The sequence below is a fragment of the Nocardioides bizhenqiangii genome (assembly GCF_034661235.1).
GTDB lineage: Bacteria > Actinomycetota > Actinomycetes > Propionibacteriales > Nocardioidaceae > Nocardioides > Nocardioides bizhenqiangii.
On record NZ_CP141059.1, the window covers coordinates 2081818 to 2312503 of the forward strand.

Here is a 230686-nt window from a genome sequence, read left to right on the forward strand (position 1 = left end):
CAGATGTCGGGGTGCTCCGTCGATTGACGACGGACATCGCTGAGGATCGCGGGCGCCCATGCCGTTCGAGCTGATCCACGGGCCGGGTCCTGCTGACGCCGATCAGACGCGTCGCTGGCTCGAAGAGGGATGCCGGTCGGCTGCGCCGATCCGCCAGGGGTTCGTCGCCGTACTGACCCACGCAGACGGGACGGTGCTCGCTGCGACGAGCAGTCGGTCCGAGATAGCGCTGTACTACTGGGTCGACGGCTCGGGCTTGCGATGGTCCCCAACCGTCCCCGGGCTCGTCCGGCAGCTCCGGGAGCCACCGCCGCTCGACGTGGGCAAGCTCGCGGACCTGATGGCGCTCCACGACGAGCCGGAGCGCACGGCTCTCGAGGGGGTCCGCCGGCTGCCGGTCGGCCACCGGCTCACCTGGCGGCAGGGCTGGTCCTCGCCGGAGACCGAGCGGTGGTTCACCCCCTCGGCCGAGGAAGACCGGTCGATCCGCCCGAAGGACGCCGCGGGTCTGCTGCGGGACGCGATCCGCCACGCGGTCACCGCGTCGCTGCCCTCATCCGGCCCGGTCGCAGCGACGCTGTCCGGCGGCCTCGACTCGTCGATGGTCGCGGGCACCGCGGCCTCGGTCCTGGCCGGCAGCGGAAGGACCGTGCACGCCCTCACCCACGTCCCCCTCCCCGGGACCGCCGACCAGTCATCGACGTGGGAGGCCGATGACGGCCCCTACGCCCGGAGGATGGTCGACGAGATCCCCGGTCTGGAGTGGCACCCGATCGTGCACGACGACCGGACCTCGCCGTTGACGACGTTGGCCGCGCTGTTCCCCACCTCGTGGTCGCCGGTGCTCAACCCGGCCAACATGGTGTGGCTGACGGCAGCGGCCGGCCGGGCTGCTGAGCTCGGCTCACCCCTCCTCCTCACCGGCGCGTCCGGCAACGCGCCGTTCTCGCGCGACCGGGACGGGCTCGTCCGCCAGCTCGTGACCCGCGGACGACTCGACCGCCTGCCCGCCGAGGTGCTCCGCAGGCAGCGAGCAGGGGTGCCGGTCCACCGCGCGGCACGCAGCGTCCTCGCCGAAGCGGTCGGCGAGCGCACCCGCGAGCTGGTCCGGCAGCACCTTCTCCGGATCGGGCCGCCGCCGGCGTACCCCTCGTTCATCGAGGCGATGCCGCTCCGGCCGGAGACGCTCAGTGACGCCGCCCGCCGCCGGCTGGCCGCCCTCGATGGATCGACCAGCCACAGCCAGGCGGACTGGATCGACTTCGTCCTCCGCGACGGGAGTCTCGCCACCGTGCCTCCTCCGGACGGCATCTGGTGGAGCGACCCGCTGTCGGATCCCGAGGTCGTCTCCCTCGCGCTCCGCCTGCCCCTGGAGGCCTGGCTCCAGGGCGGGTTGGATCGCGGCCTGGCCAGGGTCGCGGCCGAGGGGCTGGTGCCCGACCACATCCGCCTGCGTACGACGCGCGGAGCGCAGGCTGCCGACGTGGGTCAATGGCTGCACGGCCGGGAGCAGGAGTACCGCGACCTGGTCGACCGGCTCCGCGCGTCGCCCGCCGCGTCGACGTTCATCGACCTCGACCGGGTCTCCCGGCAGCTGGAGAGCGGTCTGCCGTCCGGACGGGCGGCGGCGGCGTGGGAGGAGACGACCGGCCGGGCGCTCGGCCTCGGGCTCTTCGCCTCCTGGTACGAGGACGACGTGCTGCGCTGACTACAGGTCTCTGATCGCGGCCTCGACAGCGTCGGCGACGGCATCGACCGACGCACCATGCTGCGGTCGGACCACCTCGATGACGGGGACGTGCGTGAGGAGCTCGCTCAGCCAGCTGAGGAAGGGCGCACGGTACGGCGGCAGCTGGCACAGCTCGGCCGAGTCACTCAGCACCGCGAGCATGGGCAGCGCCTCCAGCAGCGGCTGACGCCGCACGGCGACGTGGTCGTGGTCGCTGAGATCGACCCGGACGATGGCCGCGAGCGGCCGGGGCGTGGTGTCCGACGCGACGGCGTACACGCGCTTGGACGCGCCGGGCAGCTCGCGTCCGATGGCGGGATCCACCCCGAGCCGGCTGGCGAGCTCGTCGCTCGCGTGCAGCGGCCGCGGGTACGGGTGCGCCGTGACGCCGTCGGGGCCGGCGGTGGCCCCGACGATGTCGTCGCAGACAAAGCTCCAGCCGCGCTGCGCCAGCGCGACGGCGGTGGTGGTCTTCCCGACCGTGCCCGGCCCGGTGATCGCGACCGCGCGGCCGTCCGGCGACTCCACGAGCGTGGCGTGGAGGGTGAACCGGCCGCGCTGGAGGAGCAACAGGCGCAGCGCGATCGAGTACACGAGGAAGTCGTAGGCCGGCCGCTGCTCGGGCGGTACGTCGATGACCACCTCCGTGCCGTGGGCGACGTAGAGCGATGCGTCGTCCTGACGGACCAGCGCGCGGTCGTGGTCGGCCACGAAGTACCCGGTGTCGACCGCGGCCTCCCAGGGCGGCGGGGTCGGCCCCTCGACCACCGGACAGCCGAGCACCGTGGTGGTGGGACCGGGCGGGACTCCGAGCATGGGCACAGGGTAGTGACGGGCCAGGTGACATGATCGGCTGCGTGACCACAGAGCCCACCGGCGGCGACGCGCCGGCCCGCGAGATCCTCAGCTACGAGCTCTTCGGCACCGCGGTGCGCGAGCTCGCCCAGCAGGTCGTCGACGACGGCTACGAGCCCGACATCGTCCTCGCGATCGCTCGCGGCGGCCTCGGCCTGGCGATGGGCATGGGCTACGCCCTCGACGTGAAGAACCTGAGCGCTGTGAACGTCGAGTTCTACACGGGCGTCGACGAGCGGCTCGACGTGCCGATGATGCTGCCGCCCACGCCGGCTGCCATCGACCTCACCGGGATGAAGGTCCTCATCGTCGACGACGTGGCCGACACCGGCAAGACGCTGGAGGTGGTCCGGGACTTCGTCGCCGACCACGTGGCCGAGGCCCGCACCGCAGTGATCTACGAGAAGCCTTGGACCGTGATCCACGCCGAGTACGTCTGGCGCCGCACCGAGCGCTGGATCGACTTCCCCTGGTCGTCGACCCCGCCGCTGGTCGACCGCCGTGGGGGCCTCGCGCACTGAGGGCGACGTGACCGGATCCACCCTCGAGCCGCCGACGGTGTCGTTGCGTCCGATGACGCGCGCCGACTTCGGTGACCTGCTCAAGTGGCGGCTCGAGCCGCACGTCGTCCGGTGGTTCCCCTCCGCCAAGGCCGTGACCGCGGCGACGATCGAATCGTGGTACGGCCCCCGGATCGACGGCGCCGCGCCGACCCGGATGTTCGTCGTCACCGCTGACGGCACACCGGTCGGGTTCCTCCAGGACTACCGGATCAGCGACCACCCGGACTTCGCCGTACTGACGCCGGACCCCGACGCGATCGGGATCGACTACGCGATCGGCGACCCGGCGTGGCTCCACCGCGGGGTCGGGCTGCGGATGCTCCGGGCCTGGTTCGCCATCGCCCGCGCGGACTACCCCGACGCCACGACGTACTTCGCGGCACCGGACCATCGCAACGTCGCTTCGCGCCGCCTCCTGCTCAAGGCCGGTTTCGTCGAGGGCACCTGGTTCGACGAGGCGCAGCCGGACGGGACCACGTCGACCGTCGTCGGTCACAGTCTCGACGTGGCATCGGTGCTTGGATGGCTCCATGACCGCTGACGCCGACCTGGTCGACGCCCTCCGGCTCCCGGCCGGACCCGTCGACCTCGCATCGATCGACACCAACGGCGCGCCCGGCTTCGCGGGCGGCAAGGAGGAAGGCAAGGCCACGCTGTACGCGCTGGGCGACACGCTCTCCGACCTGCAGGAGCGGCTCTTCGCCGAGGGCAAGGCGGGTGGCAACCGCAGCCTGCTCCTGGTCCTGCAGGGCATGGACACCTCGGGCAAGGGCGGCACCCTACGCCACACCGTCGGTCTGATGGACCCGCAAGGGGTGCGGATCACGTCGTTCAAGGCGCCGACTCCCGCGGAGCTCGAGCAGGACTTCCTGTGGCGGATCAGGAAGGCGCTGCCCACGGCGGGGTACGTCGGGGTCTTCGACCGCTCCCACTACGAGGACGTGTTGATCGCCCGGGTCCGCCAGCTCGCGCCGCTGGAGGAGATCGAGCGGCGCTACGAGGCGATCAACGCCTTTGAGGCCGAGCTGGTCGAGGGCGGCACGACCATTCTGAAGTGCATGCTGCACATCTCGGCGGACGAGCAGAAGGCGCGGCTCCTGGCCCGGCTGGACGACCCGTCGAAGCACTGGAAGTACAACTCGGGTGATGTCGACGAGCGGGCGCTCTGGCCTGCCTACCAGGGCGCCTACCAGGTCGCGATCGAGCGCACCAACACCGATGTCGCGCCGTGGCACGTGATCCCTGCGGACAAGAAGTGGTACCGCAACCTCGCGATCGGCCACCTGTTGCTCGACGCTCTCGAGACGATGGACCCGCAGTGGCCGAAGGCCGACTTCGACGTCGCGGTGGAGAAGCGGCGGCTGACGGAAGAGGACCCGCTGTCGTGAACCTGCCGACCGTCACGGTCACCAGGTACGTCACGCCGCTCCGGGAGGGCGGCAGCCTGCCCGGGATCGTCGAAGCCGACGACCTGGGCACCTACGTGTGCAAGTTCCGCGGCGCCGGCCAGGGCCTCCGGGTGCTGGTCGCCGAGGTGATCGTCGCGGGCCTGGCGGAGCGGATCGGGCTGCGGACGCCGCGCCAGGTGGTGCTCGACCTCGGGGCGGACCTCGCACGCTACGAGGCCGACGAGGAGGTGCAGGACCTGCTCCGCGCCAGCATCGGGCTCAACCTCGGCATCGACTTCCTGCCCGGAGCCTTCGGCTACGACGGCGACCTCGCACCGCACGCCGATGTCGCGGCGCGCGTGCTGTGGCTCGACGCGTTCTGTGCGAACGTCGACCGCTCCTGGCGCAACCCCAACCTGCTGCTCTGGCACGACGACCTCTGGGTCATCGACCACGGCGCCGCGCTCTACTTCCACCACGCCTGGGGCAACGGCGTCACCGATCCCGAGCGCTTCGCGCGCCAGCCGTGGGACCCCTCGGACCACGTGCTCCGGACCTGTCGGCCCGGTCTGCCCGCCGCGGACGCCGAGATCCGGGGGCGTCTCGCCGACGCCGATCTGGTGGACGTCGTCGCGCAGGTGCCGGACGCGTGGCTGGAGCCGGTGCCCGGTGCGGAGTCACCGCAGGAGCTGCGCGCGGCGTACGTCGCCTTCCTCGCCGCCCGGCTCTCGACCCGCCAGTGGCTTCCGGTCGCAGGTGCAGCATGAGCATGCCCTACCAGTACGTCGTGCTGCGCTGCGTGCCGCGCGTCGATCGCGAGGAGTTCGTCAACGTGGGCGTCGTGCTCTACTGCCAGGCCGCGGAGTTCCTCGACGTCACCTGGCACTGCGACGCCGACCGGCTGCACGCAGTCGACCCGTCACTCGACGTCGACCGCGTGTGCGACGCGCTGACCTTCGTCGACGGGGTGTGTGCGGGCGACGGCCGCGGGGGAGACGTGGCCGGTCAACCGCTGTCCCAGCGCTTCGGGTTCCTCAAGGCGCCGAAGTCGACGGTGCTCCAGCCCGGCCCGGTCCACGGCGGCCTCACCGCCGACCCCGCCCGCGAGCTCGACCACCTCTTCACCCGGCTGGTCGGCTGATTTTCGTCGACCCGGCTGGTTTGAACGAGCCGGGTCGACTTACAGATGCGACGGGTCGACGTACAGATGCGACGGGTCGGGGTCAGACAGGCACCAGCTCGACGGCGCCGACCGCGTAGCGCGCCAGCACGGTGCGGGCGATCTCCGGGTGGGCACCGAGCGGCTCGGACACGGCGACCGCGCCCGCCTCGAGGGCGAGCTCGGTCGCGTGGTCGAGGAGGCGACCCGGCGCGAGGAAGAGCGACGCGACGGCGATGTGCCGACGGCCCTCCGCGCGGAACGCCCGCACCGCCTCACCGGTCGCCGGCGGGGCGGCGGCGGCGTATGCCGCGGTCACCGGCAGCTTGTGGTGCGTGCCCCAGACCCGGGCGAGCCGGGCGACCGCCTGGTTGGCCAGGGGGTCCGACGAGCCGGCGGCCGCGAGCACGAGCGCGTCGAGCTCCCGGACCCGGGCGCCGGCCAGAGCCGTGCGCATCCGCTCGTCGAGCACCTCGAGGAACCGCGGTTCGAGACCGAGCACGTCGGTCGCGCGGATCTGCAGGCCGGGGTGGCGGGTCGTCGCCTCGGCGATCTGCTCGGGTACGTCGACGCGCGCGTGGAACGCCTCGTTGAGCAGGAGGGGTACGACGACGATCTCCTCGTAGCCCGCGCGGACCAGCTTGTCGACGACGGTCTGGAAGCTGGGCTTGGCGAGCTCGAGGAACGCCTTCTCGATGCGCAGGTCAGGACGGAGCGCCTTGACCTCGTTGACGAGGGCGGTCACGGTCGCGGCGGAGCGGGGGTCCCGGCTGCCATGAGCCAGGGCCACCAGTGCAGGAGCGGCCATCAGCAGCTGTCTCCTCTCATGTGGTGCGTGGGAAGGGGGAGTGTCGTGGGGGAAGGGATCACGAGTGGATTCCGCACTCGGTCTTGTTGGTGCCGGCCCAGCGCCCGCTGCGAGGGTCCTCGCCCGGGGCTACTCGGCGCGTGCACGGCCAGCACCCGATCGAGGGATAGCCGTCGTACACCAGGGGATTCACGAGGACTCCGTTGTCCGCGATGTAACGCTCCACCTGCTCGTCGGTCCAACGAGCCAGCGGAGAAACCTTGACCTTGCCCTTCTTGGCGTCCCAGCCGATGACCGGCGCGATCACCCGGTTGTGGGTCTCGGCGCGGCGTAGGCCGGTGGCCCAGGCGTCGTACCCCGACAGCGACTCCTGCAGGGGCTTCACCTTGCGCAACTGGCAGCAGAGGTCGGGGTCACGCTTGTAGAGGTCCTTGCCGTACTCGGCATCCTGCTCGGCCACGCTCTGCACGGGCGTGATCGTGAGCAGGTTGACCGGCAACGTGTGCTTGACCGCGTCGGCGGTGCCGACCGTCTCGGCGAAGTGGTAGCCGGTGTCGAGGAAGACGACGTCGATGCCGGGAACGACCGTCGACGCGAGGTGCGAGAGCACCGCGTCGCCCATCGACGACGTCACGCAGAAGCGCTCGCCGAACGTGGCGGCCGCCCACTCGATGATCACCTCGGCCGGAGCCAGCTCGAGCTCGGCACCCCAGTGCGACACGATCTCGCGCAGCTCCTCGGGTGACCGACCGGCGGTCTCTGCGCCGCGGGCGAGCCTGGCCTTGGCGGTGGAGACGCTCATGCCCGGTCACCACCCGGACGCACCATTCCGAGCATCTTCAGCGAGAACGCGCGCAGGCACGACCGGCACTCCCACGAGCCGTGTGCGGCCTCGTGCGGCCAGAGGTCGCCCTCGCCGCAGAAGGGGCAGTGGAACGGCACTGCGCGCTCGCTCATAGCGAGGACTCCAGGACCTTGTCGCCGCGCAGTGCCTCGTCGTCGGCCCGGGCGGCCCAGTCGGCGAACCGCTCGTCGTCCTTGCGGTCGGCGAGGTAGTTGGTCACCACGTTGCTGATGTAGTCGTCGAGCCCGGAGCTGGTCACCTTGTGGGCGCGCAGCTTGCGGCCGAAGTTGGCGCCGAGCCCGGTGGCACCGCCGAGGTGCACCTGGAAGCCCTCGACCTGGTTGCCGTCGTCGTCGAGGACGAGCTGGCCCTTGAGGCCGATGTCGGCGACCTGGGTCCGGGCGCAGGCGTTGGGGCAGCCGTTGACGTTGACCGTGATCCCTGAAGGCACTTGCTTGTCGAGGTCGGGGAACCGTCGCTCGAGCTCGGCGACCAGGTCGCGGGCGCGGTCCTTGGTGTCGACGATCGCCAGCTTGCAGAACTCGATGCCGGTGCAGGCCATCGTGTTGCGCCGCCAGTTCGACGGCCTGGCCGAGAGGCCGATCTCGTCGAGCCGGTCGACCAGTGCGTCGACCTGCTCCCCGTCGACGCCGAGCAGCACGATCTTCTGGTACGGCGTGAGCCGCGCGCCGGCGACGCCGTGCTCCTCGAGCAGGTCGGCCAGCTCCACCAGCAGCGTTCCGGAGACCCGGCCCACGGTCGGCGCGACGCCGACGTAGAACTTGCCGTCCTTCTGGGCGTGGACGCCGATGTGGTCGCGGTGGCCGACGGGCGAGGGCGGCGACGGGTTGGTGACCAGCTCCTTGCCGAGGTACTCCTTCTCGAGGACCTCGCGGAACTTCTCGACACCCCAGTCGGCGACCAGGAACTTGAGCCGGGCGCGGGAGCGGAGCCGCCGGTAGCCGTAGTCGCGGAAGATCGACGCCACGCCCTCCCAGACGTCCGGGACGTCGTCGAGCGGGATCCAGACACCGAGCTTCTGGGCGAGCATCGGGTTGGTCGAGAGGCCGCCGCCGACCCACACGTCGAAGCCCGGCCCGAGCTCGGGGTGGACGGTGCCGACGAAGGAGACGTCGTTGGTCTCCGGGCACACGTCGTGGCTCGGGTGACCGGTCAGCGCGGTCTTGAACTTGCGGGGGAAGTTCGAGAAGTCCTTGTTGCCGAGGTAGCGGCGCTCGATCTCCTCGAGCGCGGAGGTACCGTCGATGATCTCGTCGGCGGCGACGCCGGCGACGGGGGAGCCGAGGAACGGCCGCGGTGAGTCGCCGCAGGCCTCGAGCGAGTGCAGGCCGACCTCGTCCAGGCGCTCCCAGATCGTGGGGACGTCCTTGACGTCGATCCAGTGGTACTGGATGTTCTGCCGGTCGGTGACGTCGGCCGTGTCGCGGGCGAAGTCGACGCCGATCCGGCCGAGCGTCCGGACGGCGTCGGGGGAGAGCAGCTTGCCGTCGGAGCGGACCCGCAGCATGAAGTAGCGGTCGTCCAGCTCCTCCTCCTCGAGAGCTCCGGTCTTGCCGCCGTCGATCCCGGGCTTGCGCTGGGTGTAGAGGCCCATCCACCGGAACCGGCCGCGGAGGTCGGCGGGGTCGATCGAGTCGAAGCCGCGCTTGGAGTAGATGTGGAGGATCCGGTCGCGGACGTTGAGGGCGTCGTCGTTCTTCTTCGACTCCTCGTTCTTGTTGAGCGGCTCGCGGTAGCCGAACGCCCACTGTCCCTCGGCGCGGCGCGGTCGCGGCACGTCGGTGTGACGTGGCGGTTGGGAGTCGAAGCGCAGGTCAGACATGGCGGCTAGGAGGTCCTTCGCTGATGGGCGCGCAGGGCGCGCGCGGCTGGTCTGGGAGCGAGGCGGATCAGCGAGGCCAACACATCATGCTGCGGGTGCGCCCGAGGTCCACGTGGCGACGTACCACGAGGAACGCATGGGTTGCAGCAGAGACCATGTCAATGAGTCTCAGTCCGCGGACGGAGCTTCCACAAATCGGGATCTCATGATGTGGACGCGAGTCTCATGATCCGGACGAGCGAACCCGGATTCTCCCGCCTGGACGCGGCTGGTGCGACGGAGGTCACACCGATGGCGCAGGCCGGGCACGGGGGTCACGGTGATCAGAACGCCCTTCACCCCTACGATCTTCCGCATGAGCGACCCGGACTCCAACAGCTCCAGCAGCAACAACAACAGGTTGGTCAGCGGTGCCTACAACCAGGCCCTGGAGGTGATCGCGAGCGTCGAGCCGCGGATCGCCGACGCGACCCGCAAGGAGCTCGCCGACCAGCGGGGGTCCCTCAAGCTGATCGCCAGCGAGAACTACGCCTCGCCCGCGGTGCTGCTGACGATGGGCACCTGGTTCAGCGACAAGTACGCCGAGGGCACGATCGGCCATCGCTTCTACGCGGGCTGCCAGAACGTGGACACGGTCGAGGCGCTGGCGGCCGAGCACGCACGCGAGCTGTTCGGAGCGCCGTACGCCTATGCGCAGCCGCACTCCGGCATCGACGCCAACCTGGTCGCGTACTGGTCGATCCTCGCCCACCGGATCGAGAGCCCGTGGCTGGAGAAGGCCGGCTCCAAGAACGTCAACGAGCTCAGCGACGCGGACTGGGAGAGGCTTCGTCACGAGTTCGGCAACCAGCGGCTGCTCGGCATGTCGCTCGACTCCGGTGGTCACCTCACGCACGGCTTCCGCCCGAACATCTCCGGCAAGATGTTCCACCAGCAGCAGTACGGCACCGACCCGGAGACCGGGCTGCTCGACTACGACGTCGTGCGGGCGAAGGCCAAGGAGTTCAAGCCGCTGGTGCTGGTGGCGGGCTACTCCGCCTACCCGCGGCGGGTGAACTTCGCCAAGATGCGCGAGATCGCCGACGAGGTCGGCGCCACCCTGTTCGTCGACATGGCCCACTTCGCAGGCCTGGTCGCGGGCAAGGTCTTCACCGGTGACGAGGACCCGGTGCCGTACGCCCACATCACCGCGACCACGACCCACAAGTCGCTGCGCGGTCCGCGCGGCGGCCTGCTGCTCGCCCAGGAGGAGTACGCGTCGTCGGTCGACCGCGGCTGCCCGATGGTGCTCGGCGGTCCGCTGTCGCACGTGATGGCCGCCAAGGCGGTGGCCCTCGCCGAGGCGCGCCGCCCGGAGTTCCAGACCTACTCCCAGAACGTCGCCGACAACGCGAAGTCGCTCGCCGAGGGCTTCCTGAGCCGCGGCGCCAAGCTGGTCACCGGCGGCACCGACAACCACATCGTGCTGCTCGACGTCACCTCGTTCGGGCTGACCGGCCGCCAGGCCGAGTCGGCGCTGCTCGACGCCGGCGTCGTCACCAACCGCAACTCGGTGCCCGCCGACCCGAACGGCGCCTGGTACACCTCCGGCATCCGCCTCGGGACGCCGGCCCTGACCACGCGCGGGTTCGGCAAGGACGAGTTCGACCGGGTCGCCGAGCTGATCGTGCACGTGCTGCAGAACACCCAGCCCGGCTCGGCCAAGGCCGGCGGCCCGTCGAAGGCGACGTACGCCCTCGGCGACGGCGTCGCCGACAAGGTCAAGGACGCCTCGGCCGAGATGCTCGACAAGTTCCCGCTCTACCCCGGTCTCGAGCTGGTCTGACGACGCCGTCGGTCGGTCAGCCCGGCTTCCGCCAGACCGACACGTGCTTCGTGCTCTCCTCGGTGAACGGCGTGCGGTCCCAGTCGCCATAGCGCGCCTCGAGCTGCAGTCCGGCGATCCGAGCCATCAGGTCGAGCTCGGCCGGCCAGGTGAACCGGAAGCGGCCGGCGTCGCGCCGCCAGGTCCCGTCCGCCTCGCGGGTGAAGTGGTGCGAGGTCGACTGCTGGGTGGCGAGGTCGAACGTGTCGAACCCGACGTGCTCGTCACCGACGTCGAACGGAACGGCCGTTTGGGTGGGAGGGAGGCGGCGTAGCGGCGGCACCCCCACCTCGATCACGAACCGTCCTCCGGGGGAGAGGTGGCGCGCGGCGTTGACGACGCACTCGACCTGCTCGTCCTGGGTCCGCAGGTTCGAGATGGTGTTGTACACGAGGTAGACCAGCGTGAACGAGCCCGCGCCGTCGACGACGGTCGTGGCCATGTCGCCGATCGTCACCGGCAGGGTCGCCTCGTCGACCTTCGCCCGCAGCCTGGCGGCCATCGGCTCGGACAGCTCGATCCCCACGACCGGCACGCCCCGCTCCCGTAGGGGCACGCCGACGCGGCCGGTGCCGATCGCGAGCTCGAGCGCCGGCCCCTCGCCGGCGAGCTCGGCCAGCAGCTCGATGGTCGGCTCGAGCACCTCCGGGGCGAACATCCCGCGGTCCTCGTCGTCGTACCTCTCGGCGGTCTCGGCGCTCCACACCTCGCTGCTGGTCACGTCAGCCGATCGTGCTCGCCGAGGGCGGCGCTGTCGAGGCAATTACCGGCGGGCCGTGCTGTCAGGCGATCGGGCTGCAGACGAGCAGGTGGTAGGGCATCCGGCCGAAGGTTCGGTGCTCGACCGTCAGCCCGCCGCTCTCCAGGGCGCCGACCACATCGGTCAACGGGCGGATCGTGAAGTGGTGCTTGGTGAACCCCTGCGTCGCCATCCATTCCGGGTCGGCGATGCCGAGGACGCCTCGCCCGGACGGGGCGAGGACCCGCATGAGCTCCCGGGTCGCGGGCGCCAGGGCAGCGACAGCTCGAGCCGGTCAACCGGTCGCGTCGACCAGGTCCAGGCTGAACCGCGCGATCTCGGCGCGCGTTGTGGCCAGCGCAAAGAGCTCGGGCGTCGGCGGCGCGGCGAAGTGCTCGAACGGCATCGACGAGAGACCGGTGAAGATGAGCAGCTGGAGCGCGTGGCTGCGGGTCACCGTCGCCAGCGGGAGGTCGACGCCGACGGCGGCAAGTCCGTCGCGGTAGGCAACGGCACTCGCGGCGTCCCGCTCGGCGAGGTCATCGGCGCTGCGCCGGCCGATCTGGACGTCCCCGACCAGCAGCTGGTTGAGGTCGAACCCGGCGGGCATCGCTGCGAAGTAGCCGAAGTCGATCATGGTGAAGCCGGGGCGGTCGGGGCGGACCAGCAGGTTGTTGGGGCACGCGTCGCCGTGCGCGGCGAGGAGCGGGAGTGCCATCAGCTCCTCGACGTGTTCCGACACCTGGTCGGCGGCCGCGCGGACCCGCTCGCGGAGTGGCCCGAACGGCGCTGCGAGCGGGTGGTCCCACACGCTCTCCTCCCGCAGGACGGGGAGCACCTGGTGCGCGAGCCGGCCGTCGACGTAGGACCGCACCCCGACGGCGTGGCCGCCGAGGTCCACGAGGGCGCGGATCCCCGGGGTGCCGGCGAACCGGCCCAGCAGCCCGGCCGCGGCGACGTCCCGCTCCAAGTCCCAGGCGACGTCTTCCACCGGCACCACCGGTACGACCTCGAGCCACACGGCGTACGACGACTCGTCGATCTCGCGCACGGCGACGGCGCGCGGGACGGCCAGCCCGTCGGGGAGGTGGTCGGCGAGGTCGGACCGGTAGATCGCGCCCTCGGTCCGCCAGGGGACGGACGCCCGGGCGAACTCGCGCAGGTGTTCCGGCACCTCCGCGAAGAACGGCGATCGCGACCACTCCTGGACGTGCTTGACGAAGAACGCGTACGGGCGACGCTCGCCGTCGACCACCGCCTCGCCCTCGACGAGGTATCGCCCGGCGGTCGTGATCGCGGGGATGTCGTAGGCCACGTGCTCGGCGTGCGACCGCACGACGTCTGCGGCGTCGACACCCAGCAAGTCGGCGACCATCGCCGACAGGTCGTCGTCGGTGACGTCCGCGTCGCCCAGCGCGCTCCGGTCGTGCATCCGGGCACGCTAGCGCTTGCGGCGTGCCACCGTCGTCGAGTCACCGGGATCGGCGCTCAACGCCAGTGGTAGGCCACCTCGGGGCGGCCGCCGCCGCCGCTGTACCGCGGTTGCCGGTCGGCCAACCCGATCCCGGCGAGGTGCTCGAGGTAGCGCCGCGCGGTGACCCGGGAGATGCCGACGGTGCTCGCCGCCTCGCTCGACGACAGCCCGTCGGGCGCCGCGCGGACCGCGGTCGTCACCTCGCGGAGGGTCTCGGCGCTCATGCCCTTGGGCAGCGGCGCCGTCCCGGTCGGCCGGAGCGAGCCGAGCAGTCGGTCGACCTCGTCCTGGACGACCTCGCGCGGCGACGACGCGAGGTGCTCGCGGTAGGCGGCGTACTGCTCGAGCTTCGAGCGGAAGGTGGCGAAGGTGAACGGCTTCAACAGGTAGAGCACGACGCCCTGGGAGACGGCGTGGCGTACGACGTCGGTGTCACGGGCGGCGGTCACCGCGATCACGTCGCAGAGGTGGCCGGAGGAGCGGACGCCGGTCAGCAGCCCGAGCCCGTGGCCGTCGGGCAGGTTCATGTCGAGCAGCAGCAGGTCGACCGGTCGCCCCAGGCCGCGGGCCGCGTCGAGGAGCCGCATCGTGTCGGCGACGGAGTGGGCGACCCCGGCCACCGCGAAGCCCGGCACGCGTCCGACGTACGACGCGTGCGCCTCTGCGGTTCGCACCTCGTCCTCGACGACCAGCACCCGCACCGTCATGCCGGCGCCTCCTGCTGCTGCAGCACGACCGAGAACCGCGCGCCGCCAAGGTCGGAGCGGCCGATCGTGACGTCGCCACCGTGCAGGCGCGCGACCTGGACGACGAGCGCGAGCCCGAGGCCGCGGTCGGTTCCCGGCGCCGCCTTGGTCGTCCACCCGCGCTCCAGCACCCGCGTCGCGGCCTCGTCGTCGAGGCCCGCGCCGCTGTCCTCCACCTGGATGGTGAGGGTGCCGTCGGTGCGGTCCAGGTGCACCCGCACCCGTCGCTCCTCTGCGTCGGCCACTGCATCGAAGGCGTTGTCCACCAGGTTCCCCAGCACCGTCACCAGGTCGCGACCGGGGAGACCGCCGGTGTCGGCGGCGCTGCCGGTTATCGCGAGCTCGATGCCGCGCTCGGCCGCCTCCGCCGACTTCCCGAGCAGGAGCGCGGAGACCACCGGGTCGTCCACGGCACCGACCACCCGGTCGGCGAGCAGCTGGGCGAGCTGGAGCTCCTCGGTGGCGAAATCGACCGCCTCCGCCGGCCGTCCCATCTCGATCAGCGACACCACGGTGTGCAACCGGTTTGCGGCCTCGTGGTTCTGGGAGCGGAGCGACTCGGTGAGCTGCCGGACGACGTCCAGCTCGCCGGTCACCGACCGTAGCTCGGTGTGGTCGCGCAGGCTCACCACCGAACCCACCTCGCGACCCTCCCAGCGGGCAGGAGCCGTCGAGACGACGAGCATCCGGTCGCCGGCGAGGTAGAGGTCGTCCGACTCCGCCGTCCGTCCGAGCGCGGCGCCGACCAGCCCGGGAGCGAGGCCCAGGTCGCCGACGTGACGGCCGATCACGTCGTCCGGGAGCCCGAGCAGCCGTCGCGCCTCGTCGTTGGCCAGCTCGACCCGGCCGTCCGGGTCGAGGAGCAGCAGGCCCTCCCGCACCGCGTGGAGCACGGCGGAGTAGTACTCGTACATCCGGGCGATCTCGCGCTCGCCCATCCCGTGGGTCATCCGCCGGAGACGGCGGCTGACCAGTCCGGCCCCGAGGAGACCGACCGCGAGCACGGCTCCGGCGCACAGGAGGATCACCAGCACGTCGCGGCGGAGCTGCCGGTCGATGTCGCTCACCGTGATGCCGACCGAGACCAGCGCCACCACCTGGTCGCCGTCGCGCACCGGCACGACCGCACGCACCGACGGCCCGAGCGTGCCGGTTGCCTCTTCGGTGAAGACCTCGCCGTCGGGCGCGTTCCCCAGGTCACCGACGAACTGCTTGCCGATGTTGTCGGGGTTGGGGTGGGTGTACCGCGTGCGGTCGAGTCCCATGACCACCACGAAGTCGGTATCGGTGTCGACGCGGACCTGCTCGGCGTACGGCTGGAGGGTCGCGGTGGGATCGGGGGACGCGACCGCGGTCCGCACCGTGGGGGAGTCGGCCACCGCCTCGGCAACGGCGACGGCGCGGTCCGTGGCGTGCTCCCTGACGTCCCGGCGCGCGTCGTACCACGTCAGCGCGATCGCCAATGCGACGAGGACGACGACCACACCCACCTGCAGCAGCAGGATCTGCCGGGCGACCGAGAGGTCGGCCAGGGCTCGGGGGCGACGCACGCCGTCATTGTCGCGCAGCACCGGCCCGCCGGTGTGGCGTGCGTCACGAACACAACGAACGCAACGGTGACGCAGGTCACCCCCATTGGGACGGTCGGTGCCAAGCCGGGTCAGCCGGCATCCCCAGGAGGTCAAGCAATGAGCAGCAACCAGGTCACCACCCCACCGGGCCGGCGGGCGCGCCGCGACCGCACCCACTACCTCTATCTCGCCGTCATCGCCGCCGTCGCGGCGGGCATCGCCGTCGGCCTCGTGGCGCCGGCGTTCGCGGTCGAGCTCAAGCCGCTCGGCCAGGCGTTCGTCGCGCTGATCAAGATGATGATCCAGCCGGTCATCTTCTGCACCATCGTCATCGGCGTCGGCTCGGTCCGCAGCGCCGCGCGGGTCGGCAAGGTCGGCGGCCTCGCGATGCTCTACTTCGTGGTCATGTCGACCGCGGCGCTGGCGATCGGGCTGGTCGTCGGCAACCTGCTCAACCCCGGGTCCGGCCTGCACATCACCGAGGAGACCGCGTCCGCCGGCGCCGAGCAGGCCGCGGAGACCGGCCACGCCAGCACGACCGACTTCCTGCTCGGCATCGTCCCGGACTCCATGCTGTCGGCACTGACCTCCGGCGAGGTGCTGCAGACGCTGCTGATCGCGCTCCTGGTCGGGTTCGCCCTCCAGGCGATGGGATCGGCCGGTGAGCCGGTGCTGCGTGGCGTCGGGCACCTCCAGCGCCTGGTCTTCCGGGTGCTGGCGATGATCATGTGGGTCGCCCCGGTCGGAGCGTTCGGTGCGATCGCGGGCGTCGTCGGCGAGACCGGCGTGGACGCCCTCAAGAGCCTCGCGGTGCTGATGATCGGCTTCTACGTCACCTGCGCGCTGTTCGTCTTCGTGCTGCTCGGCACCATCCTGAAGGTGGCGACGGGCGTGAACATCTTCGCGCTGCTGCGCTACCTGGGCCGCGAGTTCCTCCTGATCCTCTCGACGTCGTCGTCGGAGTCGGCCCTGCCGCGCCTGATCGCGAAGATGGAGCACGCCGGGGTCGACAAGCCCACCGTCGGTGTCGTGGTGCCGACCGGCTACTCGTTCAACCTCGACGGCACCGCGATCTACCTGACCATGGCGTCGCTGTTCATCGCCACGGCCATGGGCGACGCGCTGTCGATCGGCGAGCAGATCTCCCTGCTGCTGTTCATGATGATCGCGTCCAAGGGCGCGGCCGGCGTCACCGGAGCCGGGATGGCGACCCTCGCCGGCGGCCTGAGCTCGCACCGGCCGGAGCTGGTCGACGGCGTCGGCCTGATCGTCGGCATCGACCGGTTCATGTCGGAGTGCCGGGCGCTGACGAACTTCGCCGGCAACGCGGTGGCCACCGTGCTCATCGGGTCCTGGACCGGCGGCGTCGACCGCGCGCAGCTCGACCGGGTGCTCGCCGGTGACGACCCGTTCGACGAGACCACGATGGTCGACGACCACGCGTCTCCCGCGCCCGACCAGGCTGCCTCCGACGCACCGGAGAGGGCGCCCGCCCTGGTGTGAGCCGCACGACGCCGGGAGCCGGTCCACGCGAGGCGTGCCGGCTCCCGGCGTCGCGTGCGACTACCGTTGCCGGCGTGGAGGATGAGGATCCCGGCACGCCCGCGGCAGGCGCCGCTCCGGCCGACCGCACTCTCCTCCAGAAGGTCCTCCACACGCTCTGGCGGCTGGTCGTCACGACCGTCGGCTCGTGCCTGAAGCACCGGGTGACCGGGCTGGCCGCGGAGGGGGCGTTCTTCGCGGTGCTGTCCGTGCCGCCGCTGATCTTCGCGCTCATCGGCGGCGTCGGCTACGTGTCGGAGAACTTCAGCGCGGCGCAGATCCAGGACATCCGCGAGGCAGTCGTCGACCTGTTCTCGACCTTCCTCACCGACCGGGCCGTCAACCAGGTCATCGAACCCACGCTGAACCAGGTGCTCGGGGGCGGTCGGTTCGACGTCATCTCGCTCGGCTTCGTGCTCGCCCTGTGGTCGGGCTCCCGCGCGCTCAACGTCTTCGTCGACACCATCACGATCATGCACGGGCTCGGCGGGAGCCGGGGGATCGTCAAGACCCGAGCGCTGTCGTTCGTCCTCTACATCCTCGCGCTGATCACCGGCGCGATCTCGATCCCCCTGGTCGTGGCCGGCCCGACCCTGGTGCGCGACTGGCTGCCGAACCGTGCGGACTTCCTGATGAACTTCTACTGGCCCACGGTCATCGTGATCTGTATCTGCTTCCTGGCGACGCTCTACCACGTGTCCGTGCCGGTCCGGACCAACTGGAGCTTCAACCTTCCCGGGGCGACCTTCGCCCTGATCGCCTGGATCCTCGGGTCCTACGTCCTGCGCTGGGTGATCACGGTGACCGCCACCGACTCCCGGTCCATCTACGGCCCGCTCGCGGCCCCGATCGCGGTGCTGCTCTGGCTCTACGTCGTGGCGCTCGCCGTCCTCATCGGCGCCGCCGTGAACGCCGCGTTCGACACCGTGTTCCCCCAGGAGATGACGTCCCGTGCCCGCCGCGAGCTGATGGCCCGGGTGCGCAACCGGGTCACGCAGGCGAGGGAGCGCGGCGGCGAGCCGACCGTCGACTAGATTCGCGGCTGTGCACGACCTTTCGTCGCCGGACAAACGCGAGGGCGCGAGCCTGGTCGCGTTGCCGGAGCGCGTGCGCTCGCCGTGGTGGGAGCTGGGCAGGCGGGTGCTCGCGGCGTTGGCCATCCTGGTCGGCACCGTCCTGCTGGTGATGATCGACCGCGACGGCTACCGCGACGCCGGCGACGCCACGCTCGCCAACCCGTACGGGACGATCTCCCTGGTCGACGCGATCTACTACACGACCGTCACCCTCAGCACGACCGGGTACGGCGACATCGCGCCGGTCTCCGACCAGGCCCGCCTGGTCAACGCCTTCGTCATCACGCCTGCCCGCATCGCCTTCCTGGTGCTGCTGATCGGCACCACCCTCGAGGTCCTCGCGCAGCGCGGACGCGAGATGTTCCGCATCGCCCGTTGGAGGAAGCACATGGGAAAGCACGTGGTCGTCATCGGCTATGGCACCAAGGGCCGCAGCGCCGTCGACACCCTCGTCAACAACGGGCTCGAACGTGACCACGTGGTCATCGTCGACCCCAGTCCGGAGGCGCTCGCCGACGCGCACGCCGACCAGCTCGCCGTCATCACCGGTGACGCCACCCGGCGCGACGTGCTGCGGCGAGCCGGCATCGCCACGGCCGACCAGGTCATCGTCACCACCGACCGTGACGACACCAACGTGCTGGCGACGTTGACCGTCCGCCAGCTCAACCCCGATGCGTTCATCGTCGCGGCCGTCCGCGAGCAGGAGAACGCTCCGCTGATCCGGCAGTCCGGCGCCGACTCGGTGATCATCTCGGCCGACGCGGTCGGCCGGCTGCTCGGCCTGTCGACGTTGTCACCCACGCTCGGCACCGTGATGGAGGACCTGCTGACCTACGGCGGCGACGGGCTCGAGGTCGCCGAGCGCGAGCTGCTCGTCAACGAGGTCGGGGTGCCGCCCCAGTCGCTGCCGGACCAGGTGATCGCCGTCGTGCGCGACGAGAAGGTCTATCGCTACTTCGACCCCGTGGTGACCCTCCTCGCCCGCGGCGACCGGCTGGTCGTCGTACGCCCGGCCAAGGAGCTGCCGTGGGCGCCGCGGCCCGGCACGCACAACGAGGACGTCGCCGCCGACGCCCAGGAGGGCTGACGACGTCAGACCCGCTCAGACCGCGGCCGTCTCCGGCCGGAGCATGCACTCGTCGAGGTGGCGCGCCATCAGGTCCAGGACCTGCTCGGAGTTGCGGTCGTCCCGACGGACCAGCCAGTCGAGCGTGATGCCGTCGATCGTCGCCGCGAGGTAGCGGCCGAGCACTTCGGGCGGCACCGACGGCTGGGCGCCGATCGCGTCGAGGACCGCGAGGAACGCGTGGGCGTAGTGGTCGTACTGCTGGCGCGCGACGGCGGCGTAGCCGGGCTTGCGGAGGCAGTACTGGGTGAGCTCGTAGGTCAGCAGGTGCTGGTCGGGGTTGGTGACGACGTCCTTCCAGTACGCCGCCAGGCCGGCGCGGATCATGTCCTGACGGCTGGCTCCGACGTCGAACGATGCCTCGGCAAGGTCGACGTTCCGGCCCACCAGGGTCTTGATGACGGCGTCGAGCAGCTCCTGCTTGGAGTCGAAGCAGTAGTGGAAGACACTCAGTGACGTCCCGGCCTCGGCCACGATCGCCCGTGTGGTCGCCTTCGGCACACCCTCCCGGGTGAGCACGGCGATGGCTGCGTCGACGAGCTGCTGCCGTCGCTGGATCAGCGGCATCCGCGTCATTTGCGTTCCCCCTTCTCCCTCCAGGGTCAAACCTAGAGTTACTGGCGTAACGACGTGAGGGTCCGCGACGTAACGCCGTAACAGTGGTACCCCATCCTCGTTAGCGTAGTAGGACAGATGACCTGATCGCGCGAGGTGGACATGGGTGCAGCACTCGGCCGTCGGCGGCTGCTCGGCGGGATCGCCGTCGGGGCAGCGGGCGCAGCAGGCGCAGCAGGGGCCGGCGGCGGGCTGTGGAGCCCGGGTCCCGCCGCCGCCGCCACGGTCAGCGGGCCGCTGCCCGACCGCGTCGACGTGGTCGTGGTCGGCGGCGGCATCTCCGGTCTCACGGCAGCTCGGAAGCTCCGATCACGCGGTGCCAAGGTTCTCGTCGTCGAGGCGCGCGACCGGGTGGGTGGCCGCGTCCTCAACCACCACCTCCGCGCGGGCGGCGTGATCGAGGCCGGTGGCGCGTTCGTCGGGCCGACCCAGGACCGGATCCTGCGGCTCGCCGACGACCTCGGCGTCAAGACGTTCAAGGAGTACGTCGAGGGCGAGAACGTCTACATCAAGAACGGCCAGCGCTCGACCTACACCGGCACCGTGCCGCCCGACCCGAGCATCCTGCTCGACGCCGCCCTGCTCCAGGAGCGGATCAACAACATGGCGGCGCAGATCGACGTCGATGCCCCGTGGAACCACCCGCAGGCCGCGAGGTGGGACGCGCTCAGGGTCAGGGACTGGGTTGCGCAGCAGACCCTGTCGGCGGACACCGACTCGCTCCTCGAGTGCTACTTCCAGCCGAGCTGGGGCTCCGACGCCGGCAACGTCTCGGTGCTGTTCCTTGCCTGGTTCATCGCGACCGCCGGCAACGAGGACAACGTCGGCACGTTCCAGCGCTCGTCCAGCACGGCGGGCGGCGCGCAGGAGTCGCGCTTCAAGCTCGGGTCGCAGGCAGTGCCGAAACGGATGGCGCGCGAGCTCGGTGACCGGGTCGCGCTCCGGGCTCCGGTCCGGCGCATCGTCCAGCGGGACGGCTGGGCGCACGTGCACACCGACCGCGGCACGGTCCGTGGGAAGCGGGTGATCGTCGCCTGCCCTCCGCCGCTCGTGCTCGACATCGACTGGGCGCCCCAGCTGCCGGAACGCCGTCGCCACCTGCTCGCGAACATGCCGATGGGCAACCTGATGAAGTGCGACGCGGTCTACAGGACCCCGTTCTGGCGGGACGCCGGGCTCTCCGGGTCCGGTCTGTCGCACTCCGGCGCGACCCGGGCGGTCTTCGACAACACCCCGGCGTCGGGCGCGCCGGGCGTGCTGCTGGCGTTCGTCGGTGGCTCGACGTGGAAGGCCTACGGTCGCCTGCCGCGGGCCCAGCGGAGACGCGCGGTCCTCGAGGGGTTCGCCGAGATGTTCGGCGAGCAGGCACTGCACCCGATCGAGTACACCGAGCACGACTGGACGCTCGAGCGGTGGACCACCGGCGGCCCGATCGCGCTGCCGCGGCCGGGCGTCATCACCAGCCACGGCTCGGAGATCCGTCGTCCGTTCGGTCGCGTGCACTGGGCCGGCACCGAGACGTCGACGTACTGGTCCGGCTTCATGGACGGCGCCGTTCGCGCGGGGGAGAGGGCTGCGCGAGAGGTCATGGAGAAGCTGTGAACCCGGTACAACGAGCACTCGCCGCGCTCCTCGCCGCGGTGCTGGTGCTGCTCACCCCCGCCGGCTCAGGAGCGGCGGAGGACCGGGAGCGGTGGCACACCAAGGTGCTGGCGATGGTCGACGCACCGGGCCGCCCGGCCAACGTCGTCCTCCACCCGAACGGGCGGGTGTACGCCGGCACCTTCGCCAGTCCCCAGACCGACGGCGTGCCTTCGGTCGTGCGCGAGTGGACGCGGGCAGGGCGCCTGCTGCGCTCGTGGGAGGTGCCCGGCCAGGACCTCGAGGTCAGTCACGGCGTGCAGGTGGCCAACGTGGACTCACGCGGCAGGCTCGTCGTCCTCGAGAAGAGCACCGGCGGCGTGCTTCTCCTCGACCTGCGCACCGACCGCTGGTCGACGTACTCACGACTGCCGGACCTGCCCGCCTGTGCCCTGGGCCAGACCGGCGAGGGCTGCACGCCCAACCTGGTCGACGCCGCCCCGATCCCGAACTACGCGACGTGGGGCCCGGGTGGGGCGCTCTACGTCAGCGACTACGGCCAGGCCGTCCTGTGGCGGGTCCCGCCCGGTGGCGGGAAGGCGCGACCGTGGCTCGTGGACAAGCGGCTGGACGGAGTCGAGTTCGGGACGGCGGGGCTGGTGCTCGGGCCGCAGCGGCGCTCGCTCTACGTGATGCAGCAGACCTCGCTGGGTCTCGGCGAGGCGACCGTCGCCCTGGGCAAGCTCTACCAGGTCCCGCTGAAGGGCGAGCGCACGCTGACCAGGCTCTGGCAGTCGCGGCCCATGGACCTGCCGGACGGCTTCAGCTTCGCCCGCTCCGGACGGGTCTACGTGGCGAACGCCGGCAGCAACCAGCTGGTGGTCCTCGACGAGGACTTCAAGGAGGTGGAGCGGGTGCCGGCGCTGCCGCTGACCGGTGACAACGGGTCGCCGGTGCCGTTCGACACCCCGTCGAACATGACCTTCGCGGGCACCAGCGTGCTCGTGGCCAACCAGGGGTTCTTCGGCAACCCGGCCCACCACGCGATCCTCGACGTCCACGTCGGCGAGCGGGGTGTCCCGGTGTTCATCCCCGAGGGCGCAGGCGTACGGCGCTGACGGGTCGCCGCCGGTTCAGGAGTCGAGGATCCGGGCCTTCTCGGTCTCGAACTCGGCGTCGGTGATCACACGGCTCGCCTTCAGCGCGGCCAGCCGCTCGAGGGCGGCGACCCGGTCGTCGGCCGCGCCGGGCCGGTCGGCTGGCGCGCCCTCCTGAGGTGGCGGCTGCATCCCGCCCATCGCGCTGGCGATGAGCCCTTGCACGAGGCCGCCGCCGGGAGCCGCGGCGCCGCCGGCGACCCGGCCGTCGCCGTCGAGGTCCATGCCGACCATGCCCTCGTACTGCTTCAGCTCCTCGGGCGTCGCCGGCCGGCCGTTGATCATCACCGTCGGCGACCCCGGCTGTCCGGTGTACGGCGGATACTGCGGGTCGCCCTCGCCCTGGGGCGGCGGCTGCTGGTTCATCGCGGCCGCGAGCTGTGCGGCCCGCGCGGACGCGGCCGTGTCCCAGTCCGCGATCTCGTCCCACAGGATCTTGAACTTCGTCGGGTCCGACTGCGACGCCACGATCGGCAGTGTCTGGCCGGGATGGGGCCACTTCTTCACCTTGACGATGAACTGGTCGTCGATCGCGAACGACTGGTGCCCCGGCACGCTGACGACCAGGTGCATCCGGCAGGTGCCGGAAGTGGCGGCGTCCGGCGCGCGGGTGGACGACACGATCTGCGCCGCGCCGCGGACCGGGTCCTTGATCCGCTTGAAGCCGTCGAACCAACCCATGCTGCCCTCCAGGTCATCCGGTCCTCGGATTGTGCCCCAGCGTCACATCGATGGTCGAGTGGGAGCGAGCTCAGCGAGCGCCGGTATCGAGGCCGTCTCCGTCGCCGTGTTGCGGATGACGACGCTTGCAAGACGACCGGGTATGGCGGCGCGCCGGCGCCTTGCGATGCACGCACCCTGAACGCGCGAACCGTCCAGAGACTTCACACGCACGCCACTAGGCTGAGGCGCATGGTCCCGGCCGGCTTCGTCGCCATCCACGGCCGCTGACGTGCGCATCGTCGTCGCGCTCGGAGGCAACGCGCTGCTGCGGCGCGGCCAGAAGCCGGACGCCGCCGTCCAGGAGGAGAACGTCCGGCGTGCCATCGCCGCCCTGGCCCCGCTCGCCGCGGAGCACGAGCTCGTCGTCACCCACGGCAACGGCCCGCAGGTCGGCGTCCTCGCGCTGCAGAGCGCGTCCGACCCGCACCTGTCGACGCCGTACCCGTTCGACGTCCTCGGAGCCCAGACCCAGGGCATGATCGGCTACTGGCTGCTCCAGGCGATGCAGAACAACGTGCCCGGGCGGCAGGTCGCCGCGATCATCAACCAGACCCTGGTCGCGGCCGCCGACCCGGCGTTCGAGAGCCCGACGAAGTTCGTCGGCGAGGTCTACGAACAGGCGGAGGCCGAGCGGCTCGCCAAGGAGCGTGGGTGGACGGTCCGGCCGGACGGCGACGGCTGGCGGCGGGTGGTGGGCTCGCCGCGTCCGCAGCGGGTCGTCGAGACCCGGTTGATCCGGCTGCTCCTGGAGAGCGGCGCGGTCGTGGTGTGCGCCGGCGGCGGGGGAGTGCCCGTCGTACGGGACGAGCACGGCGACCTCCGCGGGGTCGAGGCCGTGGTCGACAAGGACCTGACCAGCGCCGTGCTCGCCGAGGCGCTCGACGCCGACGTGCTGCTGGTGCTCACCGACGTGCCGGCAGTTTTCACGGGCTTCGGGACGCCGGAGCAGGCGCCGATCCGGCGGGAGACACCGGCCGGGCTGCGCGAGGTCGACTTCGCGGGCGGATCGATGGGACCGAAGGTCGACGCGGTGTGCCGGTTCGTCGAGCTGACCGGCGGCATGGCGGCCATCGGGGCGCTCGAGGACGCCGTCGCCATCCTGGCCGGTCGCGCCGGGACCGTGGTCACGCCGACCGGGAGCTACGACGGCCGGTCGGTCGACGGCCCGTTTCGGCGGGCTCGGTCGGTGCCGGACGAGGGCGCGACGCCGACCTGAGCACGCGGTCACCTCAGCCGTACGCCGACCCGGTCCGCGGCTCGGCCTCGACCGGCCGCAGCTCGTCGGCAGGCACCCAGGCGGTGACCACGCGCCCGCGTGACTCGACCCAGGTGACCAGCGCCTGCCAGCCGCCGTCGCTCCCGCGGCGCCACTCCAGGACCAGGCCCGGCATCTCGGCGGGCGCGAACGCCGGCCGCACCCACACGAACCGCGTCCTCGCCATCGACCCACAATAGAACAGATGTGCGAAACAGGCGCGAAGTGAGGCCAGCCTGACTTAAGGTGCCGACATGCACCCGTTCCGCAAGGCAGTCGAGTCCCGGGACCTCGACGCGATGACAGCCCTGCTCGCCGACGACGTCATCTTCATCAGCCCGGTGGCGTTCAAGCCCTACGCAGGCAAGGCGATCACCTCCGCGATCCTGGCCACCGTGATGGAGGTCTTCCAGGACTTCCACTACGTGCGCGAGATCGGCGACGAGACCTCCAACGACCACGCCCTGGTGTTCGAGGCCAAGGTGGCCGGGAAGGCCATCACCGGCTGCGACTTCATCCGCACCAACAGCGACGGTCTCATCAACGACTTCATGGTGATGGTCCGCCCGCTCCGCGCCGCGCAGGCGCTGTCGGAGCAGATGAGCGCCCGGTTCGACGACATCGTGCGCCGCGCGTCCGGCCGCTGATCCGGTGACCTCGATCGACGCGCTGCTCCGTGACCTCGATGCGCGCCTCGCCACCGCCGACCACGAGCTCGCGAGCCGATACCCCGGCGACCGGGGCGTGCGGCAGCCCGTGCACACGGTCTACGTCCCTGCCGACAGGTTCGGCGCGGAGACCGTCCCGGCCTGGGGCCGGCAGGCTCGCGCGGTCCTCGAGGAGCACGGCGGCGGGCCCGGGGCGTTCGCGGACCTGCTCGGTCTCCCGGCGGACCTGGCCGAGGAGGTCCACGAACGGGTCCGCGCCAAGCTCGGGACGGAGCCGGTCGAGGACCTGAGGATCGACTTCGAGGACGGTTACGGCGCCCGGTCCGACGAGGACGAGGACGCGGCACTGACAGCGGCCGCGGCGGCGCTCGCGCGGTCGCTGGCGGACGGCGACGCGGCGCCGTTCCACGGCATCAGGTTCAAGAGCTTCGAGGCGCCCACCCGCGCCCGTGGCGTCCGCACCCTGCACCAGTTCGTCGGCGAGTTCGCGGCGGCGGCCGGGGCTCTGGGGGAGGGCTTCGTGCTGACGCTGCCCAAGGTGACCTCGGTGGACCAGGTGGAGGCGATGGTGGTCGCCTGCGCCGCCGTCGAGGAGGCGCATGGCCTTGCTCCCGGGGCCCTCCGGTTCGAGATCCAGGTCGAGACCCCGCAGTCCGTGCTCGGCGCCGACGGCACCGTCCTCGTCGCGCGCATGATCCACGCCGCCGACGGGCGGTGCACCGGCCTGCACTACGGCACCTACGACTACTCCGCCTCGTGCGGCATCGCCGCGGGATACCAGAGCATGGAGCATCCCGCCGCCGACCACGCCAAGGCGGTGATGCAGGTCGCCGCGGCCGGCACCGGCGTCTTCGTGTCCGACGGCTCCACCAACGTGCTCCCGGTGGGAGACAGGGACGCCGTCCACGCGGGCTGGCGGCTGCACGCCCGGTTGGTCCGCCGGTCGCTGGAGCGGGGCTTCTACCAGGGGTGGGACCTGCATCCCGCACAGCTGCCGAGCCGGTTCGCCGCAACTTATGCGTTCTACCGCGAGGGACTTCCCAGCGCGGCCGCCCGGCTGCGCGCCTATCTCGGCGGCGGCGACTCCGGTTTCCTGGACGAGCCCGCGACCGCGACGGCCCTCGCCGGTTTCGTGCTCCGAGGCGTCGAGTGCGGGGCGGTCGACGACTCCGAGGTCGAGCGACTAGTCGACGCCGACCGCGACCGGCTCGCGGGGCTCGCCCGCCGCCGGCAGGGCTAGGAGCCCGAGCGGGCGCCGCGGGCCCGCGTCGTACGACGCAGCGCGTGCCCGAACTGCGCACTCAGCCGCGGTGAGGCTCGGCCGATCTTCGCCGCCCGCGCGACCGCACGGTCCGAGGCGGTCGAGCTCGGGGCATTGGGTGCCACCGGGTAGGCCGCCTCCGGCGCGGTCCGTACGCCGGACACGCCCTCGCTGGCAGCCAGCAGCTGCCAGGTGCCGGGGACCCCCTTGAGCTCGTGGACACCGCGGTCCTCGAACCCGATGGGCGAGCCGAGCACCAGGTCGCGGACGGCAGCGGAGACGAGCACCTCCCCGCCCCTCGCCTTCGCGGCGATCCGCGCGCCGAGGTGCACGGCCATGCCCCCGAGGTCGTTGCCGAGCAGCTCGCACTCCCCGGTGTGGACACCAGCGCGGATCTGGACACCCAGCTCGTCCTGCGCATCGCGCACGATGCTCAGCGCAGCCCGGATCGCCCGGGCCGGGCCGTCGAAGCGCGCGAACGCTCCGTCACCCATCGACTTCACGACGGCGCCACCGGCTTGCGCGACCTCCCGGCGTACCAGCGCGTCGTGGCGCTCGAGGAGGGAGCGCCAGCGGGCGTCGCCCAGCTCGCCGGCCAGGTCGGTGGAGCCGACGATGTCGGTGAACAGCATGGTGACGAGCGCCCGGGTCACCTCGTGGGGGACCTGGGCCCCGGTGAAGAACTCCTCCAGGGCGTCGAGCATCGTCTCGGACTCGCCGAGCCACGGTAGGTGGCTGGTGCCCGGCAGCTCCAGCATCCGCGCACCCGGGATCCGCTCCGCGAGGTCGCGCCCCGCATCCAGCGGGACGGCCTCGTCGCGCCGGTGGACCACCAGGGTCGGACAGGTGATCGACGACAGCACATGGGTCACGTCGATGGCCACTGCCGCCTGGAGGAGTGCGCTGGCCATCGCCGGACTGGCGGCGAGGCGCTCGTACAGACCGAGGCTCTCGCGCATCGCCGTGTCGTGGGCGAGGTCCGGCGCGAACAGGTCGAGCATCCGTCCCTCGCCCCAGTGCTCGTGGATGTCGGCGAAGGTCGCGAGCACCTCGTCCACCCTGGGGAGCAGATGTGGGAGGTAGTCGTCGCCCGGGAAACGGGCGAAGCTGCCGAAGAGGGCGAGCGCGGTGGTGCGCTCGGGATAGGTCGCGGCGAAGAGCATGCTCAACGGGCCGCCCTCGGAGAAGCCGAGCAGTGCGGTGTGCTCCGACCCGACCGCGTCGAGGACCGCGTGCAGGTCCTCCATCCGTTCGTCCATGGCGGGCAGACCGGGGGCGGGGTCGGACAGCCCCGTACCGCGCTTGTCGTAGAGGATCAACCGGGAGAAGGAGGCGAGCCGCTGCATGAACCGGGTGGTCTCCGGGAGCATCCACCACAGGTCCAGGTGGGAGACGTAGCCAGGCGTCATCACCAGGTCGATCGGACCGTCGCCGACGACCTGGTAGGCGATCCGGATGTCGTCGTTCCGGGCGTACCCCGTCTTCGGCCGCATCGTCCCCATCCTCGGCTCGGCGCGAAAGTCATCTCCATTGCACAACACCTTCGACCGGGTGTCCGAGGAGTACGGAAATCCTTGCGAAGGAGAGCGCGGTCAGGTGAGCCCGTGGTCGAAGGCGTACGCAGCCGCGGCGGTCCGGGAAGTGACGTCCAGCTTGGTGAAGATGTTGCTCAGGTGCCGCGCGACCGTCTTCTCGCTCAGGAACAGGGCCGCGGCGATCTCCGGGTTGGACAGGCCGGTGGCGACCAGCCGCAGCACCTCGGCCTCTCGCGCGGTGAGGCCGCCCGGCAGCGGGCCAGGTGCCAGCAGCTGCTCGACTGCTTGCGCCTCCGGGCCGGCTCCCAGCGCGGCGAGGGAACGGGCCGCACTCCCCATCTCGGCGGCCGCGGACTCCTCGTCGCCCACTCCGCGGAGCGCGCGACCCAGGAGGACCTGGGTCCGGGCGGTCTCGTAGGGCCAGTCCAGCTCGCGCCACTGCTGGAGCGCCGTGCGCAGCGGTGCCAGGGCATCCGCGGGCCGGCCGTCGGCGAGGGCGAGCGCGCCGACCGCGTGGCCGGCCATCGCGCTGAGCGAGCTCGACTCGAACGCTTCGCCGACCTCGACCAGCTCGGCGACCAGGGGACGCGCGGTCTCCAGCTCGTTGCCGGCGAGGAGCACTTCGATCGCGCCGGGCAGCAGCTGCGAGCGGTGGATGGGGTCGCGTGGCTCGCCGAGCAGCCGGCGCACAGCAGCGCACGCCGCCTGGGTGCGTCCGCGATCGAGGGACAGCAACGCCTGGGCGGGTTGGGGGTCGTGACCGAAGCCGATCGCCTGCTCGAACGCGGCCTCGGCCGCGTCGTACTCCCCGCGGATGCGCAGCAGGCCGCCCTTCTCGGCGTACGCCAGACCGGCCGCGCCAGGCGTGCCGGAGGCGACGTAGCGCGCGATCGCGCCGTCGAGCTCCGCGATCGCCTCGTCGAAGGCACCGCGGACCCGCATCACCTGCCCGCGGTGAACAGCGCACTGACCCGTGAACGGCACCAGGCCCACCTGGGAGCTGCACCAGGTGGTCAACGCCGTCGTCCACTGCGCCACCCTGCCGAAGTCCGAGATCTCCTGGCACGCCTCGATCGACGAGCAGTAGGTCTGCCCGGCGAAGACCGGGGACACCTCGCCCGTGGTCACCCCCACCATCGCCTCGTCGAGCAGCCGCACCCCTTCGGGCACCCGAGCCAGGTACAGCAGGCAGCGGCCCTGGCACATCAGGCCGGTGGCGAGCAGGTCGCCGTTCGCGAACCGCCTGCCGTAGGACGTGAGGGTGACGGCCTCGTCGAGTGCAGTGACCGGGTCACCGCCGAGGATGTGCCCGAGCATCCGGAAGAACAGGAAGTAGCCGTGCTCGACGGTGTCCTCCTCGAAGGTCTCCAGCAGCCGGTCGGCACGCGAGATCCAGCCATTGGCGACGGCGACCTCGCCGCGGTCCATCAGCGTCATCGCCAGCCAGAAGGCGCAGCGGACCGCGGCCTGCTGGTCGCCGGCGTCGAGGTGGGCCTGGTAGGCCCGTTGGAGCGCCTGGATGCAGTCGTTGTGGCGGCCGACGAGGAACGCTGCCGTGGCGAGGTCGGCGAAGTCGGCGGCCAGGAGCGCATCGCTCCCGGCTGCCGAGAGACCTTCGTATGCCGCGACCCAGTCGCGCCGGTCGAAGGCCTCGCGTGCCCGCAGCAGCTCTTCGACGACATCCACGAAGCTTCACCTCGAAGCGAGCATAGGACGCTTGCCGGTGCGGGCGCCGATCTTCCGGGCAAGGTACTCCGCGTCCCGGCCGATGCCCGGGAAGACCATCGAGCTGAACGCGTACTGGAAGGCCAGGCCGCAGAAGAAGAGACCCGGCACGTCGTCGACGACGCCGCGCATCTCCAGCGGCCAGCCGTCGTCGCCGACCACCGGCAGCTTGATCCAGTCGAAGGTCTGCTTGAAGCCGGTGGCCCAGACGACGTTCTTGACCGGGACGACGGTGCCGTCGTCGAGGAGCGGCATGCCGTCCTGCACTCCGACCATGCGGGCCGGGTGCCGCTCGACCCCGCGCGCGGTGAGATCCTCGCGGTGGACCCGGATCATCGGACCGCCGTGCGCCCGCACCTCGCGGAACTCCTTGCGTCCGATCGGGGTGCGTCGGGTGAGGACGTGCCGCCAGGCGAAGACGACCACCGGGAAGATGAGCCTCGCACGCCGCTGCTCGGGCTTGAACGGCAGCTGGCCGGGATCCCGCCCGCACAAGATGACCGGGTTGGTCTCTGCGGCCTCGAAGGCGATGTCCGTGCCGGAGTGCGAGGCACCCACCACGAGCACCGGTCCGGGCTGGAGGTCCTCGGGACGGTGGTACTCGGTCGAGTGCAGCTGGCGGATCGCCGGGTCGAGCTGGTCGTGGAAGTCAGGGATGTTGGGCGCCTGCCCGAAGGACCCGGTGGCCACGACCACGTTGTCGCAGATGATCGAGTGGTCGCCGATGCTGAGCTCGAAGCCGCCGTCGGCACGCTGCTCGAGCGCGTCGACCCGGGTGCTCATCCGCACCGGCAGGTCGAACTTCAGCGCATAACTCTCGAGGAACGCCGCGACCTCGTCCTTCTGGGGGAACGACCAGGGGTCGGCGGGGAACGGCATGCCGGGGAGGCCGTCGTACTTCGCCGGGCTGTAGAGCCGCAGCGTGTCCCAGTGCCGTCGCCAGTTGTCGCCGACCCGGGCGTTGCTGTCGAGGACGACGCAGTCGCGGCCCTGCTTCTTCAGGTGGTACGCCGTGGACAGGCCGGCCTGGCCGGCGCCGATGATCACGGTCTCGATGTGCTCGGTGGACATGGTTCCTCCTGGTGTCGGGTGAGGCTTCGACGCTAGGAAGCGGGGGGCGTGCACCGCGTCGGGGAGGATGCCCAGACCGGCTCCGGCCGGATGGGTGGGTTGACCCATCCCGCGGTCACGGGATGCGCGGCTGGATCTCAGCGTCGACCCGGCAGGTCGAGACGCGTCACCTCGAGTGAGCCGAGATCGACCATCGCCGCGGTGTCCTCCGGCACCGGAGTCCAGCCCTCTGGGTCGATGCCGCTGGAGATGACGTGCGTGGCGTCCGGGGTGATCCGGTAGTCCATCGCGAAGTAGTCCTCGGTGTGCCGATAGGGGATCTCCTCCTCGGAGGGAAACAGGTTGCGCAGTCCCTTGATCGGCACCGACGCCTGGCTGTTGATGTGGACGCCGAACATCTGCGCGGGGGTCATCAGCAGCGCGTTCAGGCTCGCCTCGGGGAACTCGCTCGTGAGTACGCCGAGCGCCTGCCTGAGTCCTTCGGTGTCGTCCCCCCGCTCGGCGATGCACTGCATGACGAACCGGAAGTACCGCTCGCTGTCGGTGTCGCCGCGCAGCGTCGCTCGAGCCTCCCGGGTGAGCAGGCCTTCGAGCGACCCGAGAGGGGCGATGTGTCCGTTGTGCGCGAATGCGTATCCGCCGTCCACGAACGGGTGGGTGTTCTGCGGACTCACCGCTAGGCCCGGCGTGGCCCAACGGAGATGCACGATGCCGGCCCGGCCGAGCCGCTGACCGGCAAGTCGGGAGTACGCCAGGTCGTGGATGGCCGATCCAGCCGAGGTCACGCTGCGGACCGTGGGGGAGTCCGGGTCCCACCACGCCATGCCCCAGCCGTCGCCGTGCACGGCGGTGAGCGCGGTGAACGCGTCGAAGTGCTCCTGCCCCAGGACCTCGACGACCGAGGTCGGACGGCGGGCGACGTAGCCGAGCAGACGACACATCAGGAGTTCGCGCTGATCCGGCGCGCCAGGACTTCGATGACCGTCTCGATCTCGGCGAGGCCGGCGTCGATGTCCAACGCAGGTGCGAGCTCCTGGGTCGGAGATGTGGATGTCATCTGTTGTGACGTACCCACGACGTCGACGAGCAACCTGCCCGATGCTCAAGCGTTGCGAAGATCGGCTGGACGGAGGGCGCGCACCGGAAGCCCGACGACGTACTCCAGCGGTCCGCGCCGCCCCCGGGCGACGAATGCCGCGCCGATCGCCAGCAGCACGAGCACGTGCCAGCCGTAGGCCCGGGGATCGTCCGGTGGCCACACCTCCGGTGTGCGCAGCACGACGTGCAGGCTGTAGAGGGTGAGCGTCATCGTGCCGGCGCCGAACAGCACGGCCAGGAAGGTCACCCCGGCGTCGGGCAGCGCACGCTCGATGAGCAGGCAGACCGCGATGACGAGGAGCGCACTGCCGATGGTCTGCGCGAGGTCGAACGGCGTCGCACTGTGCGGCGCGACCAGCAGCAGCCACGACCAGTCGCCGTCCGCGGGCGTGGTGCCGAACATCCCGCGGGCGTACTGGTCGCTGACCGCGGGGTCGGTCACGGCGCGCGAGACCTGGGTCGCGAGGACCGCGAGTGCCAGGCCTCCGCCGGCGAGCGCGAGGAGGAGACGACGGTTGCGGAGGTCGCAACGACCGAGCGCCATGCCCGCCAGCAGGTAGGCCAGCCACGGGACCGCCGGGTAGTAGCCGGTGAACAGCAGCTCGCTGGCCAGCCGGCCGGGATCGCCGAGCTGGTCGACGGCGGGGCTCGCGAACCCGCGCACCGGAAGATCCGGACGGACCAGGTGGGAGACGACGGGCGCCAGCACGACCCACCCGGCGGCGAGCAGCGCGAGCGTGCGGGCGCGCAGTCCGACGAACGGAAGTCCGAGCAGGAACAGCACGCCGTAGTAGGTGAGGATGATCGCCAGTCCGCTGTCCGGCTCAGCGAGAGCGAGGCCGAGCCCGGCGATCAGCAGCGACCGGACGGCGAGCCCCGCGGACGCACGCACCCGGTCCCGGCCGCGGGCCGGCTCCCGTCCGCCGGTCATCAGTGCGAGGCTGACCCCTGCGAGGACGGCGAACAACGCCGACGCCCGCCCGCCGGCCAGCCACTGGCTGAAGGACAGGTCGCCCTCGGGCGTGAAGTCGAGCAGGACGTGCGTGGCGACCATCCCCAGGAGCGCCAGGCACCGGGCCACGTCGAGCCCCACCAGTCGGCCGGGCCGGGCCGGCCCGGCCGCCGCAGGGACGACGTCCGCCGTACGCGACGTCACCAGGTGCGCGCCCAGAGGCAGGGGTCCGAGCGGCGAAGCTTGTCGACGGCCTCGGCCGCAAGGGGCTCGGTCGAATCGGTGACGACGTAGCCGAGGTCGTCCCTGGTCGAGAGATGTTGGTCGACCACGTTGCCGCCGGCCGCGGCGAGGACGGCGTTGAGATCGGCCAGCACACCAGGGACGTTGTGGTGCAGGAAGCCCAGCCGTCGCCCGGACGTCGCCAGCGGGGGAGGGAGGACCGGCGGAAGGTTGACCGACAGCGCCGTGCTCCCCTCGAGCGCGAAGCGGACGAGCTTCTCGGCCACGAACCAGCCGATCTCCTCCTGCGCCTCCTGGGTGGAGCCGCCGACGTGAGGCGTCAGGATGACGTTGTCGAGACCGCGCAGCACGGACTCGAACGCGTCGCCCTGAGCCTTGGGCTCCACGGGGAAGACGTCGACGGCCGCACCCGCGATGTGACCCGACAGCAGGTGGTCTCGGAGCGACTCGTAGTCCACCACCATGCCGCGCGAGGCGTTGATGAAGAGGGACCTCGGCTTCATCGCCGCGAACTCCGAGGCGCCGAAGAACCCGGCGTTGCCGGGCCGCCCGTCGACGTGGAGGCTGACGACGTCGGCGACCTCGAGCAGCTCCGTGAGCGACCGGGTACGACGCGCGTTCCCGTGCGCCGGCCGGTCCGCCTTGTCGTAGAACACGACCCGCATTCCGAGCGCCTCGGCAAGGTTCGACAGCTGCGTGCCGATGTTGCCGTAGCCCACGATGCCCAGGGTTCGGCCGCGCACCTCGTGGCTGCCGCGCGCCGACTTGTCCCACACGCCGTCGTGCATCCGCTGCGTCTTCTCCGGGAGCCGCCGGGCGAGCGCGATGATCTCGCCGATCACGAGCTCGACCACGCTGCGGGTGTTGGAGTAGGGCGCGTTGAACACCCCGATGCCCCGCTTCGCCGCGGCAGCCAGGTCGACCTGGTTGGTGCCGATGCAGAAGCAGCCGATCGCCTCGAGGTCCGACGCCGCCTCCAGGACGCGTGCGGTCACCGTCGTGTTCGAGCGGATCCCGAGCAGGCTGACACCCGGGAGGGACTCGACCAGCTCGTCCTCGGACAGCGCGCCGGGACGCAGGTCCACCTCGTAACCGCGGCTGCCGAGGATCTCGGCGGCCGCCGGATGGATGTTCTCCAGGACGAGTGCCTTCATGCCCACACCGTAGGGGTCGTAGTCTGCGGCGATCGACCGGGAGAGGACGAACATGGACCTGTACGAGGTGATGCGGACGACGTCCGCCGTCCGAGAGTTCACCGACGATCCGCTGCCCGACGTCGTGCTCCGCACGATCCTGGACAACGCAAGGTTCGCGCCGAGCGGCGGCAACCGGCAGGGGACGCAGGTCCTCGTCGTCCGGGACCCGGCGGCGCGGCGGAAGCTCGCGGAGCTGGCGATCCCCGGGGCGCGCCGGTACACCGCACAGCGGATGGCGGGGGAGGGACCGTGGAACCCGGTCGTCCCGACCCGGCTGTCGGAGGAGGAGATCGCGGCGACGGAGGTGCCAGGAGCGCTCACGACCCCGTTCGTCGATGCGCCCGTCGTGCTCGTCGTGTGCGTCGACCTGCGGGCGGTGGCGGCCCTCGACCAGGACCTCGACCGGATCGGCATCGTCGGGGGAGCGTCGGTCTATCCGCTGGTGTGGAACATCCTGCTGGCGGCGAGGAACGAGGGCTTCGGCGGCACGATCACGACGATGGCGGTCGCGGAGGAGCCGCGGATCCGCGAGCTGTTCGGCATCCCTGAGGAGTACGCCGTCGCGTGCGTGGTGCCGCTGGGCAAGCCGGTGCGCCAGCTGACCAAGCTCTCCCGCGTTAGTGTCGAGGACCTGACCCGACGCGAGAACTGGGAAGGTGGGCCGCTGTCATGACCAGTGCCTCGGACGAGCCGGAGATCGACCTTGCCGCGGTCGACGCCGAGCGGGATCGCATCCGCTCGACGTACCTGCAGCCGGAGGACTCCCGGCCGGCCTCGATGGCACGCGGGCTGCACCACTTCGCGATCGTCGCCAAGGACGTCGAGGAGACGGTGCGGTTCTACCAGGGCGTGCTCGGCTTCCCGCTGACCGACATCTTCGAGAACCGCGACTACAAGGGCTCCAACCACTTCTTCTTCGACATCGGCAACAACAACCTGATCGCCTTCTTCGACTTCCCCGGTCTCGACGTCGGCCCGTACGCCGAGGTCCTCGGCGGCCTCCACCACGTCGCCATCTCGGTCGAGCCGGAGAAGTGGGCCGAGCTCAAGACCCGCCTCGAGGAAGCAGGCGTCGAGTACCAGAGCGAGAGCGGCACCTCTATCTACTTCCGCGACCCCAACGGTGCGCGGCTCGAGCTCATCGCCGACCCGCTGGGGGAGATGTACGGCACGAAGGTTCTCTGAGCCTTCGTCGAGGGGCACGGCCGGGAGGGCGCGACCGGCGCCGACGTGGTGCGTGGGCGGTAGCGATCGATGTCGTCAGATGACCTACCTTCCGGATGGTAAAGTGGGTGCATGGCCCCTGAAACCCGCTTCCAGATCCTCGACGGTGCGCTCGAGATCCTCCGCGAAGGAGGCACCGTCACCTTGGAATCCGCTGCCCGCAAGGCGGGCCTGACCAAGCCGGGACTGATGTACCACTTCGCCACCAAGCAGTCGCTGATGCTCGGTCTGGTCGACCACGTCGTCGACGGCTACGAGCGAGCGCTGGCCGAACGCCTGCCCGGGCCTGTCTCGGAGGCCGCGCCTGCGGCGCGGATCGCCGCCTACCTCGATTGGTCGCTCGCGGGAAGCTTCGACCAGTCCGACCTCGCCATGATGACCGACCCACGACTCTGCGGGCCGTTGACCGAGAGATGGGCCGCACGGATGGGTCCCTGGACCGACGTCCCGGACGAGCTCGCCCCGAACCTGCGATCGCGGCTTCTCGCCGCGCGCCTGATCGCGGACGGGTCCTGGTTCGCCGACGCCACCGGCGTGATGCCGCTTGATGGCGAGGAGCGAGCCCTCGTCGGAGAACTGGTCACCGAGCTCCTGGAGGTCGCGTCGTGAACAGATGGCTGCTCCTGCTCGGCGCGATCGTCACCGAGGTCACCGCGTCGCTGTCGTTGAAGGGCGCACTCGACCATCCGGCCTTGTACGTCGTCGTGGTCCTGGGCTACGCGGGGACGTTCGGATTCCTCGCGGCCGTGCTCGGGGCGGGCATGCCCCTGGGCGTCGCTTACGGCATCTGGGGAGCGCTCGGCGTGGCAGCGACCGCCGCCCTCTCCGCGATCTTCTTCGGGGAGGCCCTCACCGGCGTGATGATCCTCGGGATAGCTGTGGTCATCGCCGGGGTGGTCCTGGTGGAGTTCGGATCCCACCTCGCCGGCCGGCAGGAGGCGGCCTGATGGGGTGGGCATACCTCGCCGGCGCCATCCTCTTGGAGGTCGCCGCCACGCTGTCGCTGCGTGCCGCCGCCACGGCCCGCAATGCCTGGTACGTCGTCGTCCTGGGCGGCTACGTCGCCGCCTTCGTGCTGCTCTCGCTCGCGCTCGCTGAGGGCATGGGACTCGGCGTCGCCTACGGCATCTGGGCCGCCGCCGGCGTCGCGCTCACGGCGCTGGCCTCGAGGCTTCTCTTCAAGGAACCGCTCACGCTGTTGATGTCGGGAGGCATCGCGCTCATCGTCGGCGGTGTCCTCCTTATCGAACTGGGCGGCGCGCACTAGGTCCTTTCGAGGACTCCGACGGACCACCCGCCATACGAGGGTGCGATGCCCGGGAAACACGTTGCCGGTCCGGCTCAAGCCGTGGACCCGACGATCGTGCGCAAGGAGACTGCGCGCTCGGATCGGTGGTCGCAGGTCAAGCTCGAAGGTCCGTCCGGCTACCCCGCGGCTCCGGCCGGGAGGATGTTCGCGCCGAGCTTGAAGACGTTGTGCGGGTCGTACGTGGCCTTGATCCCCGCCAGTCGCGCGTACTTCTCGGCGCCGTAGGAGGCCCGCACGCGGTCGTCCTCGAACTCGGTCATGGCGTTGACGTAGGAGCCGGTCCCGATCGTGTGGGGGCTCAGGGCCTCCCAGAAACCGCGTACCCAGCTCCGCTCCGCGTCGAGGATCGCTGGGTCCGGGCAGACGCCGATGATGAAGGCGGCGTACCGCGGCGAGCGGCCGCCGCTGAAGGCGGTGTCGTCCTCGCCGACGGCCGAGTAGGCCTCGTCGAGCCGGTAGAACAGCACGATGGAGCTGGGGGAGTTCTTGCGGGGCACGTGCTCGGTGACCACCTCGATCGCCCGGTCGCTGAGCTCGTCGAGGTAGCAGCCCTTGTCGTAGGTGTGCTGGCCCCACGCGTTCGCCTCGTCGATGAGCTGCTGGAGGGCGACGTACGGCATCGGGGTGCTGAACGTGAAGGCCGACGGCAGCGACTCGTTGATCCGGTCGACGATGTCTGCATGCGACTCGGGCGAGCCGAACCCCGTCACGAGCAGGACGTACCCGGGCTGCAGCTGGTGCTCGGGCGGCACGAACGGTGCCGGCGGTGCGTTGACCGCTCCGAAGACGATGTTGTGGTCGACGGGCAGATCGGTGAAGACCTCGCGCGCGAGCCGGAGCACAGCGGCGCCCTGGTCGAGCGGCCAGTAGACCATCGCGAACTGCACGAGGGGCCCGACCTCGTGGAGCCGGAACTCGAACTCGGTGACGACACCGAAGTTGCCTCCGCCGCCGCGCAACGCCCAGAACAGGTCGGCGTTCTCGTCCTCGGCGGCCCGCAGGATCTCGCCGGCAGCGGTGACGACCTGGGCGGCCACGAGGTTGTCGGCGGTCAGGCCAGCCTGACGGGACAGCCAGCCCATGCCGCCACCCAGGGTCAGCCCACCGACCCCGGTGTGGCTGACCAGACCGGTCGGTACGGCGAGCCCGTGCTCCTGGGTCGCAGCGTCGAGGTCCCCGAGAAGGGCACCTCCGCCGGCCTTGGCCCGTTTCGCTCCCGGGTCGACGCTGACGTGGTTGAGTCCCCGGAGGTCGACGACCACGCCACCATCGGCGACCGCGGCCCCCGACATGTTGTGCGCACCGGACCGGACCGACACCGGTAGTCCGTGGTCGTTGGCGAAGGCCAACGTCCTCGCCACGTCCTCCGCGCTGACGCACTCCACCACCGCCAACGGCCGGTGGTCGATGGCGGCGTTCCACACCCGCCGGACGTTGTCGTACCCCGTGTCCACGGCGCCGGTGACCTGCCCGTCCAACGAGGCGCGGAGTGCGTCGAGGTCGTAGCTGGCGGTCTGGCTCATCGGAGTCTCCTGGCGACCCTAAGGCGGCCTTCACCAACGTCGGCCCCAGCCGCGGGAATGCGTCCCACACTAGGTCGCTCCGTCAATAGGCACATCCGCCGATCGGGCGATCCCTGAACAGCGTGAGCTGCCGGCAACTCAGTCGCTACACCCCGGCTCGCCTGCGACGGCGTCCTACTGCTGGCCGGACGGGCCCGTCAGCCAGCGGTCGAACGCCGCGGTGCTGCTGGCCCGGCCAAGGAACGCCTCGATCAGGTCGGCGCCGTCTCGGCTTCCACCAGGGGTGAGCACCTGGTCGCGGTAGCGACGCGCCGGCTCTGGGGCCATCAAGTCGACAGGATCGAACCCGGAGAGCAGGTCCTTGGCGATAATGTGGCTCCACGAGTACGCGTAGCATCCGGAGCCGTACCGTTCGTCCGCGAGATGCTCCCAGGCCGCGTAAGCGTGCGTGTCGGGGAGCTGCGGAACCGGCATGTGACGTGCGAACGCCGCGTTCGCGCAAGCGGTCAAGTCGTCGGGCACTTCTTCGTGCAACGCAAGAGATACCGCACCGAACGCCGCGAGATCCGCTACAAACAATCCTCGCCCGAACGAGTCGGCGGCTCGCATGCGAGCAATCAACTCCGCCGGGATCGGGTAGCCGTCGCCGTCGGTAGCGAAGCTGCGCAGAACGCCGTGGTCATGAGCCCATTCCTCGAGCATCTGGGAGGGTGCCTCGACGAAGTCTCGCTCTGTGGCCACGCCTGAGTCGCGCGCCCACGTCACGTGGCCGCCGAGCACCGAGTTGAGCAGGTGCCCGAACTCGTGGAACAACGCGACGACGTCCTCGTGCTCGAGGAGTCCACGGGGAACGTCGATGAACAGCGCGCTCTGCGGGAGCTGCACGTTGTCGACTCCACGCGTGATGGCGAAGTGTTGACCCAACGCGTACTTGCCGGGCCGCGGGTGCAGGTCCAGGTGGAACCGACCGATGAGAACGCCAGCGTCAAGCACGTCATAGGTGTCAACGTCCGGGTGCCAAGTCGGGGCAGTCGGAACCTCGACGAACTCGAGCCCGAACAGCCGCCCGGTGACGTCCAGCAGTCCGGTGACCACCTTCGAGCAGTCCAGGTAGCGGCGGACTTCCTGAGCATCGACGTCATAACGTTCGCGACGAATCACCTCGGTGTAGTAGCCGAGGTCCGACGCGTGCAGTTTGTCTCTGGCTGCCGCGTCGACGCCGTGTGGTTGGTCGTGCCGCATGCGCCTTTCCAAGGCCTCGATCTCTCGATGCGCGACAGGAACGGCCACGGAGGAGACGCGGTCGATGAAGTCGCGGATTGCGGCACCTGAGCCAACCATCTTGATTTCGGCGTCGTAGTCCGCCCAGCTGTCGTAGCCGAGCAGTCGCGCACGTTCGCGTCGTAGGCCGAGGAGCTCGTGCAGCACTGGGTCGTTTGCGGGCCATCCTTGGCAGTTGAACTGCGTGGCTACCTCGCGTCGTGCAGCGGTGTCGCGTGCGAAGCGCAGGAACGGGATTGCATCGGGGAAGCTGGTGGTCACGACGACACGGCCGTCCGCGCCCGGCGGGTGTGCGGCGATGTAATCGTCGGGGAGACCGTCCAGTTGTTCGGGAGTCAATGAGATAGAGCGGATGTCGTCAATGATGTTGCTCTGAAATTGGCGCGCGAGAGTCGTGCACCTTTCCACGAGCTGGTGCAGCCGCTGACGCGCCTGCTCATCGAGTTCCACGCCCGCCCGTCGGAATTCCCGCATCGTCAACGCGAGCATCCTGGCCGCCTGCGGGTCCAGAGCGTCGGTATCGATGGCAGCGAAGACTGCGTAGAGACGGCGATCCTGACGCACCTCGTCAGAAAGCGAAGCGGCCTCCTGCTCAGCGCGCTCCGCCTTGGTGCGCAACGCCTCATCAGGGTGAGCCTGACTGAAGAACATTGCCGCCGACGTCGCGTTCAGCAAGGCCAGCGTTACCGCGTTCCAACGCGCCAGCGTCACCTCGACCCGGGCATCGGGCTGACTGGCAATCAGTTCGACCCTCTCGCGAGCGACCGTCAGTTGGTCATCACAGCGGGCCGACAGGAACCGAACCCAATCCTGTTGTGTCTCGGGCAGCTCAAGTGGTGCCATCTCAGCACTGTAAGACAGTCGTCACCGCCTCCGACCCTGGCGCCGCTGCAGGGTTGACATCCAGTCGCAAGCGCGCGATTGCGCGGAACCGTTCGGCAGTTCCCGTAGACTGCCGGGCCGGCGGCTTGCGACGTCGGGCCGCGATGCGGTTCCAGCTGAGCCGACAGCATGAGGGTGCGCTCGCGGCGGTCTAGGGTACGACCGTGCTATCCGGTCAGTCTGTGACGCTGCGCCAGGTCCGCGAGGCCGACCTGGACCTGCTGTACGACGCCCATACGAACATCCGCAACCGAGGCGCCTACTTCCCGCTCGGGGTGATGTCGCAACCGACGTTCCGCGGTGCCTTCGCCGAGCACGGCTTCTGGCAGAAGTCCGAGGGCATGCTCGTCATCGAGTCCCGGAAGGGCGAGATCGCTGGTCACATCGAGTTCTTCCGCCCGGTGTCCTACTGGGACGCCTTCGAGCTGTCGTACCAGCTGTACTCGGACGAGCACGCCGGGCGCGGGTTCGTGACCGAGGCGGTCCAGCTGCTGGTGGACTACCTCTTCGGCGCGAAGAAGGAGCACCGCATCCATCTGGTGATCGCCGAGGAGAACAGTGCGTCCCGCCGCATCGCCGAGAAGTGCGGCTTCGTGCTCGAAGGCACCGTGCGCGGGGCGTTCTTCAACGACGGCCGCAACCAGGACGTCGTGCTCTACTCGCTGCTGCGGACCGACCCCAGGCCGTGGCACGCGTCGACCAGCGGCGGCTGACCTTGTGCGAGGCGATCGAAGTCGGCGCTGTGCCCGCTGATCACCGACTTGTCGGGCAAACGCAGGACTCTCGCCGGCCGTCGTCGTGGGAGCAGAGGTCGAGTCTCACGGCCGGGTAGCCGTCGAGGGAGGCCCTGCGTCGCTTTTCGGATAGTCCGGCGCGCAGTCTAGAGCGGACCAAGGGTTTCGTTGATCGCACACCAACGGAGAGGGTCCCGATGCTTCGATTCGCTAGGTCGGGGCTGGTTGCGGTCGCTCTCACCGCCTTGACGGTCACGGGCTGCGGTGACGAGCCCATCGACGCCACCAACGGGAGTCCCGGAGACCCGACCTCGTCCGCGTCATCCACGCCCACGTCAACGCCCACGGTTGAGGACGAAAAGAACAGCGTGGACCTCAGGCCTCTCTGGTTCACCCTGGAAAAAGGCCAGTGCATCGGAACGCTTCCCGCGCCCGACAAGAAGTTCCGTACCCTCAAGGTGGCCGACTGTGCCGAGCCGCACGATGCCGAGGTCATCGGTCCTACTGCAAAACGCGTCACTGAGACGTCCGGCGAGACGTGTGCCAGGGCCGCACGGCGGTACGTCGGTGGCGACCCGGACGCTGGTGGCCTGGAGGTCACGTGGATCGAATCGGGTTACGCGGAGCCGTCGGACGATTCACTCACCGACCTGCCGCAGAATGATCCGTATCGGTACGTCCTCGTTTGCATGCTCATTGCCGCGGACGGCAAGAAGTTGACAGGCTCTGCGGCAGGTTGAGCGGCTCGAGGTACGGCAGCGGCGAGGCTTGCCGTTGGCCGTCGCGCTTGATGGTCGCAGCGAGATCGACGGTGATCGATTCGTGCAACCGCCGCTTGGTCACGGGTCCCCTCCAGGACGGCGTTTTCTGCTGTTCAGAAGGCTTCATGTGTTGGTGGGCGATACTGGGTTTGAACCAGTGACCTCTTCCGTGTCAAGGAAGCGCGCTACCGCTGCGCCAATCGCCCGGGTGTGGAGTTATCGAGGTGGGTACGGGATTTGAACCCGTGTACACGGATTTGCAGTCCGTTGCCTCGCCTCTCGGCCAACCCACCAGTGGAGGCCTGGGTCTGACCTCTCCGAGCGGACGACGAGGCTCGAACTCGCGACCTCAACCTTGGCAAGGTTGCGCTCTACCAACTGAGCTACGTCCGCCTGCGACTACCTCCGAACCGGCTGTTTCCCGGTGCGGCTGATGCGCGTGAGAACCCTAGCCGATGGTCTGATCGCCACCAAAATCGGGTGCTCGTAGGGTGAGTCGTATGCGTGTGTGGATGAACGGAGAGCTCCTCGCGGACCCCAGCGCCCCCGCCGTACCGGTGACAGACCACGGTCTGACCGTGGGTGACGGGGTGTTCGAGTCGATCAAGGTCGTCGACGGCCAGGCGTTCGCGCTCGGCCTGCACCTCGACCGGCTGGAACGGTCGGCGACAGGTCTCGGGCTCGACCGCCTCGACGTCGATGTCGTACGACGAGGCGTGGCCGCCGTTCTCGACGGCGACCCGATGCCGCTCGGCCGGCTGCGGATCACGGTGACCGGGGGACCGGCGCCGATGGGCTCGGGCCGGGGGAGTGACGACCCGACCGTGATCGTCGCGGCATCGCCGATGGACCCGGCCAAGGAGACGACCACGGTCATCACCGTCCCGTGGCCGCGCAACGAGCGCGGAGCGATGGCGGGCCTCAAGACCACGTCGTACGCCGAGAACGTCGTCGCTCTCGCCGCCGCCCAGCAGAAGGGCGCGACCGAGGCGGTCTTCGCCAACCTCCAGGGCCACCTGTGCGAAGGCACCGGCTCCAACGTCTTCTACGTCGTCGACGGTGAGCTGCGGACGCCGACCCTGGCCAGCGGCTGCCTCGCCGGCGTCACCCGGCGGCTGGTGCTGGAGTGGTTCGGCGGCACCGAGGTCGACGAGCCGATCGAGGTCGCGGCGCAGGCCGACGAGATCTTCTTGGTGTCGACCACCCGCGACGTGCAGGGCGTGTCCCGCTGGGACGACCGCGAGCTCGATGCGCCCGGCCCGGTGACGCGAGAGGCATTGGTGACCTGGCGAAAGCGGGAGCCGGAGCTGGTTGGACGCTGAGGGCCTCGATACGCCCTCGCCTGGCGGCTCGGGCTACTCGACCAGCGAAGGGTTTCGACCGACGGTGGTCGATTCCGGGTCGTGAGTGGTGATGCGTTAAAGTCTCGCTTCGCATCACCGGGGCGATTGGCGCAGTGGTAGCGCGCTTCGTTCACACCGAAGAGGTCACTGGTTCGAACCCAGTATCGCCCACCAGAACGTTTGCACATCAGCTCCGAGAACGACGCCGTCCCTCCCGGCCGGAGCCGAGAGGGACGGTCGTTCGGAACGTCGGGTCAGTGGCGGTCGTGGCTGCCCTGGCCGCTGTTCGAGCCGGTTGAGTCGTCGTAGTGCTCCCGGGTCCCGGACTTCGCCAGACCCCGGCTGATCATGTAGCCGATCGTCAGCAGGGTGACGTAGAACCACGCCTCCTGCGCGCCGAAGTCGCTGGCGCCCTCGTCGACGATGAGGGAGGCGATCAGGACGCCGAGCACGCCGAAGATGTAGACGGCGAGCTCTGTCGTCTTGTACGACGCCTTGGTCTCGGTGCTGATCCGCCGATCGGGCGTGTAGGTGTGGGACGTGCTGGTGTTCGCGGTCCCGGTGTCGTGCATGGCCATCTCGGGTTCCTTCCTTGAGAAGTGCCCTAACCTGGCTAGAGGCCCCTGGGTCTAGAGGCGCCGGTGGGCGTGCCTTGATCTGCTAAGCACGGACAAGGTGCCCGTCGGCGCCTCGTTCATACGCTCACGGGCCAATGCCGCGGGGATGCCGGGACCCGAGAGCGACACAGGTCGCCTCGGGGGAGCAGCAGGGATGACCCACGAGCGCCTCCGGGATGCCGCGCTTCCGTCGCGGGCACTCACCACTTCCGCGCAGCTGCCGACTCCCGCGCCGCCCGGACCGCCTCGCCGATCGGGCCCCGGTGCACCGGGCCGTGGCCGGGCAGCACCACGTCCGCATCGAGGTCCTCGAGCGGCGTCAGCCCGGCGGCGTCGTCGCCGTGCTGGAACATCCGCGGCAGCAGCTGCGGTCCGACCGTCGGAGAGGTCGCGTGCCCTGTGCAGAGTCCGTCACCCGTCGCCACGGCACCGGCCGAGGGCACCAGGTAGGCGGTGTGCCCGCTGGTATGCCCGGCGGTGGCGACCGGCACCGGACGGCCCGGAAGGTCCAGCGGCGAGCCGGGCGTCAGCGGCTGGACGTCGGCGCACGCCACGTCGCGCAGCGCGCCCGCGCGGGTGATGCGCAGCGACCAGGTCAGGACGCCCGACCGGTGCGCGTTGCGCGCGACCTGGACCGGGGTCGCCTGCTCGAGGCGCTCGCGTCGTACGTGCGGCACCTCCAGCGGGTGCGCGAAGACGGGAGTTCCGTACCTGCCGTGGAAGTGCGCGAGACCGCCGATGTGGTCGACGTGGCCGTGGGTGACGACGATGCCGCGGACGTCCTCGGGCCGGCCGCCGATCCGTCGCACCGACTTCTCGACGATCGGCGCGTACGCCGGGTAGCCGGCGTCGACGAGGGTGAGGTCGGTGCCCTCGCGGAGGATCACCCAGTTGACGTCTCTTCCCCGGCAGAGGAAGACGTCGCTCCCGACCGTGACCACCTCGAGCTCGCTCATGTCCGCATCCTGGCACCGGCGTGTTCTCCCCGGTTCGCGTCCCCCGGAGGCCAGCCGGCGGTAGCGTTTCCGGCACGGGTGCGCTCGGGATGTGCTCGCCGAGATCGTCCCTTCGCTCAGGTGGTACCCCATGCGCCGAATCGTCTCTGTGCTCGTCCTCGCCGTCGTCGCGGCGCTGTTCCACGCCGTCGCTCCGCCACAGGCGACCGCAGGTGCGGTGATCCGCGGCCAGGTGGTCCAGTACGGCGGAACGCCGATGGCGAACACAACCGTGCGGCTGTACGAGGACGACGGCGGTGCGCCGGGCGTCCTGGTCGACACGGTGACCACCGAGGACGACGGCGAGTTCGTGCTGTCGCCGAGCCTCGACACCCCGCACTGGGTGGAGGTCGTCCGTAACAGCCGCGTCCAGGGCGGCTTCGTCAGCGACCGGCCGACCGGTCCGAGCTATGTCGAGTTCGACGTCGCCGACGCGACGCCGGTCGATCCCGGCGACCTCCTCGGTCGGGTGCTGGCTGCGCCGTCGTTCATCAGCGGGACGGTCGTCAACGCCGCCACCGGCAACCGGCTGCGGGGGATCAACGTCAGCACCCGGGACGCGCAGCACCTCGGGGTGGTGCTGGACGCCGACGTCACCGACGTCAACGGGTTCTTCCGCATCCCGATCTTCGGTGAGGACTTCGGGTTGCGTGTGAACGGCGGAGCCCGCGGGTTCGAGAACGGCTGGCGCGCGTGCAACGGCGGTGTCGTTCCTACCTGGGGTGAGGCCTGCGCGAGCCCGATCGGCCGGATCGGCAGGGTCAGGCTCGACCGTCTGTAGACCGGCGGCCGCGAGGGGTCTCGAGACGGTCCCGGCGCGACCTCCTCGACCGACGGGGCGGGAGGCCAACTGCCGCGCGCCTTGACCCGGTCGGTCGATACCCTTGAAGCACGGCCCCGCGTCCGCGGCGGCCGCTCAGCCGCACCCCGAAGAGGTCTCCGTGTCCGACATCAAGGTCGTCCTCGTCCCCGCCGACGCGCGCGAGGGCCAGCAGACGACCACGCTCTCCGTGGGAGCGGGCACGAAGGCCTGGGAGCTCTTCAAGGACGAGCCGCACGTCGTCGCAGCCCGGGTCGCCGGCGAGCTCAAGGACCTCTCCTACGAGCTGACCGACGGCGACGAGGTCGCAGGCATCGCGATCGACAGCAGCGACGGCCACGACATCCTGCGCCACTCCTGCGCCCACGTCCTGGCGCAGGCCGTGCAGGACCTCTTCCCCGACGCCAGGCTCGGCATCGGTCCGCCGATCAAGGACGGCTTCTACTACGACTTCGACGTCGAGGTGCCCTTCCACCCCGACGACCTCGCGAAGATCGAGACCCGGATGCGCAAGATCATCAAGGACAACCAGCGGTTCTCCCGCCGGGTGACCAACGACGACGACGCGCGTGCCGAGCTCGCCGACGAGCCGTACAAGCTCGAGCTGATCGGTCTCAAGGGCAGCGCAGCGGATGCCGCAGAGGGCGCTGACGCAGAGGTCGGCGCGGGCGAGCTCACCATCTACGACAACATCGACCGCAACGGCGAGGTCGCCTGGAAGGACCTCTGCCGCGGCCCGCACCTGCCGACCACGAAGCGGATCCCGGCGTTCAAGCTGATGCGCTCCGCGGCGGCGTACTGGCGCGGCGACGAGAAGAACAAGCAGCTCCAGCGCGTCTACGGCACCGCTTGGGAGTCCAAGGAGGCGCTCGAGGACTACCTCCACCGGCTCGAGGAGGCCGAGAAGCGCGACCATCGCAAGCTCGGCCGCGAGCTCGACCTGTTCAGCTTCCCCGACGAGATCGGCTCCGGCCTGGCCGTCTTCCACCCCAAGGGCGGCGTGATCAAGCGGGAGATGGAGGACTACGTCCGCCTGCGGCACATCGAGGAGGGCTTCCAGTACGTCGGCACGCCCCATATCAGCAAGGAGGGGCTGTTCCACACCTCCGGGCACCTGCCGTACTTCGAGGACACGATGTTCCCGCCGATGGAGATGGAGAACAGCCGGTACTTCCTCAAGGCGATGAACTGCCCGATGCACAACCTGATCTTCAGGTCGCGCGGGCGGTCCTATCGTGAGCTGCCGCTGCGGATGTTCGAGTTCGGCTCCGTCTACCGCTACGAGAAGTCGGGCGTCGTGCACGGGCTCACCCGCGTGCGCGGACTCACGCAGGACGACTCGCACTCCTACGTCACCCCTGACCAGGCGCCCGACGAGGTCAAGCACCTCCTCGGCTTCGTGCTGAGCCTGCTCCGCGACTTCGGTCTCGACGACTTCTACCTCGAGCTGTCCACTCGCGACGACGCCAAGGACAAGTTCATGGGCAGCGACGAGCAGTGGGAGGTCGCGACCCGCGTGCTCGAGGAGGCCGCCAACGAGACCGGCCTCGAGCTGGTGCCCGACCCCGGCGGCGCCGCGTTCTACGGCCCCAAGATCTCCGTCCAGGCGCGCGACGCCATCGGCCGGACCTGGCAGATGTCGACGATCCAGTACGACTTCAACCAGCCCGAGGGCTTCCACCTCGAGTACGTCGCCCCCGACGGCTCCAAGCAGCAGCCGGTGATGATCCACTCCGCGAAGTTCGGATCGATCGAGCGGTTCTTCGGCGTCCTCGTCGAGCACTACGCCGGCGCCTTCCCCCCGTGGCTCGCGCCCGTCCAGGTGGAGGCGATCCCGATCGCGGAGCGTCACCACGACTACCTCTACGACGTCGCGCGGCAGCTGCAGGCTCGAGGGATCCGGGTCGAGGTCGACGACTCCGACGACCGGATGCAGAAGAAGATCCGCAACGCGCAGCTGCAGAAGGTGCCGTTCATGGTGATCGCCGGCGACGACGACATGGAGGCGGGCGCGGTGTCCTTCCGCTACCGCGACGGCCGCCAGGACAACGGAGTCCCGATCGCCGAGGCGATCGAACGGGTCGCTGCCGCGATCGCCTCGCGCGAGCAGGTCTGACATGAGCGCCGGGGGGCGTCGCGCGGCATCCGCGCTGGCGCTCGCCGTGCTGCTCTCACTCGGTGCCTGCGCCGAGGAGGAGACGCCGCAGCCCGAGTCGGCCCCGACCACCGGTGAGACCGAGAAGCCCGGCAAGGGCAAGGACAAGCCCGGCCTTCCGACGGACGGCGACGCCACCGACCCCGGGGCCAACGCCAGCAACCTCGCCGACGTGGCCGAGGACCTGGCCAACCAGAACCGCGGCACCATCGAGCCGCGCAACGAGCCGGTCCAGGGCGCGGACATCAGCTGGCCGCAGTGCCCCAAGGGGATGGGCATCCCGGAGAAGCGGTCCCAAGGTCTGCCGATGCCGGTCGACGAGGCCGAGTTCGTGATCATGGGCCTCACCAACGGCCCCGGGTTCACCCCCAACCCCTGCCTGGCCGACCAGGTCGCGTGGGTGGAGGAGCGCGAGCTGATGGCAGCCGCCTACGCCGTGTCCAGCTATCCCGACGCCGCGACCCTGAAGCGCTACGAGTGGGACGGGCCCTACTCCGGCGCCACCCTCAAGGGTCAGCTCAGGAACGTCGGCTACCAGCAGGCCCGCTACAACCTGGACACGATGACGCAAGCGGGATTGCAGACGCCGGTGGTGTGGATCGACGTCGAGCCGGTCGCGTTCTTCGAGTGGAGCTCCAACAAGGCCGCCAACGCTGCCGTCGTCGAGGGCGCGGCCCGGGCCTACACCGACGCCGGCTACGCCATCGGCATCTACTCCACGCCGTACCTCTGGGAGACGGTGGTCGGCGACTTCTCGCTCGACGGCGTCCCCGAGTGGCGGGCCGCGGGCCAGACCTCACGCGAGGAGGCGCTCAACCGGTGCGGCGAGGACTGGTCGATCCAGGGCGGTCAGGCCATCCTCGGGCAGTGGGTGGCGGACAACCGGGACCACAACGTCACCTGCCCCGGCATCGCCCTCGACCTCGGTCTCTGGTTCCACCAGTACGGCTCTTGATTGCGCGAGCGTGTCTCGGACGGTGCTTGCGGCTCATTGGTGGCTTCTGGCCGGGGTGGTTCACCGCGGGGCATGGTTCATCTGACCCGGATAGGCTGCCGCGGTGAGCGATGAAGGGTCTGGCGACCTGGAGTACGGCGGCGACGGCCGCCGGCTGCGCTGGCTGGCCCACAACCAGGCCCGGCGGCGCGTCATCATCGACGCCGCGATCCGGGTGCTCGAGCGGTCGGAGCCGGGCGACGACGTCCAGGTCCAGCTGATCGCCGAGGAGGCGGGGCTGGCGCGCACGGTGCTCTACCGCCACTTCCACGACCGCGTCGACCTCGACGTGGCGGTGCAGCAGCAGATCTGCAAGGACCTCGGCAAGGTGATCCTCCCCGCCCTCTCGTTCGACGGCACGCCGATCGTGATCATCCGGCGGATCATCGACGCGGTGGTGCGCTGGGCGACCGACCACCCGACCCTGTTCTGGTTCATCGAGCTGGAGCTGCCCGGTCCCGGACCGCACCCGCTGGCGGTGGCGATCGAGGCGCTTGCCGAGCAGATCGAGCAGCTGATGAACACGGTCGTGCAGTACGACGGCGTGGAGCTGAGTGCCGACGACCGGGCCGGTCTCGACCCCTGGGTGTTCGGCCTCATCGGCCAGGTGTTCGCGAGCATCCGGCGCTGGACGTCGCGGCTGGAGCGGGCGCCGAAGGCGGAGCAGCTCGTCAACATGCTCGCCGAGTCGATCTGGCTGCAGATCAACGGCATGGCGACGGCGCGCGGGATCGACGTTCCCAACGTGTCGCTCGCCGAGCTGATCCGGGTCGCGGAGCAGTCGTAGGACATGACCGATCCCGACGGCCTGGAGCGTCTCTGGATGCCCCACCGGATGACCTACGTCCGTGACGCGTCCGACGAGAAGGCGGCCGACCCCGACCTCCCCGCGTGCCCGTTCTGCCGGATCACGCCCGACCCGGCGACGTCCCACGACGACGGCCTGGTCGTCCGGCGGGGGGAGACGGCGTACGCCGTCCTCAACCTCTACCCGTACAACCCCGGTCACCTGATGGTGCTGCCCTACCGGCACGTCGCCGACTACACCGACCTCGACGACGCCGAGACGGCCGAGATCGCCCAGCTGACCAAGGAGGCGCTGGTCACCATCCGCCGGGTCTCGCAGCCGCACGCGTTCAACGTCGGCCTCAACCTCGGCTCGGCCTCCGGCGGGTCGCTCGCCGGGCACCTCCACCAGCACGTCGTGCCGCGCTGGGCCGGCGACGCCAACTTCCTGATGGTGCTGGCCGGCACCAAGATGCTCCCGCAGCTGCTCGACGACACCCGCGACCTGCTCGCCGAGGCATGGTCTCCCGGCAACATGCCTTAGCCTCTGCGTCGTGCTCGACCGGTTCAAGGACTTCTGGCAGGGCGTCGTGCTCATGCCGTTCGTCAAGCTGTTCCTCAAGCTCGGCGTCAGCCCCGACGCGGTGACGCTCGTGGGCACCATCGGCGTCTGCGTGGGGGCGCTGGCGTTCTTCCCCCGTGGCGAGCTGTTGTACGGCGTCCTCTTCATCACCGCGTTCGTCTTCAGCGACCTGATCGACGGCAAGATGGCGCGGATGCTCGAGCGGAAGTCGCGCTTCGGCGCCTTCTGGGACTCGACCCTCGACCGGATCGGCGACGGCGCGATCTTCGGTGGGCTCGCGCTCTACTTCGCCGGCCCCGGCGACAGCTATCTCTACCTGTGCGTGTCGCTGTGGTGCCTGGTGATGGGCTCGGTGACGTCGTACTCCCGGGCGCGGGCGGAGTCGCTCGGCATGGACGCCAAGGGCGGGCTCGCTGAGCGCGCCGACCGGCTGGTCTCGATCCTGGTCATGACCGGCCTGGGCGCCATCTTCGACCTGCCGATCCTGATGTACGTCACCCTCTGGGCACTGGCGGCGGCGAGTGCCTACACGGTGGTGTTCCGGGTGCTGAAGGTCTACCGCCAGGCGGCCGTGCTCGACGCCCCTTCCGGGGATGACCTCGATGCGGGGGAGAAGCCGCCCACGGCCTAGAATCGACCCATGAGCGAGCAGCACGAACTGGGTACGACGAAGGTCAAGCGCGGCATGGCAGAGATGCTCAAGGGCGGCGTCATCATGGACGTGGTCACCGCCGAGCAGGCCAAGATCGCCGAGGACGCCGGCGCCGTCGCCGTGATGGCGCTCGAGCGCGTGCCCGCCGACATCCGGGCCCAGGGCGGCGTCTCGCGGATGAGCGACCCCGACATGATCGACGGGATCATCGAGGCGGTCTCGATCCCGGTGATGGCCAAGGCGCGGATCGGTCACTTCGCCGAGGCCCAGGTGCTGCAGAGCCTCGGCGTCGACTACATCGACGAGTCCGAGGTGCTCACCCCGGCCGACTACGCCAACCACATCGACAAGTGGGCGTTCACCGTGCCGTTCGTGTGCGGCGCGACCAACCTCGGCGAGGCGCTGCGGCGGATCACCGAGGGCGCGGCGATGATCCGCTCCAAGGGCGAGGCCGGCACCGGTGACGTGTCCAACGCGGTCACCCACATGCGCACCATCCGCGGGGAGATCCGCAGGCTCGGGTCGCTCGCCGAGGACGAGCTGTTCGTCGCGGCGAAGGAGTTGCAGGCGCCGTACGACCTGGTGGTCGAGGTCGCCCGCAACGGCAAGCTGCCCGTCGTGCTGTTCACCGCCGGCGGCATCGCGACCCCGGCCGACGCGGCCATGATGATGCAGCTCGGCGCCGAGGGCGTCTTCGTCGGTTCGGGCATCTTCAAGTCCGGCAACCCCGCCCAGCGGGCCGAGGCGATCGTCAAGGCGACGACCTTCCACGACGACCCCGACGTCGTCGCCAAGGTCTCCCGGGGCCTCGGCGAGGCGATGGTCGGCATCAACGTCGAGGACATCCCCCAGCCGCACCGGCTCGCCGAGCGCGGCTGGTAGAACGGCCCGGATGGGCCATTGCGCCCACCCGCTGGTCGGGTGTTCGCTGGGACCGTGTTCGCTCGCACCTCGACGTTCCACGGTGACCCGTCCGGCATCAGCGGGGCGTTCAACTTCGTTCGCGACGAGGTGATGCCCGCTCTCGCCGATGTCCCGGGCTGGGTGGGCCTGTCGATGATGATCGACCGTCCGACCGGTGAGTGCATCACGACCACCTCATGGGACGACGTGGACGCGATGCGTGCGTCCAGTGACCGGCTGACGAAGTTCCGCGACCGCGTCGGCGGGATCCTGAACGCGCCCCCTGCCGTCCAGGAGTGGCAGGTGGCCGTGATGCGGCGTGCCGACCCGGCACACACCGACCGGTGGTGCCGCGTCACCTGGCTGAAGGCCGCCGATGGCAACCTGGACCGCGGCGTCGATATCTACCGCACCGGGTTGCTCCCACGGATCGAGCAGCTGCCCGGGTTCTGCAGCGCCAGCCTGATGGTCGACCGCGCCCGGGGCCGGGTGTGCTCGACCGCGTCGTTCAAGACCCTCGAGTCGCTGCAGCTGTCGCGGGAGGAGGCCCTGATGATCCGGGAAGCCGGGATCCGGGAGGCCGACGTCGACATCATGGACGCGGCGGAGTACGAACTGGCCATCGCCCACCTCCGCGTCCCCGAGCTGGCCTAGTGTCCCGGACTTGAGATCCGCGCCGTATCTCGCGCCCCGAGCACGCACCTCGCTTCCTTGACCTCGCCCCGTCGCGACGCCGCCTTGCTATGCACGCACTCGGACCACGATCTACTGCACGGATTCCGCGCCCGGGACACTAGTTCCGAAGCTCCGGGCAGGGGAGCAGCGCCCGGTCGTCGGCACCGAGCGCGTCGTAGTCGCCGACCAGCTCGAGGACCGAGCCGTCGACGGGGTCGAGGTAGACGCGGAAGTCGTACTGGTCCCGGGCCCACCACAGCTGCGGCTCGCCGCCGTCGGCGACGGTGTACTCACCCGAGGGCGGTCCCATCAGTCCCACGATCTCGTCGCGGGTCTGGTCCGGTGACACGGCGCACCAGGCAGCCACCCACCGCGCGGGACCGGCCTCGCCGTCCGGTCCGCCCTCGGTGCCATCATCCGTACCGGCCTCGGTGCGGTCCGCGATCGAGAAGACCCGCCAGCGCGCCCGGTGGTAGACCATCCGGACCGTGACGTCCCGTGACGCGAGCTGCACGTCGAGGATCGCGTCCTCCTCGGTCTCCTGGGTGACGGCGACGTCGACGACTTCGCTGTCGAACTCGGGGTCCTCCCACAACAGCGCCTCGAAGCCTGTGCACGGGTCGCCGAGCTCGGCGCGATCCACGAGGATCGCCTCGTACCGCAGCTCGATGGTGAACTTCGGCGCCTGGAGCGCGCAGGCGGCGGCGGCGTCGTGCCGAGCCAGCGCTTCGACCCACGCGGCGTACGCATCGGCGACTGCGGACCCCGCCACCTCCTCCGTGGACCCGGTGGTTCTGGACGCATCGACGACGTTACGGCGCTCGCCGGTATCGGAGTCCTTTCCGCAGGCGGAGAGCAGCAGGACGACCGCGAAGACGGTCGAGGGGAGGCGGCTCCACTGCGGCACGGGCGCAACCCTAATCTTGACGGCGTGCCAGCCATCGGAGTCTTCGCTCTCCAGGGCGACGTCCGCGAGCACCTGACGACGCTGACGGCGTTGGGCGCGGACGCGTTCTCCGTCCGGCGACCGGAGGAGCTGGCCCGCTGCGACGGGCTGGTGCTGCCGGGCGGGGAGTCGACGACGATGGGCAAGCTGGCCCGCACCTTCGACCTGCTCGACCCGCTCCGGGAACGGGTCGCCTCCGGCATGCCGACCTTCGGCACCTGCGCCGGCATGATCCTGCTCGCCGACCGGATCCTCGACGGGGTCGCCGGCCAGGAGACGATCGGCGGGATCGACATGACCGTGCGCCGCAACGCGTTCGGCCGGCAGGTCGACTCCTTCGAGTCCGACCTCGACCTCAAGGGTCTCGACCGGCCGGTGCACGCGGTCTTCATCCGCGCGCCGTGGGTCGAGGAGGTCGGTGCCGGCGTCGAGGTGCTGGCCGAGGCCGAGGGGCACCCGGTCGCCGTACGCCAAGGGCGTCTGATGGCGACGTCGTTCCATCCCGAGGTCGCCGACGACGGTCGCATCCACCGACTCTTCCTGGATCTGGTGCGCCAGTAAGATCGGTCCGTTGTCGAATCGGAAGAGGGAAGAATGTCTGGCCACTCCAAGTGGGCGACCACGAAGCACAAGAAGGCGGCCATCGACGCCAAGCGGGGCAAGCTCTTCGCGAAGCTGATCAAGAACATCGAGATCGCCGCCAAGATGGGTGGCCCCGACCCGTCCGGCAACCCCACGCTCTTCGACGCCATCCAGAAGGCCAAGAAGCAGTCGGTCCCCAACAAGAACATCGACTCCGCGGTCAAGCGCGGCGGCGGCCTCGAGGGCAGCGCCGTCGACTACGAGACGATCATGTACGAGGTCTACGGACCGCAGGGCGTCGCGTTGCTCGTCGAGTGCCTGACCGACAACCGCAACCGCGCGGCGATGGAGGTCCGGACGGCGGTCACCCGCAACGGCGGCACCATGGCCGACCCCGGCTCGGTGTCACGGCTCTTCAACCGCAAGGGCGTCGTCGTCGTACCCAAGGCGCAGGAGAAGGAAGGCAAGGCCACCGAGGTCACCGAGGTCACCGAAGACATGGTCCTCGAGGCCACCCTCGACGCCGGTGCCGAAGAGGTCTTCGACCTGGGGGACACCTTCGAGGTGCAGGCCGAGGCGACCGACGTCGTCGCGGTCCGTACGGCGCTGCAGGCGGCCGGGATCGACTACGACTCGGCCGAGGTGCAGTTCGTCGCCTCCCTCGACATCCCCGTCGCCGACCCGGACGCCGCCGGCAAGGTGTTCCGGCTGATCGATGCCGTCGACGACCTCGACGACGTGCAGAACGTCTTCTCCAACGCCGACGTCCCGGACGAGGTCATGGAGGCCGTGGACGCGTAGCGAGGACGGCGTGCGACCGAGGAACGAGGTCGTGACCGGCGTGTCGAGACCCGGTGAGGCGACCGCCGACCTTAGCGTTGGCACCGAACAGGTGTTCGACAGGAAGGCGGGGTCCGGATGCGTGTCCTCGGGGTCGATCCCGGCCTGACCCGCTGCGGGATGGGCGTGGTCGAGGGCGACGTGGGTCGACCGCTGCGGCTCGTCGACGTCAACGTCGTCCGGACGTCGTCCCACCTCTCGGTGCCCGAGCGACTGGTCTCGATCGAGCGGGGCATCGACGCGTGGCTCGACGAGCACCGTCCGGACGCGGTGGCGATCGAGCGGGTCTTCGCCCGGTCCGACGTCAGCACGGTGATGGGCACCGCCCAGGCCAGCGGGATCGCGATGGTCTGCGCTGCCCGCCGCGGTCTGCCCATCGCGCTGCACACGCCGAGCGAGGTCAAGGCGGCCGTGTCCGGCAACGGGCGCGCCGACAAGGCGCAGGTCGGCATGATGGTCACCCGGATCCTCCGCCTCGACGCGATGCCCAAGCCGGCCGACGCGGCCGACGCGCTGGCGCTCGCGATCACCCACATCTGGCGCGGGGGAGCGCAGGCCAGGATCGATGCGGCGGTCGCCGCGGCAGGAGGCAACAGGCCATGATCTCGCACGTCCGGGGCCGGGTCGCGGCCGTCACGCTCTCGAGCGCGGTGCTGGAGGTGGGTGGCGTCGGCCTCGAGCTCATGTGCACGCCCGGCACGCTGGCCACGCTGCGGACCGGCGCCGAGGCGACGCTCCCGACCAGCATGGTGGTGCGCGAGGACTCACTCACCCTGTTCGGCTTCGCCGACGAAGACGAGAAGTCGGTGTTCGAGCTCGTGCAGACCGCATCCGGCGTCGGTCCGAAGCTCGCCCAGGCGATGCTCGCCGTACTCTCCCCGGACGGCGTCCGGACCGCGATCGCCGTCGACGACGTGAAGACGCTGACCAAGGTCCCCGGCATCGGCCAGAAGGGTGCCCAGCGGATCATCCTCGAGCTCAAGGACCGGATCGGCGCCCCGAGGGGACGCGGCGGCGCCCTCCCGGCCGCACCGGCCGAGCCCTGGCGCGACCAGGTGACCCAGGGCCTGATCGGCCTCGGCTACAACGCAAAGGACGCCGACAAGGCCGTCGACGCCGTCGCCGACCAGGCGGGCGACGTCCCCGATGTCGGGTCGCTGCTCCGCGCCGCGCTCCGCGGCCTCTCGAAGGCCTGATCGCGATGCCCTTCCACGAGGACGAGCTCGAGGTGGCCGAGGACTCCCACCTGCGGTCCCTCACCGCGATGGAGGCCGAGGGCGACGACCGCGCGGTCGAGGCGGCGCTGCGGCCGCGCAGCCTCGACGAGGTCGTCGGACAGACCCGGGTCCGCGACCAGCTGGGCCTGGTGCTCGAGGCGGCCCGCCGCCGGGGACGGGCGCCCGACCACGTGCTGCTGTCCGGCCCTCCCGGGCTCGGCAAGACCACGCTCGCCATGATCATCGCCCACGAGATGAACACGCCGCTGCGCCTCACCAGCGGGCCGGCGATCACGCATGCGGGTGACCTCGCGGCCATCCTGTCCGGGCTCAACGAGGGCGACGTGCTCTTCGTCGACGAGATCCACCGGATGTCGCGGCCGGCGGAGGAGATGCTCTACATGGCGATGGAGGACTTCCGGGTCGACGTCGTCATCGGCAAGGGACCGGGCGCGACCGCGATCCCGCTGGAGATCCCGCCCTTCACCCTCGTCGGTGCCACCACCCGGGCAGGACTGTTGCCGGGCCCGCTGCGCGACCGCTTCGGCTTCACCGCGCACCTGGAGTTCTACGAGTCGGCCGACCTCGACCGGATCGTGCACCGCTCGGCGGGCCTGCTCGACGTGGCGCTGACGAAAGAAGGATCGGCCGAGATCGCCTCGCGCTCCCGCGGCACGCCCCGGATCGCCAACCGGCTGCTCCGGAGGGTCCGCGACTTCGCCCAGGTCCGCGCCGACGGAGTGGTCACCCATCCGGTGGCGCGGGCTGCGCTCGAGCTGTACGAGGTCGACGAGCTCGGTCTCGACCGGCTCGACCGGGCCGTGATCGACGCGCTGTGCCGACGGTTCGGAGGCGGGCCGGTCGGGGTGTCGACGCTGGCCGTCGCCGTCGGCGAGGAGCGTGAGACCGTCGAGGAGGTGGCGGAGCCGTTCCTCGTGCGCAGCGGGTTCCTCGCCCGCACCCCCCGCGGCCGGATCGCGACCCCGGCCGCGTGGGAGCACCTCGGGCTGACGCCCCCGCCGATGCCCGTCGAGCAGGCCGACCCCACCCTGTTCGAGGAGTAGGACACGTCGTACGGCGACCCGTCCGGCCGTCGGCGTACGGCGATGTGGTCCGCGTAACACGCGCGGCTACACTTGCCCGTCGGCCCGCCCCGGGCTCCGTGCGGCTGCCCGGACCCGGTCGTGGAGCCGCGTCCCGGAGGAACCCTCGGAAGGCTCATTGGTGAAGGATCTCGCCCCCCTGCTGTGGATCGTCGCGATCGGTGCGATCTTCTGGCTGCTGATCATCCGGCCGGCGCAGCGGCGCCAGAAGGAAGTCGCCCGGGTGCAGGCGTCGATCGCTCCCGGTGAGCCGGTCGTCCTCACCTCGGGCATCTTCGGCACCGTCAGCGAGACCGACGACACGACGCTCCTCATCGAGATCGCACCGGGGGTGAACGTCAAGGTCGCGCGCGGCGCCGTCGCCTCGGTGGTCCGCCGGGACGAGCCTGACGAGTCGCCCGCCGACGACTCGACCGACACCGAGACCGACACCCAGACCGACACCCAGACCGACACCCAGACCGACGCCGACGGCGGGGAGCGCTGACGTGGCGCCGCGCCGCCTCCGGCCCGGCCGGACGCTGATCGCCTTCTTCGTGGGCGTCGGCGTGCTGTTCGGCCTGGTCGCCATCGCCGGCACCTGGAAGCCGTCCCTCGGCCTCGACCTCCAGGGCGGTCTCCGGATCACCATGACGGCGACCGGTGACCCGAGCGACGAGAACTTCGAGGAGGCGCGGCGGATCATCGATCAGCGCGTCAACGCGTCGGGTATCTCCGAGGCCGAGGTCACCGCGCAGTCGGGCCAGTACATCGTCGTCGAGATCCCGGGCTCCACGGAGAACCGGCGCGAGACCGAGGAGCTGGTCCGGCGTCAGGCCCAGCTCCGCTTCCGCCTGGTCGCCTGCGTCGAGGGCGCGCAGGACCCGTGCGCGACCGGCGGTCTGCCGCTGGGCCGCGCACCGCTGGCGCTCGACCACAAGCCCGGCCACCAGGGCACGGCGAACGACGAACCCACCGACACCGCGAGCCCGACCGACACCGCCAGCCCGACCGAGACCGGGACCGATGCCCCCGAGGAGGACGGTGGCGACGCGGGCGTCCGCACCGCCGAGGACGAGATCGCCTGGTCGGCCGCGCCCGACCAGGAGTCGATCGCGCTCTTCAACGAGCTCCAGTGCAACGAGGACGGCGCGACGGTCCGCACCAACCGGCAGGGTGAGACCGTGCCCGCTCCCCAGGAGGATGACCCGGACCAGCCGCTCGTCGCCTGCGAGGTCCGCGAGGGCGAGGGCGGCGGCGTCACCAAGTACCTGCTGTCGCGATCGGTCATCGAGGGCACCGAGCTCGACGACGCGTCCGCGGGCATCCCGCAGGGCGAGGTCGACTGGGCGGTCTTCCTCGAGCTCGGCAACAACAAGGAAAAGGCGCACCCCGAGGGCTCCACCGGCGCTGAGGACGACTTCGAGACGATCTCCTCCCAGCTGGCCGGCACCGGACGTCAGTTCGCGATCGTGCTCGACGGCCAGGTGCTGTCGGCGCCGGAGATGAACGACCCGATCCTCGATGGTCGATCCCAGATCACCGGCAACTTCGACGAGGACAGCGCGGCCAACCTGGCCAACAGCCTCAAGTTCGGCGCGCTCCCGATCTCGTTCGAGGAGGACGTCACGACCGAGGACGTGGGCCCGTCGCTGGCGGGCGACCAGCTCTCAGCGGGTCTCACGGCCGGCGCCATCGGTCTTGGCCTGGTCATGCTCTACTGCCTGCTCTACTACCGGGGCCTCGGCCTGGTCGTGGTCGGCTCGCTCTTCGTCGCGGCGGGCGTCACCTACGGCACGGTGCTGCTGCTGAGCGAGGCGGCGGGCTTCACCCTGACGCTGCCGGGCATCGCGGGATTCATCATCGCGGTCGGCATCACCGCCGACTCGTTCGTCATCTACTTCGAGCGGATCCGTGACGAGATGCGCGAGGGCAAGTCGATGCGGGTCGCGGTCGAGACCGGCTGGGCCCGCGCCCGGGTGACCCGGTTCGCGGCCAACACCGTCAACCTGCTCGCGGCGCTGATCCTCTACGTGTTCGCCACCGGTGCGGTCAAGGGCTTCGGGTTCGCGCTCGGCCTGTCGACGCTCATCGACCTCGCCGTCCTGTTCTGGTTCACCAAGCCACTGGTGTCGTGGCTGGCACAGTTCAAGGCGTTCAACTCGGGCCACCGGCTCTCGGGCCTGAGCCGCGAGACGCTTGGTCTGGATGGACCGCCGGCCCGGCCCGCGACCGCTGGAGGTAACGCCTGATGGGCAAGATGTCGAGGCTTGGCAACGACCTCTACAACGGTGAGAAGTCGATCGACTTCATGGGTCACCGGGCGCTCTGGTACGGGTTCACCCTCCTGCTCGTCGGACTGGCGATCACCGCCGTCATCGTGAAGCCGCTCAACTTCGGTGTCGAGTTCCGGGGCGGCACCGAGCAGCGGGTCACGGTCGAGGGCGGCGTCGACCAGGCGGACGCCGACGACCTCCGCGAGGCGATCGCCGACGCCGGCATCGAGAACGCCGAGAACCCGTCGGTCACGACTGCCGGCCCCGACTCACTGGTCCTGACCACGGAGACGCTGTCCGAGACCTCCGAGACCGAGACCGAGGCCGTCATCCTCGAGATGTTCCCGAGCGTGGACCCCACCGAGGACATCTCGGTCCAGGAGGTCGGGCCGAGCTGGGGCCAGGAGGTCGCCGAGCGGGCGCTGATCGGCATCGCCGTCTTCCTGGTGCTCGTGATCCTGTTCATCTGGTTCTACTTCCGCGAGTGGAAGATGTCGGTTGCTGCGATGGTCGCGCTGACCCACGACCTCGCGGTGACCATCGGCATCTACGCACTGTCCGGATTCCAGGTGACGCCGGCGGCGGTGACCGGTCTGCTGGCGATCCTCGGCTTCTCGCTCTACGACACGGTGGTCGTGTTCGACAAGATCAAGGAGAACACCACCACTCTCCGCAAGAGCACGGAGTCCTACCACGATGCGGCGAACCTGGCGGTCAACCAGACCCTGGTGCGCTCGATCAACACCAGCATCGTCGCGCTCATCCCGATCGGCGCGATCCTCTACGTGAGCGCCGTACAGCTCGGGGCGAGCTCGCTGCAGGACCTGGCACTGGCGCAGTTCGTCGGCATGGCTGCCGGCGTCTACTCCTCGGTCATGCTCGCGCCGCGCGTCCTCGTGCACCTGAAGTCCAGTGAGACCGAGGTCGTCGAGCAGGCGCGGCGGGCCCGGGCGAGGAAGCGGGCGTTGGCAGACAAGTACGCCTCGGTCCCGGCCGTCAGGGGCAACGTTGCGGACACGCCGGACACCCCTGGTGTCGTGGATGACCGGCCTGCACGTCCAGCACCCGTTGACGTCGACGAGGAACCCGGCGAGCCGGCGCGGCCGTCGGAGGAAGCGCTCGGCAAGGGTCGTGTCGCCCCGACCGCGCAGCGCAAGGTCGCCCCCAGCAGCAGCTCCGGCCGGCAGCAGCCGGTGCGACAGGCGCGGTCGAAGCGCGGCAAGAAGTAGGTCGAGGCGGTGCCGGGGGAGCCGACCGCTGCGAGGCTGGCTGCGGAGGAGGCGCTCGGGCGGCTGGTCCGTGACGTGCCGGACTTTCCCCAGCCGGGGATCGTCTTCAAGGACATCACACCGCTCCTGGCCGACCCTGAAGGCTTCCGCGCGGTCGTGGCAGCGCTGGCCGAGGCCGGACGTGACGCCGACGGCCGGCCGGTCGTCGACAAGGTCGTCGGGATGGAGGCCCGCGGGTTCATCTTCGCGGCTCCGGTGGCGCTCGCTCTCGGGGTCGGGTTCGTGCCCGTCCGCAAGGCAGGGAAGCTGCCGGGGGAGACGCATGCCGTGTCCTACGCCCTGGAGTACGGCGAGGCGGTGCTCGAGGTCCACGGCGACGGTCTGGTGCCCGGCGAGCGGGTGCTGGTGATCGACGACGTCCTGGCGACGGGTGGCACCGCCCGCGCCACGGTCGAGCTCGTCGGCGCCTGCGGCGCGACCGTGACCGGGATGGCGTTCCTCATGGAGCTCTCGTTCCTCCCCGGCCGCGCCACCGTCGGCGACGTCCCGCTGACCGTACTCACCGTGGTCTGACCACCGGGTGCGGCCGAATAGACTCCGTGCATGAGTGAGGAACGGGCCGGCGACCGCCCCGTTCCCGCGCGCCCGCCGGAAGTGCCGACGAGCACCACGAGCGACACCGTCGCCGGTGGCCGCGGCATGCGCGCGCGGCTGGCCCGGATGGGCAGCCGCACGTCGACGTCCAACCCGGTGCTCGAGCCGCTTTTCCGCGCCGTCCGGGCCAACCACCCGAAGGCCGACCTTGCCCTGATCGAGCGGGCCTACGTCACCGCCGAGCGGCTGCACGGCACCCAGATGCGCAAGAGCGGCGACCCCTACATCACGCACCCGCTGGCGGTGACGACGATCCTCGCCGGCATCGGCATGACCGAGCCGACGCTCGTGGCTGCGCTCCTGCACGACACCGTCGAGGACACGCCGTACACCCTGGAGCAGTGCCGGGCGGACTTCGGCGACGAGGTCGCCCGCCTCGTCGACGGTGTCACCAAGCTCGACAAGGTCGTCTACGGCGACTCCGCGCAGGCGGAGACCATCCGCAAGATGATTGTCGCGATGTCGCGCGACATCCGGGTGCTGGTCATCAAGCTCGCCGACCGTCTCCACAACATGCGCACCCTGCGCTACGTCCCGCAGAAGAGCCAGGAGCGCACCGCGCGCGAGACGCTCGACATCTACGCGCCGCTCGCCCACCGGCTCGGCATGAACACGATCAAGTGGGAGCTGGAGGACCTCGCCTTCGCGACCCTGCACCCGAAGATCTACGACGAGATCGTGCGGATGGTGGCCGAGCGGGCGCCGTCACGCGACCAGTTCCTCGCCGAGGTGATCACCCAGGTCGAGAAGGACCTGCGGGAGGCGAAGATCAAGGCGACGGTCACCGGGCGGCCGAAGCACTACTACTCGATCTACCAGAAGATGATCGTCGGCGGTCGCGACTTCTCCGACATCTACGACCTGGTCGGCATCCGGATCCTGGTCGAGGAGGACCGCGACTGCTACGGCGTCTTGGGTGTCCTGCACTCGCGGTGGAACCCGGTCCTCGGCCGGTTCAAGGACTACGTCGCGATGCCGAAGTTCAACATGTACCAGTCGCTCCACACGACGGTCATCGGCCCGCAGGGCAAGCCGGTGGAGATGCAGATCCGTACCTTCGGGATGCACCGCCGGGCCGAGTACGGCGTCGCGGCGCACTGGAAGTACAAGGAGGACGGCCGCACCGGCGTCGACACCGACAAGCGCGGCGACGTCGACGACATGAGCTGGGTGCGCCAGCTCCTCGACTGGCAGAGCGAGGTCGAGGACCCGGGGGAGTTCCTGGAGTCTCTGCGGTTCGAGATCAACCAGACCGAGACCTACGTGTTCACCCCCCGCGGCGATGTCATCGCGCTGCCGTCGGGCTCGACGCCGGTCGACTTCGCGTACGCCGTGCACACCGAGGTCGGCCACCACACCATCGGCTCCCGGGTCAACGGCCGGCTGGTGCCGCTGGAGTCGACCCTCGAGAACGGCGACGTCGTCGAGGTCTTCACCTCGAAGTCCCCGACCGCCGGCCCATCCCGCGACTGGCTGAACTTCGTCAAGTCGCAGCGCGCCCGCTCGAAGATCAAGCAGTGGTTCACGAAGGAGCGTCGTGAGGAGGCGATCGACCGCGGCAAGGACGAGATCGCCAAGCTGATGCGGAAGGAGGGGCTGCCGCTCAAACGGCTGCTCACCCACGAATCGCTCAACCTGGTCGCCGAGCACTTCCGCCTCGCGGACGTCACCGCCCTCTACGCGGCGGTCGGCGAGGGCAATCTCGGTGCGCAGGCCGTGGTCCGGCGCGTCATCGAGATGCACGGCGGTGACGAGGGCGCCCAGGAGGACCTCGCCGAGGCGGTCACCATCACCGGTCGCCGCGGCCGCCCGCGCCGGTTGGCGCCGGGCACCGACGCCGGTGTCGTCGTCAAGGGCGCGCCAGACGTCTGGGTCAAGCTCGCGAAGTGCTGCACCCCCGTCCCGCCCGACGCGATCCTCGGCTTCGTCACCAAGGGCGGCGGGGTGTCGGTGCACCGCAAGGACTGCACCAACGCCGCCAGCCTCCTGGCGCAGCCGGAGAAGGTGCACGAGGTCGAATGGGCCCCGACCGGCCAGACGACGTTCCTCGTCAACATCCAGGTCGAGGCGCTGGACCGCTCACGCCTGCTGTCCGACATCACGATGGTCCTCTCGGACGCGCACCTCAACATCCTCTCGGCCAACCTGACCACCACCCGCGACCGGGTCGCCAAGACCCGCTTCACGTTCGAGATGGCCGACGCCAAGCACCTCGACACCGTGCTCAAGAGCGTGCGGTCGATCCCCGGTGTGTTCGACGCCTATCGGGTGACCCAGTAACCGCGAATCTTCCCTATTGGCGCACCGAGTCGGCCGGTTTGGCGCAAGCTCCGCGCCCGCCGACACGGCGCAAACTTCAGCTGCGGCTCGCTTCGCTCGCTCGAGGGAAGTTTCCGCCGGGTCGGCTACGCGGCATTGCTCGCTACGCTCGCCGCCGCCCGGGGTTGCGGCTATCTGTAGTCGTCGCTGGCCCGCTTGGCCATCTCGAGGAAGGAACGGCGGCCTTCGAGGTTCTCCTCGAGCTCGCGGATCTTCTTCTCGTCACCGGCGGCGCGGGCCTTGGCGAGCTTGGCCTCGGCGTCGGCGATGGCGGCCTCGAGTTTGGTGACCATGTCGTTGGCGCGGGCGGACTTCTCCGGGTCGCTGCGCTTCCACTGCTCGTCCTCGACCTTGCGGATGGCCTGCTCGACGGTGCGCATCCGGCCCTCGAGGTCCTTGATCCGGTCCCGGGGCACCTTGCCGGCGGCGTCCCAGCGGTCGGCGATGTCGCGGAACGCGGCCTTCGCCGCCGCCAGGTCGGTGACCGGGAGCAGCGCCTCGGCCTCGACGATCAGCTGTTCCTTGACCTCGGCGTTGGCCGCGAACTCCGCGTCGAGGGCGGCGTTGGCCGCGTCCCGGGCTCCGAAGAAGGTGTCCTGGGCGCCGCGGAACCTCTTCCACAGCTCGTCGTCCACGCCCTTCGGCGCCGGGCCGGCCGCCTTCCACTGGCGCATGAGGTCGCGGTACCGGCCGGCCGTCGGACCCCAGTCCGTGGACTCGGCGAGGCTCTCGGCCTCCTTGGCCAGCCGCTCCTTCACGACGCGGGCGGCTTCGCGCTTCTCGTCCTGCTCGGCGAAGTGGACCTTGCGGGCCTTGGTGTACGCCGATCGCGCCGACGAGAACCGCTTCCAGAGCGCGTCGTCGGCGGCCTTCTCGATCCGCGGGAGCTGCTTCCACTGCTCGAGCAGCTCGCGCAGCCGGTTGGCGCCGTTCTTCCAGTCCCGCCCGCTCGCGATGGCCTCCGCCTCGGCCGCGAGCTGCTCCTTCTGCTCCTTGGCCTCGGTCGTGCGCCGGGCCTTCTCCGCGCGCTTGGCCTCCCGCTGGGTCGCGATGACCGGACCGAGCTCGTCGAGCCGGGACCCGAGGGCCGCGAGGTCGCCGACTGCATGCGCGTCGGCGAGCTGAGCCCGCACCGTCTTGACGGCGTTCGTGGCCTCCTCGGGCGACAGGACGCCGGAGTTCACGCGCTTGTGGAGCAGGTCGACCTCGAGCGCGAGCGCCTCGTACCGACGGACGTAGAACGCCATCGCCTCCTCCGGCGTGGCGTCGGGCATCTGTCCCACCGGCCGCTCGCCGTCAGCGGTCCGGACATAGACAGTGCCGTCGTCGTCGACGCGGCCCCACTCGCTCGCAGTCACAATGGGCAATGCTAAGGGAGACGGGCGCGGCCGATAGGCTGGGTCGGTGCTGATCGCCGGCTTCCCCGCAGGACCTTGGGGCACCAATTGCTACGTCGCGGCCACCGCCGCGGGCGCGGAGTGCGTCGTGGTCGACCCGGGGAAGGACGCTGCGTCGGGCGTCGCCGAGGTGATCCGCGAGCACCGGCTCAAGCCGGTCGCCGTGCTGCTCACCCACGGCCACATCGACCACATGTGGAGCGTCACCCCCGTTGCCGGGACGTACGACGCCACGGCGTGGATCCATCCGGCCGACCGCTACCGGCTGACCGATCCGCTCGCCGGCATCTCCCGCGAGTCGGCGGCGATGATGCTCGGCATGCCCGGCGGCAAGCTCGAGTTCACCGAGCCCGAGGACGTCCGTGAGCTGGCGGACGGCGTCGATCTGGAGCTGGCCGGTCTGACGTTCGTCGTCGACCACACGCCCGGCCACACCGAAGGATCGGTCATTTTCCGCACGCCGTACGACGGCGCGGACGTCAGCGAGGTCATGTTCTCCGGCGACCTGCTGTTCGAGGGCTCCATCGGCCGCACCGACCTGCCCGGCGGAGACCACCCCTCCATGTTGCGCAGCCTCGTCACGAAGGTGCTGACGCTTCCCGACGACATCGTGGTCCTCCCCGGTCACGGCGGACAGACGTCCATCGGTCGCGAGCGCGCGACCAACCCCTTCCTGCTGGAGCTCCAGGACGACTCTGATCACTCAGGGAGCCCGACCGCACCGATCACCCGAGGTCTGTAAGTGAAGGTCACGCCGCTCAGCGGCTTCCCTGAGTTCCTGCCTGCCCAGCGCGTCGTCGAGCGTGAGGTGATCGCCTCGCTCGCCCACACGTTCGAGCTGCACGGCTTCGCCGGCATCGAGACCCGGATCGTGGAGCCGTTGGACAGGCTCGCCAAGGGCGGCGAGATCGACAAGGAGATCTACGTCCTGCGCCGGCTCCAGGCCGAGGGCGAGAGCGCCGCCGCCGACGCGGACAAGCAGCTCGGCCTGCACTTCGACCTCACCGTGCCGTTCGCGCGGTACGTCCTCGAGCACGCCGGCCATCTCGAGTTCCCGTTCCGCCGCTACCAGATCCAGCCGGCCTGGCGGGGGGAGCGGCCGCAAGAGGGCCGCTACCGCCAGTTCACCCAGGCCGACGTCGACATCGTCGGTCGCGACGTGCTGCCGTTCCACCACGACGTCGAGGTGATGCGGGTGATGGTGGACGCGCTCGAGGCGCTGCCGATCCCGCCGGTCAGCTTCCAGTTCAACAACCGCAAGCTGATCCAGGGCTTCTACCGCGGCATCGGCGTGCCCGACGTCACCGCGGCGATCCGCACCATCGACAAGCTCGACAAGCTGCCCGAGGAGGCCGTCGCCGAGATGCTCGTCTCCGACGCCGGCGCGACCCCCGAGCAGGCGGCGCGGTGCCTCGAGCTCGCCACGATCCGGGTGCCCGACACGTCGTTCGTCGCAAAGGTGCGGGCGCTCGGCGTCACCGACGACCTCTTGGACGAGGGTCTCGCCGAGCTGGCGGCCGTGGTCGAGGGCTGCTCGTCCGTCGACCACCAGAGCGTCACGGTCGAGGCGAACCTGCGGATCGCCCGCGGACTCGACTACTACACCGGCACCGTGGTCGAGATCTTCATGGCGGGCTACGAACGGCTCAAGTCCGTCGGCGGCGGCGGGCGGTACGACGCGCTCGCGACCGACGGCCGGGCGACCTATCCCGGCGTCGGGGTCTCGTTCGGCGTCTCCCGTGCGCTCGTCCCGCTCGTCGCGGACGGGGTCCTTTCCGGCAGCCGATCGGTACCGAGCGCCGTGCTCGTCTCCGTCGCCGACGAGGCCTCCCGGCCCGAGGCTGACGACATCGCAGCGGTGCTGCGGGCCCGCGGCATCCCGTGCGAGGTCGCCCCCTCCGCCGCGAAGTTCGGCAAGCAGATCCGGCACGCCGACCGCCGCGGCATCCCCTACGTGTGGTTCGCCACCACCGACGCCGACGGCGTCACCACCCACGAGGTCAAGGACATCCGCAGCGGAAACCAGGTGCCGGCCGACCCGGACTCCTGGAAGCCTCCTGCAGAGGACCTCCGTCCCACCATCCGGGTCTCGACAGGCTCGACCAACGAAATGGAGCAAGACCAGTGATCCGCACCCACGACGCCGGCACCCTGCGTGCCGAGCACGTCGGCCAGACCGTGACCCTCGCCGGCTGGGTGGCCAGCCGGCGCGATCACGGCGGGGTGACGTTCCTCGACCTGCGCGAGTCGAGCGGTGTGGTCCAGGTCGTGGTCCGCGAGGACGACGTCGCCCACCGGCTGCGCAACGAGTACTGCCTGAAGGTGACCGGCGAGGTCGTGGCGCGCGAGCCTCACAACGTCAACCCCAACCTCGACACCGGCGAGGTCGAGGTCGTCGCCGCGGAGGTCGTGGTCTTGAGCGAAGCGGCCACGCTGCCGTTCCAGATCGACGACCACGTCGACGTGGGGGAGGAGGTGCGCCTCAAGCACCGCTACCTCGACCTGCGTCGGACGGCGCCCGGCGCCGCGCTCCGGCTTCGCAGCAGGGTCAACCAGGCGGCCCGAGCGGTCCTCGACGCGCACGACTTCGTCGAGATCGAGACGCCCACGCTGACCCGCAGCACCCCCGAGGGGGCCCGCGACTTCCTCGTGCCCGCCCGGCTCCAGCCGGGCAGCTGGTACGCCCTCCCGCAGAGCCCGCAGCTCTTCAAGCAGCTGCTCATGGTCGCCGGCATGGAGCGCTACTACCAGATCGCCCGCTGCTACCGCGACGAGGACTTCCGGGCCGACCGCCAGCCCGAGTTCACCCAGCTCGACGTCGAGATGAGCTTCGTCGAGCAGGACGACGTGCTCACCCTCTCCGAGGAGATCCTGGCGGCGCTGTGGCAGCTGATCGGCTACGAGATCCCACTCCCGATTCCGCGAATGACCTTCGCCGACGCGATGGCCCGTTACGGCTCCGACAAGCCCGACCTGCGGATGGGCCAGGAGCTCGTCGACTGCACCGAGTACTTCACGGACACCCCCTTCCGGGTGTTCCAGGCGCCGTATGTCGGCGCCGTCGTCATGCCCGGCGGCGCCAGCCAGCCGCGCAAGCAGCTCGACGCGTGGCAGGAGTGGGCCAAGCAGCGCGGCGCCCGCGGCCTCGCCTACGTGCTGTTCCAGGAGGACGGCGAGCTCGGCGGCCCGGTAGCCAAGAACCTGTCCGACGAGGAGCGGGCCGGGCTGGCCGCTCACGTCGGCGCCCAGCCGGGCGACTGCGTCTTCTTCGGCGCGGGTCCGGTCAGGTCGAGCCGCGCGCTGCTCGGCGCGGCCCGGCTCGAGATCGGCCGTCGCTGCGGCCTGGTCGACGAGAGCGCCTGGAGCTTCGTCTGGGTCGTCGACGCCCCGCTGCTCGAATCCGCGTCCGACGCGACCGCTGCCGGCGACGTCGCCGTCGGGCATGGCGAGTGGACCGCGGTCCACCACGCCTTCACCAGCCCGCAGGACCTCGAGCGCTTCGACCAGGACCCGGGCAACGCCCTCGCCTGGGCCTACGACATCGTCTGCAACGGCAACGAGATCGGCGGCGGCTCCATCCGTATCCACCGCGAGGACGTCCAGAAGCGGGTCTTCGCGTTGATGGGCATCGGCGAGGAGGAGGCCGAGGAGAAGTTCGGCTTCCTGCTCCAGGCGTTCAAGTACGGCGCGCCGCCGCACGGCGGCATCGCGTTCGGCTGGGACCGGATCTGCGCGTTGCTGTCCGGGACCGACTCGATCCGGGAGGTCATCGCGTTCCCGAAGTCGGGCGGCGGGTTCGATCCCCTCACCGCGGCCCCCGCCGCGATCACCCCGGAGCAGCGCAAGGAGGCCGGGGTCGACGTCGTCCCGGAAAAGGACCTTTCGGTCTGACCGTCACTCACCGGACACCTTCCGCCGCATTCCGAGATCAAACCGTTACCGCGTCGGCGTCGATTCGAGGCCGCGGTTCGGCCTAGGGTCAGGCACGGCGCCGTGAGGCGCGTCACGTGACGAAGGTCGCGGCGGCTGTTGCGAAGCCTGATCCGGGCAGACGAGGTGAGCATGACCGACCCGAGCGCGGGAGTGCAGGTAGCGGAGACCACCGAGGGCAGGCAGCACTTCAGTGACGAGCAGACGGATCGCCAGAGGGACTTCGAAGGCCGCTCGCCGCTACGCATCGCATTCGGTCGCCTCGCGAAGGACAAGGTCGCGATGGCCTGCGCGGTGGTGGTGCTGTTCTTCGTCCTGATCGCCATCTTCGCTCCGTGGATCAGCTCGGCGCTCGGGGTCTCGACCGATGTCGTGCGCAGCTGTGACGTCCTCGAGTGCAACGCAGCGAATCCCGGTGTGGGCTACCCGAAGACCGGCCCGCCGTTCTACGGCTACGACCCCGAGCACCCGTTCGGCATCGCGCCGCGCACCGGCGCCGACAACCTCGCGCACTGGCTCGAGGGCTGCCGCACCTCTCTCCTGATCGCGGGTACGGCGACGCTGCTGTCGTCGGTCTTCGGCATCCTCATGGGTCTGATCGCCGGTTTCGCCGGCGGCGCCGTCGACAAGGTCATCTCCTTCGTCATCGACTTCTTCCTGACGATCCCGTTCCTTCTCGCAGCGCTGACGATCGCCCCGATCATCATCGAGCGCTACTCGACCGGCGACAGCTACGCGACCGCTCAGAAGGTGTCGTTGATCGGCGTCTTGGCGGTCTTCGGCTGGATGGGTGTCGCGCGTCTGATCCGTGGCGAGGTGCTGTCCTTGCGAGAACGTGAGTTCATCCTCGCTGCACGCGTGATCGGGATGCCGACCAGACGGATCATGCTCCGCGAGCTGCTGCCCAACCTGACGGCACCGATCGTCATCAGCGTCTCGCTCGCACTGCCGGCGTTCGTCGCCGCCGAGGCCGGACTTGCGTTCCTCGGCATCGGGGTGAGCGGCAGTCCGTCGTGGGGTCAGACGATCTCCAAAGCGGTGCCCTACTGGTCGAACTACTCGCTCTACCTGCTCGAACCGATGTTGGGCGTGGTGCTGCTCGTGCTTGCGCTCAACCTGCTCGGAGACGCGATCCGCGACGCACTCGATCCCAAGACGAGGCGTTGACCGGATCCACACACAGATGTCGCCTTCAGTCATCGAAGGCGCACAACAAGAAGAAAGGCTGGAACATGAGACGGACCAAGGCGCTTGCCGCACTGGCCTCCGGCGCCATGCTCGTCAGCCTCGCCGCGTGCGGTGGGGACGACGGACCTGGCGAGGGAAGCGGCGAAGGCGGCTTCCAGGACGCTGACGAGACCATCGACAAGGACCCCACAGCTCAGGGTCCAGCCCCGGAGGTCGAAGGCGCCCAAGAGGGCGGCACGATCACGGTCTACCACCCGGACGACGCGGGACCGGAAGACCTCGACCCCACCAACGGCTGGTCGGTGACCGGCAACTCGATCCAGCAGGCGCTCACGCACCGCTCGCTCACCCAGTACCGGCGCGACGCCGAGTCGGGCGAGATGATCCTGGTCCCCGACCTCGCGGTCGACCTCGGGACGCCGAACGAGGACTTCACCGAGTGGACTTTCACGATTCGCGACGACGCGACCTGGGAGACCGGTGAGACGATCACCGCCGAGGAAGTGGCGTGGGGCATCGAGCGATCGTTCGACTCCGAGACCTTCCCGAGCGGGCCGGGCACCGAGTACACCAAGCACTTCTTCGAGGGCGCCGAGGAGTACGAAGGCCCGTACTCCGACCCGAAGGCTGCCGAGTCGTTCGAGGGCATCACCTTCGACGAGGACGCGCGCACGGTCACCATCAAGATGGCGACCTCGTTCCCCGACATGGACTACTGGGGCGCGTTCATGGCGATGGGCCCGGCTCCGCTCGGCAAGGCGTCCGACCCGCCGGCCTACGGCACCATGCCGCTCTCGACCGGCCCCTACAAGGTCGAGTCCTTCCGGCCCAGCGAAGAGCTGGTGCTCGTGAGGAACGAGGAGTGGATCCCCGAGTCCGACCCGGCCCGGCACCAGTACGCCGACAAGTGGATCTTCAAGTTCTCGGCTGACCCGACCCAGACCGACGAGCTGATGCTCAGCGGAAACACGGAGTCCGAGACCTCCATGTCGGCCTCGATCACCTCCGAGAACTACGAGAACTTCCGCAACGAGCTCGGTGACCGTCTGGTCCAGCAGTCCGCTCAGTGCACCAGCTTCTGGGCGCCTGACTACACCAAGATCGACGACATCAACGTCCGCAAGGCGCTCGCTTACGCCTACGACTACGAGAGCGCGTGGACGGCTTCTGGTGAGGTCCCGGGTGTGACCCGGGTGCCGGCGAACTCGATCATGCCTCCGGGCATGGTGGGCAAGTCCGACTACCAGGTCGACGGTGAGCAGATCACCTTCGACCCGGACAAGGCCAAGGAGCTGCTGGCCGAGGCCGGCTTCGAGGACGGCTACGACATCCACATGGCCTACAACACGGGCTCGCCGACCACAGAGGCCGCGCAGCAGCAGCTCAAGCGCGGTCTGGAGGAGTCGGGCTTCACGGTCACCGAGTACCCGGTTCCGATCGAGACCTCGCTGTACACGATCTGGACCGACCCGGAGAACAAGACCAACAAGAAGCTCAACCTCCGGGGCGTCAACTGGTGCTCCGACTGGCCGTCCGGTCTGACCATGCTCCCGTCGCTGCTGCGCACGGGTGCGACCTACAACACCGCGTTCTTCTCCGAGGAGGAGATGGACGCCGAGTTCGAGAGGATCCCGACCCTGCCGGTCGAAGACCAGCCGGCAGCGTGGGGTGAGCTCGACGAGCGGATCGCAACCGAGTACTACCCGATCATCCCCACCGCGTTCCGCAACGACCTTTTCGCCTTCGGCGCGAAGATCGGGAACCCGACGGGTGACGGCGCACTCGGTGCACCCAACTACAAGGAGCTGTTCGTCGCTCCCTGAGCGGCCGGACAGTGATCAACTCTGTGGTCAGCTCGGGCTGACCCGAGGCTGATGCCGGTGGGGGCTCCGACTCCGGAGCCCCCACCGGTCAGCCTGAACCGCCGCTCGCTCCGCCGTCGGCGGCACTCGATGCAGATGGAGGGCCCAGTTGTTCGCGTACGTCGTCAAACGCCTGCTGTCAGGCATCGTGGTGCTGTTCCTGGTCTCGATGACCATCTTCCTGGTGTTCTGGTACGGCCCCAGCGAGCCCGCGCAGGTCGTCTGCGACCGGCAGACGAGCAACCGCTGCGGCGACCGCATCGACCTCTACACCGAGAACCTCGGCTACAACAACGCGTGGTACGAGGAGTACGGCAAGTTCCTGAAGGGCGTCGCCGTCGGCCGTGAGATCAAGTTCGGCAACCGGGAGCTTCCTTGTCCCGCCCCGTGCCTCGGTCGTTCCTACCTGACCGACGCCCCCGTGTGGGAGGAGATGAAGCAGCGGATGCCGGCGACGTTCTCGGTCGCCATCGGCGGAGCCGCGCTCTACCTGCTGCTCGGCATACCCATCGGCGTCGCTGCCGCCCGAAGACGCGGGACCGTCGGCGACAAGGCGTTGGTGTCCACCTTCCTGGTGGTCAGCTCCATCCCCTACTACCTGTTCGCCCTCCTGATCTGGCTCTTCTTCACGATCTCCTGGGAGGCCCCGCTCGTGGCGGAGACCGGGTACTTCCCGATCACCGAGAACCCAGCGAAGTGGTTCTCAGGCATGTTCCTGGCGTGGATGGCGCTCGGCATCTTCGGGTGTACGGCGTACACCAGGTACACCCGCGGCTCGATGGTGGAAGTGCTGGGGGAGGACTACATCCGCACGGCGAAGGCCAAGGGCCTGGCCAGTAGGACCGTCGTCTACCGGCACGGCCTGCGCTCCGCGTTGGTCCCTGTCGTCACCATCTTCGCCATCGATTTCGGCACACTGCTGGCGGGCACGATCTTCACCGAGCAGATCTTCGACATCGAAGGCATCGGACGGTGGGCGCTCAATGCCGTCTACCAGCGTGACCTGCCGGTGGTGGCGGCGACTGCGCTGTTCGGCGCCACGATCCTGATCATCGCGAACCTGGTCGTCGACGTCATCTACAGCATCCTCGACCCCCGGGTGCGGCTGTCATGACCGCCACCGATCCCATGACCACGCCCGCGACGGCCGGAGAGCGCGCCGGGGACGAACCGCTTCTCGTCGTCGAGGACCTGACCGTCCGGTTCCCGACCGAGGACGGCGTCGTCTCCGCCGTGACGGAGCTCAGCTACCAGGTCGAGCAGGGCGAGACGCTCGGCATCGTCGGCGAGTCCGGCTCCGGGAAGTCGGTCTCGAGCATGGCCGTCCTGGGCCTCCATGACTCGCGGACGGCGCGGATCACCGGCTCGATCCGGGTCCGCGGCACCGAGGTCGTCGGCATGTCGGAGTCGAAGCTCCGCAAGCTGCGCGGCAACGAGATCGCGATGATCTTCCAGGACGCGCTGGCGGCACTGCACCCGTTCTACCGCGTCGGCGCTCAGCTGGCCGAGTCCTACATGGTCCACCACCCGGACGCGAGCAAGCGCGACGCCCGACGCAAGGCGATCGAGATGCTCGACCGGGTCGGCATCCCGAGGCCGGACCGGCGGGTCGACGACTTCCCCCACCAGTTCTCGGGCGGTATGCGTCAGCGGGCGATGATCGCGATGGGCCTGATCAACGATCCGTCCCTGCTCATCGCGGACGAGCCGACGACAGCCCTCGACGTGACCGTCCAGGCGCAGATCCTCGACCTGCTCCAGGACCTGCAGCGAGAGTTCAACTCGGCCGTCATCATCATCACCCACGACCTGGGCGTGATCGCGGAGATGGCCGACGACGTGCTGGTGATGTACTCCGGCCGCGCGGTCGAGTACGGCCCGTGCAAGGACCTCCTGGTGCACCCGGAGATGCCGTACACCTGGGGTCTGCTCTCGAGCGTCCCTGACGTCACCTCCGACACCAACGCGCGGATGATCCCGATCCCGGGCAACCCGCCGAGCCTGCTGGCGCCGCCGGCCGGCTGCCCGTTCCACCCGCGGTGCACGCACCGGGACAAGGTGCCGGGAGACCTGTGCGCGACCACGCTGCCGGAGCTGCTGCCCGGTGGACGAGGCGGTAGCCATCTCAAGCGCTGCCACCTGTCGAACCCCGACGCGATCTACGAGGCAGAGGTCCTGCCGGAGATCGCTCCCGACCTTGCCCAGGAGCGTTGATGTCGAACAAGAGCCCCGAGCGCGGGTCGGAAGACATCGAGGAGTACCGCGCGCCTGAGGTGACGGAGCCGGAGAACGAGGTGGTGTCGTTCTCCGAGCTCGTTGGCCAGACTCACGCCGCGGCCAAGCTGGACCCGACCGCGGAGCCGGTGCTGACGGTGGAGAACCTCCGGATGTACTTCCCGGTGCTGTCCTCCGGTCTGATCCGGCGCAGGATCGGCGACGTCCAAGCCGTCGACGGGATCTCGTTCCAGGTGCCGAAGGGCGGCTCCCTCGGCCTGGTGGGCGAGTCCGGTTGCGGCAAGTCGACGACCGGCCGGCTGATCACCCGGCTGTACAAGCCGACCGGCGGCTCGATGATGTTCCAGGACGTCGACCTGGCACAGCTCTCCAACCGCGAGCTCAAACCGCACCGGCGCAACGTCCAGATGATCTTCCAGGACCCCTACACGTCACTGAACCCGCGGCAGACGGTCGGCTCCATCGTCGGTGCACCGATGCAGGTGCACAACATCCTGCCGCGCGACCAGATCAAGGCAAGAGTCCAGGAGCTGTTGGAGGTCGTCGGCCTCAGCCCCGAGCACTACAACCGCTACCCCAACGAGTTCTCGGGCGGCCAGCGCCAGCGGATCGGCATCGCCCGAGCGCTGACCCTCAACCCGAGCCTGCTCGTCGCCGACGAGCCCGTGTCCGCTCTGGACGTGTCGATCCAGGCGCAGGTGGTCAACCTGCTCCAGGACATCCAGAACGAGTTCGGTGTCGCGTTCCTCTTCATCGCGCACGACCTCGCCGTGGTCCGGCACTTCTGCCCCGAGATCGCCGTGATGTATCTCGGCAAGATCGTCGAGATCGGCGACCGGGACAGCATCTACAGCAACGCCCACCACCCCTACACCCAGGCGCTGCTGTCGGCCGTGCCCGACATCAAGCAGGCGGTGACCGGCGAGCGGCGCGAGCGGATCATGCTCACCGGGGACGTCCCGAGCCCGATCGACCCCCCTTCGGGGTGCCGGTTCCGCACGCGGTGTCCGATCGCCCAGGAGATCTGCGCACGGCACGAGCCGCCGCTGCTGCAGATCGGCAAGCGGCACAAGGTCGCCTGCCACTTCCCCGGACGTCTGGGGGAGCACCCGCGGGAGCCCATCACCGCGAGGCTGCTCGGCGTGGACACCGAAGGTCAGCCCGACCCGGGATCGAGCCCCGCAACAGACCTGGTCGAGCAGCCCGGCTACGCCGACACCTGGTTCGACCTGGATTCGAAGTCGATCGGCCGCGCATAGGCTCGCTGCGTGAGTGAGCCGGGCCTGTTCGACGCACCGAGCGGCGCCGCTGCGTCGACCGGCGGCGCGCTGAGCGACGCGGGGCACGCCGCCGCACCGCTCGCGGTGCGGATGCGGCCGCGCGACCTCGACGAGCTGGTCGGCCAGCCGCAGCTGCGGGCCAGTGGCTCGCCGTTGCGACAGCTGGTCGAGGGCGACCGGGCCATGTCGCTGCTGCTGTGGGGACCACCCGGCACCGGCAAGACGACGATCGCGTCGATCCTCAGCCGGCAGACCAACCGCCGGTTCGTCGAGGTCAGCGCCGTCTCCGCCGGTGTGAAGGAGGTCCGGGCGGCGATCGACGCCGCCCGCGCGATCCTGGTCGGATCCGGCCGGGAGACCGTGCTCTTCGTCGACGAGGTGCACCGTTTCAGCAAGGCGCAGCAGGACGCCCTGTTGCCGGGGGTCGAGAACCGCTGGGTCACGCTGGTCGCGGCGACCACCGAGAACCCGTCGTTCAGCGTGATCTCCCCGCTCCTGTCGCGCAGCCTCCTGCTCCGGCTCGAGTCGCTCACCGATGACGACATCGGGGAGGTCATCGACCGGGCCGTGGCCGACGAGCGGGGGCTCGGCGGCCGGTTCGTGCTCGAGGAGGACGCCCGGGACCACGTCGTACGCCTTGCCGGCGGCGACGCCCGTCGGTCGCTGACCTACCTCGAGGCCGCTGCCGGAGCAGCGAGCCTGGCCGGGTCCGACCGGATCACCCTCGAGACGGCGGAGAGCGCAGCCGACCAGGCCGCGGTCCGCTACGACCGGGACGGCGACCAGCACTACGACGTCATCAGCGCGTTCATCAAGTCGGTCCGCGGGTCCGACGCCGACGCGGCTCTGCACTACCTGGCCCGGATGCTCGAGGCAGGGGAGGACCCGCGGTTCATCGCGCGCAGGCTGATGATCCTCGCCAGCGAGGACGTCGGCCTGGCCGATCCGACCGCGCTGACGACGGCGGTCGCCGCCGCGCAGACCGTGCAGCTGATCGGCATGCCGGAGGCCCAGCTCACCCTCGCGCACGCCACGATCGCGCTGGCGGTGGCGCCGAAGTCCAACGCGGTCACGACCGCGATCGGCGCCGCGATCGCCGACGTCCGAGCGGGAAAGATCGGGGCGGTGCCGCCGCACCTGCGGGACGCGCACTACCCGGGGGCGTCGCAGCTGGGCCACGGCACGTCGTACGTCTACTCCCATGACGAGCCGTTCGGCGTCGCCGAGCAGCAGTACGCCCCGGACGTGGTCGTCGACGCGGAGTACTACCGTCCGACGGAGCTCGGCGCCGAAGCTGCGGTCAAGCAACGCTGGGAGCGGGTCCGGCGCATGATTCGGGGCCGATAGGCTTTCGTCCCATGACGAGCGCGCTGGTGGTCCCTGGCTGGTTGGCCGTCTTCGCAGTGCTCGTGCTCATCGCACTGGTGGTGACGGTCGGGTGGCTGGTCAGGGAGTTGCGCCGCACCCGTGACCGGGGCGAGGAGGTCCTGGCCAGCGCCGCGGCCGACGTCGACGAGCTCCGCGACGAGCTCGACGCCCTCCAGGTCCGGCTGCTCGACGAGGCCCGGCAGCTCGAGGACGCCCGCCGGACGCTGCAGCTGTCCGGCGTGACCGTCGTCGACGACCGGGAGTACCGGATCACGGCGCTCGGGGAGCGGCGCGGCGGCGGGCCGCTGGCGCTGATGCCGACCGTCCCGGGCCCGCAGTTCGTCGACACGATGCTGCGGGAGAGCCTGATCCGCACCGCCTCCATCGCGGCCGGCCTGCGGCGCGCGCTCGCGCCCGAGGTGCGCAACCGGATCCGGTTCGAGATGAAGCGTGAGGTCAAGCGCTCCCGCAAGCAACGGAAGACCGACCTGAAGCAGGCGCGACGCGAGTGGGAAGCGCGGCAGCGGGCCGCGGTCCCGGCGTCGGAAGTATCCGGATGAGGAAGCTGTGGTGAGGCGCGGCTTCTGGTTCGCCGCCGGGGCTGCGGCCGGCGTCTACGGGATGGTGAAGGCCCGGCGGGTGGCGGAGGCGTTCACCGCCGACGGCGTCCGCGACCGCGCCAGTGCCGCATCCGTGGGTGCCCGGATGTTCCGCGCGGAGTTCCACCAGGGACGGTCCGACGCAGAAGCAGACCTGCGCGAGCGAATTGAGGTCGCCGCCGACCGGCACCGCGAACTAACGTCCGGGGACCGACCCGCGATCGAGGGGTACGACACCGAGAGAGACGATGCCTGAAATGGGACAGAAGCGCAGTGGCCTGAGCACCGCGGACATCCGCGCGCGATTCCTGGCGCACTTCGAGGCGGCCGGACACGCAGCGGTGCCGTCGGCGTCCCTGTTGCTCGACGACCCCAACCTGCTCTTCGTCAACGCCGGGATGGTGCCGTTCAAGCCCTACTTCCTCGGCCAGGAGACTCCGCCCTACGACCGCGCGACCAGCGTGCAGAAGTGCATCCGGACGCCCGACATCGAGGATGTCGGGAAGACGACGCGCCACGGCACGTTCTTCGAGATGTGCGGCAACTTCTCGTTCGGCGACTACTTCAAGGAAGGCGCCATCGAGCTGGCCTGGGACCTGGTCACCAAGTCGATCGCCGACGGCGGCTTCGGCCTCGACGCCGGCCGGCTGTGGCCGTCGATCCTGCACGGCGACGACGAGGCGCTCGAGTACTGGATGAAGGTCACCGGCCTGCCGGCCGAGCGGATCGTCAAGCTCGGAGCGCGCGAGAACTACTGGTCGATGGGAGTGCCCGGCCCGGGTGGTCCCTGCTCGGAGATCCTCTACGACCGTGGTCCGTCGTACGGCCCGGACGGCGAGTTCGCGACCACCGAGCGGCTCGCGATGCCCACCGAGCTCGAGGACCGCTACCTCGAGATCTGGAACCTGGTCTTCATGCAGGACGAGCTGTCCGCCGTCCGCAGCAAGGAGGACTTCGACATCGCGGGCTCGTTGCCGAAGAAGAACATCGACACCGGCATGGGACTCGAGCGCGTCGCCTTCCTGCTCCAGGGCAAGGAGAACATGTACGAGATCGACGTCATGTTCCCCGTCATCGAGAAGGCCGAGCAGCTCACCGGCAAGCGCTACGGCGCCGACCACATCGACGACGTCCGGTTCCGGGTCATCGCCGACCACATCCGTTCGTCGATGATGCTCATCAACGACGGTGTGACCCCCGGCAACGAGGGACGTGGCTACGTCCTGCGCCGGCTCGCGCGGCGCGTGGTCCGGTCGATGCGGCTGCTGGGGTACGACGACCCGTGCCTGCCCGAGCTGGTGCCGGTCAGCCGCGACAAGATGGGCGAGACCTACACCGACCTGTTCACCAACTGGGAGCGGATCTCGACCGTCGCCTACGCCGAGGAGGACGCGTTCCGCGCGACCCTCAAGGCGGGCACCAGCATCTTCGACCTCGCCGCGGGCGACGTGAAGAGCTCAGGGGGCACGGTCTTCTCCGGCGACAAGGCGTTCCAGCTGCACGACACCTACGGGTTCCCGATCGACCTGACCCTAGAGATGGCGTCCGAGCAGGGACTCCAGGTCGACGAGGAGGGCTTCCGCCGGCTGATGACCGAGCAGCGGGAGCGGGCCAAGGCCGACGCCAAGGCCAAGAAGGGCGCCCACCGCAACACCGACTCCTACCGCGAGATCGCCGACACGATGGGCCGTCCGGTGGAGTTCACCGGCTACGACACCGTGGTCGACGAGGGCACGGTCCGCGGCATCGTCGCCGGGGGTGGCGTGGTCGGCTCCGCCCAGGAGGGTGACGAGGTCGAGGTGGTGCTCGACCGCACGCCGTTCTACGCCGAGGGCGGCGGGCAGCTGGCCGACCAGGGCGTGATCCAGCTCGCGAACGGCGCGGTGCTCGAGGTGCGCGACGTGCAGTCGCCGATCAACGGGCTGATCGTGCACCGCGCGAAGGTGCTGTCGGGCGAGGTCACGGCGGGAGTCGCGGGTCAGGCGCTGGTCGACACCGACCGACGGCTGGCGATCTCGCGCTCGCACACCGCGACCCACATGGTGCACAAGGCCTTCCGCGAGGCGCTCGGCGAGACCGCGACCCAAGCCGGCTCCGAGAACTCACCCGGCCGGTTCCGCTTCGACTTCTCCGCCACCGGCTCGGTGCCGGGGTCGGTGATGGCCGACGTCGAGGCCAGGGTCAACGCCGTCGTGCTCGACGACCTCGCCGTGCACGCCGAGGTGATGACCCAGCAGGAGGCGGTCGCCTCCGGCGCGATGGCACTCTTCGGTGAGAAGTACGGCGACCGCGTGCGGGTCGTGTCCGTCGGCGACTGGGCGCGTGAGCTGTGCGGCGGGACGCACGCCCAGAGCTCCGGCCGGCTCGGCGTGATCAAGCTGCTGGGGGAGTCGTCGATCGGCTCCGGCGTACGCCGGGTCGAGGCGCTGGTCGGCACCGACGCCTACCAGTTCCTCGCCCGCGAGCACGTCCTGGTCGCGCAGCTCGCTGAGACGCTCAAGGCGCGCCCCGAGGACCTGCCGGCGCGGGTCAACGACCTGGTCGAGAAGCTGCGCGCCGCCGAGAAGGAGATCGAGCGGATCCGGCTGGCGCAGCTGCTGGCCGGCGGCGCCGCGCTGGCGGCGGGCGCCACCGACGTCGGCAGCGTGAAGGTGGTCGCCCACCGGGTCGACGGCGCGGGCGGCGGCGACGTCCGCACGCTGGCCCTCGACGTGCGCGGGCGACTGCCCGGCGACACCCCCGGGGTCGCGGTGATCATCGGCGTGGCCGACGGCAAGGTCTCGGTCGTGGCGGCGGTCAACGACGCCGGCCGGGCGCGCGGGCTCTCCGCCAACGAGCTGGTCAGGGTCGTGGGGCCCTACATCGACGGTCGCGGCGGCGGCAAGGACGACGTCGCCCAGGGCGGCGGCGTCGACGCCACGCGGATCGACGAGGCGATCGCGGCCGTGGTGGCGGCGGTGCCCGCCCTGTGAGGCTCTCCGGGTGAGGCCGGCCGGATGAGAGCGGGCGTGCGTCTCGGCGTGGATCCGGGCGATGCCCGGATCGGCGTCGCCCGTTGCGACCCGTCCGGCGTCCTCGCGACGCCGGTCGAGACCGTGCGCCGCGGCAAGGGCGACCTGCGGCGGCTGCGCCAGCTGGTCGCGTCCGAGGAGGCCGTCGAGGTCGTGGTCGGCCTGCCGCGGTCGTTGTCCGGCGGTGAGGGCCCGGCCGCCGTGAAGACCCGCGAGTTCGCGCGCCGCCTCGCGATGCGGATCGCGCCGGTGCCGGTGCGCCTGGTCGACGAGCGTCTCACCACGATCACGGCGGAGGCTATGCTCCGCGATCAACGTAAGGGACAACAGCGACGCGCCGTGGTCGACCAGGTCGCGGCCGTCGTGATCCTGCAGCACGCTCTCGACGCGGAGCGGGCTACTGGTCGAGCACCCGGGGAGGTCGTGGCGGTGGGAACCGTCGCCGAGCCGACCGGAAAGGACGTCGAGGAGACCGATGAGTGACCCGATCGTCTTGGAGGACGCAGCGCCGCGACGCGCCGGTGGGCGGCGCAAGAAGCGGTTCTCGGGATGCCTGCCGATGCTCGTGTTCGTGGTGATCGGCGCGCTGCTTGTCTTCGCCGCCTTCCGGTACGTCGTCATGCCCGCGTGGGACGAGTTCTTCGCCGACCCGGAGGATTACGAAGGACCGGGCAGCGGAGAGGTGGTCTTCGTCGTCAAGCAGGGACAGTCGGTCCCGTCGATGGGCGACGAGCTCGAGGACCTCGGTGTGGTGGCCTCCTCGGAGGCGTTCGTCGACGCCGCGGAGGACAGGGACGAGGAGTCGCGGGGCATCCAGGCGGGCACCTACCTGCTCAAGGAGCAGATGAAGGCGTCCGACGTCGTCGCGATCCTGGTCGACCCCGACAACATGGCCCAGGCGACCGTCACCGTCCCCGAGGGGCTCCGGGCCGTCGACGTGATCGACCGGCTGGCGGAGGGCACGGACTTCTCCAAGAAGCAGTTCGAGCGGGCGCTGGGCAACACCAAGGCGCTCGGCCTGCCCGACTACGCGGAGGGCAACCCTGAGGGCTACCTCTTCCCGGCCACCTACACGATCACCCCCGGGGACACGCCGGCGTCGATCCTCCGGGCGATGGTGGCCCGCTGGGAGCAGGCGGCGTCCGACCTCGACCTCGAGGCCGCCGCGGAAGAGGTGGGCTACGAGCCCCACGAGATCATGACGGTGGCCGCGCTGGTGCAGGCGGAGGGACGCGGCCGGGACATGTCCAAGATCGCGCGCGTGATCTACAACCGGGTGGAGAACCCGGGCACCGCGGGCCAAGCGGGCTACCTGCAGATCGACGCGACCGTCGACTACGCACTCGGTCGCCCGCTCACGGTGGGCCTCACCCAGGAGGAGCGGGAGACCGCTCCGGGGCCCTACAACACGTTCCGCAACACCGGCCTTCCGCCGGGTCCGATCGGCAACCCGGGCGAGGAGGCGATCAACGCCGCGCTGAACCCCGCGGACGGCGAGTGGTACTACTACGTCACGGTGAACCTGAACACCGGAAGGACGAAGTTCGCCGAGTCCTACGAGGAGTTCCTGACCTATCAGCAGGAGCTGCGGGACTGGTGCGACGAGCATCCCGACGTCTGCTGATGAGGTGTGCTGTCGTGGGCGACCCGATCGCCCACTCGCTGTCGCCGGTGCTGCACCGGGCGGGGTACACCGCGGTCGGCCTCGACTGGGAGTACGACGCCGCGCTCGTGCCGGCCGGCGGGTTGGCGGGTTTCGTGGCCGGTCTCGGCGCGGAGTGGCGCGGGCTGTCGGTGACCGCACCGCTCAAGCGCGAGGCGATGGCGCTGGCCGACGTCGTGAGCGACCGGGTCGAGCTCGTCGGCTCCGCCAACACGCTGCTGCTGACCGGTGGTGAGGTGCACGCCGACAACACCGACCTGCGCGGTGCGGTCGCGGCCGTCCGGGAGCGGTACGACGGCAGCATCCGATTCGCCACGATTCTCGGCGGCGGCGCCACGGCTGCGGCCACCGGTCTGGCGATGGTGGAGCTCGGCGCGGAATCGGTCCGGGTCGCGGTCCGGCAGCCCGAGCGCGCGGAAGAAGCGGTCGCGCGGATCGCCGCTCACCACGCCGCACCGGCGGTCGAGATCATCTCGCTCGACGATGCGAACGACGACACGGACGCGATCGTCTCGACGATCCCGGTCGCCGCGCAGACCGACCGCCTGGTCGCGGCGTGCGCGGGCGTCGAGGTGCTGTTCGACGTCGTCTACGACCCCTGGCCGACGCCATTGTCCGGAGTCGGCGGGACCGTCGTCTCCGGACTCGACCTCCTCGTCCACCAGGCCGCGCTGCAGTTCACCGCGTTCACCGGGGTAGCGGCGCCGCTCGCCGCGATGCGCGCCGCCGGCGAGGCCGCGCTCCGGGAGCGAACCGCATGAGAACCACCCCACGAAGTTCTTGTCTCCCCCCGCTTCGCTCCTCCAGCCAACAACTTCGCGGGGACCCCGGAAATGCATGAGCACCTCGCAGCGGCACTGGTCGGGCTGGTCGGCTGCGGCCTCGCAGGCGCGCTGACGCCGTACCTCATCCGGGTGCTGCCGGAGCCGCCACCCGACCCCGAGCCGGAGGAGGGCGTGGAGCTGACCCCCGCCCAGAAGGCACGCCTCGAGGAACCGCCGAAGGAGCTGTACGCCGACCTCGGTCGCCGCCCGCGGCTCGGGCTGGTCGCCGCGGGGATCTCCGCCGCCGCCGGTGCCGGCATCGGCGCGGTGCTGGGCTGGGAGTGGTTGCTGTGCCTGCTGCTGCCGCTGGTGCCGGTCGGCACCCTGCTCGGCATCGTCGACCACCGCACCCGGCTGCTGCCCTCGATCGTGGTGCTGCCCGCGACACTCGCCGCCCTCGTGTACGGCGGCGTCCGCTGGGCGGCCACCGGTGATGCGGACGAGCTGGTCCGCGGGGTCGTCTGCCTGCTGCTGGTACGCACCGTGTTCTGGCTGCTGTGGTTCATCCGCCAGGCCGGGATGGGCTTCGGCGACGTCCGGCTCTCGGCGTTGCTCGGCTGCGTGCTCGGGTACGCCGGCGCCGTACCCCTGTTCGTCGGCCTCTACTCCGCCTTCCTCCTCTTCGGCGTGCCCGGCCTGGTGATCGCGATCGCCAGGCGCGACCGGTCGGTGCTCAAGCGGGCCTATCCGTTCGGCCCCTTCCTGCTGGCGGGCGCGTGGATCGGGATCGTGGCCGGCGAGCCGCTGGTCGCGGCGATCTCGGGGTAGGACGGCAGCCGTCTCGTCCGGTCGTCGAGTAGCCCGAGCGCTCTGGCGCGAGGGCGTATCGAGACGCCACAATCCTGCTCGCTCACCGTGGGCGGTCGTCTCGCCGGGTCTCGATACGGCCTCGCGCAGGCGCTCGGCCTACTCGACCACCGGACGGGCGACGTCCCCGTAACCCCGGACCGGAAAGGGCGGATGCGTCCGTCTCTGGGAGAATGTGACGTATGTTGCGTTGGCTGACGGCGGGGGAGTCCCACGGACCCTCCCTGGTCGCGATCCTCGAGGGCCTGCCGGCCCATGTCGAGGTGACGACCGAGGACATCTCCGACTCGCTCGCCCGGAGGCGGCTGGGTTACGGCCGCGGCGCCCGGATGAAGTTCGAGGCCGACGCGGTCCGGGTCGTCGGGGGTGTCCGGCACGGCCGCACGCAGGGCGGTCCGATCGCGATCGAGGTCGGCAACACCGAGTGGCCCAAGTGGGAGCAGGTGATGGCGGCCGACCCGGTGGACCAGGAGGTCCTCGACGGACTGGCCCGCAACGCCCCGCTCACCCGGCCGCGCCCGGGTCACGCCGACCTGGCGGGCATGCAGAAGTACGACTTCGAGGACGCGCGGCCCGTGCTGGAGCGCGCCTCCGCCCGCGAGACCGCGGCCCGGGTGGCGCTGGGCCGGGTGGCGAGCAACTTCCTCGAGCAGGCCGTCGGCGCGCAGATCGTGTCCCACGTGATCGAGATCGGCGGCGTCCGCGCGCCGGCCGGGCTGTGGCCCGCACCGGCCGACGTCGCCCGGCTGGACGAGGACCCCGTCCGCTGCCTCGATCCCGACACGTCCAAGCTGATCGTCGAGCGGATCGACCAGGCGCACAAGGACGGCGACACCCTCGGCGGCGTCGTCGAGGTCGTGGTCCACGGGTTGCCGCCCGGCCTCGGCTCGCACGTGCACTGGGACCGGCGGCTCGACTCCCGCCTCGCGGGCGCGCTGATGGGCATCCAGGCGATCAAGGGCGTCGAGGTCGGTGACGGCTTCGAGCTCGCGGCCACGCCCGGCTCGCTCGCCCACGACGAGATCGTGCCGACCGAGGAGGGCCTGCGGCGGGTGTCCGGCCGCTCGGGCGGCACCGAGGGCGGTATGACCACGGGCGAGATCCTGCGCGTCCGCGCTGCGATGAAGCCGATCGCGACCGTGCCCCGCGCCCTGCGCACCGTCGACGTCGTGACCGGCGAGGAAGCCGTTGCCCACCACCAGCGCTCCGACGTGTGCGCCGTCCCGGCCGCCGGCATCGTGGCCGAGGCGATGGTCGCACTCACGCTGGCGGACGCCGTCGTCGAGAAGTTCGGCGGGGACTCGGTCCAGGAGACCCGGCGCAACGCCGCGAGCTACCTGGACACGCTGAGGTACAAGTGAGCACTGACCACGGTGGGCCGGTCGCCGTCCTCGTGGGCACCATGGGCGCCGGCAAGACGACGGTCGGCAGGCTGCTCGCTGACGCCCTGGGCGTGACGTTCCTCGACAGCGACCACGCCGTCGAGGCGCGGGCCGGCAAGCCGGTGCAGGAGATCTTCGTCGACGACGGCGAAGCGGCCTTCCGTGCCCTCGAGCGCGCCGCGGTCGCGACCGCGCTCGACGAGCACGACGGCGTGCTCGCCCTGGGCGGCGGGGCGGTGCTCGATCCGGACACCCGCGCGTTGCTGACCGGGCACCGCGTGGTGTTCCTCCGGGTCGGCCTCTCCGACGCCGTGAAGCGGGTCGGTCTCGGCGCCGGGCGACCCTTGCTCCTCGGCAACGTGCGGGCGCGGGTGAAGATGCTGCTCGACGAGCGGACGCCCGTCTACGAGGGCGTCGCGACCCTGACCGTCGACACGGACGGACGGAGCCCGCAGGAGGTCGCGGCCGAGGTGGCGTCCGGCTTGCGGCGTCTCGATACGCCTGGTCTCGATACGCCCTCGCCTAGCGGCTCGGGCTACTCGACCACCGCGCCGGGGAGCTCGGGCTACTCGACGACCGAGAGCGAAGAGCGATGACCGACACCGTGCTGCACGTGGGTGGCGCGTCGCCGTACGACGTCGTGGTCGGCCGTCGTCTCGCGGAGCGGCTGCCCGGCATCCTCGGGAGCTCGGTCCAGCGGGTCGCGTTCCTCCACGCCGCCGAGCTCGACGAGCTCGCGGGGCCCGTGCTCGACGTCCTGCGGCGGGAGTACGACGTCCTCGCGCTCGGGCTGCCGGCCGGCGAGGCGACCAAATCGGCCGAGGTCGCGGCCCAGTGCTGGGACGCGCTCGGAGAGGCCGGCTTCACCAGGTCCGACGCGGTGGTGACCTTCGGCGGCGGCGCGACCACCGATCTCGGCGGGTTCGTGGCCGCGACCTGGCTGCGCGGCGTGCGGGTCGTGCACGTGCCGACCACCCTGCTCGCCATGGTCGACGCGGCGGTCGGTGGCAAGACCGGCATCAACACCGCCGCGGGCAAGAACCTCGTCGGCTCCTTCCACGAGCCGGCCGGTGTGCTCGTCGACCTCGACACCCTGCTCACGCTGCCGCGGGCCGAGCTGGTCGCCGGCATGGGCGAGGTGATCAAGTGCGGGTTCATCGCCGACCCGGTCATCCTCGACCTGGTCGAGGCCGACCCCGAGGCGGCGACCGACCCCGCCGGGCAGGTGCTCCCGGACCTCGTCGAGCGCGCGATCCGCGTCAAGATCGACGTCGTCGTCGCTGACCTCAAGGAGGCCGGCGGCGCCGACGGACACCCCGGTCGGGAGGTGCTCAACTACGGCCACACGATGGCGCACGCGATCGAGCGGGCCGAGGGCTACACGATGCGGCACGGCGAAGCGGTGGCCATCGGCTGCTGCTACGTCGCCGAGCTGGCGCGGCTCGAGGGGCATCTCGACGACCGGACCGCGGCCCGGCACGCGACCACGTTCGCTGCGGTCGGGCTGCCGACCAGCTACGCGGGCGCGGACTTCGACGCGCTGCTGGCCGGGATGCGGGTCGACAAGAAGTCGCGCGGCAACACCCTGCGGTTCGTCGTGCTCGACGGGCTGGCGAAGCCGGCGGTGCTGTCCGGCCCGTCCGAGGCAAACCTGCGCGCGTCGTACGACCGGATGACGGGTGGTGCGGCGTGAGGCAGGTACTGGTGCTCAACGGCCCCAACCTCGGCCGGCTCGGCCGGCGCGAGCCGGAGATCTACGGGACGACCACTCATCGCGAGCTCGCCGAGCTCTGCCGTGGGTGGGGCGAGCTGGTCGGCCTGTCGGTCGAGACCCGGCAGACCAACCACGAGGGCGAGCTGCTCGACTGGCTCAACCAGGCAGCCGACGCCGGGACGCCGGTGGTCCTCAACGCCGCCGCGTGGACCCACTACTCCTACGCGATCTTCGACGCCTGTGCCCAGCTGACCGCACCGCTGGTCGAGGTGCACATCTCGGATCCCTCGCAGCGCGCGGAGGTGTTCCGGCACACCTCGGTGGTGACCCCGCACGCCGCGAAGGTCATCGCGGGCCAGGGGATCGACGGCTACCGGCAGGCTCTCGAATTCATCGCTGCGGAGAGCGGAGACTAGACTTCCCCGCTGGCCCGACGTGGCCACACCGACCCTTGTTGGAATTGACATCTGCATCGAAGAAGGCTGGCGCATGGCAACGACGAACGACCTGAAGAACGGCATGGTTCTCAAGCTGGAAAACCAGCTCTGGCAGGTGGTCGAGTTCCAGCACGTGAAGCCAGGCAAGGGCCCCGCCTTCGTGCGGACCAAGCTCAAGCACGTCGAGTCGGGCAAGAACGTCGACAAGACCTTCAACGCCGGCACCAAGGTCGAGACCGCCACGGTCGACCGCCGCACGATGCAGTACCTCTACAACGACGGCACCAACTACGTCTTCATGGACACCGGCACCTACGACCAGATCGAGGTCGACCCGGACATCGTGGGCTCCGCCAAGAACTTCCTGCTCGAGAACATGGAGGCGATCGTCGCCACCAACGAGGGCCGGGTGCTGTTCATCGAGCTCCCCGCCTCGGTCGAGCTGACCATCACCTACACCGAGCCCGGCGTCGTCGGCGACTCCGCGACCGGCCGCACCAAGCCCGCCACCCTCGAGACCGGCGCCGAGATCCAGGTCCCGCTGTTCATCGAGCAGGGCGAGAAAATCAAGGTCGACACCCGCGAGGGTGGCTCGTACCTCAGCCGCGTGAAGTCGTGAGCTCCGGGGGAGCGCGCTCGAAGGCCCGGAAGCGGGCCCTTGACCTGTTGTTCGCCGCCGACCTGCGGCGGGAGTCGGCCGGCGACACGCTGGACCGGTCGATCGGCGAGGGCGCGTCGCCGACCAACCCCTACACCGAGACCCTGGTGCGCGGCGTCGTCGAGCATCTGGCCCGGATCGACGAGGTGCTCGCCACCTACGCCCAGGGCTGGACGCTCGACCGGATGCCGGCCGTCGACCGCAACGTGCTGCGCATCGGCGTCTACGAGATGCTCTACGTCGACGACGTCCCCGACGCGGTCGCCGTCACCGAGGCGATGGCCCTGGTGCGGGACCTCTCCACCGACGAGTCCCCGTCGTTCGTCAACGGCGTGCTCGGCGCGATCCTGAAGTCCAAGCCGACGCTGGCTGTCTGAATGCGCGAGCGTGTCGCCCACGGTGCGGCGCCGCCCGGACCATCGCTTCGCTCTGCCCAGGGTCACCGCACCGTGCGGGCTTCGCCCGCGGGCGCCAGCTGCCGCGCCGCGGTTGACGCGAGCGGGGGTTGCGGCGCTCTGGCGGCATTCGGTTCCGTCGCGACCAATGGCGTGCCAGGGTTGTCGCTATGAGCGAGAGCATCGACGCCGCCGTCATCGGTCTCGGCCCGGGAGGGGAGCACGTCGCGGCCCAGCTCGCGCAGGCCGGCCTCTCCGTGCTGGGCGTGGAGAAGCACCTGGTGGGCGGTGAGTGTCCCTACTACGGGTGCATCCCCTCGAAGATGATGATCCGCGCGGCCGGCGCGCTCGCCGAGGCACGACGGGTGCCGACGCTGGGTGGATCGGTCGAGGTGACACCCGACTGGACGACGGTCGCGAAGCGGATCTCCGACGAGGCCACCGACGCCTGGAACGACCAGGTCGCGGTCGACCGGCTGATCGACAACGGCGCCACGTTCGCCCGGGGCCACGGCCGGCTGGCCGGTCCGGGCAAGGTCGTCGTCGAGACCGCCGACGGCACGCAGGAGTACGACGTGCAGCGTGCGGTCGTGCTCAACGTCGGCACGGAGCCCGCGATCCCGCCCGTCCCCGGGCTGGCCGAGACGCCGTACTGGACCAACCGCGACGCGGTCCAGGTCAAGAACCTCCCGGAGAGCATGATCGTGCTCGGGGGCGGCGCGATCGGCTGTGAGATCGCGCAGGCGTTCGCCCGGTTCGGGGTGGACGTCACCATCCTGGAGGTCGCGGACCGGATCCTCGGTCCCGAGGAGCCGGAGGCGAGCGAGGTCGTCGCCGGGGCGATGGCCGACGAGGGCATCGACGTGCGCGTCGGTGTCGACATCACCCGGATCGACCACACCGCCGGGCCCGGCTTCACCGTCTCCCTCGGCGGCGGCAGCGTGCTGTCCGCCGGGGCGCTGCTCGTCGCCGCCGGTCGCCGTACCAACCTCTCCGACCTCGGCCTCGACACGGTGGGTCTCGACCCGTCTTCACGGTTCCTCGACACCGACGAGCAGGTGCGGGCCGGGGACCAGCTGTGGGCCGTTGGCGACATCACCGGCAAGGGCCAGTTCACGCACATGTCGATGTACCAGGCCGAGGTCGCGGTGCGGTCGATCCTCGGCAAGGACGGGCCGTGGGCCGACTACACGGCGGTCAGCCGGGCGACCTTCACCGACCCCGAGGTCGGATCGGTCGGCCTCACCGAGAAGCAGGCGCGTGACGCCGGCATCCGGGTCACCACCGGGAGCTACTCGCTGCCGAGCTCGAGCCGCGGCTGGATGCACAAGACCGGCAACCACGGGGTCATCAAGGTCGTCGCCGACGCCGACCGCGGTGTCCTGGTCGGGGGTACGACGGTCGGGCCGTCCGGCGGCGAGATGATCGGCCTGATCGCCGCGGCCGTGCACGCCGGGACGCCGGTGGCGAAGCTCCGCACCATGCACTACGCCTACCCGACCTTCCACCGGGCGATCGAGAACGCCATCAACGAGCTGGAGGTCTGACCCGCGTCCCCAGGTGCCTGTTTGAGGGACCGCCGAGCGGGTTAGGGTCACCCCAACCGTTCGGCCTCATCTCGGGGGTAACCGTGAGCCATTCCTCAGCCGATCCCGGCACCAGTGAGAACACGTCGGACCGTCTCTTCACCGCCGACGAGCTCGAGGCGTTCGCGCAGCGGCAGGTCGAGGCCGCGCGCAACGGCGCCCACGTCGACCCGCTGAGCGATCCGATCGACGCCGACCCGCTCGCCGCCAGCACCCTCCCGCGTGGCCCGATGCCGTCCGGGCCACCGCCGCTGGGCCCGCCGCCGTTGCCACCGCCGCCGAGTCAGACGTCGAGTCAGCCTCCGGCGCCACCGGTCGGCGCACCACCGGCCGCAGCGCGCACGCCGGCGGCGCCGCCTCCCGCCGAGCCGCGGCGGTTCATGACCGCGACCGACTTCCTCGACCGACGCGACCACGACGCACACCAAGGGCCCGCGACCTGGGGCTGGCGGGGCCGTGTCCGCCGCGTCAGCGGCGGCCTGATCAAGCCCAAGATGGGCGCGAAGGAGCAGGCCTACCACGGGGACCGGCAGGCGATCCAGAAGGACTTCGCCGGGCCCCGCACGATCGCGTTCATCAACCCCAAGGGCGGCGCCGCCAAGACCACCGGGGTGCTCGCCGCCGGCTACACCTTCGGCACCGTCCGCGGCGGCGGAGTGGTCGCCTGGGACAACAACGAGACCCGCGGCACGCTCGGGATCCGCGGCCAGCGCGGCAGCCACCGCAACACCACCCGAGAGCTGCTCGAGGACCTCGGCAGGTTCAAGGACGTCTACCAGTCGCGGATCGGCGACCTGGGCGCCTTCGTCCGCTCCCAGGGCGACGCCCACTTCGACGTGCTGGCCTCGGACGAGCGGCCCGATGTCACAGGGATCATCCACGCGACCGACTTCGCCGACGTCCATGCCCTGCTCCAGCGCTTCTACCGCGTCATCCTGATCGACACCGGCAACAACATGCGCGCCGAGAACTGGCTCGCGGCGGCAGACGCCGCCGACCTCCTCGTGGTCACCAGCACGGTCCGCGAGGACACTGGCTACAGCGGGCTGTGGATGCTCGACGCCCTCCAAGACGCCGGCTACGCCAACCTGAAGCACAAGACGATCACCGTGCTGTCCGACCCCAGCGAGAAGGTGGACACGCGGCTGGCGAGCGACCTCGTGCAGGTCTACGAGCAGCGCACCCGCGGCGTGCACCGGGTGCCCTACGACCCGGCGCTGGTGTCGGGCTCGGTGGTGCCCTACCACCTGCTCAGCGAGGCGACGAAGCGGTCCTGGCTGTCCGCGTGCGCGGCGATGGCACAGGCGCTCTGACAGTGGATCCTGCGGACCGGGCAGACCGGGCTAGAGGACGGCCCCGGGGTTGAGGATCCCGTCGGGGTCCAGGGCGTCCTTGATCCTCCGGTTCAGCGCCATCACCTCGGCGCCGAGCTGGTCGGGCAGTGCTGCCTTCTTGGCCCGCCCCACGCCGTGCTCGCCGGTGATCGTGCCGCCGAGCTCGATGGCAAGCGCCATCACCTCGTCGAACGCCCGGCGGGCGCCGGCCACCGCCTCCGGACGGCCCGCGTCGTAGACCACGATCGGGTGCGTGTTGCCGTCGCCGGCGTGCGCGACCAGGGCGATCTCGACCTCGCAGCGGGAGGCGATGGCGGTGATGCCGGCCACCAGGTCCGGCAGGACCGGCACCGGCACCCCGACGTCCTCGAACAGCACGCTCCCGCGCTGCTCGAGCGCCAGGAACGCGTTGCGGCGGGCCGCGACGAACATCGCGGCCTCGTCCGGGTCGCTGGTTGTGAAGACCGCGCTCGCGTCCTCCTTCTCGCAGCACTCGCGGATCAGGTCGATCTCCGTCTCGCAGGCGGCACCGGTCGCGTCGGACTGCGCGAGCAGGAGCGCCCCGGTCGACCGGTCGAGGCCGTGCGAGCGCCAGTCCTCGACCGCGTTGATGGCGGTGTTGTCCATCAGCTCCAGCATCGAGCAGCGCACCCGGCCGCGGATCGCGACCACGGCACGCGACGCAGCCGTCACGGTCGAGAAGGCGGCGACGAGGGTCGCGCCGGCAGTCTGGGCGGGGATCAGCCTCAGGATCGCCCGGGTGATGATGCCCAGGGTGCCCTCGCTGCCGACGAAGAGCTTGAGCAGCGAGAGTCCCGCGACGTCCTTGATCTGCTTGCCACCCAGCCGGACCAGGGTGCCGTCGGCGAGCACGACATCCATCCCGAGGACGTAGTCGGTGGTGACGCCGTACTTCACGCAGCAGAGGCCGCCGGCGTTGGTCGCGAGGTTGCCGCCGATGGAGCAGATCTCGAATGACGAGGGGTCGGGCGGGTACCACAGGCCGTGTTTCGCGGCAGCTGCCTTGACCTCGACGTTGAGCGCCCCGGGTTCGACGATCGCGACCTGGCAGGCGGTGTCGACCTCGATCGCGCGCATCCGGTCCAGCGAGATCGTGATCCCGCCGTCGACCGCCGACGACCCGCCGGACAGCCCGGTGCCGGCTCCGCGGGGGACCACCGGCACCCGGTGCTCCGCCGCCCAGCGCACGGCCTGCTGGACCTGTTCGGCCGTCTCGGCCCGGACCACCGCGATCGGCGTACCGGCGGAGCCGTCGCGGGCGAAGTCCTCGCGGTACTTGTCGATCTCGGCCGCGCCCGTGACGACCACCCCGTCGGGGAGGTCGGCGACCAGCTGGGCGAGGACCGCGTGCACGGCCGAAGCCTACGATGACGAGACCGGCGCGAGTCGTGCCGAGGACTGGGAGAGAGATGCCTCCGATCGAGGAGCCGCAGGACGACCTGACGGTCACGCCACCGAAGACGTGGGCTGCCGGGGTCCCGGCCGTCGCCCATGCGCTGGAGTACTCGCTGGCGCAGACCAGCCCGCGGCGGACGGCGCTGACCCTCCTCAACCTCAACCAGGACGGCGGCATCGACTGTCCTGGATGTGCCTGGCCGGAGCCGAAGAAGCGGCACAAGAACGAGTACTGCGAGAACGGGGCGAAGCACGTCACCGACGAGGCGACCAGCCGACGGGTCACCCGGGAGTTCTTCGCCGAGCACCCGGTCGCCGAGCTGGCCCAGAAGTCGGACTACTGGCTCAACCAGCAGGGTCGGCTGACCGAGCCGATGGTGAAGCTGCCCGGGGGCACCCACTACCAGCCGATCGGCTGGGACGACGCCATCGGACTGATCGCGGGTGAGCTCACCGGCCTCGCCTCCCCGGCCGAGGCGATGTTCTACACCTCCGGCCGGCTCAACAACGAGGGCGCGTTCCTGCTGCAGCTCTTCGCCCGGGCCTACGGCACCAACAACCTCCCGGACTGCTCGAACATGTGCCACGAGTCGAGCGGGTCGGCGTTGGGCGAGACGCTCGGCGTCGGGAAGGGAACGGTGTCCCTCGAGGACTTCTACGAAGCCGACCTGGTGCTCGTCGTGGGCCAGAACCCCGGCACCAACCACCCCCGGATGCTCACCGCGTTGGAGCAGACCAAGCACAACGGCGGCCAGGTGGTCGCGGTCAACCCGCTGCCCGAGGCCGGGCTGAAGCGGTTCAAGAACCCGCAGCGGCCGAGCGGCGTCGTCGGACGCGGAACGACGATCGCCGACCAGTTCCTCCAGATCCGGCTCGGCGGCGACCTGGCGCTGTTCCAGTTGCTCAACCGGCTGCTGCTCGAGGCCGAGGACGACGCTCCCGGGACGGTGCTCGACCGGGCCTTCATCGAGCGCGACACCGCCGGCTTCGAAGCCTTCGCGGAGCACGTCCGTCGTACCGAGTGGGCCGAGGTCCTCGAAGCCACGGGCCTGACCCGCGAGGAGATCGAGGAGCTCCGCGGACGGGTGCTCGCCAGCAAGAAGATCATCGTGTGCTGGGCGATGGGCCTGACCCAGCACCGGCACGGCGTGCCGACGATCCGCGAGATCGTCAACTTCCTGCTACTGCGCGGCAGCATCGGTCGTCCCGGCGCGGGCGTGTGCCCGGTCCGTGGCCACAGCAACGTGCAGGGCGACCGCACCATGGGGATCTGGGAGCGGCTGCCGGAGCCGTTCCGGCACGCGCTCGAGGAGGAGTTCGGTTTCGCGCCGCCGACCGAGCCCGGATACGACTCGGTCCACGGCGTGCGGGCGATGCGGGACGGCAAGGTCAAGGTGTTCATGGGGGTCGCCGGCAACTTCGTCCGCGCGATGTCGGACAGCGCGGTCACCGAGGAGGCGCTGCGGCGCTGCCGGCTGACGGTGCAGGTCTCCACCAAGCTCAACCGGTCGCACACGGTGTGCGGCGAGACCGCCCTGATCCTGCCGACGCTGGGGCGCAGCGACCGCGACGTGCAGGCGACCGGGGAGCAGTTCGTGACCGTCGAGAACTCGATGAGCCAGGTCCACACCACGCGTGGTCGCCTCGACCCGGCCTCGCCCCACCTGCTCAGCGAGATCGCGATCATCTGCCGGCTCGCGCGGCGCACCCTCGGCACCGGCGGCTCGATCCCCTGGGAGCACTTCGAGGCCGACTACGGCCTGGTCCGGGACCGGATCGCACGCGTCGTGCCAGGGTTCGAGGACTTCAACGAACGGGTGGTGCTCCCCGGAGGGTTCCGGCTGCCGAGCCCGGTCAACGAGGGCGTCTACCGGACCGGCAGCGGCAGGGCCGAGTTCTCGTGCAACGACTTCACCTCGCTCGTCGCGCCGGCCGGTCACCTGGTGCTGCAGACAGTGCGGTCGCACGACCAGTGGAACACCATCCCGTACACCATGGACGACCGCTACCGCGGCATCCACGACTCGCGGCACGTGGTGTTCGTCAACCCCGACGACCTCGACGAGCTCGGGATCGAGGACCGGGCTCTGGTCGACGTCGTCAGCGTCTGGGACGACGGCACCGAGCGTCGGCTGGAGGGTTTCCGGACGGTGTCCTACCCGACGGCACGCGGGTCGGCGGCGGCGTACTACCCCGAGGCGAACTGCCTGGTGCCGCTCGACAGCGTCGCCGAGGCCAGCAACACGCCGACCTACAAGGGGATCGTCGTGCGGCTCGAACCTGTTGCCGGCGGGGGAGGCTGAGATGGGCCGCGTCACCGTCCGCCGACCTGTGCTGCGCATCCGCGACGGCGAGGTGACGCGGCGTCCGGACGCGCTCGCAGCCGAGGAGCCGATGGAGATACGGGTCGACGGTCGACCGCTCACGGTCACCATGCGCACCCCCGGCGACGACTTCGACCTGGCCGTCGGGTTCCTTGTCAGCGAAGGCGTCGTGCACGCCAGGGACCACGTCGTCGCCGCGCGCTACTGCGCGGGTGCGACCGACGAGGGGACGAACACCTACAACGTCGTGGACGTCCAGCTCGATCCCGCGGTGTCGGCGCCGCACGCGTCGCTGGAGCGCAGCTTCTACACGACGTCCTCCTGCGGGGTCTGCGGCAAGGCGAGCCTCGACGCCGTCCGCACCTCGTCGACCTGGAAGGTGGCCGACGACCCGCTGCGGGTGAGCCCCGCGCTGCTCGCCAGCCTTCCGGACCGGCTCCGAGCGGCGCAGCGGGTCTTCGACCGCACCGGCGGGCTGCACGCCGCCGGGTTGTTCTCGGCGACGGGCGAGCTGCTGGTGCTCAAGGAGGACGTGGGGCGGCACAACGCCGTCGACAAGGTCATCGGCCACGCGCTGCGCGACGACCTGCTACCGCTCCGGGAGACGATCCTCGTCGTCAGCGGCCGGGCGTCCTTCGAGCTGGTCCAGAAGGCGGTGATGGCCGGCGTACCGCTGCTGGCGGCCGTGTCCGCGCCCTCCTCCCTCGCCGCCGACCTCGCGGAGGAGACCAACCTCACGCTGGTGGGCTTCCTCCGCGGAGCGTCGATGAACGTGTACGCCGGGTCGGAGCGGGTAACGGCCCCCTGAAGGCTCACCCGAGCGAAAGGACAGGCATGGGTAACCAGGACAAGCTCGAAAACAAGGCCGACGAGAAGGTCGGCGAGGCCAAGGAAGCCCTGGGCAACGCGTCGGGCGATGACGAGCTCAAGGGCGAGGGCAAGGCCGACCAGACCAAGGCCAACCTCAAGCAGGCCGGCGAGAAGGTCAAGGACGCCTTCCGCTGAGCCACACGCACGAGTGACGAGAGGCCCGGGACGACCCGGGCCTCTCGTCGTGCGTGCCCGTTGGTTCCTCCGCCCGATGACCCGTTAGGGTGGGCGACGATCGACATCCTTTAACGAGCCGTCCTGTGAGGCGGAGAAGGAGGTCCGGCGCGCTGATGCCTGCCGCCCCCACATCCCAGGAGCTGGGACGCACCGTTCTCGACGCCCGTGACATCGGCCGGGCGCTCACCCGGATCTCCCACGAGATCCTCGAACGCAACAAGGGCGCGGGCGATCTCGTGCTCCTCGGCATCCCGCGGCGCGGAGTGCCGCTCGCCCACCGGATCGCCGCCCGGATGGCCGCCGTCGAGGAGCACGACGTACCGGTCGGGTCACTCGACATCACCATGTACCGCGACGACCTGCGGATGAAGCCGGCACGGACCCTGCTGCACACGGAGATCCCCGGCGACGGGATCGACGGCAAGGTCGTCGTGCTCGTCGACGACGTGCTGTTCTCCGGCCGCACCATCCGGGCCGCTCTCGACGCGCTCAACGACGTCGGCCGGCCGAGTGCTGTGCAGCTGGCCGTGCTCGTGGACCGCGGGCACCGCGAGCTGCCGATCCGCGCCGACTTCGTCGGCAAGAACCTGCCGACCTCGCTCGCCGAGCGGGTGAGCGTCCGGCTCTCCGAGATGGACGACACGACCGACTCGGTGTCGATCGCGGTGCCGGCCACCGAGACCAAGGGGGAGACGGCATGAAGCGGCACCTGCTGAGCGCGGCCGACCTGACCCGCGACGACGCGGAGCTGGTCCTGACCACCGCGGCCGAGCTCCGGTCGCTCGCGGACCGGCCGATCAAGAAGCTGCCCGCCCTGCGTGGCCGCACCGTGGTCAACCTGTTCTTCGAGGACTCCACCCGCACCCGGATCTCCTTCGAGGCCGCCGCGAAGCGGCTGTCTGCCGACGTGATCAACTTCGCCGCCAAGGGCTCCAGCCTGAGCAAGGGGGAGAGCCTGAAGGACACCGCGCTCACGCTGGAGGCGATGGGTGCCGACGCGGTCGTGATCCGGCACAGCGCCAGCGGCGCGCCGCACCGGCTCGCGCACTCGGGCTGGGTGCGGTCGAGCGTCGTCAACGCCGGCGACGGCACCCACGAGCACCCCACGCAGGCGCTGCTGGACGCGTTCACCCTCTGGCGGCACCTGGGCGAGTCGAAGCCGGGCGGTCTCGAGGGCCGCCGGATCGCGATCGTCGGCGACGTGCTGCACAGCCGGGTCGCCCGCTCCAACGCGTTGCTGCTGCAGACCCTGGGCGCCGAGGTGACGCTGGTCGGTCCGCCGACACTGCTGCCGGTCGGGGTCGACAGCTGGGGCGTGGCCACGAGCTACGACCTGGACGCGGTGATCCCGAAGGTGGACGCCGTGATGATGCTGCGGGTCCAGCGCGAGCGGATGCAGGGCGGCTTCTTCCCGACCCCTCGCGAGTACTCGCGCCGCTACGGGCTGGACGGGCGCCGGATGGCGACCCTCCAGGACCACACGATCGTCATGCACCCCGGGCCGATGGTGCGCGGCATGGAGATCACCGCCGACGTCGCCGACTCGTCCCGGTCGGTGATCGTCGAGCAGGTCACCAACGGCGTCGCCATCCGCATGGCCGTCCTCTACCTCCTCCTCGGAGGATCCGAAAGCGAGAGCAGCGAGTGAGCAGCACCAATACGTCGTACCTGATCAGGAACGCGCGGATCCTCGGGGGTGAGCCGACCGACATCGTGATCGAGGACGGCAAGATCGCAGACATCGCACCGGGTCTCGATACGTCCTCGCCTAGCGGCTCGGACTACTCGACCACCGGCACCGTCGAGACCATCGACGCCGAGGGTCTGATCGCGCTCCCGGGGCTGGTGGACCTCCACACCCACCTGCGCGAGCCCGGCCGCGAGGACGCCGAGACCGTGGAGACCGGCACCCGGGCAGCCGCGATGGGCGGCTTCACCGCCGTCCACGCGATGGCCAACACCGACCCGGTCGCCGACACCGCGGGCGTCGTCGAGCAGGTGTGGCGGCTCGGCCGGGAGGCGGGCTACTGCGACGTCTACCCGATCGGCGCGGTCACCGTCGGCCTCCAGGGCGAGCGGCTGGCCGAGCTCGGTGCGATGGCCGACTCCGCGGCGCGGGTGCGGGTCTTCTCGGACGACGGCCACTGCGTCAGCGACCCGCTGCTGATGCGGCGGGCACTCGAGTACGTCAAGGCGTTCGACGGGGTGATCGCCCAGCACGCCCAGGATCCGCGGCTCACCGAGGCGGCCCAGATGAACGAGAGCGAGCTCTCGGGCCGGCTCGGGCTGGCCGGTTGGCCCGCGGTCGCGGAGGAGGCGATCATCGCCCGTGACTGCCTGCTCACCGCCCACGTCGGCTCGCGGCTGCACGTGTGCCACGTGTCGACGGCGGGCTCGGTCGAGATTGTCCGCGACGCCAAGCGCAAGGGCTGGAACGTCACGGCCGAGGCCTGCCCCCACCACCTGCTGCTGACCGACGAGCTGGCGGCGACGTACAACCCGATCTACAAGGTGAACCCGCCGCTGCGGTCGGCCTCCGACGTCGAGGCGCTCCGAGCCGGCCTGGCCGACGGCACGATCGACATCGTCGCCACCGACCACGCGCCGCACCCGCACGAGGACAAGGATTGCGAGTGGGCGGCTGCCGCGTTCGGCATGCTCGGGCTCGAGACCGCACTGTCGATCGTGCAGCACACGATGGTCGACAGCGGCCTGCTCGACTGGGCGGGCGTCGCCGAGCGGATGTCCCACGCTCCGGCGCGGATCGGCCAGGTGCCCGACCACGGCCGCCCGATCGAGGTCGGCGCCCCGGCCAACATCGTGCTCTACGACCCCGCCGCTACCAGAGTGATCGACGCCGCCGAGTCGGCGTCCCTGTCGCGGAACACCCCCTACGCGGGGATGGAGCTGCCTGGAAGGATCGAGGCGACGTTCCTGCGCGGACGGCCCACGGTTCTGGACGGAAAGCTGGTCTGATGGCGATCTTGGTGCTCGAGGACGGACGCACCTTCCACGGCGAGACCTACGGCGCCGAGGGGGAGACGTACGGCGAAGCGGTGTTCAACACCGGCATGACCGGCTACCAGGAGACGCTGACCGACCCGTCGTACCACCGGCAGGTCGTCGTCATGACCGCACCGCACATCGGCAACACCGGCGTCAACGACGAGGACCAGGAGTCCCGCCGGATCTGGGTTGCGGGCTACGTCGTCCGCGACCCCGCGCGCCGCGCCAGCAACTGGCGCTCGCGACGCTCCCTCGACGACGAGCTGCGCGCCCAGGGGGTGGTCGGGATCAGCGGGATCGACACCCGGGCGCTCACCCGGCACCTCCGCGAGCGCGGTGCGATGCGCTGCGGGATCTCCACCACCGAGACCGACCCCGACGCTTTGCTCGGGCGGGTGCGGCAGCAGCCGGAGATGAAGGGCGCCGACCTGGCCGGCGAGGTCACGGCGATGCAGCCCTACGTCGTCCCAGCGATCGGGGAGAAGCGGTTCACGGTCGCAGCCGTCGACCTGGGCATCAAGGGCATGACCCCGGCGCTGATGGCGCAGCGGGGCATCGAGGTGCACGTGCTGCCCGCGACCGCGACCATCGCGGACATCGAGGCGGTCGACCCCGACGGCGTGTTCTTGTCCAACGGTCCCGGCGACCCGGCCACCGCCGACGTCACCGTCCTGCAGGACGTGCTGGAGCGTGGGATTCCCTACTTCGGCATCTGCTTCGGCAACCAGCTGTTCGGTCGCGCGCTCGGGTTCGGCACCTACAAGCTCGTCTACGGCCACCGCGGCATCAACCAGCCGGTGATGGACCGGACCACCGGCAAGGTCGAGGTGACCGCCCACAACCACGGGTTCGCGGTCGACGCACCGCTGGACGCGGCGACGGAGACGCCGTACGGCACCGCCACCGTGAGCCACATCTGCCTCAACGACGACGTGGTCGAGGGTCTGGAGCTGCGCTCCGCCGACGGCACGCTGAAGGCGTTCTCGGTGCAGTACCACCCGGAGGCCGCCGCCGGACCGCACGACGCGGCCTACCTGTTCGACCGGTTCATGGACCTCATGGGGGACAACACCTGATGCCGAAGCGCGACGACATCAAGTCGGTCCTGGTGATCGGCTCCGGGCCGATCATCATCGGGCAGGCCTGCGAGTTCGACTACTCCGGCACCCAGGCGTGCCGGGTGCTCAAGGCCGAGGGGCTCCGGGTGGTGCTGGTCAACAGCAACCCCGCGACGATCATGACCGACCCGGAGTTCGCCGACGCCACCTACGTCGAGCCGATCACCCCGGAGTACGTCGAGAAGGTGATCGCCCGCGAGCGGCCGGACGCGGTGCTCCCGACCCTGGGCGGCCAGACCGCGCTCAACACGGCGATCGCGCTGCACGAGAACGGCGTCCTGGAGAAGTACGGCGTCGAGATGATCGGAGCCAGCTTCGACGCGATCCACCGCGGCGAGAACCGGGAGACCTTCAACGCGATCGTCGAGAAGATCGGCGGTGAGGTGGCCCGCAGCTTCGTGTGCCACTCCCTGGACGACTGCGAGAAGGCGGTCGCCGAGCTCGGCTTCCCGGTCGTCATCCGCCCGTCGTTCACCATGGGCGGCACCGGCTCCGGCATCGCCTACGACGACGAAGACCTGACGCGGATCGCGGGCGCCGGGCTCGACGCCAGCCCGACGACCGAGGTCCTCATCGAGGAGTCGATCATCGGCTGGAAGGAGTACGAGCTGGAGGTGATGCGCGACAAGGCCGACAACGTCGTCATCATCTGCTCGATCGAGAACCTCGACCCGATGGGCGTCCACACCGGCGACTCGATCACGGTGGCGCCGGCGATGACGCTGACCGACCGGGAGTACCAGCACCTGCGCGACCTGGCGATCGGCATCATCCGCGAGGTCGGGGTCGACACCGGCGGCTGCAACATCCAGTACGCCGTCAACCCGCTCGACGGCCGGGTGATCGTCATCGAGATGAACCCCCGCGTGTCGCGGTCGAGCGCGCTCGCGTCGAAGGCGACGGGCTTCCCGATCGCGAAGATCGCGGCCAAGGTGGCGATCGGCTACACGCTGGACGAGATTCCCAACGACATCACGCGCCGCGAGGACGGGCAGAGCACTCCGGCCAGCTTCGAGCCGACGCTCGACTACGTGGTCGTAAAGGTGCCGCGGTTCGCGTTCGAGAAGTTCCCCGGCGCCGATCCCACGCTGACCACGCACATGAAGTCGGTCGGCGAGGCGATGGCGATCGGCCGCAACTTCACCGAGGCGCTGCAGAAGGCGCTGCGGTCGCTGGAGGACAAGAAGGCACCGTTCGACTGGCACAAGGACTTCGACGTCGACCTCGGCTCTCCCGACACGAAACGGGCGCTGCTGGAGGAGATCCAGAAGCCGCACGACGGCCGGCTCAGGAAGGTCATGGACGCGATCCGCGCCGGTGCCACCCCGGACGAGGTCTTCGAGGCCACCGGGATCGACCCGTGGTTCGTCGACCAGCTGATGCTGATCAACGAGACCGCGCAGGACCTGATCGAGGCCGACGAGCTGACGCCGGCGCTGCTGCGCAACGCCAAGCGGCACGGGTTCTCCGACGTCCAGATCGGCAGGATCCGTGGCATGACACCCGACGTCGTCCGCGGCGTCCGGCACGCGCTGGGCATCCGACCGGTCTACAAGACCGTCGACACCTGCGCAGCGGAGTTCGCGGCGCGCACGCCTTACCACTACTCGTCCTACGACGAGGAGACCGAGGTCCAGCCACGGGACAAGCCGGCCGTCATCATCCTCGGCAGCGGCCCCAACCGGATCGGGCAGGGCATCGAGTTCGACTACTCGTGCGTGCACGCCAGCCTGGCGCTGACCGAGGTGGGCTACGAGACCGTGATGGTCAACTGCAACCCCGAGACGGTGTCCACCGACTACGACACCTCTGACCGTCTCTACTTCGAGCCGCTCACGCTCGAGGACGTGCTCGAGATCGTGCACGCGGAGGAGCAGGCCGGACCCGTCGCCGGCGTCATCTGCCAGCTCGGCGGGCAGACGCCGCTCGGGCTCGCGCAGGGGCTCAAGGACAACGGCGTCACGATCGTCGGCACCAGCCCGGAGGCGATCCACCTCGCCGAGGAGCGCGGCGCGTTCGGCCGGGTGCTGGCGGAGGCGAAGCTGATCGCACCCCAGCACGGCATGGCGACCAGCTTCGAGGAGGCCCGTGCGATCGCGGACCGGATCGGCTACCCGGTGCTGGTGCGGCCGTCCTACGTCCTGGGTGGCCGCGGCATGGAGATCGTCTACGACGACGACTCGCTGAGCGACTACATCTCCCGGGCCACCGAGGTGACCCCCGAGCACCCGGTGCTGGTCGACCGGTTCGTCGACGACGCCGTCGAGATCGACGTGGACGCCTTGTACGACGGCGAGGAGCTCTTCCTCGGCGGCGTGATGGAGCACATCGAGGAGGCCGGCATCCACTCCGGCGACTCGTCCTGCGCGCTGCCTCCGATCACGCTCGGCGACTCGGAGATCCAGCGGATCCGGGAGGCGACGCACGCGATCGCCCAGGGGGTCGGGGTGCGCGGCCTGATCAACATCCAGTTCGCGCTCGGATCCGACGTGCTCTACGTGCTCGAGGCCAACCCCCGGGCCAGCCGCACGGTCCCGTTCGTCTCGAAGGCGACCGGCACGCCGCTGGCCAAGGCCTGCGCGCGGGTGATGATGGGCGCCACCATCGCCGAGCTGCGCAAGGACGGCGTACTCCCCGCCGAGGGCGACGGCGGCACCCTGCCGGCGGACCAGCCGATCGCGGTCAAGGAGGCGGTGATGCCGTTCAACCGGTTCCGGACGCCCGACGGCCGTCAGGTCGACACCGTGCTCGGTCCCGAGATGAAGTCGACCGGCGAGGTGATGGGCCTCGACGCCGACTTCGGCACCGCCTTCGCCAAGGCGCAGGCCGGTGCCTTCGGGTCGCTGCCGCAGCCCGGCATGCACGAGGGACGACCGAGCCGGGTGTTCGTCAGCATGGCCAACCGCGACAAGCGGCACATGATCTTCCCGATCAAGGTGCTGGCCGACCACGGCTTCCAGATCATGGCGACGAAGGGCACGGCCGAGGTGCTGCGCCGCAACGGCGTCGAGACGACGATCGTCCGCAAGCACTTCGAGGGGGAGGGGCCGGCGGGGGAGAAGACCACCGTCCAGCTGATCCTCGACGGCGAGATCGACCTGGTCATCAACACCCCGCACGGCACCACGGGCGGAGGCTCGGCACGGCTCGACGGCTACGAGATCCGCACCGCCGCCGTGCGTGCGAACATCCCGTGCATCACCACGGTGCAGGGGCTGGGTGCCGCGGTGCACGGCATCGAGGCGCTCCACCGCGGCGACGTGGGTGTGAAGCCCCTGCAGGAGTGGAACGCCGGTGGGTGAGGTGCGAGCGGACCGAGCATCGAGACCCCTCGTCTACGACACCGTCTTCAAGCACGGCCTGGCCCGCCTCGACGCCGAGGTCGCCCACCACCGCACCTTCGACGCGCTGAAGGCAGCCGGTCCGGTGCTGCGCCGGGTCAGGGCTCCGCGCGGTCGGCCGATCCAGACGATGGGTCTCACCTTTCCCAACCCGCTCGGTCTGGCCGCCGGCTTCGACAAGACCGCCGAGGCGTTCGAGGAGCTGGGCGCCTTCGGCTTTGGGCACGTCGAGGTCGGCACGGTGACGGCTCTCGCCCAGCCCGGCAACCCGAAGCCGCGCCTGGTGCGCCTGCTCGACGACCGCGCCGTCGTCAACCGGATGGGCTTCAACAACGACGGCGCCGCCGCGGTCGCCCAGCGGCTCGCCACGCGCCGCCGCCGACCGGGCGGGCCGGTGCTCGGCATCAACATCGGCAAGTCGAAGATCGTCCCCGACGACGACCAGGCCGCGGTCGAGACCGACTACGAGACGTCGACCAGGCTGCTGGCGCCGCACGCCGATTACCTCGTCGTCAACGTGAGCTCTCCCAACACCCCGGGCCTGCGCAACCTGCAAGCCGTGGAGAAGCTCGCGCCGCTGCTCCAGCACGTGCGCCGGATCGCGGACCGGGCGACCGACGACGCCGGCCGGGAGCCCGTTCCGCTGCTGGTCAAGATCGCGCCGGACCTCGCCGACGACGACGTGCTCGACGTCGCCGACCTGGCCCTCGCGCAGGACCTCGCCGGCATCATTGCGACCAACACCACGACCAGCCGCGAGGAGCTGCGGTCGAAGCCCGAGCAGGTCGAGGCCGCCGGAGCCGGCGGCCTGTCCGGGGCGCCGCTGCGTGAACGTGCCACCGAGGTCGTGTCCCTGCTGCGCGGCCGGGTCGGGCCCGACCTCACCCTGATCGGAGTCGGGGGCATCTCGACACCCGACGACGCGCGCGAGCGGCTGGCCGCCGGCGCGGACCTGGTGCAGGCCTACACCGGCCTCATCTACGGCGGCCCGTTGTGGCCGCGCCGGATCTTGAAGGGCTTGCGATGACCGCACCGTTCGGCGAGCGTTTCGCGGCCGCGCTGGCGAAGCGCGGGCAGTTCTGCGTCGGCATCGACCCGCACGCCGGACTGCTCCAGGAGTGGGATCTCGACGACACGGTCGAGGGACTGGAGCGATTCGCTCTCACGGTGGTGGACGCGGTGGCGCCGTACTGCTCGGTCGTGAAGCCGCAGTCTGCCTTCTACGAGCGGTTCGGCAGCCGCGGCGTCGCGGTGCTCGAGCGGGTGATCGCCGAGTCTCGGGCCGCGGGTGCCCTGGTCCTGCTCGACGTGAAGCGGGGCGACATCGGCTCGACGTCGCAGGCGTACGCCGAGGCCTACCTCGACCCGTCCTCCCCGCTCGCCGCCGACGCGGTCACCATCAGCCCCTACCTCGGCTTCGGGTCGTTGATGCCCTTCGTCGAGGTCGCCCGAACCCATGGCGCCGGCCTGTTCGTGCTCGCCGCGACCTCCAACAAGGAGGGTCCCGAGGTGCAGGGGGCCGTCACCAACGACGACTTCGGCGGCCGGACCGTCGCGTCGACCATGCTCGCCCACCTGCGCGACCTCAACGGCGCCGTCCGGCCGCTCGGCTCCTTCGGTGCCGTCGTCGGCGCCACCATCGAGGGGACGGGCCTCGACTTCGCGATCAACGGCCCCATCCTCGCGCCCGGGTACGGCGAGCAGGGCGGCACCGCGGCCGACATCCTCCGCATCTTCGGCGACGCTGCCCGCCAGGTCGTGGCGAGCTCGTCCCGCGCCGTTCTCCGGCTCGGTCCCGACGCCGCCGCGATGGGGAACGCCGTGCACCGGGCCAACGACGAGCTGCGGAGCCTGATCGGGTGAGGCGGCGTACGACGGCTAGGCCGGCCCTCGCGGCCTGCGCCGCGGTGGCCCTGCTGGCAGTCGCCGGTTGCGGCTCCGACGAGGACGACCCCTACGCGATCCCGGAGCGGTTCGAGGCCTACTGCGAGGAGGTCGAGGCCCGACAGGTCGAGATCAGCGAGGCCCTGGCGTCGGGAGGGCAGGCCAGCGGCCTGATCCAGGCGCTGCCGAGCTTCGAGGCGCTCGCAGAGCAGGCCCCGGACGACATCGCCGACGAGTGGGAGGTCGTCATCGAGCGGATCGGCGACCTGGTCGACGCGCTCGACGCCGCCGGTGTCGACCCCGACAGCTACGACCGCCGTGATCCACCTGCCGGACTCGACGCCGAGGAGAAGGCCACGATCGACGCTGCCGCGACGGCTCTTGTCTCGGCGACGACAGCTCGTGCCATGAGCGGTGTCCAGCAGCACGCCCGCGACGTCTGCAAGACGGCGCTGGCTCTGTGAGGAGCATTCGGTATCCGGTCCGCGTTGCCCGTCCGTCGAACTCGTGACTAGGGTGGCCGCTGGGTGGCTGCTCCCGCCGCCGTCGCGATGCTCGACAGAAGGATCTGTGTACGTGGCTCTGCCTCCTCTGACTCCTGAACAGCGTCAGGCTGCCCTCGCGAAGGCGGCCGCGGCCCGTCGAGAGCGGGCCGAGGTGAAGAACCGGCTGAGGAACTCCGGCGCGTCGATCGCCGACGTGCTCGCCGAGGGTCAGCGGAACGAGGTCGTCGGCAAGATGAAGGTCATCGACCTCCTGCAGGCGGTGCCCGGTCTCGGCAAGATCCGCGCCGGACAGCTCATGGAGCGCCTCGGCATCGCCGAGTCCCGCCGGGTCCGTGGACTCGGTTCGAAGCAGGTCGCCGCCCTCGAACGGGAGTTCGCGTCGGGTGAGTGACCCGACGGCAAGCGCACAAAGCCGTCTCGTCGTACTCGCCGGTCCCACCGCCGTCGGCAAGGGCACGGTGGCGGCGGCGGTCCGTCAGGACCACCCCGAGGTGTGGATCTCGGTGTCGGCGACGACCCGCGCGCCGCGACCGGGCGAGGTCGACGGCGTGCACTACCTCTTCGTCGACGACGCCGAGTTCGACCGTCTGGTCACCGAGGACCAACTGCTGGAGTGGGCGGTCGTGCACGGGGCCCACCGCTACGGGACCCCACGGGGCCCGGTCGAGGAAGCTCTCGCCGCCGGCCGGCCGGCAATGCTCGAGATCGACCTCCAAGGCGCACGCCAGGTACGACGGACGATGCCGGAGGCGCTCTTCGTCTTCCTGAAGCCGCCGTCGTGGGACGAGCTGGTCCGCCGGCTGGTCGGCAGGGGCACCGAGAGCGACGAGGAGCGGGAGCGGCGGCTGGCCACCGCGGTGGACGAGCTGGCGGCGGAGGCCGAGTTCGACGTCACCATCGTCAACCACGAAGTTCACGATGCGGCCGCCGAGTTGGTAGCCTTGATGACGCTCGGTCGCGACTGACGTCCCCTGGGGATGTGGTGCGCCTGATCACCGAGCATTCTGTTCTCCCTACCGACCCTGTGAGGCCAACCGCGTGTCTGCCCCGAACATCGACGCCGTGGGTGTGACCAACCCGCCGATCGACGACCTGCTCAGCAAGACCGACAGCAAGTACAAGCTGGTCCTCTACAGCGCCAAGCGCGCCCGGCAGATCAACGCCTACTACTCCCAGCTCGGCGAAGGCCTCCTGGAGTACGTCGGCCCGCTGGTGGACACCCACGTCCAGGAGAAGCCGCTGTCGATCGCGCTCCGCGAGATCAACGACGACCTGCTGACCTGTGAGGACATCGACCCGGCCGAGCTCGCCGCCGAGGAGGCCGCTGCCGCAGCCGTGGCCGCCGCCTCGCGCACCGAAGCCGCAGAGTGATCTGAGCTAGGTCGATGGTGCGACCTCGCGTGGTGCTCGGGGTCTCCGGCGGCATCGCCGCCTACAAGGCCTGCGAGCTGCTGCGCCGGTTCACCGAGTCCGGGCACGACGTCACCGTCGTGCCGACGGCGGCCGCGCTGGAGTTCGTCGGCGCCCCGACCTGGGCCGCGCTGTCCGGAAAGCCGGTCGCGACCGACGTCTGGACCGACGTGCACGAGGTGCCGCACGTCCGGATCGGCCAGGAAGCAGACCTGGTCGTGGTGGCGCCGGCGACCGCCGACCTGATGGCCAAGGCCGCCCACGGGATCGCCGACGACCTGCTCACCAGCACCCTCCTGACCGCGCGCTGCCCGGTCGTCATGGCGCCCGCGATGCACACCGAGATGTGGGAGCACGCCGCCACCAGCGCCAACGTCGCCACGTTGCGGTCCCGGGGGGTGCTCGTCGTGGAACCCGCCGAGGGCCGCCTGACCGGCGCCGACACCGGCAAGGGCCGGCTGCCCGACCCGGACGAGATCTTCGAGCTGTGCCGTGACGTGCTGGAGCGGGTCTCGACCGGCGCGAGCGCGGGGATTCTCGACCTGACCGGTCGCCGGGTCGTCGTGTCCGCGGGCGGCACCCGCGAGAAGCTCGACCCGGTCCGCTTCCTGGGCAACCGTTCCTCGGGGCGGCAGGGGTACGCGCTGGCGCGTGCGGCCGCGGCCCGGGGAGCCGAGGTCACGCTCGTCGCCGCCAACGTCACCCTGCCCGACCCCGCGGGTGTGAAGGTGGTCCGCGTCGAGTCGACCGCCGAGCTGCGCGACGCCGTGCTCACGGCCGCCGCAGGCGCCGACGCCGTGGTGATGGCGGCGGCGCCGGCCGACTTCCGTCCGGTGCACCGGTCCGACACGAAGATCAAGAAGGCCGACGACGGCTCGGCCCCGGTGATCTCGCTCGAGCAGAACCCCGACATCCTCAAGGAGCTGTCGGCCCACCGGCCCGGCCCCGACACCGTGGTGGTCGGGTTCGCCGCCGAGACCGGCGACAAGAGCGGTTCCGTCCTCGACCTGGCGTGGGCCAAGCTGGCACGCAAGGGCTGCGACCTGCTCGTGGTGAACGACGTCAGCGGTGGCGCGGTTTTCGGTGCGGACGACAACGAGGCCGTTATCCTGTCCGCCGACGGCACCGCGGTCGACGTACCGCGGGGGAGCAAGGGAGCTCTCGCGCACGTCATCTGGGACCAGGTGGCCCACCGGCTGTCTCCTGAGTGAGACTGCCACGCATCACCTGCTGGTCCTCGTATCGTTGGACCGGCGGCAATCGGCCCTGATCGCCCCCGTCAAGATGCCTTATGCGAAAGCGAGATACAACGTGGCTGGACGCCTCTTCACCTCCGAGTCGGTGACCGAGGGACACCCGGACAAGATCGCAGACCAGATCAGCGACACCATCCTGGACTACCTCCTCGAGCACGACCCGACCAGCCGGGTGGCGGTCGAGACGCTGCTCACCACCGGCCTCGTCGTGGTAGCTGGCGAGGTGACCACGAGCGCCTACGCCCCGGTCGCGCAGCTGGTGCGCCAGAAGGTCCTCGAGATCGGCTACGACTCCTCGGAGAAGGGCTTCGACGGCAACTCGTGCGGCGTCCAGGTCGCCATCGGCTCCCAGTCCGCCGACATCGCGCAGGGCGTCGACGACGCCTTCGAGGAGCGCGTCGACGGCTCCGGCGACGAGCTCGACCGCCAGGGTGCCGGTGACCAGGGCCTGATGTTCGGCTACGCGTGCGACGACACGCCCCAGCTGTTCCCGCTGCCGATCAAGATCGCGCAGACCCTCGCCGAGAGGCTCACCGAGGTGCGCAAGGACGGCACGCTGCCCTACCTGCGCCCCGACGGGAAGACCCAGGTCACCATCGAGTACGACGAGGACGACCGTCCGGTGCGCATCGACGCCGTCGTGCTCTCGACCCAGCACGCCGAGGACGTCAGCCAGGACCAGCTGGCGAAGGACATCCAGGTCAACGTCATCGAGCCGGTGCTCGAGCAGTTCGAGGCCAGCGTCCCCTCGGAGGGTCACAAGCTCTTCATCAACCCGACCGGTCGCTTCGTGGTCGGTGGGCCGATGGGCGACGCCGGCCTCACCGGTCGCAAGATCATCGTCGACACCTACGGCGGCATGGCGCGCCACGGCGGCGGCGCCTTCTCCGGCAAGGACCCGTCGAAGGTCGACCGCTCGGCCGCCTACGCGATGCGCTGGGTCGCCAAGAACATCGTCGCCGCGGGCCTGGCCCGCCGTGCCGAGGTCCAGGTGGCCTACGCGATCGGCGTGGCGCACCCCGTCGGCGTCTTCGTCGAGACGTTCGGCACCGGCGTGGTCCCGGACGAGGAGATCCAGAAGGCGGTCCTCGAGGTCTTCGACCTCCGCCCGGCCGCGATCCTGCGCGACCTCGACCTGCTCCGGCCGATCTACGCCAAGACCGCCGCGTACGGCCACTTCGGCCGCGAGCTGCCCGAGTTCACCTGGGAGAGGACCGACCGCGCGGACGCCCTCAAGGCTGCCGTCGGAGTCTGATCGACCCGGCTCATCTCCACGCCGACCCGGCGCGTTCAAACGCGCCGGGTCGGCGTCGTGTCTGGCCCTGTTGGTAGACATCTGCCGTGACCCCTGACGACCGCGACGCCGCGCTGCCGGGGCTGGCACGCGCGGCGGCGCGGAAGTCGGGAGCGGCGGCGCGGGCGCGGCGGGCAAAGCAGGCAGCGGCCGCGGTCGAGCCGGCCGCTGTCGACCCGGTCGCCCGGGTGCTCGTCGACCTGCCACTGGCCCACCTCGACCGGACCTTCGACTACACCGTGCCCGCCTCGATGGCCGACCAGGCCGTCCCCGGAGCACGCGTCAAGGTGCGCTTCGCCGGTCAGGACGTCGACGGCTTCGTCGTGGAGCGAGCGGCCGAGAGCGACCACGGCGGGCGGCTGACGTCGCTGCGCCGCGTCGTCAGCGCCGAGCCGGTGCTGACCCCGGCCATCGCCACGCTGTGCCGGAGGATCGCCGAGCGCTACGCAGGCGTGAGCGCTGACGTACGACGCCTCGCGGTGCCGCCGCGGCACGCCACGACCGAGAAGCAGCCGTCGCCACCCGCCCCGCCGCTCGAGTCCCGACCCCTCGGTGGCGAGGAGCCGTGGGCGGCCTATCCCGCTGGCGCGGCCTTCCGCCACCACCTCCGCACCGGCGGCGCACCGCGCGCGGTCTGGAGCGCCGCGCCGGGCGAGGACTGGCCGCGCCGGCTCGCCGAGCTCGCCGAGGCGACGCGCGACAGCAGCCGGGGGACCGTGATCTGCGTCCCGGACCACCGCGACGTCGCTCGGGTCGATGCCGCTCTCACCGACCTGATGGGCCCCGACCACCACGTCACGCTCCAGGCCGAGGCCGGCCCAGGTCCCCGCTACCGCGACTTCCTGATGGTCAGCCGCGGCGCGCGCCGGATCGTGGTCGGCACCCGGTCCGCGGCGTTTGCCCCCGTCCACGACCTCGGCCTGGTCGTCATCTGGGACGACGGCGACGACCTCCACGCGGAGCCGCGGGCGCCGTACCCCCACACCCGCGAGGTGCTGCTGGAGCGGGCGGAGATCGAGGGCTGCGCCGCGTTGGTCGGCGGGTTCTCGCGCAGCGTCGAGGCCGACCGGCTGCTGCAGACCGGCTGGGCCAAGGAGATCTCGGCGCCGCGCCCGACCGTGCGCGACCGCGCACTGATCGGTGTGGCGGGCGCGGGTGATCGCCGCGATCCCTACGCAGGTGCCGCCCGGGTGCCCCGCGAGGCGCACGACGCGGTGCGGTGGGGGCTCGAGCGTGGCCCGGTCCTGGTGCAGACGCCGCGAGCCGGCTACGTCCTGCGCCTGGCGTGCGACCGCTGCCGCACCCCCGCCCTGTGTTCCGCCTGCACCGGACCGTTGCAGCTGACCGGCCCCACGACGCCGCCGCGCTGCCGCTGGTGCGCCACCGAGGTGCCCGGCTGGGTCTGTGCCGAGTGCGGCGGCCACGGGCTCCGAGCACCGGTCATCGGCGACGCCCGCACCGCCGACGAGCTCGGCCGTGCCTTCGCCCCGGTCCCTGTCGTCACCTCCAGCGGCGACCGGATCCGCGCCGAGGTCGACGCCGAGCGCCGGATCGTCGTCGCGACTCCCGGCGCGGAGCCGGTGGCGGCGGAGGGGTACGCCGTCGTCGTGCTCCTCGACACCTGGCTGCTGCTCGCCCGCGACAGCATGCGCGCCGCGGAGGAGGCGCTGCGACGCTGGTCCAACGCCGTCGCGCTGCTGCGACCCGGCGGCCGGGCGCTGGCCGTGGGTGAGCCGGCGACCCCGGCGCTGCAGGCGCTGGTGCGGTGGGACCAGGCCGGCTTCGCAGGACGGGAGTCCGAGGAGCGCCGCGAGGCCCGGCTGCCACCCGCCACCCTGGTCGCGACCCTCCGGGCCGCGCCCGGTGCGCTCGACGACGCGCTGACGCTGCTCGACCTGCCCGACGACGCTGACGTGCTGGGTCCGCTGGCGCCGTTGCCGGGCGCCGTCGACGAGGACGAGCGGGCAGTGCTCCGGGTGCCGCGCGCGCACGGCGCTGCGCTGTCCGCGGCGCTCGCTGAACTGCAGCGGGTGCGCTCCGCCCGCAAGCTCGACCCGGTCCGGATCCAGGTCGACCCCATGGAGATCTGAGCGCCTGACTGCACCACTAGACTCGGGCGCGTGGCCATCCGACCGATCCGCCTGTTCGGCGACCCCGTGCTCCGACGTCGGGCGATCGAGGTGGTCGACTTCGACAGCGAGCTGCGGCAGCTGGTCACCGACCTCACCGACACCATGCTCGAGGCGCCGGGCGCCGGCATCGCCGCGCCGCAGATCGGCGTCGGCCTGCGGGTCTTCACGTGGAACGTCGACGGCGAGGTCGGACACCTCATCAACCCCTCGCTCGACCTGTCCGAGGAGCTCCAGGACGGCCCCGAGGGGTGCTTGTCGCTCCCCGAGCTGACCTACGACTGCATCCGTGCGCTCTCGGTGGTCGCCACCGGCTTCAACATGTACGGCGACCCGGTGCGGATCGAGGGTTCCGAGCTGCTCGCGCGGGCGATCCAGCACGAGACCGACCACCTCGACGGGGTGCTGTTCATCGACCGCCTCGACGACGAGGCCCGGAAGGCCGCGATGCGCGAGATCCGCGAGTCGGAGTGGTTCGGGCTCGAGCGGCCGACGGTCAAGGTCTCGCCCCACAGCACCGGAGGCTTTGCCTTATGACCACCCTCCCCGCCGCCGCGACCTGCTGCGCGCCGCCCAGGACGCACGCTGGCGGCGTTGCCGTCGCTCGGAAGACGGACCAGGTATGCCATCGCTCCGGCGCCTTGCCATCGCACGCCCTGAACGGCGCTCGCGACGGCCGCGGGACGGGGAGCGTGGTCAAGTGAGAGTCGTCTTCGCCGGCACGCCCGAGGTCGCCCTCCCCGCCCTCGACGCGATCGCCGGGTCCGAGCACGAGCTGGTGGGCGTCGTGACCCGTCCCGACGCGCCCTCCGGGCGCGGACGGCGGCTGACGGAGAGCCCGGTGGCGGCCAGGGCGGCGGAGCTCGGCGTACCCGTGCTCAAGCCCGGCCACCCCCGTGAACCCGACTTCCAGTCGGCACTGCGCGACCTCGCCCCGGACTGCTGCCCTGTGGTCGCCTACGGCGCCCTCATCCCGCAGAGCGCGCTCGAAATCCCGGTGCACGGCTGGGTCAACCTCCACTTCTCGCTGCTGCCGGCCTGGCGGGGTGCGGCCCCGGTGCAGCACGCCATCTGGGCAGGCGACGAGATCACCGGCGCCACGACGTTCCGGATCGTGCAGGAGCTCGACGCCGGACCGACCTACGGCGTGATGACCGAGGCCGTGCGACCGACCGACACCGCCGGCGACCTGCTCGAGCGCCTCGCCGAGGGCGGTGCCGGACTCCTGGTCGCGACGCTGGACGGGATCGCCGCCGGCTCCCTGGAGGCTCGCGACCAGCCCGCCGAGGGCGTCAGCCTCGCCCCGAAGATCACCGTGGACGACGCACGCGTGCAGTGGGGCGAGACCGCGGTCGCCACCGACCGCCGGATCCGCGCCTGTACGCCGGGGCCGGGCGCCTGGACCACCTTCGAGGACGAGCGGGTCAAGCTCGGCCCGGTGACGCCCATCGGCAACGGCCCCGACCTCGCGCCGGGCGTGCTCTCCGTCGGCAGGTCCGAGGTGCTGGTCGGCACTGCGACCGTCCCGGTGCGGCTCGGTGAGGTCAAGGCGTTCGGGAAGAAGCAGATGCCGGCAGCGGACTGGGCGCGCGGCGCCCGGCTCGCCGACGGCGCGAAGTTCTCGTGAGGCCGCGGGACGACGGGCCGATGCCCGCAAGCCGGAAGCACCGGCGCCCGCCGCCGTCCCGGACAGCCGATCCCGCGCGCACCGCCGCGCTCGAGGTGCTGCGCCTGGTGCGGACCGAGGAGGCCTACACCAACCTGGTGCTGCCGTCGGTCGTCGCGAGGCTCGAGCTCGACACCCGGGACGCCGCGTTCGCCACCGAGCTCGCAGCCGGCACGATCCGCCGTCAGGGAACGTACGACGCGATCCTCGCCGCCTGCATCGACCGGCCGCTGCGGCGGGTCGAGTTCGGGATCCTCGACATCCTCCGGCTGGGCTGCCACCAGCTGCTCGGCATGCGGGTGCCGGCGCACGCCGCGATCAGCAGCACCGTCGACCTCGCGCACGCCAAGGCCGGGCGGGGTGCCGGGGGCTTCGTCAACGCCGTCCTCCGCGCGGTGACGCGGCGCGACCTCGATACGTGGATCGCGGAGGTGGCCCCGCAGCCCTCGGGCTCGAGGGACGAGCGGATGGAGCACCTCACCGTCAAGCACAGCCACCCGCGCTGGGTGGTCGACCTGCTCGACGCGGCCGCGCCGGACGACGACCTCGACGCCCTGCTCGCCGCCGACAACGTGCCGCCGAAGGTGACGCTCGTGGCGCGCCCCGGCCGCGCCGAGGTCGCCGAGCTGCCCGGTACGCCGACCCTGTACTCGCCGTACGGCGTGGTCCTCGACGGTGGCGACCCCGCCCGGGTCCCCGCTGTCGCCGAGGGTCGCGCCGGCGTCCAGGACGAGGGCTCGCAGCTGGTCGCCCTCGCGCTGGCGAGCGCCCCGGTCGAGGGTGCCGACAAGGTCTGGGTCGACCTGTGCGCCGGCCCCGGCGGCAAGGCCGCGCTGCTGGCCGCCATCGCGGCCGAGCGCGGCGCGGGCGTGCTCGCGGTCGAGCAGCACCTGCACCGGGCCGGGCTGGTACGCCGCGCGCTGGGCGGGACCGGCCGGCTGCCCGGGGTGCTCGGCCTGGTCTCCGCTGACGGCACCAGGCCGCCACTGGCGGCGGCGAGCGCCGATCGGGTGCTGGTCGACGCCCCGTGCACCGGCCTGGGCGCGCTGCGCCGCCGTCCGGAGGCGCGGTGGCGCCGCAGTCCCGACGACCTGCTGGCGCTGGTGCCGCTCCAACGACGGCTGCTGGCGAGCGCCCTGGAGCTGGTCCGTCCCGGTGGCGTGGTCCTCTACGCGACCTGCTCGCCGGTGCGCGCCGAGACGGTCGACGTGGTGTCGTCGGTGCTCGGGTCCGGCGAGGCGGTCGCGCTCGAGGACGTGCGGCCGTTGCTGCCCGGGGTGACCGACGCCGACGGCCCGCTCGAGGGCACCGCCCAGCTCTGGCCGCACCGCCACGGCACCGACGCGATGTTCCTCGCGCTGCTCCGGAGGGGCGAGGGAATCACCGCGGGTGGTTGAAGGTTGAACCAGACGTGAAGAACATCGGTTTCCTCTCCTTCGGGCACTGGACGCCCAGCCCGGCCTCGCAGGCGCGCTCGGCGGCCGACGTGCTCCAGCAGTCCATCGACCTCGCCGTCGCCGCCGAGGAGCTGGGAGCCGACGGCGCCTACTTCCGGGTGCACCACTTCGCCCGCCAGCTCGCGAGCCCGTTCCCGCTCCTCGCCGCGGTCGGTGCCCGCACCAGCCGGATCGAGATCGGCACCGGCGTGATCGACATGCGCTACGAGAACCCGCTGTACATGGCGGAGGACGCGGGGGCCGCCGACCTGATCGCAGGCGGTCGGCTGCAGCTCGGCATCAGCCGCGGCTCACCGGAGCAGGTGGTGGAGGGCTGGCGCTACTTCGGCTTCGCTCCAGCCGAGGGGGAGACGGACGCCGACATGGCCCGGCGGCACACCCAGGTCCTGCTGGACGTCCTCAAGGGCGACGGTTTCGCCGAGCCCAGCCCGCACCCGATGTTCCCCAACCCGCCGGGCCTGCTCCGGGTCGAGCCCCACTCCGAGGGTCTCCGCGAGCGGATCTGGTGGGGCGCCGCATCGGACTCGACAGCTCGCTGGGCCGGGGAGCTCGGCATGAACCTGATGAGCTCGACCCTCAAGGAGGACGAGTCCGGGGAGCCCTTCCACGTGCAGCAGCGCAAGCAGATCGAGTCCTTCCGAGACGCATGGCGCGCGGCCGGGCACGACCGCGAACCGCGCGTGTCCGTCAGCCGCAGCATCTTCGCGCTGACCAACGACCTCGACCGCGCCTACTTCGGCGCGGACCGCAGCTCGTCGGACCAGGTGGGCTACATCGACAGCATGCGGGCGGTCTTCGGCCGGTCGTACGCCGCCGAGCCCGACGTCCTGGTCGAGCAGCTGCGCGGTGACGAGGCGATCGCGGCGGCCGACACCCTGCTGCTGACCGTTCCCAACCAGCTGGGCGTCGACTACAACGCCCACGTCCTCGAGTCGATCCTGACCGAGGTGGCACCCGGGCTCGGCTGGCGCTGACCGTCCGCCCCCGCCGTCAGGGCGCGTCGCCTCACTTCGCGCCTGCTGCGCGACGTGTCCGGCTCGATCTGGCTGCGTTGGCGTCGCTCGACGTGCGCCCAGCATGCCAGCGCTCCGCCGCCTTGCCAGATCGGCCGGAAACGCCGCTCGCTACGGCGCCAAGTGAGGCGACGCGCCCTAGGCTCCCTCCCATGGCGAGCCCGTCGGTGGAGATCGAGGTCGACAACCGGGTCGTCAAGGTGACCAACCCGGACCGGGTCTACTTCCCTCCTCAGAGATCAGGGCAGGCGGGCGCGACCAAGCTCGACGTGGTCGAGTACTACCTCGCCGTCGGCCCCGGCATCGTCAACGCCCTGTGGGAGCGGCCGTGCATGCTGCACCGGTTCCCGAAGGGCCTCGCGGGCGACAAGGTGCACCAGAAGCGGCTTCCCGCCGGTGCTCCACCGTGGGTGGAGACGGTGCAGCTCTACTTCCCGCGCTGGGGGCGCACCGCCGACGAGCTTTGCGTGACCGAGCTCGGCGCCGTCATCTGGGCGGTCCAGATGTCCACGGTCGAGTTCCACCCCTGGAACAGCCGACGCGGCCAGACCGAGCAGCCCGACGAGTGGCGGATCGACCTCGACCCGGGCCCGGAGTCGACGTACGACACGGTCCGCAAGGTCGCCCACGTCGCTCACGAGGTGCTCGACGAGCTGGGCGCGGTCGGCTTCCCGAAGACGAGCGGCAGCAAGGGCCTGCACGTCTACGTCCGGATCCGTCCGGACGGTGACCACAAGGTCGTCCGCCGGGCCGCGCTCGCGTTCGCCCGCGAGGTCGAGCGTCGTGCCCCCGACCTGGTGACGACCGAGTGGTGGAAGAAGGACCGCGACCCGGAGCACGTCTTCGTCGACTACAACCAGAACGCCCGCGACCACACGATCGCTGCGGCCTACTCGCTGCGTGGCCTGCCCGACGCCCGGGTCTCCACCCCGGTCCGGTGGGACGAGATCGACGACGCCGACCCGCGCGACTTCACCATCCACACCGTGCCGGCCCGGTTCGCCGAGCTCGGGGACCTGCACCACGACATCGACGACCACGTCTTCGACATCGCGCCCCTGCTCGAGTGGGCCGATCGCGACGACGGCGCGGGTGCGCCGGAGCCCGACCAGGGCGACTAGGCACCGCCCGTGGGGCGGATCCAGATCAGGTCATGGTCGGCGTTGCCACGGTCTTTACGCAGACCTACGCTCGGAATGGCTCTCGGGCATCGCGCCGCCCAAAAAGGGGATGTCATGCATCGTGTTCGGATCACCCGAGTCCTGACCGTTATGGGGGCGGCTGCCACCGTTGCAGTTCTTAGCGCAGTTCCCGTTGCTGCCGACCCTTCATGGAGCGAATCCTTCGTCGACGAGTTCGATGATGTCAGCGAGGATTGGTGCGGCGTCGAGGGCCTCGACGTGAGGGTCGTCGGGACGGCCCAGGGGTGGGAGGGGTTCAAGTCCGGCGGGAAGGGTCCCCTCGACTACTTCCATTCCAAGGTCAAGATCGACGAGGTCCACATCGCCCCGACCGGCGTAGAGACCCGGTTCACCGCGAACGTAGTCGACAAGGACTCGTTCGTCGTCGAGACGGAGTCGACGTTCGAGATCGACGCGCTCGCCACCGGCAACGCGACCCTCTACGGACCTGACGGGAAGGCGATCGCACGCGACCCAGGTCAGATCCGGTTCCACCTTTCGGTCGACAAGGAAACTGGCGAGGAGACGTTCACCCTTCTCCGCGAGTCGACGGGGCGCACCGACGACTTCTGCGCCGCCGAACTCGCCGCGTTCGGCGTGGCGCTGTCGTAACCCAGCATGCAGCGCGGGTGCGCCGGAGCCCGACCAGGGCGACTAGGCTCCGCCCGTGGGGCACATCCAGATCACGCCGTCGATCCTCAACGCCGACTTCGCCCGGCTGGGTGAGGAAGTCGCCCGGATCCCGAGCGCGGACTGGATCCATGTCGACGTCATGGACAACCACTTCGTCCCCAACCTGACGTTCGGGCCGACCATGGTGGAGTCGCTCGCCCGCTCGACCGACACGCCGCTGGACGCGCACCTGATGATCGCGGACGCCGACCGCAACGCGCCGGCGTACGTCGAGGCCGGCTGCGGCTCCGTGACGTTCCATGTCGAGGCCGCCAGGGCCCCGGTCAGGCTGGCGCGGGAGATCCGCGCCGCCGGCGCCCGGGCGTCGATGGCGCTGAAGCCGGCGACGCCGATCGAGCCCTACGAGGACCTCCTGCCCGAGCTCGACATGCTGCTGATCATGACCGTCGAGCCCGGCTTCGGCGGCCAGAGGTTCCTCGACCTGTGCCTGCCCAAGATCCGGCGCGCGCGGTCGATGATGGACAAGCACGGCATCGAGACCTGGCTCCAGGTCGACGGCGGGGTCTCGCTGGAGACCATCGAGCGCTGTGCCGAGGCAGGCGCGGACGTGTTCGTCGCCGGCAGCGCCGTGTTCTCCGCCGACGACCCGGACGCGATGGTCGCCGCCCTGAGGGAGAAGGCGACCGACGCTGCCGACGACTGACGTCGCGTGCCTCAGCCGGGAGGCAGGAGCACCCGGACGCGCACGGGGGTGTGGTCGGCCAGCGCTGCGGTCGTGACCACCAGCGTCGTCGTGCCGACGCCGCCGACGTCGCACGACTCGTCCTCGCCGACGAGGCACTCCGCCTGGCTCGCCGCAGCCGGCAGCCGGACGGTCAGGTCGGATGCCTCGATGTCCAGGTCCCACTCGCTCGGGATCAGCTGCCAGTCGAACAGCCGCACGAGGGTGCCGCGCTCGGACTCCAGGACGTCCGCGACGCCGTACTCCATCCGCACCACGTGCTCGCCGACCGACAGCGTCCGGTCGGGATCGCCGATCCTGAAGACCCGGTCATCGCCCTCGACGCTGTCGGCGACGGGCGTCCGTCCGCCGTCGAGGGTGGCAGTGAAGTCCTCGACCTCCGTGCCGGTGTCGAACGTGCGGAAGATCCCGTGCCGGTCGTCCACGGGCACGTCGAGCGTCAGCGTCTCCACGACGGTGAGGTCGCCGGCGACGCTCACCGAGAAGTCCGCGTCGTAGAGCGTGACGCTGACCGGGTCCTCGACGGTGTCGGGGGACGACTCCTGCTCGGGCGTCCCGCTCGGGCTCGTCGACGAGGGGTCCGACCCGGCCCCGTCCGGAGTGTCGGTGTCGTTGCACCCGGACAGCAGCAGGACGGCCATGAGCGATGCGAGCACGTGTCCGACGCGGGGCATGGCGACACAGTAGGGGCGGCAGGAGATGGCGATGGCCCGATCGGCAGCTTCGGGTGTCCGAGACGAGCACCACATTGCGGGAATACCCCCGCCCTGTGCCACCATTGACACCACAAGAGCTCGCGTGCTCTGGGGTCGGTGAAACTCCGAGCCGGCGGTGAAAGTCCGCGACCCGATCACAGCCAGTGATCGGTTGACCAGGTGAAACTCCTGGACCGACGGTCAAAGTCCGGATGGGAAGTGCACGCACGAGTGGAAGACGTCGGTGGTGCTGCCACGGCGTCTCCCGCCCCCTGAATCCCCGGAGTCCGAGCACAGGACGGTACGGACAGGGGAAGGGGTCACAGGCGTGGCGGAGACCAACGCTTCGGAGCACGACGCGATGCTGCGCGCGCTGCAGCTCGCCGCGTCGCCGGGTGTCCCGCTGGGACCGAACCCGCGGGTGGGCTGCGTCCTCCTCGCGCCGGACGGGACCATCGTGGGCGAGGGCTACCACCACGGTGCCGGCAACCCGCACGCCGAGATCGAGGCCCTCAAGGTGGCCGGGGACCTCGCCCGTGGCGCCACCGCCGTGGTGACCCTCGAGCCGTGCAACCACACCGGCCGGACCGGGCCGTGCTCCGAGGCGCTGATCGAGGCCGGCGTCGCGAAGGTCGTGGTCGCGCAGCGCGACGCCAACCCGATCGCCGAGGGCGGCCTGGACACGCTGGCAGCCGCCGGCGTCGAGGTCGGCCACGGACTGATGGCCGACGAAGCGCGCGCGCTCAACCCGGCCTTCACCTTCGCGCACGAGCACGCCCGGCCCTACGTCACCTGGAAGTTCGCCACCACGCTCGACGGCCGGAGCGCCGCGGCCGACGGCACCTCCCGCTGGGTCTCGTCGCCTGCCGCGCGAAGGGACACCCACCTGCTCCGGGCGCTCTGCGACACCATGCTCGTCGGCACCAACACCGTCGAGGTCGACGACCCGCAGCTCACGGTCCGTGGCCCTGACGACCGGCCGCTGGCCCACCAGCCGCTCCGCGTCGTGATGGGGGAGCGGGACCTCGACCCCGACCGCCGGGTGTTCGACACCGCGGCCGAGACCCTGCACCTGCGCACCCGTGACCCGCTCGAGGCGCTGACCAGCCTCTACCGCGAGCACGGCCGCCACCACGTGTTCTTCGAGGGCGGCCCGACCCTGGCGGCAGCCTTCCTCAGCGCGGGCGTCGTCGACGAGGTCGTCACCTACGTCGCTCCGATGCTGCTCGGCTCCGGCACCGCCGCGGTCGGCGACCTAGGCATCCCCACGATCAGCGACGCGCTCCGGCTCGAGATCACCGACGTCACCGTCGTCGGTGAGGGCACCGAGGCCAACGTCCGGTTGAAGCTGCAGCCGGCGAAAGGAGACGGTTGATGTTCACCGGCATCGTCGAGGAGCTCGGCACCGTCGCCGTGCTCGAGGAGCAGGCGGACGCGGTCCGGCTGACGGTCGAGGGCAGCGTCGCCACCACCGACGCCGCGCTCGGCGACTCGATCGCGGTCAACGGCTGCTGCCTGACCGTCGCCGCCCTCGGGGACGGGACCTTCACCGCCGACGTCATGAAGATGACGCTGGACAAGACCTCTCTCGGCGCGCTCACTGTCGGCCACCGGGTCAACCTCGAGCGCGCCTGCACACCGCAGACCCGGCTCGGCGGCCACATCGTCCAGGGCCACGTCGACACCACGGGCACGATCCTCGGCCGCTCCCCGGGAGAGCACTGGGAGCTGGTCGAGATCGCACTGCCCGAGCAGATCCAGCGGTACGTCGTGCTGCACGGGTCGATCACCGTGGACGGGATCTCCCTGACCGTCGCCGAGCTCAAGGACGAGAGCTTCGTCGTCTCGCTGATCCCCGAGACGCTCGCCCGCACGACGCTCGGCTTCAAGCAACCGGGTGACCCGGTGAACCTCGAGGCGGACATCATCGCCAAGCACGTCGAAAGGCTGATCAAGACATGAGTGACCCCACTGGCCCCACCAGCAAGGTGCGCCTCGACCCGGTGGAGCGCGCGATCGCCGACATCGCGGCCGGCAAGGCCGTCGTCGTGGTCGACGACGAGGACCGCGAGAACGAGGGCGACCTCATCTTCGCCGCGGCCAAGGCGACGCCCGAGCTGATGGCGTTCACGATCCGCCACAGCAGCGGCGTGATCTGCGTGCCGATGCCGGGAGCCATGCTCGACCGGCTCGAGATCCCACTGATGACGCCGCACAACAAGGACAGGATGCGGACGGCGTACACGATCTCGGTCGACGCCCGCGACGGCGTCTCCACCGGCATCTCCGCCGCCGACCGCGCGCACACCGCACGAGTCCTCGCGGACTCGGCCACCGAGCCGTGGGAGATCACCCGCCCGGGTCACGTCTTCCCCCTGCGCTACCGCGAGGGCGGCGTCCTGGCGCGGCGCGGCCACACCGAGGCCGCCGTCGACCTGGCCAGGCTGGCCGGGCTCACCCCGGCAGGTGTGCTGGTCGAGGTCGTCAACGACGACGGCACCATGAAGCGAGGGGCCGAGCTGCGGGCGTTCGCCGACGAGCACGACCTGGCGATGATCTCGATCGAGGAGCTGGTCAAGTACCGCCGGCGCACCGAGATCCACGTCATCCGCGAGGCCGAGACCCGGCTCCCCACCAGCCACGGCGACTTCACGGCGTACGGCTACACGATCACGGTCGACGGCAGCGAGCACGTCGCCCTGGTGTACGGCGACCCGGCCACCCTGAGCGACGGCGTGCCGGTCCTCACCCGGGTGCACTCGGAGTGCCTCACCGGTGACGTGTTCGGGAGCAGTCGTTGTGACTGCGGTCCCCAGCTCAACGAGGCGATGGACCGCATCGTTGCCGAGGGCCGCGGCGTCGTCGTCTACCTCCGAGGCCACGAGGGTCGCGGCATCGGCCTGGTGGCCAAGCTGCAGGCCTACCAGCTCCAGGACGGCGGCCGCGACACCGTGGACGCCAACCTCGATCTCGGGCTGCCGGCCGACGCGCGGCACTACGGCGCCGCGACGCAGATCCTCCGCGACCTCGGCATCGGCGAGGTGCGGCTGCTGACGAACAACCCCGACAAGGTCAGCAACCTCGAGGACTACGGCATCAAGGTCACCGAGCGGGTGCCCCTGACACCGCACCCCAACGACCACAACCTGGCCTACCTGCTGACCAAGCGGGACCGGATGGGCCACCACCTCCCCGACCTGGAGCTGCCCCTCGACGGACGCGGCACCCCGGGCGACCTGAGTGCAGGAGCGATCTGAGATGGCCGGACACGGAGCCCCCGACCCCCGCCCCACCGACTGCCACGACCTGCGCGTCGCGGTGGTCGCGGCAAGCTGGCACACCGAGGTGATGGACGGGCTGCTCGCGGGTGCCGAGCGGGCGTTCAAGGACCACCAGGTCGAGGCGCCGGTCGTCGTCCGGGTTCCGGGCACGTTCGAGCTGCCCGTGGTCGCCGCGGCGCTCGCCTCCCAGCAGTACGACGCCGTGATCGCGCTCGGAGTAGTCATCCGGGGTGGCACCCCGCACTTCGACTACGTGTGCACCGCCGCGACCGACGGACTGACCCGGGTCGCGCTCGACCACCAGGTCGCGATCGGCTTCGGGGTGCTCACCTGCGACGACGAGCAGCAGGCGCTGGACCGGGCCGGGCTCGAGGGTTCGCAGGAGGACAAGGGCTACGAGGCGACGACCGCGGCGCTGCTCACCGCGCAGACCCTGCGCAAGGTCAAGCGCCACACCCCGTAGCCTTGACGCTCGTGAAGACGTTCGACGAGCTCTGGGCCGAGCTGAGCGAGAAGGCGCAGACCCGGCCCGCCGGTTCCGGTACGGTCGCGGCTCTCGACGCCGGCGTGCACCAGATCGGCAAGAAGCTGGTCGAGGAGGCAGCCGAGTCCTGGATGGCCGCCGAGCATGAGAGCAAGGACCGGGCCGCCGAGGAGATCAGCCAGCTGATCTACCACGCCCAGGTCCTGATGCTCGCCCTCGGCCTCGAGCCCTCCGACGTCTACGCACACCTCTAGGACCACCATGACCCGCCTCAAGATCGCGATCCCCAACAAGGGAGCGCTCACCGCCGCCGCCATCGACATTCTCAAGGAGTCGGGCTACCGGCAGCGCACGGACGCCAAGGAGCTCCGGCTCATCGACGTCGACAACGACGTCGAGTTCTTCTACCTGCGGCCGCGCGACATCGCGCTGTACGTCGGTGAGGGCACTCTCGACGTCGGCATCACCGGCCGCGACCTGCTGCACGACTCCGGCGCCAAGGCCGAGGAGGTCATGCCGCTGGAGTTCGGCCGCAGCACCTTCCGGTTCGCCGGACCCCAGGGGGAGTACGACGACCTCGCGCAGCTCGCCGGCAAGCGGATCGCCACGTCGTACACCGGGATCGTCCAGACCTTCCTCGCTTCCCACGGGATCGAGGCGCACGTCGTCCGCCTGGACGGCGCGGTCGAGACCAGCATCCAGCTCGGAGTCGCCGACGTCATCGCCGACGTGGTCGAGACCGGAAGCACGCTGCGCCGCGCGGGCCTGGAGGTTTTCGGCGAGCCGATCCTCGAGTCCGAGGCCGTCCTCATCACCCGCGCCGGCAACGGCTCGGTGGCGTTCGAGGTGTTCAAGCGCCGGGTCGAGGGCGTCCTCGTCGCCCGCGGCTACGTGATGATGGACTACGACATCGAGGAGACGAGGGTGTCCGACGCGGTCGCGCTGACTCCCGGTCTCGAGGGTCCGACCATCTCGCCGCTGCGCCGCGAGGGCTGGGTCGCGGTCCGGGCGATGGTGCCGCGCGCGGGCTCACAGCGACTGATGGACGAGCTGTACGACCTCGGCGCCCGCGCGATCCTGCTCACCGACATCCACGCCTGTCGCCTGTGACCAGCCCCGACAACCCCGACAGCCCCGACAGTGCCGCGCTGCCCAGGACCTGGCGACCGAGGGGCCCGCGGATCGCGGCACTCGTGTTCGGCGTCGTGCTGGTGCTGACGTTCGCCGGGCTCTGGATCAGCTTCCCCCAGGAGACGAAGGACGCCGTCAGCCCGCTGCAGCGCGCCACCGTCATCTTCTTCATCGGGCTGGGGCTGCTGCTCCTCAACGGCCTGGCCCGCTCCCGGGTCGTCGCCGACGAGACCGGCCTGGAGGTCGTCAACGGCTACCGCAAGCGGCACCTGGAGTGGGCGCAGGTCGTCTCCGTCCACATGCCGCCCGGGGCGCCGTGGCCGACGATGGACCTCGACGACGGCACGACGATCTCGGTGATGGGCATCCACGGCTCCGACGGCGTCCGCGCCCGGACCGCTGTCGCCGAGCTCAAGACGCTGCTCAATCGCGCCTGACCAGCTCGGCCGGGCCGGAGCCGGTGCCGTCGACGACGATGTCGGCCCGCTCCGCCGTGCGTTGGGTCGCGAAGTGGGCGTCCTCCTGCCGCATCCACCCGTCCCACTGCGGGGCCAGCTCCTCCCCGTCGCGCTCGAGGCCGCGTCGACGGCGGAGCTCCCGGGGTGCGGAGACCCAGACCAGGACGGTGATCAGCGTGCCGAGCTCGGCCCGTCCGGAGCCCACGCCCTCGAGGACGAGGAGGGGCGGGGGCTCGACGTCGACGGTCTCGACGAACTCCCCTCGATGCCAGTCGTAGCGCCGGTAGAACCCCGGCTTCCCCACGATCAGCGGGCGGACCAGGGTGCTGAGCTGGCGGGCGACGTCGTCGAGGCCGGCCCAGCCGTCGTACAGGTCGTCCATGTGGATGACCCGCGCACCCGGATCGAGCGCGGCGACGCCGGCCGCCAGCGTGGTCTTGCCCGACCCGGCCGGACCGTCGATGGACACCAGGCGGGTGTCGCCGAGAGTGGGGCGGCGCGCCAGGGCGAGGTCGAGGACCAGCCGCGCCGTCTCCTGCGGCGAGCCCGGAGCCGCCGGCTCCTCAGAAAGCAAGGCCGTGGCCACGGTAGGTCGGCACGCTGTCGACGATGTGATCCCCGGAGACCAGGTGCGCGGTCGTCGCGTGCTCGAACGGCTCGCCCGACTTGGCGGGGCGGAACCACACCAGGTCGCCGATCTGCAGCAGCGCCGCCGGGTGGCCGGTGAGCGGCGTCTGCACCTCGCCGGCACCTTCGACGCCGGTGAGGTGGAGGCCGGCCGGCGCCCACGGCACCGGCAGCCGGTCGTTCGCGGCGGTGCCGCTCGCGATGAAGCCACCGCCGTGCACGGTGGCGATCTCGGGTGACGGACGGCGGGTCACCGGGAGCCCGAAGAACGCCGCGGGCCGCGGGTCGAAGGCCTGGTAGTGGTCGAAGAGCGCCGGGACCAGCAGTCCGGAGCCCGCGGAGAGCTCCGTGACCACGGGGTCGGCGGTCGACGTCTCGAGCGAGCCCGAGCCGCCGGCGTTCCAGAACCCCACCTCGGTGACCTCGCGCAGCGCATCGGCGATGGCGGCGCGGCGCGCCCGCAGCTGGGAGACGGAGGCGTCCTTGAGACGTCGTACGACGAGCGACCGCGCGCGCTGGTGCGGCACCGCGTCCGGCACTCCGGCGACCTGTCCCTCGTAGGTCATCACGCCCGCGAGCTGGAAGCCCGGCCGGTCGATCACCGTGCGAGCGAGCGCGACCACGTCCGGTGCGTCGTACAAGGGTGACCGCTTGGGACCCACGTGCCGGCCACCGACGATCAGTCCGGCGTCGATGTCGATGGCGACCCGCACCGGCACCGCGGTCGACGCGCGGACGGCGTCGACGGCGTCGAGGTGCGCGACGTCGTCGATCATCAGCGTGATCCGCGACGCGGCGCGTGGGGACGCGACCAACGATGCCAGTGCGGCCCGGTCGACGGTCGGGTAGGCCACCACGATGTCGCCGTCGTCGCCGAGGACCTTCTCCTCGAGCCAGAGAGCTTCGGCGAGGGTGTAGGCGAGGATCCCGCGGAAGCCCTGGTGCGACAGCGCGCGCCGGATCAGCGCCGGGACCCGCAGCGACTTCGACGCGACCCTGACCGGCTTGCCGGCCGCCCGCTCGACGAGGTCCGCCGCGTTCGCGTCGAAGGCGTCGAGGTCGACGACGAACACCGGCGTCGGCAGCGGTGCGTCGTGGTCACGCACCGCCGCGTCGAGCCGTGCCGCCAGCCGGTTGCGCGCGATGGAGTCGGACGGCATCTGCGCATCGTTGCACGCAGGTGACGTGGATGCGGGGACCCGACGCGACCGGTGGGACGATGGGCAGCGTGACCGACCGGCACCCGAAGCAGCGGCTCATCCAGGGCTCGCCGTACGTCGACGACGACGGCTCGGCCGACCCCGCTCTGCGGGCCTCGCTCCGCGCGTACGCCGACGGTTCCGCGGAGTATCCCGAGGTGCTGGCGGCGCTGGCCGGTGCCCGGCTACTCGTCCCCGTGGTCGCTCTGATCGGCGAGGTGGAGCACGACGCCGCGGGGCTGGCGCACGACAAGTCCAGTGACATGGCGACGGTCCTGCTGACGGCGCCCGACGGACGGCAGGCGCTGCTCGCGTTCTCCGGCGCCGACTCGATGCGGACCTGGGACCCGGACGCCCGCCCAGTGCCGGTCGCGGCTGCCCTCGCCGCCGCGACGGCGGTGCAGGAAGGCGCCGACGCGCTGGTGGTGGACGTCGGGAGGGAGCACGCACTCACGGTCGCCGGTGAGGACCTGCGTCGCCTCGCGACCGGAGGACGCCCGGTGCGGCTGCCCGACGATGGCTGGGCGTGGGCGCTGGCCGATCCCGGGATTCGCCCGCCGGGGAACAACTCGGGTAACATCCTGCGTTGACCGATCCGTCACCCCGACTCCGCAGTGGAACCGGGATGGCAGATCTACAAGCGGGGACCAGCAGCATCATCGTCTCCCACCCGCATCGACCGCCCGCCGAGCTGAACTTCTCGGCAAGAGGTCGTCGGGTCCGGTCCGTGAGACCCGGTCGGGCGCGTGAGCGTGCGGGCGACGGGGTTGCGACTGGCTTCCGCTTGGACGAGCGGGAGCCGTTCTTGCTTTTCGAGGCGGTATCGCTCCCTAGACCAACAACACTGGAGGACACATCAGCACTGAGCTGCGTATCAACGAGCGGATCCGGGTACCCGAGGTCCGACTCGTGGGACCCAACGGCGAGACCGTCGGGATCGTCCCGACCGACCAGGCACTCAAGCTGGCCCAGGAGGCCGACCTGGATCTCGTCGAGATCGCTCCGATGGGCAAGCCGCCCGTCTGCAAGCTCATGGACTACGGGAAGTTCAAGTACGAGAACGCCCAGAAGGCCCGTGAGGCGCGACGGAACCAGACCAACGTCATCATCAAGGAGATGAAGCTCCGGCCGAAGATCGACCAGCACGACTACGAGACCAAGAAGGGTCACGTCGTGCGGTTCCTCAAGGCGGGCGACAAGGTCAAGATCACGATCATGTTCCGCGGCCGCGAGCAGCACCGCCCCGAGCTCGGGTTCCGGCTGCTGCAGAAGCTCGCGGAAGACGTCGAGGAGCTGGGCTTCGTGGAGTCGTCGCCCAAGCAGGACGGCCGCAACATGATCATGGTCCTGGGCCCGAACAAGAAGAAGGCCGAGGCGAAGGCCGAGGTGAAGGCCGCCAAGCAGGAGGCCGCCGCCGAGCGCGACGCCGAGAAGGCCGCCGAGCACGCAGAGCGCGTCTCCCACCAGCCGGCGACGCACCGGAAGCCCAAGCGGGCCAACGAGGCGCTCGACCCCGACATGGACGTCTGAGAAGAAGAAGAGAGCGAAGAGATGCCGAAGAACAAGACGCACTCCGGTGCCAGCAAGCGGTTCCGGGTCACCGGCAGCGGCAAGATCCTGCGGGAGAAGGCCGGCAAGCGCCACAACCTGGAGAAGAAGTCCTCCAAGGTGACCCGCCGCATGACCGGCACCACCGAGGTCGCCAAGAACGACGTCCCGCGCGCGAAGAAGATGCTCGGTCTCTGACCGGCCCACGCAACGACTGAGCACCGAAACAAGGAGTAGAAGATGGCACGCGTCAAGCGCGCAGTGAACGCGGCGAAGAAGCGCCGGACGACCCTCGAGCGCGCCAGCGGCTACCGCGGCCAGCGCTCGCGGCTCTACCGCAAGGCCAAGGAGCAGGTCACCCACTCGCTGGTCTACAGCTACAACGACCGGAAGAAGAACAAGGGCAACTTCCGGCGCCTGTGGATCCAGCGGATCAACGCGGCCGCCCGCGCCGAGGGGATGACCTACAACCGGTTCATCCAGGGCCTCAACCTGGCCGGCATCGAGGTCGACCGCAAGATCCTCGCGGACCTCGCCGTCAACGACCCGGCCGCGTTCTCGGCGATCGTGGCCCAGGCCAAGGCCGCCCTTCCCGAGGACGTCAACGCCCCGGCGCAGGCCTCGGCCTGAGCCTCGCATGACCCCTCTCACCGTGGGCAACGCCCGCGTGAAGGAGGCCCGGAAATTGAGCCGCCGCTCGGTGCGAACCGAGCGGCGGCTGTTTCTTGCCGACGGCCCGAAGGCCGTCGAGGGTGCCCTGGAGGTGCCGGACCGCGTCGTCGAGGTCTTCGCGACGCCCTCGGCGGCGGAGCAGCACGCCGCACTCCTGGCGGGTGCCGACGCCACCCTGGTCGACGACCGGGCGCTCGCCTCCCTCTCCGACGCCGTCAACCCTGCCGGCTTGGTCGCGGTCGTCCGCCACTTCGATCAGGCCGTCGACGACATGCTCGACGCGAACGGGATGCTGGTCATCTGCGCCGACATCCGTGACCCCGGGAACGCTGGCACGGTCCTCCGAACTGCCGACGCCGCAGGAGCCCACGCGGTGGTGTTCGCGGGTCAATCGGTCGACCCGTACAACCCCAAGACGGTGCGCGCGAGCGTCGGCAGTCTCTTTCATGTGCCGTTTGCGATCGACTCCGATCCGGAGGGGCTGATCCGCAACGCCCAGGCCAACGGCTGGGTCGTGCTCGCTGCGGACGGTGGGGGAGAGGTCGATCTGTTCGAGGCCGACGACCTGCTCAACCAGCGGGTCGCCTGGCTGTTCGGCAACGAGGCGTGGGGGCTGCCGGCCGAGCTCGCTGAGCTGGCCGACCACCGGGTGCGGATCCCGATCCACGGTCGGGCCGAGAGCCTCAACCTCGCGACCGCCGCGGCGCTGTGCCTCTACGCCAGCGCGCGGTCCCTGCGCAACCAAGGCCACTAGCATCGAGCGCATGCCGCACGACGCCCTCGACGCGCTGCCCGACGGCGTCGTGCTTGCGGGTCCCGACGGCAGGGTGCTGGTCACGAACACCGTGGCGCGGAGGATGCTCGGCATCACCGAGGACCTGACCGGGATGCCGCTGATGGCGGTGCTGGCGCTCAGCGACCACGACGGCAACGGCTGGGTGGAGAGCAACGCCCCTTACGCGGGACTGCCGAGCCGGACCGCCGTGCCCGAGCAGTCCTGGCTGCTGCCCGACGGCACCGAGGTCCTGGTCGCGGCGCGGCTGCACCGCAAGGAGCGTGGTGGCCCGGTGGAGACCGTCGCCGTCAGTCTCCGCTCCGGGCGCGGCCGGGCCCGGCTCGACCGGGAACGGTCGGACCTGGTCGCCACCGTCGCCCACGAGCTCCGCTCACCGCTCACCGGCGTCCGCGGCTTCGTCCACGCGCTCCTCAACCGCTGGGACAAGCTGAACGACGAGCAGAAGAAGCTGATGCTCAACACCGTCGCCGCCGACGCCGACCGGCTCAGCCGGCTGATCGCGGAGCTGCTCGACGTGGCGCGGATCGACACGGGGCGGCTCCAGATGCACACGCGACCCTGCGACGTCGTGGTGCTGTGCGAGCGAGTCGTCGCGTCCGTCCAGCAGGCCACGTCGCGGCGGATCGACCTCGAGGTCCACGAGGTACCCAAGGTGGCCGCGGACCCCGACAAGGTCTCCCAGGTCGTCACCAACCTGGTGGAGAACGCCGTCCGTCACGGCGAGGGCGACGTCGCGGTCACCGTCGCACCCGACCCGGCCGACCCGTCGTTCGTCGCGATCTCGGTGGTCGACGAGGGGGAGGGCATCCCGGAGAAGCTGCGGCAGCGGGTGTTCACGAAGTTCTGGACGGCGAGCTCGGGAGGCGGCTCCGGGCTCGGCCTCTACATCGTCAACGGCCTGGTCCGGGCCCACGGCGGCACCGTCATGATCGACGACCGACCGGGCGGGGGCGCGTCTGTCACCGTCACCTGGCCCGTCCACGCGGGATAGGGCGTTGCCCCCCGTCCGGTACCTGCTACGCGACATTTCCGACTCGATCTGGCTGTGTTGGCGTCGCTCGACGTGCGCCCAGCATGCCAGCGCTCCGCCGCCTTGCCAGATCGGCCGGAAACGCCGCTCGCGACGGCACCGGACGGGGGCCAACGCCTAACCCGTTCGCCGCCGGGGAGCAGCGCTTCCTAGACTGACGCCCGTGTCCGGACCCAATACCGACTACGACCCCGTGGAGGTTGCCGCCGTGCAACCGGAAGAGGTCGATGCGGCGCGCGACGCCGCCCTGGCCGCGATCGCGGCTGCGGCCGACCTGGAGGAGCTGAAGCGGGTCCGGTCCGAGCACGCGGGCGACCGCTCGCCACTCGCACTGGCCAACCGGGAGATCGGTGCACTGCCGCCGCAGGCGCGCAAGGAGGCCGGCCAACGGGTCGGCCGGGCGCGAGGTGAGGTCAACCAGGCACTCGCCGCGCGGCAGGAGGTGCTCGAGGCCGAGCACGAGGCGCGGATCCTGGTCGAGGAAAGCGTCGACGTGACCCTCCCGACCGACCGGCTACCGGCCGGCGGTCGGCATCCGATCACCACGGGCGCCGAGCTGATCGCGGACATCTTCGTGGCGATGGGCTGGGAGGTCGCCGAAGGTCCCGTCATCGAGGCCGAGTGGCTCAACTTCGACGCACTCAACCTGGGCGCCGACCACCCCGCCCGCACGATGCAGGACACGTTCTGGACCGCCCCGGAGGGGATCTCGGGCACCGCCGCCACCGGCAGTGCGCACGACGTGCACGGAGCCGGCACCGGGGTCGTGCTGCGCACCCAGACCTCGCCCGTGCAGGCACGCACCATGCTCTCCCAGCAGCCGCCGATCTACGTCGTGGCTCCCGGCCGGGTGTTCCGCACCGACGAGTTCGACGCAACGCACAGCCCGATGTTCCACCAGGTCGAGGGCCTGGCCGTCGACGAGGGCATCACGATGGCGCACCTGAAGGGGACGCTCGACCACTTCGCGACCCAGATGTTCGGCGACGGCGTGACGACGCGGTTCCGGCCGTCGTACTTCCCGTTCACCGAGCCCTCGGCCGAGGTCGACCTCAAGTGCTTCGTCTGCAGGGGAGTCGACTCGTCCTCGTGCCGCACGTGCAAGGGCGAGGGCTGGATCGAGTGGGGAGGGTGCGGCGTGGTCAACCCACGGGTCCTCACCGCCTGCGGAGTCGACGCCGAGCGCTACACGGGCTTCGCCTTCGGCATGGGCATCGACCGGACCCTGATGTTCCGGCACGGTCTCGCGGACCTGCGCACGCTCTTCGAGGGCGACGTCCGGTTCACCACCGCGTTCGGAACGGAGCTCTGACCCAGTGAAGGCACCGCTCTCCTGGATCAAGGAGTACGTCGACCTCCCGCCCGACGCCACCACCGAGCAGATCACCGACCGGTTGACCGACCTCGGCCTCAAGCTGGAGGCGATCCACAGCGCCGCCGAGGGCATCACCGGCCCGCTCGTCATCGGCCGGGTCCTGACCATGGCTGCCGAGCCTCAGAAGAACGGCAAGACCATCAACTGGTGCACCGTCGACGTCGGTGCCGCCAACGGAACGGGTGAGCCGCAGGGCATCGTGTGCGGTGCGCACAACTTCCAGCCGGGCGACCTGGTCGTCGTGGTCCTGCCGGGCGGCGTGCTTCCGGGTGGCTTCGAGATCTCGGCACGCAAGACCTACGGCCACGTCTCCGCCGGGATGATCTGCTCGGCCCGCGAGCTCGGCCTCGGCGACGACCACGAAGGGATCATGGTGCTGCCGGCCGAGGTCGGGATGCCCGGAGAGGACGCGTTCGACGTCCTCGGTCTCCGCGAGGAGGTCATCGAGTTCGAGATCAACCCCGACCGGGCCTACGCCCTCTCGCTGCGGGGGATCGCACGGGAGGCGGCGCTCGCCTTCGACGCGCCGTACCGCGACCCGGCGCTGCGCGAGACCCCCGAGCCCAACGCCGACGGCTACCCCGTCCTCGTGGACGACCCGGTCGGCTGTCCGGTCTTCGTCGCCCGCACGGTGATCGGCTTCGATCCGGCGGCACCCACCCCGGCCTGGATGGTCGAGCGGATCACCCAGACCGGCATGCGTCCGATCTCGCTGGCGGTCGACATCACCAACTACGTGATGCTCGAGACCGGCCGACCGATCCATGGCTACGACCTCGACAAGCTGCGGGGCGCGATCAGGGTGCGCCGCGCAGTCGAGGGGGAGCGGATGACGACCCTCGACAGCGCCGAGCGGGTGCTCTCGCCCGAGGACCTGGTCGTCACCGACGACACCGGGATCATCGGCCTGGGTGGCGTGATGGGCGGCGAGACCACCGAGATGTCGGCGACGACCACCAGCATGCTGATCGAGGCGGCGCACTGGGACGCGGTCTCGATGTTCCGGACCGGCAAGCGCCACAAGATCACCTCCGAAGCCGGCAAGCGCAACGAGCGCGGTGTCGACCCCACCATCTGCGAGGCCGCAGCCGACCGGGTCGTGGAGCTGCTCGTCCAGCTCGGCGGTGGTACGGCGGAACCCGGCGTGACCGTCGTCGGCACGCCCCCGGAGCAGCCGTCGATCGGGATGAGCGCCGACCTGCCGGCCCGTGTCAGCGGCATCGACATCGACGCCGACACCGTCGTCGCCAACCTGCTGGCCATCGGCGCGGCCGTCGACGTCGAGGGAGACGGCGCCGAAGGGGTGACCGTGACCCCGCCGCCGTGGCGTCCGGACGTCACCGACCCGTTCGACCTCGTGGAGGAGGTCGTCCGGATCGTCGGCTACGACCAGGTGCCGTCGGTGCTGCCGCGGGAGGCCGCGGGCCGCGGGCTCACCCGGCCCCAGAAGCTGCGTCGGCGGATCGGGCGCACGCTGGCCGGTGCCGGCTGCGTCGAGGTGGTCAGCTTCCCGTTCGTCGGCGACGCCACCTTCGACGCTCTCGGCCTGCCCGCGGACGACGTCCTCCGGAGGACGGTGCCGCTCGCCAACCCACTCTCGGCCGAGGAACCTGCCTACACCACGACCCTCCTCCCCGGAGTCCTGAAGGCCGCCGGGCGCAACATCGGGCGGGGAGCTCCGGGCGTCGCCCTCTTCGAGACCGGCACCGTGGCGTTTCCTGTCGACCGTGGCCCGGCGCCGATCTACGGAGTCGACCGACGCCCGGACGACGCCGACCTGCAGAAGCTGTTCGAGGCGCTGCCCCGGCAGCCGCAGCACCTGGCGGTCGTGCTGGCCGGTGAGCGCGAGCGCGCGGGCTGGTGGGGGCAGGGACGCGCAGCGGAGTGGTCCGACGCGGTCGGGCTCGTCCGACGGCTCGCCGCCGAGCTCGGGGTGACCGTCGACGTCGGACGGGCCAACCGGATGCCGTGGCACCCCGGCCGCTGCGCTGCCTTCGCGATCGGAGAGCTCGAGCTCGGGCACGCCGGTGAGCTGCACCCCCGGGTGTGTGCCCAGTTCGGGCTGCCGCAGCGGAGCGCGGCCCTCGAGATCGACCTCGACCTGCTGATGGCGCAGGCGCCCGTGGTGGTGCCGGGCCCGTCGTTCTCCTCGTTCCCGCTGGCCAAGGAAGACGTCGCGCTCGTGGTCGCCGACGACATACCAGCGACCGCGGTCGAGGCTGCCCTGCGGGCAGGCGCCGGGGAGCTGCTCGAGTCGGTGCGGCTCTTCGACGTCTACACCGGGGAGCAGATCGGCGAGGGCCGGAAGTCACTGGCGTTCGCGCTCCGGTTCCGCGCACCCGACCGCACCCTCACCGAGGCCGAGACCAGCGCCGCACGGGACGCGGCGGTGGCGCGGGCCGCCGAGCTGGTCGGGGCGGTTCAGCGCTGACCGCTGCGGGCTCCCACAGCGCCTGACAGGATGTCGCCATGGCGCTCCACCACTCCCTGCGCGACCTGGTGTCCGTCCGTGGCGCCGGCGTTGTCGACGAGGCCGAGGAGTTCCGCGGGGTCCTCGACGACTTCCTGGCCGAGGACGAGGCGACGCTCGGCGAGCTGAACCTGCTGGTCGACGCGGTGCGGCTGGGCGCACTGCGCCGCGTGCTCGACGTCATGGACCACGGAGCCGCGCCCCAGGCCGCCATCCGCGAGGCGGGCGCCGCCCTGGCCCGCGACCGCGGCACCGACGACCCGACGCGCTCGTGCTGGGCGCTCGCGAGCCTCGGCTTCGCGCTCGGCAAGGTCGACGAGTCGACGGTGCGGACGTTCCTGGGTGACACCGGCACCATGTCCGCCCCGAGCCGACCGGTCCCGCCGATCGCCCCGGCTCCCGACCCGGTCGCCACCGGACCCACGACTGCCGAGCGCCCGACGACCGAGGCGCTCCCCGACGGAGCAGCCGCGGCGGCGCCGCCGGCGGCTCAGCCCGGAGCCGCGCCGTCCCCCGCACCTCCGACCGCCGCCCCCCAGCCCGCCCCCTACGCCGGTCCGGTCCCTCCGGTGATCCCCGAGCAGCGGTCGAGCCGGGCCGGCGTCTACCTGCTGATCCTCCTGGTCGCCCTGCTCCTCGGCGGGTTGATCGCGACCGGGATCATCCTGCTGCGTTCCGACGACCCGACGGCCTCCGACGAGCCGACTAGCGACGCCCCTGACGCGGGTGAATCGGCCGCGAAGGCGTTGGTGCCGCGGTCCGCCATGCTGGTCCCGTACGTCGTGGACAACATTTCGCGGATCTACCAGGTCGACACGCTCACCGGGGAGTCCGAGCCGATGACCTCCGCCGGCGTCGACGCGCGGCTGCCGACGATCTCGCCGGACCGCCGCACCATGACCTACCAGTTGGGTGCCCCTCCTTCCGTCGTGAGGTCGGTGGACCTGGAGACCGGTGAGGAGCGGGACCTCTTTGATGCTGACGGCGACTGCGGAACCGCTGGTCGGCCTGCATGGAGTCCGGACGGCAGCCGCTTCGCGGTCGTTTGCTCGGGCATCGACAAGGTGGTCGACGGCATCTGGGTCGCCAACGCCGACGGCAGCGGACTCACCGAGGTGGTACCAGACCCCGATGTGAACGGTTCGCCGACCTGGATTTCCGACACCGAGTTCGTCTTCCCCATCGAGGAGGTCGAGTCAGCGCCGTTGACGTTCTGGAAGTCGGACGCTGACGGCAGCAGGATTGAGCAAATGGACGTCGAACTCGACGGGTTCCTGTCCCACGCAGACTGGTCGCCGACGGCGGAGCGACTGATCTTCCTTGTCTCGCCCGACGCCGAGATGGAGGGCGCGGTGTGGACGGTGGATGTTGACGGCGAAGACGCAGAGCTGGTGGCCGACGGGAGCTATGCCCACCCGGTCTGGTCGCCGGACGGGGACGCCATCGGCGTGACGTCATACGACGAGGAGGGGGAGGAGTCCCTCGCCTACATCCCGCTCGACGACCCCGAGAACCCCGTCATCGTCCCGGACCCGCCGCCCGGCGACATCGGGGTCCCGGTGTGGGGGACCCGCTAGCCGAGCTGCGCAGCGAGACCCTCGAGCGCGGTGTCGAGGTCAGGCGCGACAACGAGCCCATCCACCGTGCTGCGATCCATGAAGGCGTGGTCGGCGAGGCGGTCGAGGGTCTCGACCAGGGGGTCCCAGAAGCCGTCGATGTTGAGCAACCCGACCGGCTTGCTGTGCAGGGACAGGGTCTGCCAGGTCCAGACCTCGAACAGCTCCTCCAGGGTGCCGAGGCCGCCCGGCAGGGTCAGGAAGGCGTCGACGCGCTCCGCCATCATCGCCTTGCGCTCATGCATGGTCTCGACGACGTGCATCTGTACGCCCGGCTGGTGCAGCCGACCCCACTCCCGCTCGACCATGAACCGGGGGATCACGCCGTAGACCCGGCCACCACCGTCGAGCGCGCCCTGGGACACCCGTCCCATCAGGCCGGCGCCACCCCCGCCGTAGACGAGCTCGATCTCGCGCGCGGCAAGCTGCGTGCCGACGTCGTACGCCCGGTCCGCGAATCGCGGGTCCGAACCGTTGCGAGAGCCGAGGAACATCGCGAGTCGCTGGATCACGGAAGCGACGGTAGCGACTTCACGCGATCGGGTTGCCGAGGACCGCCCGCGCGTGCTCGATGACGCGGGTGTCGCCGGAGATCGCGATGCCGGCCTCGTCGCCGCGGTGCCACAGCCACGAGTCGAGGACCGCGGCGTCGCCGGCGACCACCGCGTCGGGCGGCACGCCCGGGTCCGCCACGACGTGCATGTCCTGCTCGTCGGAGAACTCCTCGCCATCGGGCGCGGTGCCCGAGAAGGTCCCGAGCTGGGTCCAGACCGACGTCCCGAAGTCGGCGATCCTGAACTCGATGTAGCGGGGCTGGGGCTCGAACCGGCCCCACGACGGCAGAGCGCCGTACATCTTGTCGAGCGCCTCGTCGACGCCGTCGGCGGCGAGCGCAGGGTCGAGGGAGGTGAGCGCGCCCGCGGTGAGCTCGGCGTCGACGCGGTGGATCAGGGCTTCGTGGGCCTGGCGACGGTAGGTGAAGGCCACGGTCTGGTCGGCTGCCTCGCTCGACCAGGACCACGCGGGCTCGGCCGGGTCGGCGGCCTCCAGGGCCGCCGCGAAGGCGCCATGAGCGTCGTCGAACGCGGCGAGCAACGCGTCGTAGCCCTCCGGCCGATCGGGCTCGGTGTAGCCCATCTCCTCCCGGGACTGCGGCCGGTTGACCACCACCGCCCACCAGGAGTGCTGGACGGTGGTCAGGTGCCACAGCAGGTCGGCGGCCGACCATTCCGGGCACGAGGGGACCGGCGCTGCCGGGTCGCAGGCGGCGAGCACCTCACGGAACCGGGCGGAGTCGCGGCGGATATGGTCGAGGTACTCCGAGTGGTCGAGTCGGGTCACGCGGAGCGAGGCTACGGCGCCGCGCCGACGGTGGCGAACGGATTGTCGTGAGCCCCGATGTGAGCAAACATACGGAACTCTGTATAGTCATGCAGGTGGAACGGGTCAATCGGGTCAAGGTCGCGGTCGCCGGCGCCAGCGGGTACGCCGGCGGGGAGGTGCTGCGCCTCCTGCTGGGTCACCCCCAGGTGGAGATCGGCGCCGTCACGGCGGGCAGCAACGCGGGCGCGACGCTCGGCTCGCTGCAGCCCCACCTGACGCCCTTGGCCGACCGGGTCCTCGAGGAGACCAGCCTCGCGACGCTGGCCGGCCACGACGTCGTCGTCCTGGCACTGCCGCACGGACAGTCCGGCCCCCTCGCCTCGGAGCTCGGCGCCCTCGACGACACCGTGGTCGTCATCGACTGCGGCGCCGACTTCCGGCTCAGGGAACCGGGCGACTGGGAGCGCTTCTACGGCAGCGCCCACGCCGGCACCTGGCCCTACGGCCTGCCCGAGCTCCCCGGCCAGCGGGAGCTGCTCGCCGGTGCCACGCGGATCGCCGTGCCGGGCTGCTACCCGACGGTCTCGACGCTCACCCTCGCTCCGGCCGTGGCCGCAGGCCTGGTCGTGCCCGACGTCGTCGTGGTCGCCGCCTCGGGGACCAGCGGCGCCGGCAAGGCGGCGAAGCCGCACCTGCTCGGCAGCGAGACCATGGGCAACGTCTCGGCGTACGGCGTCGGCGGCGGGCACCGGCACACCCCCGAGATCACCCAGAACCTCGGCAGCCTGACGGACGTCCCCGTCCGGGTGAGCTTCACGCCGCTGCTGGTGCCGATGCCGCGGGGGATCCTCGCCACCTGCAGCGCGCCCCTTGCCGGGCCGCTCACGCCGACCGAGGCCTACGACGTCTACGCCAAGGCGTACGCCGACGAGCCGTTCGTTCACCTGCTCCCGCCGGGCCAGTGGCCGCAGACCAAGTCGGTCGTCGGGTCCAATGTCGTGCAGCTGCAGGTGACCGTCGACGAGGCGGCCGGCCGGCTGGTGGCCGTCGGCGCGGTCGACAACCTGGCGAAGGGCACGGCCGGTGCCGCCGTGCAGTGCCTCAACCTCGCTCTCGGGTGGGACGAGACCACCGGCCTTTCTGCGGTAGGACTGGCCCCGTGACGTCCTACACGCTGTCCCGCTTCCCCGAGACCCTCGCGGTCGTCCAGCTCGGTCCGGGTGCCGAGATCCCGACCTGGGCCGAGTCCTCGTCGATCTTCTCGGTGACGGCGACCGCCACCGAGACGTCGATCGTCTGCGCCGCCCGGAGCGTCCCTGCCAAGGCCCGGCACGACAAGCCCTACACGGCGTTCGTGGTGGTGCCGGAGGCCGGCTCCGCCGACTTCGACCTCTCGTCCGGTGTCACCGGCGTGCTGGTCGCCCTGCTGGCGCCGCTCGCCGACGCCGGCGTGAGCGTGTTCGCCCTGTCCACCTTCGGCACCGACTGGATCCTGGTGCCCAAGAACGACGCGGACAAGGCCGAGGAGGCATGGCGACGATCGGGACACGCGATCGCCCCTGCCGTCCCCGCGTAGTCACGTCGTCCCGAAGGAACCCACCACCATGAGCGTCACCACCCCTGCCGGCTTCGTCGCCGCCGGCGTCCACTGCGGCCTGAAGGCCAACGGCAACCCGGACCTCGCCCTGGTGGTCAACCAGGGCCCGCGGTTCGACTCCGCCAGCGTGTTCACCGCCAACCGCTGCAAGGCCAACCCGGTGCTGTGGAGCGAGCAGGTCGTCAAGGACGGCGTGGTCAAGGCCGTCGTCCTCAACTCCGGCGGCGCCAACTGCTACACGGGCGCCGAGGGCTTCCAGACCACCCACGAGGTCGCCGAGCGGGTCGCCTCGAACCTCGGGATCGGCGCCGTCGACGTGGTCGTCTGCTCGACCGGCCTGATCGGGCTGCGCAACGACCGCCCGACACTGCTCGCCGGCGTCGACGCGGTGCATGCCGCGCTGTCGGCCGACGGCGGTGACGACGCGGCGCACGCGATCATGACCACCGACTCGGTCAGCAAGCAGGTCGTGGTCGAGCGGACCGGCTGGTCGATCGCCGGGATGGCCAAGGGCGCCGGCATGCTCGCGCCCCAGCTGGCCACGATGCTGGTGGTCATCACGACCGATGCGGAGATGCCGGCCGAGGAGCTCGACGCGGCGCTGCGGGCCGCGACCCGGGTGAGCTTCGACCGGCTCGACTCCGACGGATGCATGTCGACCAACGACACCGTGACGGTGATGGCGAGCGGAGCCAGCGGCATCACGCCGGACGCCGCGGAGTTCACGGCAGCACTCACCGAGGTCTGCAGCTCGCTCGCGATGCAGCTGCTCGCCGACGCCGAGGGCGCCGACCACGAGATCGCGATCACGACCGTCAACGCAGCCACCGAGGACGAAGCGGTCGCCGTCAGCCGCAGCGTGGCCCGGAGCAACCTCTTCAAGGCTGCGATCTTCGGCAACGACCCCAACTGGGGCCGGGTGCTGGCATCGATCGGTACGACGGACGCCGCGTTCGACCCGGCCGATCTCGACGTCGCGATGAACGACGTCTGGGTCTGCCGCAGCTCCGGACTGGGGGAGGACCCCGCCACCATCGACCTCGAGCCCCGCCAGGTCACCGTGACCATCGACCTCAAGGCCGGCGCCGCCGAGGCCACGGTCTGGACCAACGACCTGACCCACGCCTACGTCCACGAGAACAGCGCCTACAGCTCATGAAAGCGCCCCACGAGATGACCGACGACCCAGCCAACGAGATCGTGATCGAGACGACGCTGCACCATCCAGGGAGTCCCGACCCCAAGAAGGCCGCCACCCTGGCCGCGGCGCTGCCGTGGCTGAAGGCCTACCACGGCAAGGTCGTGGTGGTGAAGTACGGCGGCAACGCGATGACCGACCCCGACCTCAAGAAAGCGTTCGCGGAGGACATCGCGTTCCTCCGTTTCGCCGGGTTCAAGCCGGTCGTGGTCCACGGCGGAGGTCCGCAGATCTCCCAGATGCTCGGCCGGCTCGGCATCCAGTCCGAGTTCCGCGGCGGGTTGCGGGTCACGACACCCGAGGCGATGGACGTCGTCCGGATGGTGCTGGTCGGACAGGTGCAGCGCGAGCTGGTCGGGCTGATCAACGAGCACGGACCGCTCGCCGTCGGCCTGTCCGGTGAGGACGCCGGGCTGTTCAGGGCCGAGGCGACCAACACGATCGTCGACGGCGAGGAGGTCGACCTCGGCCTCGTCGGCGAGGTGGCCCAGGTGCGGCCCGAGTCGGTGCTCGACCTGATCGAGGCCGGCCGGATCCCCGTCGTCTCCAGCGTCGCCCCCGACGCCGACGGCATCGTCCACAACGTCAACGCCGACTCCGCGGCGGCGTCGCTCGCGGTCGCGCTCGGTGCGGAGAAGCTGCTCGTCCTCACCGACGTCGAGGGCCTCTACCTCGACTGGCCCGATCCCGAGGAGGTGATCGGCGAGATCGCGCCCGAGGCTCTCGAGGAGATCCTCCCGACCCTCGCCAGCGGCATGATCCCGAAGATGGGCGCGTGCCTGCAGGCGGTCAAGGGCGGCGTGCAGCGCGCCACCGTCGTCGACGGACGACAGCCGCACGCCGTGCTCCTCGAGCTGTTCACCGACGAGGGTGTCGGCACCCAGGTGCTGCCCGGCGTCACCACCAAGACCCGCAAGGCAAGGGAGGTCGGAGCATGATTACCCCACCGGGTTCTTCGCTTCCCCCGCTTCGCTCCTCCAGCGAACAACCCGACGGGGACCCCAACAACATGACCGCCACGCAAGCCTGGACCGAGCGGTACGCCGGCGCGCTGATGAACACCTTCGGCCCGCCGAAGCTGGTCCTCACCCGGGGCGACGGCGCGCACGTGTGGGACGCCGACGGCCGGGAGTACGTCGACCTGCTCGGCGGCATCGCCGTCAACGCCCTCGGGCACAACCATCCACGGCTGACCAAGGCCGTGACCGAGCAGCTGCAGACGCTGGGCCACATCTCCAACTTCTTCGCCAGCGAGCCGCAGATCGAGCTTGCCGAGCGACTGGTCTCACTGCTCGGCACCGAGGCGCACGTCTTCTTCACCAACTCCGGCGCGGAGGCCAACGAGGCGGCGTTCAAGCTCACCCGGCGCACCGGCCGCACCAAGGTGGTCGTCACGGAGGGCGGCTTCCACGGCCGGACCATGGGCGCTCTCGCGCTGACCTCGAAGCTCGCCTATCGCGAGCCGTTCGAGCCGCTGCCCGGCGACGTGGTCTTCGTGCCCTACGGTGACATCGCCGCGCTCGACGCCGCGGTAGACGAGCGGACCGCCGCTGTGCTCGTCGAGCCGGTCCAGGGGGAGGCCGGCGTCGTCGCACCTCCGACCGACTACCTGCCCGCCGCCCAAAGGATCGCGCACGAGCACGGCGCCCTGCTCTGGCTCGACGAGGTGCAGACCGGCGTCGGGCGGACCGGGGCGTGGTTCGCGCACCAGCACCCGGACCTCGTGAGCGGACCCGTCACCCCCGACATCGTCACCCTCGCCAAGGGCCTCGCCGGCGGCATCCCGATCGGCGCCTGCATCGCGACCGGCGGCTCCGGCAAGCTCTTCGACCCCGGCAACCACGGCACCACGTTCGGCGGCAACCCGGTGGCGGCCGCGGCCGCCCTCGCCGTCCTCGACACCATCACGGCCGACGGCCTGCTCGACCACGTCACCCGGCTCGGATCGCGGATCCGGGACGGCCTGGCCGCCGACCGGCGCGTCACCGAGGTCCGCGGCGCCGGCCTGCTGATCGGCCTCGACCTGGCTGAGGCCAAGGCTGCAGACGTCGTCGCAGCGGCGCAGGACGCCGGCTACATCGTCAACGCCCCGACCCCCGACCGGATCCGGCTCGCGCCGCCCCTGGTGCTGACGGACTCGGACGTCGACGGATTCCTCGCGGCGTGGCCCGCCATCCTCGACGCCGCCGGCGTCGGCGTCTCGACAGGCTCGACCACCGAGGGGGACGCATGAGGCACTTCCTGCGCGACGACGACCTCAGCCCGGCCGAGCAGGCCGAGGTGCTCGCCCTCGCCGCGACACTGAAGTCGGCGCCCTTCGCGCACCAGCCGCTCGCCGGTCCGCGCACCGTGGCGATGATCTTCGACAAACCGACCCTCCGCACGCAGGCATCGTTCGCGGCCGGCATCGCCGAGCTGGGCGGCTACCCGATGCTGGTCGACGGCAACCTCGCCGGAATCGGCAAGCGCGAGTCGGTCGCCGACGTCGCCCGGGTGCTGGGCCGGCAGGCCACCGCGATCGTGTGGCGCACCTTCGAGCAGAGCCGGATCGACGAGATGGCCGAGCACGCCGGCGTGCCGGTCGTCAACGCACTCACCGACGAGTTCCACCCCTGCCAGCTGCTGGCCGACCTGCTGACCGTCCAGGAGCACAAGAGCAGGCTCTCCGGGCTCAAGGTCGCCTTCCTCGGGGACGCGGCGTGCAACATGGGCAACTCGTGGGCGCTGGCCGGCGCGATCGCCGGCATGCAGGTGACCTTCGGCTGCCCGGAGGGCAGCGCACCCGCCCACGGAGCCGCCGAAGTCACCGATGACCCGGTCGCCGCGGTCACCGGGGCCGACGTCGTCGTCACCGACACCTGGGTCTCGATGGGCAAGGAGGACGAGGCCGAGGCGCGGCGGGCGACCTTCGCCCCGTACTCCGTCACCTCCGAGCTGATGACCCACGCCGCACCCGACGCGATCGTGATGCACTGCCTCCCGGCCTACCGCGGCTCGGAGATCGCCGCTGAGGTGATCGACGGCCCGCAAAGCGTCGTGTGGGACGAGGCGGAGAACCGACGCCACGCCCAGAAGGCGATCCTGGCCTGGCTGGAGGCGAAGCGATCATGAGTGAGCGCGCGCTGACCCCGCTGACCAAGAGCGCCCGCCAGCAGCTGATCATCGACCTGCTCGGCAGCCGTGAGGTGCGCTCCCAGGCCGAGCTCGCCGAGCTGCTCGGCGGCCGCGGCGTGCACGTCACCCAGGCCACCCTGAGCCGCGACCTGCTCGAGCTCGACGCGGTCAAGGTCCGGCTGTCGTCCGGCACCCTGGTCTACGCGGTCCCCGCCGAGGGCGGCGACCGCACGCCCGTCCACGGCGAGAGCGCGGCGGCGTACCACCGGCTGGCCCGGCTCTGCGCCGAGCTGCTGGCCAGCGTCGAGGCGAGCGCCAACCTGGTCGTGCTCCGCACCCCGCCGGGTGCGGCGCAGTTCCTCGCGAGCGCGATCGACAAGGTCGAGCTGCCCGACGTGCTCGGCTGCATCGCCGGTGACGACACCGTGCTCGTCATCGGTCGCGACCCGGCGGGTGGCGACGCCCTCGCCCACCAGTTCACCGCATTTGCCGAAAGGAACCAGTAAGTGTCCAAGGTCCTCACCGCCCTGCCTCTGGGCGAGCGCGTCGGCATCGCCTTCTCCGGCGGCCTCGACACCTCTGTCGCCGTGGCCTGGATGCGCGACAAGGGCGCGGTGCCGTGCACGTACACCGCCGACATCGGGCAGTACGACGAGCCGGACATCTCCGGCGTACCCGCCCGCGCCCTGGAGTACGGCGCCGAGATCGCCCGAGCGGTCGACTGCCGTCGCGAGCTGGTCGAGGAGGGGCTCGCGGCGATGGCCTGCGGCGCCTTCCACCTCCGCTCCGGCGGCCGCTCGTACTTCAACACCACGCCGCTCGGCCGCGCGGTCACCGGCACCATGCTGGTCCGGGCGATGCACGACGACGGCGTCGACATCTGGGGCGACGGCTCGACGTTCAAGGGCAACGACATCGAGCGGTTCTACCGCTACGGACTGCTCGCCAACCCGGAGCTGCGGATCTACAAGCCGTGGCTGGACCCGCAGTTCGTCAGCGAGCTCGGCGGCCGGACCGAGATGAGCCAGTGGCTCATCGAGCACGGCCTGCCCTACCGGGACAGCAAGGAGAAGGCCTACTCCACCGACGCCAACATCTGGGGCGCCACCCACGAGGCCAAGACCCTCGAGCACCTCGACGTGTCGCTCGAGACGGTGGAGCCGATCATGGGCGTGAAGTTCTGGGATCACTCGGTCGAGATCGCGCCCGAGGACGTCACCATCTCGTTCGACGCCGGCCGGCCGGTCGCCATCAACGGCCGGCGCTACGCAGGAGAGAGTGCCGCGGTCGACCTGGTCATGGAGGCCAACGCCATCGGCGGCCGGCACGGTCTCGGCATGTCCGACCAGATCGAGAACCGGATCATCGAGGCCAAGTCGCGCGGGATCTACGAGGCACCCGGCATGGCGCTGCTCTGGATCGCCTACGAGCGGCTGCTCAACGCCGTCCACAACGAGGACACCGTCGAGAACTACCACACGAGCGGCCGACGGCTCGGACGGCTCCTCTACGAGGGTCGGTGGCTCGACCCGCAGGCGTTCATGCTCCGCGAGTCGATCCAGCGGTGGATCGCGTCGCTGGTGACCGGCGAGGTCACGCTGCGGCTGCGGCGCGGTGAGGACTACACGATCCTGCGCACCGACGGACCCGCGTTCTCCTACCACCCCGACAAGCTGTCGATGGAGCGCACCGAGAACGCCGTCTTCGGTCCCACCGACCGGATCGGCCAGCTCACGATGCGCAACCTCGACATCGCCGACTCCCGCGCCAAGCTGGAGCAGTACGCCGACCAGCCCATCCACCAGGGGCTGGTCGCCGTCGAGAACGGCGTCCTCTACGGCGAGATCGAGGCCGGCGGCGCCGAGCAGATCGCGGCCAACCCGGACCTGACCGGCGAGGAGGAGCTCCTGCTCGAGGACGCAGCGATGGAGTCCGGGAACGACTGATGGGAATCACTGCCAAGCGCCTTGCCGCCCGGGTCCTCCCGGTGAGTCCCGAGGGCCGCGTGCTGCTGCTGCACGAGCAGGACCCAGCGAACCCCGGCGTTCTCTACTGGGGCAGCATCGGCGGCGCGGTCGACCCCGGTGAGACGCTCGTCCAGGCGGCGGTGCGCGAGCTGCGGGAGGAGACCGGAATCGTGATGGACCCGGAGTCACTGGTGGGCCCGCTGCTGCGTGCCGACCAGCCGTTCACCTGGGCTGGTCGCGACTACGTCAACGACGCGCACTTCTTCGCGATGCCGCTCGCCGAATCGGTCGACGTCAGCTTCGACCACCTCGTCGAGGAGGAGACCGGCAACGTCCTCGGCTCCGGTTGGTGGACCCCGGGGGATCTCGAGGATGACGGCACCGCCGCGTCGGCGGAGCTTCCGGACGCGATGCGGCTGGCGATCGACGTGATCGGAGGAGCGGCGTGAGCGGCACGGGCAGTACGGGCGCGGGCAAGCTCTGGGGCGGCCGGTTCGCCGGCGGACCGTCACCGGAGCTCGAGGCGCTGTCGCGGTCGACCCACTTCGACTGGCGGCTCGGGCTCTACGACATCGGCGGCTCGCACGCCCACGCCAAGGCCCTGGCTGCGGCAGGGCTCCTCAGTCCCGAGGAGGAGGCCGAGCTGCACCGTGGTCTCGACGTGCTCGCCGAGCGGTTCGCCCAGGGCACGCTTGTCCCGGACCCGTCCGACGAGGACGTGCACGGCGCTCTCGAGCGGCTGCTCATCGAGGAGGTCGGGCCCGACATCGGCGGCAAGATCCGCGCCGGGCGCTCGCGCAACGACCAGATAGCGACGCTCTTCCGGTGGTACCTGCTCGACCACTCGCTCACGGTCGGTGCCCTGCTGCTCGACCTGGTGGACGCGCTCGCCGGGCAGGCCGAGCAGCATCTCGGCCCCCCTGGGATCGGCACCGTCATGCCGGGGCGCACGCACCTGCAGCACGCGCAGCCGGTGCTGCTCTCACACCACCTGCTGGCCCACGCCTGGGCCCTGCTGCGTGACGTCGACCGGCTCGCCGACTGGCGGCGCCGGGTCGAGTCGGACTCGCCGTACGGCTCGGGCGCGCTCGCCGGCCAGAGCCTCGGCCTCGACCCCGAGCTGGTCGCGCGTGAGCTCAACTTCACCGGCTCCACCGCCAACTCCATCGACGGCACCGCGTCTCGCGACTTCGTGTCGGAGTTCGCGTTCGTCGCCGCCCAGGTCGGCGTGGACATCAGCCGGATCGCCGAAGAGGTGATCCTCTGGGCGACCAAGGAGTTCGGGTTCGTCACGCTGCACGACTCCTGGTCGACCGGGTCCAGCATCATGCCGCAGAAGAAGAACCCGGACATCTCCGAGCTGGCCCGAGGCAAGGCCGGCCGCCTGGTCGGCAACCTGACCGGGCTGCTGACGACGTTGAAGGCACTGCCGCTGGCCTACAACCGGGACCTCCAGGAGGACAAGGAGCCGGTGTTCGACTCGATCGACACTCTCGAGGTGCTGCTGCCCGCGTTCACCGGACAGGTGGCGACCCTGACGTTCAACGCCGACCGGATGGCCGAGCTCGCGCCCCAGGGGTTCTCGCTCGCGACCGACATCGCCGAGTGGCTGGTCCGTCAGGGCGTGCCCTTCCGTGTCGCCCACGAGGTCGCCGGCGCGTGTGTGCGGGAGTGCGAGGAGCTCGGGATCGAGCTGCACGAGCTCTCCGACGAGCAGTTCGCGGCGATCTCACCGACGCTCACTCCCGAGGTGCGCGCCGTGCTCACCGTCGAGGGGTCGGTGGCGTCGCGCGACGGTCGCGGCGGCACGGCGCCGGTGCGGGTCGGCGAACAGCTCGGCGAGCTGCGCGCGCGGGTCGCCGGTGCTCGTGCCCTCCTGAAGGGGGTACGTGAGCGCGCTCGTTGACCTGCTCGACGGGCCGGTCGAGCTGGTCGCCCCGCGCCTGCTCGGCGCGGTGCTGCGGCACGGCCCGGTAGCGGTCCGACTGACGGAGGTCGAGGCGTACGCCGGCCCGGACGACCCGGGCTCCCACTCGTTCCGGGGGCCGACGGCGCGCAACCGGGTCATGTTCGGACCGCCCGGCCACCTCTACTGCTACCTGAGCCACGGCGTCCACGTCTGTGCCAACGTCAGCGTCGGTCCGGACGGCACGCCCGGCGGGGTGCTGATGCGCGCCGGGGAGGTGGTCGACGGGATCGAGGTCGCTCGGACGTTCCGCCCCGGCGCCGCGGATCGGGACCTGGCGCGTGGGCCGGGCCGGCTCGGACGGGCCCTCGGGATCCTGCTCGACCACTACGGCACTGACCTGACGAGCGGCGAGATCACGCTGACGCCGGGGGAGGCCCGGGGCGAGATCGCGAGCGGACCGCGGACCGGCCTGCGGCGAGCGGCCGACCGGCCCTGGCGGTTCTGGATCGTGGGGGACCCGACGGTGTCGCCGTACCGCCGCCACCGCCTGGCCGAGGGCTTCTGAGCCACCGTTCGAGCTCGAGGTGCACCCCGATTTGGCAGGGGCCCACGGCATCCTGCTAACTTCCTCCTCGTCGCAGCACGCGGCTCCCAAACCCGCCGAGAGGCAACAGGTCCCTGGTCCGTCGTGTGCCTGGACGCCGCCGGGCTCGGCGGCCGAGAAACGCCCGCAACACGAAGGTGTCGCGGAGTTGACGGCCCTAACCGACACCGGTAAAGTTTCACAGGTTGCCCCGAAGGACCGGCGTGAGCCGGACTCCGAGCGCGTGTGATGTTTGAGAACTCAACAGTGTGTCATGCAATTTATGTCGTTGTGATTTGTTTGCGGCATTCGCGCTTTTGGTGTGGGTGTCGTGGTTTTTTGGCAAGTTGAATGATTCTGGCAATGAATGGTCAGTTTTGTTTTGTTTGCTGGGTATCAGCTTTTTATGGAGAGTTTGATCCTGGCTCAGGACGAACGCTGGCGGCGTGCTTAACACATGCAAGTCGAGCGGTAAGGCCTCTTCGGGGGTACACGAGCGGCGAACGGGTGAGTAACACGTGAGTAATCTGCCCTTGGCTCTGGGATAAGCACTCGAAAGGGTGTCTAATACCGGATATGACGTGGTCCTGCATGGGATCTGCGTGGAAAGTTTTTTCGGCTGGGGATGTGCTCGCGGCCTATCAGCTTGTTGGTGGGGTAATGGCCTACCAAGGCTTTGACGGGTAGCCGGCCTGAGAGGGTGACCGGTCACACTGGGACTGAGACACGGCCCAGACTCCTACGGGAGGCAGCAGTGGGGAATATTGGACAATGGGCGGAAGCCTGATCCAGCAACGCCGCGTGAGGGATGACGGCCTTCGGGTTGTAAACCTCTTTCAGTACCGACGAAGCTGTCCTTTTTGGGGTGGTGACGGTAGGTACAGAAGAAGCACCGGCCAACTACGTGCCAGCAGCCGCGGTAATACGTAGGGTGCGAGCGTTGTCCGGAATTATTGGGCGTAAAGGGCTCGTAGGCGGTTTGTCGCGTCGGGAGTGAAAACATCCAGCTTAACTGGGTGCTTGCTTTCGATACGGGCAGACTTGAGGTATGCAGGGGAGAATGGAATTCCTGGTGTAGCGGTGAAATGCGCAGATATCAGGAGGAACACCGGTGGCGAAGGCGGTTCTCTGGGCATTACCTGACGCTGAGGAGCGAAAGTGTGGGGAGCGAACAGGATTAGATACCCTGGTAGTCCACACCGTAAACGTTGGGCGCTAGGTGTGGGACCTATTCCATGGGTTCCGTGCCGTAGCTAACGCATTAAGCGCCCCGCCTGGGGAGTACGGCCGCAAGGCTAAAACTCAAAGGAATTGACGGGGGCCCGCACAAGCGGCGGAGCATGCGGATTAATTCGATGCAACGCGAAGAACCTTACCTGGGTTTGACATACACCGGAAGCCCCTAGAGATAGGGGTCTCTTTGATACTGGTGTACAGGTGGTGCATGGCTGTCGTCAGCTCGTGTCGTGAGATGTTGGGTTAAGTCCCGCAACGAGCGCAACCCTCGTTCCATGTTGCCAGCAGCACCTTCGGGTGGCTGGGGACTCATGGGAGACTGCCGGGGTCAACTCGGAGGAAGGTGGGGATGACGTCAAGTCATCATGCCCCTTATGTCCAGGGCTTCACGCATGCTACAATGGCCGGTACAAAGGGCTGCGATCCCGTGAGGGGGAGCGAATCCCAAAAAGCCGGTCTCAGTTCGGATTGGGGTCTGCAACTCGACCCCATGAAGTCGGAGTCGCTAGTAATCGCAGATCAGCAACGCTGCGGTGAATACGTTCCCGGGCCTTGTACACACCGCCCGTCACGTCACGAAAGTCGGCAACACCCGAAGCCGGTGGCCCAACTGTTTACAGGGGGAGCCGTCGAAGGTGGGGCTGGCGATTGGGACGAAGTCGTAACAAGGTAGCCGTACCGGAAGGTGCGGCTGGATCACCTCCTTTCTAAGGAGCACACCCAAGACGGTCGGCCGAACGAGCCGGCTGCGATATGGGGTGTTCACTAGTGGAACACCACGACAGCCCTGTTCCCTTCGGGTTTGACCCTGGGGGAGCTGATGGGTGAGTAGATCTGCATGATGCGCTGTTGGGTGTCTGAGGCATCAGACGCCGGTTGCCTGTGATGGGCGGCGGGGGCTGGTAGGGCTCTTGGTACTTGATTATTGGATAGTGGACGCGAGCATCACGCACTGGATGTCTGCCCTGGCTTGGCCCCCGTTGTTGTTTGGTGGGGTGTGGTTGGGGTTGTGTTGTCTGGCGTGTGACGTTTGTAGTGTTGTATATCGTTTTGTGTCTTGATCATTTTGATTCACGCAGACCGTTCATACTGATACATGCTGTGTTGTTTGTTGTGTGTGTTGGTGGTTTGTGTGGCAAGTTGGTAAGGGCGCATGGTGGATGCCTTGGCATCGAGAGCCGATGAAGGACGTGGGAGCCTGCGATATGCCCTGGGGAGTTGGCAACCGAGCGTTGATCCGGGGATGTCCGAATGGGGAAACCCAGCTGGAGTTGTGTCCAGTTACCTGCACCTGAATGAAATAGGGTGTGTGGAGGGAACGCCGGGAAGTGAAACATCTCAGTACCGGTAGGAAGAGAAAACAATAGTGATTCCGAGAGTAGTGGCGAGCGAAATCGGATCAGGCTAAACCTATATCGTGTGATACCTGGCAGGGGTTGCGGTATGGGGGTCGTGGGAGCACTCGTGCATGCGCTGCTGAGCATGTGCGGAGTTAGAAATCATCATTGAGGTCGAAGCAGTTGGAAAGCTGCGCCGGAGCGGGTGATAGCCCCGTAGACGTAAGGTGGTGACTCCGTGAGTGTTTCCCAAGTAACATGCCACTCCTGGAATGGTGTGTGAATCTGGCGGGACCACCCGTTAAGCCTAAATACTTCTCGATGACCGATAGCGGACCAGTACCGTGAGGGAAAGGTGAAAAGTACCCCTGGCGGGGAGTGAAATAGTACCTGAAACCATGCGCCTACAATCCGTCAGAGCCGAGCCACGTCCTTTGGGGTGTGGTGGTGATGGCGTGCCTTTTGAAGAATGAGCCTGCGAGTTAGCGGTGTGTGGCGAGGTTAACCCGTGTGGGGTAGCCGTAGCGAAAGCGAGTCCTAACAGGGCGTTACCATTTATTTGGTTCAGTCGCATGCTCTAGACCCGAAGCGGAGTGATCTATCCATGGGCAGGTTGAAGCGCCGGTAAGACGGCGTGGAGGACCGAACCCACTTCAGTTGAAAATGGAGGGGATGACCTGTGGATAGGGGTGAAAGGCCAATCAAACTCCGTGATAGCTGGTTCTCCCCGAAATGCATTTAGGTGCAGCGTTGCGTGTTTCTTGCCGGAGGTAGAGCACTGGATAGCCGATGGGCCCGACCAGGTTACTGACGTTAGCCAAACTCCGAATGCCGGTAAGTGAGAGCGTGGCAGTGAGACTGCGGGCGATAAGGTTCGTAGTCGAGAGGGAAACAGCCCAGACCATCGGCTAAGGCCCCTAAGGGGCGGCTAAGTGGAAAAGGATGTGGAGTCGCAGTGACAACCAGGAGGTTGGCTTGGAAGCAGCCACCCTTGAAAGAGTGCGTAATAGCTCACTGGTCAAGTGATTCCGCGCCGACAATGTAGCGGGGCTCAAGCCGTCCGCCGAAGCCATGGCATCCACACAATACCCAAGCCGGCGCCCTTCGGGGTTGCTTGGTTCAGGGGTGTGGGTGGGTAGGGGAGCGTCGTGTCACGGGCGAAGCGTCGGAGTGATCCAGGCGTGGATGTGACACGAGTGAGAATGCAGGCATGAGTAGCGAATCACGGGTGAGAAACCCGTGCGCCGAATGATCAAGGGTTCCAGGGTCAAGCTAATCTGCCCTGGGTAAGTCGGGACCTAAGGCGAGGCCGACAGGCGTAGTCGATGGACAACGGGTTGATATTCCCGTACCGGCGAAGTGGCGCCCATGACGAGCCCGGTGATGCTAACCACCCGAAACATCCGTTAACCATGCTCCTTCGGGGGTGTGGGGCGGGTGCGGAGCGTGGGATCCGATCCGGTAGTAGTCAAGCGATGGGGTGACACAGGAAGGTAGCCCAACCACGCCGATGGTAGAGCGTGGGTAAGCAGGTAGGACGTGGCCCAGGCAAATCCGGGTCGCAGCCGCGAGGCAAGTCTGAGATGTGATGCCGACCCCGTATGGGGGAAGTGGGTGATCCTATGCTGTCGAGAAAAACCTCTAGCGAGCCACGAGCCGCCCGTACCCCAAACCGACTCAGGTGATCAGGTAGAGAATACCAAGGCGATCGAGACAACCATGGTTAAGGAACTCGGCAAAATGCCCCCGTAACTTCGGGAGAAGGGGGACCCGAACCGTCAACCCACTAGCTGGGGGACGCGGGGAGGGTCGCAGAGACCAGGCCCAAGCGACTGTTTACTAAAAACACAGGTCCGTGCGAAGTCGTAAGACGATGTATACGGACTGACTCCTGCCCGGTGCTGGAAGGTTAAGAGGACCGGTTAGCACACCCTCTACATGTATGGTGTGCGAAGCTGAGAATTTAAGCCCCAGTAAACGGCGGTGGTAACTATAACCATCCTAAGGTAGCGAAATTCCTTGTCGGGTAAGTTCCGACCTGCACGAATGGAGTAACGACTTGGGCGCTGTCTCAACCATGGACTCGGCGAAATTGCACTACGAGTAAAGATGCTCGTTACGCGCGGCAGGACGGAAAGACCCCGGGACCTTTACTATAGTTTGGCATTGGTGTTTGGTTCGGCTTGTGTAGGATAGGTGGGAGACTATGAAACCGCCACGCCAGTGGCGGTGGAGTCAACGTTGAAATACCACTCTGGTCGTACTAGATGTCTAACCTAGGGCCATGATCTGGTCCAGGAACAGTGCCTGATGGGTAGTTTAACTGGGGCGGTTGCCTCCTAAAGAGTAACGGAGGCGCTCAAAGGTTCCCTCAGCCTGGTTGGCAATCAGGTGACGAGTGTAAGTGCACAAGGGAGCTTGACTGTGAGACAGACATGTCGAGCAGGGACGAAAGTCGGAACTAGTGATCCGGCACCACCATGTGGAAGGGGTGTCGCTCAACGGATAAAAGGTACCCCGGGGATAACAGGCTGATCTTCCCCAAGAGTCCATATCGACGGGATGGTTTGGCACCTCGATGTCGGCTCGTCGCATCCTGGGGCTGGAGTAGGTCCCAAGGGTTGGGCTGTTCGCCCATTAAAGCGGCACGCGAGCTGGGTTTAGAACGTCGTGAGACAGTTCGGTCCCTATCCGCCGCGCGCGTAGGAAACTTGAGAAAGGCTGTCCCTAGTACGAGAGGACCGGGATGGACGAACCTCTGGTGTGCCAGTTGTACCGCCAGGTGCAGGGCTGGTTAGCTACGTTCGGAAGTGATAACCGCTGAACGCATCTAAGCGGGAAGCACGTTTCAAGATGAGGTTTCCCCACCCCTTTGAGGGTGTAAGGCCCCCAACAGACTATTGGGTTGATAGGCCGGAGGTGTACAGCAGCAATGCCCAGCCGACCGGTACTAATAGGCCGAACACTTGCCACACAAACCCCCAACACAACCAACAAACCACCGTTGGACGTGCCAGCCGGGGCGAATGCGCAAGACACAAACAACACCCCGTTATACACGGGTAGATACAACACCGACCACCGCAAACACGCGTCCACACAATCCAACCCCACCACCGGGAGACAACACCCAAACCCGGCTGGAACCCAAGGGGTTCATAAAGTTACGGCGGCCACAGCGACAGGGAAACACCCGGACCCATCCCGAACCCGGAAGTTAAGCCTGCCAGCGCCGATGGTACTGCAACCGAGAGGCTGTGGGAGAGTAGGACGCCGCCGGACATACCATTGCCAACGGGCGACCAGTTATCTGGTCGCCCGTTGTGCTTTTTCGGCCCGCATTCCACTTTGCGGGCTCCTCACGTTCGACGCTGCTCTTCTTCGCGTACCCGCTCAGTTCGGTCAACGGCGCACCCGATAGCGCAGGTGCAGCACCCGGCTCCCTTGAATCACCACGTCCGGATCCTCCAACAGGTGCTGCGCGTCGACGGAGCCGAAGTAGCGCTTGCCGGACCCGAAGACGACGGGCGCAACGTCCATGCGCACCTCGTCGACCAGACCCGCGGCAAGCACCTGGCCACCGACGTCGCCAGCGGCGACCTCGACAACGCGGTCACCCGCAAGCTCTTGCGCCTTGGCCAGGGCTGCCTCGATGCTGTCGACGAAGTGGAACGGCGCCTCCGGGTCCCAGCCCTCGGGCGCCGGCCGATGCGTCACGACGACCGCGTGGTCGACCCCACTCGGCGGCGTCCCGTCCCAGCCGTCCGTCAGGTCGAAGACGTGGCGGCCGGCGATCGTCACCCCGATCTGGTCCCAATAGGGCCGGATGTGGTCGTAGGACGTCTGCGACACCTTCAGTACGCCGCTGTCGTCCAGCGGCACATCACCGCTGACCAACCACTCGAACAGCGGACCGGGGTCGTCGTTCTCAGCCGCAATGAAGCCATCCATTGAGACCGACGCATTCATGACCACGTTCCCCATGGGTTCCTCCTCTGTTTGGAGTCCCAAGTCTTGCGTGTAGGTGAGTGGTCGCTCTTGTAAGAAATCAATCGGCCGGCAGTGGCCAGCCGTCCAGCACGTGGCCGGGATGATCGCGCAGGAATCGCCGTCGGACTTCGACGTACCGGGTCGGCGTGAGCCCGGTGAACTCCCGGAACTCGTGGACGAAGTGGGCCTGGTCGGAGTATCCCGCGCGGGCGGCGACGTCGGCCCAGTCGATCGGTGCAGCGACGTCGATCGCCAACACGGTGGACGTGAAGCGGTAGCTGCGAGCCAGCCGTTTCGGCGTGACACCGATGACCGCCTTGAACCGCCTCGCCACGTAGGTGCTGCTGGCGCGGCCTGCCACGCCGAGGTCGCTGATCGGCACCGCTCCGCCGGTCGCCGCGATGGCACTGCTCGTTTGACGTACGAGGTCCAGGCCGTCGATCTCCCGCAGCCGTCGCGTCAGCTCATCTTCGAGCAGCGTCAGCATCTCGTGCGGTGCGTCCGCTGTGGTCAGCCGGTCTCGCAGCTCGGCAATCGCCGCCTGGCCCCAAATCTGCGCCACCGTCGCCGGCCGGTCGCACAGGTCGGCCGCGGGCATCGGCAGGAACGGGGCCAGCCCCCACGGCTTGAAGTGCACGCCGACGGACCGGGTCCGGGGTGGGTAGCTGAATTCCCACGCGCGAGTGGGTGTCGTGACGACGCAGCCATCGACGTATTCCGCCGCCTCGACAGCCGTGCCGGCGCGGATGAGGAACGGCATTCCGACGTTGACGATGAGCAACGGCGCTGGCGCCGCCGGCAGAATCAGCCGGGAGTACGGCGGGGCGCCCTCCAGGTAGTACAGGTCGTCGATCAGGCCTTCCAGCGGCGGTCGCGGCACTCTGGACACATACTCCACGCCCACATCATCGCCCGCGGCCCGCATGGGATGCCGAGCCCCGCCACACCCCACTTCGTGAAGAGCCACTTCGCGTCCACAGGTCCCGCGCGGCGTCGTGATCATCCACAGGTGGGCGGGCGCGCTCGGCCCGCTTGTCGGAAGTGCTCCGTTTGCTGGTTGGCGAAGGAGGTGCCGGATGAGCACGAAGAAGAAGGCCGTCAACGGCCAAGGACGAGCAAACGAGGTGCGGCTCGCGGGCACGGTGTCGGGTGAGCCCGAGCGCCGCGTGCTGCCGAGTGGCGACGAGCTGTGCGTGGTGCGCGTCGTCGTGCCGCGGGTGACAGTGCGGGCGCGGCCGGACGGTGGGCGCGGGCAGAGCGTCGACGTCCTCGACTGCTGCGCGTGGGAGGCGCGGCCTCGCCGCGCGGTCGGCGGGTGGCGCCCGGGCGACCAGGTGGAGGTGAACGGCGCGCTGCGCCGACGCTTCTTCCGCGCCGGTGGCGTGACGGCGTCGAGAGTGGAGGTCGAGATCAGCTCGGCGCGGCTGGTTCGTCGCGCAGAGACCGGATGAGGACCCCGAGGCTGGGCTTGGGCTGAAACGATGTCGCCTTCTCGGGGAGCAGCCGGTCGGCCTCGGCGATGCGCTGGACGAGGTCCACCGCCGGCGCCGGCATCAGCACCGCGATGCTCGACCGGGGATGAGCGTTCGCGAGCGCGTCGTCGACCGTGTGGTGGTAACCGATGCTGGACGGCCCGTGGGGGAGCGCCGGCACCAGCTGGCGGTGCAGGAGCTCCACGGCCGCGCGATCGGGCGGTACGGCGAGGTCGACGACGACCCACTCGGTGCCGTCGGTGGCGGCGAGCGTGCTCGGTCCGAGGGCAGCCACTGCTTCGGGTTGGGAGCGGGTGGTGCACCTCATGCCCAGGCTCTCGGCCGCACTGCGGACGTCGTCAAGGGATGTGCCGGCCAGGCTGCGGTGGATCGGCCCGAGGAAGAGCGGCGTCGCGGTCTGGTCGACCAGCATCGCCAGCCCCTGGTCGCACGGGCCGCCCGGCTCGCGCCGCTGGAGACGCAGGTAGGCGGCGTACCGGTGGTGGCCGTCGGCGATCAGCGCCCGGGTGTGGCGCAGCTCGTCAGCGACGTCGGCGAGCACCGCCGGCTCCCGGATCGCCCAGATGCGGTGCTGCTGCTCGGACCGGTCGGTGAACTGGTGGTCCGGCGCCGCCTCGAGCACGCCACCCGTGAGCTCGCGCAGCCGCGGCGTGCCGCTGTGGACGAGGAGGATCGGTGCCGGGTTGAGCCCCATCTCCGACATCCGGTCGGCGAGGTCGTCGGCCTGCGCCGGGTGGATGCCCTCGTGCGGCAGCACCGCGCGATCCTCGGCGCGGGTGGCCCGTCGCGAGACGTCAAGGGCGCCGACGAGCCCGCGGATGGTCATGCCGCCCGCGGTGTACTCGTGGAGGTAGAGCGCGGGGTCGCGGTCGCGGCGGACGAGGCCGCGCGTCTGCCACCGCACCAACCGGGCGGCCACCCCGCGGTACGGACGGGCGAACGCCCGGCCGGTCGACGGATCCCCGACCCGGTGCGGCGCGAGCATCAGACCCGGAAACGGCAGGAGCCTGAGCGGACCGGCGACGTAAGGCGGCGTCACCACCTGTCCGGAGTCCATCAGGGCATCGTACGGAGGAATGCAGGAGGACCTGAGAGGCTGACCCCGTGTTGGCCGCATCGACCGATCCTCTGACCGTCGCCTACGACCTGGCGATGCTCGACCTCGACGGAGTCGTCTACGTCGGCCGCGACCCGGTGCCGGGCGCCGCGGAGCACCTGCGCGCGGCGCGGGCGACCGGCATGCGGTCGGCGTTCATCACCAACAACGCGGCGCGGCCGCCTGAGACGGTGGCAGCGCACCTCAGCGAGCTCGGCGTGCCGGCCGACGCGGAAGACGTCGTCACGTCGGCGCAGGCCGCCGCGCACCTGCTGCTCGAGCGCTTCGGTTCCGGAGCCCGGGTGGTGCGGCTCGGCGGCCCCGGGCTCGAGGCCGCGCTGCTGGAGGCCGGGCTGGTGCCCGTGGCGGCCGAGGACGACGCGGTCGCCGTCGTCAGCGGCTACGGGCCGGAGGTGTTGTGGCGCGACGTCATGCGGATCGGGGTGCGGGTGCGCGACGGCCTGCCGTGGCTGGCCAGCAACGCCGACCTGACCATCCCCACGGAGTTCGGCGTGGCCCCGGGACACGGTGTGCTGGTGGAGACCCTCGCGAGGTTCACCGGCGTCACGCCGGTGGTGGCGGGCAAGCCGGAGCGACCATTGCTCGACGAGACGATGCGCCGCGTGGGTGGCGAGCGGCCGCTGATGGTGGGGGACCGGCTCGACACCGACATCGAAGGTGCCCACAACGCGGAGGTGGACTCGCTGTTGGTGATGACCGGGGTCACCGGGATCGCCGAGCTCGTGTCCGCGCGGCGTGAGCACCGTCCGACGTACCTCTCCGCGGACCTCGGCGGGCTGCTGGCCCCGCACCCGTCGCCGGTTGCGGACGGGAGCGGCTGGACCGTCGGCGACTGGCATGCGGTCGTGGAGGAGGGGCGCCTCAGCGTGGTCGGCGGAGGGTCGGTGGACGACTGGTGGCGGGCAGTCGCGGCGGCCGGCTGGGCACACCTGGACGCCACCGGGACGGTGGCCGACATCACGGCGCTGAGGATCCCTGATGCGGCCACGGTCGGGCGGTAGTCTCGCCGCATGACCGAGGAACCTGTGGTCGCGGACAGCATTCCGGCGCCGACCGGCATCGACTCGATCGACACCGTGCTCGACCTCGTGGCCGGCCTCGACGCCCGTCCGCTCGAGGAGCACGCGGCGGCGTTCGAGACCGCTCACCAGCAATTGCGACAGGCCTTGGACGAATCGCCGGAGTAGTCGGGGTGTGACCTGATGCCGCCGCGCCGACTCCGGCTCGACGCAGAGCTCGTCCGTCGTGGGCTGGCACCGTCCCGGGAGCGGGCCGCCCAGCTGATCGCGGACGGCAGGGTGCGCGTGTCCGGTACGACCGCGTCGAAGCCGGCGACCGGCGTCACCACGGACGTCGCGATCGTGGTCACCGAGGGTGAGCACGGTCCGGACTTCGTGTCCCGCGGCGCGCACAAACTACTGGGCGCGCTGGCCGCGTTCGGACCAGGTGGGCTGGAGGTGACCGGGCGACGCTGCCTCGACGCCGGTGCCTCGACCGGTGGGTTCACCGACGTGCTGCTACGTGCGGGGGCGGCCGAGGTGGTCGCGGTCGACGTCGGCTACGGCCAGCTCGACTGGTCGCTGCAACGGGATCCGCGGGTGGTCGTCCACGACCGGCAGAACGTTCGGGCGCTGACGACCGACGTCATCGGTGGGGCGGTGGACCTGGTCGTCGCCGACCTCTCCTTCATCTCGCTCGCGCTCGTGCTGGAGGCACTGCTCGGGGTGACCCGGCCGGAGGGCGACGTGGTGCTGATGGTCAAGCCCCAGTTCGAGGTGGGGAAGGACAGGGTGGGCAAGGGCGGCGTGGTCCGTGACCCGGCACTGCGCACCGAGGCAGTGCTCGGCGTCGCGGCGGCGTCGGACGAGCGGGGCTGGGGCGCCCACGGAGTGACGGTGAGCCCGCTCCCAGGGCCTTCCGGCAACGTCGAGTTCTTCCTGTGGCTACGGCGCGGGCCGGCGACCGTGACGGAGGACGAGATCGCCACGGTCGTCCACCGCGGCACCGGCTCCGACGCACCATGACGGTGGGATAGGTCAGACTGATCCCGTGACGACGTCCACCGGGCCGGCCGGCTACGACACGACGACCCCTCGCCGGGTGCTCGTGCTCGCCCACACCAGGCGCAGCGACGCCCGTGACGTGGCGCGTGCGTTCGTCAAGGAGCTCAGCGCGCACGGGATCGTGGTCCGGCTGCTGCGGTCGGAGGCGGCCGACCTCGAGGTCGAGCCCACCGCCTACGACCCGGCCGTCGAGCTCACCGACTCCGAGACGGACGCCAGCCGCGGCTGCGAGCTCACTGTCGTGATCGGAGGCGACGGGAGCATCCTGCGGGCGGCCGAGGTCACCCACAAGCGGCTGACCCCGGTGCTGGGCGTCAACCTCGGACACGTCGGCTTCCTGGCCGAGGCCGAGCACGAGGACGTGGCGGCCACCATCGAAGCGATCGTGGACCAGCGCTACACGACCGAGGACCGGCTGACGCTCGACGTCCGGGCCTACCTCGACGGCCAGCTGGTCTACTCGACGTTCGCCGTCAACGAGGCGAGCGTCGAGAAGGCCGCACGGGAACGGATGCTGGAGGTCGTGGTCGAGATCGACGACCGGCCGCTCTCGCGGTGGGGCTGCGACGGCGTCGTGTGCGCCACGCCCACCGGTTCCACGGCCTACAACTTCAGCGCCGGCGGCCCGATCGTCTGGCCCCAGGTCGAGGCGCTCTGCATCGTCCCGCTCAGCGCGCACGCCCTCTTCGCGCGGCCGATGGTGGTCGCGCCGTCGTCGGTGATCGCGATCGAGGTCCTGGCCGGCAACCAGGGCGCGGGTGTCCTCTGGTGCGACGGGCGACGAAACTTCGACCTGCCGCCGGGTGCCCGGATCGAGGTCAGCCGCGGACTGCGCCCGGTCCGCCTGGTGCGCCTCCACCAGGCGCCGTTCGCCGACCGGCTGGTGGCGAAGTTCGGGCTGTCGGTCGAGGGCTGGCGCGGCAGCGCGGAGCGGCGTCGCGAGCACCGCACGACAGGCGACGAGCCTCGGTGATCACCCCCGGAGGTTCGCCAACAGTCCCCGCGGCCCAGGCACGCACCTCGCTGCGTTGGCGACGCTTGGTAGACGACTCGGTATGCCGGCGCGCCGCCGCCTTGCGATGCACGCACCTGGACCACGGCTACCGCCACCGACCCCCCGGGGGTGACCACCGATGATCGAAGAGCTCCGGATCAGCTCGCTGGGCGTCATCGAGTCGTCCACCCTCGAGCTGGGTCCCGGGTTCACGGTCGTGACCGGCGAGACCGGCGCCGGGAAGACCATGGTCGTCACCGCCCTCGGGCTGCTGCTCGGCGGTCGCGCCGACAGCGGTGCCGTCCGCGCCGGCGCCCGGCAGGCCCGGGTGGAGGGCGTCGTCAGCGCCGACCGGCTCGAGGGTCTCGCGTCCGCCGTCGAGGACGCGGGCGGCGAGGTCGAGGACCACACGGTCGTGCTGGCGCGCAACGTCAGCGCCGAGGGCCGGTCGCGCGCCTACGTCGGCGGTGCCGGCGTCCCCGTGGCGACGCTGGCCGAGCTCGCCGAGCCGCTCGTCGCCGTCCACGGGCAGTCCGACCAGCACCGGCTGCTCAAGGCCAGCACCCAACGCGCCGCGCTCGACGTCTTCGCCGGTACGGCCGCCGCCGGCCCGCTCGAGCACTACCAGCAGCTCTACGAGCGGCTGGTCGCGACCGAGCGCGAGCTGGCCGAGGTCGTGGCCACCGCCAGGGAGCGCGCCCGCGAGGCGGACCTCCTCAGGTTCGGGGTCGACGAGATCGAAGCCGTCGCACCGCGACCGGGGGAGGACCACGAGCTGGCCGCCGAGGAAGCCCGGCTCGGTCACGCCGACACCCTGCGCACGGCAGCCGAGCAGGCGCGCGAGGCGCTGTCCAGCGATCACGACGCGCCCGACGCGCTCGGCGCCGTGGCTGCTGCCCGCGGTCAGCTCGACAGCGTCCGCGAGCACGACCCCGAGGCTGGTGAGCTCGCCGACCGGGTCGCCGAGGTCACCTATCTGCTGTCCGATCTCGCCGCCGACGTGGCGTCCTACGCCTCGGGCATCGACACCGACCCGGCCCGGCTCGCGGGCGTCTCCGAGCGCCGGGCATCCCTGGTGGCGCTCACCCGCAAGTACGGCGACAGCGTCGACGCGGTGCTCGCCTGGGCAGAGCAGGCCACCCGCCGGCTGCTCGAGCTCGACGCGACCGACGAGACCATCGAGCGGCTGGCGGCGGAGCGGGTGACCCTGAGGAGCGCGCTCGCGGAGGCAGCGGCCATCCTCACCGCCGCCCGGCGCGAGGCTGCCGAACGCCTCTCCACCGCGGTGACCGAGGAGCTGGCCCTGCTGGCGATGCCGGACGCCCGGATGGAGATCCAGGTCCGGGAGCGCGAGACCCCGGCGCCCCCGGACGCCGGCAACCCGCCGGCCGACGCGCTGCTCGTCGGTGACCACTGGGTCAGGTTCCACAGCCACGGGGTCGACGAGGTCGAGTTCCTGCTGGCCGCCAACACCGGGTCCGAGCTGCGCCCGTTGCACAAGGGCGCGTCCGGCGGTGAGCTGTCCCGCGTGATGCTGGCGGTCGAGGTCTGCCTGGCCGACACCCATCCGGTGCCGACGTTCGTCTTCGACGAGGTCGATGCCGGCGTCGGCGGGGCCGCCGCCGTCGAGATCGGCCGCCGCCTCGCCGCCCTCGCCGAGCACGCGCAGGTCCTGGTCGTCACCCACCTGCCGCAGGTGGCCGCGTTCGCCGATCGCCACGTCGTGGTCGAGAAGTCCTCCGACGGCACGGTCACCAGCTCCGGGCTCACGACCCTCGACGACGCGGGCCGCGAGCAGGAGCTGTCCCGGATGCTCGCGGGGATGGCCGGATCCGACTCCGCACTCGCCCACGCCCGCGAGCTGCTCCAGATGGCCCGATCCTCCTGATCTGACTGATAGGCTCGAATCCCGTGAAGATGGCGCCACCGAGTGGGACGACGAAGCATCTGTTCGTGACCGGAGGCGTCGCCTCCTCGCTCGGGAAGGGACTCACGGCCTCGAGCCTCGGTCGGCTGCTCCGCAGCCGCGGGTTGCGGGTGACCATGCAGAAGCTGGATCCCTACCTCAACGTGGATCCCGGCACGATGAACCCGTTCCAGCACGGCGAGGTCTTCGTCACCAACGACGGCGCCGAGACCGACCTCGACATCGGCCACTACGAGCGGTTCCTCGACACCGACCTCGGCCAGATCGCCAACGTCACGACCGGCCAGGTCTACTCGCAGGTGATCGCGAAGGAGCGCAAGGGCGAGTACCTCGGCGACACGGTCCAGGTGATCCCGCACATCACCAACGAGATCAAGGACCGGATCCTCGCGATGGGGCGCGGGACCACGCCGGTCGACATCGTCATCACCGAGATCGGCGGCACCGTCGGCGACATCGAGTCGCTGCCCTTCCTCGAGGCGGCCCGCCAGGTGCGGCACGACATCGGCCGCGACAACTGCTTCTTCCTGCACGTCTCGCTGGTTCCCTACATCGGCCCCTCCGGCGAGCTGAAGACCAAGCCCACGCAGCACTCGGTGGCCGCGCTGCGCCAGGTCGGCATCCAGCCGGACGCGGTGGTGTGCCGCGCCGACCGGGAGCTGCCCGACTCGATCAAGCGCAAGATCTCGCTGATGTGCGACGTCGACGAGGAGGCGGTGGTCACCGCGGCGGACGCGCCGTCGATCTACGACATCCCGAAGGTCCTGCACAGCGAGGGCCTCGACGCCTACGTCGTACGACGTCTCAACCTTCCCTTCCGCGACGTCGACTGGACCGACTGGGACGACCTCCTCCGCCGGGTGCACCACCCGAAGGAGGAGGTCGTGGTCGCTCTGGTCGGCAAGTACGTCGACCTCCACGACGCCTATCTGTCGGTCGCCGAGGCCCTGCGCGCGGGTGGCTTCGCGCACGAGACCCGGATCGACCTGCGCTGGATCCCCTCCGACGAGTGCTCGACGCCGTCCGGTGCCGCCAAGCACCTCCAGGACGTCGACGCCGTGTGCGTTCCGGGTGGGTTCGGCGTGCGCGGGCTGGAGGGCAAGGTCGGGGCGCTCACCTACGCGCGCACCCACGGCATCCCGACCCTGGGCCTGTGCCTCGGCCTGCAGTGCATGGTGATCGAGTACAGCCGCAACGTGCTCGGACTCGAGAAGGCCGACTCGACGGAGTTCGACGCCGACACGCCCGAGCCGGTGATCGCGACCATGGAGGAGCAGAAGCAGATCGTCGAGGGCGAGGGCGACCTCGGCGGCACCATGCGGCTCGGCCTCTACCCGGCCAGGCTCACGGCCGGCTCCCTGGTCTCCGAGGCCTACGGTGCGCAGGAGATCGAGGAGCGACACCGGCACCGCTACGAGGTCAACAACGCCTACCGAGACCGGCTGGAGGAGGCGGGGATGGTCTTCTCCGGGCTCAACCCGGACCTCGACCTCGTGGAGTTCGTCGAGCTGCCACGCGACGTGCACCCCTACTACGTCGCGACCCAGGCGCACCCCGAGCTCCGGTCCCGCCCGACCCGGCCGCACCCGCTGTTCGCGGGGCTGATCGGTGCCGCGCTCGAGCGGCAGCGGGAGCTCCGGATCCCCCTCGACGAGTCGGGTCTGCGCCCCGAGCCGGCCGAGGCGTGAGCGACCCGCTCGCGGACTCTCCGGGCTCCTGGCCGGTCGTCTCGTCGACCGACCTGCACCGTGACGGCTGGGTGGTCGCGCTGCGCCGCGACCTGATCAACCCGCCGGGCCAGGAGCAAGGACAGGACGGCGCCGAGCCGTTCGGACGACTGGTCGTGGAGCATCCCGGTGCCGCGATGGCGCTGGCGATCGACGTCCGCGACGGCGTCGAGCAGGTCTGCCTGATCCGGCAGTACCGCCACCCCGGCGGCGGGACGTTCGTCGAGATCCCGGCCGGCATCTGCGACGTGCCCGGCGAGGACCCGGTCGAGACCGCCAAGCGCGAGCTGCGGGAGGAGGTCTCGCTCGAGGCGTCGGAATGGCAGCACCTGATCACGACGTACCCCTCGGTCGGGATCTCGAGCGAGGTCCACCACGTCTACGTCGCCCGCGGTCTGCGCGAGGTCGAGACCGGCTATGTCGCCGAGCACGAGGAAGCCCACCTGGAGGTGTTCTGGGCGCCGTTCGACGACCTGCTCGCGGCGGTTCGCGACGGGCGGATCAGGGAGGGCCCGGTGGCGATCGCGACACTTGCCTACGCCGTTATACAGTCGCGCTCGTGAGAGTCGGCGTACCGAAGGAAGTCAAGAACCACGAGTACCGGGTCGCGATCACGCCCATCGGCGTGAACGAGCTGGTGGCCCACGGTCACGAGGTCTTCATCGAGGCGGGTGCGGGAGCCGGGTCCGGCATCCCCGACGAGGAGTACGCCGCGGCGGGGGCGTCGCTGCTGCCCTCGGCCGACGAGGTCTGGGGCACCGCCGAGATGGTGCTCAAGGTGAAGGAGCCGATCGCGGAGGAGTACCACCGGATGCGTCCGGGGCTGGTGCTCTTCACCTACCTCCACCTCGCTGCCGACAAGCCGCTCACCGAGGAGCTGATCAAGCGCGAGGTGACCGCGATCGCCTACGAGACGGTGCAGCTTCCCTCCGGCGGTCTGCCTTTGCTCTACCCGATGTCGGAGGTCGCCGGCTGCCTGGCCCCGCAGGTCGGCGCGCACTCGCTGCTCAAGGCCCAGGGAGGGCGTGGGGTGCTGCTCGGCGGCGTGGGCGGCGTCGCCAACGCCAAGGTGGTCGTGATCGGCGCCGGTGTGGCCGGCCAGAACGCCGCCAACATCGCGCTCGGCATGGGGGCGGACGTCACCCTGCTCGACACCGACCTCGACAAGCTGCGGATGTCGTTCTGGCGCTACAACAACCGGGTCCACGGGCTCGCGTCGTCGAAGCTGGCCATCGAGGAGCAGGTCAAGCAGGCCGACCTGGTGATCGGCGCGGTGCTGATCCCCGGCGCGGCGGCACCCAAGCTGGTCTCCAACGCCCTGGTGGCGCAGATGAAGCCGGGCTCGGTGCTGGTCGACATCGCGGTCGACCAGGGCGGCTGCTTCGAGGACACCCGTCCCACGACGCACGCCGACCCGACGTTCCCGGTGCACAACTCGATCTTCTACTGCGTCGCGAACATGCCGGGAGCCGTGCCCAACACATCGACCTACGCACTCACCAACGCGACCCTGCCGTATGCCGTCGCGCTCGCGGACAAGGGCTGGCAGCAGGCCTGCCGCGGCGACCACAGCCTGGCGCTCGGCCTCAACACCCACGGCGGCAGGCTCACCAACGCTCCGGTCGGCGAAGCGGTCGGGATCGAGTCGGTCGAGCTCGCCGAAGCCCTGGCCTGATGACTCCACCGACATGACGGTGAGCCCAGGTACGGCGGGGACGACCGGGACCATCGACCGGGCGATCCGGACCTATCTCGACCACCTGAGCATCGAGAAGGGCCTCGCTGCGAACACCCTCTCGTCGTACCGGCGGGACCTGCGGCGCTACCGCGAGTTCCTGGACGAGAAGGGGATCGCAGGGCTCGACGACATCGCCGAGGCGACGGTCATCGAGTTCCTGGTGCGGCTCCGGGAGGGCGACGCGGTGCACCCGCCGCTCAGCGCGTCGTCGGCCGCGCGGACGGTGGTGGCGGTGCGCGGCCTCCACAGGTTCGCGGTCGCCGACGGTCTCTCCAACCTCGATCCCGCGGCAGCCGTGAAGCCGCCCAGCCCGGCCAAGCGGCTGCCCAAGGCACTCCCGCTCGCCGACGTCGAGGCGATCCTGGAGGCGGCGGGCGCACCCGGCACGCCGCTCGCCCTGCGCGACCGGGCGCTGCTGGAGGTGCTCTACGGGACCGGCGCGAGGATCAGCGAGGCAGTGGGTCTCGATGTCGACGACGTCGACACCGAGGCAGGCGCCGAAGGCACCGTCCTCCTGCGCGGCAAGGGTGGCAAGGAACGGATGGTCCCCGTCGGGTCCTACGCCCTGGAAGCGGTCTCGGTCTACCTGGTCCGTAGCCGCCCGGCGCTGCTGGACGGCAAGGGCACTCCGGCGCTCTTCCTCAACGCCCGCGGCGGGCGACTCTCCCGGCAATCGGCCTGGGCGGTGCTGGTGAAGGCGGCGGAGCGAGCAGGCGTCACCAAGGACGTGTCGCCGCACACCCTGCGGCACTCGTTCGCGACCCACCTGCTCGACGGCGGCGCCGACGTACGCGTGGTCCAGGAGCTGCTCGGGCACGCGTCGGTCACCACCACTCAGGTGTACACGCTGGTCACGGTCGACAACCTGCGCGAGGTCTTCGCCACCGCGCACCCCCGGGCAAGAAATGGGTGACGGCACCGACCCGATGAGCTCCGCCTACGACCGGGTGCTCGCCCATGCCGTCGAACGTGGGCTCGAGCTCTACCCGCACCAGGAGGAGGCGGTCCTCGAGCTCCTCGCCGGCAACAACGTGATCCTGGCGACGCCGACCGGGTCGGGGAAGTCACTGGTCGCCCTGGCAGCCCACATGGCGGCTCTCGCCGACGACCGGGTCTCGTTCTACACGGCCCCGATCAAGGCGCTGGTCAGCGAGAAGTTCTTCGACCTGTGCGAGGTCTTCGGTGCCGACGACGTCGGGATGCTCACCGGCGACGTGTCCGTCAACCCGGACGCGCCCATCATCTGCTGCACCGCCGAGGTGCTGGCCAACATCGCCCTGCGCGAGGGCGAGCGGGCCGACGTCGGGCTGGTCGTCATGGACGAGTTCCACTTCTACGGCGAGCCCGGCCGCGGGTGGGCCTGGCAGGTGCCGCTCATCGAGCTGCCGCACGCCCAGCACCTGCTGATGTCGGCGACGCTGGGCGACGTCACCGAGCTCGCCGCCGACATCACCCGGCGCAACGAACGGGAAACCGCGGTCGTCGACGACGCGGTGCGACCGGTGCCGCTGACCTTCTCCTGGTCGGTGACGCCGCTGGACGAGACTCTCGAAGAGCTGGTGACGACGGGCCAGGGACCGGTCTACGTCGTCCACTTCTCCCAGGCCGACGCGGTCGCACAGGCCTCCGGGTTGGCCGGGAAGTCGATCTTCGACGCCCGGCGTGAGGCGAAGGAGGCGATTGCCGAACGGCTCGGGGACGTGCGGTTCGCCGCCGGCTTCGGCAAGACCCTGTCCAAGCTGCTGCGCAGGGGGATCGGGGTCCACCACGCCGGGATGCTGCCCCGCTACCGACGGCTGGTCGAGCAGCTCGCCCAGGCCGGCCTGCTCACCGTCATCTGCGGCACCGACACCCTCGGCGTCGGCATCAACGTGCCGATCCGCACGGTCCTGTTCAGCGGCCTCGCGAAGTACGACGGACAGCGGCAACGCGTGCTCAAGTCCCGGGAGTTCCTCCAGATCGCGGGGCGCGCCGGACGGGCCGGCTTCGACACCGCGGGCTACGTGGTCGTGCAGGCGCCGGAGCACGTGATCGACAACGAGCGCGCCAAGGCGAAGGCAGCAGCCAAGAACGCGGCGATGAGCGAGGAGAAGCGCGCCAAGCGCGGCTCCAAGGCGCAGCTCAAGAAACCACCGCCCGGCACCGTCGTGTGGACCGAGCAGACCTTCGACAAGCTGGTGTCCGGCCGTCCGGAGCCGCTCAAGTCGCAGATGAAGGTCGACAACGCGATGCTCGTCAACGTGATCGCCCGCGAGGAGGACGCGTTCCCGGTGCTGCGCCGGCTCACGATGGACAACCACGAGGACCGGCGCAGCCAGCTGCGGCTCGCCCGGCGGGCGGTGCGGCTCACGAAGAGCCTGCTGGCGTCCGACGTGCTGACCCGCCTCGACGAGGTCGACCGGTTCGGCCGGCGCTACGTCCTGACCGAGGCGCTGCCGGTCGACTTCGCGCTCAACCAGCCGCTGTCCCACTTCGCCCTCGCGGCGCTCGACGTTCTCGACCCTGATTCCGAGACGTTCACCCTCGACGTGGTCTCGGTGGTCGAGGCGGTGCTGGAGGCGCCGCGGCCGCTCCTCTACGCCCAGCAGCACGCCGCGCGGGGCGAGGCGATCGGTGCGCTCAAGGCCGAAGGGGTCGACTACGACGAGCGGATGGCCCTGATCGAGGACGTGACCTGGCCCCGACCGCTCGCCGAGCTGCTCGAGCCGCTCTACGAGACCTACCGGGAGCGGCACCCTTGGCTCTCGCCCGACGCCCTCGCGCCGAAGTCGGTCGTGCGCGAGATGTGGGAGCAGGGCATGGGCTTCACCGACCTGGTCGGCCGCTACCAGGTCGCCCGGTCCGAGGGCCTCGTGCTGCGCTACCTGACCGACGCCTACCGAGGGCTGCGGCAGACGGTGCCGGCGTCGCACCGCACCGAGGAGCTGGCGCTGCTCGAGGACTGGCTGGGGGAGACGGTGCGCCAGGTCGACTCCTCGCTGCTCGACGAGTGGGAGGCGCTCTCCGACCCCGACCACGCCGCGCGTGAGGTGCTCGACCACGCACCGCCTCCGCCGCCGCGACCGCTCAGCCAGCAGGGCCGGGTGTTCGACGTGATGGTGCGCAACGCGATGTGGCGCCGGGTGGACCTGGTGTCCCGCGACGACCTCGACGGGCTGGAGGCGCTCGAGACAGCGCAACCCGGCGGCGAGATGAGCCGCGACGACTGGGACCGCGCGATCGGGTCCTACTACGACGAGCACGACCGGGTGCTGACCGACGGCGACGCCCGCGGGCCCGACCTGCTGGCGGTCGAGCGGGGAAGCTCCACCTGGCGGGTCACGCAGACCATCCACGACCCGGCCTACCACCACGACTGGGTGATCGAGGCCGAGGTGGACCTCGCCGCGTCCGACGCGGCCGGCGAGGCCGTCGTACGAACGCTCGGGATGCGCCGACTCTAGGAGTCCGATCCTTGCCAGCGTGTCTCCCCAAAGTCGCCGTGTCGACATTGTTGACTGGAGCCACGATCAGTTCAGGGCGGTGGGGAAGCCGCCCGTGACAGGACCGAGGTGACGCGGAGTCATGGAGATTTGGCGATGATGGGCGGTTTCAACTCAGGATCCAGCGCTCCGGACATGCCACCTCGGGCAAGAGTCCCCGAGAGGAACGACGTGTCCGACCTGCTTCCCTTCGCACGGCCCGAGATGGGCGCCGAGGTACAGGTGGTGCCCAGCACCACGACCGAGCCGGTCGCGGACGGCACCCCGCTCGGCCCCACCGGCCGGCCGATGCCGGTGCTGCCCGACCCCAAGCCGCTCACCGAGCACGGGCCCGCCCGCGTCATCTCGATGTGCAACCAGAAGGGCGGGGTCGGCAAGACCACCACCACGATCAACCTCGGCGCGGCGCTGGCGGAGTTCGGCCGCCGCGTGCTGCTGGTCGACTTCGACCCGCAGGGGTCGCTCTCGGTGGGTCTCGGCCTCAACCCGCACGAGATGGAGAAGACGGTCTACAACCTGCTGCTGGACCGCACGACGCGTCTCGAGGACGTCGTGGTGCCGTCCGGCGTGCCGGGGATGCACCTGCTCCCGTCCAACATCGACCTCTCGGCCGCCGAGGTGCAGCTGGTGCACGAGGTGGCCCGCGAGCAGACCCTGCAACGGGTGCTCGCGCCGGCGATCGCCGCCTACGACGTCATCCTCATCGACTGCCAGCCCTCGCTCGGCCTGCTGACCGTCAACGCCCTCACGGCGTCCGACGGCGTGATCGTGCCGCTGGAGTGCGAGTACTTCGCCCTGCGCGGCGTCGCGCTGCTCAAGAACACCATCGACAAGGTCCAGGAGCGGCTCAACCCCAAGCTCGAGATCGACGGCGTGCTCGGCACCATGTTCGACGGCCGCACCCTGCACGGGCGCGAGGTCCTCGAGCGGCTGGTCCAGGCCTGGGGCGACCAGGTCTTCCACACCGTCATCCGACGGACGGTGAAGTTCAGCGACTCCACCGTCGCGGGCGAGCCGATCACGTCCTACGCCTCCGAGTCGGCGGGTGCCGAGGCCTATCGGCAGCTGGCGAGGGAGGTGGCGCTGCGGTGTCTCGACGTGTGACCCTGCCGACCGCCGACGACCTCTTCCGACCCACAGCAGACACTCCGGACAGCCCCGAGGCTCGCGCGTCGGAGGCGCCGAAGAAGAAGGCGCCGGTGCGCGCCGTACCGGACGCCCCCGAGGAGCAAGCGGCCGAGAAGCGTCCGTCCGGGCGGATCAGGCACGACGAGAAGATGACGGTCTACGTCACCTCCGAGGAGCTGATGGAGATCGAGCAGGTCCGGTTGCAGCTCCGCGGCCGGCTGGGCCTGGCCGTCGACCGCGGCCGCCTGGTGCGCGAGGCCGTGAGCCTGGTGCTGGCGGACTTCGAGGCTCACGGGGAGGACTCCGCGCTGGTCAGGCGACTGCGTGGGGAATAATGCCTCGGTGACGGCTGACCATCGAGGTGACGAGCACCCCTTCGAGGTGCGACTCGACAACTTCGAGGGACCGTTCGACCTGCTGCTCAGCCTGATCTCCAAGCACAAGCTCGACGTCACCGAGATCGCCCTGTCGCAGGTCACCGACGAGTTCATCGCCCACACGAAGCGTCTGACGGGCGACGACAGCGTCGACCTCGAGGAGACGACGTCGTTCCTGCTGGTCGCCGCGACCCTGCTCGACCTCAAGGCGGCTCGTCTGCTCCCTCAGGGCGACGTCGAGGACGAGGAGGACCTCGCCCTGCTCGAGGCGCGCGACCTGCTCTTCGCCCGGCTGATGCAGTACAAGGCCTACAAGCAGATCGCCGGCGTGCTCGAGGAGCGGCTGGTTGGTGAGTCCCGGCGCTTCCCGCGGGCGGTCGGGCTGGAGGAGCGGTTCGCCACCCTGCTGCCCGAGGTGCTCATCGGCATCGGCCTCGAGCAGTTCGCGGGCCTCGCCGCCCGGGCGCTGGAGCCGAAGCCCGAGCTGGAGGTGAGCCTCCACCACATCCACGCTCCGGCAGTCAGCGTCCGCGAGCAGGCGGCGATCGTGATGGAGCGGCTGCAGCGCAGTGGCACCATGACGTTCCGGGCACTGTGCGGCGACTCGCCCGACACGTTGACCACCGTCGCCCGGTTCCTGTCGCTGCTCGAGCTGTTCCGCGAGGGAGCGGTGGCGTTCGAGCAGGTCACCGCCCTCGGCGAGCTCAGCGTCCGCTGGACGGGTGGCGACGACGCAAGCATCGACGAGATCGACGAGTTCGAGGGAGTGCCGGCGGGCGAAGCGACGCCGGACGAGACGCCTCCAGAGGGAGAAGACCAGTGACCGACGAAGTTCTCGCCATCCCCGTTGCCGACCTGCGCCCGGCGCTCGAGGCGGTCCTCATGGTCGCCGACGAGCCCCTCGACCAGCGCGCCCTGGCCTCCGCGGTCGGCTATCCCGAGGGCGAGGTGGCTGCGGCGCTCGCTGCGCTCGCCGCTGAGTACGACGAGCAGCGACGCGGCTTCGAGCTGCGCAACGTCGCGGGCGGCTGGCGGTTCTACACCCGCGAGGAGTACGCCGCGGTCGTGGAGGCGTTCGTGCTCGACGGCCAGCAGGCCCGTCTCACCCAGGCGGCACTCGAGACCCTGGCCGTCGTGGCGTACCAGCAGCCGGTCTCGCGGGCGCGGGTGTCGGCGATCCGCGGCGTCAACGTCGACGGCGTGATGCGGACCCTGGTCAACCGCGGGCTGGTCGAGGAGGCCGGGCAGGACGGCGAGCACGGCGCCACGCTCTACCGCACCACGTCGTACTTCCTCGAGCGGATCGGCGTGGTCTCCCTCGACGAGCTGCCGGAGCTGGCTCCCTACCTCCCCGAGATGGCGGACATGGAGGAAGAGCTCGCGACGACCGCGCAGCGCGAGGCCGCGCCCGAAGCCCCCGAGCCACCCGCCGAAGGCGCTCCGTGACGCGAGAGATCGAGACCGACGACGAAGGTCTGGTCCGCCTGCAGAAGCTGCTGGCCCAGTCCGGCGTCGCCTCCCGCCGCAAGTGCGAGGAGCTGATGCTCGCCGGCGAGGTCGAGGTCGACGACGAGGTCGTCACCCGCCTCGGCACCAAGGTCGACCCGCGGACCGCCGTCATCAAGGTCTCCGGGCACCGGCTGCCGCCCATCAGTGACCACGTCTACCTCGTGCTCAACAAGCCCCGGGGCGTGGTCTCGACGATGTCCGACCCGGAGGGCAGGAAGACCCTGTCCGACGTGGTCGGGGATCGTCCCGAACGCCTCTTCCACGTGGGACGCCTCGACACCGACACGTCGGGGCTGCTGCTGCTGACCAACGATGGCGACTTCGCCCACCGGATGGCGCACCCGTCGTACGAGGTCGAGAAGACCTACGTCGCCGAGGTCGAAGGACGGCTCAGCCGCGGCACTCTCGCCGACCTGCTGGCCGGGGTCACCCTCGACGACGGCCCGGTGCAGGTACGCCGGGCGCGGGTGATCGACGCCGCGGCCGACAAGTCGATCGTGGAGCTGGTCATCCACGAGGGTCGCAACCGGATCGTGCGCCGACTGCTCGACCAGGTCGGCCATCCGGTCCGCAAGCTGACCCGCACCCGGTTCGGGCCGGTCGAGCTCGGGTCGCTGCAGTACGGGTCGACCCGCGAGCTCACGAACGACGAGCTCGGCGAGCTGCTGGACCTGGTCGGTCTTTAGGCCATCCGCCGGCAGCTACCGTGGAGGCGTGATCCCGGCCCCTCCGGTCCCGCGTGCGCTCGCGCCGTACGTCGTCGCGCGGGTGGCCTACGACGTGGACTTCGGTGCGCCCGGCGTGCACCGCGGCCTGCCCGGGACCTCGCTGACGTTCGTGCTGCCCCTCGACGATCCGTTGCGGGTCTCCTGGGGCGGTCGGTCGGACACCCTCCACTCCGCGTGGACGTCGCTGGCCGGCCTGCACGCCGCACCGGCCGCGGTCCACCACGACGGGCTCCAGCGCGGCATCCAGCTGGCGCTGACCGTGGCTGGCGCCCGAGCGGTCCTCGGCGTGCCGGCAGCGGCTCTCGCCGGGAGCCTCACCGATGTCGACGAGGCCGTGGTCCCTCGGCCGCTGCGGGAGCTGTCGGGTCGGTTGCACGACGCGGTCACCTGGGAGCAGCGGATCGCCGTCGTCGACCGCACCCTGGCGACCCTCGTCGCGAGTGCGGACGGGCCCGGTCCGCGCGCCGAGGTGGGCCGCGCGCTGGCGCGGCTGACCCGCGGCGCCCGGGTCGGTGACGTCGCCGAAGAAGTGGGTTACAGCCGGCGCCGGCTGTCGACCCTGGTGCGGGACGAGTGCGGCGTGACCCCCAAGGAGTTCCAGCGGGTGGCGCGCTTCCAGATGGCCCGCGGCCTGCTCGGACGTCGCCCCCTCGCCGAGGTCGCCGCCCGGTGCGGCTACAGCGACCAGGCGCACCTCAGCCGGGAGTGGGCGGCCCTCGCGGGGTGCTCGCCGACGACCTGGCTGCGCGAGGAGTTCCCGTTCGTTCAAGACCGGGACCCTGCCGCCGAGGCACCCTCGGAGCATGACTGAGACAACCGACAAGACCACTGCCGGGTCGGTCAGGATGTGGCCGGCACTGACCTTCCGTGACGTCGACACGATGATCGACTGGCTGCGAGCCGTCGGCTTCACCGAGCACTCGACCTACCGCAACGAGGCCGGCGAGGTCGAGCACGCGGAGTGGCTGTGGCCCGAGGGCGGCGGCATCATGTTCGGCTCCGACACGACCGGGATCGTGCGCAACGCGGGCGGATCGGCCATCTACCTGATCACCCGAGATCCCGACGGGGCGTTCGAGCGGGCGCTCTCCGCGGGGGCGAGCGTCTCCCGGGCGCTGGAGGACAACGACTATGGCGGCCGCGGCGGCAGCGTGCTCGACCCCGAGGGCAACCACTGGTCCTTCGGGTCCTACCAGCCTTCCTGAGGGCGGGACCACTAGCCTTGCCGCGTGTCTGATCTCCTACCCGGTCCGGTCGAGGTCGTCGGCGCCGGGCTGGTCGGCACCTCGATCGCGCTGGCCTGCCAGCGGGCAGGCATCGATGTGCTCCTGTCCGACACCTCGGCCGAGCACCTGCGCACCGCGTCCGGGCTGGGCGCGGGTCGTCCGAAGGCGCCGGGCGACGTGGCCGCGCTGGTCGTGGTCGCGGTGCCACCGGACCACCTCGGCGAGGCCATCGCCGCCGCGCTCGACACGGCCGGCGAGGACACGGTCGTCACCGACGTCGGCAGCGTGAAGGCGGCGCCGTTGGAGGCAGTGGCCGGCCACCCGGCCGCCTCGCGGTACGTCGGCAGCCACCCGATGGCGGGCAGCGAGCGGTCCGGGCCGCTCGCGGCGTCGGCCGACCTGTTCACGGGGCGCCCGTGGGCGATCTGCCGGCACGACGGTGCCTCCGCCACGGCGGTACGGCGGGTCGCCGCCCTGGTCGAGGTCTGCGGCGCGGTGCCGGTCATGCTGACGCCGGCCGAGCACGACAAGGCCGTGGCGCGGACGTCCCACGTGCCTCACCTCCTCGCGTCCCTGGTCGCCGGGACCCTCACCGGCGCCGCGCCCGAGCACCTGGCGCTCACCGGCCAGGGCGTCCGCGACGTGACCCGGGTGGCGGCCGGCGACCCGACGCTCTACAGCCAGATCATCGGCGGCAACAGCAAGGCCGTCGCCGGGCTGCTGCGCGAGGTCCGCGACCGGCTCGACCTGGCGCTCGCCGCCGTCGCCGACGGCGACCGGGCCGGCCTCGAGTCCCTGCTCGCGCACGGGCTCGCCGGCACCCGGGCGATCCCGGGCAAGCACGGCGGCCCGGTCCAGGCCGTCTCGGCGGTCCACGTCGCGGTACCCGACCATCCGGGCGAGCTGGCGCGGCTGTTCGCCGACGTCGGCGCCAGCGGCGTCAACATCGAGGACGTGCGGATCGACCACGACCCGGGCCGCCCCGTGGGCCTGGTCGAGCTCGACGTCGCGGAGGGCCGTGCGGAGCACCTGCTGGCCGCGCTGGAATCGAAGGGTTGGGTGACTCACCGGTAGCATGGTCGCCTGTGAATGCAGGTGATCTCAGCTCGCTCGTCGTGGCCGTCGACGGTACGTCGGGCTCGGGCAAGTCGAGCACCTGCCGGGCGGTCGCCGAGCGGCTCGGCCTCCGCTATCTCGACACCGGCGCCATGTACCGCGCGGTGGCGTGGTGGATGCTGCAGCACGACGTCAACATCTACGACATCCAGGAAGTGACCGCGCACGCGGACGGCCCGAGGCTCGAGTCAGGCACCGACCCGCGCCGGCCGACGATCACGCTCGACGGCGTCGACGTGTCCGCCGAGATCCGCAGCGACGCCGTCAACGCGGCGGTCTCGCCGGTGAGCACGGTGCCGGCGGTCCGCGCGCGGCTGGTGGAGCAGCAGCGGGAGATCATCGGCGACGGCGGCATCGTGGTCGAGGGCCGCGACATCGGGTCGGTCGTCTGGCCGGCCGCCGGGCTCAAGGTCTTCCTCACCGCCGACCCGGATGCCCGCGCCGCGCGGCGTGCCGCCGAGGCCGGCACCACCGACGTCACCGCGACCCAGGAGTCCCTGCTCAACCGCGACCGGATCGATTCCGGCCGGGCGGTGGCGCCGCTGACGATGGCGGACGGCGCCGTCCACATCGACACCACCGAGCTGACCCTCGAGGAGGTCGTCGACGTCGTCGTCGGCCTCGCGACGGCACCGGCGGAGGCATGACCCCCCACCAGGACCCGCCCCGCAGTGACACGGTCCCGCACCCGAGCCGGTGGCTGCTCCGCGGCGGGCGCCCGGCAGCGCGGTGGATCATCCGGCGGTGGTACGACGTCCGCGTCCAGCACCCCGAGCGTTTCCCCCGGCGCGGGCCGGCCGTGGTGACCGCCAACCACATCGGGATCATCGACGGGCCGCTGATGGCGATCTTCGCCCCGCGGCCGGTGCATGCGCTGACCAAGATCGAGATGTTCGACGGGAGGCTCGGCCGGTTCCTGACGCTCACGGGTCAGATCCCGCTGGACCGGTTCTCTGCCGATCCGCTCGCCGTGCGGATGGCCCTGCGCGTGCTGCGCGAGGGCGGCGCCGTCGGGGTCTTCCCGGAGGGCACGCGGGGCAACGGCGAGCTCGACACGTTCCGGCGCGGTGCTGCCTACCTGTCGATGGTGACAGGTGCGCCCGTCGTACCCCTGACCTTCATCGGCAGCCGGGAGCCCGGCGGCCACACCAACTCCATCCCGCCGAGGCGGGCCCGGATCGACATCGTGGTCGGGCAGCCGATCCCGGTGGCCGCCGTACCGTGGCCACGGCTGCGGACCGACGTCGCCGCGCTGACCGATGACCTGCACCAACGGATGCTGACCGGGTTGAAGGACGCGCTGGCCGAGACCGGCCGCGTCCTGCCCGGACCCTTACCCCCAGGAGAAGCCGCATGAGTGAGCCTGCGATCGACACCGGACCCGTACCGGTCCTTGCCGTCGTCGGACGGCCGAACGTCGGCAAGTCCACGCTCGTCAACCGGATCCTGGGACGCCGCGAGGCGGTCGTCGAGGACGTCCCGGGCGTGACCCGCGACCGGGTCTCCTACGACGCCGAGTGGAACGGCCGGGCCTTCACCGTGGTCGACACCGGCGGCTGGGACCCGGACGCACGCGGCCTGGCAGAGCGGATCGCCGCCCAGGCCGAGATCGCGGTCTCGCTCGCCGACGCGACGATGTTCGTCGTCGACGCGACGGTCGGCATCACCGACGCCGACGAGGAGGTCGTCAAGATCCTCCGCCGGTCGGGCAAGCCGGTGGTGCTCGCCGCCAACAAGGTCGACGACGAGCGCGCCGAGGCCGAGGCATACGGCTTGTGGAACCTCGGCCTCGGCGAGCCGCACGTCGTCTCGGCGCTGCACGGTCGCGGCTCGGGCGACCTGCTGGACGCCGTGCTCGCCGTGCTGCCGGAGCCGCCGCCCGTCGCCGACAGGGAGTACGGCGGTCCGCGCCGGGTCGCCATCGTCGGCCGTCCCAACGTCGGCAAGTCCTCGCTGCTCAACAAGCTGGCGGGGGAGGAGCGGGTCGTCGTCGACAACGTGGCCGGCACCACCGTCGACCCGGTCGACGAGCTGGTCGAGCTGGGTGGCCGGACCTGGCGGTTCGTCGACACCGCCGGCATCCGGAAGCGGATCAAGGAGGCGTCCGGGCACGAGTACTACGCGTGGCTGCGGACGTCGACCGCGATCGAGCGCGCCGAGGTGTGCGTGCTGGTGCTCGACGCCCAGGAGTCGATCGCCGAGCAGGACGTGCGGATCCTCCAGGCGGTGCGCGAGTCGGGCCGGGCGCTGGTGATCGCGTTCAACAAGTGGGACATGGTCGACGCCGAGCGTCGCTACTACCTGACCCGGGAGATCGAGCGCGACCTGGTGCAGGTCCAGTGGGCGCCGCGGATCAACATCACCGCCCGCACCGGCTGGCACGTCGACCGCCTGGTGCCGGCGCTCGACAAGGCGCTCGAGGGGTGGGAGACGCGGATCGGGACCGGGGCGCTCAACTCGTTCCTCGGGCGGCTGGTGGCCGAGCACCCGCACCCGGTGCGGAGCGGCAAGCAGCCGAAGGTGCTGTTCGGCACCCAGGCGGCATCGGCGCCACCGACGTTCGTGCTCTTCACCTCGGGCAAGCTGGATGCCGGCTACGAGCGGTTCATCGAGCGCCGGCTGCGGGAGGAGTTCGGGTTCGTCGGGACCCCGATCGTGCTGCAGGTGCGGCCGCGGGAGAAGCGCAAGCGCTAGCCCCCTTGATTTGTTCGAACAAGTGTTCGAACATGGGGAGGTGAGTGCCCAGGTCGTCGAGCTCCAGCAGCGGATCGAGGCGCTCCAGGGTGCACCGACCCGGCTGACGGTCCCGGTGCACCCGGCGCTGGAGGGTCTGGTGCAGCTGCGGACCGGGGCGAGCTATGCCGTCGACTCGGCGTCGCTGGCCCTCGCACTGGCTGCCGGAGCCTCGCGCTCGGGGGAGTGGGTGGGTTTCGCCGGCTGGGGCGACTTCGGTGCTGAGGCAGCGTGCCAGTGGGGCATCGACCTGCGGCGGACGGTGCTGGTGCCCGAGCCCGGCGAGCTCTGGCTCGAGGTGGCGGCTGCGCTCGTCGACGTGCTCAAGGTCGTCGTGCTCAAGCCGACCACGCTGGTCGACCCCAAGTCGGCGTCGGTGCTTGACGCCCGGCTCCGTGCCCGGTCCTCCACCCTGGTCGTCTGGGGTGACTGGCCACGGGTCGAGGCCCGCCTGAGCGCCGAGCGGGTCGAGTGGGACGGCGTCGGTCGCGGTCGCGGCCGGCTCAGGCACCGCGACATCCGGCTCGCGCTCCAGCGCGGGACCCGTCGCGACACGCGCGACGTACGACTCCCATGAGGGTCATGGTCGCCCCATGAGAGTCATGGTGGCATGGTGCCCCGACTGGTCGGTCACCGCCGGGCTGTTCGAGCTCGCCGAGGCAGGTGACGCCGGTCCGGTCAGTGACCAGCCGGCCGCCGTGCTCAGCAACAACGTGGTCGAGGTGTGCAACGCGGCCGCCAGGGCGGAGGGCGTACGACGCGGCCAGCGGCGTCGTGATGCCCAGGCGAGGTGCCCGGAGCTCGTGCTGCTCCCCGCCAACCCTGAGCGGGACGCGCGCTACTTCGAGCCGGTGCTGGCCACGGTCGAGGAGCTGCGGCCCGGAGTTGCCCCGATCCGGCCGGGACTGCTCGCGGTGCCCGCCCCGGGTCTCTACTTCGGAGGTGAGCCCCATGCCGCCGCTCTCGTTGCCCAGCACCTGGTCGAGACCGGTGTGTGGGACTGCCGGATCGGGGTCGCCGACGACCTGTTCACGGCCGAGCAGGCCGCCCGTCAGGCGATGGTCCAGGACTGTGTGGTGGTGCCCCCCGGGACGTCGGCGATCTTCCTGCAGGCGCTCCCGGTGCAGGTGCTGGCCAACGACAGCAACGAGGCAGAGGGACGCGAGCTGGCCGATCTCCTCCGCCGGTTGGGACTGACGACGCTCGGTGACTTCAGCCGGCTCTCGGCGTCGGAGGTGAGCAACCGGTTCGGCGGCTTCGGACTGAGCGTGTGGCAGCGGGCGCAGGGTGTCGCGCCGACCGCGCTCGGGTCCCGGACACCACCGCCGGAGCTGGCGTGCGAGATCGGCTTCGAGCCGCCGCTGGAGTCGGCGGAGGCGGTCTGCTTCAGCGTCCGGACCACCGCCGAGCGGTTCGTGCAGGGGCTGGCCGGGCGCCAGCTGGTCGCCGTCGCCGTCCGCATCGAGGCGGAGGCCGACGGTGTCGTGACGTCGGCACGCACCTGGCTGCATCCACGCTGCTTCACCTCACGCGACCTCGTCGACCGCGTGCACTGGCAGCTGCAAGCCGGCACAGCGGGATCCGGGCTGCGTTCCCGGCGCGATCCGGGGTCGGTGCGGGCAGCGATCGAGCGGGTGCGCTTCCTCCCCGAGACGGTCGAGCCGGCCGCCGACCATGCCGACGGCCTGTGGGGCGGCGGTGCCGACGAGCAGGTGACGCGAGGGGTGGCGCGGGTGCAGGCGATGATCGGTTTCGACGCGGTGCGGACACCGGTGCTGCAGGGTGGCCGGAGCGCCGCAGACCGGCAGGCGACGATCCCGTGGGGCGAGCGTCCCGTCGGGTTGCGGCCCGTGGACCAACCGTGGCCGGGGCGGATCCCCGGTCCCGCTCCGGCGCGGGTCTTCTCCACCCCCCTCGCAGCCGACGTCGTCGACGAGGCGGGGCGGACCGTCGCGGTGACCGAGCGGGGGGTGGTGACCGGTGAGCCGTGGCGCTACCGGATCGATGCGTCGCCCGATGTCGCCGTACGACGCTGGACCCCCGTCGGCTCCTGGGCAGGTCCGTGGCCTGTCGACGACACCTGGTGGCAGCAGGGCGACCGCTCCACAGATCGCGGCCGATCCGCTCGCTTCCAGGTCGTGGGCGTCGACGGCCGGGCCTGGCTGCTGGTGTGGCGCAGGGAGGGATGGCAGGTCGAGGCGGGCTACGACTAGCCATATTTGCCCGAGCGTGCCGCAGTTGACGCGGTCACTGGTTACGGCTGCTTGGCGGCTTACGGTGATGGCGTCTACTCTGCGAGACAACTCCCAGGGAGGCGCCCATGCCACCGAAGACACCGTCCGTGGACCTCACCATCGTGACGAAGAACCTCAGGGCCCTCCAGGGTGCCCTCGAGCACAGTCTCACCATCCAGCGGACGCGGCTGCAGGAGATCGTCGACGACCTGGTCTCCCGCGGCTCCCTGAGCCGGGCCGAGGCTGACGGTTTCGTCAACCAGCTCCTGAGCAGCAGCAAGGACTACTCGCAGGCCCTGCTGCAGGTGCTGGACTCGGTGACGGCCGAGACCCGCAAGACCATCGGGGCGGGCGTCGTGCCGGTGATGGCGACGGCCGGCAAGACCGCCGGCAGGATCGCCGACACGGTGCGGCAGGTGGCCAAGTCCTCCCACCGGGCACCCCACGCCGCCACCAGGCCCGGGTCCGACCGCACGGGCGGTGCGACCAATCCCCTCCCTGACTACGACGACCTGACCGTCGCCGAGATCAAGCCGCGTCTGACCGGCCTGAGCCCCTCCGAGCTCCGCAAGGTCCGCGAGGTCGAGAAGGCCGGCAAGGCTCGCAAGAGCGTGCTGAGTCGGATCGATCAGCTGCTCCTGCTCAGGTCCTGACTACACGCGGGCTGCAGAATGGCCATGTGAACCTGCATGTGGTGCTCTGGCCCATCCACGACTGGCCGGCGATGGCCGACACCTGGCGGCGCGCGGAGGAGCTGGGCTTCGTCGGTGGCTGGGTCTACGACCACCTCGCCTGGCGCGGTCACACGCCCTGGGACGACGCCTATGCGAGCCTGGCTGCGGCCGCGGCTGTCACGTCCCGCATCCGGCTCGGCACCCTGGTGACCTCGCCCAACTTCCGGACTCCCGTGCCGACCGCCTCGGCGATCCGCACGATCGACCGGATCTCCGGTGGCCGGCTGACCCTCGGCATCGGTGCCGGCGGCAGTGCGCACACCTCCGACGGCGACGTGCTCGACCGCGACTGGACGAAGCGGGAGCGGGCGAACCGGTTCGAGGAGTGGGTGTCCCATCTCGATGCGCTGCTGACCGGGGAGTCGGTCTCGGCGGCGGGGGAGTACTGGTCGATCCGCGACGTCACCGTGGCGCCAGGCCTGGTGCAGCAGCGGCCGCCGTTCTGGATCGCGGCCGGCGGCCCGAGGGGCATGCGGCTCGCGGCACGGCTCGGTCAGGGGTGGGTGGTCAACCCGGTCACCGACGACCCTGCCGAGGAGGTGCGCGGCCAGGTGGCGCGGATGGAAGGGATCTGCTCGGACGCGGGTCGCGACTTCTCGGCGATGCCGCGGTTGCTGCTGACCGGCTTCACCGGCGAGCCGTGGCTGGCGTCCGCGGCGGCATACGACGACCTGGCCGGCCGCTATGCCGAGCTCGGGATCACCGACGTGGCGATCCACTGGCCGCGCCCGGGCTCCGAGTGGGACGCGGACACGGCGGTCTTCGAGGCGATCGCGGCCAAGGTGCGTTGACCAGCACGAGCGCTGGCGCCGGCGTGCCGCTCGCTCACCCTCGCTCCTCGTAGGACGTGCCCCGCTCCTGGCGGACCCACAGGACACCCTCGCCACCGTCGACGCCCTGCGCGACCAGCTCGCGCTTGATCACCTTGTTGGTGGCGGTCGCCGGCAGGGTGGCGGTGAGCCGCACGTAGCGCGGCCAGGCCTTGGGGGAGAGGTCGGCCTGGGCCGCCAGGAACCGCTCGAGCTCCCCGGGGGTCAGCTCCGACTCGTCGCGGAGCACGATCGCAGCCATCACCTGGTCACCCACGTTGGGGTCCGGGACGGCGTAGACAGCGACCCGGCTGACGGCCGGCAGGCGCTGGAGCACCCGCTCGATCGGTCCCGCCGCGAGGTTCTCGCCGTCGACGCGCATCCAGTCGGCGGTACGACCCGCGAGGTAGACCCAGCCCTCGGCGTCGCGGTAGGCGAGGTCGCCCGACCAGTACATGCCGTGGCGCATCCGCTCCTGGTTGGCGGCGGGGTCGTTGTAGTAGCCGGAGAAGTAGCCGGCGCCGGTGGTGTTGACCAGCTCGCCGATCGCCTCGTCGGCGTTGAGCAACGCGCCGTTCTCGTCGAACTCCGCGCGCGGGCACTCCTCGAGGGTCTCGCTGTTGAAGACCGCGACCTCCTCGCCACCCCGGCCGATAGAGCCGGGCGGCGTGCCCTCGTCGCGGGTGATGATGATCGCCAGCTCGGTGGACCCGAAGCCGTCGACCACCCGGCAGTCGAACCGCCGGCTGAACTCCTCGATGTCGCGGTCGCTGGCCTCGTTGCCGAACGCGATGCGCAGCGGGTTGTCGGCGTCGTCGGCCTTCTCCGGCGTGGCGAGGACGTAGGCCAGCGGCTTGCCGACGTAGTTCATGTACGTCGCGCAGTACCGCCGGATGTCGTCGAGGAAGCCGGACGCGCTGAACCGGGCGGGGACCATCGCCGCGCCGCTGCAGGCCGCCGGGGCCCAACCCGCGGCCACGGCGTTGGAGTGGAAGAGCGGCATGGAGATGTAGCAGACGTCGGCCGCGGTGAGGCCGACCTTCTCAGCGAGGTGCAGGCCGGAGAAGAGGGGGAAGAGGTGGGTCACCTGGACCGCCTTCGGGTCGCCGCTCGTCCCGGAGGTGAAGATCATCATGAACGTGTCCATCGCCTCGACCTCGCGGAGCGGCGTCAGCGCGCCGGCCGCGCCCAGCAGATCGGACCACTCGGCGGAGTCGGTGTTGATGACCCGGACGTCCGCGGCAGCGAGATCGTCGGTGATGGTCTCCACGAGAGACAGGTGCTCGTCGTCGGTGAGCAGCACCTGGCACTCCGCCCGCAGGATGTCAGCGGAGAGCCCGGCTCCGCGTCGGGTCGTGTTGACCCCGCACAGGACATAGCCGCCGAGAGCTGCGGCGGCCATGGAGCGCAGCATCTGCGGACTGTTGGCCAGCACGGCACCGACGTGCACGGGCCGCTCGCGGTCGACCAGTTCGAGCAGGGCGGCGGCCTCGGTGCCGCCCACGGCCACGTAGTCGCGCCAGGACGTCACCTGGTCCTCGTGGATGATCGCCGGCTGGTCGTCGTCAGCCCGCTCGCGCAGGAGCTGCTGCATGGTCTCGGGCATGGCGTCCTCGGGTCGGATGGTCGTCAGGGGGTGGAAGCGGGCGCGGGTGCGAGCTTGCGCTGCAGGAAGTGGACGGCGTGGGCCACTGCCGGCCGGTGCCAGTCCTTGCCCGGCCACACGTCGAAGTGGTCGCAGGGGTAGTGGCGCACCTCGGCGCGGGCGGCAAAGGCGACCTTCGCCGCCGCCTGCGGCGGTGCGCTGCGGTCGAGGTCGGCGATCTGGACGAGCACGGGGCAGCGGACCTGGCGCGCATTCCTGCCCACCCGGGCCTTCCCGAGCTCCATTACGACACTGGCGTCGACCTCGTTGCGCCAGGTCGGACCGGCGATCGAGAGGTAGTCCTCGAGCGCGCCGGGCAGCGTGAACGCTCCTCGCTCGCCGGGACGCGCGACCACCGGGATCATCACCGGGTCGGCGCCCACCGCCGCCGACACCCGGCTCCGTAGGCCGGTGCCGGTCGAGCGGAGCAGCTGCGACGGTGGATGGTGCTGGAGCGCGTGCCGGGCCGCGGCGAACCCGTCGACGAGCGGGGTCATGGCCACGACGGCGGCCACGTCGGCACGGAGCGCGGCGGCCTCGAGCACGTGCCCGCCCGCCATCGACACACCCCATAGCGCCAGCCGTGCCGGGTCGGCGCGCGGCAGGTGAGCGGCGGCGTCGAGGGCCGCGAGGTAGTCCTCGACCTGTGCCCGGACCGAGACCACCTGGCGCGGCCGGCCCTCGCTGGCCCCGAACCCGCGGTAGTCGAAGGCGAGGACGTCGATCCCCGCGGCCGCGAACGCCTCGGCGAACGGCGCGAGACCGGAGTCCTTGGTGCCCGCCATGCCATGGGCCATCACGACCACCGGGCGGCCCGCGTGCGTCGTCAGGCCGTCGTGCTCGGCGGCGAAGTGCCAGGCCTCGCAGGTGACTCCGCCTGACGTGAAGGTCAGGGTGTCCGGTCTCATGCCGTGCTCTCCCTGCGCTCGACGCCGGCGCCGTAGATGGTGCGCAGCCAGATGAACGCGAGGGCGTCGATGTGCTGCTCGCGCGGCGGTCCGGAGCCCAAGGAGTGCCGCTCGAGGGCGTGGTCGTTGAGGTCGAGGAGCACCGCAGCGACAGAGGCGGCGTCCGGGCCCTCCGACGCCCGGCCTGCCGCGCGCTCGGTCTCGATCATCCCGGCGATCACACCGGCGAAGTCGGCGCGACCGGCGTCCCACATCTTCCGGACCGTGGCGCTCGACGAACGCGCCTCGAGCAGTGCCCGGTAGGTGTGCGGGCTGGTGTCGACGGAGTCGAAGAGCATGGTGATCGCGGTGCGGATCCGCTCCGCAGAGTCGCCCTCCGCCTTGACCAGCAGCTCGTTGGCATCGCCCGCGGCGTCGTACAGGTCCTGCATCAGCGCCATGACCGCGAGCGCCTTGCTCTCGAAGTAGAAGTAGAACGCCGAGCGGGTCACCCCGGCCCGCCTCGAGATCTCGGCGACGTTGATCTCCTCGAGCGACCGCTCGCGGAGCAGCTCGTCGAAGGCCTGCAGCAACGCCTCGCGCCGGGCGTCGCCGCGGTTGGGGTTGCGCCGGTCGACCAGCCGGTCCCAGGCCCCGGCGGCGCTGCTCATCGGCGGCCCGCCAGGATCCGCCTGCGCCCCGCCGGTATCTCCCGCGCCCGGATGTCGTGCTCGTAGATGAAGTAATCGACCTGCTGGGTGTGCCGCGGGGTCTTCAGCACGTGGCCGATGTACTTCGCCTCGTCCTCCTTGATGACCCGCTCCATCTCGGCAACGTCGGGCAGCGCGTAGGCCCCCACGAGGTGGGCGGCGAGGAGCCGGGCCTGCGACTCGACGAACGGGAACAGCGTCGGCGTCGCCTGCGCAAAACCGACGAAGGTGAGGTCGTCGATGCCGGGCTTGTACATCCGCTTGTAGAGCGGCAGGTGGTTGTCCGGCGCGCTGATGAAATCGGGGTCGAAGAACGGGAAGGTGATGTTGTAGCCGGTCGCCCACACGATGATGTCGAAGTCGTCGCTGGTGCCGTCCTCGAAGTGCACCGTGGAGCCGTCGAGCCTTGTGACGTTGGGCTTCGGCACGACGTCGCCCGAGCCGAGCCGCAGCGGCAGCTCGACCGACTGCGTGGGATGAGCCTCGAAGAACTTGTGGTTGGGGGTGGGCAGTCCGTAGAGCGTGCCGTTGGAGCCGTTCATCGGCTGGGCCATCTGCATGATCTTGCGCTGCCAGGAGAGCGGGAGGTACGGCGTGGTGCGGTACATCGTGTCCGCCGGCCGCCCGTAGACGTACTTCGGCACGATCCAGGCGCCGGAGCGGGTCGAGAGGGTCACCTCGGTCTGCAGGGCCTTCGACGACAGCTCGACCGCGATGTCGGCAGCGCTGTTGCCGAGCCCGACGACGAGGATCCGGGCTCCGAAGAAGTCGAACGGCGTCCGGGGGTCGATGTAGTGGTGGGAGTGCAGCGTGCGCCCGGTGAACTCGCCCGGGAAGTCGGGATAGCGCGGGTCCCAGTGGTGGCCGTTGGCGACGACGAGGTGGTCGAACCGTCGTACGGCGCCCGCCTGGTCGGTGATCTCCCAGCCACCTCCGTCGAGGCGACGGGCGTGCTGGACGCCGTTCTGGAACTCGATGTTGCGGTTGAGGTCGAACGCCTCGGCGTACGACTCGAGGTAGTCCTTGATCTGCGTGTGGTGCGGGAAGTCCGGGTAGTCCTCGGGCATCGGGAAGTCGCGGAAGGACAGCCGGTCCTTCGACGTGTCGATGTGCAACGAGCGGTAGGCGCTGCTGTGCCCGTTCGGGTTGCCGAACGCCCAGTTGCCACCGATCCGGTCCGATGCCTCGAAGCAGGTGTAGGCGATGCCGTAGTCGGTGAGCATCTTCCCGCTGGTGAGGCCGCTGATGCCGGCGCCGATGACAGCGGTGGTGGGACCGGACATGTGCTGGACCGTACGGTCGGACTTGACACGTGTCAACGAAACCTGACAGATGTCTAGCCAGGCGGCGGCTCCCACACCGCGGCGTCGTGCGCGAAGACGACGCGCCTCGGGTCGAAGGCGAGCAGCCGCTCGACCCAAGCCGGAGCGGTCGGCAGCGGCTCGGAGTGGCCGAGCGCGCGGGCCTGCGCAGCCAGGACGTCGGCGGTCCAGGCCGATGCGGTGTCGTGCGACTGACCTGCGAGGACGACCGAGCCGTCCTCGCACTCGACGACGAGCGACTGGTGCCCGTCCACGTGCCCGGGGGTCGGGATCACGTGCAGACCGGGTAGGACCTCGGTCTCGCCGCCGAGCTCCTGGTAGTTGCTGCCCGGGTGGTCGATCAGGCGGTCGATCGTGTAGTCGCCAGCGCGGGCCGTCGCCAGCTCCGCACCCTGGGCGAGGATCGGCGTGTGGCCCAGGAGCGGGTTGCCGCCGCAGTGGTCGAAGTGGAGGTGGCAGTTCGCGACCAGCGCCAGGTCGGCGAGGTCGACGCCCGCGGTGGACAGCGCGTGGGGGAGTGCGACACGCTGCGGGCGGTACCAGGCGTCGGTCTCCTCGTCGCCCTCGCCGATCCCCGTGTCGAGCAGCACGAGGCCGTGCTCGTGGTGGACGAGGTACCCGTAGACCGCCTCGATCCTGGGTCCGGCTCCGGTCTCCTCGGGTGGCCGGACGAACGTCCCCAGCGTGATCCGACGTACGTCGTCGATGCGCACTACGCCGGTTCGCTCTCCGCTTCCTTCTCGTCGCCGCCCTTGGTGGCCTCGGTCTCGGTGTCCTCGGACTCCTTCGTCTCCTCGGGCGCATCGTTGGTCTCGGGGTTCCGCATCGGGTCGAGGTCGCGCGGTATCCGCGAGGTCGGCCCGTCGCCACCGACCCCGGGCACTGCGTGCGGCCCGCCCGGAGACGGGTCCGGCGGTTCGGCCTTCGGCTCCGGACGTCTGATCGGCTTCGAGCTGTGGTTCATGTCGTTCTCCCTCTTCTCGCCCGCTCGGGCTCCGGAAGGGAGGTATCCCGCGGAGTCCGGTTCATCCGGGCACTGGCGCGCTGGCTTGCTGCGCCCTCAGGCCCGGGAGAGCACCGCGTGGAGAGCACCGCGTGGACGACCGGACGCGCACGGTCGACGTGCGTGACGAGGCTCCCCATCAACCGGTTCCGAGAGGCGATCAGGCCCGTCGGCCCGAGGCGGTAGAGCAGCGCCCTGATGAGGAGCTGGTCCCAGTCGTCGCCGGTCTGCCAATCGTCGAGGGCTGACAGAGGTGCGCCGGCGAAGGTCACGGCATCGGTGACCGCGATGGCATTGGCCATGCCGGCCGGACGGAAGTACGGCGGCCAGTCGATGACCGCGAGAGGCCGGTCGGCCGCCGCCAGCACGTTGGGTCGGATGTCGCCGTGGATCGGCTGCTCCGGGGCGGTCACCGGGCGCCTCGCGGCGAGCAGGTCCTCGATCAGCTCGAGGGTCTCCGGATCCGACGGGGGGTCGGCCGACTCCCACGCGAACCGGTCGCCGTACGCCCACGGGTCGTTGCGGTCGTCCATGAACGACGGCCGCGGCAGGTCCCGCAGGCATTCGTGGAAGGCGTCACTGGCCTCCTTCACCCGGTCCAGCTCACTGGTGAGGTCCAGGTCTCGGCCCGGCACGAAGACATGCGCGCCCCAGCCGTCGACCGACCAGTCGTCGAGCATGCCTCGCGGCGCCACCGGCTCCGGGACGCGCACGTCGGCGCTGGCCCAGGCTGCGAACACCGCGCAGACCCAGTTGTGCTCCGGCACGCAACCCACCGGCTTGAGGACGAGCCGTCCGTCGGTCCAGTTGAACCCGGCCCCGCCCGGGAACCGCCGCAGCTCCCGCACGTCGACGCCGAACGCGGTGACAGCGCCTGCCGTCGGCCCTTGCCGGCGCCTGGCCAGGTCGGCGTCGTCGAACAGGCGGACCGAGTCGGGCGATCGGAGGGTGGCAGTGCTGCTCGATTGCTCGTCGGACATCCGGCAACCGTAGGCGAACGTCGTCAGATGACGTCGTACGTGAGGTGCGTCGCTGTCGAGGTGGTGCTGATGCAAGGCCGCACAGCCCGCGCTGTTGTACACCGACCGGGACGTGGTCGTTGGAACGAGTGCGGGGTCAGGAGGGATCCGTCGGCGGCTGGACCTCCGGCTCGGTGGGCGGCACCCCGGGATCCTCGCCCGGCTCGGGCTGGGTCGTCGAGATCGGACTCGGGTCGCCGCTCGGCACGACCTCGGGGTCGGGATCCGGTTCGGACGGCGTCGTGGTCATGCGAGGTCGGTACCCGAGGGGCCGGGCCGCACACCGTGGTCGCCCGAGAGCCCGAACGCTCGGCCTCCGACGCGCGCGGAGACCGGTGCCGCCAGCACGGAGGGCGGCAGTGACGACGGCACAGCCAGCATGGCTGAGGACCCGACCAGGCCGTCCGCGATCGTCGAGCAGGTGTATCACTGCGCGGTCGGCAGGGTCGGCAGGGTCGGCAGGGTCGGGTGGTCGGTGGGGTAGATGCCGATGGCGAACCCGTACATGGTTTCGCCGGACCTGGGCATCCGGTCGAACTCATCAACCAGCTTGGCCATCCGGTCCCAGAACTGAGAGGCCTGATCTTCCGAGATGCGCGCATGCCGGATGAAGCCCCAGAGCTTTCCCTGAGCGAACGCCTCCACGGACTCGCGTGCTGCAACCTCGAAGTCGTTGAAGTCGCCCGGAATCTCCTCGCCAGCGGGTGATGGCTCGGCTGCCACGTGGAACATGCGCGCGGTGCGTCCGTAGAAGCGCTCCTCGATCGCCCGCACCTTCCGCGTGCGCACCACCTGGAGCAGGCCGTTCCGGGTGAGCACGTCCACGTGGTGCGCGACCGTGCTCTTGGGGCGCCCGATTGCGGCCGCGAGCTCGGTAACGGTCGCGGCCCGCTCGTGGAGGAGCTGCAGGATCGTCGTACGGAGCGGGTGACCGATGGCCTTCACCTGGTCGGCGGCGGTGAGCGCCATTCGATCAGCGAGCTCGTAGTCCGGGGGGTTGTCGGCCACAGCGGACCAGACTAACATCATCGAACGATCCAAAAGATTCGAACATTGAGCGAAGGAAGCCGCCGAGATGACCGAAGTGTTGATGTATCACCACATCCAGGGACTTACCGACGGAGTTCAGGCCTTCGCCGACGACCTGCGACAGGCCGAGCACACCGTGCACACTCCCGACCTCTTCGACGGCCGCACGTTCGGCAGCATCGAGGAGGGTTTCGGATACGCGCGCCAGGTGGGGTTCGACGCGATCCGGGAGCGCGGCATCGCCGCGGCCGACGAGTTCGGGCCCGACCTCGTTTACGCTGGATTCTCCTTCGGCGTGACCATCGCCCAGCGGCTTGCGCAGACCCGGCCGGGTGCGCGCGGGGCACTGCTCATGTACTCCTGCATCCCGGTCGCAGAGTTCGGCGAGGCATGGCCGGCGGGGGTGCCGGTGCAGATCCACGGCAAGGAGGGGGACGAGTTCTTCGACGAAGACCTGCCGGCCGCACGCGAACTCGCCGGAGCAACGGCGGCCGCCGAGCTGTTCGTCTATCCCGGCGACCAGCACCTCTTCGCTGACTCCTCGCTCGACGCGTACGACCCGCAGGCGTCCTCGCTGCTTATGGAGCGGGTGCAGACGTTCCTCGCCTCCGTCTGACCGGCGCAACCCGACGCGCTGGCGCACGCCACGTCCTCATCCGGGAAGAGGAGCGCACGCAGGGCGGCAGGAGACGGCCAGAGCGACGATGTGTCCATGTATCCCTGGTCAATGTGCTCGGAACTCATTCACAAGAATGTCCTAGAGGGTCCGAGGATCTTGCTGTTCGAACAGATGTTCGATAGAATCAGGCATGGCCCATCACCACCCGCTCCCAGCGGCACAGACAGCCGACCTGGCTGCCGCGCTGCAGGGTGGTGAGCTGCCGGACGACCCCTCCAGGCTGATCGACCTGATCGGCGAGCTGGAGAGGTTGAAGTCGCTGGCGTGCGCGGTGCAAGCCGAAGCGGCGGTGGCGTACGACGCTGCTCGTCGCAGCGCCGAGTCCGCGCAGGGTGTCCCGTTGCGCCGGCAGGGCAGGGGAGTGGCGGCCGAGATCGCAATCGCCCGCCGTGAGTCGCCGCATCGCGGTCAGACGCTGCTCGGCCTGGCCAAGATCCTCCATGCTGAGATGCCGCACACGCGGGAGCGGCTGGCCGACGGGACGCTGAGCGAGTTCCGCGCGATCCTGCTGGTGCGCGAGACCGCCTGCCTGACGGCGGAGCACCGGACATTCGTCGACGAGGAGCTCTGCGCCGACCCGGCCGCTCTCGAGGGCGTCGGCACCCGTGAGCTGGTGGCGCGCGCGAAGCGGGCTGCCTACGAGATCGACCCGGCGTCCGTCGTACGACGTGCCCGCAACGCCGAGTCCGACCGCAACGTGACGGTGCGGCCGGCGCCGGACACGATGACCTACCTGACCGGCCTGCTTCCCGTCGCCCGAGGCGTTGCTGTGCACGCAGCACTCGGCCGTGACGCGGATGCACTCCGGGCCCAGGGCGATCCCCGCGGTCGCGGACAGCTGATGGCCGACCTGCTCGTGGCGAGGGTGACCGGTGCCGAACTGGTGGATGACGCGCCGACGCCGGTGCCGGTGCTGGTCAACCTGACGATGTCGGACTCGACGCTGCTCGGTGGGCACGCACCTGGACAGGTCGGAGCGGACGGGGTGGCACCTGAGATCCTGCCGGCCGAGATCGCCAGGCTCCTCCTGACGCGGACGCTGAACGCGGAGGTCGGTGCCTGGATCCGCCAGCTCTACGTCGATCACACCGGCCGACTGCTCGGGATGACCAGCAAGCAGCGCTTCTTCGCCGACGGGCTTGCCGACTTCCTCGGTCAGCGGGACCTCGGGATCTGCCGCACCCCGTTCTGCGACGCGCCGATCCGACACCGCGACCACGTCACCGCCGTCGACCACGGCGGAGCGACCACTGCTGACAACGGGCAGGGGATGTGCGAGGCGTGCAACCACGCCAAGGAAGCGCCGGGGTGGCGCCAGACCACTGTCGACGGCCTCCGACATTCAGTGGAGACGATCACGCCCAGCGGCCACCGCTACCGAAGTACGGCGCCGCCACCAGTCGGCTGGCGTGAACCTCGCTGGGTCAAGGAAAGCCCCGGCGTCTACACCCTCGTCGCCTGACCACTGTCATGGGCTGGAGCAACCCACCCGTCCCGTGGCGGGAGATCGAGCGCCGGTTGTCCGGGCGGGTGCCCGGGGTCGAGGACGCGCCGATCTCCCGGCGCAAGAGGCCCTCCGCAGAGCCGCTGGAGATCAGTCGTCCCGAGTCGGTCACGCCTTACGCCGAGCTGCACTGCCACAGCCACTTCAGCTTCCTCGACGGTGCCAGCTCACCCACGGACCTGGTCACGGAAGCGGCGCGACTAGGTCTGAGCGCGCTCGCCATCACCGACCACGACAACTTCGCCGGTGCGCCGCTCTTCGCCGAGGCGAGTGCTGCGTACGACCTCCCCAGCATCTACGGCGCCGAGCTCAGCCTCGGCCTGACCACTCCGCAGAACGGGATCCCGGACCCCGAGGGCACCCACCTGCTCGTCCTCGCCCGCGGCGTGGAGGGCTACCACCGACTGGCATCGGCCATGACAGAGGCACACCTGGCCGGTGACGAGAAGGGCAGACCTACCTATGCCCTCGACGACCTGGCGGACATCGGGCGCGGCCACTGGGTCGTCCTCACGGGCTGCCGCAAGGGGATGAGGTCGCCGGAGGCGATCGACGACCTGATCGACCGCTTCGGCCGCGACCACGTCGTCGTCGAGCTCAGCGGCCACGGCAAGCCCGGGGACGACGAGACCAACTACCTCCTCGCCGCGATCGCCCGTGACCGACGGCTGCCCGTCGTCGCCACCGGCAACGTCCACCACTCGACGCCGGACAAGCGACGGCTTGCCACCGCCATGGCCGCGATCCGTGCCCGGCGCAGCATCGCCGAGCTCGACGGCTGGCTGGATCTCTCCGGGTCGGCACACCTGCGCAGCGGTGCGGAGATGGAGCAGCTGTTCGGCCGCTACCCGGGTGCCATCAGCCACACTGTCACCCTCGCCGGTGAGCTCGCCTTCGACCTCCACAAGGCGTCGCCCCGGCTGCCCAAGCAGGGCATCCCCGAGGGAGAGACGCCGGGCTCCTGGCTGCGAATCCTCACCGAGCACGGCTTCCAGCAGAGGTATGCCGGCTCGCCGCTCGAGCGTGAGGCCAGGGCGCGGGTCGACGCCGAGCTCGAGGTGATCCTCCGCAAGGACTTCGCCGGCTACTTCGTGATCGTCCACGACATCGTCGCGTTCGCGAGGAGCCGGGGGATCCTGTGCCAGGGAAGGGGGTCCGCAGCGAGCTCAGCTGTGTGCTTCGCGCTCGGGATCACCGCGATCGACTCGGTCTACTACCGGCTGCCGTTCGAGCGGTTCATCTCCGAGCACCGCGAGGAGGAGCCCGACATCGACGTCGACTTCGACTCCGACCGACGGGAGGAGGTCATCCAGTGGGTCTACGAGACCTACGGCCGGCACAACGCAGCACAGGTCTGCAACGTGGTGAGCTACCGCCCGCGGATGGCGATCCGCGACGCCGCCAAGGCGCTCGGCTTCTCGACCGGGCAGCAGGACGCGTGGTCGAAGTCGGTCGACGGATGGGCGAGCGCGGTCGAGACGGAGTCGGAGATACCGCGGCCGGTCGTGTCGCTCGCCGAGGAGCTCCTGTCCGCACCCCGGCACCTCGGCATCCACTCCGGCGGCATGGTGCTCACCGAACGCCCGATCGGCGAGGTCTGCCCGATCGAGCGCGCCCGGATGCCAGGACGCACCGTCCTCCAGTGGGACAAGGACGGCTGCGAGTCGATGGGGCTGGTGAAGTTCGACCTGCTCGGTCTCGGCATGCTCGGCGCGCTCGACCACATGATCCGGCTGATCGACGAGCACCTCGGCAAGCGCTGGGAGCTGGAGACGATCCCCAAGGAGGAGCCCGAGGTCTACGACATGCTCTGCCGCGCAGACTCGATCGGCGTCTTCCAGGTCGAGAGTCGTGCTCAGATCGGCACCCTCCCACGGCTCAAGCCCCGCAGCTTCTACGACCTTGCCATCGAGATCGCGCTGATCCGGCCGGGGCCGATCCAGGGCGGCGCCGTCCACCCCTACATCCGCCGCGCCACCGGCAAGGAGCCGGTCACCTACGACCATCCGTCGCTCGAGCCGGTGCTCGCGCGCACCCTCGGCGTACCGCTCTTCCAGGAGCAGCTGATGGCGATGGCGGTGACCCTCGGGGACTGCTCCCGTGACGACGCCGACCTGCTGCGGCGGGCGATGGGTTCCAAGCGAGGGGTGGAGCGGATCGAGAGGGTCAAGGAGAAGCTGTACGCCGGCATGGCCCGTCGCGGCATCACCGGCGACCGGGCCGACGGCATCTACGTGAAGATCCTGTCTTTCGCCAACTTCGGCTTCGCCGAGTCCCACGCACTCAGCTTCGCGCTGCTCGTCTATGCGTCGTCGTGGTTCAAGCTGCACTACCCTGCTGCCTTCCTCGCCGGGCTCCTGCGCAACCAGCCGATGGGCTTCTACTCGCCGCAGTCACTGGTCGCCGATGCCCGGAGGCATGGTGTCGTCGTCCTCAGACCCGACATCCAGCTGTCCGCCGCCCAGTCAGACCTGGAGGAGACCACGCCAGTCGACGACCCGCTGCGGTACGACGGGGGACTGGCCGTGCGGCTCGGGCTGGACTCGGTGCGGGGCATCGGCTCGGAGCTGGCCGATCGGATCGTCGCCGAGCGGGAGGCGGCGCCGTACACCGACATCACCGACCTGTCGCGAAGAGCCGGGTTGACCTCCGCACAGCTCGAGTCGCTGGCGACGGCTGGTGCGTTCGACGGCTTCGGGCTCGACCGACGTCAGGCGCTGTGGATGTCCGGCTACGCCGAGACCGACGGCCAGCTGCCCGGCACCACCCCGGCGCCGCCCCCGCCGACGCTGCCGGTGATGAGCGACGAAGAACTCACCCTGGCCGACCTCTGGGCGACGAAGATCTCGCCCGAGCGGCACCCGATCGAGCACCTCCGGCCTGATCTCGAGGCCGCGGGGATCCTCCCCATCGCTGCTCTTTGGCAGACGGACTCCGGGCGCCGGGTCCGGGTCGCCGGCCTGATCACCCACCGCCAGCGGCCGGGCACGGCGATGGGCATCACCTTCCTCAACCTGGAGGACGAGACAGGCATGCTCAACGTGATCTGCTCCCAGGGCGTGATGAGGGCACATCGTCAGGCTGCCCGCCACCGGGTCGCCGTCATCATCCGCGGGAAGCTGGAGCGCAGCGATGGCGTGGTCAATCTTGTTGCTGACCAGGTGGTCTCGCTCGACGTGCTGGTGCCCGGTGCCGGCTCGGCGCTCCAGGTCCGTCAGACGTCACGAGACTTCCGCTGACGGCTGTTCCAGGTGGTCGCAGGTGAAGTCGTCGCAGCTCACCTTCCACGTGCCGTCGACCAGCATCAGCTCGTAGACCGTCGTGATATTGGTGACGTCCGAGCCGACCACCGCGGTGGCGACGTCACCGGTGATCGTGATGTCGGAGACGAGCACGTCGTCCTCGTCGTACTGCGGCTCGACCCACGACTGCATGTGCTCGTCGCACGCCTCCTCAGGGGTATCGGAGAGCAGTGCCTTCTCGAGGAGGTACTCCTCGGTGACCAGATCGCAGCTTGGGTCGAAGAAGCTCGCCACCAGGGCGTCGCGGACCGCTGCCTGGTCCGCAGGCAACGTCTCGCTCTCCTCCGCGGAGCTGTCCGACTCCTCGTCATCGCCGTCACCGCAAGCAGTCAGGAAGAACGGGAGGACCAGGACTGAGGCGATGAGCTTGCGCGTCATGAAGCAGAGTAAAGAGGATCGAGACCCTCCCTAGGACCGGAACCCCACGGAATCATTCTCGAGGCGGACCGGGATCCGACCTCAGGACGATTCTCAGGCAGACTCGAACCACGGGTTCCGCAGGTCGTAGAACGTTGCGTCCTTGAAGAACTGCTCCAGCTCCCCGCGGACTTCCTCGGGCGGTTCCTTGCCCTCGCCGGCGCGGGCTGCCTCCTCGGTCGTGAACGCGACGGTCTCGGTGAACGTGCCGTCGGGCTCGAGCGCGAGCGAGCCACCGATGATCTCGGGTCGCAGGTCGCGGATCGCGCCGATGTTGGCGAGCATCGATTTGAGCCGCTCAGGGTCGTCGGTCTTGCCGCGGATGATCTGCACGAATCCCGCCTCGTCAGAGCCGCCGTCGAGGAACAAGGTGACGTCGTCGCAGTCGTGGAACTCAGCGGGCCCGTCCAGCAGCGCGGTCATCCGCTCCGCCCACGCGCCCTGCTGGGGCCGCTCGGAGTTCGCCGAGGCGGCATTCCGGGACTCGAAGCGGACCACGCCGATGAACTGGTCGTCGTCGGTGAAGCCGTAGGTGCCGCCGAGCCAGCCGGTGGCACCGGGCGCCAGGTCGCGACGCCACTCGTCGATGAGCGCACGGAGCTCGTCCTGCCGCGTGCACGTGCCCTGGATGATCTGGATGAACATGCGATTGACGCTACGCCCGCCGACGGACCGCGGCCATAGCCAACCGGGATTACGTCTGGCGGGAGCGTGCGGCCGAGCGCACCATGCCGCGCTCGTCGGGGTCGTCGGACCGGTTGAGCACGAGGTCGCCGGCCGTCATCGCCCGGGCCGCCTGGAGCGTGCGGTCGAGGAAAGCCGCCACGGAGTCGACGTCACCCATCTGCAGGGCGAGTCTGGCGGCGCTGATGCCCTGCACGACGTTCTCGGCGCGCAGCCGGTCGGTGATGTCGACGCAGGTGCCCCTCAGCCGCACCGGGGTGCCGTCCTCGTCCTTCACCACCTCGCCGTTCGTGGCTAGATGACGCACCTCGCCGTCCGGCCGCACGATCCGCTCCACCATCGACCAGGCACCGCCCGTCTCGTAGACCCGTCGGTGGGTGGCGGTCACGGCGTCCCGGTCGTCCGGGTGCACCATCGACAGGAATCGGTCGTACGACGCGTTGAACTCCTGCGGCTGGTAGCCGTAGATGCGGTAGAGCTGGTCGGACCAGGAGGACTCGTCGCTCTCGATGTGCCAGTCGAAGTCGCCCATGTTGGCGACCTGCTGAGCATCGTCGAATCGCGATCGAAGGTCGGCCAGCTGCTGACCGGTCTCCTCCAGTTCCTGGCGCAGCCGTTCGACATTCCGTTTCATGTCGCCTCCTCATGACGGAACATAGGGCGGTCGCGAGGGCGCCGATAGGCGATCGGGCAAGGTCTGAGCGATCGATGCGGGACCTAGTACCTACGGGCTACCGGGACCGGCACCGGGATTCGGGGGCGACAACACCCTGCGGTAGTGTTCCACCCGCTTCGGACGGCGGTCCCGGACGGAGCTTCGGGCTGTGGCGCAGCTTGGTAGCGCACTTGACTGGGGGTCAAGGGGTCGCAGGTTCAAATCCTGTCAGCCCGACCACTCGAACCGGCTCTGACCCGCGGAAAACGCCGGGTCGGAGCCGGTCTCACGGGCGACACCGATGACGCTGGCTATGCTCCGTGCATGCTCATCATCGGCATCATCCTGTTCGGCATGCTCGTCGGCGCAGCTGCCCAGCTCATTCTCGGGACCGGGCGGGACGGGATCGACTGGGCGCGGGCGATCGTGGCCGGGCTGCTCGGCTCCTTCCTCGGCGGCCTGGTGGTGAGCCTGATCGCCGGCGACGGGGTGGAGCTGAGGCCGAGCGGGATCATCGGGTCGGTGGCCGGTGCCATCGTGATCTCCCTCGCTCAGCAGTGGTGGGACCGACGTGGAGAGCCGACCGCCGCCGATCGCGCCGCTCAGCGGTCGGGGGACCCACGCAAGTCTCGCTAGACGGTTGATCACGGCATGACCAGGCAGGGACTCGTGATCGGCGCCGGGGGCGTCACGGGGCTGGCGTGGTCGAGCGCCACCCTGGCAGCGCTGGCGCGCACGGCCGACTGGGACCCCCGCGACGCCGACGTGCTGGTCGGGACCTCGCAAGGCTCCCTGCTGGCGGGGTTGCTCGCGAGCGGGGTGGGCACCGAAGAGCTGGTCCGCTGGTACCGCAAGGAGCTCCCGGACGCGCATCCGCTGCTCGCCCGGCCCGCCCCACGGATTCGCGACGACGGTCGGCGTGGGAAGCGTCGGCCGGCGTCCCCGGCGCTGCTCGCCCGCGCGATCGGGCCCGGACGGATCAGCCCGGTCGCTGCGCTGTCCGGACTGCTCCCGGTGGGCGTCGGGTCGCTCGACGGCTTCCTCGCCCCGCTCGCCGCCCTCGTCGGCACCGACGGCTGGGTCGAGCACGACGCGACGTGGGTCACCGCCCTCGACTACGACACCGGACGGCGCGTGTGCTTCGGTGCGCCCGGGCAGCCGCGACCTCCCGTTCTCGAGGCGGTCCGCGCGTCCTGCACGGTCCCCGGCCAGTTCCCGCCGGTGCGTATCGACGGCCGTCGCTACATCGACGGTGGAGCGCACTCGACCACGAACGCGGACCTCGCGGTCGACGCCCGGATCGACGAGGTCGTCGTGCTCGCGCCGATGGCGGGCGACGGCGGCGTCCTGCAGCGGGTGGCACGACGGCAGCTCACCGCCGAGTCCCGCCGGCTGACTGCCGCCGGTGTCACCGTGCGGGTGCTGACACCCACACGGGCCGACCGCGCCTTGATGGCCGCCCACCCACGGGACCCGGCCCAGCGTTTCCGTATCTTCGAGGCCGCTCTGGAGAGTGGGCCGGGACGGGTCGCCGCGGCATACCGCTGACCTCCGCGCGCGTCCCCAGAACCGGTCGCCTGACCTGGACAGGTGGCCAGCAAAGTCTGGACAGGTGGTCAAAATGTCCTCAGTTCTGATGACAGACCCGCAGCGTCCGCCCTACTCTCCGAGCGGAGGGAGTTACAGAGATGGGGAGTTCTTGGCAGATCCTGGCCGACATCGAGGCGCCCGTGGTGATCACGGTCGTGTCCGCTGTCGGCTTGCTGGTCTTCTGCGCCTGGGCGGTGTTGTTCCTCGACGACAACCGGTGACGCGACTCGGAGCGTTCGCCCTGGCGGTGGCGCTTGGCGCCTGTACGGCCGGCGGGCCCGATCGGTCCGCGGCCGAGCCGGAGCGCGCAGCGGCACCCGTTGCCGGGTGTCCGGCGTTCCCGGCCAACAATTGGTGGCACGCGGACATCTCCGACCTGCCCGTGCATCCGCGGAGCGCGGAGTGGCTGCAGCGGATGTCCCCGCGCAGCGACCTGCACCCTGACTTCGGTCCGTCGTTCGGGGAAGGACCGCCGTACGGCATCCCGATCACGGTCGTCGCCGGTGACCACCGCAAGGTCCGCGTCCGCTTCACCTACGCCGGCGAGAGCGACCGGGTGCGCTACCCGCTCGGCCGAGACACCCGCATCGAGGGCGGCCGCGGCAGCGACGGTGACCGGCACGCGATCATCGTGGACCGCGATCACTGCCGGCTCTACGAGACATGGGCGACCCGGGTCCGCGACGGACGCTGGCGCGCCGGGTCGGGCGCCGTGTGGAGCCTCCGGTCCAACCGGCTGCGGCCCGACGGCTGGACGTCGGCTGACGCCGCGGGTCTGCCGATCCTGCCCGGACTGCTGAGGTGGCGCGAGGTCCGCGACGGCACCATCGACCACGCGATCCGCTTCACCACCGACGTGACCAGCACCCACCATCTCTGGCCGGCGCGTCACGACGCCGGGTCGCGGACGTCGCGGAGCTACCCGCCGATGGGGGCGCGGTTCCGGCTGGCGGCCGACTTCGACACCAGCGGTTACGGCCGCTACGCGCGCCGGGTGATCCGGGCGATGCAGACTTACGGCCTCGTCCTCGCCGACAACGGCAGTCCGTGGTTCTTCCAGGGCGAGCAGCACCGGAGGTGGCCAGCGCGGTTGATCGAGGAGCTCAAGCAGATCCCGGCAGACGAGTTCGTGGCCGTGGACACTTCCGGGCTCCAGGTCGACCCGGACAGCGCGGCTGTGAATTGATCCGGCCGTTATCTCCCGTTCGGCGGTGGTGAGGGGCCATTCTGGGGGCATGAGCCTGCCCGGATTCTTCGACGCTCTCTCCGCCGAGCACAGGGACACCGTCGCCAAGCTGCTGACCGAGGTGGAGTTCGAACCCGGCACCACGATCTTCACCGAGGGCGACGAGGGCGATGCGGCGTACTTCATCGACGAGGGGGAGGTCCGCATCGAGCTCGAGCTGCCCGAGGTCGACACCGAGTCGGTGCTCCGCTACGAGGGTCCCGGCTCGACCCTGGGCGAGGTCGCCCTCCTCGACCGGCTCCCGCGCTCCGCGACCGCGGTCGCGGACACACGGGTACAGGCCCGGACGATCACCACCGCGAGCCTCGACGAGCTCGCCGCCCGAGACCCCGGGGCCGCCCTCGGGGTGACTCAGGAGCTCGCACGGGACGCGACGGCCAAGCTGCGACGCCTGACCGAGCAGGCGTCCGACCTGATGTTCGCCGCTGCTCCGGACCCGGTGGTCGACGAGCTAGTCAGCCGAGCGGCAGCCGCCCAGGCGCAGTTCGCGGACTGGCCCGAGGACCGTGTCGATGCGCTGCTCGGCCGACTGACCGCAGTCTTCCTCGAGCACGCGGCGCCCCTGGCCGAGGCGACGGTGGAGGAGACCCACGTCGGCAACGCCGCCGACAAGACGCTCAAGAACATGGTCGCGGCCCAAGGGGTCTACGACTCGCTGGTCGGGCAGGTCGGTGCCGGGCCGCTCGGCACCGACGACCTGACCCAGGTCACGGAGATCGCCGAGGCGGTCGGCGTGATCTTCGGTCTGGTGCCGGTCACCAACCCGGTGGCGACGGCGTACTTCAAGACCCTGGTCAGCCTCAAGTCGCGCAACGCGGTCATCCTCAGCTTCCACCACGCCGTGCTGGGCGTCGGCAACCGCGTCGGCGAGCTGATCCACCAGGTGCTGAGCGAGGAGGGCGCGCCCGCGGACCTGGTGCTCTGGGTCAAGAAGCGGGGGAGCCGCAAGCTGACACAGCAGTTCATGAGCCACCCCGGCGTCGGTCTGGTCCTCGCGACCGGGGGCGCTGCGATGGTGCAGGCGGCCTACAGCTCGGGTACGCCGGCGCTCGGGGTCGGTCCCGGCAACGCTCCGTGCTGGATCGCCCCCGACGCCGATCTCGCCACGGCCGCGAGCTCGATCGTGATGTCCAAGTCGTTCGACAACGGTGTCATCTGCGGCGCCGAGCACAACCTGGTCGTCGACCGCTCGGTGCGCGACGACTTCGTCGCCCGGCTCGAGAGCCAGGGCGCCGCCGTCCTCACCCCGCAGGAGGCGGAGGCCTTCCTCGCGCTCGCGATCGACCCCGCGACCAACCGGTTCCGCAGCGAGACGGTCGGGCAGTCAGCCGCGACCATCGCCGGGTTCACCGGTATCAGCCGGCCGTTCGAGATCAAGGTGATCGTGGTCCCGGCGACCTGGGACGGCGAGGACACCCCGCTGGCGGGCGAGAAGATGACCCCGGTGCTGTCGCTCTTCGACGTCTCCGGGGACGACGAGGCGATCGCCTTCTCCCGCCGCCTCCTCGGGTTCATGGGTAGCGGGCACACATCGATCGTGCACAGCGCCGACCCGGACCGGATCGCCCGGTTCGGCGCGGCGATGCCGACCAGCCGGATCCTGGCCAACTCGCCCGGGGCACATGGCGTCTTCGGCGTCACGACCGGCCTGGTGCCGTCCCTCACCCTCGGGTGCGGCACGTACGGGGGCAACTCGACCACCGACAACGTCAGCTTCAAGAACCTCCGCAACATCAAGCGCCTCGCCCGACTGGTCCAGCCCGGAGGTGGCAGTGCGGACAATCCGGGCTGAGCCGCGCCACGCGGTCGGCGCACTGGCGAGCTGCACGGTCTTCCAGGGCATGCCGCCGGAGCGCCTCGAGGAGCTCGCCCGGACGATGGAGTGGACGGTGCTCGACCGGGGGGAGGTGCTGATGCGCACCGGAGATCCGGGCGACGACCTCTACGTCGTCGCCGGCGGGCGACTCAATGTCGCGGTCGCGGGCGCCGACGGCACCGAGACGATCGTCCGCGAGATCGGCCGCGGCTCCACGGTGGGGGAGGTGGCGCTGCTGACCGGATCACGGCGTACCGCCACCGTCCGGGCGGTGCGCGACACGCTCGTCGGCCGGCTGTCCCGCGCGTCGTTCGAGCACCTGATGGAGGAGGATCCTCGCGGGGCGCTCGAGCTCACCCGGGTGGTGGCCGGCTGGCTGCTGCCCGGAAGTCCGCCCCGTCGCAACAGCGCGCCGGCAACGGTCGCACTGGTTCCTGCCGCCGGCATCGACGCGCGGGAGGTGGCGGCCCGGATCGGGGCCGCCATCCCACTCCAGGCGCTCGACGCGCCGGCCGTGGATCAGGCGGTCGGCGAAGGTGCCGCCCGGTCGCCGGCCGGCTCCCCGCACGAGCGCGCGCTCGCCGACTACCTGGACGCCGCCGAGGTCGAGCACTCACTCATTCTGCTGACAGCCGATCCCGAGCCGGACTCGCCGTGGACCGAGCGCGTGCTCCGGCGGGCCGACCGGGTCCTGGTCGCCGCGCCAGGGGGAGTGCGTCCCGACCGGGTGACGCGCGCGCAGCTGATCCGGATCGCCCGGACGGCGCCGGAGGTCCCTCGCGAGCTGGTGTTCGTCCGCCAGTCCGGGCAGCCGGCGCCGGGGATCACTGCGCTCTGGCGCGAAGCCGGTGGCTTCACCCGCCAGTCGCATGTGCTGGCGGACGCCGACGCGGACTGGCAGCGGCTCGGTCGGCACCTGACGGGCAGGGCAACCGGCCTGGTCCTCGGCGGCGGCGGCGCGCGGGGGTTCGCGCACATCGGCGTGCTGCGTGCGCTGATCGAGTCCGGCATCGAGATCGACCGGGTGGGCGGGAGCAGCATGGGCGCGCTGGTCGGAGGCCTGTGGTCGATCGGGCTCGCTCCCGACGAGATCGTCGAGGCCAACCGTGAGATCTGGCACGAGATCCGGCCGCTGAAGGGCTTCACGTTTCCCTTCGTCGCGCTGCACGGCTCGGGGCGCAGCCGGACGGCGATGCAGGGGTGCTTCGGTGACCGCCGGATCGAGGACCAGGCCCGTGACTTCTTCTGCACGTCGACCAACCTGACCCGCAACCGGAGCATGGTCCACGCGAGCGGCCCGCTAGCACGCTACGTGCTGGCGAGCGTGTCGATCCCGGGCATCGTGGCCCCGGTCATCGACCGCGGCGAGCTGCTCGTGGACGGCGGCGTGCTCGACAACCTGCCGGTCGACCCGATGAGCAGCACCGGCGCGGGCACGATCTACGCGAGTGACGTCTCACCGCCGCGGACGTTCTCCGTCGGCCTGCACTGGGAGGACGCACCCGGGCTCATCGACGTCATCCGCCATCGGGTTCGTCGCGGCGCGGGGACCGCATTCCCCAGCATCGTGCGGATCCTGGAGCGCACCGCGACCCTGGCCAGCGACCGCGCTGCCTCGACCCAGCGGTTGCGCGACGACGTGCGCTTCATCGCGCCGCCGGTCGGGCCGTACGACACCCTGGACATGTCACGTCTGGACGAGATCGTCGAGGTCGGCTACCGGTCGGCGCTCGAGGCGATCTCCCAGTGGTCGGAGGAGAAGTGATGACGGCAACCGTGCAGCGCCCGGTGCGGGTGGTGTGTCTCGGCGGCGGATGGACCGCGATCTACCTGGCGCGCTCGCTGAAGAAGGCGATCAGGCGAGGCGACGTGGAGCTGACGATCGTCAGCCGCGACAACTTCCACACCTTCCATGGCTTCATCGCCGAGATGCTCACCGGCAAAGTGTCGCCGACCAACATCACCAGCCCGTCGCGGCGGTTGTTCCCGCCTGCCCGGTTCCACAACGCCGAGATCAAGTCCGTCGACGTCGAGCAGCAGACGGTGACCACCTCGCGGCTGCTGGACGGCAAGGAGAAGGTGCTGGAGTACGACCACCTCGTGGTCGCCCTGGGCTCGATCGACGACCTCTCCCGCTATCCCGGGATCGCCCAGCACGCGTTCCAGCTCAAGACCTTCGCCGACAACTTCAAGGTGAGGAACCACCTGCTGGCCATGCTCGAGATGGCCGAGATCGAGACCGATCCGGTCGAGCGCCAGCGGCTGCTGACCTTCATCGTCGTCGGCGGCGGCTTCGGAGGCGTCGAGGTCGCCACCGAGCTGATGGACTACTTCCGGCGGCTGGCGAGCAAGGAGTACCCCGGGATCGACCCGGCCGAGCTCCGGGTGCTGCTGGTGCACTCGGGCGAGAGGATCCTGCCCGAGCTCGCCGCCCGGCAGCCGAAGCTCATCGGCTACGCCGAGCGGACCATCGCCAAGGGCGGGGTCGAGGTGCTCACCCGCACGCGCATCACCGCCGCGACCCGGGACGAGGCGATCCTCTCCGACGGCACCGTCGTCCAGACCCGTTCGATCATCAGCTCGTCGGGGACGTCGTTGTCGCCGCTGCTTGACCTGATGCCCTACGAGCGCGACGAGCGCGGGCGGATCATCACCGACGTGAACGTCCAGGTGCCCGGCACCGACAACGTGTGGGCGGCCGGCGACTGCGCCGCCGTACCCCATCCGCAGGGTGGCACCTGCCCGGCCGTGGCCATCTATGCGATGTACGGCGGCCGCCAGATCGGCCGCAACATCGTCCGGCAGATCGAGGGGAAGCCCCTCAAGCCGTTCAAGTTCGCCGGGCTCGGCGACGCCTGCTCGCTGGGCCGCCGCAAGGCGGTCTCCCACCTGAAGGGCATGCGGTTCTACGGGTTGCCGGCCTGGATCCTGTGGCGCCTGTTCTTCTGGTGGTTCGTCCCCACCTGGGAGCGCAAGGCGGACATCGCGTTCGACTGGCTGATGGCGCCGTTCTTCGGCCGCGACATCGTGGGCGTGCGGGTCGCGACCCCGTTCGGCCTGCGCCGCGAGCACTACGAGACCGGACAGGCCGTGGTGCGCCAGGGCGAGGTGGGTCAGCAGATCTACGTGATCGCCAGTGGCACGGCCGACATCATCCGCGAGACGCCCGACGGCGACGTGCTGGTGACCACCTTGAGCGCGGGCGACCACTTCGGCGAGAAGGCGGTCTTCGAGCAGACCCGGCGGACCGCAACCGTGCGCGCGACCTCCGCGCTGGAGGTGCTGTCACTCGGGCAGACCGAGGCGCGCGCCCTCGCCGAGACCATCCAGACCTTCGGCGCGGCCGTCCGGGAGCTGCCGAACGAGCCCGAGCACAACCCAGCGCCGATCACCCCGGCTGGGTGAACCGGATCTTCGTCTCCCCGATAACCAGCTCGTCGCCGTCGACCAGCTCCTGCGCGATGGTGATCCGCTCGCCGTTGACCGTGGTGCCGTGGGTGGACTGGAGGTCGGTGAGCACGAACCCGGCCGGCGTGCCGGTGATCGCGCAGTGGTGACGGCTCACCAGGTTGTCGTTGAGGACGAGGTCGTTGTCGGGCATCCGGCCGATCCGCAGGCCGTGCTCGTCGAGAGGCAGGGCCCGGCCGTCCTCCATCACCAGCTCAGCGGCGGAGACTGCGGCCGGCCGGTAGAGAGTGCGCGCCACCGCCGCCGCGGCCGCACCCGACGTGCCGAGCGACTTGATCCGGGGGAACGACGTCAGCATCCCCTCGGCACGGACCTGGAAGAGCCGCTCCTCCTCGGCCAGGTCCTTCAGGGGATGCGTGCCGAGGTCGGTGATCTCGAGTCCCCCCGGCCGGGTGGCGAAGTCCTCGACCACCGCCTGCGACACCACCACCTGGCCCCCGTTGGCGGTCCCCATGATCCGCGCCGCCCGGTGCACGTCGTACCCGACGAAGCTGCCGTCGTACGACGACACCACGCCGACGTGGATGCCGGTCCGGGACCGGATCGGGCGACCGCCGGGCCAGGTCGCGGCGGTCAGCTCGCGCTGCGCCTGGATCGCGGCGGCGACCGCGTCGGGCACCGAGGGGAACACGACGAAGAACCCGTCACCGGCGGTGTCGACCTCGTGACCGTTGTGGTCCTTCCACGCCCGGCGGCAGGTCTCCCGGTGGAGCCGGAGGACGTCCTTCCACTGGTCGCCGAGCCGGTTGGCGTGCAGCGTCGAGCCCTCGATGTCCGAGAACAACATCGCCAGGCGCTGCTGGGACAGCTCGCTCACCTTCGACATCCTAGAGTTCGGTTCATGCGGGCCACGCAGCAACGCATCGGGAAGGCATGGAACAGATGGACAAGGTGGTAGCAAGTGCCGCGGAGGCGGTCGCGGACATTCCGGACGGGGCCACTGTGGCGGTGGGCGGTTTCGGGTTGTGCGGGATCCCGTCGGTCCTGATCGACGCTCTCCTGACGCAGGGTGCGACGGACCTGGAGGCGGTCTCCAACAACTGCGGCGTAGACGAATGGGGCCTGGGGCGGTTGCTGTTCGCCCGCCGGCTACGCCGGATGGTGTCGTCGTACGTCGGAGAGAACAAGGAGTTCGCCCGGCAGTACCTCTCCGGTGAGCTGGAGGTGGAGCTGACCCCGCAGGGCACCTTGGCGGAGCGGATGCGCGCCGGAGGGTCGGGGATCCCGGCGTTCTTCACCGCAACCGGGGTCGGCACCCAGGTGGCGGACGGCGGCCTGCCGTGGCGGTACGACGACTCCGGGGCCGTGGTGGTGTCGTCACCCCCGAAGGAGGTGCGGTCATTCGGCGGCCGCGAGTACGTGCTGGAGGAGGCGATCGTCGCGGACTTCGGGATCGTGCGCGCCTGGAAGGGCGACCGGCACGGCAACCTGGTCTACCGGGACTCGGCGCGCAACTTCAACCCGTTGGCCGCGATGTGCGGCCGCATCACGATCGCCGAGGTGGAGGAGCTGGTGGAGCCGGGGGAGCTGGACCCGAACAACATCCACACCCCTGGGGTGTTCGTGCATCGGGTCGTTGCCCTGACGCCCGAGCAGGCTGCGGACAAGCGGATCGAGAAGAGGACGGTGACCACCCCGTGAGCTGGACTCGCGAACAGATGGCGGCGCGGGCGGCGGCCGAGCTGACCGACGGCTCCTACGTGAACCTCGGGATCGGTCTGCCGACGCTCGTGCCGAACTACGTTCCCGACGGCGTGGAGCTGATCCTCCAGTCGGAGAACGGCATCCTCGGTGTCGGTCCCTACCCGACCGAGGAGAACGTGCACCCGGACCTGATCAACGCCGGGAAGGAGACGGTCACGGTCAACCGCGGTGCGTCGTTCTTCGACTCCGCGACGTCGTTCGGCATGATCCGGGGCGGCAAGATCGATGCGGCGATCCTCGGGGCGATGCAGGTGTCGGTGAGGGGTGACATCGCGAACTGGATGATCCCCGGGAAGATGGTCAAGGGAATGGGTGGCGCCATGGACCTGGTCCATGGCGCGAAGCGGGTGATCGTCCTGATGGAGCACACGGCGCGCGACGGTGGGTTCAAGATCGTCAACGAGTGCTCGCTGCCCTACACCGGCCTGCGGGTGGTCCAGCGGATCATCACCGACCTCGGGGTGATCGACATCGAGCCGGACGGGCTGCACCTCGTCGAGCTTGCTCCCGGTGTCACCGTCGACGAGGTCCGTGCGGCAACGGAACCCCCGCTGATACTGCGACATCCATGACGACAGCCCTGCTCCTCCTGGCACTCGCTCTCCTGCTGGTCCTGGCGTGCGGGATGTTCGTCGCCGCTGAGTTCGCCTTCGTCACCGTCGACCGCGGCCAGGTCGATCGGGCCGCCGCCGCGGGCGACACCACGGCCGCCGGCGTGCAGAGCGCGCTGCGGTCGCTGTCGACTCAGCTCTCCGGTGCCCAGGTCGGCATCACCGCCACCAACCTGGGCATCGGCTTCCTGGCGGAGCCGGCGATCGCCGACCTGCTCCGCGACCCGCTCGACGGGGCCGGTGTCTCGGACGGAGCGGTGGGGCCGATCGCGCTCACGACGAGCCTGGTCCTCAGCACCATCATCACCATGCTCATCGGCGAGCTGGTGCCGAAGAACATCGCGCTCGCGCTCCCGATGGCGACCGCGCGCGCCACCCAACGGCCGATGCGCGCCTTCACCACGGCGATCCGGCTGCCGATCCGGGTCCTCAACGGCGCGGCCAACGCCATCGTCCGGTGGTTCGGGATCGAGCCCCAGGAGGAGCTGCGGTCGGCGCGCAGCTCGACCGAGCTGGCGTCGCTCATCCAGCGCAGTGCCGACGTGGGCACCCTCGACGCGGACACCGCCGAGCTGATGGAGAAGTCCGTCGTGTTCGGCACCCGCACCGCCGGCGAGATCATGACGCCTCGGGTCCGCACCCGCTCCCTGGAGGAGTCCGACCGCGCCAGCGCGGTCATCGAGCTCGCCCGCGAGACCGGGCACTCCCGGTTCCCGGTGCTCGACGACAACGACGTCGTCATCGGCACCGTGCACGTCAAGAACGCCGTCGCGCTGCCGGTGCCGGAGCGCGCGACGACACGGGTCAAGCACCTGATGGCCAAGCCGATCGTCGTCCCCGACAGCCTGCGGCTCGACCCGCTGATGGAGCTGCTGCGCAAGGACGGCTTCCAGATGGCCGTCGTGCTGGACGAGTACGGCGGTCACGCCGGCATCGTCACCCTCGAGGACGTGGTCGAGGAGATCGTCGGCGACATCGCCGACGAGCACGACCGGCTCGGCGCGCGGGGACGGCTCCGCCGCGACGGCAGCTGGTCGGTGTCCGGCCTGCTGCGGCCGGACGAGATCGAGGACCTCACCGGCATCGAGCTCCCCGAGGGTGAGGACTACGACACGGTGGCCGGGCTGGTCCTGAAGGGTCTGGGCAGGATCCCCACCGCAGGGGAGCAGGTCGTCGTACCCCTGACGGCGTCGCACGAGGACGACGACGACGCTCCCGCGCGCAACGCCGTACTGACCGTGGAGTACATGGACGGGCTGAGGATCGACCGCGTGTCCCTCCGGGTCGAGGAGGTGGCCAGCGATGAGTAACGCCGCCGCGCTCGTGCTGACCGTCGTGCTGCTGGCCGGCAACGCGTTCTTCGTCGGCACGGAGTTCGCCCTGATCTCCGCCCGGCGCAGCCAGATCGAGCCCCGCGCCCAGGCCGGGTCGCGGCTGGCCCGGACCACGCTGCGCGCGCTCGGCCAGATGCCGCACATGATCGCCGGCATCCAGCTGGGCGTGACGGTGTGCTCGCTGGTGCTCGGCGCCATCTCCGAGCCTGCCATCGCCCACCTGCTCGAGCCGATGTTCGAGGCGGCGCACCTCCCGCACGACCTGCTGCACCCCCTCGCCTTCACGATCGCGTTGAGCATCGTGGCGTTCCTGCACGTGGTGCTCGGCGAGATGGTGCCGAAGAACATCGCGCTCGCCGGCCCCGACCGGGCCGTGCTGCTGCTGGCGCCACCGATGCTCGCGCTGGTGACCCTGCTCAGGCCGGTCATCGTCGCCCTCGACGCGATGGCGAAGGCGATCCTGCGGCTCCTGCGCGTGGAGCCGAAGGACGAGATGAGCTCCACCTTCACCCGGGAGGAGGTCGCCGCGCTGGTCGAGGAGTCGCGCGGCGAGGGACTGCTCGCCAAGGACGAGTACGACCGACTGGCCGGGGCGCTGGGCTTCACCGAGAAGACCGTCGCTGGCGTCATGATGCGACCCGAGTCGCTCACGACGGTCCGGCGCGGCTCGACCGGTGCCGACGTCGAAGCGGTCTGCGCCACCACCGGTTTCAGCCGGTTCCCGGTGATCGACGACACCGCCGAGGGCTCGGGGCAGCTGGTCGGCTATCTCCACATCAAGGACGTCCTCGAGCCCGACGAGGAACGACGAAGCCGGCCGATCGCCGACCGTTGGGTCCGCCCGTTCGCGACCGTGGGGGAGGACGCGCTCCTGCACGACGTGCTCGAGCACCTGCAGCGGCGGGGCGCCCACATGGCTCGCGTCGTGAACGCCGCCGGGGAGACGCTCGGCGTCGCCGCCCTGGAGGACGTCATCGAGGAGCTGGTCGGGGAGATCCGGGACGCCGCCCACTCCGACGAGGTCGGGACATGACACCGGCCGGAGGAAACTAGGGTGTCGTCCGTGGCCGACCCGACGACGCGCGACGACGAGGGCTCGCGCGCCGTTTTCACCCTCCCCAACCTGCTGAGCGGCCTGCGTCTCGCCGGCGTCCCGCTCTTCCTCTGGCTGGTGCTCGGACCGGAGGAGGACGCGTGGGCGCTGGTGGTGCTCATGGTCTCCGGCGTGACGGACTTCCTCGACGGCTGGCTCGCCCGCAAGCTCAACCAGCAGTCAGCCCTGGGGCAGATCCTCGACCCCGTCGCCGACCGGCTCTACATCCTCGCCGTCGTCATCGGGCTCGCACTGCGCGACATCATCCCGTGGTGGCTCGCGGTGTCCCTCCCGCTGCGCGACCTGCTGCTGTGGGGGCTGGTGCCGTTGCTGCGGACCCGTGGCTACAGCGCGCTGCCCGTCCACTTCCTCGGCAAGGCCGCCACGTTCAACCTGCTCTACGCGTTCCCGCTGCTCCTGCTCGGCGACGGTGACGGCACGGTCGCGACCCTGGCCCAGCTGTTCGGGTGGGCGCTCGCACTGTGGGGGATCGGGCTGTACTGGTGGGCCGGAGTCCTGTACGCCTGGCAGGTGCGCAAGCTCCTCGCGACCACGGAGCGGCGCTGATGACCGACGGCGCGCAGGACCCGTCCACGCGGATGCGCACACCGCTCCTCACGCTGATCACTGCCGAGGCGCTGGAGCGGGACTACCAGATGGTCGCCCAGCGGCGGATCGCGCGCGGCGACCAGCCGGGCGGCCGGGACCGGATCTCCGGCCGGGCCGGAGTGGTCGCGGTCGTCGCGGCGTTCGGCGTGCTGCTGACGATCGCCGCCGTGCAGACGAACGCGAACGCGGACATCGACAACGCCAGCAGGGAGTCGCTGATCGAGCGGATCGAGGCCCGCCGCAGCGCGGTGCAGGACCTGCAGCGACAGATCGCGGACCTCCGCGAGCGCAACGCCCGGGGCGAGGATGCCCTCCTCGACCTCGGCGACGAGGTCAACGACGTCGAGGCCGAGGCCACCGCGCTCGGAGCAGCCACCGGCTTCACGCCGGTGACCGGCCAAGGCATCCGGATCGAGCTCGACAACGCTGCCAACAGCGACCCCGACACCGAGCACATCCGCGACTCCGACTTCGCCCTTCTCGTCAACGCGCTCTGGACGGCCGGCGCGGAGGCGATCGCGATCAACGGGCAGCGGATCTCGTCGCGCACCGCCATCCGCAACTCCGGCACCGCGATCGAGGTGAACTCCTCGGGCATCGCTCCGCCGTACCTCGTGCAGGCCGTCGGCAACAACGACGCGCTCCTGGCCCGGCTCGTCGAGACCAGCAGCGGCGCGGCGTTCTCGGTGCTGGCGGGCGACTACGGCTGGCTCTACGAGACGGACAATGTGGACGACATGCGGATACCGGCTGCGCCGCTGCGGCTCCGGCAGCTACGGTCGGCCTCGCTGGCGACGGACAGCGGGAGACAGCCGGAAGGAGACGGGTAGACGTGATCGCGGTTCTCGGTCTGCTGGTCGGTGTCCTGCTCGGGTTCGTGCTCCAGCCCGACGTGCCGCTCGGGCTGGAGCCGTACCTCCCGATCGCGGTCGTCGCCGCTCTCGACGCCGTCTTCGGCGCCCTGCGCGCCTACCTCGACGGCATCTTCGACGACAAGGTCTTCGTCGTCTCCTTCATCAGCAACGTCGTCATCGCCTCCGGCATCGTCTACCTCGGCGACCGGCTGGGCGTCGGTGGTCAGCTGTCCACCGGCGTCATCGTCGTGCTCGGCATCCGGATCTTCACCAACGTCGCCGCGATCCGGAGGCACGTGTTCCATGCCTGACGATCCCGACGCGACACCGCCAGCCGATCCGGCCCCGAGCCCTGACGACGGGCCCCGGCAGCGGATCATCACCGGCCTGCGCACGCCGTCGCGCAGCCAGATCGTGGTCGGCCTGCTGCTCGGCGTGCTCGGCTTCGCCGCGGTGACCCAGGTCCGGGTCAACGAGACCGACGACACCTTCTCCGGGCTGCGGGAGCAGGAGCTCATCGACATCCTGTCGGCGCTCGCCGGCACCCGGCAGCGCGCCGAGGACGAGATCGAGGAGCTGGAGGACACGCGAGACCAGCTGCGCAACGACACCAGCCGGCGTCAGGCGGCCCTCGACCAGGCGCAGGAGGACGTCGACGAGCTCAACATCCTGGCCGGGCTGGTGCCGGTCACCGGGCCGGGGATCCGGATCACGATCGTCGAGGAGACCGGCCGGGTCAGCCTGTCGTCGCTCCTCGACACGATCCAGGAGCTGCGCACCGTGGGAGCCGAGGCGATGCAGCTCAACGGCACCGTGCGGATCGTCGCCGAGACCTCGTTCGAGGAGACGGAGGGCGGGTTCCTGGTCGACGGCGAGCTGGTCGAGGCGCCGTACGTCCTCGACGTCATCGGCGAGCCGTCCGTGCTGGCCCCGGCGCTGGAGTTCCTGCTCGGTCCGAAGGCCCAGCTGATGGAGGACGGCGCCACGCTGGAGGTCGACGAGCTGACCTCTATCGACATCGAAGCCGTGCACGAGCCCGACGATCCTGACTTCTCCGCGCCCGACCCCGATGAGTAGCCTTCGCCCCATGACGCCTGACGACCTCAAGTACACGATCGAGCACGAGTGGCTGCGCACGCCGGGGGAGCAGCCCGGCTCGGTCCGGGTGGGCATCACCGACTATGCCCAGGACGCCCTCGGCGACATCGTCTACGTCTCGCTCCCCGAGGTCGGCGTCACCCTCGCCGCCGGCAGCGCCTGCGGCGAGCTCGAGTCGACCAAGTCGGTGAGTGACGTCTATGCGCCGGTCGGTGGCGAGGTGGTCGCCCGCAACGAGGCCCTCGACGCCACGCCCGAGCTGGTCAACAGCGACCCGTACGGCGACGGCTGGCTGTTCGAGATCGTGCCCGCCGATGCCGCGGAGCTCGACCAGCTCCTCGACGCGGGCGCGTACGAGGCACAGATCGGCAATTGACCAATCGATCGGTGTAGGTTCGAACCATCGACCTCTACCTCACCCTGAGGGAACGCCCGAGGAGAACTGATGCCCTTCTGCACCGCTTGCGGTCGGCAGAACCCGGACGACGCCCGGTTCTGCTCCCAGTGCGGGACCCGCCTGGTCGCACCGGAGCCGACCATCGATCCGACTGACGCCACCGCGACCATCAGCTTCACCGGCGGCGACAAGGTCGAGACCTCCGACCGGCAGCTCAGCCCGGTCGACGCGGCCGCGGTCGACGCGCTGCCCGTGGGCTCCGCGCTCCTCGTCGTCCAGAAGGGTCCGGGTGCCGGCAGCCGGTTCCTCCTCGACCAGGACGTCGTCAACGCCGGCCGTCACCCCGACAGCGAGATCTTCCTCGACGACGTCACCGTGTCCCGCCGGCATGCGGTCTTCAACCGCGCCGGTGACGGCTACACCGTGAGCGACGTCGGAAGCCTCAACGGCACCTACGTCAACCGCGACCGCATCGAGACGATCGCGCTCAAGGACAGCGACGAGGTCCAGATCGGCAAGTACCGGTTGGTCTTCTTCGCCGGGCACGAGGACGCCTGAATCTCGTGGGGGTCCAGTCCGCCGACCGGCACGAGGCGCTTCTCAACATCGGCCAGGTCCTCGACCTGCTGCGCCCGGACTTCCCCGACATCACGATCCCCAAGATCCGGTTCTGGGAGGGGGAGGGGCTGATCAAGCCCCAGCGCACGCCCGCCGGCTACCGCAAGTTCTCCGACCATGACGTGGAACGGCTGCGCTACGTCCTGCGGATGAAGCGCGACCACTACCTGCCGCTCGGGGTCATCCGGGAGCACCTCGACGCGATCGACCGCGGCCTCGAGCCGCCGCAGATCGACGAGGTCGTGCCGACCGTCCCCAGGATGGCGCTGGCCGCGGACGGTCTCCCCGCCGCCGAGTCGTTCCGGCGCACCGACAACTTCCGCCTGTCGCGCAAGGAGCTGGTGAAGATCGCTGAGATCGGCGACGACCTCCTGGGCCAGCTCGAGGAGTTCGGCCTGATCACTGCGCTGCCGACCGGCCACTACGACACCGACGCGCTGGTGATCGCGCAGGCGGCGCGGCAGCTGGCGGACTTCGGCCTCGAGCCGCGCCACCTCCGGGCCTTCAAGACCGCCGCCGATCGCGAGGTCGGTCTGGTGGAGCAGGTCGTCGCCCCGGTCCGGCGCGGCCGCGACGCCTCGGCGTCCGCCCGCGCGGAGGAGGCGATCAGCGAGATCGCCGCGCTGTCCGTGCGGCTGCACGCGACGTTGGTCAAGGCCGGGCTGCGCCGCCTCTGACGGTCTGTCTCCGACGCTTCACGTCCGGAGTACGCTGACTCCATGCGCGAGGTCGACGTGATGGGCGTAAGGGTGGAGATGCCCTCCAACCAGCCGATCGTGCTGCTCCGTGAGGTGTCCGGTGACCGCTACCTGCCGATCTGGATCGGCGCGGTCGAGGCCACCGCGATCGCCTTCGCCCAGCAGGGCGTCGTACCGCCGCGGCCGCTGACGCACGACCTGATGAAGGACGTCCTCGCGGCCACCGGCAACGAGCTCACCCAGGTGCAGATCACCGATGTCAAGGACGGCGTCTTCTACGCGACGCTGGTCTTCGACTCGGGCGCGGAGGTGAGCGCCCGGCCGTCCGACTCGATCGCGCTCGCCCTGCGCACCGGCACCACGATCTACTGCTCGGAGGAGGTCCTCGACGAGGCCGGCCTCGCCGTTCCGGCCGAGCAGGAGGACGAGGTCGAGAAGTTCCGGGAGTTCCTCGACCACGTCTCACCCGAGGACTTCGAGGCGCACTGACAGTGCTCTGACCCTCATCTAGAGGGTGAGAGTTGCGACACGCCGGGCCGACGTCTTGGACAATGCCCTCTCCCGCGCCGTACCTTGAAGAGTCCGATCCGATCGGGCACCACCGACTTCGACGGAGGACCGCGTGAACGAGCACCAGCCCGACGCAGGCAGCCAGGCTGCCGACGTCGCCGCCGGCGTCGCCGAGGAGCAGGGCCTGCTCTTCACGGACGACGTGTCGCCGCTCCCGAGCGACCTCGGCTACCGCGGTCCGACCGCCTGCAACGCGGCCGGCATCACCTACCGTCAGCTCGACTACTGGGCACGCACCGGCCTGATCGAGCCGAGCGTCCGCAGCGCCAGCGGCAGCGGCTCGCAGCGCCTCTACAGCTTCCGCGACATCTTGATCCTCAAGGTGATCAAGCGGCTCCTCGACGCCGGCATCTCGCTGCAGCAGATCCGCACGGCGGTCACCCACCTGCGCGAGCGCGGCACCGACGACCTCACCCAGGTCACCCTGATGAGCGACGGCGCCTCGGTCTACTACTGCACCAGCAGCGACGAGGTCATCGACCTGCTCCAGGGCGGTCAGGGCGTCTTCGGCATCGCCATCGGCGGGGTCTGGCGCGAGATCGAGGGCACCCTCGCTCAGCTGCCGAGCGAGCACGCCGCGCAGGAGCCGGCCGAGCCGGTGGCCGGTGACGAGCTCGCTGCCCGTCGGGCCGCGCGCACCGCAGGTTGAGCCTGCTCTGCTGATACTCTCTGGCTGCTGATCCCGCGCGGGAGAGTCTGGGTACGACCCAGCGCCGAAGGGGCAAAACCTCCCCGGAACCTCTCAGGCACCAGGACCGCGCGGCCGGGCAACTGTGGAGCCGTGACGCTGCGGTGACAGAGGGGGAGGGCGACGAGATCGACCGATCCCGAGGAGCCCCCCGTTGTCCGACCTTCCCACGCTTCCCGAGCTCGACGGCGCACTGCCGTTCGTGAGCCGCCACCTCGGCCCCGACCAGGGCCAGGTCGCGACCATGCTCGAGCGGCTCGGTTACCCGTCGCTCGAGGCGCTGATGGACGAGGCGGTGCCGGCCGGCATCCGCACGACCGGTCCGCTCGACCTGCCGGCCGCCCTCAGTGAAGCCGCGGTGGCCGACGAGCTCCGGGCGCTGGCGGCGTCCAACGCCCCGGGCGAGCCGATGATCGGACTCGGGTACCACGCGACCATCACCCCGCCGGTGGTCCGCCGCAACGTGCTCGAGGACCCGAGCTGGTACACCGCCTACACGCCCTACCAGCCCGAGATCTCCCAGGGCCGGCTCGAGGCGCTGCTCAACTTCCAGACGATGATCAGCGACCTCACCGGCCTGCCGACGTCCGGCTCGTCGCTGCTCGACGAGGGCACCGCGGCCGCCGAGGCGCTCGCTCTCGTCCACCGCGCCCGCCGCAACCTGAGCGGCCCGTTCGTGCTCGACGCCGACGCGCTGCCCCAGACCATCGACGTGGTCCGCACCCGGGCCGAGGCGATCGGCATGGAGGTCGTCGTCGCCGACCTCACCGCGGGCCTTCCCGACGGAGACCTCGCCGGCGTCCTCGTGCAGTACCCCGGCGCCTCGGGCCGCGTGCTCGACCCCCGTCCGGTGGTCGACGAGATCCACGAGCGCGGGGGACTGGCGGTCGTCGCCGCCGACCTGCTGGCGCTGACCCTCCTGGAGGCGCCCGGCTCGTTCGGCGCCGACGTCGTCGTGGGGTCGAGCCAGCGGTTCGGCGTACCCCTCTTCTACGGCGGTCCGCACGCGGGTTTCATGAGCGTGAGCGCCGGCCTCGAGCGGCAGATCCCGGGTCGGCTGGTCGGCGTCTCGCTCGACGTGGAGGGCCGCCCGGCCTACCGACTGGCGCTGCAGACCCGCGAGCAGCACATCCGGCGGGACAAGGCGACCTCCAACATCTGCACCGCCCAGGTCCTGCTCGCCGTCACCGCGTCGATGTACGCCGTCTACCACGGACCCGACGGCCTGCGGCAGATCGCGACCCGCACCCACCGCTACGCCGCGGTCCTGGCGCACGCGCTGGCTCAGAGCGGCCTGGCACCGGCGCACGACAGGTTCTTCGACACGCTGACGGTGCCGGTCCCCGGCCGGGCGGCTGAGGTGGTTGCGGCCGCCCGGAGCCTGGGGGTGCACCTGCGCAAGGTGGACGCCGACACCGTGGGGTTGTCGACGTCCGAACGCACGACGCGTTCTACCGTCTCGACCGTCCTGAAGGCGTTCGGTATCGAGCACCCGGACATCGACACCCTCGACCGGACCACGAGCGACGCCCTGCCGCCGGAGCTGCGCCGGACGACGGAGTTCCTGGAGCACCCGGTCTTCAACACCCACCACAACGAGACGTCGATGCTGCGCTACCTGCACCGGCTGTCGAGCCGCGACTACGCGCTCGACCGGGGCATGATCCCGCTCGGCTCGTGCACGATGAAGCTCAACGCGACCACGGAGATGGAGCCGATCTCGCTGCACGGCTTCGCCGACCTCCACCCCTTCGTCCCGGCCGAGCACGCCACCGGCTACCGGCACCTGGTCGACCAGCTCGAGAGCTGGCTGGCCGAGGTCACCGGCTACGACAAGGTGTCCATCCAGCCCAACGCAGGGTCGCAAGGTGAGTTCGCGGGGATGCTCGCGATCCGGGCGTTCCACGACGCCAACGGGGATCACGACCGCCGGGTCTGCCTGATCCCGTCGTCGGCCCACGGCACCAACCCCGCGTCCGCGGTGATGGCCGGCATGACGGTCGTCGTCGTCAAGGCCGACGAGGACGGCACCGTCGACCTCGCCGACCTGCGCGCCAAGTGCGAGCAGCACGCGGACACCCTCGCCGCAATCATGGTCACCTACCCGTCGACGCACGGCGTCTACGAGGAGACCATCACCGAGCTGTGCGAGATCGTGCACACGCACGGCGGCCAGGTCTACATCGACGGAGCCAACTTCAACGCGCTGCTGGGCTACGCCAAGCCGGGGCAGTTCGGAGGCGACGTCTCCCACCTCAACCTGCACAAGACGTTCTGCATCCCGCACGGTGGCGGTGGCCCCGGTGTGGGTCCGGTCGCGGTGCGCGCCCACCTGGCGCCGTACCTCCCCTCGCACCCGCTGCACCCCGAGGAGTCCAAGCGCGAGGGCGTCGGCGCGATCAGCGCGGCGCCGTACGGCTCGACGGGGATCCTGCCGATCTCCTGGGCCTACGTGCGGATGATGGGCTCCGACGGCCTCGCGCAGGCGACCGCGGTCGCAGTGCTGTCCGCCAATTACGTTGCTGCCAGGCTCGGCGAGCACTTCCCGGTGCTCTACCGCGGCGACTCCGGCCTGGTCGCGCACGAGTGCATCCTCGACCTGCGCGAGATCACGAAGCGGACCGGGGTGACGGTCGACGACGTGGCGAAGCGGCTGATCGACTACGGCTTCCACGCGCCGACCATGTCGTTCCCGGTCGCGGGGACGCTCATGGTCGAGCCGACGGAGTCCGAGGACCTGGCCGAGCTGGACCGGTTCTGCGAGGCGATGATCGCGATCAGGGGTGAGATCGACCGGGTCGAGTCCGGCGAGTGGAAGGTCGACGACTCCCCGCTGCGCCGCGCCCCGCACACCGCACGCGCGCTGGTGGGGGAGTGGGACCGGGTCTACACCCGCGAGGAGGCCGTCTTCCCGTCCGGCATCACTGGGCTGAACGGGTCGGGCGACAAGTACTGGCCGCCGGTCGCCCGCATCGACCAGGCGTACGGCGACCGCAACCTGGTGTGCTCCTGCCCGCCGGTGGACGCCTATGCCGAGTGACGAGGTCGACACGGGTGACGCTGGGCAGGCCCTCGCTCGAGCGCACGAGCACGCGCTGACGTGGTTGGCCACCCTGACCGACCGCGCCGTACCTCCGGCGGCCTCGGTCGCCGACGTGGTGGCCGCCCTCGGCCCGGAGCTGCCGGATGGTCCGACCGATCCGGCTGCGGTCGTCGACCTGCTGGCCGAGGCCGTGGAACCCGGGCTGACCGCGATGCCGTCGGGCCGGTTCTTCGGGTTCGTGATCGGCGGCACGCACCCGGCGGGGATGGCAGCGGACTGGTTGACCTCGGCGTGGGACCAGAATGCCGGGCTGCGCACGGTCACGCCCGCGGCCACCGCGGTCGACGACGTCGCCGAGGCGTGGGTGCTGGACCTGCTGGGCCTGCCCGAGACCAGCGCCGTCGGCTTCGTGACCGGGGGGACCATGGCGAACTTCACCTGCCTGGCCGCCGCCCGCGACGCGGTGCTCGCCCGGGCCGGTTGGGACATCGGGTCCCGGGGACTGGTCGGATCGCCGGGCGTGCGGGTGCTGGTCGGTGCCGAGCGGCACGACTCGGTCGACCTGGTGCTGCGCTACCTGGGCCTCGGCGCGCCGGAGCTGGTCCCGGTGGACGAGCAGGGACGGATCGACCCGACCGCGCTACGGGCGATGCTCGAGGACGGCGACGGCCGGCCTTCCCTGGTGGCGCTCCAGGCGGGCAACATCCACTCCGGAGCATTCGACCCGTTCGAGGATGCGATCGCGGCGGCGCACGAGCACGGCGCCTGGGTGCACGTCGACGGCGCGTTCGGGCTCTTCGCCGGCGCCACCCCGGCGTACCGCCACCTCGTCGAGGGCTACGACGCCGCCGACTCCTGGGCGACCGATGCCCACAAGACGCTCAACGTGCCCTACGACTGCGGGGTGGCGATCGTGCGCGACCCGACCGCCCTGCGCGCGGCGATGTCGATGCACGGCGACTACCTGATCCACGACGCAGCCGGTGATCCGTTCGAGAAGGTCCCCGAGCTGTCCCGTCGCTCCCGTGCCTTCACCGTGTGGGCGGTGCTGCGGTCGCTTGGTCGGAGCGGGGTCGCCGAGCTCGTCGAACGGATGGCCGGCCATGCCCGGGCGTTCGCCGACGGCATCGCCGGCATCGACGGCGCCGAGGTGCTCAACGACGTGGTCTTCACCCAGGTCTGCGCGTCCTTCGGCGACGACGCCCGCACCCTCGACGTCGTCCGCCGGATGCTGGAGGACGGCACCGCCTGGACCAGCGGCTCGGTCTGGCGCGAACGGGCGGTGCTGCGCATCTCGGTGAGCAACTGGTCGACCACCGAGGCGGACGTCGAACGCACGCTCGACGCGCTTCGTGCCGCCGTCGCCGCGTCGTGACGGGACGCTCCGACGCGGCGCCGTCTTCATCCCTGCCGGGTCCATCCACGGCACCATGTACATCGGTGATGAACCGGTCCGGATCCGGGCCGTCTATCCCTCGACGACCGTCCGGATGGACATGGTCGAGCGCAACCCGCTGCCGGGAACCGAAGGTCAGCCTCCGCGTGTCTCCGTCTACGACATGGCCACGGGCTCCTTCACGATCCTCCATGAGACCGCCCTTCCGCCCGACTTCAGGTAGAGACTCCTCGCAGCGGCCGACCCGACGCGCTGTCGGCACGTCTGATCCAAGCATTCTCAGGACGCGGACCCCGGTTGCCGCGGGACCAGTCCCTCGAGGGCGCCGAGAGCGAGATCGACGTCGGCTTGTGTCGAGTACACGTGGAACGACACCCGCAGGCGGCCACTGCGGGCGGAGGCGCGGATGTCAGCGGCAGCGAACCGTTCCTCGGCCCCAGGGACGTCAGCCGACACGATCGCGGAGCTCCCCGGCGCCATACCCAGGCCCGCGCGGAAGGCGTTCGCCAGAGCCAGGTCGTGACGGTGGATGGCTTCGACGCCGATGGCCTCGACCAGCTCCAGCGTCGGTGCCGCAGCGACGTGCGTGAACCAGGTCGGAGCCTGGTCGTAGCGTCGGGCTCCCTCGAACAGCCGGGCCTCCAGTCCGTAGTAGCGGTCGTCGACAGCCGCGCTCCAGCCCGATTGCAGCGGGCTCATCAGCTCCTGAAGCTGCGGTGACACGTAGCCGAACGTGGCCCCCCGTGGGGTCATCAGCCACTTGTAGGTGCCTGCGACGCACGCGTCGGTCAGACCGGCGTCCACCGGCAACCAGCCCACCGCCTGGGTGGCATCGACGATCACGAGAGCGCCGGCTGCGCGAGCCGCCGCGCTGACAGCGGCGAGGTCGGATACCTGACCCGTCGCAGACTGGACCAGTCCGATGGCGACGACGTCGATCCCGTCGTCGATCCGGTCGACCAGCCGCTCCACCGGCGCGGCAACGACCGTCACACCGCGGTCGGCGTGGGCAGCCCAGGGGAAGACGTTGGACGCGAACTCGATGTCGGTCACCAGCACGGTCGATCCGTCCGGGATCGACGCCGCGATCAGCGCCATCGCGGCTGAGACGGTACTGCCCGCGAAGACATCCTCGACGCCGACGCCCACCAGCCGGGCGAAGGACGCACGCCCGGTGTCCGCCGACTGCTGCCACTCCTCCCAGACGCCTCGGCCCGATCGCCACTGCTCCAGGGCCTCTTGGAGTGCGTCCCACCCGGCTCTCGGCGGGAGCCCGAACGACGCTGTGTTGAGCCAGCCGGGGTCGACGTCCCAGTTGCGCTGCGCGTCGATGACATCCACGGTCACCGGGACTCCGCCCGCCGCAGCACCGACCGGAGCTGCTTGCCGAGCGCCCGCGCTCCGACGATGGGGATCAGGGCACCGATGACCCGGCCCCGCCGGGAGATCGGCACGCGGGTCAGGGTGACGTGAACGTCGGTGCCCTCGCCCGCCGCCTCGAGTCGATAGCGCCAGCCGCTGGTCGGTCCCCACAGGTTGGAGTCCAGGGTGTCGATCGTGACGGTGCCGGCGGCAGCGTCCCACGCGTAGCGCTCCCTCTCCCAACCGACCTTGGTGCCCTCGGTGACCTCGGCCCAGTCGGGACCCAGCTGGTGCACCTTGAAGTGGGCATCATCGACGTTGGGCCAGTGCCGGGCCCGATCCGGGCCGAAGTCGGTCAGCACGCCCAACACCTCGCTCGGCGACAGACTCGTGTGGACCGTGAACTTCGTGGTGGGCATCGATGGGCTCTTTCGCGTCGGACGGTTACATGGCCTGGGACACGCTCGACATGTTGAAGTCGGGGATCCGCAGCGCAGGTGTCGCCGTCCGCGGGAAGTAGTCGGCACCCCACTCGCGGCTGAAGCTGCGCGTGGTCGCGGATGCGTGGGTGAAGCGGCCGAGCAGGTCGACCGGGCTCTCGTTCCAGCGGAAGTTGTTGACGGCGCCGGTGATCTCGCCGTTCTCGACCAGATAGACGCCGTCGCGGGTGAGTCCGGTGAGAAGCAGGCTCTGCGGGTCGACCAGCCGGATGTACCAGAGCGACGTCACAAGGAGGCCGCGCTCGGTGCCGGCGACCAGGTCGTCGATGGTGCCGCTGCCGGAGTCGATCTCGAGCACCAGGTTGTCGATGTACGGCGTCGCGGGCTGCTCGGTCATGGTCGCGGTGTGGCGGGTCTGGATGAGGGAGGTCAGCTCGCCGTCGCGGATCCACTCGGTGCGGGCGAGCGGAAGGCCGTTGTCGAACACGGAGCGCTCGGAGTCCGACGACCCCACGACCGCGAACGGGGTACAGGCGACGTCGGGCAGGGCGGGGTCGGACATGAGATGGACGCCGGGGGCGGTGATCCGCTCGCCGATCCGGGTGCCGGTCGGGCGCTGGCTGTAGACCGACTGGCCCTCCCACGCGTCGCGGGCGCCGGCGTACCAGTAGGTGTCGACCATCAGGTCCGCGACGGCGGTGGGCGGGAGGATCGTGTCGTAGCGTCCCGCGGGCAGATCGACCCGACGCGCAGCCCAGGCGAGGCGCCGGGCGAGCTCGTCGTCGAGCGCCAGCGGGTCGATGTCGGCGAAGTCCCGGGTGGCCGCGCCGAGCCAGGCGCTCGTGGTCAGCGCAGTGTCCTTGGCCGTGCAGGCGAAGTGGCCGGTCGGCTGGACGTGCCGGAGCCGGAGCCCGGTGCTCGACCCGAGGTAGGTCGTGGTCACCGCGTGGTCGACGAAGCCGTAGAGGAGCCGTCCGGCGCCGGCGGCCCGGCCGAACGCCTCGCCGAGCGCGGGTGCCACGGCGTCGTAGACGGTGATGTCGGTGGGCGTGGCGGGCTCGTCCCAGTCCGACGACGTGCGGTCCCGCACGAGCGGGTTGGCGTCCTCGGCCGGCTCCGCCAACCGGGCCGCCGCGTCCGCGGCACGCATGATGCCGGCGATCTCGTCGACCGTCGTCGCGCTCCCGCTCGTCGACGCCGCGGCGACACTGTCGCCCGAGGCCACGAACGACACGACGGTCGCGGTCCGGCCGCTCATCTGGCCGTTGGTGGTGAGCGTGTTGTTGGCCCATCGGAGGTTCGCGCTGGTGGTGTCGTGGATGATCACGACGCAGTCGTCGGCGGTCGAGGCGGCGAGCGCCCGCTCGACCAGCTCCTGCGGAGTCGCCGCGCTCACTGCCCGGCCTCCTCGGTCGTGTTCAGGATCCGTACGTCGCGGAACAGCGCCGTCGGGCACCCGTGGCTCACCGCGGCGACCTGGCCGGGTTGCGCCTTGCCGCAGTTGAACGCTCCGCCGAGCAGCCAGGTGTCGGGCCCGCCGACCGCCTCCATCGCGCCCCAGAAGTCGGTGGTCGTCGCCTGGTAGGCGACGTCGCGCGCCTGGCCGGCGAGCCGGCCGTCGACGATCCGGAAGAAGCGCTGCCCGGTGAACTGGAAGTTGAACCGCTGCATGTCGATCGACCACGACTTGTCGCCGACGACGTAGAGGCCGCGTTCGACCTGCGAGATCAGCTCCTCGGTGCTGGGTCCGTCCGCCGCCGGCTGGAGCGACACGTTGGCCATCCGCTGGATCGGGATGTGCCCGGGGGAGTCGGCGTAGGCGCAGCCGTTGGACCGGCCGGCTCCCTCGTCGGCGCTGAGCTCGGGCATCAGCGCGGCCATCGGGCGGTCGAGCTGGAACCCGACCAGCATCCCGTCGCGCACGATGTCCCACTGCTGCGTGGCCACGCCGTCGTCGTCGTAGCCGATGGTGGCGAGCCCGTGCTCGACGGTCCGGTCGCCGGTGACGTTCATGATCGGGCTGCCGTAGCGAAGCGTGCCGATCTGGTCCGGTGTCGCGAAGCTGGTGCCGGCGTAATTGGCCTCGTAACCGAGCGCCCGGTCCAGCTCGGTCGCGTGGCCGATCGACTCGTGGATCGTCAGCCACAGGTTGGACGGGTGGATGACCAGGTCGTAGCGCCCGGCCTCGATGCTGGGCGACTTGAGCTTCTCGGCCAGCAGGTCGGGGACCTCGTCGAGCTCGATCTCCCAGTCCCACGCGCCGGCGGACGGGTCGCCCACGACGTACTCCCAGCCCCGGCCGACCGGCGGCGCGATGCTCGCCATCGAGTCGAAGACCTCGGACGTGCCGCCCATCGCCTCGAAGGCGGGCTGCATCCGCACCCGCTGCTGGGTGGTGCGGGTGCCGGCGAGGTCGGCGTAGTACTTGTTCTCCTGGACGGCGTACAGCGACGCAGTCGCGTGGTCGACGGCACTGCCGCGGCACAGCCGGATCGTCCAGTCGGCGAGGACGGCGGTCTTGTCGGCCGTGGAGACCTCGAACGGGTCGAGGTCGTACGACGACACCCAGGTCACGTCGTCGTAGACGGGCTCGGGGGCGAGCTCGACCGGCGTGGTGGTCATCGCGGCCGCGACCTTCGCCACCGAGACCGCGGTCTCGGCGACCCGACGGGCCTCGTCCTCGGTCAGCACCACTCCGGACGCGAAACCCCACGCCCCGCCGTGGACGACCCGGACGGCGAACCCGACGAGGTCGGCGTCGGCGGCGCCTTGGAGTGCTCCGTCGCGGACCAGGATCCGCTGCGAGCGGATCCGCTCGAACCGGAAGTCGGCGTGGCTCGCCCCGAGGTCTGCCGCCCGGGCGAGCGCGAGGTCGCCGAGCCGACGGTGGGGGAGCGCGAGAAAGGTGGCGTCGATCCCGGGCATGCTGCCCAAAGTATCAACGCCACCGTCAGCCGGCGTCGCGCTCGTCCTCCACGATCTCCGCGTCGACCGCGTGGTCACCGGACAGGAGGTCGAGCGGGAGCTCCTCGCGGTCGAGATCGGCGAGGACGGCGAAGTCCCCGCTGGTCAGGGCGCGGGGCGCTTCCTCGATCTGCCTCGGCGCGGGCAGGTTGGTGACCGGCTCGGCGGCGTTGAGCTTGCGGGCCGCCGGCAGCACCGAGCGCTCCAGCGATCCGCTGAACGCGTTGTAGTCCTTGACGCTGCGCTGGATCGAGCGCCCGAGCTTGTCGACGTGCTCGGCGAGCTTGATGATGCGCCGGTAGAGCACCTGACCGGTCTCGAAAAGCGCCTGCGCGTCCTCGGTGAGCGCCTCCTGCTTCCAGGTGAACGCCACCGTCTTGAGCATGCTCCAGAGGTTGGTCGGCGTGGCGAGGACGACGCCCTGCTGGAACGCGTGCTCCATCAGCGACGGGTCGACGTCGAGGGCCGCGTTGAGCAGCTGCTCGTTGGGGATGAATGCCACGGTGAACTCGGGGCTGACCGACAGGCCCGTCCAATAGCCCTTGCGGGCGAGGGCGTCGACGTGCCCGCGGACCTTCTTGGCGTGGTCGGCGAGAAGCCGCACGCGGGCCTCGGGCTCCAGACCTTCGCGCTGGGCGTCCATGAACGAGTTGTAGGGCGCCTTGGCATCGATGGCCATCTGCTTGCCGCCGGGCAGGTAGATGACCATGTCGGGGCGGCGCTCGCCCGAGTCGGCGTCGACGGAGTGCTGCAGCTCGAAGTCGACGCGGTTGAGCAGACCGGCGGTCTCCACGAGGGTCCGCAGCTGGGTCTCGCCCCACGCGCCGCGGACCGAGTTGTTCTTGAGTACTGACGCCAAGGTGTCAGCCGCCTTCCTGGACTCTTCGACCGATCGCTGGGTTTGACGGATCTGGGTGGCCAGCTCCGCGTGCTGGGCGACCCGGGACTTCTCCAGGTCGTCGACCTTGCGCTGCATCGACCGGAGGTGCTCGACCACGGGGGTCAGCGTCTTCAGCACCTGGGTCTGTCCGTTCTCGCCTCGCTCGCGCTCCTGCTGCTGCGCGCGCTGCTCGCGCTCCCGCTCCGCCTGCTGGGCACGCAGGTCGGTCAGCGCCTGCCGGAGCTCGTCGACGCTCGCCAGCGCGCCGGCGAGGTCGGCCTGGACCTCCGCCCGAGCGGCCGCCTCCTGGCGCCGCACCTCGGCCACCGCCGCCTCGTGGCGCGCGGCGAGCACCTCCGCGGACTCTCCGGTCGCCTCCGGCGGCGTCATCCGGGCGCGGAGCGCCCAGCCGACGACGACGCCGATGACCAGGCCGAGGAGGAGCACACCGAGGGTTTCCATGATGAAGCCCAGTCTCGCAGCAGGGTCCGACCTAAATCGGGAACGCCACGGTCGCGCGCGCCGTGTTTCGGCTCGTCCACCTGCCCTAGCCTTGCGTCATGCGACCGTGGACTGCCGTGCCGCCCCAGCAAGGGCGGCGGTTCGTGATCACCGGGGCCAACGGCGGCGTCGGCTTCCAAGTCGCCCGGATCCTGGGGTCCCGCGGTGCCGAGGTGGTGCTCGCGTGCCGCAACCTCGAGAAGGGCGAGGCGGCAGCCCGGCAGGTCCCGGGGTACGACGCCGGCCGGGTCGTCGTACGACGGCTGGACGTGGCGGACCTGGCGTCGGTGCGGGCGTTCGCCGACGCCTTGCTGTCGGAGTACGACGGCCTCGACGTGCTCGTCAACAACGCCGGTGTCCTGGGGGCGCCGTACGCGCTCACCGCGGACGGCGTCGAGACGCACTTCGCGACCAACCACCTCGGCCACTTCGCCCTGACCAACCTGCTGCTCCCGCGGATCCGGGACCGCGTCGTCGTCACCAGCTCCCGTGAGCACCGCCGCGGCAGCGACATCGATGTCGACGACCTCGCGTGGGAGCGCCGGCCGTACAAGCCGTTCGCCGCGTACGCGCAGTCCAAGCTCGCCGACCTGCTGTTCATGTCGGAGCTCCAGCGCCGGCTCGCCGCCGCCGGGTCGAACGTCCGCGCCGTCGGGGCCCATCCCGGGGCGTCGTCGACCAACATCACCAGCGGCACCGGCCACCCGATCATCACCTGGATCGGCTACCACGGGCAGCGCCTGGTGGCGATGCCCGCCTGGCGTGGGGCGCTGTGCACGGTCTACGCCGCGACGATGGACATCCCCGGCGACACCTACATCGGTCCGCACGGACGGTGGGAGCTGCACGGCTGGCCGTCAGCGGCACGGCGCAGCGCCGCAGCCCGGGACACCGGGCTGGCCCGGCGCCTCTGGGAGGTCTCGGAGAAGATGAGCGGGGTCACCTTCCCCTCCCTGTGACGGGTCAGTCGACGGTGACGGACTCGATGTCGACCGCCGTGTTCGGGACTCCGCCGCCCGCCGGATGGCTGTTGTCCTGGCCGTCCGCGGCGACGTCCTCCACGATGGCGAGCGACGCCTCGTCGATCGTCCCGAACACGGTGTAGGACGGGGGCAGCGGAGTGTCCGCGTAGACGATGAAGAACTCCGAGCTGTTGGTGTTCGGGCCCGCGTTGGCCATCGCCAGCGTGCCCGGCGGGTAGGTCTCCGTGCCGCTGAGCTCGTCGGCGAAGGTGTACCCCGGGCTGCCGGTCGGGTTGCCGCACTGGAGGACGAAGATGCCGTCGGTCGTGAGCCGGTAGCAGCTCTGGCCGTCGTAGTAGCCCTGCTCGGCCAAGGACGCGAAGGAATTCACGGTGCACGGGGCGTTGTCGGCGTCGAGCTCCAGCTTCAGCTCGCCGACGGACGTCTGCATCGTGACCGGGACAGAGCCTTCGACGGTCGGGTCCGCCGGCGGGAGCGAGACCTCGGACCCGGAGCCGTCGGAGGCATAGGTGCAGGCGCCGGCTCCTTCGGTCGTCCCGGACTCCTCGTCCGTCGGGCTGTCGGCCGTCTCGGTCGGGGTCGAGGAGTCGTTGCCCGCCTCGTCGTCCGGGTCGTCCTCGCCGCACGCGGCGAGTCCGAGGGCGAGGACGAGGGCGGACGCCGCGAGGGCGGGACGGGTGAACGAGCGAGCGCGCATGACGGGCATCGTAGACACCGGGAGGTTGCCGCCCTGCGTACGGTGGGCCCGTGGAGCTCGGCGTTCACTACGCAAACCTCTCCTTCCCCGGCTGGGAGGACCGGCTGACCGCGCAACTGGTCGGCACCGCGCAGGCGGCGGAGGCGGGTGGAGCCGAGCTCTTCACCGTCATGGACCACTGGTTCCAGATGGAGAACCTCGGCGGTCCGGCCGAGCCGATGCTCGAGGGCTACCTGGCCCTCGCCCACATCGCCGCCGTCACCGAGACGATCCGGCTCAGCACGCTGGTGACCGGCGGGACCTACCGCCATCCCGGGCTGCTGGCCAAGATCGTCACGACCCTCGACCGGCTCTCCAGCGGGCGCGCACTGCTCGGGATCGGCGCCGGCTGGTACGAGCGCGAGCACCTCGGCCTCGGCGTACCTTTCCCGCCCACGGCGGAGCGGTTCGAGCGGCTCGAGGAGACGCTGCAGATCTGCCTGCAGATGTGGAGCGACGACAACGGTCCGTACGAGGGCACGCACTACCGGCTCGCCGAGACGGTGTGCGTGCCGCCGCCGCTCGCGCAGCCCCACCCGCCGATCATGATCGGGGGAGCGGGGGAGAGGAAGACGCTGCGGTTCGTCGCGCGGTACGCGCAGTGGTGCAACATCTTCGGCGAGACCCCGGATGTCATGAAGCACAAGCTGTCGGTGCTGCGCGGCCACTGCGAGACGGCCGGCACCGACTACGACGCGATCCGCAAGACCATGATCACCGCGGTCGACCCGCTGGCCGGTCCCGACGCGTTCCTCACGCTGATGGGGGAGTACGCCGCCCTGGGGATCGAGCTGGTCACGCTCACCGCGCACGGGGACGACCCGGTGGCGTGGACGGAGCGGGTGTGCGCCGAGGTGCTGCCGGCCCTCCGGCAGCTCTGAATGGTGCCGGCGCAGGGGAGCGGTCGACGTTATGTCAGTCTCTAGCCGCCGGCTGGAACAGCTCGATCAGGTTGCCCGACGGGTCTGCGAGCAGGATCTGGCTGCCGCCGGGACCTGAGACCAGGTCGCTGACGAAGGTCAGACCTGCCTCACCGAGCCGCGCGATCTCGGCCTCGAGGTCGTCGAGCTCGAGATGGATCCGGTTGCGGCCGGGCGAGGCCGCCAGGTCCGGCGGCGTCGCGCGCGCACCTGAGCTCTTCTCGCCGGACACCAGCAGCCGCAGGTGGCCGCGGACCACGTCCGCGAAGGCCGGTGCGGCACTCATGTTCACGGTGAAGCCGAGATGCGTCGTGTAGAACTCGACGGCGGCATCGACGTCGTCGACGAGATAGCGGACGCTGGCGTAGTCGTGGGTGTCCATGTGGACATCGTCCCTGAGAACGATTCTCGTCGGGAAGCGGTTGGCCACTGGTCGCTGGGTGGAAGGATCCGGGGGTCCCGCCGAACTGGAGGTCCTCACCGTGCAGCACGTCCCCACCCGCCCTCACCGCCGACTCCTCGCGACGGCCGCCTCGCTGGCCCTGGTGTCCCTCCTCGCCGTCGCCTGCGGTGACGACGGGGGAGATGCGGAGGCTCAGGAGACCGAGACCGTCGTCGTCGACCCGGACGGAAACGTCATCGGCGACCAGACCGGCGGTGACGACGCGGCGGACGACTCGGGTCCTGCCCTGACCCAGGAGCAGCTCGAGGTCGTCGTGCTCACGCCGGAGAACGTAGGGGAGGGCTGGACGGGCGGACCGGTCGAGTCCGACGACGACAGCGTCGCACCCGGTTGCTTCGGCGAGATCTCGACGATCAGCGACAGCCTCGACCCGCTGGAGGTGGCCGAGCACGACGTCGAGTACGAGTTCGGCGACGCCGGTGTGCCCGAGATCAGCAGCGGTGCGTCGTCGTACGAGGACGGGAACGCCGTGGCCGAGGCGTTCGTCGAGCTCAGCACGGTGCTCAGCTCCTGCACGTCGGTGACCGGCACCGACAGCGACGGCAACACCTGGGACCTGGCGGTCAGCTACGACGACACCGTCATCAGCGACGCCACCGACGACCAGATCAACGTCACCGCGTCCGGCAGCCTGACCGACACGTCCGGGAGCGAGTACGACCTGACCCTCCACCAGACCTACGTGCGGATCGGCAAGAACGTGATCACGATCGGCGTCACGGACTTCACCGACCAGTCCGCGCTCCACGACGGTTACACCCAGATCGCCATCGACCGGCTGATCGACGTGATCACCGACTCCGAGCCGGACCAGACGACCGGCCCTCAACCCGTCTGACGCGACCGAAGGGACAGAGAGCTCGCTCGTGCTGTTCACCCATGCCGGGTGAACCGAGCCGCGCACTTCGGAGGGAGGCTGTGACCGCCTGACAATCCTCCGAGGAGGCGCAGCGTGGACGGCCCACAGCGAATCAAGCAGGTCACCGGCTTGCTTGCCGACGGGACCGGACTGTCCGATGAGGAGCTCAAGTTCCTCGTCGGCTCGATCGTCGTCACCAGCGTCGTCTCGGGCGCACTGGCCATCTATGTCGGTGTCGAGAGGTTCCGCGAGTTCCTGAGGGATGGCTAGCCCCGCTGTGGGGAGTGCCTCCTCCGGTTTACTGGACACGCTGCGTATCAAGTCCGGTCGTATTCGGCCCTGATCAGACGGAGGAGCAAACTGGCTCTTCGCAGTTGAGGGTGTAGTCCGGTCGGCGCGTCGGTGGCCGGGTAGGGGTCGAGGTCTCCCGAGGATGGAGGTGACTATGATCTCGGGCTCGAAGTGCTCGGGCAGCGGTTGGAGCCCGATCGGGCGATTCTCCGGTGCCGGGTTGTCGAGCCCGTCAGATGGTGTCGTCGCTGCGGATGCCAGGGCGCGGCCAGGGACACGGTGGTCCGGCGGTTGGCGCAGGAGCCGTTCGGGTGGCGGCCCACGGTGTTGGAGGTCAGCCTCCGCCGATACCGGTGTAACGCCGCCTCCGACGACCGGAACACGGACCGACGACGTGCCGCGAGCCGTCAGTCGCCGACGCTGCCGTCGATCATCTCGCGCAGGATGTCCGCGTGGCCCGCGTGCCGGCCGGTCTCCAGGATCACGTGCAGGTACACCCACCGCAACGTCAGCTCCCTGCCCCGCGGTGCGTAGTCGAGGCTGTGCTGGGCGGCGATCTCGCGGGAGCGGTCGCACTCCGCCTGGTAGGCGCCGATGACGTCGTCGAGCTTCTCGTTCGGCTCCAGCCGCAGGTCGGCCTCCGGGTCTGCGTCGGTCCACGGCGGCGTGGGCAGCTCCGCGGCGGGGATCTGCCCGATCTGCTCGGCGAACCCGCCCAGTTCCACCCACCGCAGGTGTTTGATCAGGCCGCCGAGGTTGGTGCCGGTCGGCACCGGGCTGCGCCGGGCGTCCTCCTCCGACACCCCGCGGGCCTTGCGCACGACGGCGTCGCGCAGGTAATCCAGGAACGTCTCGAGCTGCTCGCGCTCGCTGGCGGCGACCACGCTGCCGAGGATCTCACTGGGTCTAGCCATGGCCCGAACGTAGCACGCGGGCCGACCC

At 70.4% G+C, this 230686-nt stretch carries 227 protein-coding genes, 5 tRNA genes, 3 rRNA genes, 1 pseudogene and 2 riboswitches; of the genes and pseudogenes, 178 read left to right on the forward strand and 58 right to left on the reverse strand.

Annotated elements, in window-relative coordinates:
• Positions 1-58 precede the first annotated feature (58 nt).
• The gene (locus tag SHK19_RS09990) at positions 59-1708 is read left to right on the forward strand and encodes an asparagine synthase-related protein (protein ID WP_322938557.1); all 1650 of its coding nucleotides are present in this window, start codon (positions 59-61) and stop codon (positions 1706-1708) included.
• Here SHK19_RS09990 and SHK19_RS09995 read toward each other — a convergent pair whose 3' ends face one another.
• Entirely contained in the window at positions 1709-2545 is an 837-nt protein-coding gene (locus tag SHK19_RS09995; RefSeq protein WP_322938558.1) for a hypothetical protein, read from the reverse strand.
• 41 nt (positions 2546-2586) lie between these two features.
• Here SHK19_RS09995 and SHK19_RS10000 point away from each other — a divergent pair, with 41 nt between their 5' ends.
• The 5 genes from SHK19_RS10000 to SHK19_RS10020 are packed head-to-tail and all read left to right on the forward strand — an operon-like array spanning position 2587 to position 5676.
• Positions 2587-3105 carry a phosphoribosyltransferase gene (locus SHK19_RS10000; RefSeq protein ID WP_322938559.1) on the forward strand — a complete coding sequence of 173 codons (519 nt, stop codon included), beginning with the start codon at positions 2587-2589 and terminating at the stop codon, positions 3103-3105.
• Positions 3106-3112: 7 nt separating this feature from the next.
• A complete protein-coding gene (locus tag SHK19_RS10005; protein ID WP_322938560.1) occupies positions 3113-3688 on the forward strand; it encodes a GNAT family N-acetyltransferase in 576 nt (191 codons plus the stop codon).
• Positions 3678-4535 carry a polyphosphate kinase 2 family protein gene (locus SHK19_RS10010; protein WP_322938561.1) on the forward strand — a complete coding sequence of 286 codons (858 nt, stop codon included), beginning with the start codon at positions 3678-3680 and terminating at the stop codon, positions 4533-4535. The genes SHK19_RS10005 and SHK19_RS10010 overlap by 11 nt, the downstream gene beginning before the upstream one ends.
• Positions 4532-5302 (forward strand): HipA family kinase, encoded by a 771-nt coding sequence (locus SHK19_RS10015; RefSeq protein ID WP_322938562.1) that lies wholly within the window; start codon positions 4532-4534, stop codon positions 5300-5302. The genes SHK19_RS10010 and SHK19_RS10015 overlap by 4 nt, the downstream gene beginning before the upstream one ends.
• Positions 5299-5676, forward strand: a complete 378-nt coding sequence (locus SHK19_RS10020) for a DUF3037 domain-containing protein (RefSeq protein ID WP_322457138.1) — start codon at positions 5299-5301, stop codon at positions 5674-5676. Before SHK19_RS10015 ends, SHK19_RS10020 begins: the two co-directional genes overlap by 4 nt.
• 82 nt (positions 5677-5758) lie before the next feature.
• Here the strand turns inward: SHK19_RS10020 and SHK19_RS10025 are convergent, their stop codons facing one another.
• From SHK19_RS10025 to SHK19_RS10040, 4 genes are read right to left on the reverse strand one after another with little or no spacing between them, the layout of a single operon-like run.
• On the reverse strand, positions 5759-6502 hold the full coding sequence (locus SHK19_RS10025) for a sirohydrochlorin chelatase (protein WP_322457137.1): 744 nt from the start codon (positions 6500-6502) through the stop codon (positions 5759-5761).
• Between the two features lie 58 nt (positions 6503-6560).
• Complete coding sequence (locus tag SHK19_RS10030; protein ID WP_322938563.1) at positions 6561-7304, reverse strand: phosphoadenylyl-sulfate reductase; 744 nt, start codon at positions 7302-7304, stop codon at positions 6561-6563.
• Positions 7301-7459 carry a hypothetical protein gene (locus SHK19_RS10035; RefSeq protein ID WP_322938564.1) on the reverse strand — a complete coding sequence of 53 codons (159 nt, stop codon included), beginning with the start codon at positions 7457-7459 and terminating at the stop codon, positions 7301-7303. The genes SHK19_RS10030 and SHK19_RS10035 overlap by 4 nt, the downstream gene beginning before the upstream one ends.
• Positions 7456-9189: a nitrite/sulfite reductase gene (locus SHK19_RS10040; RefSeq protein ID WP_322938565.1), complete on the reverse strand. Its 1734-nt coding sequence runs from the start codon at positions 9187-9189 to the stop codon at positions 7456-7458. Before SHK19_RS10040 ends, SHK19_RS10035 begins: the two co-directional genes overlap by 4 nt.
• 355 nt (positions 9190-9544) lie before the next feature.
• On the opposite strand from SHK19_RS10040, the gene SHK19_RS10045 reads away from it, so the two are divergent.
• The gene (locus SHK19_RS10045) at positions 9545-11014 is read left to right on the forward strand and encodes a glycine hydroxymethyltransferase (RefSeq protein WP_322938566.1); all 1470 of its coding nucleotides are present in this window, start codon (positions 9545-9547) and stop codon (positions 11012-11014) included.
• 16 nt (positions 11015-11030) lie between these two features.
• Here SHK19_RS10045 and SHK19_RS10050 read toward each other — a convergent pair whose 3' ends face one another.
• The 5 genes from SHK19_RS10050 to SHK19_RS10070 all read right to left on the reverse strand — a co-directional run bounded on the left by SHK19_RS10050 (position 11031) and on the right by SHK19_RS10070 (position 15562).
• Entirely contained in the window at positions 11031-11774 is a 744-nt protein-coding gene (locus tag SHK19_RS10050; RefSeq protein WP_322938567.1) for a class I SAM-dependent DNA methyltransferase, read from the reverse strand.
• Positions 11775-11835: 61 nt separating this feature from the next.
• Entirely contained in the window at positions 11836-12042 is a 207-nt protein-coding gene (locus SHK19_RS10055; RefSeq protein ID WP_322938568.1) for a hypothetical protein, read from the reverse strand.
• Positions 12043-12087: 45 nt separating this feature from the next.
• On the reverse strand, positions 12088-13224 hold the full coding sequence (locus SHK19_RS10060) for a phosphotransferase (protein WP_322938569.1): 1137 nt from the start codon (positions 13222-13224) through the stop codon (positions 12088-12090).
• Between the two features lie 56 nt (positions 13225-13280).
• A complete protein-coding gene (locus SHK19_RS10065; RefSeq protein ID WP_322457128.1) occupies positions 13281-13973 on the reverse strand; it encodes a response regulator in 693 nt (230 codons plus the stop codon).
• On the reverse strand, positions 13970-15562 hold the full coding sequence (locus SHK19_RS10070) for a sensor histidine kinase (protein WP_322457127.1): 1593 nt from the start codon (positions 15560-15562) through the stop codon (positions 13970-13972). Before SHK19_RS10070 ends, SHK19_RS10065 begins: the two co-directional genes overlap by 4 nt.
• A 138-nt stretch (positions 15563-15700) precedes the next feature.
• Between SHK19_RS10070 and SHK19_RS10075 the strand changes: the two genes are divergently transcribed.
• From SHK19_RS10075 to SHK19_RS10085, 3 genes are all read left to right on the forward strand, one after another.
• Entirely contained in the window at positions 15701-17086 is a 1386-nt protein-coding gene (locus SHK19_RS10075) for a cation:dicarboxylate symporter family transporter (RefSeq protein WP_322938570.1), read from the forward strand.
• A gap of 74 nt (positions 17087-17160) precedes the next feature.
• Entirely contained in the window at positions 17161-18159 is a 999-nt protein-coding gene (locus tag SHK19_RS10080; protein WP_322457125.1) for a YihY/virulence factor BrkB family protein, read from the forward strand.
• Positions 18160-18169: 10 nt separating this feature from the next.
• Positions 18170-19291: a potassium channel family protein gene (locus tag SHK19_RS10085; RefSeq protein WP_322457124.1), complete on the forward strand. Its 1122-nt coding sequence runs from the start codon at positions 18170-18172 to the stop codon at positions 19289-19291.
• A 15-nt stretch (positions 19292-19306) separates the two neighbouring features.
• On the opposite strand, the gene SHK19_RS10090 is transcribed toward SHK19_RS10085, so the two are convergent.
• Complete coding sequence (locus tag SHK19_RS10090; RefSeq protein ID WP_322457123.1) at positions 19307-19906, reverse strand: TetR/AcrR family transcriptional regulator; 600 nt, start codon at positions 19904-19906, stop codon at positions 19307-19309.
• Positions 19907-20047: 141 nt separating this feature from the next.
• On the opposite strand from SHK19_RS10090, the gene SHK19_RS10095 reads away from it, so the two are divergent.
• Both SHK19_RS10095 and SHK19_RS10100 read left to right on the forward strand, forming a co-directional pair.
• Positions 20048-21547, forward strand: a complete 1500-nt coding sequence (locus SHK19_RS10095) for a flavin monoamine oxidase family protein (RefSeq protein WP_322938571.1) — start codon at positions 20048-20050, stop codon at positions 21545-21547.
• Positions 21544-22644 (forward strand): SMP-30/gluconolactonase/LRE family protein, encoded by a 1101-nt coding sequence (locus SHK19_RS10100; RefSeq protein WP_322938572.1) that lies wholly within the window; start codon positions 21544-21546, stop codon positions 22642-22644. The genes SHK19_RS10095 and SHK19_RS10100 overlap by 4 nt, the downstream gene beginning before the upstream one ends.
• Before the next feature lie 15 nt (positions 22645-22659).
• Here the strand turns inward: SHK19_RS10100 and SHK19_RS10105 are convergent, their stop codons facing one another.
• Positions 22660-23364: an SHOCT domain-containing protein gene (locus tag SHK19_RS10105; protein WP_322938573.1), complete on the reverse strand. Its 705-nt coding sequence runs from the start codon at positions 23362-23364 to the stop codon at positions 22660-22662.
• Positions 23365-23635: 271 nt separating this feature from the next.
• On the opposite strand from SHK19_RS10105, the gene arcC reads away from it, so the two are divergent.
• On the forward strand, positions 23636-24622 hold the full coding sequence (gene arcC, locus SHK19_RS10110; protein WP_322457119.1) for a carbamate kinase: 987 nt from the start codon (positions 23636-23638) through the stop codon (positions 24620-24622).
• Between the two features lie 13 nt (positions 24623-24635).
• Here arcC and SHK19_RS10115 read toward each other — a convergent pair whose 3' ends face one another.
• Positions 24636-24848, reverse strand: coding sequence for a hypothetical protein (locus SHK19_RS10115; RefSeq protein ID WP_322457118.1), 213 nt, complete (start codon positions 24846-24848; stop codon positions 24636-24638).
• Positions 24849-24915: 67 nt separating this feature from the next.
• On the opposite strand from SHK19_RS10115, the gene SHK19_RS10120 reads away from it, so the two are divergent.
• Together SHK19_RS10120 and SHK19_RS10125 are read left to right on the forward strand one after the other, a co-directional pair.
• On the forward strand, positions 24916-25308 hold the full coding sequence (locus SHK19_RS10120) for a nuclear transport factor 2 family protein (RefSeq protein WP_322938574.1): 393 nt from the start codon (positions 24916-24918) through the stop codon (positions 25306-25308).
• Between the two features lie 4 nt (positions 25309-25312).
• The gene (locus SHK19_RS10125) at positions 25313-26569 is read left to right on the forward strand and encodes a DUF6986 family protein (protein WP_322938575.1); all 1257 of its coding nucleotides are present in this window, start codon (positions 25313-25315) and stop codon (positions 26567-26569) included.
• Here the strand turns inward: SHK19_RS10125 and SHK19_RS10130 are convergent.
• The 6 genes from SHK19_RS10130 to serA form a co-directional block, all read right to left on the reverse strand.
• The gene (locus tag SHK19_RS10130; RefSeq protein WP_322938576.1) at positions 26566-28083 is read right to left on the reverse strand and encodes an adenylate/guanylate cyclase domain-containing protein; all 1518 of its coding nucleotides are present in this window, start codon (positions 28081-28083) and stop codon (positions 26566-26568) included. The genes SHK19_RS10125 and SHK19_RS10130 overlap by 4 nt on opposite strands.
• 99 nt (positions 28084-28182) lie before the next feature.
• Positions 28183-29811, reverse strand: coding sequence for a helix-turn-helix transcriptional regulator (locus SHK19_RS10135; protein ID WP_322938577.1), 1629 nt, complete (start codon positions 29809-29811; stop codon positions 28183-28185).
• A 6-nt stretch (positions 29812-29817) separates the two neighbouring features.
• Complete coding sequence (locus SHK19_RS10140) at positions 29818-30921, reverse strand: flavin-containing monooxygenase (protein WP_322938578.1); 1104 nt, start codon at positions 30919-30921, stop codon at positions 29818-29820.
• Between the two features lie 137 nt (positions 30922-31058).
• Positions 31059-31862, reverse strand: coding sequence for a class II glutamine amidotransferase (locus tag SHK19_RS10145; RefSeq protein WP_322938579.1), 804 nt, complete (start codon positions 31860-31862; stop codon positions 31059-31061).
• A 161-nt stretch (positions 31863-32023) separates the two neighbouring features.
• On the reverse strand, positions 32024-33175 hold the full coding sequence (locus tag SHK19_RS10150) for a heparan-alpha-glucosaminide N-acetyltransferase domain-containing protein (RefSeq protein ID WP_322938580.1): 1152 nt from the start codon (positions 33173-33175) through the stop codon (positions 32024-32026).
• Complete coding sequence (gene serA / locus SHK19_RS10155) at positions 33172-34368, reverse strand: phosphoglycerate dehydrogenase (protein ID WP_322457110.1); 1197 nt, start codon at positions 34366-34368, stop codon at positions 33172-33174. The genes SHK19_RS10150 and serA overlap by 4 nt, the downstream gene beginning before the upstream one ends.
• A gap of 52 nt (positions 34369-34420) precedes the next feature.
• Here serA and SHK19_RS10160 point away from each other — a divergent pair, with 52 nt between their 5' ends.
• The 5 genes from SHK19_RS10160 to SHK19_RS10180 all read left to right on the forward strand — a co-directional run bounded on the left by SHK19_RS10160 (position 34421) and on the right by SHK19_RS10180 (position 36901).
• Complete coding sequence (locus SHK19_RS10160; RefSeq protein ID WP_322457109.1) at positions 34421-35083, forward strand: nitroreductase family protein; 663 nt, start codon at positions 34421-34423, stop codon at positions 35081-35083.
• Entirely contained in the window at positions 35080-35595 is a 516-nt protein-coding gene (locus SHK19_RS10165) for a VOC family protein (protein WP_322938581.1), read from the forward strand. The genes SHK19_RS10160 and SHK19_RS10165 overlap by 4 nt, the downstream gene beginning before the upstream one ends.
• A 111-nt stretch (positions 35596-35706) precedes the next feature.
• Positions 35707-36243, forward strand: coding sequence for a TetR/AcrR family transcriptional regulator (locus tag SHK19_RS10170; protein WP_322938582.1), 537 nt, complete (start codon positions 35707-35709; stop codon positions 36241-36243).
• A complete protein-coding gene (locus SHK19_RS10175) occupies positions 36240-36581 on the forward strand; it encodes a DMT family transporter (protein WP_322457106.1) in 342 nt (113 codons plus the stop codon). The genes SHK19_RS10170 and SHK19_RS10175 overlap by 4 nt, the downstream gene beginning before the upstream one ends.
• A complete protein-coding gene (locus SHK19_RS10180) occupies positions 36581-36901 on the forward strand; it encodes a DMT family transporter (RefSeq protein ID WP_322457105.1) in 321 nt (106 codons plus the stop codon). The genes SHK19_RS10175 and SHK19_RS10180 overlap by 1 nt, the downstream gene beginning before the upstream one ends.
• A gap of 158 nt (positions 36902-37059) precedes the next feature.
• On the opposite strand, the gene SHK19_RS10185 is transcribed toward SHK19_RS10180, so the two are convergent.
• Both SHK19_RS10185 and SHK19_RS10190 read right to left on the reverse strand, forming a co-directional pair.
• Positions 37060-38466: an FAD-binding oxidoreductase gene (locus SHK19_RS10185; protein WP_322938583.1), complete on the reverse strand. Its 1407-nt coding sequence runs from the start codon at positions 38464-38466 to the stop codon at positions 37060-37062.
• Between the two features lie 174 nt (positions 38467-38640).
• Positions 38641-40590 (reverse strand): M3 family metallopeptidase, encoded by a 1950-nt coding sequence (locus tag SHK19_RS10190; RefSeq protein WP_322938584.1) that lies wholly within the window; start codon positions 40588-40590, stop codon positions 38641-38643.
• Between the two features lie 221 nt (positions 40591-40811).
• Between SHK19_RS10190 and SHK19_RS10195 the strand changes: the two genes are divergently transcribed.
• Together SHK19_RS10195 and SHK19_RS10200 are read left to right on the forward strand one after the other, a co-directional pair.
• Positions 40812-41342 carry a GNAT family N-acetyltransferase gene (locus SHK19_RS10195; RefSeq protein ID WP_322938585.1) on the forward strand — a complete coding sequence of 177 codons (531 nt, stop codon included), beginning with the start codon at positions 40812-40814 and terminating at the stop codon, positions 41340-41342.
• Between the two features lie 218 nt (positions 41343-41560).
• Positions 41561-42103 (forward strand): hypothetical protein, encoded by a 543-nt coding sequence (locus SHK19_RS10200; RefSeq protein WP_322457101.1) that lies wholly within the window; start codon positions 41561-41563, stop codon positions 42101-42103.
• Positions 42104-42255: 152 nt separating this feature from the next.
• Here SHK19_RS10200 and SHK19_RS10205 read toward each other — a convergent pair.
• The 3 genes from SHK19_RS10205 to SHK19_RS10215 form a co-directional block, all read right to left on the reverse strand.
• Positions 42256-42330, reverse strand: a tRNA-Val gene (locus SHK19_RS10205).
• Positions 42331-42346: 16 nt separating this feature from the next.
• Positions 42347-42417: transfer RNA gene (locus tag SHK19_RS10210), tRNA-Cys, on the reverse strand.
• A 27-nt stretch (positions 42418-42444) separates the two neighbouring features.
• Positions 42445-42517: transfer RNA gene (locus tag SHK19_RS10215), tRNA-Gly, on the reverse strand.
• A gap of 119 nt (positions 42518-42636) precedes the next feature.
• On the opposite strand from SHK19_RS10215, the gene SHK19_RS10220 reads away from it, so the two are divergent.
• Together SHK19_RS10220 and SHK19_RS10225 are read left to right on the forward strand one after the other, a co-directional pair.
• Complete coding sequence (locus tag SHK19_RS10220; protein ID WP_322938586.1) at positions 42637-43446, forward strand: aminotransferase class IV; 810 nt, start codon at positions 42637-42639, stop codon at positions 43444-43446.
• 120 nt (positions 43447-43566) lie between these two features.
• Positions 43567-43641 (forward strand) — tRNA-Val (locus tag SHK19_RS10225).
• An 80-nt stretch (positions 43642-43721) separates the two neighbouring features.
• Here the strand turns inward: SHK19_RS10225 and SHK19_RS10230 are convergent.
• Both SHK19_RS10230 and SHK19_RS10235 read right to left on the reverse strand, forming a co-directional pair.
• Complete coding sequence (locus SHK19_RS10230; RefSeq protein ID WP_322938587.1) at positions 43722-44045, reverse strand: hypothetical protein; 324 nt, start codon at positions 44043-44045, stop codon at positions 43722-43724.
• A 239-nt stretch (positions 44046-44284) separates the two neighbouring features.
• Positions 44285-45040 carry an MBL fold metallo-hydrolase gene (locus tag SHK19_RS10235; RefSeq protein WP_322938588.1) on the reverse strand — a complete coding sequence of 252 codons (756 nt, stop codon included), beginning with the start codon at positions 45038-45040 and terminating at the stop codon, positions 44285-44287.
• A 130-nt stretch (positions 45041-45170) separates the two neighbouring features.
• Here SHK19_RS10235 and SHK19_RS10240 point away from each other — a divergent pair, with 130 nt between their 5' ends.
• From SHK19_RS10240 to SHK19_RS10275, 8 genes are all read left to right on the forward strand, one after another.
• Positions 45171-45860: a transthyretin-like family protein gene (locus tag SHK19_RS10240; RefSeq protein WP_322457097.1), complete on the forward strand. Its 690-nt coding sequence runs from the start codon at positions 45171-45173 to the stop codon at positions 45858-45860.
• Positions 45861-46020: 160 nt separating this feature from the next.
• Positions 46021-48015 (forward strand): threonine--tRNA ligase, encoded by a 1995-nt coding sequence (thrS, locus tag SHK19_RS10245; RefSeq protein WP_405030470.1) that lies wholly within the window; start codon positions 46021-46023, stop codon positions 48013-48015.
• A gap of 1 nt (position 48016) precedes the next feature.
• Positions 48017-49009, forward strand: coding sequence for a glycoside hydrolase family 25 domain-containing protein (locus tag SHK19_RS10250; protein WP_322457096.1), 993 nt, complete (start codon positions 48017-48019; stop codon positions 49007-49009).
• 103 nt (positions 49010-49112) lie between these two features.
• Entirely contained in the window at positions 49113-49835 is a 723-nt protein-coding gene (locus SHK19_RS10255; RefSeq protein WP_322457095.1) for a TetR/AcrR family transcriptional regulator, read from the forward strand.
• 3 nt (positions 49836-49838) lie between these two features.
• Complete coding sequence (locus SHK19_RS10260) at positions 49839-50378, forward strand: HIT family protein (protein ID WP_322938589.1); 540 nt, start codon at positions 49839-49841, stop codon at positions 50376-50378.
• 52 nt (positions 50379-50430) lie between these two features.
• Positions 50431-51048 (forward strand): phosphatidylinositol phosphate synthase, encoded by a 618-nt coding sequence (gene pgsA / locus SHK19_RS10265; RefSeq protein ID WP_322457242.1) that lies wholly within the window; start codon positions 50431-50433, stop codon positions 51046-51048.
• Between the two features lie 9 nt (positions 51049-51057).
• Positions 51058-51951: a pyridoxal 5'-phosphate synthase lyase subunit PdxS gene (gene pdxS / locus SHK19_RS10270; RefSeq protein ID WP_322457093.1), complete on the forward strand. Its 894-nt coding sequence runs from the start codon at positions 51058-51060 to the stop codon at positions 51949-51951.
• Between the two features lie 54 nt (positions 51952-52005).
• The gene (locus SHK19_RS10275) at positions 52006-52626 is read left to right on the forward strand and encodes a hypothetical protein (protein ID WP_322938590.1); all 621 of its coding nucleotides are present in this window, start codon (positions 52006-52008) and stop codon (positions 52624-52626) included.
• A gap of 139 nt (positions 52627-52765) precedes the next feature.
• Here the strand turns inward: SHK19_RS10275 and SHK19_RS10280 are convergent, their stop codons facing one another.
• Positions 52766-53554 carry a hypothetical protein gene (locus SHK19_RS10280; protein ID WP_322938591.1) on the reverse strand — a complete coding sequence of 263 codons (789 nt, stop codon included), beginning with the start codon at positions 53552-53554 and terminating at the stop codon, positions 52766-52768.
• 24 nt (positions 53555-53578) lie between these two features.
• Between SHK19_RS10280 and pdxT the strand changes: the two genes are divergently transcribed.
• The 10 genes from pdxT (at position 53579) to SHK19_RS10330 (ending at position 63753) form a co-directional block, all read left to right on the forward strand.
• The gene (gene pdxT, locus SHK19_RS10285; protein ID WP_322457090.1) at positions 53579-54154 is read left to right on the forward strand and encodes a pyridoxal 5'-phosphate synthase glutaminase subunit PdxT; all 576 of its coding nucleotides are present in this window, start codon (positions 53579-53581) and stop codon (positions 54152-54154) included.
• Between the two features lie 33 nt (positions 54155-54187).
• Positions 54188-54976, forward strand: a complete 789-nt coding sequence (locus tag SHK19_RS10290; protein ID WP_322457089.1) for a YebC/PmpR family DNA-binding transcriptional regulator — start codon at positions 54188-54190, stop codon at positions 54974-54976.
• A gap of 117 nt (positions 54977-55093) precedes the next feature.
• Complete coding sequence (gene ruvC, locus SHK19_RS10295; protein WP_322457088.1) at positions 55094-55618, forward strand: crossover junction endodeoxyribonuclease RuvC; 525 nt, start codon at positions 55094-55096, stop codon at positions 55616-55618.
• Positions 55615-56211, forward strand: coding sequence for a Holliday junction branch migration protein RuvA (ruvA, locus tag SHK19_RS10300; protein WP_322457087.1), 597 nt, complete (start codon positions 55615-55617; stop codon positions 56209-56211). Before ruvC ends, ruvA begins: the two co-directional genes overlap by 4 nt.
• Positions 56212-56216: 5 nt before the next feature.
• Positions 56217-57296: a Holliday junction branch migration DNA helicase RuvB gene (gene ruvB / locus SHK19_RS10305; protein ID WP_322938592.1), complete on the forward strand. Its 1080-nt coding sequence runs from the start codon at positions 56217-56219 to the stop codon at positions 57294-57296.
• Between the two features lie 160 nt (positions 57297-57456).
• Positions 57457-57822 (forward strand): preprotein translocase subunit YajC, encoded by a 366-nt coding sequence (gene yajC, locus SHK19_RS10310; protein ID WP_322938593.1) that lies wholly within the window; start codon positions 57457-57459, stop codon positions 57820-57822.
• Between the two features lies 1 nt (position 57823).
• A complete protein-coding gene (secD, locus tag SHK19_RS10315; protein WP_322938594.1) occupies positions 57824-59566 on the forward strand; it encodes a protein translocase subunit SecD in 1743 nt (580 codons plus the stop codon).
• Positions 59566-60819 carry a protein translocase subunit SecF gene (secF, locus tag SHK19_RS10320; RefSeq protein ID WP_322457083.1) on the forward strand — a complete coding sequence of 418 codons (1254 nt, stop codon included), beginning with the start codon at positions 59566-59568 and terminating at the stop codon, positions 60817-60819. The genes secD and secF overlap by 1 nt, the downstream gene beginning before the upstream one ends.
• Before the next feature lie 9 nt (positions 60820-60828).
• Complete coding sequence (locus SHK19_RS10325; protein WP_322938595.1) at positions 60829-61392, forward strand: adenine phosphoribosyltransferase; 564 nt, start codon at positions 60829-60831, stop codon at positions 61390-61392.
• Between the two features lie 126 nt (positions 61393-61518).
• Positions 61519-63753, forward strand: coding sequence for a RelA/SpoT family protein (locus tag SHK19_RS10330; protein ID WP_322457241.1), 2235 nt, complete (start codon positions 61519-61521; stop codon positions 63751-63753).
• A gap of 170 nt (positions 63754-63923) precedes the next feature.
• Here SHK19_RS10330 and SHK19_RS10335 read toward each other — a convergent pair whose 3' ends face one another.
• On the reverse strand, positions 63924-65150 hold the full coding sequence (locus SHK19_RS10335) for a DUF349 domain-containing protein (RefSeq protein ID WP_322457081.1): 1227 nt from the start codon (positions 65148-65150) through the stop codon (positions 63924-63926).
• 46 nt (positions 65151-65196) lie between these two features.
• Between SHK19_RS10335 and SHK19_RS10340 the strand changes: the two genes are divergently transcribed.
• The 24 genes from SHK19_RS10340 (at position 65197) to SHK19_RS10455 (ending at position 91441) form a co-directional block, all read left to right on the forward strand.
• Positions 65197-65931, forward strand: a complete 735-nt coding sequence (locus tag SHK19_RS10340; RefSeq protein WP_322938596.1) for an MBL fold metallo-hydrolase — start codon at positions 65197-65199, stop codon at positions 65929-65931.
• Positions 65932-67317, forward strand: coding sequence for a histidine--tRNA ligase (gene hisS, locus SHK19_RS10345; RefSeq protein ID WP_322938597.1), 1386 nt, complete (start codon positions 65932-65934; stop codon positions 67315-67317). It abuts the gene before it with no gap.
• The gene (gene aspS, locus SHK19_RS10350) at positions 67314-69080 is read left to right on the forward strand and encodes an aspartate--tRNA ligase (protein ID WP_322938598.1); all 1767 of its coding nucleotides are present in this window, start codon (positions 67314-67316) and stop codon (positions 69078-69080) included. The genes hisS and aspS overlap by 4 nt, the downstream gene beginning before the upstream one ends.
• 171 nt (positions 69081-69251) lie before the next feature.
• Positions 69252-70286: an ABC transporter permease gene (locus SHK19_RS10355; RefSeq protein ID WP_322938599.1), complete on the forward strand. Its 1035-nt coding sequence runs from the start codon at positions 69252-69254 to the stop codon at positions 70284-70286.
• A 65-nt stretch (positions 70287-70351) separates the two neighbouring features.
• Positions 70352-72130, forward strand: a complete 1779-nt coding sequence (locus SHK19_RS10360) for an ABC transporter substrate-binding protein (protein WP_322457076.1) — start codon at positions 70352-70354, stop codon at positions 72128-72130.
• Positions 72131-72278: 148 nt separating this feature from the next.
• Complete coding sequence (locus tag SHK19_RS10365) at positions 72279-73283, forward strand: ABC transporter permease (protein ID WP_322457075.1); 1005 nt, start codon at positions 72279-72281, stop codon at positions 73281-73283.
• On the forward strand, positions 73280-74383 hold the full coding sequence (locus tag SHK19_RS10370; protein WP_322457074.1) for an ABC transporter ATP-binding protein: 1104 nt from the start codon (positions 73280-73282) through the stop codon (positions 74381-74383). Before SHK19_RS10365 ends, SHK19_RS10370 begins: the two co-directional genes overlap by 4 nt.
• A gap of 173 nt (positions 74384-74556) precedes the next feature.
• Positions 74557-75663: an ABC transporter ATP-binding protein gene (locus tag SHK19_RS10375; RefSeq protein WP_405030494.1), complete on the forward strand. Its 1107-nt coding sequence runs from the start codon at positions 74557-74559 to the stop codon at positions 75661-75663.
• 9 nt (positions 75664-75672) lie between these two features.
• Positions 75673-77031, forward strand: a complete 1359-nt coding sequence (locus SHK19_RS10380; protein ID WP_322938600.1) for a replication-associated recombination protein A — start codon at positions 75673-75675, stop codon at positions 77029-77031.
• An 11-nt stretch (positions 77032-77042) separates the two neighbouring features.
• Positions 77043-77612, forward strand: a complete 570-nt coding sequence (locus tag SHK19_RS10385; RefSeq protein WP_322938601.1) for a hypothetical protein — start codon at positions 77043-77045, stop codon at positions 77610-77612.
• A 10-nt stretch (positions 77613-77622) separates the two neighbouring features.
• Positions 77623-77907, forward strand: coding sequence for a DUF6167 family protein (locus SHK19_RS10390; RefSeq protein WP_322457070.1), 285 nt, complete (start codon positions 77623-77625; stop codon positions 77905-77907).
• A 22-nt stretch (positions 77908-77929) separates the two neighbouring features.
• Entirely contained in the window at positions 77930-80623 is a 2694-nt protein-coding gene (gene alaS / locus SHK19_RS10395) for an alanine--tRNA ligase (RefSeq protein WP_322938687.1), read from the forward strand.
• Positions 80624-80647: 24 nt separating this feature from the next.
• The gene (ruvX, locus tag SHK19_RS10400) at positions 80648-81145 is read left to right on the forward strand and encodes a Holliday junction resolvase RuvX (RefSeq protein ID WP_322457069.1); all 498 of its coding nucleotides are present in this window, start codon (positions 80648-80650) and stop codon (positions 81143-81145) included.
• Positions 81138-82286 carry an endolytic transglycosylase MltG gene (gene mltG / locus SHK19_RS10405; protein WP_322938602.1) on the forward strand — a complete coding sequence of 383 codons (1149 nt, stop codon included), beginning with the start codon at positions 81138-81140 and terminating at the stop codon, positions 82284-82286. The genes ruvX and mltG overlap by 8 nt, the downstream gene beginning before the upstream one ends.
• Before the next feature lie 14 nt (positions 82287-82300).
• Positions 82301-83086 carry a shikimate dehydrogenase gene (locus SHK19_RS10410; protein ID WP_322938603.1) on the forward strand — a complete coding sequence of 262 codons (786 nt, stop codon included), beginning with the start codon at positions 82301-82303 and terminating at the stop codon, positions 83084-83086.
• Between the two features lie 72 nt (positions 83087-83158).
• Positions 83159-83917 (forward strand): A24 family peptidase, encoded by a 759-nt coding sequence (locus SHK19_RS10415; RefSeq protein ID WP_322938604.1) that lies wholly within the window; start codon positions 83159-83161, stop codon positions 83915-83917.
• A 221-nt stretch (positions 83918-84138) separates the two neighbouring features.
• Positions 84139-85317, forward strand: coding sequence for a chorismate synthase (gene aroC / locus SHK19_RS10420; RefSeq protein ID WP_322938605.1), 1179 nt, complete (start codon positions 84139-84141; stop codon positions 85315-85317).
• Positions 85314-85934 carry a shikimate kinase gene (locus SHK19_RS10425; protein WP_322938606.1) on the forward strand — a complete coding sequence of 207 codons (621 nt, stop codon included), beginning with the start codon at positions 85314-85316 and terminating at the stop codon, positions 85932-85934. The genes aroC and SHK19_RS10425 overlap by 4 nt, the downstream gene beginning before the upstream one ends.
• Complete coding sequence (gene aroB, locus SHK19_RS10430) at positions 85931-87031, forward strand: 3-dehydroquinate synthase (RefSeq protein ID WP_322938607.1); 1101 nt, start codon at positions 85931-85933, stop codon at positions 87029-87031. The genes SHK19_RS10425 and aroB overlap by 4 nt, the downstream gene beginning before the upstream one ends.
• The gene (locus SHK19_RS10435) at positions 87028-87468 is read left to right on the forward strand and encodes a type II 3-dehydroquinate dehydratase (protein WP_322457062.1); all 441 of its coding nucleotides are present in this window, start codon (positions 87028-87030) and stop codon (positions 87466-87468) included. The genes aroB and SHK19_RS10435 overlap by 4 nt, the downstream gene beginning before the upstream one ends.
• A 73-nt stretch (positions 87469-87541) precedes the next feature.
• Positions 87542-88108, forward strand: coding sequence for an elongation factor P (gene efp, locus SHK19_RS10440; RefSeq protein ID WP_322457061.1), 567 nt, complete (start codon positions 87542-87544; stop codon positions 88106-88108).
• Positions 88105-88524, forward strand: a complete 420-nt coding sequence (gene nusB / locus SHK19_RS10445) for a transcription antitermination factor NusB (protein WP_322457060.1) — start codon at positions 88105-88107, stop codon at positions 88522-88524. Before efp ends, nusB begins: the two co-directional genes overlap by 4 nt.
• Positions 88525-88712: 188 nt before the next feature.
• The gene (locus SHK19_RS10450; RefSeq protein WP_322457059.1) at positions 88713-90089 is read left to right on the forward strand and encodes a dihydrolipoyl dehydrogenase family protein; all 1377 of its coding nucleotides are present in this window, start codon (positions 88713-88715) and stop codon (positions 90087-90089) included.
• Positions 90090-90172: 83 nt separating this feature from the next.
• Positions 90173-91441, forward strand: a complete 1269-nt coding sequence (locus SHK19_RS10455) for a MinD/ParA family ATP-binding protein (protein ID WP_322938608.1) — start codon at positions 90173-90175, stop codon at positions 91439-91441.
• A gap of 30 nt (positions 91442-91471) precedes the next feature.
• Here the strand turns inward: SHK19_RS10455 and SHK19_RS10460 are convergent, their stop codons facing one another.
• Positions 91472-92836: an FAD-binding oxidoreductase gene (locus SHK19_RS10460; protein WP_322938609.1), complete on the reverse strand. Its 1365-nt coding sequence runs from the start codon at positions 92834-92836 to the stop codon at positions 91472-91474.
• Positions 92837-92892: 56 nt separating this feature from the next.
• On the opposite strand from SHK19_RS10460, the gene SHK19_RS10465 reads away from it, so the two are divergent.
• The 24 genes from SHK19_RS10465 to rpe all read left to right on the forward strand — a co-directional run bounded on the left by SHK19_RS10465 (position 92893) and on the right by rpe (position 118846).
• Positions 92893-95181 carry an FdhF/YdeP family oxidoreductase gene (locus SHK19_RS10465; protein ID WP_322938610.1) on the forward strand — a complete coding sequence of 763 codons (2289 nt, stop codon included), beginning with the start codon at positions 92893-92895 and terminating at the stop codon, positions 95179-95181.
• Between the two features lies 1 nt (position 95182).
• Positions 95183-96010: a formate dehydrogenase accessory sulfurtransferase FdhD gene (gene fdhD, locus SHK19_RS10470; protein WP_322938611.1), complete on the forward strand. Its 828-nt coding sequence runs from the start codon at positions 95183-95185 to the stop codon at positions 96008-96010.
• Positions 96011-96036: 26 nt separating this feature from the next.
• Complete coding sequence (locus SHK19_RS10475; RefSeq protein ID WP_322457054.1) at positions 96037-96207, forward strand: CsbD family protein; 171 nt, start codon at positions 96037-96039, stop codon at positions 96205-96207.
• A 155-nt stretch (positions 96208-96362) separates the two neighbouring features.
• Positions 96363-96950, forward strand: a complete 588-nt coding sequence (pyrR, locus tag SHK19_RS10480; RefSeq protein ID WP_322938612.1) for a bifunctional pyr operon transcriptional regulator/uracil phosphoribosyltransferase PyrR — start codon at positions 96363-96365, stop codon at positions 96948-96950.
• The gene (locus SHK19_RS10485) at positions 96947-97897 is read left to right on the forward strand and encodes an aspartate carbamoyltransferase catalytic subunit (RefSeq protein ID WP_322457052.1); all 951 of its coding nucleotides are present in this window, start codon (positions 96947-96949) and stop codon (positions 97895-97897) included. The genes pyrR and SHK19_RS10485 overlap by 4 nt, the downstream gene beginning before the upstream one ends.
• Positions 97894-99225 carry a dihydroorotase gene (locus SHK19_RS10490; protein WP_322457051.1) on the forward strand — a complete coding sequence of 444 codons (1332 nt, stop codon included), beginning with the start codon at positions 97894-97896 and terminating at the stop codon, positions 99223-99225. The genes SHK19_RS10485 and SHK19_RS10490 overlap by 4 nt, the downstream gene beginning before the upstream one ends.
• Positions 99225-100331 carry a glutamine-hydrolyzing carbamoyl-phosphate synthase small subunit gene (gene carA, locus SHK19_RS10495; RefSeq protein WP_322457050.1) on the forward strand — a complete coding sequence of 369 codons (1107 nt, stop codon included), beginning with the start codon at positions 99225-99227 and terminating at the stop codon, positions 100329-100331. The genes SHK19_RS10490 and carA overlap by 1 nt, the downstream gene beginning before the upstream one ends.
• Complete coding sequence (carB, locus tag SHK19_RS10500; RefSeq protein ID WP_322457049.1) at positions 100331-103675, forward strand: carbamoyl-phosphate synthase large subunit; 3345 nt, start codon at positions 100331-100333, stop codon at positions 103673-103675. The genes carA and carB overlap by 1 nt, the downstream gene beginning before the upstream one ends.
• On the forward strand, positions 103668-104741 hold the full coding sequence (locus SHK19_RS10505; RefSeq protein ID WP_322938613.1) for a quinone-dependent dihydroorotate dehydrogenase: 1074 nt from the start codon (positions 103668-103670) through the stop codon (positions 104739-104741). Before carB ends, SHK19_RS10505 begins: the two co-directional genes overlap by 8 nt.
• Positions 104738-105577, forward strand: a complete 840-nt coding sequence (gene pyrF, locus SHK19_RS10510) for an orotidine-5'-phosphate decarboxylase (RefSeq protein ID WP_322457047.1) — start codon at positions 104738-104740, stop codon at positions 105575-105577. The genes SHK19_RS10505 and pyrF overlap by 4 nt, the downstream gene beginning before the upstream one ends.
• Positions 105574-106062 (forward strand): hypothetical protein, encoded by a 489-nt coding sequence (locus SHK19_RS10515; protein WP_322457046.1) that lies wholly within the window; start codon positions 105574-105576, stop codon positions 106060-106062. Before pyrF ends, SHK19_RS10515 begins: the two co-directional genes overlap by 4 nt.
• Positions 106063-106174: 112 nt before the next feature.
• Entirely contained in the window at positions 106175-106495 is a 321-nt protein-coding gene (mihF, locus tag SHK19_RS10520; RefSeq protein WP_322457045.1) for an integration host factor, actinobacterial type, read from the forward strand.
• The gene (gene gmk, locus SHK19_RS10525) at positions 106488-107069 is read left to right on the forward strand and encodes a guanylate kinase (protein WP_322938614.1); all 582 of its coding nucleotides are present in this window, start codon (positions 106488-106490) and stop codon (positions 107067-107069) included. The genes mihF and gmk overlap by 8 nt, the downstream gene beginning before the upstream one ends.
• A gap of 73 nt (positions 107070-107142) precedes the next feature.
• The gene (gene rpoZ / locus SHK19_RS10530; protein ID WP_322457043.1) at positions 107143-107475 is read left to right on the forward strand and encodes a DNA-directed RNA polymerase subunit omega; all 333 of its coding nucleotides are present in this window, start codon (positions 107143-107145) and stop codon (positions 107473-107475) included.
• A gap of 14 nt (positions 107476-107489) precedes the next feature.
• A complete protein-coding gene (gene coaBC / locus SHK19_RS10535; protein WP_322938615.1) occupies positions 107490-108725 on the forward strand; it encodes a bifunctional phosphopantothenoylcysteine decarboxylase/phosphopantothenate--cysteine ligase CoaBC in 1236 nt (411 codons plus the stop codon).
• Positions 108726-108825: 100 nt separating this feature from the next.
• The gene (gene metK, locus SHK19_RS10540; protein ID WP_322457041.1) at positions 108826-110025 is read left to right on the forward strand and encodes a methionine adenosyltransferase; all 1200 of its coding nucleotides are present in this window, start codon (positions 108826-108828) and stop codon (positions 110023-110025) included.
• An 86-nt stretch (positions 110026-110111) separates the two neighbouring features.
• Positions 110112-112154, forward strand: coding sequence for a primosomal protein N' (locus SHK19_RS10545; protein ID WP_322938616.1), 2043 nt, complete (start codon positions 110112-110114; stop codon positions 112152-112154).
• A gap of 30 nt (positions 112155-112184) precedes the next feature.
• A complete protein-coding gene (def, locus tag SHK19_RS10550) occupies positions 112185-112730 on the forward strand; it encodes a peptide deformylase (RefSeq protein ID WP_322938617.1) in 546 nt (181 codons plus the stop codon).
• Positions 112731-112893: 163 nt separating this feature from the next.
• The gene (gene fmt, locus SHK19_RS10555) at positions 112894-113820 is read left to right on the forward strand and encodes a methionyl-tRNA formyltransferase (RefSeq protein ID WP_322938618.1); all 927 of its coding nucleotides are present in this window, start codon (positions 112894-112896) and stop codon (positions 113818-113820) included.
• A 20-nt stretch (positions 113821-113840) separates the two neighbouring features.
• Positions 113841-115256 carry an RsmB/NOP family class I SAM-dependent RNA methyltransferase gene (locus tag SHK19_RS10560; RefSeq protein WP_322938619.1) on the forward strand — a complete coding sequence of 472 codons (1416 nt, stop codon included), beginning with the start codon at positions 113841-113843 and terminating at the stop codon, positions 115254-115256.
• Between the two features lie 14 nt (positions 115257-115270).
• Positions 115271-116290 (forward strand): LLM class flavin-dependent oxidoreductase, encoded by a 1020-nt coding sequence (locus SHK19_RS10565; RefSeq protein WP_322938620.1) that lies wholly within the window; start codon positions 115271-115273, stop codon positions 116288-116290.
• Positions 116291-116481: 191 nt separating this feature from the next.
• Positions 116482-117450 (forward strand): non-homologous end-joining DNA ligase, encoded by a 969-nt coding sequence (gene ligD / locus SHK19_RS10570; RefSeq protein ID WP_322938621.1) that lies wholly within the window; start codon positions 116482-116484, stop codon positions 117448-117450.
• Between the two features lie 75 nt (positions 117451-117525).
• Positions 117526-118122, forward strand: coding sequence for a hypothetical protein (locus tag SHK19_RS10575; RefSeq protein ID WP_322457034.1), 597 nt, complete (start codon positions 117526-117528; stop codon positions 118120-118122).
• A 55-nt stretch (positions 118123-118177) separates the two neighbouring features.
• On the forward strand, positions 118178-118846 hold the full coding sequence (gene rpe, locus SHK19_RS10580) for a ribulose-phosphate 3-epimerase (RefSeq protein ID WP_322938622.1): 669 nt from the start codon (positions 118178-118180) through the stop codon (positions 118844-118846).
• An 11-nt stretch (positions 118847-118857) separates the two neighbouring features.
• Here rpe and SHK19_RS10585 read toward each other — a convergent pair whose 3' ends face one another.
• Positions 118858-119559, reverse strand: a complete 702-nt coding sequence (locus SHK19_RS10585; protein WP_322457032.1) for a DUF2207 domain-containing protein — start codon at positions 119557-119559, stop codon at positions 118858-118860.
• 120 nt (positions 119560-119679) lie between these two features.
• Positions 119680-119809, forward strand: a riboswitch (FMN riboswitch).
• Between the two features lie 132 nt (positions 119810-119941).
• Here SHK19_RS10585 and ribD point away from each other — a divergent pair.
• Genes ribD through SHK19_RS10620 form a run of 7 tightly spaced genes read left to right on the forward strand, consistent with a single transcriptional unit; the run spans position 119942 to position 124913 of the window.
• Entirely contained in the window at positions 119942-120955 is a 1014-nt protein-coding gene (gene ribD / locus SHK19_RS10590; RefSeq protein WP_322938688.1) for a bifunctional diaminohydroxyphosphoribosylaminopyrimidine deaminase/5-amino-6-(5-phosphoribosylamino)uracil reductase RibD, read from the forward strand.
• Positions 120955-121542: a riboflavin synthase gene (locus SHK19_RS10595; RefSeq protein ID WP_322457031.1), complete on the forward strand. Its 588-nt coding sequence runs from the start codon at positions 120955-120957 to the stop codon at positions 121540-121542. The genes ribD and SHK19_RS10595 overlap by 1 nt, the downstream gene beginning before the upstream one ends.
• Positions 121539-122837 (forward strand): bifunctional 3,4-dihydroxy-2-butanone-4-phosphate synthase/GTP cyclohydrolase II, encoded by a 1299-nt coding sequence (locus SHK19_RS10600; protein ID WP_322938623.1) that lies wholly within the window; start codon positions 121539-121541, stop codon positions 122835-122837. Before SHK19_RS10595 ends, SHK19_RS10600 begins: the two co-directional genes overlap by 4 nt.
• A gap of 1 nt (position 122838) precedes the next feature.
• A complete protein-coding gene (gene ribH, locus SHK19_RS10605; protein WP_322457029.1) occupies positions 122839-123324 on the forward strand; it encodes a 6,7-dimethyl-8-ribityllumazine synthase in 486 nt (161 codons plus the stop codon).
• An 11-nt stretch (positions 123325-123335) separates the two neighbouring features.
• On the forward strand, positions 123336-123599 hold the full coding sequence (locus tag SHK19_RS10610; protein WP_322457028.1) for a phosphoribosyl-ATP diphosphatase: 264 nt from the start codon (positions 123336-123338) through the stop codon (positions 123597-123599).
• Positions 123600-123606: 7 nt separating this feature from the next.
• On the forward strand, positions 123607-124455 hold the full coding sequence (gene hisG / locus SHK19_RS10615) for an ATP phosphoribosyltransferase (protein WP_322457027.1): 849 nt from the start codon (positions 123607-123609) through the stop codon (positions 124453-124455).
• Positions 124452-124913 (forward strand): PH domain-containing protein, encoded by a 462-nt coding sequence (locus tag SHK19_RS10620; RefSeq protein ID WP_322938624.1) that lies wholly within the window; start codon positions 124452-124454, stop codon positions 124911-124913. Before hisG ends, SHK19_RS10620 begins: the two co-directional genes overlap by 4 nt.
• Here the strand turns inward: SHK19_RS10620 and SHK19_RS10625 are convergent.
• Both SHK19_RS10625 and SHK19_RS10630 read right to left on the reverse strand, forming a co-directional pair.
• Positions 124900-125508 carry a nucleoside/nucleotide kinase family protein gene (locus SHK19_RS10625; protein ID WP_322457025.1) on the reverse strand — a complete coding sequence of 203 codons (609 nt, stop codon included), beginning with the start codon at positions 125506-125508 and terminating at the stop codon, positions 124900-124902. The two genes, SHK19_RS10620 and SHK19_RS10625, sit on opposite strands and share 14 nt — an antisense overlap.
• Positions 125498-126721, reverse strand: a complete 1224-nt coding sequence (locus SHK19_RS10630) for an alanine racemase (protein WP_322938625.1) — start codon at positions 126719-126721, stop codon at positions 125498-125500. The genes SHK19_RS10625 and SHK19_RS10630 overlap by 11 nt, the downstream gene beginning before the upstream one ends.
• 29 nt (positions 126722-126750) lie before the next feature.
• Between SHK19_RS10630 and SHK19_RS10635 the strand changes: the two genes are divergently transcribed.
• From SHK19_RS10635 to SHK19_RS10675, 9 genes are all read left to right on the forward strand, one after another.
• Positions 126751-127350, forward strand: coding sequence for an SseB family protein (locus SHK19_RS10635; protein ID WP_322938626.1), 600 nt, complete (start codon positions 126751-126753; stop codon positions 127348-127350).
• 319 nt (positions 127351-127669) lie between these two features.
• Positions 127670-128290 (forward strand): translation initiation factor IF-3, encoded by a 621-nt coding sequence (gene infC, locus SHK19_RS10640; RefSeq protein ID WP_405030473.1) that lies wholly within the window; start codon positions 127670-127672, stop codon positions 128288-128290.
• A 21-nt stretch (positions 128291-128311) separates the two neighbouring features.
• Complete coding sequence (rpmI, locus tag SHK19_RS10645; protein ID WP_240252130.1) at positions 128312-128506, forward strand: 50S ribosomal protein L35; 195 nt, start codon at positions 128312-128314, stop codon at positions 128504-128506.
• Between the two features lie 42 nt (positions 128507-128548).
• The gene (rplT, locus tag SHK19_RS10650; protein WP_149752161.1) at positions 128549-128938 is read left to right on the forward strand and encodes a 50S ribosomal protein L20; all 390 of its coding nucleotides are present in this window, start codon (positions 128549-128551) and stop codon (positions 128936-128938) included.
• 7 nt (positions 128939-128945) lie between these two features.
• Positions 128946-129734 carry a TrmH family RNA methyltransferase gene (locus SHK19_RS10655; protein ID WP_322457022.1) on the forward strand — a complete coding sequence of 263 codons (789 nt, stop codon included), beginning with the start codon at positions 128946-128948 and terminating at the stop codon, positions 129732-129734.
• A gap of 10 nt (positions 129735-129744) precedes the next feature.
• Complete coding sequence (locus SHK19_RS10660) at positions 129745-130767, forward strand: sensor histidine kinase (protein WP_322938627.1); 1023 nt, start codon at positions 129745-129747, stop codon at positions 130765-130767.
• Between the two features lie 202 nt (positions 130768-130969).
• Entirely contained in the window at positions 130970-132118 is a 1149-nt protein-coding gene (pheS, locus tag SHK19_RS10665; protein WP_322938628.1) for a phenylalanine--tRNA ligase subunit alpha, read from the forward strand.
• Positions 132119-132122: 4 nt separating this feature from the next.
• Complete coding sequence (gene pheT, locus SHK19_RS10670) at positions 132123-134612, forward strand: phenylalanine--tRNA ligase subunit beta (RefSeq protein ID WP_322938629.1); 2490 nt, start codon at positions 132123-132125, stop codon at positions 134610-134612.
• Positions 134613-134650: 38 nt separating this feature from the next.
• Positions 134651-136228: a TolB family protein gene (locus tag SHK19_RS10675; protein ID WP_322938630.1), complete on the forward strand. Its 1578-nt coding sequence runs from the start codon at positions 134651-134653 to the stop codon at positions 136226-136228.
• Here SHK19_RS10675 and SHK19_RS10680 read toward each other — a convergent pair.
• Positions 136225-136779, reverse strand: a complete 555-nt coding sequence (locus SHK19_RS10680) for an LOG family protein (RefSeq protein ID WP_322938631.1) — start codon at positions 136777-136779, stop codon at positions 136225-136227. The genes SHK19_RS10675 and SHK19_RS10680 overlap by 4 nt on opposite strands.
• A gap of 19 nt (positions 136780-136798) precedes the next feature.
• Entirely contained in the window at positions 136799-137608 is an 810-nt protein-coding gene (locus tag SHK19_RS10685) for a maleylpyruvate isomerase N-terminal domain-containing protein (RefSeq protein ID WP_322457016.1), read from the reverse strand.
• Between the two features lie 95 nt (positions 137609-137703).
• On the opposite strand from SHK19_RS10685, the gene argC reads away from it, so the two are divergent.
• The 14 genes from argC (at position 137704) to rrf (ending at position 153813) form a co-directional block, all read left to right on the forward strand.
• Positions 137704-138753: an N-acetyl-gamma-glutamyl-phosphate reductase gene (argC, locus tag SHK19_RS10690; protein ID WP_405030474.1), complete on the forward strand. Its 1050-nt coding sequence runs from the start codon at positions 137704-137706 to the stop codon at positions 138751-138753.
• Positions 138750-139166 (forward strand): ACT domain-containing protein, encoded by a 417-nt coding sequence (locus SHK19_RS10695; protein WP_322457014.1) that lies wholly within the window; start codon positions 138750-138752, stop codon positions 139164-139166. The genes argC and SHK19_RS10695 overlap by 4 nt, the downstream gene beginning before the upstream one ends.
• Before the next feature lie 28 nt (positions 139167-139194).
• Complete coding sequence (gene argJ, locus SHK19_RS10700; RefSeq protein ID WP_322938633.1) at positions 139195-140346, forward strand: bifunctional glutamate N-acetyltransferase/amino-acid acetyltransferase ArgJ; 1152 nt, start codon at positions 139195-139197, stop codon at positions 140344-140346.
• 14 nt (positions 140347-140360) lie between these two features.
• Positions 140361-141323, forward strand: a complete 963-nt coding sequence (gene argB / locus SHK19_RS10705; RefSeq protein ID WP_322457012.1) for an acetylglutamate kinase — start codon at positions 140361-140363, stop codon at positions 141321-141323.
• A gap of 71 nt (positions 141324-141394) precedes the next feature.
• Entirely contained in the window at positions 141395-142618 is a 1224-nt protein-coding gene (locus SHK19_RS10710; protein ID WP_322457011.1) for an acetylornithine transaminase, read from the forward strand.
• Positions 142615-143496, forward strand: a complete 882-nt coding sequence (argF, locus tag SHK19_RS10715) for an ornithine carbamoyltransferase (protein ID WP_322938634.1) — start codon at positions 142615-142617, stop codon at positions 143494-143496. The genes SHK19_RS10710 and argF overlap by 4 nt, the downstream gene beginning before the upstream one ends.
• Positions 143493-144005, forward strand: coding sequence for an arginine repressor (locus SHK19_RS10720; protein ID WP_322938635.1), 513 nt, complete (start codon positions 143493-143495; stop codon positions 144003-144005). The genes argF and SHK19_RS10720 overlap by 4 nt, the downstream gene beginning before the upstream one ends.
• Positions 144006-145445, forward strand: coding sequence for an argininosuccinate synthase (gene argG / locus SHK19_RS10725; protein WP_322457008.1), 1440 nt, complete (start codon positions 144006-144008; stop codon positions 145443-145445).
• Positions 145445-145915: an NUDIX hydrolase gene (locus SHK19_RS10730; RefSeq protein WP_322938636.1), complete on the forward strand. Its 471-nt coding sequence runs from the start codon at positions 145445-145447 to the stop codon at positions 145913-145915. The genes argG and SHK19_RS10730 overlap by 1 nt, the downstream gene beginning before the upstream one ends.
• The gene (gene argH, locus SHK19_RS10735) at positions 145912-147372 is read left to right on the forward strand and encodes an argininosuccinate lyase (protein WP_322938637.1); all 1461 of its coding nucleotides are present in this window, start codon (positions 145912-145914) and stop codon (positions 147370-147372) included. The genes SHK19_RS10730 and argH overlap by 4 nt, the downstream gene beginning before the upstream one ends.
• Positions 147356-147940, forward strand: coding sequence for a DNA-3-methyladenine glycosylase (locus tag SHK19_RS10740; RefSeq protein WP_322938638.1), 585 nt, complete (start codon positions 147356-147358; stop codon positions 147938-147940). Before argH ends, SHK19_RS10740 begins: the two co-directional genes overlap by 17 nt.
• 421 nt (positions 147941-148361) lie before the next feature.
• Positions 148362-149901, forward strand: a 16S ribosomal RNA gene (locus SHK19_RS10745).
• A gap of 426 nt (positions 149902-150327) precedes the next feature.
• Positions 150328-153505 (forward strand): 23S ribosomal RNA (locus SHK19_RS10750).
• A 191-nt stretch (positions 153506-153696) separates the two neighbouring features.
• Positions 153697-153813 (forward strand): 5S ribosomal RNA (gene rrf / locus SHK19_RS10755).
• Together the 16S, 23S and 5S rRNA genes form the textbook arrangement of a ribosomal RNA operon.
• Positions 153814-153933: 120 nt before the next feature.
• On the opposite strand, the gene SHK19_RS10760 is transcribed toward rrf, so the two are convergent.
• Both SHK19_RS10760 and SHK19_RS10765 read right to left on the reverse strand, forming a co-directional pair.
• Positions 153934-154515: a dihydrofolate reductase family protein gene (locus tag SHK19_RS10760; RefSeq protein ID WP_322454965.1), complete on the reverse strand. Its 582-nt coding sequence runs from the start codon at positions 154513-154515 to the stop codon at positions 153934-153936.
• Between the two features lie 64 nt (positions 154516-154579).
• On the reverse strand, positions 154580-155446 hold the full coding sequence (locus SHK19_RS10765; protein ID WP_322938639.1) for a helix-turn-helix domain-containing protein: 867 nt from the start codon (positions 155444-155446) through the stop codon (positions 154580-154582).
• A 151-nt stretch (positions 155447-155597) separates the two neighbouring features.
• On the opposite strand from SHK19_RS10765, the gene SHK19_RS10770 reads away from it, so the two are divergent.
• Positions 155598-155972, forward strand: coding sequence for a single-stranded DNA-binding protein (locus SHK19_RS10770; protein ID WP_322454967.1), 375 nt, complete (start codon positions 155598-155600; stop codon positions 155970-155972).
• On the opposite strand, the gene SHK19_RS10775 is transcribed toward SHK19_RS10770, so the two are convergent.
• Complete coding sequence (locus tag SHK19_RS10775; protein ID WP_322454968.1) at positions 155932-157071, reverse strand: DUF1015 family protein; 1140 nt, start codon at positions 157069-157071, stop codon at positions 155932-155934. The genes SHK19_RS10770 and SHK19_RS10775 overlap by 41 nt on opposite strands.
• Before the next feature lie 47 nt (positions 157072-157118).
• Between SHK19_RS10775 and SHK19_RS10780 the strand changes: the two genes are divergently transcribed.
• From SHK19_RS10780 to SHK19_RS10900, 25 genes are all read left to right on the forward strand, one after another.
• A complete protein-coding gene (locus SHK19_RS10780; protein WP_322938640.1) occupies positions 157119-158132 on the forward strand; it encodes an HAD-IIA family hydrolase in 1014 nt (337 codons plus the stop codon).
• 9 nt (positions 158133-158141) lie between these two features.
• Complete coding sequence (locus SHK19_RS10785; protein WP_322454970.1) at positions 158142-158318, forward strand: hypothetical protein; 177 nt, start codon at positions 158142-158144, stop codon at positions 158316-158318.
• Positions 158319-158333: 15 nt separating this feature from the next.
• The gene (locus SHK19_RS10790) at positions 158334-159155 is read left to right on the forward strand and encodes a TlyA family RNA methyltransferase (RefSeq protein ID WP_322454971.1); all 822 of its coding nucleotides are present in this window, start codon (positions 158334-158336) and stop codon (positions 159153-159155) included.
• Between the two features lie 25 nt (positions 159156-159180).
• Positions 159181-160167 (forward strand): NAD kinase, encoded by a 987-nt coding sequence (locus SHK19_RS10795; protein WP_322938641.1) that lies wholly within the window; start codon positions 159181-159183, stop codon positions 160165-160167.
• Between the two features lie 160 nt (positions 160168-160327).
• Positions 160328-162076: a DNA repair protein RecN gene (recN, locus tag SHK19_RS10800; RefSeq protein WP_322938642.1), complete on the forward strand. Its 1749-nt coding sequence runs from the start codon at positions 160328-160330 to the stop codon at positions 162074-162076.
• 29 nt (positions 162077-162105) lie between these two features.
• On the forward strand, positions 162106-163803 hold the full coding sequence (locus SHK19_RS10805; protein ID WP_322455593.1) for a CTP synthase: 1698 nt from the start codon (positions 162106-162108) through the stop codon (positions 163801-163803).
• Complete coding sequence (locus SHK19_RS10810; protein ID WP_322454973.1) at positions 163800-164405, forward strand: NUDIX hydrolase; 606 nt, start codon at positions 163800-163802, stop codon at positions 164403-164405. The genes SHK19_RS10805 and SHK19_RS10810 overlap by 4 nt, the downstream gene beginning before the upstream one ends.
• Positions 164402-165517 (forward strand): alanine dehydrogenase, encoded by a 1116-nt coding sequence (gene ald, locus SHK19_RS10815; protein WP_322454974.1) that lies wholly within the window; start codon positions 164402-164404, stop codon positions 165515-165517. The genes SHK19_RS10810 and ald overlap by 4 nt, the downstream gene beginning before the upstream one ends.
• A gap of 13 nt (positions 165518-165530) precedes the next feature.
• Positions 165531-166493: a site-specific tyrosine recombinase XerD gene (xerD, locus tag SHK19_RS10820; RefSeq protein ID WP_322938643.1), complete on the forward strand. Its 963-nt coding sequence runs from the start codon at positions 165531-165533 to the stop codon at positions 166491-166493.
• Positions 166486-169023 (forward strand): DEAD/DEAH box helicase, encoded by a 2538-nt coding sequence (locus SHK19_RS10825; protein WP_322454976.1) that lies wholly within the window; start codon positions 166486-166488, stop codon positions 169021-169023. The genes xerD and SHK19_RS10825 overlap by 8 nt, the downstream gene beginning before the upstream one ends.
• Positions 169024-169350: 327 nt before the next feature.
• Entirely contained in the window at positions 169351-170166 is an 816-nt protein-coding gene (locus tag SHK19_RS10830) for a ParA family protein (RefSeq protein WP_322455594.1), read from the forward strand.
• On the forward strand, positions 170151-170525 hold the full coding sequence (locus SHK19_RS10835) for a hypothetical protein (RefSeq protein ID WP_322454977.1): 375 nt from the start codon (positions 170151-170153) through the stop codon (positions 170523-170525). Before SHK19_RS10830 ends, SHK19_RS10835 begins: the two co-directional genes overlap by 16 nt.
• A 7-nt stretch (positions 170526-170532) precedes the next feature.
• Complete coding sequence (locus SHK19_RS10840) at positions 170533-171390, forward strand: segregation and condensation protein A (protein ID WP_322454978.1); 858 nt, start codon at positions 170533-170535, stop codon at positions 171388-171390.
• A gap of 59 nt (positions 171391-171449) precedes the next feature.
• Positions 171450-172013 carry an SMC-Scp complex subunit ScpB gene (gene scpB, locus SHK19_RS10845; RefSeq protein ID WP_405030495.1) on the forward strand — a complete coding sequence of 188 codons (564 nt, stop codon included), beginning with the start codon at positions 171450-171452 and terminating at the stop codon, positions 172011-172013.
• Positions 172010-172762 (forward strand): pseudouridine synthase, encoded by a 753-nt coding sequence (locus SHK19_RS10850; protein WP_322454980.1) that lies wholly within the window; start codon positions 172010-172012, stop codon positions 172760-172762. The genes scpB and SHK19_RS10850 overlap by 4 nt, the downstream gene beginning before the upstream one ends.
• 28 nt (positions 172763-172790) lie before the next feature.
• A complete protein-coding gene (locus SHK19_RS10855) occupies positions 172791-173615 on the forward strand; it encodes a helix-turn-helix domain-containing protein (RefSeq protein ID WP_322938645.1) in 825 nt (274 codons plus the stop codon).
• Complete coding sequence (locus tag SHK19_RS10860) at positions 173608-174009, forward strand: VOC family protein (protein WP_322454982.1); 402 nt, start codon at positions 173608-173610, stop codon at positions 174007-174009. The genes SHK19_RS10855 and SHK19_RS10860 overlap by 8 nt, the downstream gene beginning before the upstream one ends.
• A 24-nt stretch (positions 174010-174033) precedes the next feature.
• Entirely contained in the window at positions 174034-175104 is a 1071-nt protein-coding gene (locus SHK19_RS10865; RefSeq protein ID WP_322454983.1) for a prephenate dehydrogenase, read from the forward strand.
• Positions 175105-175115: 11 nt separating this feature from the next.
• On the forward strand, positions 175116-175793 hold the full coding sequence (gene cmk, locus SHK19_RS10870) for a (d)CMP kinase (RefSeq protein ID WP_322938646.1): 678 nt from the start codon (positions 175116-175118) through the stop codon (positions 175791-175793).
• On the forward strand, positions 175790-176503 hold the full coding sequence (locus SHK19_RS10875; protein WP_322454985.1) for a lysophospholipid acyltransferase family protein: 714 nt from the start codon (positions 175790-175792) through the stop codon (positions 176501-176503). The genes cmk and SHK19_RS10875 overlap by 4 nt, the downstream gene beginning before the upstream one ends.
• Positions 176500-177840, forward strand: a complete 1341-nt coding sequence (der, locus tag SHK19_RS10880; RefSeq protein ID WP_322938647.1) for a ribosome biogenesis GTPase Der — start codon at positions 176500-176502, stop codon at positions 177838-177840. Before SHK19_RS10875 ends, der begins: the two co-directional genes overlap by 4 nt.
• A 40-nt stretch (positions 177841-177880) precedes the next feature.
• Positions 177881-178456 carry a hypothetical protein gene (locus tag SHK19_RS10885; protein ID WP_322938648.1) on the forward strand — a complete coding sequence of 192 codons (576 nt, stop codon included), beginning with the start codon at positions 177881-177883 and terminating at the stop codon, positions 178454-178456.
• 16 nt (positions 178457-178472) lie between these two features.
• Complete coding sequence (locus tag SHK19_RS10890) at positions 178473-180092, forward strand: DNA polymerase Y family protein (RefSeq protein ID WP_322938649.1); 1620 nt, start codon at positions 178473-178475, stop codon at positions 180090-180092.
• Positions 180093-180220: 128 nt separating this feature from the next.
• Positions 180221-180766: a hypothetical protein gene (locus SHK19_RS10895; protein ID WP_322454989.1), complete on the forward strand. Its 546-nt coding sequence runs from the start codon at positions 180221-180223 to the stop codon at positions 180764-180766.
• Between the two features lie 26 nt (positions 180767-180792).
• On the forward strand, positions 180793-181638 hold the full coding sequence (locus tag SHK19_RS10900) for an LLM class flavin-dependent oxidoreductase (RefSeq protein ID WP_322454990.1): 846 nt from the start codon (positions 180793-180795) through the stop codon (positions 181636-181638).
• A gap of 34 nt (positions 181639-181672) precedes the next feature.
• Here the strand turns inward: SHK19_RS10900 and fadD1 are convergent, their stop codons facing one another.
• From fadD1 to SHK19_RS10945, 9 genes are all read right to left on the reverse strand, one after another.
• The gene (fadD1, locus tag SHK19_RS10905) at positions 181673-183262 is read right to left on the reverse strand and encodes a fatty-acid--CoA ligase FadD1 (RefSeq protein WP_322938650.1); all 1590 of its coding nucleotides are present in this window, start codon (positions 183260-183262) and stop codon (positions 181673-181675) included.
• A gap of 23 nt (positions 183263-183285) precedes the next feature.
• Complete coding sequence (locus SHK19_RS10910) at positions 183286-184209, reverse strand: alpha/beta hydrolase (RefSeq protein ID WP_322938651.1); 924 nt, start codon at positions 184207-184209, stop codon at positions 183286-183288.
• The gene (locus SHK19_RS10915) at positions 184206-184859 is read right to left on the reverse strand and encodes a TetR/AcrR family transcriptional regulator (protein ID WP_322938652.1); all 654 of its coding nucleotides are present in this window, start codon (positions 184857-184859) and stop codon (positions 184206-184208) included. The genes SHK19_RS10910 and SHK19_RS10915 overlap by 4 nt, the downstream gene beginning before the upstream one ends.
• Positions 184856-186181: a flavin-containing monooxygenase gene (locus SHK19_RS10920; protein ID WP_322938653.1), complete on the reverse strand. Its 1326-nt coding sequence runs from the start codon at positions 186179-186181 to the stop codon at positions 184856-184858. Before SHK19_RS10920 ends, SHK19_RS10915 begins: the two co-directional genes overlap by 4 nt.
• A 53-nt stretch (positions 186182-186234) precedes the next feature.
• Positions 186235-186933 carry an MBL fold metallo-hydrolase gene (locus SHK19_RS10925; RefSeq protein WP_322938654.1) on the reverse strand — a complete coding sequence of 233 codons (699 nt, stop codon included), beginning with the start codon at positions 186931-186933 and terminating at the stop codon, positions 186235-186237.
• Positions 186933-187184 carry a hypothetical protein gene (locus SHK19_RS10930; RefSeq protein ID WP_322454996.1) on the reverse strand — a complete coding sequence of 84 codons (252 nt, stop codon included), beginning with the start codon at positions 187182-187184 and terminating at the stop codon, positions 186933-186935. The genes SHK19_RS10925 and SHK19_RS10930 overlap by 1 nt, the downstream gene beginning before the upstream one ends.
• Positions 187181-188203, reverse strand: a complete 1023-nt coding sequence (locus tag SHK19_RS10935; protein WP_322938655.1) for an aminoglycoside phosphotransferase family protein — start codon at positions 188201-188203, stop codon at positions 187181-187183. The genes SHK19_RS10930 and SHK19_RS10935 overlap by 4 nt, the downstream gene beginning before the upstream one ends.
• Before the next feature lie 136 nt (positions 188204-188339).
• Complete coding sequence (locus tag SHK19_RS10940) at positions 188340-188492, reverse strand: hypothetical protein (RefSeq protein WP_322938656.1); 153 nt, start codon at positions 188490-188492, stop codon at positions 188340-188342.
• 176 nt (positions 188493-188668) lie between these two features.
• On the reverse strand, positions 188669-189283 hold the full coding sequence (locus tag SHK19_RS10945) for an ArsR/SmtB family transcription factor (RefSeq protein WP_322938657.1): 615 nt from the start codon (positions 189281-189283) through the stop codon (positions 188669-188671).
• Between the two features lie 34 nt (positions 189284-189317).
• Here SHK19_RS10945 and SHK19_RS10950 point away from each other — a divergent pair, with 34 nt between their 5' ends.
• The 3 genes from SHK19_RS10950 to SHK19_RS10960 all read left to right on the forward strand — a co-directional run bounded on the left by SHK19_RS10950 (position 189318) and on the right by SHK19_RS10960 (position 194693).
• On the forward strand, positions 189318-189887 hold the full coding sequence (locus tag SHK19_RS10950) for a dienelactone hydrolase family protein (protein ID WP_322938658.1): 570 nt from the start codon (positions 189318-189320) through the stop codon (positions 189885-189887).
• Positions 189888-190080: 193 nt separating this feature from the next.
• Entirely contained in the window at positions 190081-191412 is a 1332-nt protein-coding gene (locus tag SHK19_RS10955; protein ID WP_322938659.1) for an HNH endonuclease, read from the forward strand.
• A gap of 8 nt (positions 191413-191420) precedes the next feature.
• Complete coding sequence (locus tag SHK19_RS10960; protein WP_322938660.1) at positions 191421-194693, forward strand: error-prone DNA polymerase; 3273 nt, start codon at positions 191421-191423, stop codon at positions 194691-194693.
• On the opposite strand, the gene SHK19_RS10965 is transcribed toward SHK19_RS10960, so the two are convergent.
• The 3 genes from SHK19_RS10965 to SHK19_RS10975 form a co-directional block, all read right to left on the reverse strand.
• Positions 194676-195134: a hypothetical protein gene (locus SHK19_RS10965; RefSeq protein WP_322455002.1), complete on the reverse strand. Its 459-nt coding sequence runs from the start codon at positions 195132-195134 to the stop codon at positions 194676-194678. The two genes, SHK19_RS10960 and SHK19_RS10965, sit on opposite strands and share 18 nt — an antisense overlap.
• 93 nt (positions 195135-195227) lie before the next feature.
• Positions 195228-195818 carry a hypothetical protein gene (locus SHK19_RS10970; RefSeq protein WP_322455003.1) on the reverse strand — a complete coding sequence of 197 codons (591 nt, stop codon included), beginning with the start codon at positions 195816-195818 and terminating at the stop codon, positions 195228-195230.
• A gap of 49 nt (positions 195819-195867) precedes the next feature.
• Positions 195868-196491 carry a PAS domain-containing protein gene (locus SHK19_RS10975; protein ID WP_322936250.1) on the reverse strand — a complete coding sequence of 208 codons (624 nt, stop codon included), beginning with the start codon at positions 196489-196491 and terminating at the stop codon, positions 195868-195870.
• Positions 196492-196675: 184 nt separating this feature from the next.
• Between SHK19_RS10975 and SHK19_RS10980 the strand changes: the two genes are divergently transcribed.
• The 8 genes from SHK19_RS10980 (at position 196676) to SHK19_RS11015 (ending at position 204569) form a co-directional block, all read left to right on the forward strand.
• Positions 196676-196752 (forward strand) — tRNA-Pro (locus SHK19_RS10980).
• Positions 196753-196836: 84 nt separating this feature from the next.
• Positions 196837-197148 carry a GlsB/YeaQ/YmgE family stress response membrane protein gene (locus SHK19_RS10985; RefSeq protein ID WP_322455005.1) on the forward strand — a complete coding sequence of 104 codons (312 nt, stop codon included), beginning with the start codon at positions 196837-196839 and terminating at the stop codon, positions 197146-197148.
• Positions 197149-197163: 15 nt separating this feature from the next.
• A complete protein-coding gene (locus SHK19_RS10990; RefSeq protein ID WP_322936252.1) occupies positions 197164-198060 on the forward strand; it encodes a patatin-like phospholipase family protein in 897 nt (298 codons plus the stop codon).
• A gap of 140 nt (positions 198061-198200) precedes the next feature.
• Complete coding sequence (locus tag SHK19_RS10995) at positions 198201-198323, forward strand: hypothetical protein (RefSeq protein WP_322455007.1); 123 nt, start codon at positions 198201-198203, stop codon at positions 198321-198323.
• A complete protein-coding gene (locus SHK19_RS11000) occupies positions 198320-199288 on the forward strand; it encodes a hypothetical protein (protein ID WP_322936253.1) in 969 nt (322 codons plus the stop codon). The genes SHK19_RS10995 and SHK19_RS11000 overlap by 4 nt, the downstream gene beginning before the upstream one ends.
• Positions 199289-199337: 49 nt before the next feature.
• Positions 199338-201140 carry an aldehyde dehydrogenase family protein gene (locus SHK19_RS11005; protein ID WP_322936255.1) on the forward strand — a complete coding sequence of 601 codons (1803 nt, stop codon included), beginning with the start codon at positions 199338-199340 and terminating at the stop codon, positions 201138-201140.
• Complete coding sequence (locus SHK19_RS11010) at positions 201121-202929, forward strand: patatin-like phospholipase family protein (RefSeq protein WP_322936256.1); 1809 nt, start codon at positions 201121-201123, stop codon at positions 202927-202929. The genes SHK19_RS11005 and SHK19_RS11010 overlap by 20 nt, the downstream gene beginning before the upstream one ends.
• Positions 202929-204569, forward strand: coding sequence for an FAD-dependent oxidoreductase (locus SHK19_RS11015; RefSeq protein ID WP_322936257.1), 1641 nt, complete (start codon positions 202929-202931; stop codon positions 204567-204569). Before SHK19_RS11010 ends, SHK19_RS11015 begins: the two co-directional genes overlap by 1 nt.
• Here SHK19_RS11015 and SHK19_RS11020 read toward each other — a convergent pair.
• On the reverse strand, positions 204553-205449 hold the full coding sequence (locus tag SHK19_RS11020; RefSeq protein ID WP_322455012.1) for an adenylate/guanylate cyclase domain-containing protein: 897 nt from the start codon (positions 205447-205449) through the stop codon (positions 204553-204555). The two genes, SHK19_RS11015 and SHK19_RS11020, sit on opposite strands and share 17 nt — an antisense overlap.
• A 65-nt stretch (positions 205450-205514) precedes the next feature.
• On the opposite strand from SHK19_RS11020, the gene SHK19_RS11025 reads away from it, so the two are divergent.
• From SHK19_RS11025 to SHK19_RS11100, 16 genes are all read left to right on the forward strand, one after another.
• Positions 205515-206273: a CoA transferase subunit A gene (locus SHK19_RS11025; RefSeq protein ID WP_322455595.1), complete on the forward strand. Its 759-nt coding sequence runs from the start codon at positions 205515-205517 to the stop codon at positions 206271-206273.
• Positions 206270-206908 carry a CoA transferase subunit B gene (locus SHK19_RS11030; protein ID WP_322455013.1) on the forward strand — a complete coding sequence of 213 codons (639 nt, stop codon included), beginning with the start codon at positions 206270-206272 and terminating at the stop codon, positions 206906-206908. The genes SHK19_RS11025 and SHK19_RS11030 overlap by 4 nt, the downstream gene beginning before the upstream one ends.
• Positions 206905-208257 carry a hemolysin family protein gene (locus SHK19_RS11035; protein WP_322936258.1) on the forward strand — a complete coding sequence of 451 codons (1353 nt, stop codon included), beginning with the start codon at positions 206905-206907 and terminating at the stop codon, positions 208255-208257. Before SHK19_RS11030 ends, SHK19_RS11035 begins: the two co-directional genes overlap by 4 nt.
• A complete protein-coding gene (locus SHK19_RS11040) occupies positions 208250-209314 on the forward strand; it encodes a hemolysin family protein (protein WP_322455015.1) in 1065 nt (354 codons plus the stop codon). Before SHK19_RS11035 ends, SHK19_RS11040 begins: the two co-directional genes overlap by 8 nt.
• A 30-nt stretch (positions 209315-209344) precedes the next feature.
• Positions 209345-209941 carry a CDP-alcohol phosphatidyltransferase family protein gene (locus SHK19_RS11045; protein WP_322455016.1) on the forward strand — a complete coding sequence of 199 codons (597 nt, stop codon included), beginning with the start codon at positions 209345-209347 and terminating at the stop codon, positions 209939-209941.
• Entirely contained in the window at positions 209941-210813 is an 873-nt protein-coding gene (locus SHK19_RS11050) for a DUF881 domain-containing protein (protein ID WP_322455017.1), read from the forward strand. Before SHK19_RS11045 ends, SHK19_RS11050 begins: the two co-directional genes overlap by 1 nt.
• 2 nt (positions 210814-210815) lie before the next feature.
• Entirely contained in the window at positions 210816-211148 is a 333-nt protein-coding gene (locus tag SHK19_RS11055) for a small basic family protein (protein ID WP_322455018.1), read from the forward strand.
• A complete protein-coding gene (locus tag SHK19_RS11060; protein WP_322455019.1) occupies positions 211141-211914 on the forward strand; it encodes a DUF881 domain-containing protein in 774 nt (257 codons plus the stop codon). Before SHK19_RS11055 ends, SHK19_RS11060 begins: the two co-directional genes overlap by 8 nt.
• A gap of 10 nt (positions 211915-211924) precedes the next feature.
• On the forward strand, positions 211925-212311 hold the full coding sequence (gcvH, locus tag SHK19_RS11065) for a glycine cleavage system protein GcvH (RefSeq protein ID WP_322455020.1): 387 nt from the start codon (positions 211925-211927) through the stop codon (positions 212309-212311).
• A 69-nt stretch (positions 212312-212380) separates the two neighbouring features.
• Complete coding sequence (locus tag SHK19_RS11070; protein ID WP_322936259.1) at positions 212381-212890, forward strand: FHA domain-containing protein; 510 nt, start codon at positions 212381-212383, stop codon at positions 212888-212890.
• Between the two features lie 5 nt (positions 212891-212895).
• Positions 212896-213627, forward strand: coding sequence for a transcriptional regulator FtsR (gene ftsR / locus SHK19_RS11075; protein WP_322455022.1), 732 nt, complete (start codon positions 212896-212898; stop codon positions 213625-213627).
• Positions 213628-213669: 42 nt separating this feature from the next.
• Positions 213670-214137, forward strand: a complete 468-nt coding sequence (locus SHK19_RS11080) for a bifunctional nuclease family protein (RefSeq protein ID WP_322455023.1) — start codon at positions 213670-213672, stop codon at positions 214135-214137.
• A 133-nt stretch (positions 214138-214270) separates the two neighbouring features.
• Positions 214271-214867 carry a MerR family transcriptional regulator gene (locus tag SHK19_RS11085; RefSeq protein WP_322455024.1) on the forward strand — a complete coding sequence of 199 codons (597 nt, stop codon included), beginning with the start codon at positions 214271-214273 and terminating at the stop codon, positions 214865-214867.
• 28 nt (positions 214868-214895) lie between these two features.
• A riboswitch (glycine riboswitch) is annotated at positions 214896-214986 on the forward strand.
• A 74-nt stretch (positions 214987-215060) separates the two neighbouring features.
• Complete coding sequence (gene gcvP, locus SHK19_RS11090; RefSeq protein WP_322936260.1) at positions 215061-217946, forward strand: aminomethyl-transferring glycine dehydrogenase; 2886 nt, start codon at positions 215061-215063, stop codon at positions 217944-217946.
• Complete coding sequence (locus SHK19_RS11095) at positions 217936-219324, forward strand: pyridoxal phosphate-dependent decarboxylase family protein (RefSeq protein ID WP_322936261.1); 1389 nt, start codon at positions 217936-217938, stop codon at positions 219322-219324. Before gcvP ends, SHK19_RS11095 begins: the two co-directional genes overlap by 11 nt.
• Positions 219302-219568, forward strand: coding sequence for a hypothetical protein (locus SHK19_RS11100; RefSeq protein WP_322936262.1), 267 nt, complete (start codon positions 219302-219304; stop codon positions 219566-219568). The genes SHK19_RS11095 and SHK19_RS11100 overlap by 23 nt, the downstream gene beginning before the upstream one ends.
• Positions 219569-219624: 56 nt before the next feature.
• Here SHK19_RS11100 and SHK19_RS11105 read toward each other — a convergent pair whose 3' ends face one another.
• From SHK19_RS11105 to rmuC, 5 genes are read right to left on the reverse strand one after another with little or no spacing between them, the layout of a single operon-like run.
• The gene (locus SHK19_RS11105) at positions 219625-220692 is read right to left on the reverse strand and encodes an aminotransferase class V-fold PLP-dependent enzyme (RefSeq protein ID WP_322936263.1); all 1068 of its coding nucleotides are present in this window, start codon (positions 220690-220692) and stop codon (positions 219625-219627) included.
• Entirely contained in the window at positions 220689-221126 is a 438-nt protein-coding gene (locus tag SHK19_RS11110) for an SRPBCC family protein (RefSeq protein ID WP_322936264.1), read from the reverse strand. The genes SHK19_RS11105 and SHK19_RS11110 overlap by 4 nt, the downstream gene beginning before the upstream one ends.
• 25 nt (positions 221127-221151) lie before the next feature.
• Positions 221152-222543, reverse strand: a complete 1392-nt coding sequence (locus SHK19_RS11115) for a metallopeptidase TldD-related protein (protein WP_322936265.1) — start codon at positions 222541-222543, stop codon at positions 221152-221154.
• Entirely contained in the window at positions 222540-224072 is a 1533-nt protein-coding gene (locus tag SHK19_RS11120) for a TldD/PmbA family protein (protein WP_322936266.1), read from the reverse strand. Before SHK19_RS11120 ends, SHK19_RS11115 begins: the two co-directional genes overlap by 4 nt.
• Before the next feature lie 25 nt (positions 224073-224097).
• A complete protein-coding gene (gene rmuC / locus SHK19_RS11125) occupies positions 224098-225453 on the reverse strand; it encodes a DNA recombination protein RmuC (protein WP_322936267.1) in 1356 nt (451 codons plus the stop codon).
• A 98-nt stretch (positions 225454-225551) separates the two neighbouring features.
• Between rmuC and SHK19_RS11130 the strand changes: the two genes are divergently transcribed.
• Positions 225552-226451 (forward strand): oxidoreductase, encoded by a 900-nt coding sequence (locus SHK19_RS11130; protein ID WP_322936268.1) that lies wholly within the window; start codon positions 225552-225554, stop codon positions 226449-226451.
• Positions 226452-226455: 4 nt separating this feature from the next.
• Here SHK19_RS11130 and SHK19_RS11135 read toward each other — a convergent pair whose 3' ends face one another.
• Positions 226456-227172 carry a peptidylprolyl isomerase gene (locus tag SHK19_RS11135; protein WP_322936269.1) on the reverse strand — a complete coding sequence of 239 codons (717 nt, stop codon included), beginning with the start codon at positions 227170-227172 and terminating at the stop codon, positions 226456-226458.
• A gap of 50 nt (positions 227173-227222) precedes the next feature.
• Between SHK19_RS11135 and SHK19_RS11140 the strand changes: the two genes are divergently transcribed.
• Positions 227223-228092: an LLM class F420-dependent oxidoreductase gene (locus tag SHK19_RS11140; protein ID WP_322455034.1), complete on the forward strand. Its 870-nt coding sequence runs from the start codon at positions 227223-227225 to the stop codon at positions 228090-228092.
• Between the two features lie 34 nt (positions 228093-228126).
• Here the strand turns inward: SHK19_RS11140 and SHK19_RS11145 are convergent, their stop codons facing one another.
• Positions 228127-228513: a VOC family protein gene (locus tag SHK19_RS11145; protein ID WP_322936270.1), complete on the reverse strand. Its 387-nt coding sequence runs from the start codon at positions 228511-228513 to the stop codon at positions 228127-228129.
• 100 nt (positions 228514-228613) lie between these two features.
• Between SHK19_RS11145 and SHK19_RS11150 the strand changes: the two genes are divergently transcribed.
• The 3 genes and pseudogenes from SHK19_RS11150 to SHK19_RS11160 form a co-directional block, all read left to right on the forward strand.
• The gene (locus tag SHK19_RS11150) at positions 228614-229432 is read left to right on the forward strand and encodes a hypothetical protein (protein ID WP_322455036.1); all 819 of its coding nucleotides are present in this window, start codon (positions 228614-228616) and stop codon (positions 229430-229432) included.
• A 114-nt stretch (positions 229433-229546) separates the two neighbouring features.
• Positions 229547-229723, forward strand: coding sequence for a hypothetical protein (locus tag SHK19_RS11155; RefSeq protein WP_322455037.1), 177 nt, complete (start codon positions 229547-229549; stop codon positions 229721-229723).
• Between the two features lie 177 nt (positions 229724-229900).
• A pseudogene (locus SHK19_RS11160) lies at positions 229901-230102 on the forward strand (ISL3 family transposase); the annotation flags it as partial.
• A 49-nt stretch (positions 230103-230151) separates the two neighbouring features.
• On the opposite strand, the gene SHK19_RS11165 reads toward SHK19_RS11160, so the two are convergent.
• The gene (locus SHK19_RS11165; RefSeq protein WP_322936271.1) at positions 230152-230658 is read right to left on the reverse strand and encodes a DinB family protein; all 507 of its coding nucleotides are present in this window, start codon (positions 230656-230658) and stop codon (positions 230152-230154) included.
• Positions 230659-230686: the final 28 nt, after the last annotated feature.

Coding starts and splice junctions, on each gene's coding strand:
- SHK19_RS09990 (WP_322938557.1), top strand. CDS start 59: ATGCCGTTCGAGCTGATCCACGGGCCGGGTCCTGCTGACGCCGATCAG.
- SHK19_RS09995 (WP_322938558.1), bottom strand. CDS start 2,545: ATGCTCGGAGTCCCGCCCGGTCCCACCACCACGGTGCTCGGCTGTCCG.
- SHK19_RS10010 (WP_322938561.1), top strand. CDS start 3,678: ATGACCGCTGACGCCGACCTGGTCGACGCCCTCCGGCTCCCGGCCGGA.
- SHK19_RS10020 (WP_322457138.1), top strand. CDS start 5,299: ATGAGCATGCCCTACCAGTACGTCGTGCTGCGCTGCGTGCCGCGCGTC.
- SHK19_RS10025 (WP_322457137.1), bottom strand. CDS start 6,502: ATGGCCGCTCCTGCACTGGTGGCCCTGGCTCATGGCAGCCGGGACCCC.
- SHK19_RS10030 (WP_322938563.1), bottom strand. CDS start 7,304: ATGAGCGTCTCCACCGCCAAGGCCAGGCTCGCCCGCGGCGCAGAGACC.
- SHK19_RS10035 (WP_322938564.1), bottom strand. CDS start 7,459: ATGAGCGAGCGCGCAGTGCCGTTCCACTGCCCCTTCTGCGGCGAGGGC.
- SHK19_RS10040 (WP_322938565.1), bottom strand. CDS start 9,189: ATGTCTGACCTGCGCTTCGACTCCCAACCGCCACGTCACACCGACGTG.
- SHK19_RS10045 (WP_322938566.1), top strand. CDS start 9,545: ATGAGCGACCCGGACTCCAACAGCTCCAGCAGCAACAACAACAGGTTG.
- SHK19_RS10055 (WP_322938568.1), bottom strand. CDS start 12,042: ATGCGGGTCCTCGCCCCGTCCGGGCGAGGCGTCCTCGGCATCGCCGAC.
- SHK19_RS10060 (WP_322938569.1), bottom strand. CDS start 13,224: ATGCACGACCGGAGCGCGCTGGGCGACGCGGACGTCACCGACGACGAC.
- SHK19_RS10065 (WP_322457128.1), bottom strand. CDS start 13,973: ATGACGGTGCGGGTGCTGGTCGTCGAGGACGAGGTGCGAACCGCAGAG.
- SHK19_RS10075 (WP_322938570.1), top strand. CDS start 15,701: ATGAGCAGCAACCAGGTCACCACCCCACCGGGCCGGCGGGCGCGCCGC.
- SHK19_RS10090 (WP_322457123.1), bottom strand. CDS start 19,906: ATGACGCGGATGCCGCTGATCCAGCGACGGCAGCAGCTCGTCGACGCA.
- SHK19_RS10095 (WP_322938571.1), top strand. CDS start 20,048: ATGGGTGCAGCACTCGGCCGTCGGCGGCTGCTCGGCGGGATCGCCGTC.
- SHK19_RS10105 (WP_322938573.1), bottom strand. CDS start 23,364: ATGGGTTGGTTCGACGGCTTCAAGCGGATCAAGGACCCGGTCCGCGGC.
- SHK19_RS10115 (WP_322457118.1), bottom strand. CDS start 24,848: ATGGCGAGGACGCGGTTCGTGTGGGTGCGGCCGGCGTTCGCGCCCGCC.
- SHK19_RS10120 (WP_322938574.1), top strand. CDS start 24,916: ATGCACCCGTTCCGCAAGGCAGTCGAGTCCCGGGACCTCGACGCGATG.
- SHK19_RS10130 (WP_322938576.1), bottom strand. CDS start 28,083: ATGCGGCCGAAGACGGGGTACGCCCGGAACGACGACATCCGGATCGCC.
- SHK19_RS10140 (WP_322938578.1), bottom strand. CDS start 30,921: ATGTCCACCGAGCACATCGAGACCGTGATCATCGGCGCCGGCCAGGCC.
- SHK19_RS10145 (WP_322938579.1), bottom strand. CDS start 31,862: ATGTGTCGTCTGCTCGGCTACGTCGCCCGCCGTCCGACCTCGGTCGTC.
- serA (WP_322457110.1), bottom strand. CDS start 34,368: ATGAAGGCACTCGTCCTGGAGAACATCCATCCGGCGGCCGCCGAGATC.
- SHK19_RS10160 (WP_322457109.1), top strand. CDS start 34,421: ATGGACCTGTACGAGGTGATGCGGACGACGTCCGCCGTCCGAGAGTTC.
- SHK19_RS10165 (WP_322938581.1), top strand. CDS start 35,080: ATGACCAGTGCCTCGGACGAGCCGGAGATCGACCTTGCCGCGGTCGAC.
- SHK19_RS10170 (WP_322938582.1), top strand. CDS start 35,707: ATGGCCCCTGAAACCCGCTTCCAGATCCTCGACGGTGCGCTCGAGATC.
- SHK19_RS10180 (WP_322457105.1), top strand. CDS start 36,581: ATGGGGTGGGCATACCTCGCCGGCGCCATCCTCTTGGAGGTCGCCGCC.
- SHK19_RS10185 (WP_322938583.1), bottom strand. CDS start 38,466: ATGAGCCAGACCGCCAGCTACGACCTCGACGCACTCCGCGCCTCGTTG.
- SHK19_RS10190 (WP_322938584.1), bottom strand. CDS start 40,590: ATGGCACCACTTGAGCTGCCCGAGACACAACAGGATTGGGTTCGGTTC.
- SHK19_RS10200 (WP_322457101.1), top strand. CDS start 41,561: ATGCTTCGATTCGCTAGGTCGGGGCTGGTTGCGGTCGCTCTCACCGCC.
- SHK19_RS10220 (WP_322938586.1), top strand. CDS start 42,637: ATGAACGGAGAGCTCCTCGCGGACCCCAGCGCCCCCGCCGTACCGGTG.
- SHK19_RS10230 (WP_322938587.1), bottom strand. CDS start 44,045: ATGGCCATGCACGACACCGGGACCGCGAACACCAGCACGTCCCACACC.
- SHK19_RS10235 (WP_322938588.1), bottom strand. CDS start 45,040: ATGAGCGAGCTCGAGGTGGTCACGGTCGGGAGCGACGTCTTCCTCTGC.
- SHK19_RS10240 (WP_322457097.1), top strand. CDS start 45,171: ATGCGCCGAATCGTCTCTGTGCTCGTCCTCGCCGTCGTCGCGGCGCTG.
- SHK19_RS10250 (WP_322457096.1), top strand. CDS start 48,017: ATGAGCGCCGGGGGGCGTCGCGCGGCATCCGCGCTGGCGCTCGCCGTG.
- SHK19_RS10260 (WP_322938589.1), top strand. CDS start 49,839: ATGACCGATCCCGACGGCCTGGAGCGTCTCTGGATGCCCCACCGGATG.
- pgsA (WP_322457242.1), top strand. CDS start 50,431: ATGCCGTTCGTCAAGCTGTTCCTCAAGCTCGGCGTCAGCCCCGACGCG.
- pdxS (WP_322457093.1), top strand. CDS start 51,058: ATGAGCGAGCAGCACGAACTGGGTACGACGAAGGTCAAGCGCGGCATG.
- SHK19_RS10290 (WP_322457089.1), top strand. CDS start 54,188: ATGTCTGGCCACTCCAAGTGGGCGACCACGAAGCACAAGAAGGCGGCC.
- ruvC (WP_322457088.1), top strand. CDS start 55,094: ATGCGTGTCCTCGGGGTCGATCCCGGCCTGACCCGCTGCGGGATGGGC.
- ruvA (WP_322457087.1), top strand. CDS start 55,615: ATGATCTCGCACGTCCGGGGCCGGGTCGCGGCCGTCACGCTCTCGAGC.
- ruvB (WP_322938592.1), top strand. CDS start 56,217: ATGCCCTTCCACGAGGACGAGCTCGAGGTGGCCGAGGACTCCCACCTG.
- secF (WP_322457083.1), top strand. CDS start 59,566: ATGGGCAAGATGTCGAGGCTTGGCAACGACCTCTACAACGGTGAGAAG.
- SHK19_RS10330 (WP_322457241.1), top strand. CDS start 61,519: ATGCGCGCGCGGCTGGCCCGGATGGGCAGCCGCACGTCGACGTCCAAC.
- SHK19_RS10355 (WP_322938599.1), top strand. CDS start 69,252: ATGACCGACCCGAGCGCGGGAGTGCAGGTAGCGGAGACCACCGAGGGC.
- SHK19_RS10360 (WP_322457076.1), top strand. CDS start 70,352: ATGAGACGGACCAAGGCGCTTGCCGCACTGGCCTCCGGCGCCATGCTC.
- SHK19_RS10370 (WP_322457074.1), top strand. CDS start 73,280: ATGACCGCCACCGATCCCATGACCACGCCCGCGACGGCCGGAGAGCGC.
- SHK19_RS10375 (WP_405030494.1), top strand. CDS start 74,557: ATGTACTTCCCGGTGCTGTCCTCCGGTCTGATCCGGCGCAGGATCGGC.
- SHK19_RS10385 (WP_322938601.1), top strand. CDS start 77,043: ATGACGAGCGCGCTGGTGGTCCCTGGCTGGTTGGCCGTCTTCGCAGTG.
- ruvX (WP_322457069.1), top strand. CDS start 80,648: ATGAGAGCGGGCGTGCGTCTCGGCGTGGATCCGGGCGATGCCCGGATC.
- mltG (WP_322938602.1), top strand. CDS start 81,138: ATGAGTGACCCGATCGTCTTGGAGGACGCAGCGCCGCGACGCGCCGGT.
- SHK19_RS10415 (WP_322938604.1), top strand. CDS start 83,159: ATGCATGAGCACCTCGCAGCGGCACTGGTCGGGCTGGTCGGCTGCGGC.
- aroC (WP_322938605.1), top strand. CDS start 84,139: ATGTTGCGTTGGCTGACGGCGGGGGAGTCCCACGGACCCTCCCTGGTC.
- aroB (WP_322938607.1), top strand. CDS start 85,931: ATGACCGACACCGTGCTGCACGTGGGTGGCGCGTCGCCGTACGACGTC.
- efp (WP_322457061.1), top strand. CDS start 87,542: ATGGCAACGACGAACGACCTGAAGAACGGCATGGTTCTCAAGCTGGAA.
- SHK19_RS10450 (WP_322457059.1), top strand. CDS start 88,713: ATGAGCGAGAGCATCGACGCCGCCGTCATCGGTCTCGGCCCGGGAGGG.
- SHK19_RS10465 (WP_322938610.1), top strand. CDS start 92,893: ATGCCTCCGATCGAGGAGCCGCAGGACGACCTGACGGTCACGCCACCG.
- fdhD (WP_322938611.1), top strand. CDS start 95,183: ATGGGCCGCGTCACCGTCCGCCGACCTGTGCTGCGCATCCGCGACGGC.
- SHK19_RS10475 (WP_322457054.1), top strand. CDS start 96,037: ATGGGTAACCAGGACAAGCTCGAAAACAAGGCCGACGAGAAGGTCGGC.
- pyrR (WP_322938612.1), top strand. CDS start 96,363: ATGCCTGCCGCCCCCACATCCCAGGAGCTGGGACGCACCGTTCTCGAC.
- SHK19_RS10485 (WP_322457052.1), top strand. CDS start 96,947: ATGAAGCGGCACCTGCTGAGCGCGGCCGACCTGACCCGCGACGACGCG.
- carA (WP_322457050.1), top strand. CDS start 99,225: ATGGCGATCTTGGTGCTCGAGGACGGACGCACCTTCCACGGCGAGACC.
- carB (WP_322457049.1), top strand. CDS start 100,331: ATGCCGAAGCGCGACGACATCAAGTCGGTCCTGGTGATCGGCTCCGGG.
- pyrF (WP_322457047.1), top strand. CDS start 104,738: ATGACCGCACCGTTCGGCGAGCGTTTCGCGGCCGCGCTGGCGAAGCGC.
- coaBC (WP_322938615.1), top strand. CDS start 107,490: ATGGTGCGACCTCGCGTGGTGCTCGGGGTCTCCGGCGGCATCGCCGCC.
- SHK19_RS10560 (WP_322938619.1), top strand. CDS start 113,841: ATGCCCGCAAGCCGGAAGCACCGGCGCCCGCCGCCGTCCCGGACAGCC.
- ligD (WP_322938621.1), top strand. CDS start 116,482: ATGGCGAGCCCGTCGGTGGAGATCGAGGTCGACAACCGGGTCGTCAAG.
- SHK19_RS10575 (WP_322457034.1), top strand. CDS start 117,526: ATGGCTCTCGGGCATCGCGCCGCCCAAAAAGGGGATGTCATGCATCGT.
- SHK19_RS10585 (WP_322457032.1), bottom strand. CDS start 119,559: ATGCCCCGCGTCGGACACGTGCTCGCATCGCTCATGGCCGTCCTGCTG.
- ribD (WP_322938688.1), top strand. CDS start 119,942: ATGCTGCGCGCGCTGCAGCTCGCCGCGTCGCCGGGTGTCCCGCTGGGA.
- SHK19_RS10595 (WP_322457031.1), top strand. CDS start 120,955: ATGTTCACCGGCATCGTCGAGGAGCTCGGCACCGTCGCCGTGCTCGAG.
- SHK19_RS10600 (WP_322938623.1), top strand. CDS start 121,539: ATGAGTGACCCCACTGGCCCCACCAGCAAGGTGCGCCTCGACCCGGTG.
- ribH (WP_322457029.1), top strand. CDS start 122,839: ATGGCCGGACACGGAGCCCCCGACCCCCGCCCCACCGACTGCCACGAC.
- hisG (WP_322457027.1), top strand. CDS start 123,607: ATGACCCGCCTCAAGATCGCGATCCCCAACAAGGGAGCGCTCACCGCC.
- SHK19_RS10630 (WP_322938625.1), bottom strand. CDS start 126,721: ATGCCGTCCGACTCCATCGCGCGCAACCGGCTGGCGGCACGGCTCGAC.
- SHK19_RS10635 (WP_322938626.1), top strand. CDS start 126,751: ATGCGGGGACCCGACGCGACCGGTGGGACGATGGGCAGCGTGACCGAC.
- rpmI (WP_240252130.1), top strand. CDS start 128,312: ATGCCGAAGAACAAGACGCACTCCGGTGCCAGCAAGCGGTTCCGGGTC.
- rplT (WP_149752161.1), top strand. CDS start 128,549: ATGGCACGCGTCAAGCGCGCAGTGAACGCGGCGAAGAAGCGCCGGACG.
- SHK19_RS10655 (WP_322457022.1), top strand. CDS start 128,946: ATGACCCCTCTCACCGTGGGCAACGCCCGCGTGAAGGAGGCCCGGAAA.
- SHK19_RS10660 (WP_322938627.1), top strand. CDS start 129,745: ATGCCGCACGACGCCCTCGACGCGCTGCCCGACGGCGTCGTGCTTGCG.
- SHK19_RS10675 (WP_322938630.1), top strand. CDS start 134,651: ATGGCGCTCCACCACTCCCTGCGCGACCTGGTGTCCGTCCGTGGCGCC.
- argJ (WP_322938633.1), top strand. CDS start 139,195: ATGAGCGTCACCACCCCTGCCGGCTTCGTCGCCGCCGGCGTCCACTGC.
- argB (WP_322457012.1), top strand. CDS start 140,361: ATGACCGACGACCCAGCCAACGAGATCGTGATCGAGACGACGCTGCAC.
- SHK19_RS10710 (WP_322457011.1), top strand. CDS start 141,395: ATGACCGCCACGCAAGCCTGGACCGAGCGGTACGCCGGCGCGCTGATG.
- argF (WP_322938634.1), top strand. CDS start 142,615: ATGAGGCACTTCCTGCGCGACGACGACCTCAGCCCGGCCGAGCAGGCC.
- SHK19_RS10720 (WP_322938635.1), top strand. CDS start 143,493: ATGAGTGAGCGCGCGCTGACCCCGCTGACCAAGAGCGCCCGCCAGCAG.
- SHK19_RS10730 (WP_322938636.1), top strand. CDS start 145,445: ATGGGAATCACTGCCAAGCGCCTTGCCGCCCGGGTCCTCCCGGTGAGT.
- SHK19_RS10760 (WP_322454965.1), bottom strand. CDS start 154,515: ATGGGGAACGTGGTCATGAATGCGTCGGTCTCAATGGATGGCTTCATT.
- SHK19_RS10765 (WP_322938639.1), bottom strand. CDS start 155,446: ATGCGGGCCGCGGGCGATGATGTGGGCGTGGAGTATGTGTCCAGAGTG.
- SHK19_RS10770 (WP_322454967.1), top strand. CDS start 155,598: ATGAGCACGAAGAAGAAGGCCGTCAACGGCCAAGGACGAGCAAACGAG.
- SHK19_RS10775 (WP_322454968.1), bottom strand. CDS start 157,071: ATGGACTCCGGACAGGTGGTGACGCCGCCTTACGTCGCCGGTCCGCTC.
- SHK19_RS10785 (WP_322454970.1), top strand. CDS start 158,142: ATGACCGAGGAACCTGTGGTCGCGGACAGCATTCCGGCGCCGACCGGC.
- SHK19_RS10790 (WP_322454971.1), top strand. CDS start 158,334: ATGCCGCCGCGCCGACTCCGGCTCGACGCAGAGCTCGTCCGTCGTGGG.
- recN (WP_322938642.1), top strand. CDS start 160,328: ATGATCGAAGAGCTCCGGATCAGCTCGCTGGGCGTCATCGAGTCGTCC.
- SHK19_RS10805 (WP_322455593.1), top strand. CDS start 162,106: ATGGCGCCACCGAGTGGGACGACGAAGCATCTGTTCGTGACCGGAGGC.
- xerD (WP_322938643.1), top strand. CDS start 165,531: ATGACGGTGAGCCCAGGTACGGCGGGGACGACCGGGACCATCGACCGG.
- SHK19_RS10825 (WP_322454976.1), top strand. CDS start 166,486: ATGGGTGACGGCACCGACCCGATGAGCTCCGCCTACGACCGGGTGCTC.
- SHK19_RS10830 (WP_322455594.1), top strand. CDS start 169,351: ATGCCGGTGCTGCCCGACCCCAAGCCGCTCACCGAGCACGGGCCCGCC.
- scpB (WP_405030495.1), top strand. CDS start 171,450: ATGGTCGCCGACGAGCCCCTCGACCAGCGCGCCCTGGCCTCCGCGGTC.
- SHK19_RS10860 (WP_322454982.1), top strand. CDS start 173,608: ATGACTGAGACAACCGACAAGACCACTGCCGGGTCGGTCAGGATGTGG.
- SHK19_RS10875 (WP_322454985.1), top strand. CDS start 175,790: ATGACCCCCCACCAGGACCCGCCCCGCAGTGACACGGTCCCGCACCCG.
- der (WP_322938647.1), top strand. CDS start 176,500: ATGAGTGAGCCTGCGATCGACACCGGACCCGTACCGGTCCTTGCCGTC.
- SHK19_RS10890 (WP_322938649.1), top strand. CDS start 178,473: ATGAGAGTCATGGTGGCATGGTGCCCCGACTGGTCGGTCACCGCCGGG.
- fadD1 (WP_322938650.1), bottom strand. CDS start 183,262: ATGCCCGAGACCATGCAGCAGCTCCTGCGCGAGCGGGCTGACGACGAC.
- SHK19_RS10910 (WP_322938651.1), bottom strand. CDS start 184,209: ATGAGACCGGACACCCTGACCTTCACGTCAGGCGGAGTCACCTGCGAG.
- SHK19_RS10915 (WP_322938652.1), bottom strand. CDS start 184,859: ATGAGCAGCGCCGCCGGGGCCTGGGACCGGCTGGTCGACCGGCGCAAC.
- SHK19_RS10920 (WP_322938653.1), bottom strand. CDS start 186,181: ATGTCCGGTCCCACCACCGCTGTCATCGGCGCCGGCATCAGCGGCCTC.
- SHK19_RS10930 (WP_322454996.1), bottom strand. CDS start 187,184: ATGAACCACAGCTCGAAGCCGATCAGACGTCCGGAGCCGAAGGCCGAA.
- SHK19_RS10935 (WP_322938655.1), bottom strand. CDS start 188,203: ATGTCCGACGAGCAATCGAGCAGCACTGCCACCCTCCGATCGCCCGAC.
- SHK19_RS10940 (WP_322938656.1), bottom strand. CDS start 188,492: ATGACCACGACGCCGTCCGAACCGGATCCCGACCCCGAGGTCGTGCCG.
- SHK19_RS10950 (WP_322938658.1), top strand. CDS start 189,318: ATGACCGAAGTGTTGATGTATCACCACATCCAGGGACTTACCGACGGA.
- SHK19_RS10955 (WP_322938659.1), top strand. CDS start 190,081: ATGGCCCATCACCACCCGCTCCCAGCGGCACAGACAGCCGACCTGGCT.
- SHK19_RS10960 (WP_322938660.1), top strand. CDS start 191,421: ATGGGCTGGAGCAACCCACCCGTCCCGTGGCGGGAGATCGAGCGCCGG.
- SHK19_RS10965 (WP_322455002.1), bottom strand. CDS start 195,134: ATGACGCGCAAGCTCATCGCCTCAGTCCTGGTCCTCCCGTTCTTCCTG.
- SHK19_RS10970 (WP_322455003.1), bottom strand. CDS start 195,818: ATGTTCATCCAGATCATCCAGGGCACGTGCACGCGGCAGGACGAGCTC.
- SHK19_RS10975 (WP_322936250.1), bottom strand. CDS start 196,491: ATGAAACGGAATGTCGAACGGCTGCGCCAGGAACTGGAGGAGACCGGT.
- SHK19_RS10985 (WP_322455005.1), top strand. CDS start 196,837: ATGCTCATCATCGGCATCATCCTGTTCGGCATGCTCGTCGGCGCAGCT.
- SHK19_RS10990 (WP_322936252.1), top strand. CDS start 197,164: ATGACCAGGCAGGGACTCGTGATCGGCGCCGGGGGCGTCACGGGGCTG.
- SHK19_RS10995 (WP_322455007.1), top strand. CDS start 198,201: ATGGGGAGTTCTTGGCAGATCCTGGCCGACATCGAGGCGCCCGTGGTG.
- SHK19_RS11005 (WP_322936255.1), top strand. CDS start 199,338: ATGAGCCTGCCCGGATTCTTCGACGCTCTCTCCGCCGAGCACAGGGAC.
- SHK19_RS11015 (WP_322936257.1), top strand. CDS start 202,929: ATGACGGCAACCGTGCAGCGCCCGGTGCGGGTGGTGTGTCTCGGCGGC.
- SHK19_RS11025 (WP_322455595.1), top strand. CDS start 205,515: ATGGACAAGGTGGTAGCAAGTGCCGCGGAGGCGGTCGCGGACATTCCG.
- SHK19_RS11035 (WP_322936258.1), top strand. CDS start 206,905: ATGACGACAGCCCTGCTCCTCCTGGCACTCGCTCTCCTGCTGGTCCTG.
- SHK19_RS11040 (WP_322455015.1), top strand. CDS start 208,250: ATGAGTAACGCCGCCGCGCTCGTGCTGACCGTCGTGCTGCTGGCCGGC.
- SHK19_RS11050 (WP_322455017.1), top strand. CDS start 209,941: ATGACCGACGGCGCGCAGGACCCGTCCACGCGGATGCGCACACCGCTC.
- SHK19_RS11060 (WP_322455019.1), top strand. CDS start 211,141: ATGCCTGACGATCCCGACGCGACACCGCCAGCCGATCCGGCCCCGAGC.
- gcvH (WP_322455020.1), top strand. CDS start 211,925: ATGACGCCTGACGACCTCAAGTACACGATCGAGCACGAGTGGCTGCGC.
- SHK19_RS11070 (WP_322936259.1), top strand. CDS start 212,381: ATGCCCTTCTGCACCGCTTGCGGTCGGCAGAACCCGGACGACGCCCGG.
- SHK19_RS11080 (WP_322455023.1), top strand. CDS start 213,670: ATGCGCGAGGTCGACGTGATGGGCGTAAGGGTGGAGATGCCCTCCAAC.
- SHK19_RS11095 (WP_322936261.1), top strand. CDS start 217,936: ATGCCGAGTGACGAGGTCGACACGGGTGACGCTGGGCAGGCCCTCGCT.
- SHK19_RS11110 (WP_322936264.1), bottom strand. CDS start 221,126: ATGCCCACCACGAAGTTCACGGTCCACACGAGTCTGTCGCCGAGCGAG.
- SHK19_RS11120 (WP_322936266.1), bottom strand. CDS start 224,072: ATGCCCGGGATCGACGCCACCTTTCTCGCGCTCCCCCACCGTCGGCTC.
- rmuC (WP_322936267.1), bottom strand. CDS start 225,453: ATGGAAACCCTCGGTGTGCTCCTCCTCGGCCTGGTCATCGGCGTCGTC.
- SHK19_RS11130 (WP_322936268.1), top strand. CDS start 225,552: ATGCGACCGTGGACTGCCGTGCCGCCCCAGCAAGGGCGGCGGTTCGTG.
- SHK19_RS11135 (WP_322936269.1), bottom strand. CDS start 227,172: ATGCGCGCTCGCTCGTTCACCCGTCCCGCCCTCGCGGCGTCCGCCCTC.
- SHK19_RS11145 (WP_322936270.1), bottom strand. CDS start 228,513: ATGGACACCCACGACTACGCCAGCGTCCGCTATCTCGTCGACGACGTC.
- SHK19_RS11165 (WP_322936271.1), bottom strand. CDS start 230,658: ATGGCTAGACCCAGTGAGATCCTCGGCAGCGTGGTCGCCGCCAGCGAG.